Origin of the sequence: Bradyrhizobium monzae, assembly GCF_021458635.1 — a bacterium.
In the GTDB taxonomy this organism is placed as follows: Bacteria; Pseudomonadota; Alphaproteobacteria; order Rhizobiales; family Xanthobacteraceae; genus Bradyrhizobium.
In genome coordinates this window covers 338,409-537,804 of record NZ_JAIRDQ010000005.1, presented here as the reverse complement: position 1 = coordinate 537,804, position 199,396 = coordinate 338,409, and the positions used below count along the sequence as shown (strand labels likewise).

The 199,396-nt window shown below is 63.1% G+C and carries 187 protein-coding genes, 4 tRNA genes and 4 pseudogenes (1 of these 195 running past the window's edge); 72 read left to right on the top strand and 123 right to left on the bottom strand.

Annotated elements, in window-relative coordinates; genetic code table 11:
• Nucleotides 1–188: 188 nt before the first annotated feature.
• The gene (locus K3F49_RS21850) at nt 189–1,316 is read left to right on the top strand and encodes an IS630 family transposase (protein WP_234683000.1); all 1,128 of its coding nucleotides are present in this window, start codon (nt 189–191) and stop codon (nt 1,314–1,316) included.
• Nucleotides 1,317–2,488: 1,172 nt separating this feature from the next.
• Here the strand turns inward: K3F49_RS21850 and K3F49_RS21845 are convergent.
• From K3F49_RS21845 to K3F49_RS21835, 3 genes are all read right to left on the bottom strand, one after another.
• Nucleotides 2,489–2,824, bottom strand: coding sequence for a hypothetical protein (locus K3F49_RS21845; protein ID WP_234682999.1), 336 nt, complete (start codon nt 2,822–2,824; stop codon nt 2,489–2,491).
• 748 nt (nt 2,825–3,572) lie between these two features.
• A complete protein-coding gene (locus K3F49_RS21840; RefSeq protein ID WP_346657337.1) occupies nt 3,573–3,788 on the bottom strand; it encodes a hypothetical protein in 216 nt (71 codons plus the stop codon).
• A gap of 62 nt (nt 3,789–3,850) precedes the next feature.
• Entirely contained in the window at nt 3,851–4,201 is a 351-nt protein-coding gene (locus tag K3F49_RS21835; RefSeq protein WP_234682998.1) for a hypothetical protein, read from the bottom strand.
• A gap of 267 nt (nt 4,202–4,468) precedes the next feature.
• On the opposite strand from K3F49_RS21835, the gene K3F49_RS21830 reads away from it, so the two are divergent.
• Genes K3F49_RS21830 through K3F49_RS21820 form a run of 3 tightly spaced genes read left to right on the top strand, consistent with a single transcriptional unit; the run spans nt 4,469 to nt 7,237 of the window.
• The gene (locus tag K3F49_RS21830; protein ID WP_234682997.1) at nt 4,469–5,713 is read left to right on the top strand and encodes a nucleotidyltransferase domain-containing protein; all 1,245 of its coding nucleotides are present in this window, start codon (nt 4,469–4,471) and stop codon (nt 5,711–5,713) included.
• Nucleotides 5,710–6,192, top strand: coding sequence for a hypothetical protein (locus tag K3F49_RS21825; RefSeq protein ID WP_234682996.1), 483 nt, complete (start codon nt 5,710–5,712; stop codon nt 6,190–6,192). Before K3F49_RS21830 ends, K3F49_RS21825 begins: the two co-directional genes overlap by 4 nt.
• Nucleotides 6,170–7,237, top strand: a complete 1,068-nt coding sequence (locus K3F49_RS21820; RefSeq protein ID WP_234682995.1) for a CBASS cGAMP-activated phospholipase — start codon at nt 6,170–6,172, stop codon at nt 7,235–7,237. Before K3F49_RS21825 ends, K3F49_RS21820 begins: the two co-directional genes overlap by 23 nt.
• Nucleotides 7,238–8,298: 1,061 nt before the next feature.
• Here K3F49_RS21820 and K3F49_RS21815 read toward each other — a convergent pair.
• Together K3F49_RS21815 and K3F49_RS21810 are read right to left on the bottom strand one after the other, a co-directional pair.
• Nucleotides 8,299–8,661, bottom strand: coding sequence for a hypothetical protein (locus K3F49_RS21815; protein WP_234682994.1), 363 nt, complete (start codon nt 8,659–8,661; stop codon nt 8,299–8,301).
• 3 nt (nt 8,662–8,664) lie between these two features.
• On the bottom strand, nt 8,665–8,910 hold the full coding sequence (locus tag K3F49_RS21810; RefSeq protein ID WP_234682993.1) for a hypothetical protein: 246 nt from the start codon (nt 8,908–8,910) through the stop codon (nt 8,665–8,667).
• Nucleotides 8,911–9,268: 358 nt separating this feature from the next.
• Between K3F49_RS21810 and K3F49_RS21805 the strand changes: the two genes are divergently transcribed.
• Complete coding sequence (locus K3F49_RS21805; RefSeq protein ID WP_234682992.1) at nt 9,269–9,925, top strand: hypothetical protein; 657 nt, start codon at nt 9,269–9,271, stop codon at nt 9,923–9,925.
• A 347-nt stretch (nt 9,926–10,272) separates the two neighbouring features.
• Here K3F49_RS21805 and K3F49_RS21800 read toward each other — a convergent pair whose 3' ends face one another.
• A complete protein-coding gene (locus K3F49_RS21800; protein WP_234682991.1) occupies nt 10,273–10,590 on the bottom strand; it encodes a hypothetical protein in 318 nt (105 codons plus the stop codon).
• 682 nt (nt 10,591–11,272) lie between these two features.
• On the opposite strand from K3F49_RS21800, the gene K3F49_RS21795 reads away from it, so the two are divergent.
• The 4 genes from K3F49_RS21795 to K3F49_RS21780 all read left to right on the top strand — a co-directional run bounded on the left by K3F49_RS21795 (nt 11,273) and on the right by K3F49_RS21780 (nt 15,405).
• Complete coding sequence (locus K3F49_RS21795) at nt 11,273–11,626, top strand: hypothetical protein (protein WP_234682990.1); 354 nt, start codon at nt 11,273–11,275, stop codon at nt 11,624–11,626.
• A gap of 392 nt (nt 11,627–12,018) precedes the next feature.
• Nucleotides 12,019–13,692: an arylsulfatase gene (locus K3F49_RS21790; RefSeq protein WP_234682989.1), complete on the top strand. Its 1,674-nt coding sequence runs from the start codon at nt 12,019–12,021 to the stop codon at nt 13,690–13,692.
• Nucleotides 13,693–14,274: 582 nt separating this feature from the next.
• Complete coding sequence (locus K3F49_RS21785) at nt 14,275–15,045, top strand: outer membrane protein (protein ID WP_234682988.1); 771 nt, start codon at nt 14,275–14,277, stop codon at nt 15,043–15,045.
• 66 nt (nt 15,046–15,111) lie between these two features.
• Complete coding sequence (locus K3F49_RS21780; protein ID WP_234682987.1) at nt 15,112–15,405, top strand: helix-turn-helix domain-containing transcriptional regulator; 294 nt, start codon at nt 15,112–15,114, stop codon at nt 15,403–15,405.
• Nucleotides 15,406–15,876: 471 nt separating this feature from the next.
• On the opposite strand, the gene K3F49_RS21775 is transcribed toward K3F49_RS21780, so the two are convergent.
• A complete protein-coding gene (locus tag K3F49_RS21775; protein WP_234683020.1) occupies nt 15,877–18,324 on the bottom strand; it encodes an arylsulfatase in 2,448 nt (815 codons plus the stop codon).
• Between the two features lie 1,756 nt (nt 18,325–20,080).
• Between K3F49_RS21775 and K3F49_RS21770 the strand changes: the two genes are divergently transcribed.
• Complete coding sequence (locus K3F49_RS21770) at nt 20,081–20,272, top strand: hypothetical protein (protein WP_234682986.1); 192 nt, start codon at nt 20,081–20,083, stop codon at nt 20,270–20,272.
• Nucleotides 20,273–20,540: 268 nt separating this feature from the next.
• Nucleotides 20,541–20,873 (top strand): DUF1476 domain-containing protein, encoded by a 333-nt coding sequence (locus K3F49_RS21765; RefSeq protein WP_234682985.1) that lies wholly within the window; start codon nt 20,541–20,543, stop codon nt 20,871–20,873.
• Nucleotides 20,874–20,876: 3 nt separating this feature from the next.
• Here K3F49_RS21765 and K3F49_RS21760 read toward each other — a convergent pair.
• Nucleotides 20,877–21,454 (bottom strand): annotated as a pseudogene (locus K3F49_RS21760) (TIGR00645 family protein).
• 109 nt (nt 21,455–21,563) lie between these two features.
• Here K3F49_RS21760 and K3F49_RS21755 point away from each other — a divergent pair.
• Nucleotides 21,564–21,842, top strand: coding sequence for a hypothetical protein (locus tag K3F49_RS21755; protein ID WP_234682984.1), 279 nt, complete (start codon nt 21,564–21,566; stop codon nt 21,840–21,842).
• Between the two features lie 16 nt (nt 21,843–21,858).
• On the opposite strand, the gene K3F49_RS39230 is transcribed toward K3F49_RS21755, so the two are convergent.
• The gene (locus tag K3F49_RS39230) at nt 21,859–21,987 is read right to left on the bottom strand and encodes a hypothetical protein (RefSeq protein WP_276575407.1); all 129 of its coding nucleotides are present in this window, start codon (nt 21,985–21,987) and stop codon (nt 21,859–21,861) included.
• 805 nt (nt 21,988–22,792) lie between these two features.
• Between K3F49_RS39230 and K3F49_RS21750 the strand changes: the two genes are divergently transcribed.
• Nucleotides 22,793–23,719 carry a septal ring lytic transglycosylase RlpA family protein gene (locus tag K3F49_RS21750; RefSeq protein WP_234682983.1) on the top strand — a complete coding sequence of 309 codons (927 nt, stop codon included), beginning with the start codon at nt 22,793–22,795 and terminating at the stop codon, nt 23,717–23,719.
• Between the two features lie 15 nt (nt 23,720–23,734).
• Here the strand turns inward: K3F49_RS21750 and K3F49_RS21745 are convergent, their stop codons facing one another.
• Entirely contained in the window at nt 23,735–24,691 is a 957-nt protein-coding gene (locus tag K3F49_RS21745; RefSeq protein ID WP_234682982.1) for an alpha/beta fold hydrolase, read from the bottom strand.
• Nucleotides 24,692–24,843: 152 nt separating this feature from the next.
• On the opposite strand from K3F49_RS21745, the gene K3F49_RS21740 reads away from it, so the two are divergent.
• Genes K3F49_RS21740 through K3F49_RS21715 form a run of 6 tightly spaced genes read left to right on the top strand, consistent with a single transcriptional unit; the run spans nt 24,844 to nt 31,474 of the window.
• Nucleotides 24,844–26,106, top strand: coding sequence for a D-alanyl-D-alanine carboxypeptidase family protein (locus K3F49_RS21740; protein ID WP_234682981.1), 1,263 nt, complete (start codon nt 24,844–24,846; stop codon nt 26,104–26,106).
• A 2-nt stretch (nt 26,107–26,108) separates the two neighbouring features.
• On the top strand, nt 26,109–26,795 hold the full coding sequence (gene tmk / locus K3F49_RS21735; protein ID WP_234682980.1) for a dTMP kinase: 687 nt from the start codon (nt 26,109–26,111) through the stop codon (nt 26,793–26,795).
• The gene (locus K3F49_RS21730; RefSeq protein WP_234682979.1) at nt 26,792–27,838 is read left to right on the top strand and encodes a DNA polymerase III subunit delta'; all 1,047 of its coding nucleotides are present in this window, start codon (nt 26,792–26,794) and stop codon (nt 27,836–27,838) included. The genes tmk and K3F49_RS21730 overlap by 4 nt, the downstream gene beginning before the upstream one ends.
• Before the next feature lie 47 nt (nt 27,839–27,885).
• A complete protein-coding gene (metG, locus tag K3F49_RS21725) occupies nt 27,886–29,874 on the top strand; it encodes a methionine--tRNA ligase (protein WP_234682978.1) in 1,989 nt (662 codons plus the stop codon).
• A 12-nt stretch (nt 29,875–29,886) separates the two neighbouring features.
• Nucleotides 29,887–30,663, top strand: coding sequence for a TatD family hydrolase (locus K3F49_RS21720; RefSeq protein WP_234682977.1), 777 nt, complete (start codon nt 29,887–29,889; stop codon nt 30,661–30,663).
• Between the two features lie 13 nt (nt 30,664–30,676).
• On the top strand, nt 30,677–31,474 hold the full coding sequence (locus tag K3F49_RS21715) for an MBL fold metallo-hydrolase (RefSeq protein ID WP_234682976.1): 798 nt from the start codon (nt 30,677–30,679) through the stop codon (nt 31,472–31,474).
• Nucleotides 31,475–31,618: 144 nt separating this feature from the next.
• Here the strand turns inward: K3F49_RS21715 and K3F49_RS21710 are convergent, their stop codons facing one another.
• From K3F49_RS21710 to K3F49_RS21685, 6 genes are all read right to left on the bottom strand, one after another.
• The gene (locus K3F49_RS21710; RefSeq protein ID WP_234682975.1) at nt 31,619–33,268 is read right to left on the bottom strand and encodes an acyl-CoA synthetase; all 1,650 of its coding nucleotides are present in this window, start codon (nt 33,266–33,268) and stop codon (nt 31,619–31,621) included.
• A gap of 26 nt (nt 33,269–33,294) precedes the next feature.
• Nucleotides 33,295–35,178, bottom strand: coding sequence for a TRAP transporter large permease (locus K3F49_RS21705; RefSeq protein WP_234682974.1), 1,884 nt, complete (start codon nt 35,176–35,178; stop codon nt 33,295–33,297).
• Nucleotides 35,179–35,203: 25 nt separating this feature from the next.
• Nucleotides 35,204–36,223 carry a TRAP transporter substrate-binding protein gene (locus K3F49_RS21700; RefSeq protein ID WP_234682973.1) on the bottom strand — a complete coding sequence of 340 codons (1,020 nt, stop codon included), beginning with the start codon at nt 36,221–36,223 and terminating at the stop codon, nt 35,204–35,206.
• A gap of 503 nt (nt 36,224–36,726) precedes the next feature.
• Entirely contained in the window at nt 36,727–37,266 is a 540-nt protein-coding gene (locus K3F49_RS21695; protein ID WP_234682972.1) for a 4-hydroxylaminobenzoate lyase, read from the bottom strand.
• Nucleotides 37,245–37,994 (bottom strand): nitroreductase, encoded by a 750-nt coding sequence (locus tag K3F49_RS21690; protein ID WP_234682971.1) that lies wholly within the window; start codon nt 37,992–37,994, stop codon nt 37,245–37,247. The genes K3F49_RS21695 and K3F49_RS21690 overlap by 22 nt, the downstream gene beginning before the upstream one ends.
• Nucleotides 37,970–39,178: an ABC transporter substrate-binding protein gene (locus tag K3F49_RS21685; protein ID WP_234682970.1), complete on the bottom strand. Its 1,209-nt coding sequence runs from the start codon at nt 39,176–39,178 to the stop codon at nt 37,970–37,972. Before K3F49_RS21685 ends, K3F49_RS21690 begins: the two co-directional genes overlap by 25 nt.
• 229 nt (nt 39,179–39,407) lie before the next feature.
• Between K3F49_RS21685 and K3F49_RS21680 the strand changes: the two genes are divergently transcribed.
• A complete protein-coding gene (locus K3F49_RS21680; protein ID WP_234682969.1) occupies nt 39,408–40,385 on the top strand; it encodes a LysR family transcriptional regulator in 978 nt (325 codons plus the stop codon).
• A gap of 178 nt (nt 40,386–40,563) precedes the next feature.
• Here the strand turns inward: K3F49_RS21680 and K3F49_RS39225 are convergent, their stop codons facing one another.
• The 8 genes from K3F49_RS39225 to K3F49_RS21645 form a co-directional block, all read right to left on the bottom strand.
• Nucleotides 40,564–41,640: an FAD-binding protein gene (locus K3F49_RS39225; protein ID WP_276575406.1), complete on the bottom strand. Its 1,077-nt coding sequence runs from the start codon at nt 41,638–41,640 to the stop codon at nt 40,564–40,566.
• A complete protein-coding gene (locus K3F49_RS39220) occupies nt 41,609–42,274 on the bottom strand; it encodes an FAD-dependent oxidoreductase (RefSeq protein WP_276575405.1) in 666 nt (221 codons plus the stop codon). The genes K3F49_RS39225 and K3F49_RS39220 overlap by 32 nt, the downstream gene beginning before the upstream one ends.
• Nucleotides 42,275–42,290: 16 nt before the next feature.
• The gene (locus K3F49_RS21670) at nt 42,291–43,109 is read right to left on the bottom strand and encodes a sugar phosphate isomerase/epimerase family protein (protein WP_234682968.1); all 819 of its coding nucleotides are present in this window, start codon (nt 43,107–43,109) and stop codon (nt 42,291–42,293) included.
• Nucleotides 43,109–43,765: a hypothetical protein gene (locus tag K3F49_RS21665; protein ID WP_234682967.1), complete on the bottom strand. Its 657-nt coding sequence runs from the start codon at nt 43,763–43,765 to the stop codon at nt 43,109–43,111. Before K3F49_RS21665 ends, K3F49_RS21670 begins: the two co-directional genes overlap by 1 nt.
• A 15-nt stretch (nt 43,766–43,780) precedes the next feature.
• A complete protein-coding gene (locus tag K3F49_RS21660) occupies nt 43,781–44,275 on the bottom strand; it encodes a type II 3-dehydroquinate dehydratase (RefSeq protein ID WP_234682966.1) in 495 nt (164 codons plus the stop codon).
• A 27-nt stretch (nt 44,276–44,302) separates the two neighbouring features.
• Nucleotides 44,303–45,583 carry a TRAP transporter large permease gene (locus tag K3F49_RS21655; RefSeq protein WP_234682965.1) on the bottom strand — a complete coding sequence of 427 codons (1,281 nt, stop codon included), beginning with the start codon at nt 45,581–45,583 and terminating at the stop codon, nt 44,303–44,305.
• On the bottom strand, nt 45,583–46,092 hold the full coding sequence (locus K3F49_RS21650; protein WP_234682964.1) for a TRAP transporter small permease: 510 nt from the start codon (nt 46,090–46,092) through the stop codon (nt 45,583–45,585). Before K3F49_RS21650 ends, K3F49_RS21655 begins: the two co-directional genes overlap by 1 nt.
• Nucleotides 46,093–46,167: 75 nt before the next feature.
• Nucleotides 46,168–47,187 (bottom strand): TRAP transporter substrate-binding protein, encoded by a 1,020-nt coding sequence (locus K3F49_RS21645; protein WP_234682963.1) that lies wholly within the window; start codon nt 47,185–47,187, stop codon nt 46,168–46,170.
• A gap of 228 nt (nt 47,188–47,415) precedes the next feature.
• Between K3F49_RS21645 and K3F49_RS21640 the strand changes: the two genes are divergently transcribed.
• Genes K3F49_RS21640 through K3F49_RS21630 form a run of 3 tightly spaced genes read left to right on the top strand, consistent with a single transcriptional unit; the run spans nt 47,416 to nt 50,170 of the window.
• Entirely contained in the window at nt 47,416–48,075 is a 660-nt protein-coding gene (locus K3F49_RS21640; protein WP_234682962.1) for a GntR family transcriptional regulator, read from the top strand.
• 50 nt (nt 48,076–48,125) lie between these two features.
• Nucleotides 48,126–49,298 carry a M24 family metallopeptidase gene (locus tag K3F49_RS21635; RefSeq protein WP_234682961.1) on the top strand — a complete coding sequence of 391 codons (1,173 nt, stop codon included), beginning with the start codon at nt 48,126–48,128 and terminating at the stop codon, nt 49,296–49,298.
• Nucleotides 49,295–50,170: an SMP-30/gluconolactonase/LRE family protein gene (locus K3F49_RS21630; protein ID WP_234682960.1), complete on the top strand. Its 876-nt coding sequence runs from the start codon at nt 49,295–49,297 to the stop codon at nt 50,168–50,170. Before K3F49_RS21635 ends, K3F49_RS21630 begins: the two co-directional genes overlap by 4 nt.
• On the opposite strand, the gene K3F49_RS21625 is transcribed toward K3F49_RS21630, so the two are convergent.
• The gene (locus K3F49_RS21625; protein ID WP_234682959.1) at nt 50,167–50,982 is read right to left on the bottom strand and encodes a hypothetical protein; all 816 of its coding nucleotides are present in this window, start codon (nt 50,980–50,982) and stop codon (nt 50,167–50,169) included. The genes K3F49_RS21630 and K3F49_RS21625 overlap by 4 nt on opposite strands.
• Nucleotides 50,983–51,182: 200 nt before the next feature.
• On the opposite strand from K3F49_RS21625, the gene K3F49_RS21620 reads away from it, so the two are divergent.
• On the top strand, nt 51,183–51,722 hold the full coding sequence (locus K3F49_RS21620) for a helix-turn-helix domain-containing protein (RefSeq protein ID WP_234682958.1): 540 nt from the start codon (nt 51,183–51,185) through the stop codon (nt 51,720–51,722).
• Nucleotides 51,723–51,828: 106 nt separating this feature from the next.
• Nucleotides 51,829–52,221, top strand: a complete 393-nt coding sequence (locus K3F49_RS21615; RefSeq protein WP_234682957.1) for a cupin domain-containing protein — start codon at nt 51,829–51,831, stop codon at nt 52,219–52,221.
• Between the two features lie 69 nt (nt 52,222–52,290).
• Here the strand turns inward: K3F49_RS21615 and K3F49_RS21610 are convergent, their stop codons facing one another.
• The 4 genes from K3F49_RS21610 to K3F49_RS21595 all read right to left on the bottom strand — a co-directional run bounded on the left by K3F49_RS21610 (nt 52,291) and on the right by K3F49_RS21595 (nt 56,901).
• Complete coding sequence (locus tag K3F49_RS21610) at nt 52,291–53,124, bottom strand: adenylate/guanylate cyclase domain-containing protein (RefSeq protein WP_234683019.1); 834 nt, start codon at nt 53,122–53,124, stop codon at nt 52,291–52,293.
• A gap of 5 nt (nt 53,125–53,129) precedes the next feature.
• Nucleotides 53,130–53,612 (bottom strand): alpha/beta fold hydrolase, encoded by a 483-nt coding sequence (locus K3F49_RS21605; RefSeq protein WP_234682956.1) that lies wholly within the window; start codon nt 53,610–53,612, stop codon nt 53,130–53,132.
• Nucleotides 53,613–53,691: 79 nt separating this feature from the next.
• The gene (locus K3F49_RS21600) at nt 53,692–55,689 is read right to left on the bottom strand and encodes a primary-amine oxidase (RefSeq protein WP_234682955.1); all 1,998 of its coding nucleotides are present in this window, start codon (nt 55,687–55,689) and stop codon (nt 53,692–53,694) included.
• Between the two features lie 15 nt (nt 55,690–55,704).
• A complete protein-coding gene (locus K3F49_RS21595; protein WP_234682954.1) occupies nt 55,705–56,901 on the bottom strand; it encodes a serine hydrolase domain-containing protein in 1,197 nt (398 codons plus the stop codon).
• A gap of 178 nt (nt 56,902–57,079) precedes the next feature.
• On the opposite strand from K3F49_RS21595, the gene K3F49_RS21590 reads away from it, so the two are divergent.
• Complete coding sequence (locus tag K3F49_RS21590; protein WP_234682953.1) at nt 57,080–58,063, top strand: helix-turn-helix domain-containing protein; 984 nt, start codon at nt 57,080–57,082, stop codon at nt 58,061–58,063.
• 5 nt (nt 58,064–58,068) lie between these two features.
• Here the strand turns inward: K3F49_RS21590 and K3F49_RS21585 are convergent, their stop codons facing one another.
• The 4 genes from K3F49_RS21585 to K3F49_RS21570 form a co-directional block, all read right to left on the bottom strand.
• Complete coding sequence (locus K3F49_RS21585) at nt 58,069–58,734, bottom strand: methionine ABC transporter permease (protein ID WP_234682952.1); 666 nt, start codon at nt 58,732–58,734, stop codon at nt 58,069–58,071.
• Nucleotides 58,724–59,770 carry a methionine ABC transporter ATP-binding protein gene (locus K3F49_RS21580; RefSeq protein WP_234682951.1) on the bottom strand — a complete coding sequence of 349 codons (1,047 nt, stop codon included), beginning with the start codon at nt 59,768–59,770 and terminating at the stop codon, nt 58,724–58,726. The genes K3F49_RS21585 and K3F49_RS21580 overlap by 11 nt, the downstream gene beginning before the upstream one ends.
• Before the next feature lie 323 nt (nt 59,771–60,093).
• A complete protein-coding gene (locus K3F49_RS21575; RefSeq protein ID WP_234682950.1) occupies nt 60,094–61,536 on the bottom strand; it encodes a DASS family sodium-coupled anion symporter in 1,443 nt (480 codons plus the stop codon).
• Nucleotides 61,537–61,655: 119 nt separating this feature from the next.
• Nucleotides 61,656–62,462, bottom strand: a complete 807-nt coding sequence (locus tag K3F49_RS21570; RefSeq protein ID WP_234682949.1) for an enoyl-CoA hydratase/isomerase family protein — start codon at nt 62,460–62,462, stop codon at nt 61,656–61,658.
• A gap of 120 nt (nt 62,463–62,582) precedes the next feature.
• Here K3F49_RS21570 and nthA point away from each other — a divergent pair, with 120 nt between their 5' ends.
• Genes nthA through K3F49_RS21555 form a run of 3 tightly spaced genes read left to right on the top strand, consistent with a single transcriptional unit; the run spans nt 62,583 to nt 64,248 of the window.
• The gene (nthA, locus tag K3F49_RS21565) at nt 62,583–63,218 is read left to right on the top strand and encodes a nitrile hydratase subunit alpha (RefSeq protein ID WP_234682948.1); all 636 of its coding nucleotides are present in this window, start codon (nt 62,583–62,585) and stop codon (nt 63,216–63,218) included.
• Nucleotides 63,215–63,874: a nitrile hydratase subunit beta gene (gene nthB / locus K3F49_RS21560; protein WP_234682947.1), complete on the top strand. Its 660-nt coding sequence runs from the start codon at nt 63,215–63,217 to the stop codon at nt 63,872–63,874. The genes nthA and nthB overlap by 4 nt, the downstream gene beginning before the upstream one ends.
• Nucleotides 63,871–64,248 carry a nitrile hydratase accessory protein gene (locus K3F49_RS21555; RefSeq protein ID WP_234682946.1) on the top strand — a complete coding sequence of 126 codons (378 nt, stop codon included), beginning with the start codon at nt 63,871–63,873 and terminating at the stop codon, nt 64,246–64,248. The genes nthB and K3F49_RS21555 overlap by 4 nt, the downstream gene beginning before the upstream one ends.
• Nucleotides 64,249–64,355: 107 nt before the next feature.
• On the opposite strand, the gene queC is transcribed toward K3F49_RS21555, so the two are convergent.
• On the bottom strand, nt 64,356–65,069 hold the full coding sequence (gene queC / locus K3F49_RS21550; RefSeq protein WP_234682945.1) for a 7-cyano-7-deazaguanine synthase QueC: 714 nt from the start codon (nt 65,067–65,069) through the stop codon (nt 64,356–64,358).
• Between the two features lie 126 nt (nt 65,070–65,195).
• On the opposite strand from queC, the gene mazG reads away from it, so the two are divergent.
• A complete protein-coding gene (gene mazG, locus K3F49_RS21545) occupies nt 65,196–66,014 on the top strand; it encodes a nucleoside triphosphate pyrophosphohydrolase (protein WP_234682944.1) in 819 nt (272 codons plus the stop codon).
• Nucleotides 66,015–66,028: 14 nt separating this feature from the next.
• Nucleotides 66,029–66,487 carry a GNAT family N-acetyltransferase gene (locus K3F49_RS21540; RefSeq protein ID WP_234682943.1) on the top strand — a complete coding sequence of 153 codons (459 nt, stop codon included), beginning with the start codon at nt 66,029–66,031 and terminating at the stop codon, nt 66,485–66,487.
• Between the two features lie 21 nt (nt 66,488–66,508).
• On the opposite strand, the gene hflX is transcribed toward K3F49_RS21540, so the two are convergent.
• From hflX to K3F49_RS21520, 4 genes are all read right to left on the bottom strand, one after another.
• Nucleotides 66,509–67,906 carry a GTPase HflX gene (hflX, locus tag K3F49_RS21535; protein ID WP_234682942.1) on the bottom strand — a complete coding sequence of 466 codons (1,398 nt, stop codon included), beginning with the start codon at nt 67,904–67,906 and terminating at the stop codon, nt 66,509–66,511.
• An 11-nt stretch (nt 67,907–67,917) separates the two neighbouring features.
• Nucleotides 67,918–68,166 (bottom strand): RNA chaperone Hfq, encoded by a 249-nt coding sequence (gene hfq / locus K3F49_RS21530; RefSeq protein ID WP_007591126.1) that lies wholly within the window; start codon nt 68,164–68,166, stop codon nt 67,918–67,920.
• Between the two features lie 247 nt (nt 68,167–68,413).
• The gene (ntrX, locus tag K3F49_RS21525; RefSeq protein WP_234682941.1) at nt 68,414–69,784 is read right to left on the bottom strand and encodes a nitrogen assimilation response regulator NtrX; all 1,371 of its coding nucleotides are present in this window, start codon (nt 69,782–69,784) and stop codon (nt 68,414–68,416) included.
• Nucleotides 69,785–69,801: 17 nt separating this feature from the next.
• On the bottom strand, nt 69,802–72,249 hold the full coding sequence (locus K3F49_RS21520) for a sensor histidine kinase NtrY-like (protein WP_234682940.1): 2,448 nt from the start codon (nt 72,247–72,249) through the stop codon (nt 69,802–69,804).
• Between the two features lie 185 nt (nt 72,250–72,434).
• On the opposite strand from K3F49_RS21520, the gene K3F49_RS21515 reads away from it, so the two are divergent.
• On the top strand, nt 72,435–72,581 hold the full coding sequence (locus K3F49_RS21515; RefSeq protein WP_234682939.1) for a hypothetical protein: 147 nt from the start codon (nt 72,435–72,437) through the stop codon (nt 72,579–72,581).
• A 181-nt stretch (nt 72,582–72,762) separates the two neighbouring features.
• Here the strand turns inward: K3F49_RS21515 and ntrC are convergent, their stop codons facing one another.
• The 3 genes from ntrC to dusB are packed head-to-tail and all read right to left on the bottom strand — an operon-like array spanning nt 72,763 to nt 76,388.
• Complete coding sequence (gene ntrC / locus K3F49_RS21510; RefSeq protein WP_148752259.1) at nt 72,763–74,205, bottom strand: nitrogen regulation protein NR(I); 1,443 nt, start codon at nt 74,203–74,205, stop codon at nt 72,763–72,765.
• Between the two features lie 9 nt (nt 74,206–74,214).
• Nucleotides 74,215–75,390: a two-component system sensor histidine kinase NtrB gene (locus tag K3F49_RS21505; RefSeq protein WP_234682938.1), complete on the bottom strand. Its 1,176-nt coding sequence runs from the start codon at nt 75,388–75,390 to the stop codon at nt 74,215–74,217.
• Nucleotides 75,387–76,388 carry a tRNA dihydrouridine synthase DusB gene (gene dusB, locus K3F49_RS21500; RefSeq protein ID WP_234682937.1) on the bottom strand — a complete coding sequence of 334 codons (1,002 nt, stop codon included), beginning with the start codon at nt 76,386–76,388 and terminating at the stop codon, nt 75,387–75,389. Before dusB ends, K3F49_RS21505 begins: the two co-directional genes overlap by 4 nt.
• Nucleotides 76,389–76,670: 282 nt before the next feature.
• Here dusB and K3F49_RS21495 point away from each other — a divergent pair, with 282 nt between their 5' ends.
• Together K3F49_RS21495 and K3F49_RS21490 are read left to right on the top strand one after the other, a co-directional pair.
• The gene (locus K3F49_RS21495) at nt 76,671–77,867 is read left to right on the top strand and encodes a bifunctional 2-C-methyl-D-erythritol 4-phosphate cytidylyltransferase/2-C-methyl-D-erythritol 2,4-cyclodiphosphate synthase (protein WP_234682936.1); all 1,197 of its coding nucleotides are present in this window, start codon (nt 76,671–76,673) and stop codon (nt 77,865–77,867) included.
• Nucleotides 77,868–77,870: 3 nt separating this feature from the next.
• The gene (locus K3F49_RS21490) at nt 77,871–78,485 is read left to right on the top strand and encodes a CinA family protein (protein WP_234682935.1); all 615 of its coding nucleotides are present in this window, start codon (nt 77,871–77,873) and stop codon (nt 78,483–78,485) included.
• Nucleotides 78,486–78,542: 57 nt separating this feature from the next.
• Here the strand turns inward: K3F49_RS21490 and K3F49_RS21485 are convergent, their stop codons facing one another.
• Nucleotides 78,543–78,737, bottom strand: coding sequence for a hypothetical protein (locus K3F49_RS21485; protein ID WP_234682934.1), 195 nt, complete (start codon nt 78,735–78,737; stop codon nt 78,543–78,545).
• A 973-nt stretch (nt 78,738–79,710) separates the two neighbouring features.
• On the opposite strand from K3F49_RS21485, the gene K3F49_RS21480 reads away from it, so the two are divergent.
• The 6 genes from K3F49_RS21480 to K3F49_RS21455 are packed head-to-tail and all read left to right on the top strand — an operon-like array spanning nt 79,711 to nt 84,854.
• Entirely contained in the window at nt 79,711–80,418 is a 708-nt protein-coding gene (locus tag K3F49_RS21480) for a c-type cytochrome (protein WP_234682933.1), read from the top strand.
• A gap of 11 nt (nt 80,419–80,429) precedes the next feature.
• Nucleotides 80,430–81,671: a c-type cytochrome gene (locus K3F49_RS21475; RefSeq protein ID WP_234682932.1), complete on the top strand. Its 1,242-nt coding sequence runs from the start codon at nt 80,430–80,432 to the stop codon at nt 81,669–81,671.
• 19 nt (nt 81,672–81,690) lie between these two features.
• Nucleotides 81,691–81,867 carry a hypothetical protein gene (locus K3F49_RS21470; protein WP_234682931.1) on the top strand — a complete coding sequence of 59 codons (177 nt, stop codon included), beginning with the start codon at nt 81,691–81,693 and terminating at the stop codon, nt 81,865–81,867.
• On the top strand, nt 81,864–82,430 hold the full coding sequence (locus K3F49_RS21465; RefSeq protein ID WP_234682930.1) for a cupredoxin domain-containing protein: 567 nt from the start codon (nt 81,864–81,866) through the stop codon (nt 82,428–82,430). Before K3F49_RS21470 ends, K3F49_RS21465 begins: the two co-directional genes overlap by 4 nt.
• The gene (locus K3F49_RS21460; RefSeq protein ID WP_234682929.1) at nt 82,417–84,039 is read left to right on the top strand and encodes a b(o/a)3-type cytochrome-c oxidase subunit 1; all 1,623 of its coding nucleotides are present in this window, start codon (nt 82,417–82,419) and stop codon (nt 84,037–84,039) included. The genes K3F49_RS21465 and K3F49_RS21460 overlap by 14 nt, the downstream gene beginning before the upstream one ends.
• Complete coding sequence (locus K3F49_RS21455) at nt 84,039–84,854, top strand: c-type cytochrome (protein WP_234682928.1); 816 nt, start codon at nt 84,039–84,041, stop codon at nt 84,852–84,854. Before K3F49_RS21460 ends, K3F49_RS21455 begins: the two co-directional genes overlap by 1 nt.
• A 124-nt stretch (nt 84,855–84,978) precedes the next feature.
• Here K3F49_RS21455 and K3F49_RS21450 read toward each other — a convergent pair whose 3' ends face one another.
• The gene (locus tag K3F49_RS21450) at nt 84,979–85,449 is read right to left on the bottom strand and encodes a type II toxin-antitoxin system RatA family toxin (RefSeq protein ID WP_234682927.1); all 471 of its coding nucleotides are present in this window, start codon (nt 85,447–85,449) and stop codon (nt 84,979–84,981) included.
• A gap of 6 nt (nt 85,450–85,455) precedes the next feature.
• The gene (lipA, locus tag K3F49_RS21445) at nt 85,456–86,412 is read right to left on the bottom strand and encodes a lipoyl synthase (RefSeq protein WP_234682926.1); all 957 of its coding nucleotides are present in this window, start codon (nt 86,410–86,412) and stop codon (nt 85,456–85,458) included.
• A gap of 130 nt (nt 86,413–86,542) precedes the next feature.
• Here lipA and K3F49_RS21440 point away from each other — a divergent pair, with 130 nt between their 5' ends.
• Nucleotides 86,543–87,145 (top strand): DNA-3-methyladenine glycosylase, encoded by a 603-nt coding sequence (locus K3F49_RS21440; protein WP_234682925.1) that lies wholly within the window; start codon nt 86,543–86,545, stop codon nt 87,143–87,145.
• A 2-nt stretch (nt 87,146–87,147) separates the two neighbouring features.
• Here K3F49_RS21440 and K3F49_RS21435 read toward each other — a convergent pair whose 3' ends face one another.
• The 12 genes from K3F49_RS21435 to K3F49_RS21380 form a co-directional block, all read right to left on the bottom strand.
• Nucleotides 87,148–90,024, bottom strand: a complete 2,877-nt coding sequence (locus K3F49_RS21435; protein WP_234682924.1) for a valine--tRNA ligase — start codon at nt 90,022–90,024, stop codon at nt 87,148–87,150.
• A 127-nt stretch (nt 90,025–90,151) separates the two neighbouring features.
• On the bottom strand, nt 90,152–90,913 hold the full coding sequence (locus tag K3F49_RS21430) for a PopZ family protein (RefSeq protein WP_234682923.1): 762 nt from the start codon (nt 90,911–90,913) through the stop codon (nt 90,152–90,154).
• 303 nt (nt 90,914–91,216) lie between these two features.
• Nucleotides 91,217–92,602: a TolC family outer membrane protein gene (locus K3F49_RS21425; RefSeq protein ID WP_234683018.1), complete on the bottom strand. Its 1,386-nt coding sequence runs from the start codon at nt 92,600–92,602 to the stop codon at nt 91,217–91,219.
• A 205-nt stretch (nt 92,603–92,807) separates the two neighbouring features.
• Nucleotides 92,808–93,470, bottom strand: a complete 663-nt coding sequence (locus tag K3F49_RS21420) for a protein-L-isoaspartate O-methyltransferase family protein (RefSeq protein WP_234682922.1) — start codon at nt 93,468–93,470, stop codon at nt 92,808–92,810.
• A 135-nt stretch (nt 93,471–93,605) separates the two neighbouring features.
• On the bottom strand, nt 93,606–93,785 hold the full coding sequence (locus tag K3F49_RS21415) for a hypothetical protein (protein ID WP_234682921.1): 180 nt from the start codon (nt 93,783–93,785) through the stop codon (nt 93,606–93,608).
• Between the two features lie 203 nt (nt 93,786–93,988).
• On the bottom strand, nt 93,989–94,447 hold the full coding sequence (locus tag K3F49_RS21410; protein ID WP_234682920.1) for a lipid-binding SYLF domain-containing protein: 459 nt from the start codon (nt 94,445–94,447) through the stop codon (nt 93,989–93,991).
• Complete coding sequence (locus K3F49_RS21405) at nt 94,431–95,348, bottom strand: DUF2950 domain-containing protein (RefSeq protein ID WP_234682919.1); 918 nt, start codon at nt 95,346–95,348, stop codon at nt 94,431–94,433. Before K3F49_RS21405 ends, K3F49_RS21410 begins: the two co-directional genes overlap by 17 nt.
• Nucleotides 95,345–97,045 carry a DUF3300 domain-containing protein gene (locus tag K3F49_RS21400; protein ID WP_234682918.1) on the bottom strand — a complete coding sequence of 567 codons (1,701 nt, stop codon included), beginning with the start codon at nt 97,043–97,045 and terminating at the stop codon, nt 95,345–95,347. The genes K3F49_RS21405 and K3F49_RS21400 overlap by 4 nt, the downstream gene beginning before the upstream one ends.
• A 105-nt stretch (nt 97,046–97,150) precedes the next feature.
• Nucleotides 97,151–97,930 (bottom strand): ABC transporter substrate-binding protein, encoded by a 780-nt coding sequence (locus K3F49_RS21395; protein ID WP_234682917.1) that lies wholly within the window; start codon nt 97,928–97,930, stop codon nt 97,151–97,153.
• A 339-nt stretch (nt 97,931–98,269) separates the two neighbouring features.
• Nucleotides 98,270–100,171 carry a sensor histidine kinase gene (locus tag K3F49_RS21390; protein WP_234682916.1) on the bottom strand — a complete coding sequence of 634 codons (1,902 nt, stop codon included), beginning with the start codon at nt 100,169–100,171 and terminating at the stop codon, nt 98,270–98,272.
• 98 nt (nt 100,172–100,269) lie between these two features.
• Nucleotides 100,270–101,502, bottom strand: coding sequence for an HlyD family secretion protein (locus K3F49_RS21385; protein WP_234682915.1), 1,233 nt, complete (start codon nt 101,500–101,502; stop codon nt 100,270–100,272).
• Nucleotides 101,495–101,911 carry a hypothetical protein gene (locus K3F49_RS21380; protein ID WP_234683017.1) on the bottom strand — a complete coding sequence of 139 codons (417 nt, stop codon included), beginning with the start codon at nt 101,909–101,911 and terminating at the stop codon, nt 101,495–101,497. Before K3F49_RS21380 ends, K3F49_RS21385 begins: the two co-directional genes overlap by 8 nt.
• 163 nt (nt 101,912–102,074) lie before the next feature.
• On the opposite strand from K3F49_RS21380, the gene K3F49_RS21375 reads away from it, so the two are divergent.
• Both K3F49_RS21375 and ppk2 read left to right on the top strand, forming a co-directional pair.
• On the top strand, nt 102,075–102,527 hold the full coding sequence (locus K3F49_RS21375; RefSeq protein WP_234682914.1) for a hypothetical protein: 453 nt from the start codon (nt 102,075–102,077) through the stop codon (nt 102,525–102,527).
• Nucleotides 102,528–102,564: 37 nt separating this feature from the next.
• Nucleotides 102,565–103,365, top strand: coding sequence for a polyphosphate kinase 2 (gene ppk2 / locus K3F49_RS21370; protein WP_234682913.1), 801 nt, complete (start codon nt 102,565–102,567; stop codon nt 103,363–103,365).
• 74 nt (nt 103,366–103,439) lie between these two features.
• Here ppk2 and K3F49_RS21365 read toward each other — a convergent pair whose 3' ends face one another.
• Both K3F49_RS21365 and K3F49_RS21360 read right to left on the bottom strand, forming a co-directional pair.
• Nucleotides 103,440–103,874, bottom strand: a complete 435-nt coding sequence (locus tag K3F49_RS21365; RefSeq protein ID WP_234682912.1) for a hypothetical protein — start codon at nt 103,872–103,874, stop codon at nt 103,440–103,442.
• A gap of 179 nt (nt 103,875–104,053) precedes the next feature.
• Nucleotides 104,054–105,745, bottom strand: coding sequence for a SulP family inorganic anion transporter (locus tag K3F49_RS21360; RefSeq protein WP_234682911.1), 1,692 nt, complete (start codon nt 105,743–105,745; stop codon nt 104,054–104,056).
• Nucleotides 105,746–105,925: 180 nt separating this feature from the next.
• Between K3F49_RS21360 and K3F49_RS21355 the strand changes: the two are divergent.
• A pseudogene (locus K3F49_RS21355) lies at nt 105,926–106,069 on the top strand (dienelactone hydrolase); the annotation flags it as partial.
• Nucleotides 106,070–106,074: 5 nt separating this feature from the next.
• Here K3F49_RS21355 and K3F49_RS21350 read toward each other — a convergent pair.
• Entirely contained in the window at nt 106,075–106,698 is a 624-nt protein-coding gene (locus tag K3F49_RS21350; RefSeq protein ID WP_234682910.1) for a response regulator transcription factor, read from the bottom strand.
• Nucleotides 106,699–106,998: 300 nt separating this feature from the next.
• On the opposite strand from K3F49_RS21350, the gene K3F49_RS21345 reads away from it, so the two are divergent.
• Entirely contained in the window at nt 106,999–107,682 is a 684-nt protein-coding gene (locus K3F49_RS21345; protein ID WP_234683016.1) for a helix-turn-helix domain-containing protein, read from the top strand.
• Between the two features lie 194 nt (nt 107,683–107,876).
• Here K3F49_RS21345 and K3F49_RS21340 read toward each other — a convergent pair whose 3' ends face one another.
• The 14 genes from K3F49_RS21340 to K3F49_RS21275 form a co-directional block, all read right to left on the bottom strand.
• Entirely contained in the window at nt 107,877–108,329 is a 453-nt protein-coding gene (locus tag K3F49_RS21340) for a potassium channel family protein (protein ID WP_234682909.1), read from the bottom strand.
• Nucleotides 108,330–108,338: 9 nt separating this feature from the next.
• The gene (locus tag K3F49_RS21335) at nt 108,339–109,412 is read right to left on the bottom strand and encodes an AI-2E family transporter (protein WP_234683015.1); all 1,074 of its coding nucleotides are present in this window, start codon (nt 109,410–109,412) and stop codon (nt 108,339–108,341) included.
• A gap of 44 nt (nt 109,413–109,456) precedes the next feature.
• Nucleotides 109,457–109,708: a hypothetical protein gene (locus K3F49_RS21330; RefSeq protein ID WP_234682908.1), complete on the bottom strand. Its 252-nt coding sequence runs from the start codon at nt 109,706–109,708 to the stop codon at nt 109,457–109,459.
• Nucleotides 109,709–109,928: 220 nt separating this feature from the next.
• Nucleotides 109,929–110,003, bottom strand: a tRNA-Asn gene (locus tag K3F49_RS21325).
• A gap of 135 nt (nt 110,004–110,138) precedes the next feature.
• Nucleotides 110,139–110,510, bottom strand: coding sequence for a hypothetical protein (locus K3F49_RS21320; RefSeq protein ID WP_234682907.1), 372 nt, complete (start codon nt 110,508–110,510; stop codon nt 110,139–110,141).
• A gap of 213 nt (nt 110,511–110,723) precedes the next feature.
• Nucleotides 110,724–112,427 carry a flotillin family protein gene (locus K3F49_RS21315; RefSeq protein ID WP_234682906.1) on the bottom strand — a complete coding sequence of 568 codons (1,704 nt, stop codon included), beginning with the start codon at nt 112,425–112,427 and terminating at the stop codon, nt 110,724–110,726.
• 36 nt (nt 112,428–112,463) lie between these two features.
• Nucleotides 112,464–113,129: an OB-fold-containig protein gene (locus K3F49_RS21310; RefSeq protein ID WP_234682905.1), complete on the bottom strand. Its 666-nt coding sequence runs from the start codon at nt 113,127–113,129 to the stop codon at nt 112,464–112,466.
• Between the two features lie 10 nt (nt 113,130–113,139).
• The gene (locus K3F49_RS21305) at nt 113,140–114,303 is read right to left on the bottom strand and encodes a PspA/IM30 family protein (protein WP_234682904.1); all 1,164 of its coding nucleotides are present in this window, start codon (nt 114,301–114,303) and stop codon (nt 113,140–113,142) included.
• A gap of 920 nt (nt 114,304–115,223) precedes the next feature.
• Nucleotides 115,224–115,607, bottom strand: a complete 384-nt coding sequence (locus K3F49_RS21300; RefSeq protein ID WP_234682903.1) for a RidA family protein — start codon at nt 115,605–115,607, stop codon at nt 115,224–115,226.
• A 17-nt stretch (nt 115,608–115,624) separates the two neighbouring features.
• Nucleotides 115,625–117,952: an acetamidase/formamidase family protein gene (locus K3F49_RS21295; RefSeq protein ID WP_234682902.1), complete on the bottom strand. Its 2,328-nt coding sequence runs from the start codon at nt 117,950–117,952 to the stop codon at nt 115,625–115,627.
• A gap of 134 nt (nt 117,953–118,086) precedes the next feature.
• Nucleotides 118,087–119,328 carry an acetamidase/formamidase family protein gene (locus tag K3F49_RS21290; protein WP_234682901.1) on the bottom strand — a complete coding sequence of 414 codons (1,242 nt, stop codon included), beginning with the start codon at nt 119,326–119,328 and terminating at the stop codon, nt 118,087–118,089.
• Nucleotides 119,329–119,371: 43 nt separating this feature from the next.
• Nucleotides 119,372–121,006, bottom strand: a complete 1,635-nt coding sequence (locus tag K3F49_RS21285) for an amino acid ABC transporter permease/ATP-binding protein (protein ID WP_234682900.1) — start codon at nt 121,004–121,006, stop codon at nt 119,372–119,374.
• Nucleotides 121,006–121,923, bottom strand: a complete 918-nt coding sequence (locus K3F49_RS21280) for an ABC transporter substrate-binding protein (protein WP_234682899.1) — start codon at nt 121,921–121,923, stop codon at nt 121,006–121,008. The genes K3F49_RS21285 and K3F49_RS21280 overlap by 1 nt, the downstream gene beginning before the upstream one ends.
• A 418-nt stretch (nt 121,924–122,341) precedes the next feature.
• Nucleotides 122,342–122,605, bottom strand: a complete 264-nt coding sequence (locus K3F49_RS21275) for a hypothetical protein (protein ID WP_234682898.1) — start codon at nt 122,603–122,605, stop codon at nt 122,342–122,344.
• 311 nt (nt 122,606–122,916) lie between these two features.
• On the opposite strand from K3F49_RS21275, the gene K3F49_RS21270 reads away from it, so the two are divergent.
• Nucleotides 122,917–123,111, top strand: a complete 195-nt coding sequence (locus K3F49_RS21270) for a hypothetical protein (protein ID WP_234682897.1) — start codon at nt 122,917–122,919, stop codon at nt 123,109–123,111.
• A 40-nt stretch (nt 123,112–123,151) separates the two neighbouring features.
• Here the strand turns inward: K3F49_RS21270 and K3F49_RS21265 are convergent, their stop codons facing one another.
• From K3F49_RS21265 to K3F49_RS21225, 9 genes are all read right to left on the bottom strand, one after another.
• Nucleotides 123,152–123,298: a hypothetical protein gene (locus tag K3F49_RS21265; RefSeq protein ID WP_164933816.1), complete on the bottom strand. Its 147-nt coding sequence runs from the start codon at nt 123,296–123,298 to the stop codon at nt 123,152–123,154.
• 186 nt (nt 123,299–123,484) lie between these two features.
• Nucleotides 123,485–123,558, bottom strand: a tRNA-Cys gene (locus K3F49_RS21260).
• Between the two features lie 56 nt (nt 123,559–123,614).
• Nucleotides 123,615–124,367 (bottom strand): ABC transporter ATP-binding protein, encoded by a 753-nt coding sequence (locus K3F49_RS21255; RefSeq protein WP_234682896.1) that lies wholly within the window; start codon nt 124,365–124,367, stop codon nt 123,615–123,617.
• A 7-nt stretch (nt 124,368–124,374) separates the two neighbouring features.
• Nucleotides 124,375–125,091 carry an ABC transporter permease gene (locus K3F49_RS21250; RefSeq protein WP_234682895.1) on the bottom strand — a complete coding sequence of 239 codons (717 nt, stop codon included), beginning with the start codon at nt 125,089–125,091 and terminating at the stop codon, nt 124,375–124,377.
• A 163-nt stretch (nt 125,092–125,254) separates the two neighbouring features.
• On the bottom strand, nt 125,255–125,995 hold the full coding sequence (locus K3F49_RS21245; protein ID WP_234682894.1) for a tRNA-uridine aminocarboxypropyltransferase: 741 nt from the start codon (nt 125,993–125,995) through the stop codon (nt 125,255–125,257).
• A gap of 36 nt (nt 125,996–126,031) precedes the next feature.
• A complete protein-coding gene (locus tag K3F49_RS21240; protein ID WP_234682893.1) occupies nt 126,032–129,136 on the bottom strand; it encodes an efflux RND transporter permease subunit in 3,105 nt (1,034 codons plus the stop codon).
• Nucleotides 129,136–132,288 carry an efflux RND transporter permease subunit gene (locus tag K3F49_RS21235; protein WP_234682892.1) on the bottom strand — a complete coding sequence of 1,051 codons (3,153 nt, stop codon included), beginning with the start codon at nt 132,286–132,288 and terminating at the stop codon, nt 129,136–129,138. Before K3F49_RS21235 ends, K3F49_RS21240 begins: the two co-directional genes overlap by 1 nt.
• Nucleotides 132,289–132,324: 36 nt before the next feature.
• On the bottom strand, nt 132,325–133,734 hold the full coding sequence (locus K3F49_RS21230; RefSeq protein WP_234682891.1) for an efflux RND transporter periplasmic adaptor subunit: 1,410 nt from the start codon (nt 133,732–133,734) through the stop codon (nt 132,325–132,327).
• Nucleotides 133,724–135,166, bottom strand: a complete 1,443-nt coding sequence (locus K3F49_RS21225) for an efflux transporter outer membrane subunit (RefSeq protein ID WP_234683014.1) — start codon at nt 135,164–135,166, stop codon at nt 133,724–133,726. The genes K3F49_RS21230 and K3F49_RS21225 overlap by 11 nt, the downstream gene beginning before the upstream one ends.
• 349 nt (nt 135,167–135,515) lie before the next feature.
• On the opposite strand from K3F49_RS21225, the pseudogene K3F49_RS39435 reads away from it, so the two are divergent.
• The 3 genes and pseudogenes from K3F49_RS39435 to K3F49_RS21210 form a co-directional block, all read left to right on the top strand.
• Nucleotides 135,516–136,127: pseudogene (locus K3F49_RS39435) on the top strand (FAD-dependent oxidoreductase); the annotation flags it as partial.
• A gap of 145 nt (nt 136,128–136,272) precedes the next feature.
• Nucleotides 136,273–137,502, top strand: a complete 1,230-nt coding sequence (locus K3F49_RS21215) for an SAM-dependent methyltransferase (protein WP_234682889.1) — start codon at nt 136,273–136,275, stop codon at nt 137,500–137,502.
• A 98-nt stretch (nt 137,503–137,600) separates the two neighbouring features.
• Nucleotides 137,601–138,635, top strand: a complete 1,035-nt coding sequence (locus tag K3F49_RS21210; RefSeq protein ID WP_234682888.1) for a cysteine synthase A — start codon at nt 137,601–137,603, stop codon at nt 138,633–138,635.
• A gap of 29 nt (nt 138,636–138,664) precedes the next feature.
• Here the strand turns inward: K3F49_RS21210 and K3F49_RS21205 are convergent, their stop codons facing one another.
• The 4 genes from K3F49_RS21205 to K3F49_RS21190 are packed head-to-tail and all read right to left on the bottom strand — an operon-like array spanning nt 138,665 to nt 143,180.
• Nucleotides 138,665–139,405 (bottom strand): amino acid ABC transporter ATP-binding protein, encoded by a 741-nt coding sequence (locus tag K3F49_RS21205; protein ID WP_234682887.1) that lies wholly within the window; start codon nt 139,403–139,405, stop codon nt 138,665–138,667.
• An 11-nt stretch (nt 139,406–139,416) separates the two neighbouring features.
• Nucleotides 139,417–140,937 carry an amino acid ABC transporter permease gene (locus K3F49_RS21200; RefSeq protein ID WP_234682886.1) on the bottom strand — a complete coding sequence of 507 codons (1,521 nt, stop codon included), beginning with the start codon at nt 140,935–140,937 and terminating at the stop codon, nt 139,417–139,419.
• Nucleotides 140,934–142,139: an amino acid ABC transporter permease gene (locus K3F49_RS21195; protein ID WP_234682885.1), complete on the bottom strand. Its 1,206-nt coding sequence runs from the start codon at nt 142,137–142,139 to the stop codon at nt 140,934–140,936. The genes K3F49_RS21200 and K3F49_RS21195 overlap by 4 nt, the downstream gene beginning before the upstream one ends.
• Nucleotides 142,140–142,163: 24 nt before the next feature.
• Entirely contained in the window at nt 142,164–143,180 is a 1,017-nt protein-coding gene (locus K3F49_RS21190) for an amino acid ABC transporter substrate-binding protein (protein WP_234682884.1), read from the bottom strand.
• 386 nt (nt 143,181–143,566) lie between these two features.
• Between K3F49_RS21190 and metC the strand changes: the two genes are divergently transcribed.
• Both metC and K3F49_RS21180 read left to right on the top strand, forming a co-directional pair.
• Nucleotides 143,567–144,751 (top strand): cystathionine beta-lyase, encoded by a 1,185-nt coding sequence (metC, locus tag K3F49_RS21185; protein WP_234682883.1) that lies wholly within the window; start codon nt 143,567–143,569, stop codon nt 144,749–144,751.
• A 154-nt stretch (nt 144,752–144,905) separates the two neighbouring features.
• A complete protein-coding gene (locus tag K3F49_RS21180; protein WP_234682882.1) occupies nt 144,906–146,600 on the top strand; it encodes a Na/Pi cotransporter family protein in 1,695 nt (564 codons plus the stop codon).
• Here the strand turns inward: K3F49_RS21180 and K3F49_RS21175 are convergent.
• The 8 genes and pseudogenes from K3F49_RS21175 to K3F49_RS21140 form a co-directional block, all read right to left on the bottom strand.
• Entirely contained in the window at nt 146,597–147,454 is an 858-nt protein-coding gene (locus K3F49_RS21175) for a DMT family transporter (RefSeq protein WP_234682881.1), read from the bottom strand. The genes K3F49_RS21180 and K3F49_RS21175 overlap by 4 nt on opposite strands.
• Nucleotides 147,455–147,524: 70 nt before the next feature.
• A complete protein-coding gene (locus tag K3F49_RS21170; protein ID WP_234682880.1) occupies nt 147,525–148,061 on the bottom strand; it encodes a TetR/AcrR family transcriptional regulator in 537 nt (178 codons plus the stop codon).
• A gap of 173 nt (nt 148,062–148,234) precedes the next feature.
• Complete coding sequence (locus K3F49_RS21165) at nt 148,235–148,573, bottom strand: lipid-A-disaccharide synthase N-terminal domain-containing protein (RefSeq protein ID WP_234682879.1); 339 nt, start codon at nt 148,571–148,573, stop codon at nt 148,235–148,237.
• On the bottom strand, nt 148,570–149,304 hold the full coding sequence (locus tag K3F49_RS21160; RefSeq protein ID WP_234682878.1) for a glycosyltransferase family 2 protein: 735 nt from the start codon (nt 149,302–149,304) through the stop codon (nt 148,570–148,572). Before K3F49_RS21160 ends, K3F49_RS21165 begins: the two co-directional genes overlap by 4 nt.
• Before the next feature lie 66 nt (nt 149,305–149,370).
• A complete protein-coding gene (locus K3F49_RS21155; protein WP_234682877.1) occupies nt 149,371–150,216 on the bottom strand; it encodes a phosphatase PAP2 family protein in 846 nt (281 codons plus the stop codon).
• Nucleotide 150,217: 1 nt separating this feature from the next.
• Complete coding sequence (locus K3F49_RS21150; RefSeq protein ID WP_234682876.1) at nt 150,218–151,960, bottom strand: ArnT family glycosyltransferase; 1,743 nt, start codon at nt 151,958–151,960, stop codon at nt 150,218–150,220.
• 50 nt (nt 151,961–152,010) lie between these two features.
• Complete coding sequence (gene pbpC / locus K3F49_RS21145; RefSeq protein WP_234682875.1) at nt 152,011–154,143, bottom strand: penicillin-binding protein 1C; 2,133 nt, start codon at nt 154,141–154,143, stop codon at nt 152,011–152,013.
• A gap of 8 nt (nt 154,144–154,151) precedes the next feature.
• Nucleotides 154,152–159,351, bottom strand: a pseudogene (locus K3F49_RS21140) (alpha-2-macroglobulin family protein).
• 403 nt (nt 159,352–159,754) lie between these two features.
• On the opposite strand from K3F49_RS21140, the gene K3F49_RS21135 reads away from it, so the two are divergent.
• Nucleotides 159,755–159,831, top strand: a tRNA-Arg gene (locus K3F49_RS21135).
• A 243-nt stretch (nt 159,832–160,074) separates the two neighbouring features.
• Here K3F49_RS21135 and K3F49_RS21130 read toward each other — a convergent pair.
• Entirely contained in the window at nt 160,075–161,262 is a 1,188-nt protein-coding gene (locus K3F49_RS21130) for an acyltransferase family protein (RefSeq protein ID WP_234682874.1), read from the bottom strand.
• A gap of 636 nt (nt 161,263–161,898) precedes the next feature.
• On the opposite strand from K3F49_RS21130, the gene K3F49_RS21125 reads away from it, so the two are divergent.
• Together K3F49_RS21125 and K3F49_RS21120 are read left to right on the top strand one after the other, a co-directional pair.
• Nucleotides 161,899–162,090, top strand: a complete 192-nt coding sequence (locus tag K3F49_RS21125; protein WP_234682873.1) for a hypothetical protein — start codon at nt 161,899–161,901, stop codon at nt 162,088–162,090.
• Nucleotides 162,091–162,878: 788 nt separating this feature from the next.
• Nucleotides 162,879–163,040, top strand: a complete 162-nt coding sequence (locus tag K3F49_RS21120; protein WP_234682872.1) for a hypothetical protein — start codon at nt 162,879–162,881, stop codon at nt 163,038–163,040.
• Nucleotides 163,041–163,348: 308 nt separating this feature from the next.
• Here K3F49_RS21120 and K3F49_RS21115 read toward each other — a convergent pair whose 3' ends face one another.
• The 3 genes from K3F49_RS21115 to K3F49_RS21105 all read right to left on the bottom strand — a co-directional run bounded on the left by K3F49_RS21115 (nt 163,349) and on the right by K3F49_RS21105 (nt 164,884).
• Entirely contained in the window at nt 163,349–164,164 is an 816-nt protein-coding gene (locus K3F49_RS21115) for a hypothetical protein (protein WP_234682871.1), read from the bottom strand.
• 183 nt (nt 164,165–164,347) lie between these two features.
• Nucleotides 164,348–164,572: a hypothetical protein gene (locus tag K3F49_RS21110; protein ID WP_234682870.1), complete on the bottom strand. Its 225-nt coding sequence runs from the start codon at nt 164,570–164,572 to the stop codon at nt 164,348–164,350.
• A gap of 75 nt (nt 164,573–164,647) precedes the next feature.
• Entirely contained in the window at nt 164,648–164,884 is a 237-nt protein-coding gene (locus K3F49_RS21105; protein WP_234682869.1) for a hypothetical protein, read from the bottom strand.
• A 269-nt stretch (nt 164,885–165,153) separates the two neighbouring features.
• Between K3F49_RS21105 and K3F49_RS21100 the strand changes: the two genes are divergently transcribed.
• Nucleotides 165,154–165,501: a DUF6481 family protein gene (locus K3F49_RS21100; protein WP_234682868.1), complete on the top strand. Its 348-nt coding sequence runs from the start codon at nt 165,154–165,156 to the stop codon at nt 165,499–165,501.
• Between the two features lie 180 nt (nt 165,502–165,681).
• Here K3F49_RS21100 and K3F49_RS21095 read toward each other — a convergent pair whose 3' ends face one another.
• A complete protein-coding gene (locus tag K3F49_RS21095) occupies nt 165,682–165,924 on the bottom strand; it encodes a pentapeptide MXKDX repeat protein (RefSeq protein ID WP_234682867.1) in 243 nt (80 codons plus the stop codon).
• A gap of 329 nt (nt 165,925–166,253) precedes the next feature.
• Between K3F49_RS21095 and K3F49_RS21090 the strand changes: the two genes are divergently transcribed.
• From K3F49_RS21090 to K3F49_RS21080, 3 genes are read left to right on the top strand one after another with little or no spacing between them, the layout of a single operon-like run.
• Nucleotides 166,254–167,276 carry a TRAP transporter substrate-binding protein gene (locus tag K3F49_RS21090; protein ID WP_234682866.1) on the top strand — a complete coding sequence of 341 codons (1,023 nt, stop codon included), beginning with the start codon at nt 166,254–166,256 and terminating at the stop codon, nt 167,274–167,276.
• On the top strand, nt 167,273–167,827 hold the full coding sequence (locus K3F49_RS21085) for a TRAP transporter small permease (RefSeq protein WP_234682865.1): 555 nt from the start codon (nt 167,273–167,275) through the stop codon (nt 167,825–167,827). The genes K3F49_RS21090 and K3F49_RS21085 overlap by 4 nt, the downstream gene beginning before the upstream one ends.
• Nucleotides 167,824–169,182, top strand: a complete 1,359-nt coding sequence (locus K3F49_RS21080) for a TRAP transporter large permease (protein ID WP_234682864.1) — start codon at nt 167,824–167,826, stop codon at nt 169,180–169,182. The genes K3F49_RS21085 and K3F49_RS21080 overlap by 4 nt, the downstream gene beginning before the upstream one ends.
• A gap of 111 nt (nt 169,183–169,293) precedes the next feature.
• Here K3F49_RS21080 and K3F49_RS21075 read toward each other — a convergent pair whose 3' ends face one another.
• Genes K3F49_RS21075 through K3F49_RS21060 form a run of 4 tightly spaced genes read right to left on the bottom strand, consistent with a single transcriptional unit; the run spans nt 169,294 to nt 174,998 of the window.
• Nucleotides 169,294–170,205, bottom strand: coding sequence for a hydroxymethylglutaryl-CoA lyase (locus tag K3F49_RS21075; protein WP_234682863.1), 912 nt, complete (start codon nt 170,203–170,205; stop codon nt 169,294–169,296).
• Nucleotide 170,206: 1 nt separating this feature from the next.
• On the bottom strand, nt 170,207–172,222 hold the full coding sequence (locus tag K3F49_RS21070) for an acetyl/propionyl/methylcrotonyl-CoA carboxylase subunit alpha (RefSeq protein ID WP_234682862.1): 2,016 nt from the start codon (nt 172,220–172,222) through the stop codon (nt 170,207–170,209).
• Between the two features lie 4 nt (nt 172,223–172,226).
• A complete protein-coding gene (locus K3F49_RS21065) occupies nt 172,227–173,831 on the bottom strand; it encodes a carboxyl transferase domain-containing protein (RefSeq protein ID WP_234682861.1) in 1,605 nt (534 codons plus the stop codon).
• Nucleotides 173,832–173,870: 39 nt separating this feature from the next.
• Complete coding sequence (locus K3F49_RS21060) at nt 173,871–174,998, bottom strand: isovaleryl-CoA dehydrogenase (RefSeq protein WP_276575409.1); 1,128 nt, start codon at nt 174,996–174,998, stop codon at nt 173,871–173,873.
• Between the two features lie 160 nt (nt 174,999–175,158).
• On the opposite strand from K3F49_RS21060, the gene K3F49_RS21055 reads away from it, so the two are divergent.
• Nucleotides 175,159–176,187, top strand: coding sequence for an AraC family transcriptional regulator (locus K3F49_RS21055; protein ID WP_234682859.1), 1,029 nt, complete (start codon nt 175,159–175,161; stop codon nt 176,185–176,187).
• A gap of 18 nt (nt 176,188–176,205) precedes the next feature.
• Here the strand turns inward: K3F49_RS21055 and K3F49_RS21050 are convergent, their stop codons facing one another.
• Both K3F49_RS21050 and K3F49_RS21045 read right to left on the bottom strand, forming a co-directional pair.
• Nucleotides 176,206–176,700 carry an Lrp/AsnC family transcriptional regulator gene (locus tag K3F49_RS21050; RefSeq protein WP_234682858.1) on the bottom strand — a complete coding sequence of 165 codons (495 nt, stop codon included), beginning with the start codon at nt 176,698–176,700 and terminating at the stop codon, nt 176,206–176,208.
• Nucleotides 176,701–176,796: 96 nt separating this feature from the next.
• Nucleotides 176,797–177,102, bottom strand: coding sequence for an ETC complex I subunit (locus K3F49_RS21045; protein ID WP_234682857.1), 306 nt, complete (start codon nt 177,100–177,102; stop codon nt 176,797–176,799).
• Between the two features lie 255 nt (nt 177,103–177,357).
• Here K3F49_RS21045 and K3F49_RS21040 point away from each other — a divergent pair, with 255 nt between their 5' ends.
• Nucleotides 177,358–178,536, top strand: coding sequence for an OpgC domain-containing protein (locus K3F49_RS21040; RefSeq protein ID WP_234682856.1), 1,179 nt, complete (start codon nt 177,358–177,360; stop codon nt 178,534–178,536).
• A 34-nt stretch (nt 178,537–178,570) separates the two neighbouring features.
• Here the strand turns inward: K3F49_RS21040 and K3F49_RS21035 are convergent, their stop codons facing one another.
• Entirely contained in the window at nt 178,571–178,765 is a 195-nt protein-coding gene (locus K3F49_RS21035; RefSeq protein WP_234682855.1) for a hypothetical protein, read from the bottom strand.
• Between the two features lie 1,003 nt (nt 178,766–179,768).
• Here K3F49_RS21035 and K3F49_RS21030 point away from each other — a divergent pair.
• Entirely contained in the window at nt 179,769–179,990 is a 222-nt protein-coding gene (locus tag K3F49_RS21030) for an RNA-binding protein (RefSeq protein ID WP_234682854.1), read from the top strand.
• Between the two features lie 44 nt (nt 179,991–180,034).
• Here K3F49_RS21030 and K3F49_RS21025 read toward each other — a convergent pair whose 3' ends face one another.
• A complete protein-coding gene (locus K3F49_RS21025; protein ID WP_234682853.1) occupies nt 180,035–180,763 on the bottom strand; it encodes an outer membrane protein in 729 nt (242 codons plus the stop codon).
• Nucleotides 180,764–181,387: 624 nt separating this feature from the next.
• Between K3F49_RS21025 and K3F49_RS21020 the strand changes: the two genes are divergently transcribed.
• Nucleotides 181,388–182,830 carry an outer membrane protein gene (locus K3F49_RS21020; RefSeq protein ID WP_234682852.1) on the top strand — a complete coding sequence of 481 codons (1,443 nt, stop codon included), beginning with the start codon at nt 181,388–181,390 and terminating at the stop codon, nt 182,828–182,830.
• A gap of 143 nt (nt 182,831–182,973) precedes the next feature.
• Here the strand turns inward: K3F49_RS21020 and K3F49_RS21015 are convergent.
• From K3F49_RS21015 to K3F49_RS21000, 4 genes are all read right to left on the bottom strand, one after another.
• Nucleotides 182,974–183,050 (bottom strand) — tRNA-Pro (locus K3F49_RS21015).
• A gap of 112 nt (nt 183,051–183,162) precedes the next feature.
• Entirely contained in the window at nt 183,163–183,648 is a 486-nt protein-coding gene (locus K3F49_RS21010) for a DUF192 domain-containing protein (protein WP_234682851.1), read from the bottom strand.
• 132 nt (nt 183,649–183,780) lie between these two features.
• Nucleotides 183,781–184,416, bottom strand: coding sequence for a cold-shock protein (locus tag K3F49_RS21005; protein WP_234682850.1), 636 nt, complete (start codon nt 184,414–184,416; stop codon nt 183,781–183,783).
• 211 nt (nt 184,417–184,627) lie between these two features.
• Nucleotides 184,628–185,389 (bottom strand): SIR2 family NAD-dependent protein deacylase, encoded by a 762-nt coding sequence (locus K3F49_RS21000; RefSeq protein ID WP_234682849.1) that lies wholly within the window; start codon nt 185,387–185,389, stop codon nt 184,628–184,630.
• A 57-nt stretch (nt 185,390–185,446) separates the two neighbouring features.
• Between K3F49_RS21000 and K3F49_RS20995 the strand changes: the two genes are divergently transcribed.
• A complete protein-coding gene (locus K3F49_RS20995) occupies nt 185,447–185,818 on the top strand; it encodes a hypothetical protein (RefSeq protein WP_234682848.1) in 372 nt (123 codons plus the stop codon).
• A 69-nt stretch (nt 185,819–185,887) separates the two neighbouring features.
• Here the strand turns inward: K3F49_RS20995 and K3F49_RS20990 are convergent, their stop codons facing one another.
• Nucleotides 185,888–186,172: a hypothetical protein gene (locus K3F49_RS20990; protein WP_234682847.1), complete on the bottom strand. Its 285-nt coding sequence runs from the start codon at nt 186,170–186,172 to the stop codon at nt 185,888–185,890.
• 319 nt (nt 186,173–186,491) lie between these two features.
• Here K3F49_RS20990 and K3F49_RS39215 point away from each other — a divergent pair, with 319 nt between their 5' ends.
• Nucleotides 186,492–186,617, top strand: a complete 126-nt coding sequence (locus K3F49_RS39215; protein ID WP_276575404.1) for a hypothetical protein — start codon at nt 186,492–186,494, stop codon at nt 186,615–186,617.
• 14 nt (nt 186,618–186,631) lie between these two features.
• Here K3F49_RS39215 and K3F49_RS20985 read toward each other — a convergent pair whose 3' ends face one another.
• From K3F49_RS20985 to K3F49_RS20965, 5 genes are all read right to left on the bottom strand, one after another.
• Complete coding sequence (locus K3F49_RS20985; protein ID WP_234682846.1) at nt 186,632–186,829, bottom strand: hypothetical protein; 198 nt, start codon at nt 186,827–186,829, stop codon at nt 186,632–186,634.
• 139 nt (nt 186,830–186,968) lie between these two features.
• On the bottom strand, nt 186,969–187,319 hold the full coding sequence (locus K3F49_RS20980; protein ID WP_234682845.1) for a GrlR family regulatory protein: 351 nt from the start codon (nt 187,317–187,319) through the stop codon (nt 186,969–186,971).
• 353 nt (nt 187,320–187,672) lie between these two features.
• Nucleotides 187,673–187,825, bottom strand: a complete 153-nt coding sequence (locus tag K3F49_RS20975) for a hypothetical protein (RefSeq protein WP_234682844.1) — start codon at nt 187,823–187,825, stop codon at nt 187,673–187,675.
• Nucleotides 187,826–188,374: 549 nt separating this feature from the next.
• On the bottom strand, nt 188,375–188,671 hold the full coding sequence (locus tag K3F49_RS20970; RefSeq protein WP_027531020.1) for an HU family DNA-binding protein: 297 nt from the start codon (nt 188,669–188,671) through the stop codon (nt 188,375–188,377).
• 273 nt (nt 188,672–188,944) lie between these two features.
• Nucleotides 188,945–189,739, bottom strand: coding sequence for an AraC family transcriptional regulator (locus K3F49_RS20965; RefSeq protein ID WP_234682843.1), 795 nt, complete (start codon nt 189,737–189,739; stop codon nt 188,945–188,947).
• Nucleotides 189,740–189,930: 191 nt separating this feature from the next.
• On the opposite strand from K3F49_RS20965, the gene K3F49_RS20960 reads away from it, so the two are divergent.
• The 3 genes from K3F49_RS20960 (at nt 189,931) to K3F49_RS20950 (ending at nt 192,118) form a co-directional block, all read left to right on the top strand.
• The gene (locus tag K3F49_RS20960; RefSeq protein ID WP_234682842.1) at nt 189,931–191,385 is read left to right on the top strand and encodes a carboxylesterase family protein; all 1,455 of its coding nucleotides are present in this window, start codon (nt 189,931–189,933) and stop codon (nt 191,383–191,385) included.
• Between the two features lie 92 nt (nt 191,386–191,477).
• Nucleotides 191,478–191,663, top strand: a complete 186-nt coding sequence (locus tag K3F49_RS20955; protein ID WP_234682841.1) for a hypothetical protein — start codon at nt 191,478–191,480, stop codon at nt 191,661–191,663.
• Nucleotides 191,664–191,809: 146 nt separating this feature from the next.
• Nucleotides 191,810–192,118, top strand: a complete 309-nt coding sequence (locus K3F49_RS20950; protein WP_234682840.1) for a hypothetical protein — start codon at nt 191,810–191,812, stop codon at nt 192,116–192,118.
• A 406-nt stretch (nt 192,119–192,524) separates the two neighbouring features.
• Here K3F49_RS20950 and K3F49_RS39210 read toward each other — a convergent pair whose 3' ends face one another.
• From K3F49_RS39210 to K3F49_RS20940, 3 genes are all read right to left on the bottom strand, one after another.
• Nucleotides 192,525–192,659, bottom strand: a complete 135-nt coding sequence (locus tag K3F49_RS39210) for a hypothetical protein (RefSeq protein ID WP_276575403.1) — start codon at nt 192,657–192,659, stop codon at nt 192,525–192,527.
• 461 nt (nt 192,660–193,120) lie between these two features.
• Nucleotides 193,121–193,285 (bottom strand): hypothetical protein, encoded by a 165-nt coding sequence (locus K3F49_RS20945; RefSeq protein WP_234682839.1) that lies wholly within the window; start codon nt 193,283–193,285, stop codon nt 193,121–193,123.
• 6 nt (nt 193,286–193,291) lie between these two features.
• A complete protein-coding gene (locus K3F49_RS20940) occupies nt 193,292–193,552 on the bottom strand; it encodes a hypothetical protein (protein WP_234682838.1) in 261 nt (86 codons plus the stop codon).
• A 243-nt stretch (nt 193,553–193,795) separates the two neighbouring features.
• Between K3F49_RS20940 and K3F49_RS20935 the strand changes: the two genes are divergently transcribed.
• Complete coding sequence (locus tag K3F49_RS20935; RefSeq protein WP_234682837.1) at nt 193,796–194,668, top strand: outer membrane protein; 873 nt, start codon at nt 193,796–193,798, stop codon at nt 194,666–194,668.
• Nucleotides 194,669–194,925: 257 nt separating this feature from the next.
• Here the strand turns inward: K3F49_RS20935 and K3F49_RS20930 are convergent, their stop codons facing one another.
• A complete protein-coding gene (locus K3F49_RS20930) occupies nt 194,926–195,354 on the bottom strand; it encodes a hydrogenase (protein ID WP_234682836.1) in 429 nt (142 codons plus the stop codon).
• 152 nt (nt 195,355–195,506) lie between these two features.
• On the opposite strand from K3F49_RS20930, the gene K3F49_RS20925 reads away from it, so the two are divergent.
• The 4 genes from K3F49_RS20925 to K3F49_RS20910 all read left to right on the top strand — a co-directional run bounded on the left by K3F49_RS20925 (nt 195,507) and on the right by K3F49_RS20910 (nt 198,954).
• On the top strand, nt 195,507–195,905 hold the full coding sequence (locus K3F49_RS20925) for an avidin/streptavidin family protein (protein WP_234682835.1): 399 nt from the start codon (nt 195,507–195,509) through the stop codon (nt 195,903–195,905).
• Between the two features lie 456 nt (nt 195,906–196,361).
• Nucleotides 196,362–196,925 carry a hypothetical protein gene (locus K3F49_RS20920; RefSeq protein WP_234682834.1) on the top strand — a complete coding sequence of 188 codons (564 nt, stop codon included), beginning with the start codon at nt 196,362–196,364 and terminating at the stop codon, nt 196,923–196,925.
• 619 nt (nt 196,926–197,544) lie between these two features.
• The gene (locus tag K3F49_RS20915; protein ID WP_234682833.1) at nt 197,545–197,997 is read left to right on the top strand and encodes a VOC family protein; all 453 of its coding nucleotides are present in this window, start codon (nt 197,545–197,547) and stop codon (nt 197,995–197,997) included.
• Nucleotides 197,998–198,315: 318 nt separating this feature from the next.
• Nucleotides 198,316–198,954 (top strand): glutathione S-transferase family protein, encoded by a 639-nt coding sequence (locus K3F49_RS20910; RefSeq protein ID WP_234682832.1) that lies wholly within the window; start codon nt 198,316–198,318, stop codon nt 198,952–198,954.
• Nucleotides 198,955–199,084: 130 nt separating this feature from the next.
• Here K3F49_RS20910 and K3F49_RS20905 read toward each other — a convergent pair whose 3' ends face one another.
• Together K3F49_RS20905 and K3F49_RS20900 are read right to left on the bottom strand one after the other, a co-directional pair.
• The gene (locus K3F49_RS20905; protein WP_234682831.1) at nt 199,085–199,252 is read right to left on the bottom strand and encodes a hypothetical protein; all 168 of its coding nucleotides are present in this window, start codon (nt 199,250–199,252) and stop codon (nt 199,085–199,087) included.
• A 7-nt stretch (nt 199,253–199,259) separates the two neighbouring features.
• Nucleotides 199,260–199,396: the 3' portion of a hypothetical protein gene (locus tag K3F49_RS20900; RefSeq protein ID WP_234682830.1), read on the bottom strand. It continues 103 nt past the right edge of the window; 137 of the gene's 240 nt are visible here — the last part of the coding sequence; the start codon falls outside the window, past its right edge; its stop codon occupies nt 199,260–199,262.

Below are 199,396 nucleotides of genomic sequence, written 5' to 3'. Positions count from 1 at the left end.
ATCGCGTCGGTTTGCGCTGTGCTGCAACATGTCCGGTGCCGGGAGTGGACCGGAAGTCCCGAACTCGGGTGCGCACCGACGCGATTGACCCACAGCGGACTTGGAGCGATTGCTTGGCAGATCAGGCCCATACTGCACACGGGTGCGGTTTCTCGATCTTCCGCTCATGGTCCAAAGGGGGACGCCTCATGAAATCCGATCGAACAATTGAGAGAAGCTACCTCCGACAATGGCGCCTGCTGGTCGCCGAATACGAGGCTGTTAAATCTGGAAACTCCACGACATTTACTAAGGTACGAGATTTCTACGCGCACCATGGCACTTGCTCGCAGACCTTTCGAAAGTACTACAACCGCTATTTGGCTAGCGGGCTCACGAGTGATCTGCTCCCGCGACGGCGTGGCCCGAAACATCGCGTCAAGTCAGAGACCGAGGTCATCGCTGCAAGAGACGCTGTATTCAAAGTACTACATTCTCCGCCGTCCGATTTCGGGTTCAATCGGTCGACGTGGAAGCGCGATGAGCTGCAGCAGGCACTAAGGATATCGGGGGTGCTATTGAGCAAGCGGGACATTCATTCCGTTATCCGCGCTGCTGGTTATCGATGGCTGAAAGCAAAGCAGGTCTTAACAAGCAAAGACCCTGAGTACCGTAATAAACTTGACAACGTGAAATCTATTCTGCGGGACTTAAGGGGTGATGAGGGCTTCTTCTCGGTCGACGAGTTCGGACCGGTCGCCGTTCTAAAGCGCGGCGGGCGGAGCCTTGTTGCTCCCGGCGTGAATGTGACCGTACCTCAATGGCAGAAATCGAAGGGAACGTTGATCATCACCGCAGCCCTAGAGCTTTCCACAAATCAGGTAACGCACTTTTACTCGGAGAAGAAGAACACGGCAGAGATAATCAAGCTTTTGGATGAATTGCTAGCTTGCAATCTCCGCCTGTCGCGGCTCTATCTGTCTTGGGACTCGGCTTCGTGGCACATGTCCAAACAGCTAGCGCGTCGGATCGCGTCAAACAACGTGATGGCAGAGGTCACGGGCTCCGCCCGCGTAGAGACAGCGCCATTGCCCGCAGGCGCGCAATTCTTAAACGTGATCGAGGCGGTGTTCAGCGGAATGGCACGCGCAATTCTTCACAACAGCGACTATCCATCTGTTGAGGGGGCCAAGCGAGCGATCGACAGGTATTTCGCTGAACGTAACTTGTACTTCCGGGAGCATCCGAAACGGGCGGGTAATAAGATCTGGGGCGGCGAGCGGGAAACGGCCGCATTTTCGGAGAGTAGCAACCACAAGGACCCGCGATATAGGTGACCTGAAGAGGTCCGCTATTGGCCGATATTGTTGCAAAAGTCGTTTTTCGCCGATGACCAAAATTCTGCGGGCCGTGGGTGCGACTTTCGCGTACAAGATGCGAGGGACCTCACGGCCTCACGCAAAATTCACAGGCGACTTCGGTAACGCGATTGAGGTCATACGAATCAGCGGTCGCTCGCTGCGCAATGTTTTCGCGAAAAATCTTGAGCCCTGCAACTTTCGACTTTTGCAACACAATCGGCCCCGCGCGGACATGACCAAGTGCGCCTCGCATGTCCGCTTCCGACCGCAAAGCGGACCTCGCCGCTTCCGAAACGACAGGTTTATGAGTACACGCCCTAACGCCGTGAGCAATGATCGAAGATTTTGATCAAGAACTGCTGCACCGACGTCGATCGTTCTTAGAGCGCCGAGCACGGCTCCCCTCGGTTGACCATGGGAGGCGGATCACCGCTCCTCCACACCGCATGGACGATCTCATTGAAGCCTCGACTAATTCTGACCGGCCCCGCGGGTTCAGTTGGATAAGCTACGGTAGCAACCTACGTATCGGTGCCTGCTCAAATGAGAGCTGGCTAAAACCAACGCTACGGCCAAAACTTCGAGAACATAACGATCGCCATTCATCGGAACCTCGGGGGGGGATGGCGATGGTTACGCATTCAAGACAGCCGTTAGAGAGCTTCGTCGTGAGGGCTTTAAAATCGTCTTTGATAAGGACGCCTGCCTCTATCGCAACCTTGGCCGCGCGGAGGCAAATAGATGGAGACCTGCACCGAAAGCGAATCTCGTCGAGGCAATGGCCGGAAGAGCTAACGGTTGAGCGCGTTCGCAAGCTGGTTATGGACCTACAGCGTCAAGCCCAACTGACAGATGGCCCAAACTTACCGCCATGCAGATGCAGAACTACTGTTATAGAGGCTCGATGGGGATGTTTCTGGCTTTCGTGATTACCCGAATTGCCATGTTCAAGAACATCCTGAAATCGCGGATAATGGTTTCAAGCTCATCAGCGGCGCTCCTAACATCAGGAATGCCTAACTCCTTAGATTTTCCGCTGCCGCCCTGTGAAGTACCCTTGATCACCGCTCTTGAAAGCTGAGACCCTCGTTCCTGTCGAAAATGTATACTCGCGTGAGCTGCGATATTGCGGACGACCTTTTGCTTTTTTATGCGGTCGCGCTCAATTTTTTCCAGTGATCTCGCAACTCCGTCTCAGCAGATCGCAGCACGGCGTAATCCACTATCTCGAGCTTGCGGGTAAAATTCTGATGACAATAGAAGATCCGCTCAGACTCCTCTTCCGGTACCGGAAGGCTGAATATTACGAAGAACGACGCCAGATACTCTTCTATGTCAGACAGGGCCACGATAGTTCGCCCGACTTGAAGATGCATCTCGCTACGGTCTTGCAGCTCCTCTCTGAAGCGGCGCTTCATCATTTCGAAGAAGTCGTTTCCTTCGTAATGCTCCGCCTTCGTGACTTTGATCGGCGTGTCAACCATCGGTCTCTCTTGCGATTCAGCAGACGTGTCCCGACTTTCAGGGCCCGCTGATGCTAACGACTTATCCTAGAAATATTTCGAAGCTTAACCGGGCTATGACCGGCGCTTGCCAATAGGCTCGGGCTTTTCGGAGGGCGATTGACCGGCCGCTATTTCAACATGGTGTGTTTTCGCCCTGACAAATGTATAACCGGATACACCGGCCGCGACTATACCAAATGAGATCGCGATTATTTCAGCAGCAACGTGATTTGCTGGCGGCGCAAACGCTAAGATTAGGCCAGCAATTATCCCGAATAGCGCTGAAACACTGTAACCCGCTAGCTGCTTGATACTCTCCCACTTGATATATTCAGTGACGATGGTCGTTTGGGCCTTCATAGCTTCTTTGCCCTCGGCGCCGAAGGAGCTGCCTCGGAAGGTTTGATAAGCTTCTGGCCTTGGATTATCGGCGGCCTTGTCTCGTTCTTGGTCGTGGTAATCGTGACCAATCGAACCAGCCCTGTACCGTCCGGTCTGCTGCTGTTTGGGGGCGGCGCGGCCACGGTAATTGTATGTGGTCTGATTGAAGCGTCCGTGACCGGGGTGTTTGTGGGACGATCGGTCGGCGATGTTTTGGACGCCACGCTGGGCTTAGGACTTACGAGTCTGTTCTCGTCGGGCTTGTCGCTATTGCCAGCGTACCCCCTTCTTAAGGTGCTCGGCAGAGTGAAATGACGAGAAAAGCCGCCAACGCGGGGCTTTGTCGTTAGTCGGATATCTCGTCGTCGACCTTCTGGACTTCGACGGCAGGAGCGGTTTCATCCACTCCATGGCCCCTTTGAAGCAGCCAGTCGGCCGCCTGGGAGGCGTACGACGCGATGGAGAAGATGGCTCGGTTGTCCGCCTTCAAAGCCTTGAGCCAGTTATCCAGATAAGCCGGGCTCTGGGCCCCGATGTACGAGTAGCCGCAGTTGGCGCAGATGAAGGCTGATCCTCGCCTCTCATTTTAAGAATCTGACTTCGAATAATATCCATTATCGTAAGTCAGGCCGCGGGAAGGGCGACCAGCTTGCCGGCCTGGGTACGAAGATGTCCTGGTAGGACAACCTCGGCCTCTAGATCGCGGTGACCCGACGTCACAACATCATCGAGCCATGGCGAGAAGATCAATGGTCGCCCGGGGTTGAAATCAACCATCCTCAAAGTGGCGCTCTCGACGAGGTGGAGTGCGGCCATCTTGTCTGCCGCTTCTACCCAGACCGCTTCCTTGAGATTGGAGGCTGCCCATTTTTCATCGTTTTCTCTGGTGTCCGTCTGGACAAAAAACAGCGCAGAGCCTGTGGTCGGATTGTCCTTCCCTGACCCGATGGGTAGGCCCGTCGTCTCTCGCTCCATCCCGGCACCCCGAGAGACGGCGGGCTTTCGCGCCATTGGAAAGGGCAATTCCCTCGATCATCGATAGTGTGCGATTTTGCAACCGCGAACGTTTTACGTGCATTGCAAAAGAGTTCAATCGCCACGCGAATCATCTATTGGTGGCTTAGAAGCATTATTGGAAGTCAAGATATTGCGGTTAAAAGAATCTCTTTGAACTAATCTTGCTGGAACTCCTTTGCGCACCTACGTGGAACAAATATCGAACTGTAGGTCGGGAGATTTCAATTGAACGTTTTGCAACCCGGGCCTTGGCCCACCATCGCAGAATATGACGCACTGCTGATGGACGTCGCACGTCGCATCCAGCTGACTAAGACGAAGCACGAGACCGCTGAAACCAATTTCCGCGCTCTATGCAATCACGTGGATCGCAAAGGCAGCCCGCTCGAAGATCGTGTGATCGAGTGCTACCCGAGCGGCAGCTTCGCTACGGGTACGGCCATCGCTTCTCGCGTCAAAAAGGCTCAGCATGACGTTGACGTCGTGATGGAACTCAGCGTCGATCCTGGCACGTCGCCGCAGCGTATCCTTCAGCTTTTATTTGAAGCAATTAATGGCGAGGCGGGCAGCAGCTATCATGGGATGGTTACTCTCAATAGCCGTTGCATCACGGTGAAATATGCTGATGGGACCACGGTTGATCTGATGCCGATCGCTCGCATCCACGGACCAGAGCGGGCCGGGCATCTTTTCCACCACAAGAAGGAGACCGGCGAGAGCTATCATAAAAAGGTCAATCCGTGGGGCTTCGCCAAGCACTTCAACGATCATGTTGATTTCGATCCTGCATTCCATGAGCTGTTCAAGGGTAGAAGGCTGCTGGTCGAGGGCGGGATCGTTGAGAAGGCTGACACTCAGCCGATGCCCGACCACGTGCCGTTCGAGGAGAAATCAGCCCGTGTCGTGGCGTTGCAACTCATCAAGCGAGCTAGGGACATCGCCTACCGATCATCCGGCCGCAGTGGTCTCCGCAAGCCACCCTCTGTGGTGCTGGCCGCAATGGCATTGGATGCAGGCCCCGTGAAGTCCAGTTTGTTGGACGAAGTCATCGCTATTGCGACCCATATCCGACTGCGGTTGACGGAAACGAACGGTGTCCGCGGAACGGTCCAGGTATTTAACCCGGCCTATCAGCCAGATGAGTTTACCGATCGATGGCCTGAGAACAAGACCGCGCAGCTAATGTTCGACGGCGATCTCCGTCGTTTGATCATCAGTTTGCACAAGCTGCGAAACGATAGCCTGAGCCTTGAAGAAAAGCGTGATCTCTTGAAGGCGTTGTTTGGTGAGACCGCAGCGACCTATGCAATCGAAAGCAGTCTTGATGCGTCCCGACACGAGATGGAGGCGAACAGGCTGCGGGTGGGCAACAGCGGAAAGGTGCTCGGCGCATCCACTCCTGCCATTGTAGGAAGTTCTACTGCGGCACGCTCTGCGACTCGCGAAGGAGGAGGGATGTTGTCTGAATGACGTCAATCGCCGAACAGATCGAAGCGATGGCGTCGCAGTGGCCAGGATTCAAGGTCATCGAGCACAGCGCATCGGAGGTGGAATGGCAGGGCGTGCTCGCTCCTGATAAACGTGAACATCTTGTTCGCGTCCGGCACAGAATTCCAATGGTGCTGGAGAACATCTCGCTCCGAGATGCGCAGCCGCGCGTTCAAGTTCTCCGACCGTTGCTTGAACGCCATCCTGATTATGAGGAGGGGCCCGTACCACATGTGTATCCAAGCAAGGTAGATCCATCTCTGCCTTATCTTTGCCTCTTCAGCCCGACTATGCGCGAATGGGACATCAACGATCTAATCGCACATACTACGATTTTTTGGGCTGCCGAATGGCTCTATTTCTACGAGGGTTGGTTAGTCACCAGAAAGTGGCGCGGCGGTGGTCGTCATCCCGGCCCGGCGGATGAAGAGAAGCAGCTTGAGCCAAGAGAGACGGTCTAGCGGAACGCACCCAGGTTTACGTACTCCTCTGACCTGGCCGGAGGATAAGCCATTTCGCATTCTATCGATTGATGGTGGCGGGATAAGGGGCATTTTACCCGCGGCGATTCTGACCGAACTTGAAGAACGTTATCTCAACGGTCGATGCGTTGGCGACTACTTCGACATGATCACCGGTACTTCAACCGGCGGCATCATCGCATTGGGTTTATCGTTCGGCAAACCAGCGAGCACTATCCTTGATCTGTACATGCAACATGGGAGCAAAGTCTTTCCCCCTGCTTGGTGGAATTTTTTACGAATGCGGTCGGCTTGGAGATGGTGGAGAGCCGTGCAGGATCATCGATATGATCCAGACAGTCTTAGAGTCTTGCTAGACTCTGTGTTTGGATCATTAACGATTGGGAATGCGCTCCGGCGACTGTGCATCCCTTCGTTTGATGGCTTCACTGAGGTAAATGTTTTCAAGACTCCCCACCATTTCGACTATCGGATGGATTGGAAGGAGAGCATGCTCACTGTCGCGATGGCGACGGCTGCAGCCCCAACTTATTTTCCGGTGTATCGAAGCGGTGAGCGAATGTTTGCCGATGGAGGGGTGTGGGCGAATAATCCCGTAATGATCGGTTTGGTCGATGCTCTCGTCTGCTATCAAATTCCTCGGCGTCAGGTGCACATTCTTTCCTTAGGCACAGGCGACACAGAGCTTCGTTTCACGGAAGGGCAACTACTTCACGGTGGGCTTTGGGATTGGAAGGAAATCATCATGTCGGCCATGCATCTGCAAAGTCAGAATGCGGTTGGCCAAGCTGGACTATTGATCGGTCGCGACCAGCTGATCCGCTTGAATGCGCCCACGCCTAAAGGAAATGAAAAACCTATCGATTTGGATGACTATGTGAGAGCAAGTAGCGAGCTCCCAGCTGTGGCGCGTCAGTTGGTCGACAATTCCGGCGACTCGATCCGCGACAGATTCCTGCTTGCTCCGGCAGACCCATATCCCCCGTTTTACGGACCTCGCTTGGTCGATCCCGACGTAATCTAGATCTAATCTCGCGATCGCCTCACGGGAAATGGAAATCGCGATAAGTCATTGATATTATTGGTGAGCGCGCTGAGGCTCGCACCCAGGACCCCCGTGATTAAAAGTCATGTACTCAGGTCCTCCGTGCGCGCCTTAGCTTGACCGCCAGACTGCATGATCAACAAAATAGATCTGCCGGCGGCCGTTTTGAAGGAAGACAGCAGGGCGCAAGCCTCGCTCACTAGCGGAAAACTACGGTTGAGATATTGTTGGGACTACCGTTGCAAACACCGGAGCTATTCTTCCGAGGTTGACAAAACACCCCTTTTCTCGTGCTAACGCCGTCGGCTCTCGCGGAAGAGGACGAGCTGCTAGTCCCGGGTTCTCGCCGCGTCGAGGATATCCACTCCTCTGCACATTGAGCCGCAAGCTACTGTAAAGGCGCTATTTCTTGGCGGCTCAAGGTCGCGATGCGAAAATAGCTACGCCGTATAGCTACACATCGCTGATCTGGAGAAGCTGACTTCCAATAACGACCAGCCCGCGGAAGTCGTGTGGTCCGGCGGGCCAAGTCCGAAGTGCGTGCCGCAAAAGCGGAGATGCCGGGATCCATCAAGCTGCGCTTGCGATAGGGGGCAGCGGACTGCCGCGCCCGGCACGCAGCCTCAGCCAAGTCGACCGGGAGGGTTGGTTGAACGTTGCCAGCGAGTGGGCGGAGGCGGCGTCCGAAGTCGGACCGACCATGTCGGAACAGCCTGTCAACTGCTGGAACTGCCACTGCATCAGCTGCGACTGGATGCTGACCGGGAGCCTCTTTGGCCTCAAGCAGATGCTCGATGAACGCCGCGGCGGGGAGGGGCCGTCCGGAGCGACGCGACCATTGTGGCGAAGTATGCGCGGCTCACGCTTGAGCACCAGGCCATCGTGACGGCCGAGATCCACCGCATACTTGAAGCCCCAGATTGCACAGAAAGCAAGATCGGCAACGCCTCGCCAGACGTGGCCGGCAGCTGGGACAGTAGGCATCTACAAGGATTGGCGGCGCCAGCCGTTGCTCTGGCAGCCGCATGTCACAGCGTGGGTCAACCCTTCGAACTTGCGGGAGCAAGACTTTGGCAGTTTGGAGCGTCCGCTTTACAAAGCTTGTTGTGTTCTCGTCCTGCGATCTCGCCAGCACCAGCGGCGAGCGCCTGAAGCAAAATTGTGATCCCGGTGGCCAGCGCAGCCCATTTGTTCAGGCGCGACGCTTCTGCCATCGTCCCCACCAGACTGATCTGCTTACCCGCTTTTTTTGCCCACGGATGGTTCATGCCGAGGTAGTACCCTGGGAGGTCTTTTGAATCGCCTTCGGATACCACTACGACGGGTGCCTGGTACCAGAGAACTGCCGATAAAATCCCCATGGGCACCGAAAGCCACGCGAGCAATGTTTGCGCCGTCTCCATCGCTCAATAACGCGGGGTCCGCGTGCCGAAAGTGCCGGTGTTCGGGTTGTAGTTGCCGCTAGTACCGTAATTGTCGCGCTGGGTCCCGTTCGGATTGGTCGCCACGTAGGGCGCCACGTAAGTGCCATTGCTGCGGGTGTAGCCTGACGCGGTGTGCGTGCTCGGATTAGAGCCGGCGCCAGTAAGGTATTGCGCATGCGCCGCGGTCCCAACAATCGCAAATGCGATTGCGAAAGCGATAGTTTTCATTTTGCTCTCCCCAAATGGTTTCATAAAACGACGCATGCAACCACAGATTCTGCAGCGATGTCGAGTCCGACAAAGGGATGCAGGACCGTTCTACCAAGGACGCCGCATTGCGTGCTCAGGCGTTAAGCGCGATCGCTAGGCCCGCCGGTTCGCGCTGGCGGGCCTAAGAGTTTCAATGTGGTGTAGATGGTCCTGCGGCTAATCCGGTTCATTCCAAAACGTCGTACTCAAAGGCCGTGCATCAGGCAATGGAAGCGGCAGCCCCGTGAGCAGCGCCTGCTCGAAGCACCTGAGAACGAAACTTCGGGGCTTATAAAGTACCATGGGAACAGGTGATTCTCGCAATCTGAGGGGTGGTATGGGACGAATTCTGTCGGCGCTGAAAAGAACTTTCGCATTCTTTGGTACGAATGTGTCGGTGATCGTCTCCATAAGCTCGATGTTGATCGCGCTGACGTCACTGACGTACACGATCTCAGCGCAGAATGCCGACTTACAATACAAGGAAATCGCGATTCAGCCGCGGCCCGACATCTCCCCGCTTTGGGAGGACGTAAGTCTGAGCGTTAAAAACCTTGGGCTGGGTCCAGCGGTGGTAGAGGAGATCGTTTTTCTGAAGGATGGCAAATGCGTCTCGTCCAATGGCAAGACCGTGGCGAAATGGAACGAAGAGTACGCCGAGTTTTTAAAGGAAACAGGGAGCAAAGTGTTCTCAAGTTCTCTGCCCCCCATGCCGTGGACCAAGGCTGGCCAGAAGGCGTACGACGTCGAAGTAGATCTGCTTCAAGAAAACGACACAGTACGGCCGAATGAAAACAGATACCTCTTCCGATTGGATGAGGGTACGCGAAAGCAGCTTCAGGCGCTTGACGGCAGTGTGCAAGCGGCTGTTAAGCAGAAGTTCGCACGAGACGCTTATGCGGTCCCGTTGTTGCTGGTCTTGTGCTCTGCGACCAATCGCACATGCATGTCGGTCGGCCATGCTGGCAAATGCTTGGAAGACACGGGCGATTGACGAATGCCGATCAGGCAAGGGCTCTTAAAGCGCCCGGCGCTGTCTGGCTTTCATCAGGCCGCGCCTCCCAATCCGCGACCAAGAACAACGAAGCTAGCCGACAGTGTCTGGGCCCGCCAGAGACTTCGGAGAGAAGACTGGACGGGCGGTTTTCTCCAGCGCCCGCGCTTCCGTCCGAGGGGAGGCCGGTGGGAGTGCCGGATTAGCGGCTACGATCTGAAGGAGCTTTGGAGGGCGATCAGCCTTCGCTGTGATCGCGCGCCGCGGACGTATGCGAGCTACTGCGCGTCGTGGGTGCGGAGAAGCGGGCAGGCAAAGGAAGTACCTGCACTTTACGAATCTGTCGCTCAGTGCTTCGCCGCTCTCTCTAGGAATTCCAGCATGGAGGGTGCCACGTCCTCGAATTCGACGAAGCGACGGCGCAGCTCATCCGCGACATCCGCGGTCACATCGCGCGACCAGCCTTCGGTCGTGTTGAAGGCGACGATGCGAGCTGGACGAATGTAATGGCCTTCGATCAGATGCCGCAGCAGAGTCGCACGATTGCCGTCCTCTTCTGCCGTTTCGGACCAGGCCCGCCCCAAACGGCCGCCGAAGTCCTCAAGCACAATGTAGACATCGTGGTTGCTCGCACTCTGCGGCACGATGGATGGAGAGCGAGCCATGAGACCGCGCCTGACTAGAGTTCTCTTCAGGACCCCAACCTGACCCCGAGCGGGTCGAAAAGGCTACGGCTAAAAAGGGGTAGGCAGTAGCTGTACTCCGGCCGGAGTCTGATCGGCGCCATGGGGCAGGATCAGCATGATATCGACGATCTGCGCGCATGGAGCACATCTGCCGGGATCAGGCACGGGAGAGCAGGGTGCCGGCGAGGTCGACGCGCTCCTGGAGATGGCGGAAAACTACGGTTGCGAGGCCGCCCGAAGTACGGTGGTTAGGACCGTAGATCGCTAGCGTCGCGCGCGGAAAATGAGAGCAATTTCAGCAAGGTTGACAGGACACCCCTTCCGCCAGTCAAGGCCAAAAAGCCAATATTTTCAGTATTTAGCTAGTTCGACTTACCAAAGGCGACTAGCCATTTCCCGGGTGATAAAACAAAACGGGAACTATTCAATACGCGCCCCGATATTCTACCTCGGAATCTCCAATTTGATTCGAGGGCAAGGGCGATGACAGTCCGAGTTTTCAAAGAGGTCGGCCGCTCGCGCATCTTGGTCGCCCCGGCTGAGCGATTTCCAGAGAACCTCGATCGACGGCTGTGGCAGATCGATGCGAGCGGCTTTCCCGACAACGCACTATCGGCTCAGGTTCGCCGCGATGGGTTTGTTTTAGGTCGGCTCATCACCCATGGCTAAAAGCGATAGACTGAATTCAATTCTCGAAAAACAGGATGCTGCCGACCGTGCGCACGTGGCCGAGTTGGCGCGACAGGCGATGGCCGATCACGGCGCAAAGGAAGCGAGAACGCGAGTTATAAACGAATGGCGGCATGTGTGCCGCGTGCTGACACGGACCGTCAACACTGCAAACGACGCAATGACCGGAAGCAGGAAGCTCTATCTGCAACATTGGATACCTACCGCCGCTGACAGCGAGAAATTAGCCGATGCGATAATCATGTTTGCAGAAAAACATCCCGATGATGTTCAGCGAAACTGCGTTGTAAGTGGACCAAGTCGGAAGAGTTTCGGTTTCCATTAATGAAGCAACGCCACAGGGCAAGAACTATCAGCTAGATATTTGGACCGCATCGGAAGAGCAAATCGAAGGTATTTTGTACGACTTCATGGAATTGAACATCGAGATATCGTAGCGAGACGATTTCCGTCGAATTTGGCTAGCTATCTGGTGAATGCGATTTTTTTCGCGATATCCACCCAAATAATTTCAAATGTTTAGGCGCAGAAGCGCGGCGGATGACGAGCGCCGTCCCTGTGGCGTGTGCGGCGGCCTTGGCGGCCCGAATCAAGCTCCCCAACCCAAGGGGGTGTCGAGCCGGGTTTCTCAAACGTATTGATCCATATCAACATGCGCCCCTCTGCCGCACGTTGAGTCCGGAAACTACTCAGTAGGACCAGACGGAGGAATTGCCCATGACAGTCGGAAGTAATTTGTTGCGTAGCTTGCTGGCGGGTGTCGCGGTGGCAGCACTGATGAATGTGCCCGCATGGGCGCAACAACAGAAGCGACCGAACGTCGTCATGCTGATGACGGACGATACTGGCTGGAACGATTTCGGCGCCTACAGCGGCGGCGGCAAAGCGCTCGGCCATCCAACACCAAACATTGACCGGATCGCTAAAGAAGGAGCAACCTTTACGAACTGGTACGGTCAAGCAAGCTGCACAGCAGGCCGCGCCTCATTTATAACCGGACGCATTCCGATCCGCTCAGCCCTTTCAATTGTAGTCGCCCCGGGCGACGAAAATGCTCTGAAGAAAGAGACGCCGACAATCGCCGAGTATTTCCAGAAGAGCGGCTATTCGACTTACTTTTCTGGCAAGTGGCATCTCGGTGACAAGCCCGAGTCCTACCCAATCGAACATGGGTTCGATGAGATGAAGGCGTTTGCGGCATATTATCCTGGCGTCTACACCTATGCCGACACCTCAAAATGGTTTCATCCTTGGTTCCCTTCGTACAACCAAGACGTCGCGAAGGCATATTTCGAGATCGTGAACATGTACGAGTGGGAAGGAGCAGCAGGACAACCCGCGAAGAGAGGCGAATACATAACGTATGACCGCCTCGCCGACTTCGACGTTCGTCAAGCCGATTACGCGATCGACTACATCAAGAAGCACGCGAAGGATGCCAAACCATTCTTCATGGATGTCAATTTCATGAAGATGCACAACCCGACTAATGCAGCAGCCAAGTTCGCTGGCAAGTCCCGGCTGGGCGATTATTCGGACTCGTTGCTCGAACTCGATGACGACATCGGTCGTGTGATGGACGCGATCCGCTCGGAGGCACCCGACACGATTGTCATCGTGACGGCAGACAACGGTGCGTGGCAGGATGCCTACCCCGATGCGGGAACGACACCATTCAGAGGTGAAAAAGGCACGGCGTTTGAAGCTGGCTGGCGCGTGCCCGGCTTAATGTGGTGGCCTCAGCACATTCCCGCTGGTGCAAAGTACGACGAAATGATGTCGCACATCGACTGCTGGGCGACGCTTGGAAAAATGGTCGGTCTGACGCCACCCCCACACGGCGCATGGACCGATAACAATGGCAAGCCAATCTACTTCGATAGTATCGACAACAGCGAATATATCCTCGGTCGTGCGAACCATTCAGCGCGAAGGACGTGGGTTTACATCGACGGCGAGAGCTTTATGGGAGCGCGCGCTGATGTCGCCGGTGATCCGACAAATCCCGACCTCAGCATCGCGTGGAAATACTTATGGACGGCCAAAGACACTTGGCTTGGGCCGGAGCAGAACTTGGGCGCGATCGGCTCAGTTTACAATCTGACCATGGACCCGTTCGAGAAGTATGACATGGTGTTTAACGGCGCGATGTCGGCACGTATGCCGATGCAGTCGCCGGGCAAATACGCTGGACAGGATAACGGCTGGGTTTTAGCGCTCGTTGGCCCGGTCGTGATGGATTTCAACAAATCTATCGTGGATTTTCCAAGCATCAAGCGCAGGCCCGGCGGGGCTTCCAATGATTGGCGGCCTGATCTTCAGCATCCGGATAATCCGGTGCCATTGCTGGATATGAAACACCTGCCGAACATTAAGGGCGGCGGCGGCTAGTCGATACGGTCAATATGTCTTGAGGGCGGCGGGTCGTTGCTAGATCCGCCGCCTTTTGCAACATGGGATGCTAAGCCGTCTAGAGTCCGCTTCCATAAGCCGCCGATGATCGACCGAACCGGCAGCTTCCGCTTTAGATGCGATCTGCGTGTTCGACGCTGTGACAATCTGAGTGCTTTAAGCTGGGCGCGAACTCGGCGTGTTGCGGAAGCCGCACAAGATCATCAACCGCGCTGGCGTAAGCTGCACCGGCAGCTCTAGAAATTCGTGATGACGGCTTCACGCTTATCGAATAAGCGCGAGGTGTAGTGAGCAATCGCGTCGACTCCCAGCCGCTTCTCAGCCTGCATATCGTAGCTTTTGGTCGCAATCGATGTCCAAGCCTCCCGCCGGGTCGGCACGTTTGGATGTATGCACGTTAGCGAGCTTATGCTCCCAAATTCCTTAATGCAGATCAACGCGTTATGCCTGATTTTCTATGGCGAGTGTTGCGGCCGAGCTACAGCAACTAAGGGACGAACTGCTACCATTGGTTCCTAGGGTGGGGTCGCGCCTTTCTGTCCTTATTGGGAGGTTACTCTTATGAAGAAGCTTCTGGTTGCCACGGCCGGGATCATGGCCCTGGGTCTATCTGCTCCTGCGTCCGCGGCCGATTTGGCTGCGCGTCCGTACACCAAGGCGCCACCCCCGGTTGTCGCTCCGATCTATGACTGGACTGGTTTTTACATTGGCGCCAACGGCGGCTGGGGCCAAAGCCGCGGTTGCTTGAATTTCGACACGACTATTGGAACAGTCCCGGGCGGTTGCGCTACTCGCTCCGGCGGTCTTGTCGGTGGACAGGTCGGGTATCGCTGGCAAATGAATCAGTTCGTATTCGGATTGGAAGCCCAGGGCGATTGGGCCGACATCAAGAACACGCGCGTCACCCTGGCCGATCCGCTGCTTTCGACCACAGCGAAAACGGATGGCATCGGCCTCTTCACGGCCCAGCTCGGTTGGGCGTGGAACGCGTCACTGCTCTACGTGAAGGGTGGTGGGGCCGTGACCAGCAATCGTCTTGATCTCTTCAACAACTTCACCGGCGTTGGTCTGGACTCGGCAAGTCACACGCGCTGGGGCGGTGCCTTAGGCGTCGGCTGGGAGTATGGCTTCACGCCGAACTGGACGGTTGGTGTTGAATACGACCACCTCTGGATGGGGAATGACACCCACACCTTCCTGGGTGCAGGCTTGGTTGCGCCAGGTGGCGCCGTCCTCCTCGGCGAGCGGGTCAGCCAGGATGTGGACATGGTCACCATCCGGTTGAACTATCGCTTCGGCGGCTTTGGTGCCCCGATCGCGGCGAGATACTGAGTAGTCTCAGGCGCAAGAATAAAGACCGGCTCATTGAGCCGGTCTTTTTTTTTGAGGGAGATCGGAATGCCTAAAGCCCGCCGAGCAGTCCCCGCATCGAAACTATCTGCTGAGCTAAACGAGGCGTTTGCTTCGGCGGACGCGAGGGCCATTTGCGGGGCCATTGGGGATGCACTTGGCGGCTTCAATATTTCCGAAATCGCCAGGCAAGCTGGTTTGCATCGTCCGACTATCCATCGGGCTTTCCTGAGCAACGACAAGCTTCCAAATTTCACTACGGTCTTAGCCGTGCTTACAGCTATGGGCTTGCAGCTCCAAGTACTTCCCCGGCGACATCGCGAAAAGCCAGAAGAAGGCTGATCCGGGGAGCTGCCAGCTGAGGCGGTAGTAGGCAGCGGGGCCGCTTCGACGGACTGTCGAACCGTCCCCCGCTTGCGGTCGATGAGGGCAACTATCAACTGTTCGACCATGTAAACGAGAAGGGCAAAGCACGCGCTATCCAATGGTCGAAAAGCCGACTGCAAAAAGATCCATGCGCGCGTTCACACCTTGCTGTCGAGGGTGGCAGTACCAACCTATCTTCACTCCGCGGTTGAAGGGAAAATCTTACATCTCGAATGCTGCTGCTCACAAAGCTGCTGTGTCGTTAGTGAAGATCGACATAAAACAATTCTTCCCGTCGGTGTCGCGTGCCCAGAAGGGGACCTCGTCGGCGACCGCAACCGCTGACCGCTTTCTCGCCAAGTGGCACTGGCGCCCGGTGGAGGAGCCGTCCACAGCGTTAATGGGGAACGGGCATCCGACGAAAGGACGCCCGCCCCGACGGCCAGGTCAGTTATGCGTCGCGCTGGCGCGAGCGTGCTGGATCTCCCGCTGCTCGTCAGCCGTAAGCTGCACCGGTCCGAGCTTGAAGGTGAGCTTGTTGAGCTTGCCTTCAAGGCGGAACGGCAACTGGTAGTCCTTGTCGTCGACGGACGTGCGGCTATCGACGCCCACGTCGAACGTTTCATCGATGGTGAGGAGGAATGGGGCTGTGTGCAGCAACTTGTTGGTGGCAACGTCCTGGTCATCCACCTTGAGAACGCCGGTTCCGCCTTTGCCGAAGCCGGGACCGTCGTATTTGAAGTCGAAAACGATGATGTGCTTGCCCGGCGTGAGCGCCTGCTGACCTTCCCAGCGGAAGCGTTCAAGATCGAGGAAGTTGTAGGTGAAGACGGGCTTGCCCTTGAGCAGATACAGGCCATAGCCGCCGAAACGGCCTCCCATTGTGACGATCATCCCATCGCCGCCGTTCTGCGGAACGTCCACTTCAGCGGTGATGGCATAGGACTTGTTCAGGATGTCGGGTGCGTCGCTGTAGGGCACGCCGGATAGCTCCCCGGAGTAGGCGAAGGTGCTCCGTCCTGCCGTCGCGCTTGGCCTTGGCGTGACAACACGCTGAAGAACCGAGTTGTCGAGCGGGAGCACGTTGTACTTCGTCGCTTCCACCAGGAAAAGCTCCTGCAACTCGCGCAGCTTGTCCGGCCTCTTCGCAGCAAGATCGTTGTACTCGGAGTAATCCTCAGTTAGGTTGTAAAGCTCCCATTTGTACCCATTGACGATGTCTGTAGGCAGTTTCACCGTGCCAAGGAGCCACGGCGGCGCAGGCGGTGTCGTCGTGGCGATCCAGCCGTCGTGGTAGAGCGCGCGGTTCGCGAACATCTCGAAATACTGTGTCTTGCGCGTCGACGGCGCGTTGGCGTTCTCCTTGTCGAAGGTGTAGGCCATGCTCACACCTTCAATCGGCTTTTGCGCGATGCCGTTGACAATCAACGGAGCCGGTATCCCTGCTGCTTCGAGAATGGTCGGTACGATGTCGATAAAGTGGTGGAACTGGGTACGGATGCCGCCGGTATCCTTGATGCGAGCCGGCCAGGAGATCGCCATGCCCTGCCGGGTGCCGCCGAAGTGTGACGCCACCTGCTTGGTCCACTTGAACGGCGTATCGAACGCCCACGACCACGCCACCGACATGTGCGGATAGGTCGTGGCCGAGCCCCACGCATCGTAGTGCTTCATCTGTTCGGCGATCGGCAGATCGAGAATGCCGTTGTAGGCGGTGTACTGGTTGAACGTCCCCCGCGTCGTGCCTTCCGCGCTCGTGCCGTTGTCGCCGCTGATGTAGATGATCAGCGTGTTGTCGAGCTTGCCCATATCCTCGACCGCCTGGATGACGCGGCCGATTTCATGGTCCGTGTAGGCCGTGTAACCGGCAAACACCTCCGCCTGGCGCGCGAACAGCTTCTTCTCTTCGGCTGAGAGCGTGTCCCATTTTGGCAGTTCGTCCGGCCAGGGCGTGAGCTGTGCATTTGCCGGAATGACCCCGAGCCGCTTCTGGTTGGCAAAAATCTGCTCGCGCATGGCGTTCCAGCCCATGTCGAACTTGCCCCTGAACTTGTCGCTCCACTCCTTCTTCGGCTGATGAGGCGAGTGGCTGCCGCCGGGGACGTAGTAGACGAGGAATGGCTTGTCGGGGGCACTCGCGTCGAGCTTCCGCATATGGCTGATCGCCTCATCCGCCATATCGGTGATGAGGTTGTAGTCAGGTTTTCCGGTGAAGGGGAAAATCTGCGTCGTGTTCTGGTACAGCCAAGGATTCCACTGGTCGGTCTCGCCGCCCATGAAGCCGTAGAAGTAATCGAATCCCATACCGCTCGGCCATTGTTCGAACGGGCCGGCGGCGCTGATCTGGTAGCTCGGCGTATTGTGGTTCTTGCCGAACCAGGATGTTGCGTAACCGTTCTGCTTGAGAATGTTGCCGATGGTGGCGTTGTCCGGCCCGATGACGGAATTGTAGCCGGGATAACCGGTGGACTGCTCGGAAATGATACCGAATCCGACCGAGTGGTGATTGCGCCCTGTGATCAACGCCGCCCGCGACGGTGAGCACAGCGAGGTCGAGTGAATCTGCGTATAGCGCAGGCCCGCGTTGGCGATTCGATCCATAGCCGGCGTCGGAATCACGCCACCGAACGTGCCCGAAACGCCGTAGCCCTGATCGTCGGTCATGATCAGCAGCACGTTCGGCGCGCCCTTCGGCGGGACCACCTGCGGCTGCCAATACGGCTTCGACTGGTCGGCTTGCAGGTTGATCTCGCCGCCGAACTTCGGCGGCGGTGGCGGAAGATATTTTCCGTCGATCGTCGTTGTCGCTCCGGGCGACCCCGGCGTGCCGGTAATTTGTTGCGCCAAAGTCGGTACGGTTGTGAGTATCGTTAGCGTGGCGGCAGAGAGCAACAGCGCGGAAGTCTTCACGATCTGTCTCCTCCTGTGCAGCAACTGTATGGCTTGTGTCAGCGAGGTCCTCGAACGCAGGTGCTTGGGCCGTGAGCACGTTCGCGGGCCTGCATTCGAGACAGATCGACCTGGGCAAGGATTGATATAGATCAAGGCATTCCGCTTCGCGCGAAATTCATAAGCGATGACAATGCTCTGAGGGGAGGGCGCGTCCGCCGTCGCAGACGTTCAATGAAACTGCTGTTGCCACGCAGTACGGAGTTCTGCGAATTCGACCGGATGCCTCCCGCTCATTCGACCCGAATAGAAAGGGGCCGCACGATGCGGCCCCTGCCGGTTGCAATCATTGTTCGGAATAAAAATGCCAGCCCCGGCACCCGCCATGCTAGCCGCCTGTGTTTTCGACGCAACGTAAATCGTTGTTTCAACTGAGGAACCGGGCGACTGTTGCAGAATGGATGGCAGCGCATCTGACAGGGACAACATGTGCGACCTTCGGCGAGGCCGAGTGCTGTCAACGCTGGCGGGCCTTTCCGGTTATGAGAGGCAAGCGACGATAGCGAGAATGACATCGGCGCCAAGGTCACCCGAATAGATCGACCACCCAATCCCGACACCGAGCGCAAGAGCAACCACTTTGAGAGCGATCATCGCAATTCCCCTCGTTGATCGGGACACGCTGAGCCCTGATTGTTTCCAGGCTGTTTCGAGGGAGCGATAAATGGCTTCGTTCACCGAGCCGTTATTCTTGGGGCCCTAAGGCATTTCTTGGGGCCATAAAGCGAAGGCCGCAGCGATTACCCGCTGCGGCCCGCATCGTCTCAAAATGCCGGGTGAAAAGATCCAAGTGAAATATCCGACCAGCCCCGGTACGATAAAGTCTACCGGGATAATTTGGTAAATTTCAAACTGATTCCGCCACGCCGCGGGAGAATCGTTAAATTGCTTAACGTTTGTTGGAGTGATGAGGGAGAGCCCCGCCTGGGGCTGGCTACCTGGCGGGCCCTCGACCCCAAGCACAGGCCGCATACGTCCCCACGGCCCGTCCCAAGGGAACCTTGGGCCCAATCGCTCATTAAATTCCATGGCAATTCCGGAACTTTGGGGTTGCCTCGGACGGGTTAGGATACAACCTATTTTAGAATTTTGATTTGGAGCCCCCCATTGACCGCGAGTCTCAAAACACTCGTATCTGCTTATGTTCGTTCAAATAACCGGCAAGCTCTCGAGAACATGCGAGAGCTCCGGCGCCAGTTGCTCGAACCGCTCCAGTCCACATCCGGCAACAACGCGGCTCAGTCTCGCGATTCGATACTTGAGGACCTTCGCGTGATCGAGGAGGGACTGGAGCAGCTTCGTCTATCAGGGCGCGGCTGAGGCAGCGACAGGCAGTCTTCTCGCTTCCTCGAAGTCCCGGTGTGCTGAACTGGTCCCATCGTCTTTACGAGCTTGCGCTTGCTACGTCGTTACCCCTCTCGACGGCCAGGCCGCCCACGACGAATGACAGGAAAGATTGGCATCGGGTGGACCGTGAAAGACGACGTCTCTCACGCCTGGATGAAGTTCGAGTCGTACAACGTTGCGACGTAGTTGCTCAGATGGATCTCGACATCGTTTGCATCGATCACGCCGTCGCCGTTGAGGCGGGGGCGCTAGTCGTTGATTCGACGGGCGCCGGCTACTGTGCATGGGGTTGTTTTCGAGATTTTGGCGTGTCCGGTTGGGGGGAACCTTTTCCGCACCGCCGCGTTATCTCGCCATGACAGAAGATCTTTCCTTCCGACGCAAACCCTTGACCCCCGAACAGCGCCAAGCTCGCGATGCTGCTCGCCGGATCGAGGCTGAAAAGGCCATGCGCGACCATGAGGCCGCGCAGAAGGCGTTTTATGAAAATCGGGAGCGGCTGAGGTCCGAGCGGCTGGCCCGCGAGGCGGCCGCAGCCAAAGCCTGACGGCCAACAGGCCCCATCATTCCAGTACGCCTAACCCCTAAATCCTTTCGCCGCGCGCCCCCGGTTCAGTACCGCGGGCGCGCGGTCGTCGTTGTACGCTTGCCATGCGCTGGTGCGGGCCTGACGGCTGCTGCCGTCAAGATGCGGCCAGCGGCTTGACGTCGTCCGCCTTCGGTCGGATGATTCAAATCATCCTCAATTGACGAGAACGACGGAGACATCTGCTCCCAATCCCGATCCCGTCGGCGCAACGCAAATGGAGCTGACCATGACCACGTTCGACAAGCGCGAGGAGGGCTTTGAGGCCAAATTCGCCCATGACGAGGAGCTCATGTTCAAGGCCGCGGCCCGGTCCAACAAGCTGCTCGGGCTCTGGGCCGCAGGCCAGCTCGGACTCAGCGGCGATGCCGCAGCCGCTTACGCGACGGCGCTGGTCACGGACAATCTGGCCAACCAGACGATGGACGAGACCTTGAGCAAGGTGTCGAGCGATCTCGCAGCCAAGGGGATTTCGCGCGAGCAGGTCGCGCAGAAGCTGCAGGAATGCCTGCACCAGGCGCTGGCGCAGCTCGCAGCCGCATCACGCCAGGCCGGCGGGTGATTTTCACTCGGCGTGCCTGCGCGCGGTCGCGTCGCTGAACTTGTCGACGAAGACGATCCCGATCGCCAGACCACGAAGGTGATGTGGATCAGCACCTGCCACATCACGCCGTTCTCGGTGAAGGTGGCGCGGCTCGAACCGAGATTGCCGGCCTCGATGAAGGTACGCAGCAGCGCGATCGAGGAGATGCCGATGATCGCCATCGCGAGCTTGATCTTGAGCACGCTGGCGTTGACGTGGCCGAGCCATTCCGGCTCGTCGGGATGGCCCTGGAGGTCGAGCCGCGACACGAAGGTCTCGTAGCCGCCGACGATCACCATCACCAGCAGGTTGGAGATCATCACGACGTCGATCAGCGCCAGCACGCTCATCATGATCTCCTGCTCGGTGAAGTCGAGCGCATGCGATGCGAGGTGCCAGAGCTCCTTCAGGAACAGCACGATGTAGACGCATTGCGCCACGATCAGCCCGAGATAGAGCGGAAGCTGCAGCCAGCGCGACCCGAAGATGATCATCGGCAACAGGCCGAGCCGCGGCGAGGGCGGGCGGGGTCGGATGGTGGTTTCCGGCTCAACTGACATGCAGATCGCATCCACGCATCGAGATTGTCTCGCTATCCTGTAACCCGGCCCGATGGCTGGCGGAAGACGTGGCCGTGCTATCGTGCGGCCTGGATCGGGAGGCCGGCAGATGTCTCGCAACTTTGGCTGGGGGCTTGTGATCGCGGCGGCAATGATGCTGGACGCGGGCACGGCGGAGCTGTCGGCGACGCCGCTGACGCCGTTCCGCTACGAGGCGCAGGCCCAGCGCCATTGCCCCGGCGACCAGGTGGTATGGCTGGATTTCAGGAAGGGCGTCTACTACCGCAAGGGCCAGAGGCTTTATGGCCAGGGGTTCGATGGCAGCTTCGTCTGTCTGACTGAAGCGCGCGACAGCCTCTATCGCAGGTCGCCGTTGGGGTTGCGCTGAGCGGCGCGGGCGTGAGCTAGTTCTGGTTCGGCAGCTTCACCGGGACATGCGGGGAGGTGCTGATGACCCGGGGGCTGCCGTCCGGATTAGTCCGGCCGCCGCGGATCAACGATTCCAGGAACAGGAAGAATTTCTCGGCGAGCATGTGCGTCACCTTCGTTGGCGTAGCCTCTTGAAATTAGGTCGAGGCGCCGAACGCGAAAATTCAATCAACTAAGCGGGAGCGGGGTTATCCCCGCATGCTGCGCCTCAGTGGCGCTACGCTCTGAACATACGAAAGCGCGGAGTGATGATTAGCCGAAGGCCAGGGCGACGAGGCTCGAGCAGAGCAGGACCAGACCGCCTGCGGTCAGTGCCAGAAAGCCGTCCGATACGAGGTCATGTTTGCGCATGGGACACCTGCTGCTCTCGTCTTCGATGCTCGATCGGATTGTTTAAAATTGTCCGAACGGGCCGTCATGAAGAGGTGATGCAATGTCGCCCGCGCGAGTGCCGTCAGGCCCTCGTGCGGTAGCCTTCAAACGCATGGGCCAGGAAAATTCCCGCGCTTACCAGACCCATCAGTGCCGAAACCGTCTCGATCATCGTTAAATTCCAATCCCGCCCCTGCAGGCGAGAAAACGCGGGCGGCCTTGCACAGTCAAAAGAATTCCGGTGAAGCCGGCGACAATGGGGGTGGAGTGAGCTTTTGGCGCAACAGCTTGTGCAGGACTGACACAGAGGAGGCGCTGCTGGAGCCCTGGCGCTCCGTAGATCAACGGAGAATGCCGAACGTCCTGTTTACCATCCCAGCGCGAACGTTGCGGGCTCCCCATTTCCGCCGTGTTCGGGTTGCGTTATCGTTACCGTCTCTGAGACGGTGGTGGGCCGCCTCGGAGCTTGAGGTCCGGAAGGCACTCCCCGTAGGCAAGCGGTTGGGTCCGTCTCCGGCGAAATGGTATTTGGGGCGAATGGGGATCGGACGGTCAGATTCGGTGGTGCGGGCCGCGCGGTGCGTTGCGGTGGCCGCCTCCTGCCTAGCGCTCGCCAATTGCGCCTCGTCCAACAAGTTCGCCAGCCGCGTCGATCCCAAATACGGCGTGTCCTCGAGCCCGCGAGTCGTGGCTTGGGGCGATCCCGTGCCCAAGGGCGGTGGCACCTATCGCGTCGGCAAGCCCTATGTCGTGGCGGGCCGGACCTACGTGCCGGAGGAAGACGTCAACTACCGCGCCGAGGGTATGGCGTCCTGGTACGGCGACGATTTCCATGGCCGCCAGACTGCCAATGGCGAAGTTTTCGACATGGGCTCGCTGACGGCGGCGCATCCGACGCTGCCGATGCCGTCCTATGCGCGGGTCACCAACCTGTCGAACGGCAGGTCGCTGATCGTTCGCGTCAATGACCGCGGACCCTATCACGGCAACCGCCTCATCGATGTCTCGAACAAGGCCGCCGAACTGCTTGAATTCAAAGGCAATGGCGTTGCCAGGGTTCGCGTCGAATATGTCGGCCGGGCACCGCTCGAAGGCTCCGACGACCGCCAGCTGATCGCGACGTTGCGCACCGGCGTTCCGGCGCCGTCGCCCTCGATGGTCCGGGTCGCCTCGGCCCGGCCGTTCTTGCCGGAGCTGTCATCGAGCCGCGGCGCTATCCGTGGCGATGTCCCGATGCCGGAGGGGCGGCCGTACAGCCTTGGCAACACGTCGGCTGACGTCGCCTCGCTCAACGCGACCTCGGAGATGTCGGCCTCGAGCCGCAGCCGGAGCCGAGCGCTCCAGAATGCCCGCCAAGTGTCCTATGACGAGGACGGCCGCTATGCCGGCGAGAGCGGTCCGGCCGCCGCCGATGGTGGCGCAGCCGAAGCCCGCAGCATCCTGACCGGCCGCGGCCTGTACTAACTGCCGCGCATTAAACTAGCCCGAAGCCACCTCACGCAGGAATTTGATCAGCGCGGCGTTGACCTCGTCCGGCCGCTCCTGCTGCACCCAGTGGCCGGCGCCATCGATGATGAGTTTTCGCGTCAGATTGGGCAGCACGCGCTCCAGCTCGTTGACGCGCTTGGCCCCGATCAGACCGGTGATGACGGCATCCTGCGCACCGGCAATGAAGAGGGAGGGCTGGTGGATCTGCGCGTCCTGCCAGGGCGCGGTCAGCTCCCAATTGCGATCGAGGTTGCGATACCAGTTCAGCCCGCCACGGAATCCCGACTTGCGGAAGGCCTCGGTGAAATGGGCGAGATCGTCCTCGCTCAGCCACGCCGGCAGCGGCTCCTCGGCGTTGCCATGGCCGAGAAAGCCCTTGCCCTCCTGCACGAACATCGCAGCGCTCGGATCGGCAAGTCCGCGGCCACCCAGCACGATGCGCATGGTGCGGGCGACGTCATGCTCGAACTCGGTCTCCGCGACGCCGGGCGCCTGAAAGTACTGCCAGTAGAAATTGGAAATGCCGCCCTGGCGTAACAGCTCGAGCGGCTTGCCGCGTCCGCGGAATGGCGGCGGCACGCTTAGGCCCGCGACGGCCGTAAAGATATCGGGGCGGAACAGCGCCGCATGCCAGGCGACCGGCGCGCCCCAGTCGTGGCCGACCACCATCGCCTTGGTTGCGCCGAGCGCCTTGACCAGGCCGACGACGTCGCCGACGAGATCGAAGATCGAATAGGCGATGACGTCAGGCGGCGCCGCACTCTGGCCGTAGCCGCGCATGTCGGGGGCCACGACGTGAAAGCCGGCAGCCGCAAGCGCAAGGATCTGGTGCCGCCAGGAATAGGATAGTTCCGGCCAACCATGGCACAGCACCACCAGCGGCCCCTGGCCGGCCTCGCGGATGAAGAGGTCGATCCCGTTGGCCTTGATCACGCGGGTAGTGGACATCGCTTTTCCGCCTTGTTTCAGGGGTTTGGTCGAGAAACATGAGGTGCCACGATAGGGACGCGATGAGAATCGTGCAATCTCGGGCGCAGCACCGATCCTCGTGTTGTTCGCACCGGTTCCAACTGTTAGAACGCCGCTCTCAGGGCTCCGCCATGGCATTTCGTCTCATCTCGCTCCGTCATACCGGATTCACGGCCGGAGCACTGGCGCGCGGGCTGGTCGCGGTGGCGCTCGCGGTGAGCCTCAGCTGGGGCGGGGTGCTCTACGCTGCCAACCAGAGCGTCCAGGGCGCCAAGAAGACCGAGGATGTCGGCTTCGACGGCGACGCCCCCACCGCGATCCTGATCGAGGCCTCCAGCGGCAGCGTGCTGTTTGAGAAGAACGCCGACGAGCTCCGCGCGCCCTCCAGCATGATGAAGCTCGTAACAGCGGAAGTCGTGTTCAACGCAATCAAGAAGGGCGACGTCAAGCTGACCGACGAATACCGGATCAGCGAGAACGCCTGGCGCAAGGGCGGCGCGCCCTCCGGTGGCTCGACCATGTTTGCGGCCATCAACAGCAAGGTCTCGGTCGACGACCTCCTGCATGGCGCAATCATCCAGAGCGGCAACGACGCGTGCATCGCGCTCGCCGAAGGGATCGCCGGTAACGAGCGGATCTTTGCATCCGATTTCATGACCAAGCGCGCCCGCGAGCTCGGCATGACCAAATCGACCTTCGCCAACTCCAACGGCTTGCCCGACCCCGGCAACAAGATGACGGTGCGCGAGCTCGGCATGCTCGCCCGGCACATCATTCTGGACTTTCCCGAATTTTACAAACTGTTCGGCGAGAAGGAGTTCACCTGGAACAAGATCCGCCAGCCCAACCGCAATCCGCTGCTCAACTCGATGGAAGGCGCTGACGGCCTGAAGACCGGCTACACCAAGGAAGGCGGCTACGGCATGGTCGGCTCGGCCATGCAGAACGGCACGCGATTGATCGTCGTCGTCAACGGGCTCGAGGACATCGAGGACCGCGCCACCGAAGCCAAGAAGATGCTGGAATGGGGCTTTCGCAATTTCGAGACCCGTACCCTGATCGCGGCCGACCAACAGATTGGCTATGCCAAGGTGTTTGGCGGCGAGAGTCGCTCGGTGAAGCTCGTTGCGAAAGAGCCGGTGAAGGTGATGGTGCACAAAAGCGGCGGCGACAAGCTGATCGCGCGTGTGGTCTATAACGGCCCGGTGCGCGCACCAGTCCAGGCCGGCCAGCGGGTCGGCGTGGTCAGGGTCTGGCGCAGCGGCAGCATCGCGGTGGAAACGCCGGTCTATGCGGCGGAAGCGATCGGCACCGGCTCGACCGTGCGGCGCGCGATCGACGGCGCCAGCGAGCTTGTGATCGGCATGTTCCGCGCAGGCGCCGAGAAGCTCTGATCATGAGCGAGAGCACGGGACAGAGGCGGTCCGGCCGCGGACGTTTCATCACCTTCGAAGGCGGTGAGGGGACGGGCAAGTCGACCCAGATCAAGAAACTGGCCGACCGCCTCGGTGCGGCCAGGCTTCGAACCCTGGTCACGCGCGAGCCCGGCGGCTCGCCGGGCGCCGAGATCATGCGCCACCTGGTGTTGTCAGGGATGGGCAAGCTGCTCGGTCCCGAGGCCGAGACGCTGCTGTTTGCGGCCGCGCGCGACGACCATGTCCGCACAGTGATCGAGCCTGCGCTCAAGCAGGGCGTTTGGGTCCTCTGCGACCGCTTCGCCGACTCGACACGAGCCTATCAGGGCAGCCTCGGCAGCGTGCCCGCCGGGCTGATCAACGCCATGCAGCGGGTCACGATCGGCGATCTCAAGCCGGACCTCACCATCATCCTCGATTTGCCGGTCGAGATCGGCTTGGCGCGCGCGGCGGCTCGGCGCGGCAGCGGCACGCCTGACAGGTTCGAGGGCGAGAAGCTCGCCTTCCATCAGGGCCTGCGCGAGGCCTATCACAAGATCGCCGCGGACGAGCCTGCACGCTGCGTGCTGATCGACGCCAATTCCGATCCTGATACGGTTGCCGGACGCGTCTGGACCGCGTTGCGCGACCGTCTCCTGCCGACGCCTGCCTCGGTGATCTCCGCATGAGCCCGCGTCAGGTCGAGCGTGAATCCGCCATTCCGCATCCGCGTGAGACGAGCCTTCTGTTCGGCCATGGCGAGGCCGAGACCGCGCTGCTCACCGCCTACCGCAGCGGGCGCATCCCGCATGCCTGGCTGATCGGCGGACCGCAGGGGATCGGCAAGGCGACGCTCGCCTATCGCATGGCGCGCTTCGTGCTCGCCCATGGCCAGCCGCTGTCGTCCGCCGTGCAGGGCGCCGAGGACCTTGCGGTCGATGCGGATGACGCCGTGGCGCGGCAGGTGGCAGCGAGCTCGCATGGCGGCCTGCTGACGCTGGAGCGCACCGCCAATGACCGTGGTGTGATGCGGACGGTCATCACCGTCGACGAGACCCGCGAGACCATCTCATTCTTCGGTTCGACGGCTGCCGCGGAGGGCTGGCGCGTCTGCATCGTCGACACCGTTGACGAGCTCAATCCCAATGCGGCGAACGCGCTGCTGAAGATCCTCGAGGAACCGCCGCAGCAATCGCTGTTCCTGCTGGTCAGCCACGCGCCCGCGCGCGTGCTCGCTACGATCCAGTCGCGTTGCCGCAAGCTGCGCTTGCGGTCGCTCACGACCGACGAGGTGATTGCCGCAACCGCCACGGCCGCCGATCTCGCTCCGACCGATCTGGCGTTGCGCGAGGCGGCGGAGGCCTCCGAAGGCAGCGTTGCACGGGCACTCACCCTGCTCGGCGGCGATGCGCTCAAACTCCAGCAGCGCACGGCGGCACTGCTGGCGCGTCTGCCGCAAGTGGATCCGCGCGAATTGCACACGCTTGGCGAATCCCTCGGCACCAGCGACCGCGTCGCGCTTGCGGCCTTCATCGACGGCATCGATCGCTGGATCGCAGAACGCCTTCATTCCGACGAAGCCAATGCCAACCAGAACCTGCCGCGCCTTGCGCGCCTAGCTGAGGTATGGGAAAAGATCGTCCGCGCCGCGCGCGACACCGAAACCTACAATCTGGAGCGAAAGCCCTTGGTTTTCTCGGTGTTCGGCTGGCTGGCGGACGCAACGCGCTAGGCGCAGCTTGGTTTCCAAATTTTGAGACGCCGGTAAAGGAATTCATCGTGGCAACGCGAGCTAAGAAAATCGTCAAAGGCAAAAGCGGCAAGAAGGCTGCGAAGAAAACCGCGAAGAAGGCCGTGAAGGCGCTCGTGCGCAAAGCTGCCAAGAAGATCAAGAAGACCAAGAAGGCGGCCGCCAAAAAAAGCGTGAAGAAGAACGCTGCGAAGACGGTGAAGAAGGCCGGCAAGAAGGCTGCGAAGAAGCAGGTCGCCAAGAAGGCCTCCAAGAAGACGGCTGCCAAAAAGGCCGCCAAAGTTTCCGCTAAAAAGGCTTCGGCGAAGAAGGCGGCCAAGACGGCGAGGGTGAGCGCGCCCGCCGTGATCGCCGCGCCGGCTCCTGTCGCCACACCGCCGAAGGCGGTGAAGCCCAAAGTGGTAAAGCCCAAGGCGCCGCCTGCGCCGAAACCAGTGGCTGCACCCAAGGTGGATGCGCCCGTTGCCGCGGCCGCGCGCGACAACGTCTTCTACATCACCACCGCGATCGCCTATCCCAATGGTGTCCCGCATATCGGTCACGCCTATGAGGCGATCGCCACCGACGTGCTGGCGCGCTTTGCGCGGCTCGACGGCAAGGACGTGTTCTTCCTCACCGGCACTGACGAGCACGGTCTGAAGATGGTCCAGACCGCCCAGAACGAGGGCCTGACGCCGGCGGCGCTCGCGACCCGGAACGCTGCGCGCTTCAAGGAGATGGACGAGCGTCTAAACGTATCGTTCGACCGCTTCATCCGCACCACCGAGGAGCAGCACCATCGCTCGACCCAGGAGATCTGGCGTCGCATGGAAGCGAACGGCGACATCTATGCCGACACCTATGCCGGCTGGTACTCGGTGCGCGACGAGGCGTATTACGCCGAGGATGAAACGCGCCTGAACGACGACGGCGTGCGGCTGGGACCGCAGGGCACGCCGGTCGAGTGGGTCGAGGAGAAGAGCTATTTCTTCCGCCTCTCGGCCTATCAGGACAAGCTGCTCGAGCTCTACACGGATCGTCCTGATTTCATCGGGCCGGACTCCCGCAAGAACGAGGTGGTCAGCTTCGTCAAGGGCGGTCTGCGCGATCTCTCGATCTCGCGCACCACGTTCGACTGGGGCGTCAAGGTGCCCGGCGACGAAGAGCACGTGATGTATGTCTGGGTCGACGCGCTGACCAACTACATCACCGGCGTCGGCTTCCCCGACGAGAGTGACGAGAACTGGCGCTACTGGCCGGCGGACGTGCACATCATCGGCAAGGACATCATCCGTTTTCACGCCGTATACTGGCCCGCGTTCCTGATGTCGGCCGGCATTCCCGTGCAGAAGCGGGTCTATGCCCACGGCTTCCTGTTCAACAGGGGCGAGAAGATGTCGAAGTCGGTCGGCAACGTCGTCGACCCCTTCAATCTCGCCGACCAGTATGGCGTCGACCAGATGCGCTATTTCTTCCTGCGCGAGGTGCCCTTCGGTCAGGACGGCAATTACAACCATGAAGCCATCGTCGCGCGGATCAACGCGGATCTCGCCAACGATCTCGGCAACCTTGCACAGCGCTCGCTGTCGATGATCGCAAAACAGCTCGGCGGCCTGCTGCCGGAGCCCGGCGAATTCAGCGACAACGACAAAGCCATTTTGGCGATGGCCGACGGCATGATCGCCGCGTCGCGCGAGGCGATGGCGACACAGCAGATCCATCACTGGCTCAACGCCGTGTGGGCGGTAGTCGCGGAGGCCAACCGCTATTTTGCGGGCGAGGCGCCGTGGGCGCTGGCCAAGACCGATCCGGTGCGGCAGAAAACGGTGCTCTATGTCACCGCCGAGGTCGTACGCCAGATCGCGATACTGGCCCAGCCGGCGATGCCGACCGCATCAGGCTTGTTGCTCGACAGCCTCGGCATCCCCGCTGGCGAACGGAGTTTTGCAATGCTCGGCGGCAACAAGCGGATCGCTGCTGGTTCGAGGCTGCCAGCGCCGACGCCGGCGTTCCCGCGCTACATCGAGCCGGCGGCCTGAGGCGTTCGAGCGATGCTGGTTGACAGTCACTGCCATCTGGATTTTCCGGACTTTGCGGAGGATCTCGACGGGATCGTGTCGCGGGCTCGCGCGGCAGGGATCGGCCGCATGGTCACGATCTCGACGCGGGTACGAAAGCTCGATCAGCTTCTCGCCATCGCCGCGCGCTACGACGACGTCTATTGCTCGGTCGGCACTCATCCGCACAACGCGAACGAGGAAGACGGCATTTCGCCCGACGAGCTGATCGCGCTGACGCAGCATCCGAAGGTGGTCGCGCTCGGCGAAGCCGGGCTCGACTATTTCTACGACAACGGCTCGCCGGAGGCGCAGGCGAGGGGCTTCCGTGCCCACATTGCCGCAGCCCGTGCCACCGGCCTGCCACTGGTGATCCACACCCGCGAGGCGGACGAGGATTGCGCCCGCATCCTGGAAGAGGAGGCGGCGAAGGGATCGTTCAGCGCCGTGCTGCATTGTTACACCGGCGGGCGCGAGCTGGCGCTGAAGGCGGTGTCGCTCGGGCTTTATATCGGCTTCACGGGTATCCTGACCTTCAAGAAGTCGGACAGCTTGCGCGCGCTCGCGGCCGAATTGCCGTCTGACCGTATTCTGGTTGAAACAGACTCGCCATACCTTGCGCCGGGCAAGTTTCGGGGCAAGCGCAACGAGCCGGCCTATGTGGTCGAGGTCGCCAAGGTGCTGGCCGAGGCGCGTGGCGTCTCGCTCGAAGAGATTTCACGCCAGACCAGCGAAAACTTCTTCCGCCTGTTCTCCAAGGTGAAAGCTTGAGGTTCTGATCCGCATGACGCTGACGCTGACGATCCTGGGCTCCGGCTCCTCCGCCGGCGTGCCGCGCCCGGCCCTCGGCTGGGGCGCCTGCGACCCCAACAACCCGAAGAACCGCCGCCGCCGCTGCTCGCTGCTGGTCGAGCAGACATCCGACCACGGCACCACACGTATCGTGATCGACACCTCGCCGGACCTGCGCGAGCAGTTGATCTCGACCAATGTCGACCACATCGACGCGGTGTTCCTGACGCATGAGCATGCCGACCAGACCCACGGGATGGACGATCTGCGCTCGGTCGTGATCCACATGCGCAGGCGCATTCCGGTCTATTTCAACCAGTCGACCGCCAAGGACATCATGGCGCGGTTCTCCTATTGCTTCATCTCGCCGGAGGGCAGCGACTATCCGCCGATCCTAAACCGGCATTCGATCGAGGCGGGCGGGAGCCAGATCATCAGCGGCAAGGGCGGTGACGTGACCATGACCGCCTTCCTGGTCCAGCACGGCAACATTCCCGCACTCGGCTATCGTATCGGCAATGCCGCCTACACGCCCGACCTCAACGACATCCCGGCGGAGAGTTTTGGCGCGTTGGAAAACCTCGATCTCTGGATCGTCGATGGCCTGCGCTACACCCCGCACGTCAGCCATTTCAGCATCAATGACGCGCTGTCCTGGATCGAGCGCTTCAAGCCGAAGCGCGCCGTCATCACCAACATGATGGCCGACGTCGATTACGAGGTGATCCGGCAGAAGCTGCCTGCGGGCGTGGTGCCGGCCTACGACGGCTTGCGACTGGAGACGAACTAACCTTTACCAGGTGTAACGGACCAAGGCCTGCCGGCAATCTTTTCCTGTGATGTCTTGATGTCGTCGGACATGCGCAATCTTTTCAGTGCAACGACGCAGCCACACATGCCCTGTTTCTACGTGTGTCTGACGCTGGAGCGAGTTTCAGGCCGTAATCGCCTTGGCCGAGTCAACCTTGCTGCGCAGCAGGAATTTCTGGATCTTTCCGGTCGACGTCTTCGGGATCGGTCCGAACACGACGGCTTTCGGCGTCTTGAAGCCGCTCATATGTGTGCGGCAGAACGCGATGATGTCGGCCTCGCTTGCGCTGGCGCCGTCCTTGAGCTCGACGAAGGCGCAGGGCACTTCGCCCCATTTCGGATCGGGCTTGGCGACCACCGCGGCGAACAGCACGGCTGGGTGCTTGTAGAGGATGTCCTCGACCTCCACGGACGAAATGTTCTCGCCGCCGGAGATGATGATGTCCTTGGATCGGTCTTTGATCGTGACGTAGCCGTGCTCGTCGAGCACGCCGAGATCGCCGGTGTGAAACCAGCCGCCCTCGAAGGCTTCCTGCGTCGCCTTCTCGTTCTTGAGGTAGCCTTTCATCACGATGTTGCCGCGGAACATGACCTCGCCGATGGTCTCGCCGTCGCGTGGCACCTCCCGCATGGTCTGTGGATTGATGACGGTGACGCCTTCCTCGAGCGGGTAGGGCACGCCCTGCCGCCGCTTCATCTTCGCGCGCTCAGGAGCAGGGAGTTCGTCCCAGCCGGGCTGCTCGGCGCAGACGGAGGCGGGCCCGTAGACTTCGGTCAGGCCATAGACGTGCGTGAGCTTGATGCCGATGCTCTCGGCTCCCTCGAGCACGGCAACCGGCGGCGCGGCACCCGCGATCAGGCCGACCACGCGACGGGCGGAGCCGTTCTTCGGCGCATCGGGCGCATTGATCAGCGTGTTGTAGACGATCGGCGCGCCGCACATGTGGGTGACGCCGTGTTGCTTGATCAGCTCGAAGATTTTGGTCGGCTCGACCTTGCGCAGGCAGACGTTGATGCCGGCGGCGGCCGCCAGGGTCCAGGGAAAGCACCAGCCGTTGCAATGGAACATCGGCAGGGTCCAGAGATAGACCGGGTGCTGGCCGAGATTGCCGGCGAGGATGTTGCTGACGGCATTCAGATAGGCGCCGCGATGATGGGTGACGACGCCCTTGGGATTGCCCGTCGTGCCCGAGGTGTAGCTCAGCGCGATCGCGTCCCATTCGTCGCTGGGCGGGGTCGCCGTAAAATCCGGATCGCCCTGTGCAACCGCCGCTTCATATTCGATTTCGCCGATGCGCTTGCCGCCTTTGAAAGCGGCATCGTCGACGTCGATCACGAACGGCTTTGGCCCGCTCATCTGGGCCAGCGCATCGGTGATCACACCGGAAAATTCGGGATCGACCAGAATGATTTTTGCGCCGCCATGGTCGAGCTGAAACGCAATCGAGGGCGCATCCAGGCGGATGTTGAGCGCATTGAGCACGGCACCCGTCATGGGCACCGCGAAGTGCGCCTCGTTCATCGCCGGAATGTTCGGTAGCATCGCCGCGACGGTATCGCCGACGCCGATGCCCTTGCCGGCGAGCCAGGACGCGAAGCGCTTGCAGCGCTCATGCGTCTCGGCCCACGTGAAGCTGCGGCCCTCATAGACCGTGCTGATATGTTCCGGATACACCGCGGCGCTGCGCGCGAGGAAGCTCAGCGGCGACAGCGGCACGTAATTGGCGGGGGTCTTGTCGAGGCCGATATTGTACTGGTTCTGCCGATCACTCATCGACACCCTCCTTGACGCCGCGCGGTTTACAGGAATCCGATCGAGATCCAGGGGAAGACCGCGACGATGATCAATCCCACCAGCAGCGCCAGCAGATAACCCCAGATCGGCCTGATGCCCTCGGCCGGATCGACGCGTCCGATGGCGCAGGCGGCATAATAGCCGACGCCGAACGGCGGAGCGAATAGCCCGATACCCATCGCCAGAATGATGATCATGGCGTAGTGCACCTCGTGCACGCCGACGAGCCGCGCGATCGGAAACATCAGCGGTCCGAAGAGCACGATCGCAGGAATGCCCTCCAGCACGCTGCCGAGGACCACGAAGGCCAGGATCGAGACGGCGATGAAGGTGGCGGAGCCGCCCGGCAGGCCGGTCATGGACGCTGCCAGCGCGCGCGAGAAGCCGGACTGGGTCAGGCCCCAGGCCATGCCGGTCGCGGTCCCGATGATCAGCAGGATGGCGCCGGACAGGCAGGCGGTCTCGATCAGCATCGGCAGCAGCCGCCGCCAGTCGAACTGGCGGTAGATCAGGAGCCCGATCACCAGCGCATAAACGATGCCGATGGTCGAGACTTCGGTGGCGGTCGCGATGCCTTCGACCACAGCGTAGCGGATGACAAAGGGCAGGGCCAGGGCAGGGACGGAGACCACGAAGGCGCGGGCGATCTCGCCTGAAGTGGCACGTGTGACGTGGCTCAGATCCTCGCCGCGATAACGCCACCACACCAGCCCCGACAGCGTCAGCGCCAGCACGACGCCCGGCAGCAGGCCGCCAGTGAACAGCGCCGAGATCGATACGCCCGTGACCGAGCCGATGGTGATCAGGACGAGGCTCGGCGGAATGGTTTCGGTCTGCGCGCCGGTGGCCGCGAGCAGGGCGACGAGATCGCCCGGCTTGGCGCCGCGCTGTTTCATCTCGGGGAACAAGACCGGCGCAACGGCGGCCATGTCGGCCGCCTTGGCGCCGGAGATGCCGGAAACAAGATACATGGCGCCGACCAGCACATAATGCAGCCCGCCGCGAACATGGCCGAGCAGGCTCGCCAGGAATGCCACCATGGCCCGCGCCATGCCGGTCATTTCGATCAAAAGTCCGAGAAACACGAACAGCGGCACCGAGAGCAGGATGAGGTGGCTCATGCCCTCGTCCATCCGCCCGACCAGCACCATCAGCGGCGTCCGCGTGGTCAACGCCAGATAGCCGAAGATCGCAAGGCCAAACGCGAACGCGATCGGCACGCCCGCGAACACGCAGAAGCCGACCACGCCGACGAAGAAGATGATCAGATTGAAATTGCCGAGTGGCCTGAGCAGCGGCTGCGCGAACCAGAACAGCGCGATCAGCACGACGACCGTGGCCGCTGCCGCCAGCAGCGTCTTGAGGTCGCCGACGCGGAGCAGCCGCAACAACGCGAACAGCACCATCAGGCAGATGCCGACCGGCAGCGCTGCGGCACGCCAGGTGTTGGAGATCTGCAGCGCCGGCGTGGTGATGAAACTCTCTTCGTACGCGTATTCATAGGCCGGATGGACGATCAGCAGCAGGAACGCCAGCGCTGCACAGGTCGCGACCACGTCGAGATAAGCCCACAGCCTCGGGCCTGCGCTGGCAACCAGCGCCGTCATCCGCATGTGCTCGCTGCGGCGGAATGCAACCGCTGAGCCCAGCATCGCCAGCCACAGGAACAGCATCGAGGCCAGTTCGTCCGACCACACGAGCGGCGCGTGCAGCACGTAGCGCGAGACTACGCCAGCGAACAGGATCACAACCTCGGCGACGACCAGGATCGCCGCCGGGATCTCGACCAGCCATTTCAATGCATGCTCGACGGAGCCGAGCAAAGGCCGGCGGCGAGGGGGCTCAGCCACCTCGCCGGCCACGGCTGGCGTCATGTCGACATGAGCCATGGCAAGGGCCCCTATTGCTTACGCGTTACGACAGCTTGCCGACGGACTTTTCGAGCAGATCCCAGGCCTTGTCGCCGTACTTGCCCTTCCACTCGGCGTAGAAGCCGGCCGCGCGCAGCTTGTCGCGGAACGGCCCGACCTCGGGCTGGTTGAACGTGAGGCCTTTGCCCGCCAGCTCCTGCCTGACGCTGATATTGAGCTTCTCGGTGTCCTCGCGCTCCTTGACGGCAGCCGCGTTGACGTTCTTGGCGACGATGGTCTTGATGTCGTCCGGCAGCGCCGCCCAGGCACGACGGTTCATCAGGAACCAGAAGCCGTCCCACATGTGGTTGGTCAGCGAGCAGTACTTCTGCACCTCGTAGAGCTTCGCCGTCGAGATCAGCGCCAGCGGGTTCTCCTGGCCTTCGACGATCTTGGTCTGCAGCGCCGAATAGACCTCGGCGAAATTGATCGAGGCGGGCGAGGCGTCGAACGCCTTGAACATCGAGGTCCACAGCGGCGACACCGGCACGCGGATCTTGAAGCCCTTGAGATCGTCCGGGCCGTTGATCGGCTTGGTCGAGGACGTGGTCTGGCGGAAGCCGTTGTCCCAGATCTTGTCCATGACCTCGAGGCCGGCCTTGTTGATCTCGCCGCGGACATAGGCGCCGAGGTCGCCGTCCATGGCCTTCCAGACCGTGGGGTAATCCGGGAACGCGAAGCCGATGCCGTTGATCGACGCCGCCGGCACCAGGGTCGCGAGGATCAGGCCGGACAGCGTGAAGAACTCGACGCCGCCGGAGCGCACCTGGCTCAGCATGTCGGTGTCGGAGCCGAGCTGGCTGTTCGGGAAGACCTGGAGGTCGAACCGGCCGTTGGTTTCGGTCTTGATGGCCGCGGCCATCTCACGGGCGCGCGCCACGAACGGATGCGACTCCGGCAAATTGTTTGCGAACTTGTAGGAGAACTCGGCGGCCTGGGCACGAGCCACATAGGGCGCGCTGACGCCGCCGAAGACGGCGGTCGCGGCGGAGGCCTTGAGAAGCGTGCGGCGGGAAAAACTCATGGGTCTGCTTCCTCGGAAGTTTGTTCTTGTTATGAGACGCAAACCTATACGGACGTCTGGTCGGCAGTCATCTGCGATCTCGCGAAGCTTGCTTATTGCAGCCGGACAAGGTCGCGGCAATATCGGCTTTCGGCAGAGAGGCTGGATTCAAAAAGGCGAAAACAACCCCATGCACAGTAGCCGTCATGAGCTGAGACGACGACCGACGGCCAGGTCGGAAATGAGCCTTGAGCGAAGGCGCTGTGGCAGGAGCTTGATCTAAATATTTGATCTGATTGTATATAACTATATTCCATAATATACCTTATGCGAATTACGGATATGGCTGACCCCGATCAGGGTGCGGCTTGCCGTCGGATCGCTGAAATGCCTCCTCTCCGGTCAAGGCCCACCTCGCAGGCCGCGGCCATCGCGACGCATCGTCGCCGCGCGGCCTCGGGTGTGCGTGCTTCGAAACGGATGGTGCCCGCGAATGGCGTCCCGCGAGATCGTCCGGCCGGCGATCAGGACGGCGCTGCGAAGTCGTAAGAGATGCGTCCGGCGGGCAGATAGAACAGGGCGATGACCGCGCCGCCGCGGACCTCGGGATAGTGTCGGCTGCCGGGATCGGGCGCCGTCCAGCCGGGTCCCTGCCAGCCCTGCAGCCCCTTCAGCTCGGCGCCCTTGTCCAGGGGCACGACCAGGTTCAGTTCCCCATAGGGGTGGCCGTGATATTGCCCGCGCAGCACGTCGTGGTCGTCCTCGTCCTTGAAGCGGCGTGGATCGGTGCTGTTCATGTAGACGGCCGTGATGCTGAACTGGAACGTGTCCGGCGTCGGCTCCAGGATGCGGCTGCGCCGGTAGTTCGGGCCGTCGACCTCCTGGTTCGCTGCCCAGCCTTCCTCGACGCCGCGTTTTATCAGGCGGGCCAGGTCCTGGTAGAGCGGGCTGTCTTCGCCGTATCTCTCGTTGAGCCACCGCTCCATCTCCGCGCCGGGTGTCATATCCTTGACCTCGCGCAGAAACGGAATGCTGCTCTGAATCAGGTCCTCTCGGCTTCCCATGGCCGTGTCCTTTCTAGTTCGGTTGCACACTGGTCTTCGAACCCCGCAAACGAGGCGAACTCCGCGATGTCCGCGCGCGGCATCAGCCTGCCCCGGGCTCCGTCCCTGGCGCGGCCGATCGAGATGCCACACACCACCATTTGCTCCGCCGGGATCGACAGCAGCGGGCGCAGGATGCGGTGATATCGCGAGAACGTTTCCTGCGGACAGGACTGAAGCCCATGGCCTGCCGCAGCCAGCAGCACGTTCTGGACGAACATGCCGAGGTCGAGCCAGCTCCCGACCTGCAGGCGCCGGTCGATGGTGACGATCAGCCCGACAGGAGCGCCAAAGAACGCATAATTCCTGGCGGTTTGCGTGCTCCTGGCCTCGGTATCGGTTTGGGCGATGCCGAGCGAGCCGTAGAACAACCGGCCGAACGCCTGTCGTCGCTGCAAATAGGGTTCGGGCAGGTCGCTGGCGTAGTAGCTGTACTCCGAGACATGCTCGTCGCGGGCCGTTTCGTGCGCCGCGCGCAGCGCCGCCGACACGCGCTCCTTGGCGGCGCCCGCCAGGACGTAGACGCGCCAGGGCTGGATGTTGGCGCCGCTCGGCGCAAACCGCGCCACGCGAAGAATCTGCTCGATGGTCCCTCGCCCGACCGGTGCGCCCGAGAAGTCGCGGCATGCAAAACGACCCGCGATGATCTCGTCGATACCGCCGATCATGGCTTCTTCAGGAACGGACATCCGCCCTGCTCCATCGGCCGGAAAGCTTCCTCTCCCGGTATCGTCGCCAGCAGCTCGTAATAGTCGAACTTGTATTTGGATTGCTCGGGGGCCTTGACGCGAAACAGATACATGTCGCGGACCAGCCGGCCGTCGTCGCGGATCCGACCGTTTCCGGTCATGAAATCGTTCACGGGTGTTGCGCGCATCGTAGCCGCGACGGTTGGCCCATCCAGCGTGCCGGCCGCCTGTACTGCCTTGAGGTAGTGCTTCACCGCGCCATACGTGCCGGCATGGATCATGGTCGGGACTTTCTGGGTCTTCGCGATGAAGCGCTTCGACCACGCGCGCGTGTCCTCGTTGAGGTCCCAATAGAACGCAGAGCTCAGCATCAGGCCCTGGGCGCTCTGGAGTCCGAGGCTGTGAATGTCGGCAATGAAGACGAGCAGCCCGACAAGCTTCTGCCGCTCCGTAACGCCGAACTCGCCGGCCTGCTTGACCGCGTTAATGAAGTCGCCGCCGGAATCGGCAAGCGCGATCACGTCCGCCTTCGACGACTGCGCCTGGAGCAGGAAGGAGGAAAAATCCGGCGTGTTGATCGGATGCTTGGCTGCTCCAGCCACCTTGCCACCCATGGCGTCGATGACCTTGCGGCTGTCGGCTTCGAGCTGGGCCCCGAGGGAGTAGTCGACCGAAATGAAGTACCAGGATTTTGCGCCGAGACGCGACATCGCCTTCGTCGTTCCCTGCGACAGCGCGTAGGTGTCGTAGGTCCAGTGGATCCCGGTCGGCGAGCATTCGTCGCCAGTCAGGCGGGACGTGGCTGCGCCGGTGGCGAGGAACAGCTTCTTCTTGTCGCGCGTGATGCCCTGCACCGCCAGTGCGACGGCAGAGTTCGGCACGTCGAGAATGACCTCGACATTTTCGTTGTCGAGCCATCGCCGGGCGATGGTCGCTCCCACGTCGGCCTTGTTCTGGTGGTCTCCTGCGACGATCTGGATCGGACGCCCGAGCACCTGACCGTTGAAGTCGTCGACGGCCATCTGCGCCGCGACCACCGAGCCCTGGCCGCCGTTGTCGGCGTAGAGCGAGGACATGTCGGTCAGGACGCCAAGCTTCACGGGACCGTCCTGCGCAATGGCCGGTGCCGTCAACAGCGCCAGTGCAACTCCGAAAGCTCCGATCGATATCCCGCGGGATGTCATAGTCCGTCTCCTCCAAATCCGGCGCCGGGATCATGACGGGATCGCGCAATTGCGGAAGTGAAACTCTTGCAGAGTGATCCTGAAGCGCCTTCAGGTTGGTGACCCGAGCGGCCCGGCATCGCGGTCCGGGCACCTTGCTCGGTTGCGTCGGCCGCGTGGTTGGCCTTAACTGGACAAGATCGCAGGTACGCAAACAGGCGCGCGATCCGCCTGCGACGGTGTTCTGCTCGTGGCTGTTTCCTTCAAGACCCTGGACCTGAACCTGCTCAAGGTCTTCGACGCCGTCATGGAGGAGCGAAGCGTGCTGCGGGCAAGCCAGCGGGTTGCCCTCAGTCAATCCGCCGTCAGCCATTCGCTTGCCCGGCTGCGTGAGATGCTGGAGGACGATCTATTCGTGCGCACGGCGACCGGCATGCAGCCGACCGCGCGCGCATTGACGATGGCGCCGCAGGTTCGTGAAGCGCTGCGATCGCTCGAAGCGGCGGTCGAGCTGCCGAGCTTCGTTCCGGCGGCCTCCACCAGGCAATTCACCCTGGCCGCCAACGACTTCACTACGATGGTGCTGGCCTCACCGCTCCTGAAGATACTGAGGCTGGAAGCGCCGGCGATCGACCTGATCATCAAGCCGGTGACACGGATCGACCTCGCCGAGCAGATCGACCTTGGTCGCATCGACGTTGCGATCGGCGTCTTCTCGGATCCGCCGAGCCGATTCCGGACGTCGCTGCTGTTCGAATATGACGACGTGCTGATCGTGGGCGGAAAGCGCAAGCTCGGCCGGATCGACAACGCGGCTCTGGCGCGCATGCCTCTGGTCGTTGTCTCCTTCGGCGGCGAGCAGGAGGGGGCGATCGGCGGATTCATCTCCGAACGCGGCCTCGCCAGGCGATCGGAAATGTACGACCGCGCCGCACTCGAAAAGGCATTGTCCGAAAGCGACCGGCCGCCGCGAATAGCTGTTTCGTTACCGCATTTTCTGGCCCTGCCCGCCCTCCTCGCGGACTCGGATTTGGCGGCCATCGTTCCGCGGCCATTGGCGCGGGCGTTCGCACGCGCGCATGCGATCACAACGTATGAGCTGCCTTACGCCACGACCCCGGTCGAGGTCCGGCTGTTGTGGCACGAACGCATCGAGGGCGAGCCGTCGCACGATTGGATTCACGACATCCTCAGGCGCGCCACCGAAGACCTGAGGCGCGGACGCTAGCTGGAACGCTCTCGGCAAGATGGCCGTCGCGAACTACTCGGCGCGGCCATCGGTCGTGGCCGACGATTCTCTTGTTGATTTGCGGACTACATTGGACGAGTGCGGCCCGAGCACTAATTCCGTGTCGGAATGATTTGCGAACAAATCAGCATGTCCGAGGGGACTGCGGCAGCGCACTTCAACGAGGCGGATCGAGAAATCTGCGTAGCGTTCCCGCCGCGTCCATCGCGGCGCACCAGCCAAAGACGATCGCCGGGCCGATCATCGTGCCGGGTCCCGGGTAAGTGCCGCGGAAGATCGAAGATGCATCCGTGCCGACTGCGTACAGCCCGGACAAACGCTTCCCGTCGCGAGACAAGACCCGGCCGCATGAATCTGTGCGCAAGCCGGCGCTGCTGGCAAGGTCCGAGGGCCAGACGGCCACCGCATAATAAGGTCCTGACCCGATCCGCCGTAGACAAGGATTAGGTTTGCCCCTGGGACCGCCATTGAACCGGTTCAGTTCGCTTGAGCCTCGGCCGAAGTCTTCGTCGAGACCTGTTGCCGCAAAGCCGTTGTATCGCGCGATTGTTTGCGCAAGCTGCTCGGCATCCACGTCGATCTTGCGGGCCAACGCCTCGATGGTTTCGCCTTCCACCAGATATCCGGCCTCAAGGAAGCCTCTCAAATTCCTGGTTCCCGGGTGAACCAGCCCGAGGCCAAAATCAACGATGAAGCTGCGATCGCAGATCAGGAAAGCCGGTGTCGTTGACGTAGCCAACATCGCTGCGACGAAGTCGTGATAGGAATCGGCTTCATTGACGAAGCGGCGTCCCGATTTGTCCACGGCCAGCAGTCCCGGCTTGGCCCGGTCGAGCATGATGTGCGGGAAGACCGAGACATGACCGTCGGCTTGCGTCATCACCGAGCTCGGCATCCACAAGGCCGGGCTTTCGAGATCGCGCTCGATCACGGCGTCGATGCGCTCGGCCGCGAGGATGCCGTCTCCGGTGTTGGACGGCGGCGCAAGCGAGAGGCGCCGCGCGGCGTCCGGGAATAGCCGTTCGCGAAGGTCACGGCTCCAGCCGATGCCGCCTGTCGCCAGAACCACGCCCTTGCGGACGCGGATGGCCACCTCTCCGCTCGGAGACGACAGGACGGCCCCGACGATGTCGTCGCCTTGGCGGATGATCTCGCGAAGCGCCGTCTCAAATCGCAAGCCGACGCCGGCGCGACGGACACTGTCAAACAGTCTGGCGACAAGTGCATTGCCCATGATCAGGTGTGCCGCGCTTGTAGCTCAGCCGATCCAGCGCATGGCGCGTGAGAAGGCCAATGACGTGCTTGAAGTGCGTCCAGCTGCGGAAGGGCGCCAGCAAAGGCGGAATGTCCGTCTTTCCGACCATCATGCCGCCGAGAACCATGAACTCCCGGCGCGGCGGCCTGATACGGTCAAAGTCGTCACCGAGCTTGCGGCCGTCGAACGGCACGGCACCGAGCGCTCGACCGCCGATGGCGGCGCCCGGCAAGTTCTTGTAGTCGGGATGGACCGGCGGCGCGGCGAACTGCACGCTCGTCCGCTGCGCGAGATAATCGAGAACGATCGGGCCTGCCTCTAGGAACATGTCCAGCCGTTCGTCCGTCGCCTGCGCGCCGAGCATCGCGGCGAGATAAATGCGCGCGGCCTCGACAGTATCAGGCGTGCCCGCGCGCTGTCCCTCCCGGTTGCCCGGAATCCAGACGGTCCCGGCGGAGGTTGCGGTCGTGCCGCCCACCATGTCCGACTTTTCGCAAAGGATGACATCGAGCCCTTCGAGGGCTGCGACCAACGCGGCTGTCATGCCGGCCGCACCGGCGCCGACGACCAGCAGGTCGGTCTCGACATCAAAGGAGCGATCGTCTTGCGGCATCCGGAGCACCCTTCCCTCAGGAATTCGCGCGCGCCCTCTCGACCACGGCCTTGCCCGCCGCGAGCGCTCGCCGCGCCCGCGTTGCGGCATCGACGGTCTTCGCCAGTTGAACGGTCGGAACCTCGATGCTGATGGTGAGGTCGTCCGGCATCGCTCTCGTCAGGCCAACAAGGTCTATGCCGCCCTCGCCCGGAAACATGCGTTCCTCGCGTGCGGCATGGATGAGCTGCTCCGTCGTGGCCGGACGTTCGGCCGGGCCGTCGCAGAGCTGCCAGTAGTGAAGCCGGCGCGCCGGGATGGTGCGGAGATCCGCAAGCGAGCTTTGCGACCGATCGAAATGCAGCGCATCGACCAGAATGCCGGCAGAGGGATGATCGACATCGGCGACGATCCGGACCGCTGTCTTGAGGTCCGGAACGCTGGTCCAGGGCATGAATTCGAGATCGGACGTCAGTCCATACGTTGCGGCCGCTTCGCAAAACTGCCGGTAACGATCGGAAAACCGGACCAGATCCGGATCGTAGGCGGCAACGAGGATATGCCTGGCGCCGAGACGCGCGCCCGCCTCGAAGAAGGGCGTGAAGGACGTGACCTCCGTTTCCGGCCTGAACGCCACGACCTCCAGATCGGCAACGGTCACGCCCGTCGCCTGCAGCCGCGCCAGCGTCTCCCGCAGCAGCGATGCATCGTCCATCAGGCGATAGGCAATTCCGCACGGCGTTGCCGGCAGCAGCCTCAGCCCGACTTTCTCGTAGCCGCAGCGGGCCGCCAGCTCGATCATCTCGGGCGGCGCAAGCTCGAGCACGGTCAGGGCGGCGAGCGAGAAACCTGCCATCAGCCGAAATCCGCGATGCGGGCATCGAGCGTAAACATGGCTTGATAGATCTCCGGCTCGCTCGCCCGGCCGAGAACGTCAGGCGCAATCGTGCGGGCCCGCTGCAGAGCGGCCTGCAACGAGGTCAGGTCGAGCGCCTCGATCAACAGAAGGCCCGAGAAGAAACCCTCCTCCTTCCGCATACCCTTTTCGGTCGTTGGCACCGATGTCCGTGCCTCGTCGGTTGCTCCGATCTGCACGGCGGCGATGCCGTCGCATGCAACGAGCGCCTCGGCCAATTTTTGAGGAGTCTCGGGCAAATTCTCGATCCTAAGCGCGATGATCGTGGCTCCTTCGCCCCGCCCTGCCCGCGCCACCATGGTGCCTCCGCCCCGCATGAAGTTGCCGAGCCTTGGCATGATATGCTGCGACCACGGCGTCGGCGCGTTGAGGCGCGCCAGATAGGCCTCGCCATCGAGGACCTCGGGCGCGTCCAGCTCGTACAGGATGAAGAAGCGATTGAGATCGTCCCGCGCCGCGCGAAACACGCGCGATGCCAGAAAGCCCTTGGTCGTGACGCGCTCGGTGGTGTGCTCGCGCGTCAGCCAGTGCCGGTAATCCGTCAGGTCCTGCGCCGCGACGTCGCTCCAGATGGCGAGAAATCCCGATCCGCGCATCACGCCCTCCGTTCTTTACGCCCTGCCTGCGGCCGCCAGCCCGTGAAGAGCCGGTGGGATCGTTGCAGGCAATTCTCCGAGCTTTTGGACGGCCGCCAGCATCGCGACGAGATAGCCGTATGGGCCCAGGCCGCAAATGACGGCCGTGCAGGCGCTCGACGTGATCGAGTGGCGGTGAAGCTCGTCGCGCGCATGGATGTTGGAGATATGCAGCTCGATCTTCACGCCTTCAAATATCTTCAGCGCATCGATCAGTGCGATCGAGGTGAAGGAATAGGCGGCCGGGTTGATGATAATCGCGTCCGCCTTGCCATGGGCGGACTGGATCAGGCCGACGAGCTCGCCCTCCATGTTGGATTGGTGGAACGAGATCGAGACGCCGAGCTGGTCGGCCAGCGCCTGGCAGCTCGCCTCGATCTCCTGCAGCGTCGTCCGGCCGTAGATATGCGGCTCCCGGATGCCGAGGAAATTGAGATTGGGCCCGTTGAGGATCATGATTTTCGCGGCCATTGCCCTGCTCCGTTGTTTTCGATGTGACTAGCCGCCGAACCATTTCGCCGGGACCGTCACCAGTCCGGGGAATAGGACCATCGCGAACAGGACGATCAGTTGCGCGATCATGAAGGGCCAGACGCCCTTGATGATGTCCTCCATGCTGATCCTGGAGACGCCACAGACGACGTTGAGCACGATTCCGACCGGCGGCTTGATCAGGCCGATGGCATTGTTGATGATGAAGAGCACGCCGAAATAGACGGGATCGATGTGCGCGGCCTTGACGATCGGCATCAGGATCGGCGTCAGGATCAGGATCGTCGGCGTCATGTCGAGCGCGGTGCCGACGATCACCACCACGACCATGATTGCGAGCATCAGCAGTGTGTTGTTGCCCATGAAGGGTTGCAAGAGATGGACGACCTGCGCGGAGATCTCCGAGACCGTGATGAGCCAGGAGGATACCAGCGCCGCCGCAACCAGGAACATCACGATGCTCGTCGTCACGGCGGAGGAGACGAACACGTCGTAGAGCTGCGACAGCTTGAGTTCGCGATAGATGCAGGTTGCCACGAACAGCGAATAGACCGCGACGACGACCGCCGCCTCCGTCGGCGTGAAGATGCCGAACCGCAGGCCGACCACGATGATGACCGGAAGCATCAAAGCCCAGAATCCGTCGATGACGGCCTTCACGATCTCGGACAAGGAGGCCCGCGGCGGCGGCGTCAGGTTCTCCTGCCGCACCACCCACGCCCAGGCCAGGCAGAGCCCTGCCCCGAGCAGCAGCCCGGGGACGATGCCCGCCAGAAACAGTTTCGAGATCGAGACGCCTGCAGCGACGCCGAAGATGACGAAGCCGATGCTGGGCGGAATCACGGGGGCGATGATGCCGCCGGCCGCGACCAGACCCGCCGCATAGGATTTCTTGTGTCCGGCCGCCACCATCATCGGCACCAGCAGCGCCGCGAGCGCGGCGGCATCGGCCGCGGCCGAGCCCGAGAGCGAGGCGAGAATGCAGGACGCCAGGATCGTGACGTAACCAAGTCCGCCGCGAAAATGCCCGACGGCCACGAGCGCGACGTTGACGATGCGCTTGGCCAGGCCGCCCTTGTTCATGACCTCGCCGGCAAGCATGAAGAACGGAATGGCCATCAGCGGAAAGCTGTCCGCGCCATTGATGACGTTCTGCGCCACGATCTGGGCGTCGAACATGTCGATCGTGCTCATCAAGGCCACGCCGCAGACGATGAGCGCAAAGGCGATCGGCATGCCCAGCGCCATGGCGCCGAGCAGCGAGAAGGTGAAAACTGCGATCGTCATCAGTGCTCTTCCGATTCCTTGACGGCGACCATGTCGGCTTCGCTGGCCTGCCCGGTCAGCACCCGGACGAGGTCGTAGAGCAGGATCACGCCGGCCGAGACGCCGAAGACCACGCCGACGGCGTAAAAGATTCCGAGCGACAAACCGGTGGCGGGCGCGCGGTCGTCGATGTTGATGATGGTCTGGCGCCAGCTGCCGGAGAGCAGAAGCCAGTCGGCAAACAGCATCAGGCAATAGTTGATGACGAAACAGATGCGCTTGCCGAAAGGCGGCAGCATCCGGACCAGGGTATCGACGCCGAGATGGGCATGCTCGCGCAGCGCGACGATCGCGCCGAGGAAACTCAGCCAGACCAGCAACCAGCGCGACAGCTCCTCCGAAATCGTGATTCCGGAGTTGAAGCCGTAACGAAGGACGACGTTGCCGAAGACCAGCACCACCATGACCGCAAGACATGCGGCAATGACGGCCTTCAAGAATGAGCAATAGAGGTCGAGAACTCGCGCCATGCGTGGTGTCCAAACCAAAGAGGGCTTTGAGCCGGCCAAGGGCCGGCCCAGCCGCCTGCGTGATGAAGAGGTCCGCTACTTCACGTCCTTGCGGATACGCTCGACTTCGTCGTTGAAGAGCTTCACCGTCTCGGGACGGAAGCTGGCAGAGATCTTGTCCGCGACCGGCAGCGACGTCTTGCGCATGCGCTCGGTCTCCTCAGGCGCGATCGCATTGTACTGCATGCCCTTGGCCTGCAATTCCGTCAGCGCCTTGTCGGTCTGAAGGCGCGTCTGCTCCTTCTGGTAGCCGCGGCTCTCTTCATAGGCTTCGTGCATCAGGCGCTGCTCGGTCGGCGACAGCTTGTCCCAGAACGCCTTGCTCACCAGAATGATGTTGAGCGTGAAGGTGTGATTGGTGGCGGAGACGTATTTCTGCACTTCATAGAACTTGTTGGAGAGAATGACCGTGTAGGGATTCTCTTCGCCGTCGACGGTGCGGGTCTCCAGCGCCGAGTAGAGCTCGCCGAAGGCCATCGGTACCGGGTTGGCTTTGAAGGCCCCGAAGGTCTCGAGATAGACCGGGTTCGGAATCACGCGGAGCTTGAGGCCGCTGAAATCCTCGAGCTTGGTGATGGGACGAGTGCTGTTGGTGACGTTGCGGAAGCCGAGGCCCCAATAGCCGAGACCGATCAGGCCCTTCGACGGCAAGGTATCGAGCATCGCCTTGCCGAATTTGCCGGTCGCGAGCGCATCGGCCTGCTCGGTCGTGTTGAACAGGAACGGGAAATCGACGAGGCCGAATTCGGGAATGACGGTGGCGAGCGATGTCGTCGAGGCGGACAGCATCTCCTGGGTGCCGCCGCGCAGCGCGGACTGCTGCTGCAGCTCGTTGCCGAGCTGTGAGGCCGCGAACTCGCGGACCTTCATCTTGCCCCCGCTCTTCGCCGACAGGATCTCGGCGAACTTCTGTACGCCAAAGCTGACGGGGTGATCGGTGTTGTTCAGGTGTCCCCACCTGATCGTCCGCTCCTGAATGTCATCAGCGGCGGATGCGCCGACCGTCAGCGCCACGCAGATCGCCGTCGCAGACAGCGTCCGTACCCACAAGCTCATCGTTTCCTCCCTGTTCCCTGGGGCAGGAACGGCGGCTTATGCGCTTGTTTTCCGTGCCCTCAGTTTATTTACACATCATACATATATTTTCATGTCAAACGACATTATCAATTTCATATGAGATTTTGTTGGACGTCTGATGTTTGGATTCTGCTATAGTGCTGGCAACATTGATGGTTCGCCTGCCCGAAGGGCAGCCGGCGATCCGGACAAGCGGGATCAGAAGGCATGACGGCACTCGAGGAACGGCCCTTGTCGGCGGGCGACAGCGGCTATCAGCGCATCCGCTCCGACATCATTTTCGGCGTGCTGACGCCTTCGGGGCGTCTTAAGCTCGATGCCATGAAGGAAGACTACGGCGTCAGCATCTCGACGCTGCGTGAGATCCTCAATCGACTGACGTCAGAAGGTTTCGTGGTGGCCGAAGGCCAGCGCGGCTTCGAGGTGGCGCCGATCTCGATCCAGAACCTGCGCGAGCTCGCTGATCTCCGTATCCTGCTCGAGCATCATGCGATGGCCGAGTCGTTCCGCGCCGGTGATGTCGAGTGGGAAGGCCGCGTGGTCTCGGCGCATCACAAGCTGGCGGCGACTGAACGCACCGTCCTCAAGGCGGGCGACGATCCCGAGCTGCGCAAGCGCTACGACGGTGAATTCCACCAGGCCCTGATTTCGAGCTGCGGCTCACGCGAGTTGATGCACACGCACGCCGTCGTGTTCGACAAATATTTCCGCTACGCGCTGCGCTATCGCGGCACGGAGACGATCAACCAGCACAAGGCGCTGCTGGAATGCGCTCTGAAACGAGACATCAAGGGCGCGAGAACGGTCCTCAGCGAGCACATCAGCGGCTGCGTCGCGCATGCGTTGTCCTCCTGGAAGGACGCCTGATCGCCTCGCCTGCCCCGCAAGATCAAATCGTCGACGTAGAAGAACGATCAATGCACGCCAACATTCCATTCTCCACGGCCAGGCTCGACGGCTTGCTCGATGATTTTGGCATCGACGTCCTGATCGTGACGTCGAAGCACAACATCCAGTACCTTCTCGGCGGCTACTATCATTTCCAGTTCGAATACATGGAAGCGATCGGCATCAGCCGGTATCTCCCGATCTTCGTCTATGTGACGGGCGCACTGGACAAGTCGGCCTATATCGCCAACCGCAACGAGCGGGACAGCGTCCAGAATCGGACCAGCGCCGGCTATTGGATGCCGCCCGCCGTGTTCGGATCGTCGACCTCTGTCGAGGCGATGACGCTCGCGCTCAAGCATATCAAGGCCATCGCCATGCCTGCGCTTCGCATCGGCGCGGAGCTTTCTTTCCTGCCGGCCGATGCGGCGGATGTGCTGCGCCGGGAGCGATCCGATTGCCGGCTCGTTGAGGCGATGCGGCCGCTGGAGAAACTGCGGTCGATCAAGACACCGGCTGAGCTGGAGATTCTCCGCGAGGCGTCCGAGCGCGTGGTCGCATCCATGATGGACGCGGCCAGCCGTACCCGCGCCGGACAGAGCAAGCGCGAGATCATCGATCATCTGCGCCACGCGGAGCGGTCGCGCGACATGATCTTTGAATACGCGCTGGTGACGATGGGAACGAGCCTCAACCGCGCGCCGTCCGACCAGCGCCTCGCGCCCGGCGATATCGTCTCGCTGGACTCAGGCGGAAACTACAGGGGCTATATCGGCGATCTCTGCCGGATGGCCGTGCACGGGGAGCCGGACGGCGAGCTTGTCGATCTGCTCGACGAGATTGACCTGATTCAACAGGCGGCGCGTGCGCCGATCCGCGCGGGGCTCACCGGCAGCGAGATCTATGTCGCCGCCACGGAAGCGCTGGCGCGGTCCCCTCACGGCAAGCAGATGCATTTCGTCGCCCACGGCATGGGCATCGTCAGCCACGAAGCACCGCGTCTGACCGCGAGCGGCCCGATTCCCTATCCGGCCGACGACGCCAACGCGCCGCTGGAGGCCGGCATGGTCATCTCGATTGAGACGACGCTGCCGCATCCGCGACGAGGCTTCATCAAGCTCGAAGACACCATCGCCGTGACTCCGGACGGCTATCAGGCCTTTGGTGACGACGCGCGCGGCTGGAACCGGATTCCGGCATGACCGTGAACTCTCTCCCCGCGTACAGGGTCGAGACCGCCGTCGCCAGCGCGGATATTCTCGGCGAGACCCCGTTGTGGTGCGACCGTTCCTGCAAGCTGTGGTGGGTCGATATCGACGGAAGGCTGCATCAATCCTTCGACCCGGCGACGGGCGTCCATCACGTCACCTCCTACGATTGCCAATTCCTCGGCAGCCAGGCCCTGACGGCCGACGGCTCCCACCTGCTCGCGAAGGATTTGACCCTCCACCATCGCCAGACCGTCATCGCAGTCGAACACGGCCTCGACAACCGCCTCAACGACGGCCGCGTCGACGCCCGTGGCCGCCTGTGGATCGGCACCATGGACAACCAGCTGCATCGCCCGAACGGCGCGCTCTATCGCGTGACCGGAGACGGACAGGTGGCGCGCATCTTCGACGACGTCATCGTGACCAACGGGATCGCCTTCTCGCCCGACAATCGCACGCTCTATTTCACGGACACGCGGCGATACCGCACATGGGCGTTCGACTTCGATCTCGATGACGGCGTGATCCGAAACAGACGCCTGTTTGCTGATTACAGCGCCTCGCAGCAGCGGCCCGACGGCGCCTGCGTCGATGTTGCCGGCGGGCTGTGGACGGCGTTCTTCTCGGGCGGCCGGGTGGTGCGCTACCGGCCGGACGGAACGATCGACACGGTCATTCCTGTCCCTGTGACCAATCCGACGTGCCTGTGTTTCGGAGGCAGCGATCTCAAGACGCTGTACGTGACGACGGCTCGGAAATTCCTCGATCAGCAGCAGCTCGGTCGCGAGCCCATGGCCGGCCATCTCCTCGCCATTCACGGCGTCGCACAGGGCCTGCCCGAACACCGTTTCCTGGTCGGTTAGCGCAGCGGCAGCTGCTCCAGCTGGCTCTGCGCCTTCTTGATCGCTCCCGCGAACCAGCTCTGGCTCGGCGCCTCCCTGGCGAAGCATTTGGTGTAGGCGTCCATCGCCTGATCTTCCTTCGCCATGGAATCCTGCGGGACCTTCTTGGCCATCATCTGCTTCCAGATGTTTTCGCAAGCCGGGATCTCGGCCGTCTTCACGGCGTCGCTTGCGGCGAGGAAGAACACCTTGTCGCCCTGGATCGCGATCACGTCGATCTCGTGCGGCGGGCCCTTCAAATCGCCATTGCCGCGAACGCCGAGCACGGCCACCGCGACGCTTGCAGATGCGGGTTTTGTGATCGGCAGCTTCGCATATTTGGCGAAGGCTGAGTCCTGGATCGCCTGATAGTAGAAGCGGTCCGACCTGAACGCCGCGTCGATCTCCTGCGGCATGCCGTCCTTGCCGTGCTCGCGCAGCCAGTGCTTGAGCAGCGATGTCGTGGTCACCACGGCCTGCTGCTTGTCGCCCTCCGTGGCGAAGCCGAGTCCGTCGAGATGTCCAAAGCCGCTGTCGCCTTTGAACAGCGTGTCGGCGTTCGACTTGCCGTCGGCCGGCAGCCCCTTGATCGTGACGGGACCGACCAGGCCGCGCAGCACCCCGGTCAGCTCGTTGAGCGCGGCATCGTGCTGCTTGAAGGTCTCGTCGCTCTCCTTGGCCTTCGAGAATTTGGCGATGTAGCGGTCGCGCAGATCGAGATAATGCTGCTCGGAGGACGCCGCGTGTGCGGGGGTGGCGAAGGCGAGCAGGCAGAGCAAGGCGAGCGATCTCATTGCGATGTCCGGATGGCGAAGGGCGATCTCCCGTCTTGGTGGCGTTGCCGGGCTGGAAGGTTCATGCCCGGCGGCCCGCCCTGCTCCGCCGAGAACGAATCCTTCACCATGGCTTGCGGGTTCGATTGAGCGCGGGGAACCCGGGAGGTAAAATCGGCTGCAGATTTTCAGCAGGTGCTGGGCATCCGGGGGCGACGTCCATGAGCGAATTACGCGCTGCGACCAGGCAATCGACGGCCAGGACCGGGATCATCGAATTCGACGGCGCCAGGGGCACGGTGAGCATTCCCTGCACCATCGTTGATGTCTCCGGCACCGGCGCGCGGCTGAAGCTCGACTGGTCGCTGTCGTTTCCGAAAGAGGCCACGCTGGTCTTTGCCGACGGCTTGCGAAAGACCTGCCGCGTGGCCTGGCAGAAGCGCCGGCTGCTCGGCATTGCGTTCGCCGATGGCGTCGCGAGCGCGGATGAGCAGGCCCTCATGATGACCGAGGAAGAACAGGCCCTGCACCGGCGGCATATTGGCGCCCAGGTCAAGGGCGCGCGCGAGGCGCGTGGCTATACCGAGGCCCAGATTGCCAACCTCGTCGGTGTCTCGCCCGAGTTTGTCTCACGCGCCGAGAACGGTGAGATCAGCATTCCTCTCCACCAGCTCATCCACATGGCGGATCTGTTTCTGGTCGATCTCGACAGTCTCGTTGCCGGCCCGGCGTCCAGCGACGCCGAGCTGATGACGGAGTGAACGCACTACCCTTGCGGGACTGCCTGCTCTGCTGGTCCATGTGGGAAACGCCCGTCGCCTGCTGTAAGCTCGCACCCGTGTCAATGTCGGCGCGGGAGATGATCGCATGGCGGAGCCCGCCTTCGGTCGGTTCATGAAGGACCACCGGGAGTTTTTCAACGCCCTGGCCGATGAGGGATGGCGCGCCGTCCCCAGCTATGTCGGGGTCGAGGAGAAGGTCCTGTCCGGCCGCTTCGATCACCCCAGCCGGACCGGCGCGGTCACGCGGCTGTCGCGCTGGGCTGCCGGCGCCTGTGTGGGCCAGCCGGTCTCGCATGATTGGTGCGAGGAGGTCTTTCTGGTTTCGGGTACGTTGTCGATCGGCACCGCGTCACAGGAAACACGAGTCCTGGCGGCCGGGACCTATGCCGTGAGGCCCGCCCATATCGAGCATGGACCGTTTTTTAGCCGCGATGGCTGCCTGATGATCGAGTTTCTCTACTATCCGCCAGCTGCCTAGCGGCGATCAGCGGGTCAACTCTGCTGCCGACGCGCCCAGATCCATGGACAAGGGCTCCTGCGGTCGGCATCATAGGCTGGCGGCGAAGATGTCCCATCGGCCCGGAAGGCCCTTGAATTCGTGCGAGCCGCGATCCGCGAAGCTCAAGCCCGCGCCGGCCACCAGATCGGTGACCACCCTTGAGACGAGAACCTCGTCAGCGTTTGAATGCCCCATGACTCGCGCTGCCGCGTGCACGGCAATCCCGCCGATGTCGTGGCCTCTGATCTCGATCTCACCTGTGTGAAGACCCGCCCGGACTGCCAATCCAAGTTGCTTCGAAGAGGCGCTGAAAGCTAGCGCGCAACGAACCGCGCGACCGGGACCGTCGAATGTCGCCAGGATGCCATCACCGGTGCATTTTATGAACATACCGCGATGCTGCTGGACGATTTCTTTCGCCAGCTGATCATGCCGATCCAGGACCTGTCTCCATTTCAGGTCGCCCATATTTGCGGCGTTGCGCGTGGAGTCGACGATATCAGTAAAAAGCACCGTCGCCAGAACGCGCTCATTTTCACGCGACAAGATTTCGCGGCTGCCCGTGATGAACTCTTCGATGTCTCCCAGCAGAGTGTCGACATCACCATATCCCAGTAAGTGATCGCCGTCCGGGTACTCGATATATTTGGCGTCGGGGATCTGCCTTGCGAGATGGCGGCCAGCCTGAACTGGTATCAAGGTGTCTGTCGCACGATGAAGGACCAACGTCGGTACCCGCACCGCCGGCAATACGGGTTCGACATCGATAGCGGCATTCAGCAACGAAAAAGACTTGAACGCCCCCGGGCTCGCCGACAACCTTTCAAACTTGGCAAAATGCTTCACCGCCTCCGGATTATGTGCCTGGCTAGGATTGATCATCTTGATCAACGTCCCGGTCCCCCAAGCGTTGCGCGTTCAGACACGAGCGCTGCGTAATTCGCGATCTTTTGGGCAGGTGAACTCGCAAAGCCGGCGTACAAGATGAGATGAGAGACACGATCGGGGTATGTTGCGGCAAATAGGATGCTCATTGCCGAACCCTCGGAGATACCCATCAGGGCCGCACGCGGCGAGCCGATTTCATCCATGATGGCTCGGACGTCGTCCATCCGCTGCTCAAGCGAAGGAGCGTCCCCCATTCTGTCGGACAGGCCCTGGCCTCGCTTGTCAAAGGTGACGACTCGGGCAAAATGAGACAGACGCCGCAACGAGGCCGTGTATCCCGGGCCTTCATGCATGAACTCGACGTGTGACACCATGCCGGGGACGATAATGAGATCGATAGGTCCTTCACCGATCTTTTGATATGCGATGTTCAGCTCGCCACTTAGCGCGTAGCGGGTCACAGGCAATTCGAAATCGCTCATCGGACGCCTCTCCACGATCGTCGTGGATGTTGCGCTCCTGCTTGTACTTGAGCAAGCCCCTACCGAGCGGTCGGAGGTCCTAGCTCTTGTGGCAGCACGCCCCTCCGCCGCCGGCGCTGTTTGGCTCGCCGGCCAGCACGCTGCGGCTGTTGCGCTCCGGCGGGATGTCGCCGGCGGCATTGGCCGCGAAGAAGCCGGTCGGCTTCAGCGTGAAGCCGGCATATTCGACCGGCATGATCGGAAAATCCTCGGGCTTGCAGATGTGGGTGTGGCCGAAGGAGTGCCACACTACGATATCCGTGTTCTCGATGTTGCGGTTCTGCGCGGCGTAGCGCGGCAAGCCGTCGCCGCCGGCATGGTTGTTGGGATAGTCGCCGCTGGCGTATTTCTCTTCCTTGTCGAAGGCCGTCACCCAGACGTGCCTGGTCGCAAAGCCGCCGCGCTTGCGCACATAGCTGCCCTCCTGTGCCAGCATCAGCGGGCTCGGGTTGACGACCAGCTTGTAGGCGGGCGCATTGCCGACCGAATTGGTCTCGTTGGGGTTGCTGATCTTCCAGAACCGGCCGGTCTCGCCATTGGCAATGGCAGCGGCGTCGCGCTCGCGTGAGAGAACCCGCGTGGTTGTGTCGAAGGCGTTGCCGTGCGGATTGTCGTGGCCCCAGGGTCGCGGCACGAAATCGTGCTCGCTGACGGTGTTGCCGCCGCCGTCGAGATCCATGTGCAGGCGCACGTTGAAGAAATGCTGGTGCGTGGGGCCGCCGAGATTGTCGTCGACCATGCCACCCCATTTGTACTTCTCGCCGGATTGCATGGCGGCGGTCTGGATGATGCCGGTGAGCTTGGTCTCGAGCTGGATCGTGCCGTCCTGGTAGAGGTACCAGTAGAAGCCGTAATCGTAATTGCCGACGGTGGCGAAGAACGAGATCACGAGCCGCCGCGAGCGCCGCACCTCGAACAGGCCGTTGCGGAATTCGTAGTGTTTCCAGGCAATTCCGTAGTCTTCTTCATGCATGCAGATGGCGTTCTGCATGACGAAGGGTTTTCCATTGTTGTCGGCGGCCGGCACGTCGAAATAATGGATGTTGCCAAGGCAGTCGCAGCCGAGCTCGAGCGCATTGGCGAGCATGCCGAGCCCGTATTCGCCGGCATCGAACGCCGACTTCCAGAAATGGTTCGCGGTCGGATCGGCGTAAGGCACCACCATCTCGGTGACGCTGGCGCGATGGATCAGCGAGCGCTTCCGCTCGCCGTCCTGATAGGCGATCTGATGCAGCACCAGCCCCTCACGCGGCGTGAAGCCAACGCGAAAACTCCATTTCTGCCAGTCGACCTTCCAGCCATCGACCTTGAAGCTCGCGCCCTCGGGCTGCTCGATATGCAGCGGCTTGATGTCGGTCCGCGTATTGGTGACTTCATGCGCGCCATAATTCCGCTTCTTGCGCGGGATCGGCACGATCGGGTCCCCATCGGTGAGGTCGAGCACTTTGCCGCTTATCAGGTCGACGACCGCGACCACGCCCTCGATCGGATGAGCATAGCCGTTGTCCTGGAGATGCTCACGAAAGAAGCTGACAGCGCGGACGATGCGCGCGCCGCGCTCGTACTCGAAATCGAAGAAGCCCGAGGAGAAAGGATCGACCTGGACCAGCTCGATGTCCTTGTCGGTGAGGCCACGCCTGTACATCGCATTTCGCCAGCCGGGATCGGCCTTGACCATGGCCTCGCACTTGATGATTTCCTCCAGCATCACCGACGGCTGCCCATAGGGCGCCTCCCGGTTTGGAATGACTTTTCGAGCGACGATCTCGTTGCGGGCGAGATCGACGATGTGCTCGATCGCCTCTCCTGTCGCGACATCGAGCGTCAGCGCGAATGCACGACGCGGCACGCCACCCGCGGCCAGCTCCTGCTTGGTCGGCTCTTCCAGCCGCACCGTTGGGAAGCGACAAATCTCCGGCGAGGCTGAGGCCGTACGAACCAGCGTGCAGGCAGCGGTGATCTCTTCCGCCGTCAGCGGATCGAGCGGATGCGGTGTCGCGGTCTGTGCCTGCGATTTGGCTTTGACGGTATCGAGCATGATGATGTCCAGATGTCAGCGCGGGGCCAGATGTGTCGTGATGGCACGGAAGGCCGCGAACCAGCGTTGGTCGACGGGTACGTCCATCGCCTTGGGCTGCGTCGCGAGCTTGACGATGACGGTGTCCGAGTCGAGATCGACATAGAGGTGCTGGCCGTGGATGCCGATCGCGGTGAGCGCGTTGCGCGCCGGATCGATCGTGAACCATTTGCTGCGATAGCGCGCGCCCGGGAAGAACTCGGCGAGGTCGCCGTCAGCCCAGGCCTTGGGGTCGCCGTTCTCGCGGATGTCGTCGATCCACCAACCCGGCACGACCTGCCGTCCCTCCACCACGCCGCGATTGCGCATCATCTCGCCGAAGCGCAGCAGGTCGCGCGCGGTGACGGAGATACCGCCCGCGAGGCGGCCCATGCCGTGGCTGTCGAGCGTGAGCGAGCCATCCTCCTCGGCCCCCAAGGGCTGCCAGAGATAGTCGGTGAGGATGCGATGGTAGGGCATGCCGCAGGCGCGCTCATAGACCCAGCCGAGCACCTCGGTGTTGGTGGAAACGTAGTGGAACACCTTGCCATGCGGCTTGCCGGTGCCGCGGAGCGTGGCGAGATAGGCGCGCTGATGACCGGGCTCGACGCCGGGCGGCGGCACGTCCCAGCCGGATGAGAAGCGATAGCGCGCAACGTCGCCGGCGGGGTCCTCGTAATCTTCCTCGAATTGGATAGCGACGGCCATGTCGAGGAGATTGCGAACCGTGCAGGACCCATAGACCGAGGTCTCGAGCTCCGGCACGTAGCGGACGACCCTCGCCTCGGGATCAACTAGGCCGCGCGCGGCCAGCACGCCGCCGAGCGTGCCCGCAACGGCCTTGCTGATCGAACAGATCAGATGCGGCGTGGTCACGCTCATGCCGTCGCCGTACCATTCGTGGATCAGCGTGCCGCGATGCATTACGAGCAGCGCATCGGTAAAGGTTTCGCGTAGCATCGCCTCGATCGTGGTCGGCTTGCCGTCGGGCGCGGTGAAGCCGAGTTTTGCCAGTTCGTGCGGCGCACTCGCGATCGGCGTCGGATGTGCCGAGCGACGGATTTCGGCGGTCGGCAGCACTTCGCGGGTGTGGGTAAAGCCCCAGCGGATGGCGGGAAAACTGCGCCAGTTGGCGCGGGTCACCTGCGCCTCGGGCGCGGGCGGACTGCCGCGCATGATCTCGGTCGGTCGCATCTCGATCCCTCCGCAGAACCCCGGCTCCGATGCCGGGAATGGCGGTGCAGAACACTGCACAGAGGACACATCCGGTGTTATCGAGATCCGGCAATATTTTGCTGGACAGGTGCTACAGCCGTGCCAGTCTGGCGTGGTTCTTGCTGGTTGCTCGGCTACAAAAATCTAACATGCTGTCATGGCCTTAAGCGCAACTCTTCCGATTCTGGACTCGGCTGGCAGCCTGTTTCAGGCGAGCAGCACGGATGTGGATGAGCATTGCGCCGCGCTTGGCCGTTGGCGGCTGAGCTACGACCAGATCAGTGCTGGCGCATTTACCGGAAGCTTCACCCAGCTCTCGCTGCCCCGCGTCGAAATATTCCGCGAGGTCACCAGCCAGCAGGTCCGCCAATACGGCCAACTCGGTGTCGGCAGCTTTGGCATCGGGCTCCCCTGGCAGGGCGACGGCGAGGTCAATTGCAACGGCGCCAGCGTCGCAGGCACCCAGGTGATCGCGTGCATCGACGCCGAGATCGACATGTGCACGCCGAAGGCGTTCGAGTTCCGCGGTGTCGTCACCAGCGCGGCGCTGATCGAGGAACTGGCTGCCAATTTCGACATCGAGCTGCCGCGCGCGGTCTGGCACCAGCTGCGGGCGATGGAAATGTCAGAAGCGCCGGTCGCGCGGTTGCGCGCGCATCTGGCCGCGATCCAGGAGACCATCGCGAGCACGCCCCAGCGCTTCGACGATCCTGCGGCGAGACAAGCGCTGGAGGATGCCGTCCTCGTCGAGATCATGGACATGCTGCCGACGGCGCGACCGGCCGATCCCGGCCGGAGCGCTGTGGCGCGCAAGCGCACCGTCGACCGCGCCCGCGCGCTGATGCATGGCAGCGGCGATCGCTCGCTGTCGTTGCTCGATGTGTGCAAGGCCGTCGGCGCCAGCCCGCGCAAGCTCGGCTATTGCTTCCAGGACGTCTTGGGCACCAGCCCGATGCATTATTGGCGCGCGATGCGGTTGAACCGCGCGCGGCGCGATCTGAAGCGCGGCGCTGAGACGTCGATCTATGACATCGCCGTGCAGCACGGCTTCTGGCACTTCAGCCAGTTCTCACTCGACTACAAGCGCCACTTCTCCGAGCTGCCGTCGGAGACCCTGCGGCGCGCCAGGCTGGCGGCCTGACGCTTTTAGTGCTGCCGCAGCCGGCGATTGACCCGGCGCGCCAGATAATCGCCGGCGCTCTGGACCAGCTGCACCAGGGCGATCAGCACGACCACGACGGCCAGCATCATCTCCGGCATGAAGCGCTGGTAGCCGTAGCGGATTCCGAGATCGCCAAGTCCGCCGCCGCCGACCGCGCCGACCATGGCGGAATAGCCGAGCAAGCTGACCACCGCGAGCGTCAAAGCCAGTAACAGGCCGGGCAGCGCCTCGGGGATCAGCACCTTGAACACGATCTGCATCGGCGAGGCCCCGAACGACGACGCAGTCTCGATCAGGCCGCCATCGACCTCGCGGATCGCGGCTTCGACGAGGCGCGCGATGAACGGTGCCGACGCAATCGTCAACGGCACGATCGCTGCGGTCGAGCCGATCGAGGTACCGGCAATCAGCCGCGTGAACGGGATGATGGCCACGACCAGAATGATGAAGGGCGTCGAGCGCGTCGCATTGACCACGATGCCGAGCACGCGATTGACGGTCGGAGCCGCGAACAGCTCGCCCTTCCGACTGGTCGCAAGGAAGACGCCGAGCGGCAGGCCGAAGGCGGTGCCGAGCAGCGCCGCGATGCCGACCATGTACAGGCTCTCGAAGGTAGCCTGGACGATCAGGTTGATGAGTTCAGGCGACATAGCCGAGACGCTCCGCCGAGAATTGATATTGAGACAGCCAGGCCAGCGTGCGCGTCGCCGCGGCCTCGTCGCAAGAATCGCCAAGAGGAATGCCGAGCACCAGCGATCCCACATGCTGGCCGCCGATCTCGTCGATGCGCGCCGACAGCAGCGAGACGTCGAGCCCGAGCTCGCGGGCGAGCCGCGCGATCAGCGTGTCGCCGGCCCCTGCCCCGCGCACCTGGACGCGGATCACGGCGTGGCCGCCCTGCTCCTGCACGATCCGGCTTGCCAGCGAGACCGGCAGGCTGTCGCCGGTCACTTCGGCCAGGAAGGACTGCGTGATCGGATGCTTCGGGTGGGTGAAGATATCGGCGACGTGGCCGCTCTCGACGACGTGGCCGGCGTCGAGCACGACCACTTCCTTGGCGAGCTGGCGCACGACGGACATTTCATGGGTGATCAGAACGATGGTCACCCCGAGCTCGCGATTGATGTTGGCAAGCAGATCGAGGATCGCGCGCGTGGTCTGCGGATCGAGCGCGGAGGTCGCCTCGTCCGACAACAGCACGCTCGGCCGCGTCGCCAGCGCGCGGGCAATGCCGACGCGCTGCTTCTGGCCGCCCGAGAGCTCCGAGGGGTACCGATCGTGCTTGTCGGCGATGCCGACGAGGTTGAGCAGCTCGGTCACCCGGCCCTTGATGTCAGCCTTGGACCAGCCTGCGATTTCCAGCGGCAGGGCAATGTTGTTCGCGGCGGTGCGCGACGACAGCAGGTTGAAGTGCTGGAAGATCATGCCGATCGACCGCTGCGCCAGCCGCAAGTCCCGCCCCGTAAGCGCCGAGATATCCTTGCTATCGACGACGACGCGGCCCGTGCTGGGCTTCTCCAGCCCGTTGATCAGCCGGACCAGGCTCGACTTGCCGGCGCCGGAGCGGCCGATCACGCCGGTGATGGAACCGCGCGCAATCGCGAAGTCGATGCCTTGCAACGCGTTGACGCCGGGCTTGCCGCGATAGGCCGGATAGGTCTTCGAGATGTTTTCAAACCGGACCATTGCCTGCGACTCAGCCGGGGCTGCGCCTCGGATCTCGACCGGCTCTCCGATCACCAGCAACGGGTGCGCATTCATGGAAACGGCTTTCATGCACGATGTTTAGCTCGCCCGCCGCAAAGGCGCACGAGAACCAGGCCGCTATGCAAGCGACGGAGGGTGGAACAATCGCAGGCGCCCAACGGCGACGCTGCACTGCAGCACACCATCGCCGTTTCCGGTCTTTGTTGCAATTTCAGTTATTTGCAGGCGATTGGGCGAAGTTTTCCCAATCCCCCGCCCTGGAAGAAAATTCATCTGCCGGGGGTATCACCTTGCGGCAGGGCTCATCGGACCATGGCCAGCCACGGCAGCACGATCACGAGCAGCCCGGCGAAATACAGCACCCCGAAGATCAGCCCAAAGCCCCAGAACTGCCGCTTCCCGATATAGCCGCTGCCGTAATACATCGGCGCCGGCCCTGTTGCGTAAGGCGAGATCACGCCCATCAGGCCGAGCGAATACATGCAGAGCGCGGCGAGCGTCGGGACCGGCAGATCGGGGATGCCGGAGCCGACTGCGAGCACCACCGGCAGGACGGCCGCCGCATGCGAGGTTATGCTCGAGAAGAAATAGTGGATCCAGAAGAACAGCGCGACCAGGAGGATCATCGCGGTCGACGGTGAAAGCCCTGAGAGCGGTTTGGCGAATTCGTTGGCGAACCATTTGATGAAGCCGATCTCGTTCAGTCCCGAAGCCAGAGTCAGCAGCGACGTGAAATAGAAGAACACCTCCCAGGCGCTCTTCTCGCTGACGATGTCGGCAAACTCGATCACGCCCGTGACCAGCATCAGCGAGATCACGATGAACACGACGGTCGTGGCATTGACGAAGTTCGAGCCGAGCACGGGCACGTGGATGTCCGGGCTCGAGCCCGCGATCCACAGGAACATCGCGAGGATGATCAGCGCCAGCATGATCCACTCGTTGCGCGACATCGGGCCCATCTCCGCGAGCTCCTTCGCAGCCCAATCGGAAATCTCCGGGCTGCGCTTCACCTCAGGCCGACAGATCGCGTAGCTGAGCAGCGGCACGAGGATCATCAGGAGAATGCCGAGCGGCGCGAAGCCGATGAACCACTGGCCCCAGCTCACATCGACGCCGACCGTCTTCTTGGCGATCGCGAGTGCGGCCGCGTTCGGCGCAAGCGCAGTGAAGAACAGCGAGCTCGTGATCGCGGTCGCCGCGAATGCGGTCCACATCACGTAGGTGCCGATCTTGCCGGCGGTCGGTCCCGGCTCGGAACCGTAGATGCGCGGGATGTTGCTGATGATGGGATAGACGATGCCGCCGCTGCGCGCGGTGTTGGATGGCGTCGCGGGTGCAAGCAGGAAGTCCGACATCGCGACCGCATAGCCGAGCCCGAGCGTGTTGGTACCAAGGCGCCGCACCAGCACCAACGCGATGCGCCGGCCAAGCTGGCTCTTGCGATAGCCGATCGAGAACACGAAGGCGCCGACGATCAGCCACACCGTGCTCTCGGCGAATCCCGCCAGCATCCAGCGCAGCGATTTGTTGGGGTCGGCATCGATATAGCCGCCGACGCCTGCGACCGTCAGCCCGATCAGGCCGACCGCGCCGACCGGCATCGATTCCAGGATCAACCCGGTGATGACGGCCGCGAACACGGCAAAATAGTGCCACTGATTGACGTTGAGACCCGCCGGAACCGGCCACAGGTAGATCGCGAGCCATACCACCAGCGGCGCGATCAGCTTCCAGCGATGCATTCTCGGTCCCTCCCGCGGCACGCGCGGGATCGTTGACCGAGCCGCTGCCGCCAAAGCCTGTTACGGCACAGATCGGCGGGCGATTCAATGCCTGTGCAAAGCGGTAAAGAACGCGTTGGCTACCTTCCCCTAAACTTGGGCTTGCGCCGCGTCAGGAACGCCTCGACGCCTTCCTTGTGATCTTCGCTGAAGCTCGCCAGCGCGAACTGGTCGACATCCATGTGGCTGGCGAGATCGTCCAGCGCGTGCGCGAGCCGGTTGACGGTCAGCTTGGTCATGGCGACCGAGAGCGGCGGCTGCGCGGCCACCTTGCGGGCCAACTCCATGGCGGCATCGAAGGCGTAGCCGGGGTCGACGACCTGCTCGACCAGGCCCCATTGATAGGCTTCGTCAGCGGAGATGCGCTCGTCGGCCAGGATCACCGCCTGCTTGGTGCGGGCCGGTCCGATCAGATGCAGCATGCGCGGGATGCTCTGCCAGCTCATGTTCATGCCGAGCCCGATCTCGGGCACACGCAGATGCGCATCGCTGCCCATGACGCGGAAATCGAGCGCGACCGCGAGCGCCACGCCACCTCCGACGCAAAAGCCTTCGATCGCCGCAATCGTGATCTGCTCCATCTCCTGCCAGGCCCGCGTCAGGCGCGGCCCGAGCTTGAGGTGCCGCCGCAGTGCGCCGAGATCCATCTCCTTGCGCGAGCGCCCTTCGTCATCCTTCAGGTCGAAGCCGGCGCTGAACGCGCCTGAATTGCCGGTCAGCACAACGACAGATGTCGCCGCGTCGTCCTCGAAGGAGCGCGCCGCCGCGGTGAGCTGGCGCAGCGCCTCCGGCGACAACGCATTGATGCCGTCATGACGGTCGAACCGCACCACCGCGATCCGCCCCTCGGGCCCAAGGCCCTTCTCGATCTTGACGAAGTCTTTCATGGGGCGTCTCCAAGCTGATTTTGTCTGATCGTAGCGTACAAAAGGCGTCACGAATACGTGGCTGGGTTGCGTTGCAACGAACCCTCGACAGGCAGGGACGGATTCGCTTAATCTTTCGCCATGAGCCACGATCACGACCACCATCATCACCACGACGGCGATCATTCTGAATTGTCGGAGACCGAGCTGCGCGTGCGCGCGCTCGAGACGATTCTGACCGAAAAAGGCTATGTCGAGCCGGCCGCGCTCGACGCCATCATCCAGGCCTACGAAACCAAGATCGGTCCGCATAATGGCGCGCGCGTCGTCGCCAAGGCCTGGACCGATCCGGCGTTCAAGCAGGCGCTGCTGGAGGACGGCAGCAAGGCCATCGGCACGCTCGGCCATGTCAGCCGCGTCGGCGACCATCTCGTCGTGGTCGAGAACACGCCGCAGCGGCACAACATGGTCGTGTGCACGCTGTGCTCCTGCTACCCTTGGGAGATGCTCGGGCTGCCGCCGGTCTGGTACAAGGCCTCGCCCTACCGCTCGCGCGCGGTCAAGGACCCGCGCGGCGTGCTTGCCGATTTCGACGTGACGCTGCCGAAGGACATGGAAATCCGGGTCTGGGATTCCACTGCAGAGACGCGCTTCCTGGTGCTGCCGATGCGCCCCGCAGGCACGGAGGGCTGGAGCGAGGAGCAACTCGCCGACCTCGTTACGCGCGACTCGATAATCGGTACCGGCTTTCCCAAGACGCCCGGAGCGCCGTCGTGAACGGCGTCCACGACATGGGCGGCATGGACGGGTTCGGCAAGGTCGAGCCCGAGCCGAACGAGCCGATGTTCCACGAGGAGTGGGAGTCCCGCGTGCTGGCGATGGTGCGTGCGATGGGCGCGGCCGGTGCGTTCAACATCGACACCTCGCGCTTCTATCGCGAGACGCTGCCGCCGCACGTCTACCTCTCGAGCTCCTATTACAAAAAGTGGTTCCTCGGGCTCGAGGAGATGCTGATCGAGAAGGGCTACCTCACCCGCGACGAAGTCGCCGCCGGCCATGCGACGACGCCCGGCAAGGTGCTCAAGCACGGCAAGTTCGACCTCTCCAATGTCGAGCGCATCATGGTGCGCGGCAAGTTTGCCCGCCCTGCCACGGCAACGGCCAGGTTCAACATCGGCGACCGCGTTCGCGCCAAGAACATCCATCCAACGACGCACACGCGGCTGCCGCGCTATGTGCGCGGCCATGTCGGTGTGGTCGAGCTGAACCATGGCTGCCACGTGTTTCCGGATTCGGCGGCGATGGAGCTCGGCGAGAATCCGCAATGGCTTTATACGGTCGTGTTCGAAGGCCGCGATCTCTGGGGCGCGGATGGCGATCCGACCCTGAAGGTCTCGATCGACGCGTTCGAGCCCTACCTGGATCCGGCGTGATGAGCAGCAAGGCGGCTGCCGCGACGGCAGCCATTCCGAGCATTCCGCGCGATGACGACGGCCCGGTGTTCCGCGCTCCCTGGGAGGCGCACGCCTTCGCGATGGCGCTGACGCTGCACGATCGCGGCGTGTTCACCTGGCCGGAGTGGGCCGCGGCCCTGGCCTCCGAGATCAAGCGCGCGCAGGCCGCGGGCGATCCTGACACGGGTGAGACCTACTATTTGCACTGGCTCGCCACCTTGGAGGGCCTCGTGGCAAGCAAGGGCGTTACCTCAACGGAAACGCTGCATCGCTATCGCGACGCCTGGGACCACGCGGCGGATCGGACTCCGCACGGCAAGCTGATTGAGCTGCGGGACGAGGATTTTCGGTAAGCTCGCGCCCCACCCGTCATTGCGAGCGAAGCGAAGCAATCCAGAGTCTTTCCGCGGTGAAGATTCTGGATTGCTTCGTCGCTGCGCTCCTCGCAATGACGGCCGAACTACCTCGCCGCCACAAACTCGCGCCATCCCTTCGCCCGCAGACTGCATGCCGGGCACTCCCCGCAGCCATAGCCCCAATCGTACTGCGCGCCGCGTTCGCCGAGATAACAGGTGTGCGACTGCTCGCGGATGAGATCGACGAGGCCGTCGCCGCCGAGATCCTGCGCCAGCTTCCACGTCGCGGCCTTGTCGATCCACATCAGCGGCGTGTGCAGCTCGAAGGCTCTCGCCATGCCGAGCGAGAGCGCGGCCTGCATGGCGCGGATGGTGTCGTCGCGGCAGTCGGGATAGCCGGAATAGTCGGTTTCGCACATGCCGCCGACAACGTGCGTGATACCGCGCCGGTAGGCCAGCGCCGCGGCAAAAGTCAGGAACACCAGATTGCGGCCGGGCACGAACGTGTTCGGCAGGCCGTCGGCCCCCATTGCGATCGCGACGTCACGCGTCAGCGCGGTCTCGGAGACAGCGGCCAGCGTCGGGATCGACAGCGTATGGCTTTCGCCGAGTTTTGCGGCCCAGTCGGCGCGCAGGCCCTTGATGCCCTCGAACAGCCGGTCACGGCAATCGAGCTCGACGGCGTGGCGCTGGCCGTATTCGAAGCCCAGCGTTTCCACGCGCGCGAAGCGGCTGAGCGCCCAGGCGAGGCATGTGGTGGAATCCTGGCCGCCGGAAAACAGCACCAGCGCGGTTTGTGATGAAAATGCGTCGCTCATGGCCCGCGCTTTAGCATTGCGGAGCGTATCAGCCAATCGGTGGAAATCGGCCTGTTCCGCATGCCGGCGCTGGGATCGGCGGCCCGCTTTTGGCATAAGGTTTTGGACCCAGGAGACCGCCCCGCAATGACCCCTTCCCGCGACATTTCCCGCCTGATCGAAATCATGGCGGCGCTGCGCACGCCGGTGACCGGCTGCCCCTGGGACCTCGAGCAGAATTTTGCGACCATCGCGCCCTACACGATCGAGGAAGCCCATGAGGTGGTCGACGCGATCGACCGCGGCGATCTCGACGATCTCCGTGAGGAGCTCGGCGACCTCCTGTTGCAGGTGGTGTTCCACGCCCAGATGGCATCGGAGCAGAACGCCTTTGCCTTTGGAGATGTCGTCGAGGCCATCACGCGAAAAATGATCCGGCGTCATCCCCACGTCTTCGCCGACAAGGAGGGCAATCTCGCCTCGTCCCACGTCAAGGAAGTCTGGGACCGCATCAAGGCCGAGGAGAAAGCCGAGCGCGCCGCGCGCCGGCCGCCGGAGGCAACGCCGCCGCACAAATCGCTGCTGTCGGGCGTGAAAGCCGGCCAGCCCGCGCTGACCCGCGCCATGGAGCTGCAGCGCAAGGCCTCCACCGTCGGCTTCGACTGGAACGATCCGCGCGCAGTCCTGCAAAAAATCCGCGAGGAAGCCGACGAGATCGAGGCGGCGCTGGATCGCAACGACAAGCAGGAGATCGCGGAAGAGACCGGCGACCTGATGTTCGCGCTGGTCAACCTCGCCCGCCATGTCGACGCCGATCCGGAGGCCGCGCTGCGCGGGACCAACGCGAAGTTCGAGCGGCGCTTTGCCTATATCGAACGCGCACTGGAGGCGCGGGGGTGCACGCTGGAGCAGGCATCGCTCGCGGAGATGGACGCGCTGTGGAACGAGGCGAAGACGGCTAATTGATCCAAGGACGCGTCATGGATATCAGGCAGGACGATCCGAAGGCGCCACATGTCGCCGATCTGTTGGCACATCACCTCGCAGAGCTACAGAGCGTGATGGGCGAGCATGCGCAGGCGCTCGACGCGAGCGGGCTTTCGGACTCGGCCGTGACGTTCTGGACTGTCTGGCAGGACGATGCGCTGGTCGGATTTGGCGCTCTCAAGCAACTTGACGACACGCATGCGGAGGTGAAATCGATGCGCGCTGCGCCTGCCGCGCGCGGGACCGGAGTTGGCCGTGCCATCCTCCACCACCTCATCGCTGAAGCCCGTAAACGTGGCTACGCGCGTCTCAGCCTGGAAACCGGGACCGCGCCGCTGCATGTTCCGGCCGTCGCGCTCTACCGCAGCGCCGGGTTCGTCTCTTGTGCGCCGTTTGCCGACTATCGTGCGAGCCCGCACAACCAGTTCATGAGCCTCGACCTCGCCAAGTGATCCGGGCGACCAAGCTCGGGCTTACGCCGACAGACGCGGCACCGCATCGAACCGGTTCACGACGATATCCCGCTTGGTCTCGTCCACCCGCACGGTCATGTCGAAGCGGCCGTCGTGCAACTCTTTTGCCAGCACCTCGGAATTGCGGTGCAGCCAGGAGATGCCGGCGCCGTCGGCGGCGTCGATGGAGAGGTCGAGCGTGGTGCGCTTGGCGGCGAGCCGCTCCTCGATCGCGCGGAGGAGCGCGTCGATCCCCTCACCCGACACGGCCGACACCAGCATCGCCGGATGATCCTCGGGCCGACGGGCGGCGATGTTCAGCAGCTCTTCGCGCTGTTCGGAATCGTAACGGTCGATCTTGTTCCAGACCTCGATGATACGGCCTGAATCATCGGGATTGATACCGAGCTGGCGCAGCACCGCGTCGACATCGCTCTGCTGCGCCTCGGCATCCTCATGCGAGATGTCGCGCACATGCAGGATGACGTCGGCCTCGAGCACCTCTTCCAGCGTGGCGCGGAAGGCCGCGACGAGCTGCGTCGGCAGGTTGGAGATGAAGCCAACGGTGTCCGACAACATCGCCTTGCCGCCATGCGGCAGCGTCAGCGCGCGCAAGGTGGGATCGAGGGTTGCGAACAGCATGTCGGCGGCCTGCACGTCGGCGCGGGTCAGGCGGTTGAACAACGTCGATTTGCCGGCATTGGTGTAGCCGACCAGCGCGACGACGCGGTACGGCACACGCTGGCGGCCGGCGCGGTGCAGCCGTCGCGTCGCCTGCACCTTCTTCAGCTCGCCTTCCAGCTTGGAGATGCGTTCCTGGATCAGGCGGCGGTCGGCTTCGATCTGCGTCTCGCCCGGACCGCCCATGAATCCGAAACCGCCGCGCTGGCGCTCGAGATGGGTCCAGGAGCGCACCAGGCGCGAGCGCTGGTAGTTGAGATGGGCGAGCTCGACCTGAAGCGAGCCTTCCTTGGTCTTGGCACGGCGGCCGAAGATTTCGAGAATGAGCCCGGTGCGATCGAGCACCTTGGCATGCAGCTCCTTCTCGAGATTGCGCTGCTGGATCGGCGCCAGCGCGCAATCCATCACCACGAGCTCGGCATCGAGGCTCTTGGCCAGCGCGGCGATCTCCTCGACCTTGCCCTTGCCGATATAAGTCGCGGGCCTGATCTGGCTGATCGGCGCGATGATGGCGTCGGCAATGACGAGATCGATCGCGCGCGCAAGGCCGGCGGCTTCGTCGAGCCGGGCCTCGGCGTCGCGTTGGACATGACTGGAAGAGACATGGCTTTCCGATTGCGCGTCGGCATTGCCTGCACGCGCTCGCAAATAGGGGCCGATGACCAGCACCCGCCCCGTCTGCTTAGCCCCTGCCGCCCGCGGACGGTCGGCATCCCCGTCGAAATTCCGGGGTTCCAATCAGATCACTCTCAAGCCGGCTGATCCTCGCCGCCTTCGAACAGCTGGATCGGAGCGCCCGGCATGATGGTCGAGATCGCATGCTTGTAGACGAGCTGCGAATGACCGTCGCGCCGAAGCAGCAAACAGAAATTGTCGAACCAGGTCACGATGCCCTGGAGCTTAACTCCGTTGACCAGAAAGATCGTCAGTGGCGTTTTGGTTTTGCGAACGTGATTGAGGAAGGTGTCCTGTAGGTTTTGTGCGCGGTCTGCCGCCATTGTTTTTTTCTCGCTTTGAGTTTCTTTTTATTGCGCCGGTTGTGACCCTGTTTTCGAAATTGAGGCCTTCTTCCGGTTGCCGCTCCTCATGAGATCCCCCTCGGAGGAACAGCAGGTCGATTAGAGGGCAGGACGGCTTATTAGGCAAGCTGCTTCACGCGGCAGGCCATGCGGATTTGCCCCGAAAAACTACGGAAATAGATGATTTTCCTCGGGTATCCCCGATGTCCGGCCGCGGCGTCGGGCGTTAGCCGACGCCGAGCGCCTTCAACTTCCGGTGCAGCGCCGAACGTTCCATGCCAACAAACTCGGCCGTGCGAGAAATATTTCCTGAAAAACGGCTGATCTGGGCAATCAAATAGTCGCGCTCGAACACTTCGCGGGCCTCGCGCAGCGGCAAGCCCATGATGTGCTCGCCGTTGTTGCTGGTCGGCATCGCCGGCACCATCGAGCCGACATCCTGCGGCAGCATGTCGGCGGTGATGATCACCTCCGGTCCGCCGGCGGCCAGAATCATGACTCTCTCAACGTTGTTGCGGAGCTGGCGCACATTGCCGGGCCAGACATGCGATTGCAGCACCGCCATCGCGTCCTGCCCGATCTGGCGCTTGGGCAGGCCGCTGCCGGCCGAGATCTGTTCCATGAAATAGTCGATCAGCTCCGGAATGTCCTCGCGCCGCTCCGACAGCGCGGGCACGCGGATCGGCACCACCGAAAGCCGATGATAGAGGTCCTCGCGGAAATGGCCGGCCGCGATCTCCTCTTCGAGGTTGCGCGCGGTCGACGAGATGATGCGGACATCGACCTGCACCTTGGCGGTGCCGCCGACGCGCTGGAACGACTGCTCGACCAACACGCGCAGGATCTTGTTCTGGGTCTCGCGCGGCATGTCCGCGATCTCGTCGATGAACAGCGTGCCGCCGTGGGCTTCCTCGAGCGCGCCCGGCTTGCGCGCATGTTCGCCATTGGACTGCTCGATGCCGAACAGCTCATGCTCCATGCGCTCGGGTGTGATCGCGGCAGCGTTGATTACGACGAACGGACCGTCGGCGCGGCCCGAGGCCGTATGCAGCGTGCGTGCGGTCAGCTCCTTGCCGGCGCCCGCAGGGCCGACGATCAGGATGCGGCTGTTGGCCTTTGCCGCGCGCTCGATGGTCTGGCGCAGCTGGTTCATGCTCGGCGAGCGGCCGACCAGCTGGCTCGCGCTCGGCGCAAGCTGTTTCAGCTCCTTCACCTCGCGCTTGAGCCGCGAGTTTTCCAGTGCCCGGTTGGCGACCAGGATAAGGCGATCGGCCTTGAACGGCTTCTCGATGAAATCATAAGCGCCGCGCTTGATCGCGGCGACCGCGGTCTCGATGTTGCCGTGGCCGGAGATCATCACCACCGGCAGATCGGCATTGTCCTTCTTGACCTGCTCCAGCAGCTGCAAGCCGTCGAGCTTGGACCCCTGCAGCCAGATGTCGAGGAATACCAGATGCGGCCTGCGATTGGCGATTTCGGCCAAGGCCGAGTCACTGTCGCGCGCCGTTCGCGTGACAAATCCCTCATCCTCGAGGATGCCCGCAACGAGATCCCGAATATCGGCCTCATCATCGACAATCAGAATTTCACTAGCCATGGGTCGCGCCTGTCTTGTCAGTTGCCTGTTGAGGCTTCGATTCTCGTTGAATCATTGGTCTTTTCAGCGGGCTCTTTGGTTTCGCCCGCCGGCTCTTTTGTTTCTCGCGCCGTGACGGAATCCGCATTCGCCGCCTTGATGTCGGGAGTGGTCGTGTCCTTGGCCGCAGCCTCGGCTGCTTCCTTCACCGGTTCCTTGACGGCCGGCGCGTGCTCGGCGCCCTCGGTCTTCTTGGCTTCGCCGGAGATCGCAAAGCGCATCCGCATCCAGGCGCCGCGCTGGCCTTCGCGGAAATCGGACGCGTCCTTCAGCTCGATGCGGCCGCCATGGTCTTCCAGCACGCGGCCGACGATGGCAAGGCCAAGGCCGGTGCCCTTGGCGCGCGTCGTCACATAGGGTTCGAGCAGCCGCGAGCGCGCGACCTTGGGCAGGCCGATGCCGTTGTCGATCACGTCGATCAGCACGTCCTCGCCCTCGCGCGACACCACGACGTCGATGCGGCCTTTTCCGTTTTCCTGGCCGAGCTCTTCCGGCGGGACCTGCTCAATCGCCTCGGTGGCGTTCTTGACGATGTTGGTGACCGCCTGCGAGATCAGCCGCCGATCGAACTGGGCGCGCAGCGGATCGTTCCTGAACTCGGCCTCGATATCGATCTCGGGATGGGCGACCTTCATCAGGAACACCGCCTGCCGCACGGTGTCGGCGACGTCCTCGCCTTCCATCACCGGCTTCGGCATCCGCGCAAAGCGCGAGAACTCGTCGACCATGCGCCTGATGTCGTCGACCTGGCGCACGATGGTGTCGGTGCACTGCTCGAAGATCTGCTTGTCCTTGGCCTCGGTGATGTCCTTGCCGAACTTGCGGCGGATGCGCTCGGCGGAGAGCTGGATCGGCGTCAGCGGATTCTTGATCTCGTGGGCGATGCGGCGCGCGACGTCGCCCCAGGCGGAGGTGCGCTGCGCCGACACCAGCTCGGTGATGTCGTCGAGCGTGATGATGTAGCTGTCGTGCGGCTGGTTCTTCTCCGCGCTGACGCGCACTGAAAGATTCCGCTCGGTGCCGTCGCGCGTGATCGTGATCTGGCCCTGCACCAGGCGCTGGGTCCCTTCCCGCGACGTCTTCATCATCTCGTCGAGCTCGGGCAGCACGTCGGAGAGCGGATGACCGAGCGTCTCGGCCTCGGAATGCCCGATCAGCTTCTCGGCGGAGCGGTTGAGGATGCCGACGCTGCCCGAGCTATCGACGCCGATGATGCCGGCGCTCGCGGAGGACAGCACGGCCTCGATGAAACGGCGGCGGCTGTCGATGAGATCGCTGGCGTTGACGAGTTCGTCGCGCTGGCTGCGCAATTCCTGCGTCATCTTGTTGAAGGTCTCGCCGAGGTGGGCGAGATCGCCTTCGGATTTGTGCACCGGCACCTGGACGTGCAGATCGCCTGTCGAGACGGTATAGGCCGCGTTCATCAACCGCCTGATCGGCGCGACCAGCGAGTTTGCGAAGTTGAGCCCGATCAGCACCGAGGCCATCAGAATGGTCAGCGCGATCACCGCGAACATCAGCGCGAACGCGACCTGGATGCCAAGCTTGCGCGACTCGATCTGCGCGTATTCGGCGACGCTCAGTTCGGTCTGCTTGAGCTGGGCGACGACCCTTGGATCAAGCGGGCGAGCGACGTAGAGGAAGGTATTGGTAAAGCCCCTGAGCCTGATCACGGCGGCCACAAGATTTTGATCGGGCAAGACCGCGATCTCGGGCTCATTCTCGTTGACGTTCTGAAGAAATTCCGGCGCAGGCGGCGCGAAGGCGAGCGGGACGCCTCCGGTCTCTGCCGATAGGATCGGATTGGCGTCCTTGCCCATAAGCATGGCGCCCGGGAGGTTGCGTGCCGCTGCGCTCGAGGTCAAAAGCTGCAGGAACGACTGCCGATCCTGGTCAAACAGCAGCGGAACGCGCGAGACGTCGTTGGCCATGCCGAGAATGTCGCCGCGAATGACCTGCGCGTGTTCCTGTACATAGGCGCGCGCGATGATCAGCGAATTCTGGATGACCTCCTTGGTCGGTCCCGAGAACAACCGGTCGAGGCCGCGCTCGATCGTGACATTGGCGACGACGGAAACAAGCACCGCCGGCAGCACGGCAACGATCGAGAACAGGCTGACAATCTGGACGTGCAGCCGCGCCGCTGCCCGCCCCCGCCGGCGGGCCTGGATCATCTGCCCGACCTCGCGGACGATGATCCCGATCAAGAGCAGGATGGTGCCTGCATTGATCGCCAAGAAGACGCTGACGACCTCCCGGGTCGGCTCGATGCTGGTCAGGCCGGTCAGGACCAGGAAGGTCAGAAGCGCCGACAGCAGCGCCAGAGCGACGGCGAACGGACCCAACCAGCGCCACACCGACCAATGCCGGGGCTCTTCCGCTGGGGCCGTGTCAAAGGATGCGGCCGAGGTGTCTGCGCTGGTCATTCCGACAATGGGGTGCTGAAAAGGGGTCCGCCATGGGCGGCGGGTACTGATGTATTCGTACCACATTGTTGCCGAATTGCGACAATTCCGCGGCGCCCCCGCCGCGACGGACGGGCGCATCCACAGGGATGGCGGCCGTTTGCCGATGCTCGGAACAGAATCCGGCCATCCCGGCTTGACCCGGCATGGACAGATTCTTTCTCGCGATCATGGTATCGGCCGTTCTGCTGCTGATCGTGGCCTCTGATCTCTTGGTCAACGGCCCCAGCAGGCAGGACCAGACCGCGCAGATGGCCAACATCGAGCCGGTCGCGGCGCGCCTGATCAGGTAGGTGCGACGCTGCGCTCTGTGCCCGAATGACGAATTCGAGCATTCCAGCGGAACATTTCGGCCTGATTCGGACTTCTGCTCACCGCGTCAGCCGTTCAGGCCAGCGCGATTCGGACAGGCTCAGCTCGCCTTTGGTAGGGGAGCTGAGCCACCTCTGCGCAAACGAGCGTTTGCCGCGGGGACTAGCCCCCGCTCCGATACACCTGGATGTCGAGATCCCGGATCTTCTTCCGCAGCGTGTTGCGGTTGAGGCCGAGGAGATCCGCCGCGCGGATCTGGTTGCCGCGGGTGGCGGCGAGCGCGGCCGTGAGCAGGGGCACCTCGATCTCCTTGAGAATGCGATGATAGAGGCCCGGCGGCGGCACGCCGTTCGGGAAGCCCTGGAAGTGCGATGAGAGATAGGCCTCGACCGCGCCACCGAGATTGTCGACGCCCTGCTGGACCGCAGCGCCCGGGCTGACCGAGGGCGGCGCGAGTTCGCCGTCGATGACGGAGGCCGTGATCACATCCTGCGGATAGAGCGCGGCGAGACGCCGGGCGAGGTTTTCCAGCTCGCGCACGTTGCCGGGCCAGCGGTGCTGCTTCAGCCGCTCCAGCGCCAGCGAATCGAGCTTCTTCGGCGGCAGGCCGTCCTTCTCGGCCAGTGCGAAGAAGTGACGGATGAGATCCGGCAAGTCCTCGATACGTTCGCGCAAGGGAGGCAGGCGCAGCGGCACGACGTTGAGGCGGAAGAACAGATCCTCGCGGAACAGACCCTGCTGGATCAGAACGCGCAGATCCTTGTTGGAGGCCGCGACGATGCGCACGTCGGTCTTGATCGGCGTGCGGCCACCGACGGTGGTGTATTCGCCCTGCTGCAGCACGCGCAGCAGGCGGGTCTGCGCCTCCATCGGCATGTCGCCGATTTCGTCGAGGAACAGCGTGCCGCCCTCGGCCTGCTCGAACCGGCCGGAGGCGCGGGTGTTGGCGCCGGTGAAGGCGCCGCGCTCATGGCCGAACAATTCGGACTCGATGAGGTCGCGCGGGATCGCCGCCATGTTGACCGCGACGAACGGGCCGTTGCGGCGCTTGCCGTAATCGTGCAGCGCGCGCGCCACCAGCTCCTTGCCGGTACCGGACTCGCCCGTGATCATCACAGTGAGGTCGGTCTGCATCAGCCGCGCGAGCACGCGGTAGATTTCCTGCATCGCCGGCGAACGGCCGACCAGCGGGATCGCCTCCATCTCGGCGTCGTCGTCCGGCGTCGCGACCCGCTCCTTGGGCTCCGCGAGTGCGCGGCCGACGATGGCGATCAGCTCCTTCAGGTCGAAGGGCTTTGGCAGATATTCATAGGCGCCGCGCTCGGAGGCGCGGATCGCCGTCATGAAGGTGTTTTGCGCGCTCATGACAATGACGGGCAAATTCGGCCGCATCTTCTTGATCCGCGGCAGCAGGTCGAAGGCGTTTTCGTCCGGCATCACCACGTCGGTGATGACCAGATCGCCCTCCCCCTGGCTGACCCAGCGCCACAGCGTCGCGGCATTGCCGGTCAGCCTGACTTCATACCCGGCCCGGGAAAGCGCCTGGTTGAGAACCGTGCGGATGGCGGTGTCGTCATCAGCTACGAGAATGCTACCTGCGGGCATTGTTAATCCTCATTTTGCCCCCTGTGATGCAGACGACGACTTCCCGGCGGAGCCGTCGCGACTGCTGTGATCGGTTGTCTTGGCCGATGTCGAGTACATCGGCATCAACACACGGAAGGTGGTTTTCCGCGGCTGAGACTCGCATTCGATGATGCCCCCGTGATCGCCGACGATCTTGGCGACCAGGGCGAGACCGAGGCCAGAGCCGGTCTGCTTGGTGGTCACGAAGGGATCGAACAGGTTGGGCAGAAGATCGTCCGGCACGCCTGGTCCATTGTCCCTCACGCAGAATTCAAGCGGCAGGGATACCCGGGATTTTTGACCGGGGACTGACAGGCGCACGCCGGGGCGGAACGCGGTGGTGAGCTGGATCTCTGCGTCGGAGACATCGATCAGCGCTTCGGCGGCATTCTTCACCAGATTGAGGAACACCTGGATCAGCTGGTCCTGGTTGGCGAGCACCGGCGGCAGCGACGGATCGTAGTCCTCGATGAAGCGGATGTTGCGGGCAAAGCCCGACTGCGCCAGCCGCTTCACGTGGTCGAGCACCGAATGGATGTTGACGGGGCCGCGCACCACGGGCCGCTCGTCGCCGAACACTTCCATGCGGTCGACCAGCGTCACGATGCGGTCGGCCTCATCGCAGATCAGCCGTGTCAGCATGCGGTCTTCGGAGGACGCTTGCTGTTCCAGCAGCTGTGCCGCGCCGCGGATGCCGGAGAGCGGGTTCTTGATCTCGTGCGCGAGCATCGCGGCCAGCGCGATCACCGAGCGCGCAGCGCTCCGGTGGGTCAGCTGCCGGTCCATCTTGTCGGCGATGGAGCGCTCCTGGAGCATCACCACGATATGGCCGGGCCGCTCGGTGAGCGGCGCGACATGCAGATCGACCTGGCGATCTCCGCCCATGCGCGGTGTGCCGAGATCGACCTTGTATTCGTTGACCGGAGAGTTCGACGAGCGCACCTGGTCGATCAGCGCCAGCAAGGGACTGCCGAACGGCACCAGCTCCTTCAGCGATTGCCGCTTCAGGAACTGCGTCGAGATATCGAAGAACGCTTCGGTCGCGATATTGGCGGCGACGATCTTGCCGTCCGGCCCGATCATCAGCACGGGATTGGGCAAGGCATCCAGGATCGCGTCGCTCTCGGACGGAAGCGGCCGGCGATGCTCAGCGGCTGTGGTCATGCAGCAGCGCTCCATGCGAAATCGTCAAAGGCATCCTGCAGCGACTGGTGGACGAGGCCCGGATGCTCGGACGTGAGGATCTTCTGGCGCCAGGCTTTCAGCGTCTCGACCGGCGCGCCGCTCGCATCGGCGGCAACATCGAGCGCCCAGCCGAGATGTTTTCGCGCATGCTTGAGGCCCACGCGCAGGCCATAGAGTGCGCAGACACCCTCATAGAGCGTGCGAACATAATGCAGTTGCGTGGCGAGCGAGGGCGTTGCTTCCGCCGCCCCGCCGTTCAGGCGTCGGCCGATCTCGCCGGGCAGCCAGGGCTGGCCCTGGGCGCCGCGGCCGATCATCACGGCGTCGGCGCCGGAGGCCTCGAGCGCCGCGAGCGCCTTATCGAAAGTGGTGATATCGCCGTTGACGACGAGCGGAATGGAGATGGCCTCGCGCACCGCGCGGATCGCATCCCAATCGGCCTCGCCCTTGTAGAACTGGCAGCGGGTGCGGCCATGGACGGTGACGAGCTTGATGCCGGCGGCCTCCGCGCGACGCGCGAGCTCCGGCGCGTTGCGGGTGCGGTCGTCCCAGCCGAGCCGCATCTTCAGCGTCACCGGAACCTTTACGGCGGCAATCGTCGCCTCGATCAGGCTGACGGCATGATCAAGATCGCGCATCAGGGCCGAGCCGGATTGGCCGCCGGTGACGTGGCGGGCCGGACAGCCCATGTTGATGTCAATGATGTCGGCGCCCTCGGCTTCCGCGATCCGGGCGCCCTCGGCCATCCAATGCGCCTCGCAGCCGGCGAGCTGGACGACATGCGGCCCGACACCGGTCGCTTCGCAGCGCAACCGCGACATGCGGTGACCGTTGGCGAGTTCATCGCTGGCCGTCATTTCGGAGACGACCAGACCCGCGCCAAGCTCGGCGGCAAGCCGGCGGACGGGTGAGTCCGTCACTCCCGACATCGGTGCCAGGAAGACCGGGGTGGCGATTTCAATGTCGCCTATTTTCAACGGCTTAGAGCCTGATCTTGCCGAGCCGGTCACAGGGGTCTCGTTGAGTGGACAGGGCCTCATCGCGCCTGCCATGGCCTATCTTGCGCACAATTCTTGTGCAGTCAAGCGCCATGCCTACAGTTTAGACAGTTCTGCAAATCTTTCAAGTGCAGTGCAGCAAAATGCTGAATCCCACAATCGGGGGAAACCCCCTTTTTTTGCGGGCCTGCCGTGCTAGAGGCATGCCGGCAATTCACCCCACGCCCGACGCATCCCTTAACAGCTGAATATTTGAGTCCTATGGCGAAATCACAGCGCACCGCAGTCGTTCTTGTCGCGGCCGGTCGTGGCCTGCGCGCAGGCGCCGGCGGGCCGAAGCAATATCGCGAGATCGGCGGCGTGCCGGTGATCTACCGTGCCATGGAAGCCTTCAGCACCCACGCCGACGTGTTCGCCGTGCAGCCGGTCGTGAACCCCGACGACAGCGCCATGTTCACGGCAGCGGTCGCAGGCCTGAGGCACGAGGCACCGACCAATGGCGGCGCGACGCGCCAGGCCTCGGTGCTCGCCGGTCTCGAAGCGCTCGCCAAGCACAAGCCCGACATCGTCCTGATCCACGACGCCGCGCGTCCCTTCGTCTCGGCCGGCGTGATCTCGCGCGCGATCGAATCGGCGAGCCGCACCGGTGCGGCGATCCCCGTCGTCCCCGTCACCGACACCATCAAGGTCACCAGCGCGGACGGCAATGTCGAGGACACGCCCGATCGGGCAAGCTTGCGAATCGCGCAGACGCCGCAATCCTTTCGTTTCGATGTCATCCTCGAAGCGCATCGTCGTGCGGCAAAGGACGGACGAAGCGATTTCACCGATGATGCCGCGATTGCCGAATGGGCGGGATTGACGGTTGCGACCTTTGAAGGCGATGTTGCCAATATGAAGCTCACCACCCCCGAGGATTTCGTGCGCGAGGAAGCGCGCCTGGCCAGCCTGCTCGGCGACATCAGGACCGGCACGGGCTACGACGTGCACGCCTTCGGCGAGGGCGACCACCTCATGCTGTGCGGCGTGCGCGTGCCCCACACGAAAGGATTCCTCGCCCATTCCGACGGCGATGTCGGCCTGCATGCGCTGGTCGACGCGATCCTCGGTGCATTGGCCGACGGCGACATCGGCTCGCACTTCCCGCCGAGCGATGCGAAGTGGAAGGGCGCTTCCTCCGACCAGTTCTTGAAATACGCCATCGAGCGCGTGACGGCGCGCGGCGGCCGTGTCGCCAATCTCGAAGTGACGATGATCTGCGAGCGGCCGAAGATCGGCCCCTTGCGCGACACCATGCGCGCGCGAATCGCCGAGATCTCCGGCGTCGACATCTCCCGGGTCGCGGTGAAGGCGACGACCAGCGAGCGGCTCGGCTTCACCGGCCGCGAGGAAGGCATCGCGGCGACCGCGAGCGCCACCATCCGCCTGCCGTTTAACGAGAAAACCTGGAGCGTCTAGGCCATGGCCGGCAGCGACGCACGCGCCCTCTCCCGCTCGCTGCTCGACCTCTGCCGGATGCGCAAGCTGACGATCGCGACCGCCGAGTCCTGCACCGGCGGCCTCGTGGCCGGCGCGCTGACCGACATCCCCGGCTCCTCTGACGTGATCGATCGCGGTTTCGTCACCTATTCCAACGACGCCAAGCGCGCGATGCTGGGGGTCGAGGCCAGCACGCTCACCAATTTCGGCGCCGTCAGCAAGGAGACCGCGACCGCGATGGCGGTCGGCGCGCTGGAGCGTGCCGGCGTCGACCTCGCGGTTGCCATCACCGGCATTGCCGGCCCGGGCGGCGCCACGCCAGGCAAGCCGGTTGGCCTGGTCCATTTTGCGGCTGCCGCGCGCGACGGCCGCATCGTCCATCGCGAGCAGCGTTTTGGCGCGATCGGCCGCACCGCCGTGCGGCAGCGCTCGGTGGTCGAGGCCCTGCGCATGCTGATGGATCTTGCCCGCGGCCCGCAGGCCGCCGCCAAGCCGCGCCGCAACGCCACCGCTGCAACGAGACTGCGTCCCCGCGTCACCCGCTCGCCGCGCCGGCATGCCGTGAAGCGCAGGACTCCGCGGTCACCGCGCGGGTGAGGTCTCTGTAGCTAAGCGCAATCCGGGACCCCCTCGTCCACGACCGGGATTCGACAGTCAAGGCAGGTTCGATCCTTGCGACGTTCGCTCGATCCGATGCATGACGGGAAGCTTTTGCTCGATCGCCTTCGCGAGCACGGTTCCCGTGGTCCGACCGAGCTCCTTTGCGATCATCGTGATCGGCTTGGTTCCTGCAAGCGCCCTGAGCCGATTGAGGTCGTCGTCGCTCCACGATTGCTTCCAGCGCGCCATGTCTCCCGGTCCCATTACACAAGCCCTGCGCCCGACTCGGATTGTAATTGCCTCCCTCACGGAATCCAGCCGGAACAGGTGTTGCACTCACGACAAGGGGCGTTCCGTCAGCCCACGGCTTTTGGCACAAATTGCACTTGTCACCCCAAATGAGCAAAGCTTGAATCAGCCGCTGTACGTCGAGCCGCAGCGTCGCCCGGACCTACCATCCCTTGCGGGGCCTGAGGGGCAAAACACCAACCGCAAGGTCAATTCTCCGCGCAAACATATTCCGCTTTACCGAAATTCTGATTTGCAGTAGATGTCCCTGACCTCATCCCGGTCAGAGGGGCGTATCGCGATCGTCACGAACGTGGGATGAGCCGTGGTGGACGACGACTGCATCGGCGCGATTGGTTTTCGCGGGGCGGGCAACCGTGAGCGAGAGCGTCGCGCGCACGACCGGTGCGGTCAGCGTACGGCAAAATCGTGTGGTCCTGGCGCCCGGAGTCTGTGCGCCAAGTCTTGCGGTGATGGGTGGCCCAACCGGGCCCGCGCATCAGCCATCTGCAAGGCGACGGGGGCAATAGTGCATCGCTCCCCGGGGAGATCACGACATAAGCCGTCAACCCACTGCGCAGGGAAGGCCGGATGTTTGGCTTCACCTGTATGCCGCTGTGCAGCCTCTTGTAGCGCAACCATCGCACAGTGGACCGCGGGTGCCAGCCGGCACCCGGTCTTCCCTGCGCCCTCTGACAAAAGAGGGTGACGCAAGGAGGCAAAGCTCGGGCGCAATGAGCCGCGAGACTGCAGCGTCATGATTGCTTTTCAAATTGCACGCAAATTTGTCGAAATCGATCATCATGTGCGGCGCAGCGGCGCGACCAAACGTCATCACCCCCATGCGAGCTTGCGCGGAAAAATATTGGCGCAATAATGCCGCTCTACGTTGCGATCCGGAATCAACCGATCCAGCATTGTGGAGGGCGGCTCAGTGCTCGCTCGCGCCGCGGCCTCGGCCGCACTGATCGTCACTTTGGCCGCCTTCGATGGTGCGGTTGCGCAAACGACCAACCAGCCGCCGGATACCATGGCGGCGAGGGTTGAAGCCTGTACGCCGTGTCACGGCAACAAGGGCGAAGGCACCAGCGACGTCTATTTCCCGCGTCTTGCCGGCAAGCCGGCCGGCTATCTCTACAATCAGCTGCTCGCCTTCCGCAGCGGCCGGCGCAAATATCCGCCGATGAACTATCTGCTGGAGTTTCTGCCTGATCCGTATCTTGAAGCGATGGCGGACTATTTTGCCAGCGAGCACCCGCCGCTGCCGCAGCCTGCGCCGAGCGGCGTCAGCAAGGACGTCCTCGCGCAAGGCGAATTGCTCGCGACCAGCGGTGATGCCGGTCGTAACATACCGGCGTGCGTGAGCTGCCACGGCCCGGGACTCACGGGCATGCAGCCCGGCATTCCCGGCCTGCTCGGCTTGCGTGCTGCCTATGTCAGCGCCCAGCTCGGCGCCTGGCGCTACGGTACCCGCACGGCGAAATCGCCCGACTGCATGCAGCTCGTCGCCGGCCATCTGACGGAGGCCGACGTCACCGCGGTCGCGGCCTGGCTTGCGACGCGCCCTGCCCCCGCTGATCCTGCTCCCGTCCCGAAAGGCACCTACGCGCTGCCCTTCGGCTGCGGCAGCCAGCCCAACTGACGAGGCGGATGATGGGCTCGAAATTGTCGATCGCACTGCTCGCTCTCGCCGCGTTCACCACGACGGCCGCGCAGGCACAGGACAAGACCAGCGACGTCATCGCGCGCGGCGAATATCTCGCCCGCGCCGGTGACTGCACCGCCTGCCACACGGCGTCGGAAGGCCGCCTGTTCGCCGGCGGCCGACCCATGCCGACCCCGTTCGGCACGATCTACACCTCCAACATCACGCCCGATCCGGAGACCGGCATCGGCAAGTGGAGCGCGGACGATTTCTACAGGACCATGCACAACGGCCGTTTCCCGAATGGCGGGCTGATCTATCCCGCGATGCCGTTCGCCTCCTACACCAAGGTCACGCGCGCCGACAGCGATGCGATCTTCGCGTATCTGCGCTCGATTCAGCCCGTGAACCAGAAGAACAAGCCGCATGAGCTGCGCTTCCCCTATGACAACCGCCAGCTCATCCTCGGCTGGCGCACGCTGTATTTCAGCGAGGGCGAATTCAAGCCTGACCCGACCAAGTCGGCCGAATGGAATCGCGGCGCCTATCTGGTCGAAGGCCTCGGCCATTGCGGCATGTGCCATTCGCCGATCAACGCGCTCGGCGGCACCTCGCAATCGGATGCCTTCAAGGGCGGCCTGATCCCGATGCAGAACTGGTACGCGCCCTCGCTCACCTCCAACCGCGAGGCGGGCCTCGGCGACTGGAGCATCAAGGACATCACCGATCTGCTCCAGACCGGCGTCTCCGCGCGCGGCGTGGTCTACGGCCCGATGGCCGAGGTCGTGCACAACAGCCTGCAATATCTCGACGACGCCGACACCAAGGCGATGGCGGTGTACCTGAAGGGCATCGCGGAAGGCTCGTCGCCGCCGGCGGCAAGCACGGTACTGCCGACCACCGAGAGCAGCCTGCTGATCAGCCTCGGCAAGACCGTCTACGACAAGAACTGCGCGAGCTGTCACGGCCCGCAGGGCGAAGGCAAGCCGCCGCACTGGCCGCCGCTCGCCAACAATCAGTCGATCGAGATGCAGTCGGCGGTCAACCCGATCCGCATGGTGCTCAATGGCGGCTACCCGCCGGGCACGAAGGGCAATCCGATGCCCTACGGCATGCCGCCCTTCGCCGGTCTCCTCTCCGATAATGAGGTCGCCGCCGTCGTCTCCTACATCCGCACCGCCTGGGGCAATCGCGGCTCGCCGGTCTCGGCGCGCGAGGCCAACGAGCTGCGCTCCGCACCGCTGAACTGAGAGGCGCCAGAGATCCATCATGTTCAATTCCGATCCGCCGACCAGCCCAGCCGCTGCCGACCAGGCCATCGAGGAGGTCGTCGCGCAAGGACCGTCCGGCGCAATCGCGCTGGCCGGCGTCGCCACGGCCTGCGTGGTCGCGATGTGGCTCGCTTTCTATCTCTTCGTCTTCCTGCCGCGCGGACCGCTGCAATGAGCGCGGAGGACACCCATAGCAGCAGCGTCGAGGTCGCGGCCCGCGTCGAGCGACGCTGGGCCATCATTGCCGTCATCATCATCTCGGGCATGGCGCTGCTCGCAGCCTTCGCCGGCATCCACCAGGCAACCATGCCGCAGCCGCGCGTCGAGACCACCGATCCGTCGCGGATTCATCTTTCCGGCGAATTCGTCGAGAGCAATCTCGGCAGCGTGCTGGAGGCCAACGGCAATGTGACCGTGCGCGCGATCGGCCAGCAATATTCCTTTACGCCGGCCTGCATCGTGGTGCCCGTGGATACGCCAATTACGCTGCGCGCCACCAGCGCCGACGTCGTGCACGGCATCCTGATCCAGGGCACCAACGTCAACACCATGCTGGTGCCGGGCTACATTTCCGAGCAGCTGATGCGCTTTGGGAAGACCGGCGATTATCTGATGCCCTGCCAGGAGTTTTGCTCCTTTGGCCATGAGGGCATGTGGGGCAAGGTCAAGGTGATCGACAAGGCTGAATTCGCCAATCGCGCGAAGAGCGGCGGGAGGCTGAGCTGTGTTGGTCAATAGGAAGCTCATTCTCGCCCATTTCTGGTTTGCCTTTGCGGTATTCGGCGTCGCGCTCACGCTCGGCGCCTGGCAGATGTTCATCCGCAGCCCGATCGGCACCTGGCTCTCCAATCCCGAACTCTACTACCGCTCCCTGACCGCGCACGGCACGGTGATGGGCTACGTGTTCCCGACCCTGGTCGCGATGGGGTTTGGCTATGCCATCAGCGAGTCCGCGCTGGAGCAGCGCCTGGTCGGCGTGCGCTGGGCCTGGACCGGGTTCTGGCTGATCGTCATCGGCAGCATCATGGCGGTGATCCCGATCGCACTCGGCCGCGCCTCGGTGCTCTATACGTTCTATCCGCCGCTGATCGGCAATCTCTTCTACTATCTCGGCGTCGTGCTGGTCGTGGTCGGCTCATGGATCTGGGTCGCGCTGATGTCGATCAATTTGCGCGTCTGGCGCAAGGCGCATCCCGGCGCAGCGGTGCCGCTGGCAATGTACGCCAATGTCGCCGGCTCGTATCTCTGGGCCTGGACCGCGGTCGGCGCAGCGCTCGAGCTGCTGCTGCAGATCATTCCCGTCGCGGCGGGGCTGAAGAACACGATCGATGCCGGCCTCGCCCGCATCTTCTTCTCCTGGACGCTGCACGCCATCGTCTATTTCTGGCTGATGCCGACCTACATCGCCTATTACACCATCGTGCCGCGCGCGATCGGCGGCCGGGTCTATTCCGACAGCATGGCGCGGATCTCGTTCATCCTGTTCCTGGTGGTGGCGATGCCGATCGGCATCCACCACACCTTTGCCGATCCGCAGGTCGGAGCCGGCTTCAAGTTCATCCACTCGGCCTTCACGGCATTGGTCGCACTGCCGACGCTGCTGACCGTGTTCACGATCTGTGCCTCGGTCGAGATTGCGGCGCGGTTGCGCGGCGGCCGCGGGGTATTCGGCTGGATCAGGGCCCTGCCCTGGGACAATCCGATGATGCTGGCGCTGGCATTCTCGTTCGTCATGCTCGGCTTCGGCGGCGCCGGCGGCCTCATCAACATGAGCTATCAGCTCGATGCATCGATCCACAACACGCAGTGGATCACCGGCCATTTCCACCTGATCTTCGGTGGCGCCATCGTGATCATGTATTTTGCGATCGCCTATGATCTGTGGCCGCATCTGACGGGCCGCGAGCTGATCGACGTCCGCCTGATCCGCACCCAGCTCTGGCTGTGGTTCGTCGGCATGATCGTCACGACCTTCCCGTGGCACTGGGTCGGCATTCTGGGGATGCCGCGCCGCATGGCCTATTTCGACTTCGGCGATCCTGCCATTGCGCCGCAGGCGCTGTCGGTGACTTTCTCCGCGATCGGCGGCTTCATCCTGCTGACGTCGGGCATCATGTTCATCGTCATCCTGGCACGCGGCATGCGGGCGCCGCTGGCCGAGGCCGGCGCCTATCGCTTTGCGGTTGCCGTGCATCAGCCGACGACCGTGCCGGTCGCACTTAACACGCATGCGCTATGGGTGGCGCTGATGATCGCGCTGACCATCACCAATTACGGCTATCCGATCCTCAACCTCGCGACCACCGCGGGTACATCGGTGCCCGCCGTCTATGTGGGAGCGCAGTGATGAGCACCCGCGACCTCTTCACCTTCGGCAATCCTCATTTCACGCGGGGTGTCGGTATCACCGCCGCAATCCTGATCGTGACGGCGATCGCCGGCTTCGTCGTGCTGCCCTTCGCGCAGCCCTGGGTTCAGTTTGCAAGCGTCTGGGACGCGATCTGCAGCGCCGCTGGCGTGCCGCAGCGTGCGGCCAGCGTGACGGCGCCCGAACAGGCAAAACGCCTGTCGGAGGTCGTGCTGACCTCGCACACGCTGTCGCGTCCGAGCCAGGAGGCGATCGGCCGCGGCGCGACGCTGGCGCAGCGCTGCGCGATTTGCCACGGGCCGACCGGAATCAGCCGCGCCGACTCGCCCAATCTCGCCGGCCAATATGCCGCCGTGATCTACAAGGAGCTGCACGATTTCCGCTCCGGCGCGCGCAGTAATGCGGTGATGTCGCCCTTCGCCGTCAACCTGACTGAAGAGGAAATCGCTGACCTCTCGAACTATTACGCCTATCTGCCGCGGCCTTCGGCCTATCATCCGACGCCGCAATTGCCCAAGCCCAACATCGTCATCTACGGCGCGCCGCTGCGCGGCGTCGCGCCCTGCGGCGCTTGTCATGGCAGTCTCGACAACAAGACCGGCAGCCCCTGGCTGGAGGGACAATCCGAGGCCTATATGAAGGCACAGCTCCAGGCGTTTGCATCAGGCGAGCGTCGGAACGACATCAGCCAGCAGATGCGCAACATCGCGCGCGCCTTGACGCCGCAGGAGATCGAAGCGGCCGCGGCGTATTACGCCTCGCAGCCGCCGGATGTCGTGAAGGCGGTGGATTGATTTTTCACATCTGTCACCCCACGTCATTGCGAGCGAAGCGAAGCAATCCAGAATCTTTCTGCGGAAAGATTCTGGATTGCTTCGTCGCAAGTGCTCCTCGCAATGACGGAGGAGAGAGTACGTTCTACGACGACGCCAGCTTCGGCCGGCCGTAGATCGCATCGGCCCGTTTCTCGAACGCGGTGGAGAACCGCGCGAATGCAGCGTCGAACATCGAGCCCATCAGAATTGCCAGCATGCGGCTCTTGAATTCATAGGCGAGGAAGAAACCGACGTCACAGACGTCATCGCCTTTGGGTTCGAACGTCCATCGATTTTCGAGATTACTGAACGGACCTTGCAGATATTCGACCAGAATTTTCAGATTGGCGCGATCGAGCGTCACGCGGCTGGTGAAGGATTCCTTGACCAGCTTGAACGACACCGTCATGTCAGCAACGAGCACCTCGGTGCCGTCGGGCTTGGCCATGCGCTGACGGATCTTCAGCGCGCTGCACAGCGGTACGAATTCCGGGTAGCGCTCGACATCGGCGACCAGATCAAACATCTTGGATGCGCTGTGATTGACACGGCGCTTGCTCGAAAATTTGGGCATAGCGGTTCAGCGCGCGGTCGCGGCCCGTGCGGCCTTCAGTCTCGCAAAATCCTCGCCGGCGTGATGCGACGAACGGGTGAGCGGGCTCGCCGACACCATCAGGAAGCCCTTGGTGTAGGCGACTTTCTCGTAGGACGAGAACTCGTCCGGCGGCACGTAACGCATCACGGCGTGATGCTTGCGCGTCGGCTGGAGATATTGCCCGATGGTCAGGAAGTCGACGTCCGCCGAGCGCAGATCGTCCATCACCTGCTGCACCTCATGGCGTTCCTCGCCGAGACCTACCATGATGCCGGACTTGGTGAAGATGCTGGGATCGAGCTCCTTGACCCGCTGCAGCAGCCGGATCGAGTGGAAGTAGCGCGCGCCCGGCCGCACCGTGAGATAGCGCGACGGCACGGTCTCGAGATTGTGGTTGAAGACGTCGGGCCGCGCGGCCACGACAAGTTCGAGCGCGCCTTCCTTACGCAGGAAGTCGGGTGTCAGGATTTCGATCGTGGTCGAGGGACAGGCGGCGCGGATCGCGCGGATCGTCCGGGCAAAGTGCTCGGCGCCTCCGTCGGCAAGATCGTCGCGGTCGACCGAGGTGATGACCACGTGCGCAAGACCGAGCTTGGCGACGGCCTCGGCGACGTTGTGCGGCTCGGCCGCATCCAGCGCATTCGGCATGCCGGTCTTGACGTTGCAGAAGGCACAGGCCCGGGTGCAGGTGTCCCCCATGATCATGAAGGTCGCGTGCTTCTTGTCCCAGCACTCGCCGATATTCGGGCAGCCCGCCTCCTCGCACACCGTGTGCAGGCCGTTGGCGCGCACGATGTTGCGGGTGTCGGCATAGCCCCGGGTGTTGGGGGCGCGCACGCGGATCCAGTCCGGCTTCGGCGGCGAAGCGGAATCGGGGCGGTTCACCTTTTCGGGGTGACGCGGGCGCAACGGGTTCGTGATGGTATCGACAATAACGACCATGATCTGTCCGGTCTGTTCAGGTCCTACCTAGTCGGTCTGGTTGCCTGCCGCAACCCGGCTCGCCCTGCTTCAGGGAACATGGCAGATATGGGCAATATCCTGCTCTGTTCTCTGGCGATTCTCACCTCGAATGGCTCCAACCTCGAAGACTTCCACACCCCGGCTCGGCAAAGCCCTGAAGCGCGGCTTTTTCGACCGCAGCGTCGGCGAGGTCGCACCGGATTTGATCGGCGCGACCATGCTGGTCGACGGCGTCGGCGGGATCATCGTCGAGGTCGAGGCCTATCATCATACCGAGCCGGCGGCGCACTCCTACAACGGCCCGACGCCGCGGAACCAGATCATGTTCGGCCCGCCCGGCTTTGCCTATGTCTACCGCTCCTACGGCATCCACTGGTGCGTCAACTTCGTCTGCGAGGAGGAAGGCTCTGCTGCCGCCGTGCTGATCCGCGCGCTGGAGCCGACGCACGGCCTGGCCGCGATGCGCCGGCGTCGCCATGCGGTCGATGCGCACGCGCTGTGCTCGGGCCCTGGCAAGCTGACGGAGGCACTCGGCATCACCATCGCGCACAACACCCTGCCGCTCGATCGCCCGCCGATCGCGCTGCATGCGCGGACGCAGGATGTGGAGGTGGTGGCCGGCATCCGGATCGGTATCACCAAGGCCGTCGAGCTACCCTGGCGCTATGGCGTCAGGGGCTCGAAATTCCTCAGCAAGCCGTTTCCGAAATAGGCTTACGAGGCCTGCTTCAGCCGCTCGATCGCCTCGAGCAGCTTGGCTTTGCGGGCCAGCGCCGCCTCGCGCTTTTCGCGCTCCTCCTCGACGACCTCTTCGGCCGCGTTGGCGACGAATTTCTCGTTGGCGAGCTTGGACTCGGCGCGCTTGATGTCGGCGTCGGCCTTCGCGATCTCCTTGTCGAGGCGCGTGCGCTCGGCGGCAACGTCGATCACCCCCTTCAGAGGCAGGGCCGCAACCTCACCGCGAACGAGGAGTTGAACTGCGCCGTCGGGGGCGCGGTCCGCGAAGGAGATGTCGGAGAGCCGCGCCATGCGCTTGATGATTTCGGTCCAGCGCGGTGCGCGTTCCCTGGTCTCGGCCGAGGCATCCGCGAGCACGAGCGCCGTTAGCGTCGCCGGCGGGATGTTCATCTCGGCGCGCACCGAGCGGATCTGCGTGACCAGATCGATCACCCAGCCGATCTCGGCTTCCGCCTTGGGATCGGTGAAGTCGGCATGGTCGAAAATCGGCATGACGAACGCAGGCGAGATCAGCGGATCGGTCGGTCCGGCCGCAGCAGCAAGCATCGCAAGCTGCTCCGGCGTCGGACCGGACGGCTTCAGCGGCCATGGCGCCAGCGCGAGCAGGCCGTCGCGCTTGGCCGTCACCTCCCACAGCTCTTCGGTGATGAAGGGCATGAAGGGATGCAGCAGCCTCAGGATCTCGTCGCGCGCCCAGGCAACCATGGCGCGGGTCTCGTCCTTGGCGGGGCTGTCCGGGCCGAGCAGCACGGGCTTGGCGAGCTCGAGATACCAGTCGCAGTAGACGTTCCAGACAAAGCGGTAGATCGCGCCGGCGGCGTCGTTGAAGCGATAGGCCTCAATGGCCTCAGTCACCTCGCGCGTGGTGTGCGCGCTTTCATGCGCGATCCAGCGGTTCAGCGTTTCCTTGGCCTTTGCCGGCTCGAAACCCTCGGGCACGGCGCAGTGGTTCATCTCGGCGAAGCGGCACGCGTTCCAGAGCTTGGTTGCGAAATTGCGATAGCCCTCGACACGGCTGGTGGCGAGCTTGATATCGCGCCCTTGCGCCGCCATCGCGGCCAGCGTGAAGCGCAGCGCGTCCGCGCCGTATTCGTCGATCAGGTTGAGCGGGTCGATGACGTTGCCCTTCGATTTCGACATCTTGGCGCCCTTCTCGTCGCGGACGAGGGCGTGGATGTAGATCGTCGAGAACGGCACTTCCTTCATGAAGTGCAGGCCCATCATCATCATCCGGGCGACCCAGAAGAAGATGATGTCGAAGCCGGTCACCAGTGCATTGGTCGGATAATAGCGCTTCACTTCGGGCGCGTCTTCGGGCCAGCCGAGCGTCGAGAACGGCCACAGCGCTGAGGAGAACCAGGTGTCGAGAACATCTTCATCACGCGTGATGAAGCCTTCACGCTTGTTGCGGTCGAGCGCCATCTCGCGGCCCTGTTCGACCGTGATCACTTCCTGCTCGACGTAGTAGCCGAGCGCGTGGCTGATGGCCTCTTCCTCTGTCTCCGCGACGAAGACCTTGCCATCAGGGCCGTACCAGGCCGGGATCTGATGACCCCACCAGAGCTGGCGCGAGATGCACCAGGGCTGGATGTTCTCCATCCACTCGAAATAGGTCTTTTCCCAGTTCTTCGGCACGAACGACGTCTCGCCCGAACGCACTGCCGCGATCGCGGGTTTTGCCAGCGTCTTGGCGTCGACATACCACTGGTCGGTCAGATACGGCTCGATCACGCTGTTGGAGCGGTCGCCATGCGGCACCATGTGGGTGTGCGGCTCGATCCGCTCGACGAAGCCGAACGATTCCAGCCGCTCGACAATGCGCTTGCGCGCAGCAAAGCGGTCGACCTTGTGGAATTCCTCGGCGAATTGCGAGGCGCCTTCCGGCAGGCCCTTCAGATAATCCTCGTTGTCGAGGAGATCGAGGCAGCCTTCCTTGTCGAGCACGCTGATCCGACGCAAGCCGTGGCGGTTGCCGACTTCGAAATCGTTGAAATCGTGCGCCGGCGTCACCTTCACCGCGCCCGAGCCCTTGTCCGGATCGGAATAGTCGTCGGCGACAATCTTGATCTTGCGGCCGACCAACGGCAGGATGACGTTCTTGCCGACCAGCCTCTGGTAGCGCTCATCCTCCGGATGCACGGCAACGCCGGTATCGCCGAGCATGGTCTCCGGGCGCGTCGTGGCGACCACGATGAAGGTCGAGGGATCCTCGGGGCTGAATGTCTTGCCCTCGATCGGATAGCGCAGATACCAGAGGTGGCCCTTCACCTCGGTCTGCTGCACTTCGAGATCGGAGATCGCGGTGAGCAGCTTGGTGTCCCAGTTCACCAGCCGCTTGTCCTTGTAGATCAGGCCGTCGCGGTGCAGCTCGACGAACACCTTGATGACGGCCTTGGACAGGCCCTCGTCCATGGTGAAGCGCTCGCGCGACCAGTCGCAGGACGCGCCGAGGCGCTTGAGCTGGTTGATGATGGTGTCGCCGCTCTCGGCCTTCCACTGCCAGACCCGCTCCAGAAATTTCTCGCGGCCGATCTCGCGACGGCCGGGCTGCTGGCGCTCCATCAGCTGTCGCTCGACCACCATCTGGGTGGCGATACCGGCATGGTCGGTGCCGGGCTGCCACAGCACGTCGCGGCCGCGCATGCGCTCGAACCGGCACAGGATGTCCTGGAGGGTGTTGTTGAGGGCGTGGCCCATGTGCAGCGAGCCCGTCACGTTCGGCGGCGGGATCACGATGGTAAAGGGCACGGCGTCGCGGCGGTCGGGACGACCGGCCTTGAAGGCAAGGCTGTCCTCCCACACGACGGACATGCGGGCTTCGATATCGGCGGGCTGGTAGTTTTTCTCGATCATGGGGCGCTAGAAAGCCGCGTGCGGGGTTCAAGTCAACGGAAAGCTCAACGGCAAAAGGGCTTTCCGGCCCGACGGCAGGTCGATTATGACGCAGGAGCAGGGCTTTATCGGGGCCCAGCGGCCGGGTTTAGCGGCCGCCGCGCGAGACCCGCTCAATTTCGGCCTTTACGATGCGTTCGACAAGGCCCGGCAGATTGTCGTCGAGCCAGGATTTCAGCATCGGCCGCAGCATCTCCTTGACCAGATCCTCCAGCGTCCGCGCATTGCTGCTGAGCACCGTGTGTGCCAGCGAGTTAAAGGCGGATTCGACTGCCGAGACGGTCGACTGGGCCAGGATCGGCTGCGGCGGCGGCAGCGGCGCATCGAAGTCCAGCGGCGCATAGGACGGCGCCGGTGTCGGACGAGACGGCGGTGCTTCGGCGAATTCGAGATCGTCGCGCGGCTCGACCCTGTGGAAGCTCAGCGGCGGTGGCGCGGGCGTCGGCTCCGGGTCCATCGCCATCTCGTCGGTCAATTCGAGCACATCGAGTTCGGGCTCAGGCTCCGGGACACGTACCTCAGGCGCAGGTGTGGCCTCGTCGAGGCCCGCCAGGAGCGCGTCGATGTCGTCCTGATTGTTGGGCTCGACCGCAGCTGAGGGCGGAGGAGGTGCCGGCTTGGCGGCGGCCGGCGGCGGCGCGGGCTTTTCAGCCGCAGGCTTTGCTGGCGCGACCTTCGATGGTGGAATGTCGGCCATCGCCTGAGGCTTGGGTGCGGGCGCGGCGGGTGCCGGCGCGGGCTTGGCAGCTTCAGCCGGCGGCGGCTTGGCCTCATCGTCGGCAATGATGCGCCGGATCGAGGCCAGAATCTCCTCCATGGAGGGTTCTGTGACCTTTGCAGGCTGCGTCATCTCCGACTCCACATCATCAACGCCCTCGCATGCGTTGTTTTACACCAAGCACGACAGGATTGGCCGGTTCCGGATGTGCGCCCCGACATTTTCGTCGCGGCAGCCAGACTTGTCCCCAGATCACGACTCAACGTGAGGCGGCGCGCCCCTGCCCCGTCACTCAAGCATTACGCACGCAACATCGGATGCGGAACGAATCGACCCGCAGCTTCTCGGCAAGGCTATGTCAGGGATTTTGATGATTGCAAGCAAAGCGCCGGTCGGACTCGTCTGTTTGCGAGCCCGACCGGAGGACTACGGGACTTAGCGTCCGTCAGGCGTGCGCACGCCGACCCAGCTGTCGCGGACCTGCTGGTAATGCACGCTCGGATCGTAGACGGTGGTGCTAAGGCCAAGCACCTGCGGTGCGAGACGGCCGACGGCGGCCAGAACCTGATAGGACGCGACCACGCGGTCGTGCTGCGCGGTGACAAGCGCGACGCGTGCATTGACCAGCGCCTGCTGCGCGTTGAGCACGTCGAGGGTAGTGCGTTGACCGGCCTTGGCCTCCTCGCGCACGCCGTTCAGCGCAATCTCGGACGCCGTGACCTGCGCCTGCGCGGACTGCACCTGCGCCTTGCCAGCTTCCAACTGGCCCCAGGCCTGAACGACGTTGGCCCGGGTCTGGTCACGCGTCGTTTCGAGATTCAGGCGCTGCTGCGCCAGATTCTCTTTCGATTGGCGGATCAGCGCATATTCAACGCCGCCCTGAAAGATTGGCACGGAGACAGTCGCAATGGCGGACGCGGTGTTCGTTCGGAAAACCTGGAGGCTCTGCTGGTAACCCGTACTCACGCCAGCTTGAACCGTGACCGTCGGCAGCAGCGCGCCTTCGTTGATCTTGACCTGAAGATAGTTGACGTCGATGCCGTACATCGCGGCCGTGACGTTGGGATTCTCCACCAAGCTGAGATTAACGGCAGCGGCTAACGTCGCGGGCAGGAAACGATCGACCGGAGAACCCGGCGCGAGGTTCGTCGGCTCGTTCCCGATGATTCGGCGGAAGTTCGCGCGCGTCGTCGTGAGATTCGATTCGGCCGTGAGTGCCTGCGTCTTGCCGGCAGCCAACTGAGCCTCGGATTGCGCCACGTCGGTGCGCGTCACTTCGCCCACATTGAACCGATCGCGGGTTTGCTTGAGAGTCTGTTCGAGCACGCGGACGTTGCTGCGCTGGACTTCGAGGGTGGCAGAATCCCGCAGATAATCCATGTAGGTCGTTGATGCACTAAGCAGCACCGACTGATCCATGGCGCGCAGCGCCTCACGGGAGCCGGATACCTGAGCTTCCGCATTTCGCGTCTTGTTGGCCGTGATGTTGCCGTTATAGAGCGTCTGGTTAACGGTCAGACTGGCGCTGTTGGACTGGGGGACGCCATTGAATTGCGCGCCCTTCTGCAATTGCTGGACATCCTGATATTGATACCCGGTGCCGAGGGTCACATTGACCTTGGGACGATATCCCGACAGCGCTTGCGGCACGTTCTCGTCGGTCGAGCGCACCTGGGCGCGCTGTGCGTTGAGCTGCGGATTGTTCTGATAGGCGCGCACCAGCGCGGCCTCGATCGTATCCGCCAACGCAGGCGCCGGCCCGGCAAGCGCCGCCAGGAGGACCGAAACCGCTGCTCCGGTGAAGAACTTCACCCCATGCATCCTTGAAAATCCGTTCATTCTCACGTCAGGCTCGTGCCCGCGAGCCTGGTTACCGTATCCAAGTGGAGTCGTTGCCCCGTAGCAACATAGGACGCGGCCGAGCGCGACGGAACACCCTCTGGGTGGTTCTCAGCGGAAACTCTTCACGTGCAGCATCCCGGCCACACTTCTGATTCAGAACGGGATTTTAAAGGGGTTTCGGCCGTCAGAAGACGAAGGCGGCGGCCCGTTCCAGCCCCGGAAGCACTGGGGCGGCGGCGTCGAACAGCGGCCGGTGGCCGAATTCGCCGTGGGTACGGGTCACGATCATGGCCCGCGATGGCCGGGATTCGGCCGAGACCCCCACCAGGCGTCCCCCTTCCCTGAGCTGGCCGAACAGCCCGTTCGGCGTCACTTCGGTAGCGCCGTTGAGGATGATCACGTCATAGGGCGCGGCGGCCGGATCGCCCTCGGCACTGGGGGCGGCCTTGCAGGTGACGTTGCCGAGCCCCATTGCGGCGAAGACGTCCTTGGCTTTCGCAGCCAGCGCCGAATCGCTCTCCGTTGCCGTGACCTGGCGCGCAAGCTTCGCGGCCAGCGCGGCGAGGTAGCCGGTGGCGCAGCCGACGACCAGCACGTTGTCGGCTTCGCCGATCTCGGCGGCCTGGAGCAGCTTGCCGATCAGCTGCGGCTTGATCAGGAAGCGCTTGGCGCCGCCCTCGCTCACATCGAGATCGAGGTCGAGGTAGGCCAGCGCCTGCCGGCTCGCCGGCACGAAGGCCTCGCGGGGAACCGTGAGCATGGCATCGAGAATGCGGCGATCGGTGACGTCATTGGTGCGCACCTGGCCATCGACCATTTTTAGGCGCGCGGTCGAGAAACCGGACATTTACGGACCCTGCAAGGCGGACGATGCCGCGGACGAAACTTGGCGGCATATTTGGAGCAGGCTCCGCGAAAACGCAACACGTCCGTTGACTGGCGAACCAACGGCGACGCAACGCAGGCATCGGGGCGAGATGGCCTATTCGATCGCGACGGCCAGGCGGCCAATCAGGGCCGCCACTTCGTCCAGCCGCGCCGAATCGGGGGTCTCGACCGCGCGGGCGAGACGGGCCAGGCATTCATCGTCGCTAAGCTCGGGAATATCGGCCGGCAGAATCGAGGGGGCCAGGTGGGCGCGGTCGATCTGGATGTCGGGCATAGGAATCAGCTCCGTGGGAGTCCGGCCCCATCAAGCTCGATTTGAATTAAGTCGATTTGGGGCCGCCTGCGTGGCGGCGGTGGTGCAGCCACACACAACCGCTTGAACGCGATTCTGCCGGGCTGGAGCCTAAAGGCGCTGAGAAGCTGATCGAGTAACACATTTAAGAGGCCGGCGCGGGTTTTCTTGTCCGTAGTCGAACTCTACTTCAGCGAGATCACAATTGTGCTGAGATTGGCCGCCAGCTCCAGTCCCGCCTTCGGGCCTTGCAGCACGATCGTGATGCCCTTCTCGTTGCGGAGGTGGACGCCGTTGACGCCACCAGCAAGGGCGAAGCCGCCTCCGACGGAGCTGTAGGTGCCGGCGAAGTCACCGACCTCGCGGATGCCTGACGCCCAGCCATCGAGACGACCGACCGTGACGCCGGCCGTGATGCCAAAGCTCAGGCCGGTGATCCTGAACGGATAGGTCTTGCCACGATAAACCAGCGTTCCGCTGCCGATGCCGCCGCCGACCAGAAGGCCGGCCTTGACGATCTTGACGCGGACATGACCGGCTGCCTGCGCGCAAGATGGTGTCGCAGGCATGGCGAGCCCCAACGCCAGCGCTAGCAATGCAATCAGACGGAACACGCGCACGCGCCGTTCAGGGTTTTGCGGCATCGACCTTCTTCCAGGTCTCATCAGGGTCGAACAGCGTGGTGCGCTCGGCGATGAACTCGGTGCGCTTGCCGAGATCCTTCTGGTAGACGGTGCCGTCGTGATTGACGAGGAACGTCATCACGCCGGAATTGCCGTATTCGGCAGGCCAGGCGATCAAGCCGAAGCCGCCGATCATCTTGCCTTTGACGACATAGTTGAGCGCACCGCCGGTGGCATTCCGGCCCTGCCCCTTGAGGATATGGAAGTAGTAGCCGTGATAGGGCGCAGGCCCGGCATCGCCGGCGCGATAGCCCTCCTTGGAGGCCTCGGCCGCCAGCACGCCGAGCGGGCTCGGATCGCTGTCGTCGCGCCAGAACAGGCCGTCCTTCTTCCCGGGGGATGAGACAATGCGCTGGGCATAAACACCGGCGCCCTCGCCGCGGTCCTTGTCGGCATATTCGTTCTGCGCGTCGACATAGGCGAGCGCCGTCTGGATCGCGTCGAGCTCGTTGCGGCCGATGCGGCGGCGAAGCACCTCGATCCGTCCCTCGTCGGTGTCGAACTGCCAGCCGGTCCTGGTGTTGAGCAGCGGAATCGGGAACGGGAAATCATCCGGCCCCAGCATCAGCGTCGCGGTCTTGTTGCCCTCCGCCTTGATGCTGTGCCTGACGTCGTACATGGACGAGAAGCGCGCGCGGATGTCGTTGTCGGCGACCTCGTCGCCCGAGGAGACGATGTCCTCGGCGGCCCTGCCGAGCACTTTCAGGATGTCTTTCGGGCCACTCTTGACCGCGGCGGCGAGCGCGGCGGCTGCGTCCTCCGGCGACTTGTAGGATTCCTGCGCGAGTGACGGCGAGCCGAACAGCGCGAGCGCCATGATGCCGGGGAGGATCGTGCGGCGGAACGATTTCAGACCAATCATGGCGTCTCCTCCGCCGGGAGCTTCGCGCCACGGGCGAGCCAGTCGCGGTAGGTGCGGAATGTCAGCCCGAGCTTGTCGTAGTCGACGCGCAGATATCCGTCGCGGCCGCGGCTCACCGCGTCGGGCATCACCTGCTCGACCTCCTGCGCCATCACGCCGACATAGGCCTTGTCGCTGCCGATGTAGCTGAAGCGATAGTAGCCGAGGCCGTTACCGAGATGACCGAGCAGGACGATGTCGTGCTTCAGCGCGATGTCGGACCGCCGGCCACCGCCGCCGCCTCCACGACCGCCTCCTCCGCCTCCCCCTCGGAATCCGCCACCACCGCCACCTCCACGGCCGGCCATGCTCGGTCCGCCGCCGCCGCGCGGCATGCTCGCCATACTTGATCGTCCACGCGCCGACGCTGCGGCTGCGGACCGACCGGAGGAGACGTTCATCGCGCCGCCGCGATTTCCGCCACCGCTCCGGTTGGCGGCCGCACCGCCACCACGGTTTGCAGCCTTGGCACGCTCGCCGCCGCCTTTGGCGCGATCACCACCGCCCTTGCCAGCATTCTTGGCCCGGTCGCCACCGCCCTTGGCACGATCGCCTGCACCGGCGCGGTCGCCTCCACCGGGTCGATCGCCACGATTGCCGGCACGGTCACCGGCCCGATCTCCTGCGCGATCACCAGGGTTGCCGCGATCACCAGCACGATCGCCCACCCGATCACGCGCTCCCTGATCCGGACGCAGCACCTGGTTGCCATCACGCCCGCGAAAATCCATCCGGTCGGACGCGCCGGCCCTGACGTTGTTGTTGCCGAAGCGCTGCTGAACGTTGGTGTTGTTGTAGCGCACGCCGCCGCGATGCGCCGGATTGTGCTGCCAGCCGTTGCCGATGTTGGTGGTGCGATGATTGATGTAGACGTTGCGATTGCCCCAGTTGCAGCCACCGCCCCAATAATTGCCCCAGCGCCCGATCGCCCAGGCGGTGCCGAAGGCGATGCCGGCCGCGACCACACCGGCACCGATATAGGATGGATAGCCCCAATAATACGGCGGGTATTCCGCGTAGGGCCAAGTGCCGTAGACCGTCGCCGGATCGTAATACGGCACGTACATCTGCGCGGGATCAGCCTGCTGGATCACGATCGCCTGCTTGCCCTCCTGGGTCTGTATGCTGACCTTCTGCTGCTTGGTGGTGACCAGCTTCTTGTTGTCATAGGCCTTGTTGCGCAGACGCTGGATTGCATCCATCACGTCGGGCTGCTGGGCGAGAAAAGCATCGCCGAGCTTCTGGGTCCATTCGAGCTTGTCGCTCATCATGGTCAGGACATCGACGGTGCTGGCCAACGCCTTGACGCTGTCGTCCCAACCCTGCTTGTCCACCTCGGTCTTCAGCGCATCCCCCTTCAGGCTCCTGCGCTCCTTCAGGAAGCGGTCGGCCTGCACCACTTCGAGCGGATAGGTCGAGGCCGCCAGCACATTGGCAAGGAGCTCGTCGGGATAGAGCGCGATCGGCGCGACCAGCGCCTCGAGCTGCTCGGGTTTCAAGAGTTCGGCCGCCGCCGCCGGTGGATTTGTGGGCTGCGCCTGCGTGCTCGGAGCGACCGGCGTCGTCGGGGCCGCCGGCGTGGTGGCCTGAGCCATTGCAGCGGTGGGGACCGCCATCACCAGCGTAAGCGCCATCAGGATCTTGCCGCAGCGAACCATCGCAACCTCCACAAGCGTTCCGTCCGCGACCATCGGACCGGCGCACAGGCGTTTGTTGATCGAGATCAACGGAACCGCGCCGCAGTGCTGTTGCAATGCGAAACCTCACTCGATCAGCTCGGCCTCCATCAGAAGCTGGCAGGGCACTGTGAGCCCAAGCGCATTGGCGACCTTCATGTTGATGACCAGCTCGAACTTGGTAGCAAACTGCACCGGCAGCGTTCGAATTTCAGCGCCGCGCAGGATGCGGTCGACATAGGCGGCGCCGTCGCGAAACTGCTGGGCGAGATCGGCGCCATAGGACATCAGGCCGCCGTTGACCGTGTAGAAGCGGACGGCGTAAATCGCCGGAACGCGGCGCTCTGCCAGTAATGGGATGGTCATCCCGCTCTGTGCCGCGAAGAAGCCGCCGTCCGGCAGCACCACAATGCCGCTGCCGACGCGCGCTGCGGCCTCGATCGCCACCGCGATCTCCGCGCCGTTGCGGACGCTGGCGCCAGTCACCTTCATGCCGAGACGATTTTCCATCTGGCGCGCGGCCTGGAGATAAAACGGCGCGTATGGCGCCGATTCCGGATTGAACAGAACGGCGGCATGACCCAGGTCCGGCACCATGTCCTTCAAGAGGCTGAGCCACTTCCCGCTCATCGAATGCTCATAGAGCGAGAAGCCGGTGAGATTGCTGTCCGGCCGGGCGAGATTGACGACGAGGCCGGTTCCGACGGGATCGGACAGTCCCACGAAAACAATCGGAATGCGCTGCGTTGCGCCGCGCAACGCCAGGGTCGCTCCCGTGCTGGTCGCAAACAGCACGTCCGGCCGGGTGGCGACGAGTTCGAGCGCCTCCGATTGCTGCCGCGCCGGATTGGGCCCCGGCCAGCGCACTTCAAGCCGGTAATTCTGGTTTGCGATCCAGCCCCGATCGGCCAGCCCCGATCGGCCAGCCCCTGCTGAAAGGCATCGACGCGCATCTGCGCGCCGGGATCGCCGGGCACGTTGCCGGTCAGCACGCCAACCGACGGCATCCTGTTGTGAGGCGCATCCTGGGCCATGGCGAGGGCAGGAAGCGCAGCCGCTGCGCCGACCAGCGACATGAAACCACGGCGTCTCATTGCACCCTATCACTCCCGACTGTCCGCGCCCGTCTTGGTCATGCATGACACTACTGCGAAAGGAATGGCGCTGCCGATCTGCGAGTTTTGATCGAGATCAAGATACCGGTCGTTATCGGACGATCGGCAGCCTGACCACGAACAGCGCCCCACCCGCTGGCAGGTTCTCGGCTGCCATCGTGCCGTGATGGGCCTCCACGATGGTTTTGGCGATCGCAAGCCCCATCCCCATGCCTTCCGGCTTGGTCGTAAAAAATGGATTGAAGACACTTGCGAGATCGCCGGTCGCGATGCCAGGGCCGGTGTCGATGATCCTGATCTCGGCCTGGTTGCCGGCGCGGGCCGTCGCCACACTCACCTCGCGCTTCGTAATGTCCGCATCGGAGATCGCGTCCATCGCGTTGATGATGAGGTTGAGAACGACTTGCTGCAGCTGGACGGGATCGCCCTTGATCGGCAGAGCGGTGACGGCAGGCACATAGCTCAGCGCAATGCGACGTCCATTGGCAACGGCCGCTGCCAACCCGATCGCTTCGCACACCGTGTCGTTGAGCTCGAGCTTCCGGATTTCAAACGGCGTCTTCTTCAGGACGCTGCGGAGGCGACGGATCACCTCGCTCGCCCGAAGGTCGTCGCGCCTGATGTCAGCAAGAATATGCTTGATTTCGTCCAGATCGGGCGAGGCAGCCTTGAGCATGAGTTCCGCCGTCTCGGCGTTGGTCAGAATGGAGCCAAGCGGCTGGTTCAGCTCGTGGGCGATCGACGTCGTCAGTTCTCCGACGGCCGAATAGCGATTGGCGTGCGCTAGCTCGACAAAGCGCTGACGTGACTCGACCTCAGCGGCCCGGCGGCGGTGGCGTTCATGCAGCAGCACGCTGATCAGTCCTGCCTGCACCAGAATGATGGCGGCGATCAGGAGTATCTGCCAGCGATAGCTCTCCCAAATGGTTGGCTCGCGAAACAGAATCTCGCTCCCGGCGGGCAGATTGCTTGCGCCGATGCCCCAGCGTTGCAGCTCACGCCAATCGTATTTCGGCGCAGCGAACCCAATCGGCTCGTATTTGATGTTGGACGGCTTCTCCCCGCGGAGGATGCGAATGGCGGCATCGACGCTCCTGCGGCTCGTTTCCATTGTCGAATGCATCGGGCCGCCCACGGTGCTGCCGCCGAAGAACGGCTCCTGATAGGAAAAGATCGGCGCGTTCGCGACCTCATGCAGCCCGCGCAACGCAATATCGCCTTCATGAACGATTCCGGCTGCGTCGACCGACATCAGGCCCCAGAACAGCACCGTATGCGGCGGAAGCTTCGCCGCACGCTTCAGGATTTCTTCGAACGACAGATCCGAATACCAGACGATCGCGAGCCGGCCTTGGAGCGGCTTCAGCTCGCGCGTGACCTCGTCGACCCAGAATTTCTCCAGCGGCGACGCGCCGATCACCACAGCGACGGTCTTGGTATCCGGCATTACCTGGAGGATACTCTCGAAAGCCGCCACGAAGTCGTTGCGGACGGATACAACGACGTCCTTGTCGGTAAGATCGGAACGATTTACCAACCGCTCCTCGACCACCGTCAGGACCATCGGCGTATCGGGAAACAGCTTGCTCCGGTATCGCTGCACGAACCGCGCGGCCGGTGCGCCGATGCTGATAATGATGTCGGGCAGCGCGCCCTGATAGAGTGAGCCGAGATATTCGGCGAATGGCGCTTCCGGGCCCGGATTGTTGAAGCGTGCGGTGAGCAGTGTGTGCTCCTGGATGTCAAGCGGCCATGGCGATTGCCGCTCCAGCTCGGCCTTGATGCTCCGTGCATACTCGCTCCAGGGGCGGAATTCCCGGCCGAACGAATACAGCACCAGAACGCGCTTCAACTCGCGATAGCGGGGGTCACTAAGCTCGACGGCAACGGCCGATCTGGACGGGATGCATGCGGCGAGTATCAAGCCGAGCCATAGAAGCAGAGCCGTGGCCCGCCACGGTTTGACTAACGCGACGGTCACGCGCCCGCTCATCCGTCTCCCCGGCGGCTTCAAACAGCCGCTCTCAGGGGCAATCCTAGCGAGAATTGCGTGGTTTAGACAGAGGCATGGGGATTCCCGATTACGAGTGTTCAATGGCCGCTCAGCACCAGCGTCTGGATCGGCAGCAACAGCGCCTGGATGCGCAGCAGCAACGCGTGCACCAGGCCGACGCCGTCGACGACGTGCAATGCGATCTTGCGGCTGGTTGGCGTGTCATTCGCCGAGATTTCCTCGTGGTTGCTGGTATAGGCGTTGACGATGCAGCTGCTGCCAGGCGTGACGCCGTCGAGGCCGCCTTTGTAGAGCGGCTCCAGGAACACCAGGATCGTGCCGGGACGGACGGCACTTTGCGGATCGATCAGTTGCTCGCCTGCGCGAAACTGTCCGGCTGCGATATAATCCTGCACCGTCGTAATCACCATGGGGATGATGACCCATGGCTTCGAGATGCAGGTCGCCTCCGCCACCATGCCGACCTTCATCACCTGCGCTTCGATCTGGCCGAAACCTGCCTGCAAGGCCTTGGCTCCGGCGCCTTCAGGAATTAACACACCCGCCGGGCGCATGATCTGGGCGACGAGGTCGCCAGGGCGAAGGAAGAATTGCTCGACGCGACCGTCGACGCCGGCGCGGATGAACGTCTTGTCAAGATCGACCTGAGCCTCGTCGAGCGCGGCTTCCGCGCTGGCCTTCTGCGCGGGCAGCAAAGTGGAGACCTGCAAGGATGCCGATTGCCTCGCGGCGTTCGCGGCGTCGATGCCGGACTGGCGCTGATCGACCAGCACCTGCAACTTATCGATGTCGCGCTGCGGAACGATACCGGGATTGCGGCGCTGGAGCTCGCTCTTGACCTCGAGCTCATCCTTGGCTTGCTGATAGTTGGCCTTGGCCTCGCCGACCTGCGCCTCGGCCTTGACCACGTCAGCCTGAGCCGTCTGCATCATAGCATCGACCTCGGCCACTTTCCGTTTCGCCGTTTCGAACGCGGCCTTCTGCTTCGAGCTGTCGAGCGTGAACAGCACGTCGCCCTTCTTTACCGGTGCGCTGAAGCCGATGTTGACTTGCGCCACACGGCCCGAGCCTTCGGGCAGGATCGGCACGGTTCGAAAATAGAGGGTCGCCGACGAGGTGGTCGGGTGGAAGTAGAAGATCATCGTGATCAGCGACACCGTCAGCATCAGGCAGCCGGTGATGCCCCAGCGCAGCTCATACCAGATCGAGAAGAAGGTGATCTCCTTTCCGAAGCGTTTGCCCTGGGCATAGCGGCGATAGAGATAGTCCGGCAGGATCGTCACCAGGGAGCAGATCATGAGCTCAAGCATGAATGTGCTCCGTCCGGCCGGTATCCGGCGCGCCCGCAGGGGTGGGAGCCGGCCCAGTCTCGTTCGGCTCGTCATCCTGCCCGGGCGTCGAATCCGCAATCTTCTCGACCGAACCGGCGATGCTGCGCAGCGGCGTTCCGAAGTCGGGAAGGTCGATCAGCGCGAGCAGCAGGCCCGCGATCCAGAAAATGTGCATGTGCGTGAACAGCGAGATCAGGCCGAGCACGGCGACAAACTCGAGCTGCAGCTTCTGCGATTTGTGTGCCATCCGCTCTGGGAGGCTGTGCAGCTTCCAGTAGAGCGTGCCGACCCAGAGCACGGTGCCAATCAGGAATAGCCCCATTACCACCATCAGCGTATCGGTTCCACTTCCGGGCGCGAGATAGAACGGCAGATGGTGTGGGGCCATCGGATGCAGCTGATCGTTCAAATGCCTCTCCCCGTCAAACGTGCTCTTGCGGCACCGTGTTCAGGCAGTCTGTCGGTTTGCTTGATTTGAATCAAGGGAACGCCCCGCTGCCAGACCTAGCTTTCGTCCGTGCAGAACTGCAGTCAGCCATTGAGGAGCAGCCATGCCCGGGTTTGACAACCTCATCCCTGATGCCGCCCAGATCCGGAAGGAGGCGGCGCTGAAGGACGCCGAAAAGGCGGACGAGTACGTGCGCCTTGCGACCGCTGCCGACGCCGAAAAACGTGCGCTGATCGAGCGCCTGAGCAAGCCCTCCGGCAAGAGCGAGGAAGAGAAGATCAAGCTGGCCGCAACCATCATCCAGCGTGCCGTGCGAAACGGCCTGACCGAGGTGCTGGTCTATCGCTTCCCCAACTCGCTCTGCACCGACAAGGGGCGCGCCATCAACCAGATGGAGAAAGGCTGGGAAACTACGCTGACCGGGATCCCCAGGGAGATATTCCAGCTCTGGGCCGACTACCTCCGACCCCGAGGTTACCGCATCGCCTATCAGATCATCGATTTCCCGGGCGGCGTACCTGGCGATATTGGCGTGACCATTTCGTGGGACGAGTAATCTTGGACGAATGACACGTGCAACGGAAAGGACAGGCATGGCCAAGGATGAGCCCGCGGAGAAAATGAAGCGCAAGGCCTATGAGAAGGAGCTCGAAAAGCTCCAGGTCGAGCTCTGCCATCTCCAGGAATGGGTCAAGGCCCAGAAATTGAAGGTGATCATCATCTTCGAGGGCCGTGACGCCGCCGGCAAGGGTGGGACCATCAAGGCCTTGACGGAAAAAGTCAGCCCGCGGGTCTTCCGGGTCTGCGCTCTGCCCGCGCCCTCCGACCGGCAAAAATCGCAGCTGTTCCTGCAGCGCTATATCGAGCAATTCCCGGCCGGCGGTGAGATCGTGATTTTCGATCGCAGCTGGTACAATCGCGCCGGCGTCGAATATGTCATGGGCTTCTGCTCGCCGGCCGACCACAAGCGCTTTCTCGAGTTGTGTCCGCTGGTCGAGAAATTCGCCGTGGACGCCGGCATGGTCCTGATCAAGCTGTGGCTCGAGGTCGGGATGGAGGAGCAGGAGCTTCGCTTCAAGGCGCGTATCGAGGATCCGCTGCGGCAGTGGAAGCTGAGCCCAATGGACACCGAGTCGTTCGGACGCTGGTACGATTACTCCCGCGCGCGCGACATGATGTTCGAGGCGACCGACACCAAGCATGCGCCCTGGCGGCTGATCCGCTCGAACGACAAGCGGCGCGCACGGCTCAACGTCATCTCGCATATTCTGCAAACGATCCCCTACAAGAAGATCAAGCGCGAGAAGGTCGAGCTGCCGCCGCGCTCCCACAAGGGACGCTACAACGACCAGGCCAGCCTGCGCGGACTGAAGTTCGTCGAGGAACGATACTGAAGCGCGCAATTCTGAAGCGAAAAAAACGGGCTGCGGTGACGCAGCCCGTCCTGCCGTGAGCCTCGTTCTCGGGCTTATTTCAGCCGGATCGTGACGCCGCCGACCGCGGCCGATACTTCCGCGCCGACCTTCGGCCCGCTGAGCTGAAGGATCACGCCATTGCCGTTCTGCAGCTGCACGGCGCCCGCGCCTGCTGCGACCGCGCCCCCCGCTCCGCCTGCCGCGTAGGACCCCTCGAACGACTGCGGCCCCCTCAGGTTGAGGGCCCGGCCGACCAGCTTGGTGGTCGAGGCGCCGATCGTGAAGCCGACGCTCATGCCGGATACGGTGAAGGGATATTTCTTGCCGTGGTAGACCAGCACGCCCTCCCCGCCGCCGACGCCGACGATGAAGCCGCCCTTGGTGAAGACGACGGCGACCTGGCCGGTATCGGCACGCGAAGGCGTGGTGAAGCCGGCAACCGTTGCAAGCGAGACAGCCAGGAAGGCTCCGATGGTCAATTTTCTCATGACGTTTTCCCCTCAGTGAGTTGTGCAGGCAGCATGTAAGTTTCCCTTGACCGACCTATGACGGGCCTTGAGCTTCGGCTGCGCTCCGGGCTTCGGCCGGCCGAGCTTCGCCAGAGCTTCGGTGCGCACGAGCTTTAACCCTTCCTTGGCGTCGTAGCCATGGATATCCTTGATCCAAGTCAATGGTCGGGTGCATTCTGGTCACCGAGAACGCTGTCGAGCGAGCGCAGCCATTGCCCGCTGTCGGTCTTTTCCCCAAGCCCCTCGGCACGCAGGAGGTCACGGAGCTGCGCATGCGCGCCGACGATGCAGAGGATCACCCGGCGTGACGCAAGCTCGTCATGGAGGTCATGCAGCATGCGCGCGCCCGCAAGATCGATATAGGGCGACGCCGAAAGGTCGCAGGCAACCAGGCGGATGCCCGGCGAACGCCTGAGCGCAGTCAGGACTGTCTCCAGAATCGTCTCGGCATTGATGTAGAGCAGCGAGGCTTCGGGACGGAACGCGATGATTCCCACCAGCGGTTCGACGTCCGCGTGCCGCGCGCTGTCCGAATAGCGGCCGCTGCCCGGGAGACGGCCGAGGAACGCGACATTCGGCCGCGACGCCCGCGCCAGCAGCAGGAATATCGACGCGATCGATGCCAACAGGACGCCCTGCAGGATGCCGAGCAGCAGCACGGAGATCAGAGCGATCGATGCTGCGTAGAAATCGATCCGGCTGACCTGCCACATCCGCATGAGCGCGCGGATATCGACCAGCTTGTAGACGGCGGCAAAGACGATCGCCGCGAGCACCGCCTTGGGCAGATTGGTGAGCAGCCCGGTGAAGAACAGCAGACAGAGCCCGAGCGTCACGGAGCAGATGACCAGAGCCAGAGGAGTTCGCGCACCGGCATTGTCATTGACGGCCGACTGCGACAAGCCGCCTGCGACGGGATAGCCATGGCCGAAGGCGACGGCGAGGTTCGCAGCACCCAGTCCCAAGAACTCCTGTCGGACGTCGAGGGGATAGCCGTGCTTGGCGGCAAAGCTCCGGGCCGCCGAGACGCCTTCGATGTAGGCCAGCAGCACGCAGCCTGCCGCGAGCGGAAACAGATCGTCGAACTCGAGCAGGCCGAAGGTCGGCATTGCCAGCGCCGGCAGCCCCTCCGGTATCTTCCCCGTAACGGGCACGCCGAGGCCCGGAAAGCCGAACACGGTCGCCACCACAATCGCCAGCGCCACGATGGTGATGCCGACCGGCCTGCCCGGCAGACGCCGCTCGCCGAGCAGCAGCAACAGCAGCGCGACCGCGCCGATCGCCAGAACGAGCGGATCGAGATGGCCGAGTTGTCCAGCTAGTTTGAAGGCACGGTCGAAGAAATTGTGGCCACCGCCGGCGACGCCGAACAGGCTCGGCAACTGGCTCATGATGATGGTGAGCCCCGCACCGGCTTTGAAGCCGACCAAAATGCTGTCGCTGACGAGGCGGACGAGCACGCTGAGCTTGAACAGCCAGGCGACGAAGCACAGCACGGCCACGCCGAACGCCGCAAGACTTGCAATCTGCGCATACTTCACAGCATCGCCTCCGGCGAGCGCGCCGACGGTTGCGGCAATCATCAATGAGATCGCCGAAGTCGGGCCGATCGCCAACTGCCGCGAGGCCCCGAGCAAGGCATAACCAATGCCGCCGAGCATGTAACCGTAGACGCCGATCTGCGGCTGCAGTCCGGCGAGCGCCGCGTAGGCGAGCGAAACAGGAATGGCGTAGGCGGCGAGCGTGACGCCGGCGACGGCGTCGGATGGCAACCATTCACGCCGATAGGCGGCGAGCCAGCCCGCCGGCGGAAAGAAGCGCGTCCAGGCTTGGTCGGACGGCGCTGTCATGTTGTCCCCACCCGACGAGAGTTGCCGTGACGCAGCAGGACGATCAGCGGCGTCACGACAAAAGCGCCTTCTGTCGCAGGTTTGTCATCCCCTCATAGGCGTCGCTTTGTCGACGCCGATGCTTGATTTGGATCAAGCAATCTCACCCCTCCGCCAATCAATCGCGCCAGCGCGCCAATCGCATCCGGCAAACTGCCCCAGGCGACGGCGCATTTCGGCCGCGCCTCGCGCGTGCCGATGTTGTGGATCTACATCGAGAACGACACGTACTTCGGGCCGCAGCTCGCGAAGCGCATGCGTGCAGCGTTCACGGCCGCCGGCGGCAGCGGCTAGTGACTGTTCGGATCAAGCATCCCAAGCCGTTCCGCGATCGAAACGAGTTCCGCGAGCGAATGGACCTGCATCTTCTCCATCACCTGATGGCGGTGGGCTTTTATCGTGCGCTCGGTCGTTCCGAGTTCATGGGCGATCTGCTTGTTGATCTTGCCGCGCACGATGAAATCGAATACCTGCCGCTCGCGCTGGGTCAGCGCTGCGATGCAAGCGCGGAATGCATCGAGCCTACTGCGCTGACCACGCGCGGCATTCTGTCGCGCCAGCGCGCGTTCGATCGCATCCAGCAACTGCACGGAGGATACCGGCTTGGTCAGGAAATCCTCCGCCCCGGCCTTGATCGCCCGCACGGTGGTCGGCGTATCGGCATGACCTGTCAGGAATATGATTGGAAGTGTCGAGCCGGACACGGTCAGGCGGCTTTGCAGATCCGGGCCGCTCAACCCCGGTATCTGAACGTCGAGCAGGATGCATCCCGGTTGCGTGTTGTCCGGCGGTGCATCCAGCAGATCCTGCGATGAGGCGTAAGTCGCGACATCATATCCGGCAAGCTTCAAACGGCGTTCGATCGCGGTTCGAAACGAAGCGTCATCGTCGACCACGTGAACAAGGCCGGGCACCGCTCACCTCTCTCAAAACCGAACAAACGTCAATTCTCTAGAACAGGGCAGCGCGACTGCCCAATGTGACCAAAAAAGCAAACCGCGTGTTTCGCAATGGGGCGCGCCAAATTCTCCCAGTTCTCAATTTGTGCAGCAAACGCATGCTCTGTCCTTTGGTACAATGGCCCTTGGGACAATGGATTGAAATACAGCCTTGGTCGTAAATCAACCTCGGCGGGAGTGGAACAGCGCGGCGCATTTCCTCCAATGAGTTTCTGTCTGACCGACCAATTCGGCGATGAGCCTGAGGAGTTGGCCATGTTCGTTCGCATCACAACGGATTCCGCACAGCGCCCCAATTCCCTCCGCGACCTTGGCATGACCAGCGATTCAAATGCGCTCGTCAGTTTAAGCGAATTTTCCTACAAAAAAGGCAGCGAAATCTACGGCGAGAGAGAGCCCGCCGAATATGTCTATCAGGTCAAGTCTGGTGCAGTGCGAAGCTACAAGCTGCTGTCGGACGGCCGCAGGCAGATCGGCGCCTTTCATCTGGCCGGCGACATCTTCGGCCTGGAGAATGGTGGAGAGCACCGCTTCACGGCGGAAGCGATCGTCGATACCCATGTGCGCCTCGTCAAGCGGCAGAGCCTCGAAATCGTGGCCGAGAGCGACGCCATGGTCGCCCGCAACCTGCTCACCATGACGACTAATAATCTCCAGCACGCCGAGGACCACATGCTGCTGCTCGGCCGCAAGACCTCGCTGGAGCGGGTCGCGGCCTTCCTGCTCGAGATGGACAAGCGGCTGACGGCCGCCGGGGTCATGGCGCTGCCGATGTCTCGGCGCGACATCGCCGATTATCTGGGCCTGACCCTCGAAACTGTCTCCCGCGCCTTGTCGCGGCTGCATGAGCTCGGGGTTCTCGGGTTCATCGGCAACACCCAACGCCAGATCGTGCTGCTCGACCGGGACAAGCTCGCGGGCCTCGACCTGCAGCCCTGATCCGCCGGATGCGGCATTATGCACTGACGTCAGCAGCATCTGCTGCGCCACGGGAGGCGCGGACGTGCGGAGGCTGGCACAATCTGCACATCACAGCGGCTGCGCCCGGTAGTACCGTGTCCCCATGTCGAACGAGATCGCATTTCGGATCGCTGTGGTCGTCTTCGGCGCGCTGCCGGTCGCGTTCACGGCTCTTATCCTCTTCCTGGGATGAAGTCGTCTTTAATCAATCCGACGTAGTCGAGCGTCTTGCGCAAGACCTCGAACAGGATTGCGGCTGACCAGCCGAACAGCAGCACACCGTTCATAGCTGTCAACGGTCCGATGAGCCGCCATTCGCGCACCGGCGTGATGTCACCATAGCCGAGCGTCGTGTAGTTGACGAAGGCGAAATAGAGCAGATCACTGCCGGGCGCAGCGGCCTGGACGATGTGATACGTGCAGGCCCACACCACGACTTCCAGCGCGTGTGCAACCTTGAGCACCGCCGCGGTCGCAACCATCACGCCCATCAGCTGCAATCTCGGTCGTCCGGTCCTTCGATAGCCGGCGTTGCGGGCGATCGCGACGGCGACGACGGTGACCAGCGCGTGGATCCCGATATTGATCGCGCTCACCAGCGCACCGACCGTCAACTGCAAAATCATGAGACTCGCTCAAAGGTGCTGCAAGGTGGCATCGATCGCGGGGGTGGTACTCTTGCCGACGTCGGCGGGCACAGCGCGCTCGATCCGGATCCAGGCGGCGGCAAGTTCCCAGGCGACCGCGAGGATGATCGGCCCGATGAAGAGGCCGATGATGCCGTGCGCGAGCGTTCCGCCGATGACGCCGATCAGGATCACAATTGTCGGCGTGGTCAACCCCCGCCCCATCACCAGCGGCTTCAGTATGTTGTCGAGGACCCCGACGATCACGAAGAATAGCGTCAGAGGAAGCGCCATGGCCACGTCCTTGTCCATCCAGATCCAGATGACGACGGGAATGAGCACCAGCGCGGCGCCGATCTGCACGATCGAAAGCAGGAGAACAATGACAGCGAGCAGACCCGCGCTCGGAATGGCGGCGAGCTTGAAACCGATGCCGGCAAGCAACGCCTGAATTATCGCAACCCCGATGATGCCCTGCGACACCGCGCGGATGGTGGCACCGGAGAGCTCGAGAAAATGTTCGCTCTGTTCCGGCACGATCCGAAACAGGAAACTGCGGATCGCGTCGGCGAGCTGCGGCCCATACGGAAACAAGACTCCGGCGACCAGCACCGAAAGCAAGAACTGGAGCGTGCCGACGCCGGCGCTGCCTGCGAACGACAGCATGTATCCTGCGAGCGGTTTTAGATATGGCGTCACCTCGCGCAGCACGGCGCGGATATTGGTGTAGGCAAGATTCCAGAAATCGTAGAGCTGCGGGCCGATCAAGGGCCAGTTCTTGACCTGCTCGGGTGCACTTTGAAGTGCGAGATCGCCGGTGCCGATCTGGCTTGCGATCTCCCTGATCCCATCGACGGCGCTGAGGCCTAACCATGCCGCCGGACCGATGACGATCCCGAGCATGACCAAAGTAAGAATGGTGGCCGCGGTTCGAGGGCTGCCGCCAAGGAGTTTGGCGAGCCAGCTGAAGGCCGGATAGAACGCCACCGCGAGCACAGCGCTCCAGGTCAGGATCGGTATGAATGGCTTGATGATCAAGAACGTCCACAGGACCAGCAGCGCCAGCAATCCGAGCCGGATCACGAACTGGATGACGGCGTCGGCGGGCAAAAGGCTGCGAAGCGTCTTCACAACTTGGGACCTACATCGCGGGCGTAGTTGGTTGAGGGAGATGTAGCAGCCCGCCGCATGCGCCAAGTTTGATCCAGATCAAGCCGCAAGATCCAGAGCGGGTTCAAAGCTTGCTCGCTCCCCCGCCTGACAATTAAAAGGTCGAGCATCAGGTTGCCTAGGCGCGGAAGATCGGCCAGTTTAAGGTCGTTCCATTCGGCTTCGGCCTTGCGGATGGCAGCGCCAGAAAGCGCGTCCTGGAACCTCATGGAGACCGATTCCCCCCACCGGGTAGACCGAATTAGGGGGATCCCGGCGGCTGAATTCGGGGGAACAAGCCGCTCACCCCATTCGGTACCCCCAAGCGCGCCGGATAGCGACGGGCACGGCTGAACGCGACAGAACAAACCGAGACAGTGAAAAGCTCAGTTATCTCCGAGACTTGTCCGAAAATCTTGGTGTGCTTGAAGAGGCTTGGAAACAGCCTGATGGCTCCCCGGGCTGGATTCGAACCAGCGACCATCCGATTAACAGTCGGATGCTCTACCGCTGAGCTACCGAGGAAAAGGCGAACCATTCGTCCGCGCGCGGCTGCGTATAACAAAGCCGGTTGCGCTTGCAAAGGACGAATTCGCCATCATCGCAAAGCATCGAGGAAAGGCCTGCGGGGCCCCTCCCCGGGCCCAGGTCAGGTCAGGATTACTCGGCGGTGAAGGACGTGGTCTTGGTACCGGGGTCGTAGCGCAGCCGAAGCGCGGTCATCTTGCAGAGATTGACGTTCTTCCAGAGCACGGACTCGTCATAGTTCTGCCAGTCGACGCGGATGTTCCAGACGCAGCCCTCGTCGTCCTCGTCGAACTCGACATAGGTCGAGGCCTGGTTCTGCAAAACCTTCTCCAGCTCGTTGTCCCATTCGTCCAGGCCATCGTCCGGCGCATTGAAGCCGAGGAATTTGATCGCATAGCCGGTCTCGTTGACGACGGTGACGTTGCGGGCATCGGCCGCGAACGACGACGGAGTGGCTGCGATCGCAAGTCCGATCGCGATCAGTCCAGACAGCAAAAACTTCATGTGAAATGCTCCGGATCGAAACTGGCTCCGGCGCCTGACGTCGATCGGCGCAGGCGCCGCGGCAACCAATGGCGTTGCCTTGAAGGGGTCGTCCGGAGCGCGATCGAGAGGTTGGACACGCCCTCGATCCGCGCTCCGGCTTGTTGCGCGACGCGAGACGCGCAACGAGCCAGTTCATATCGTTCCGAATTCTCAGCAGCAATGAACCGTCATTCATAGATCCGCGGTGTTTGTTTTTTCCGGTGCGGGCACAGCCGCCGGCGCGCCCGCGGCACCATTGGCCTTGCCGGTGACAGCTCCGATCAGCGCCTTCACGGGATCGTCGCCCGGGGCAAACCCGCTCTGGCGCAGAATCTCGTCGATCATCGGACGTAGCGCGTGCACCTTGAGCAGCTCGCCGGCGAGCCCCTCTCCGAAGCCGACATTGCCACCCCCGGCGCCATTGCCGCCGAAAGCGCCGCCGGTGTGCAGGATGCGAACGTCCTTGAGATTGCCGATCGGCCTGACCATCTCCGCCAGTGCCGACGGCATCGTCTCGATCCGCTTCTTGGCGATCTCGAAATCGATCACGTTGGCGCCGAGCTTGTTCTGCGCCTCGTTCTTGAGCGTGATGACGGCTGCCTCGGCCTCGCCGATATTCCTGACGCCCACCGCCTTGATCTTGTTGGACTCGGCTTCCGCCGTGGCCAGCGTCTTGACGGCCTCGGCGCGGTCGAGCGACGCCTTCTTCTCGGCTTCGGCAGCGACGATCAGCTCGGTCGATTTGCGCTCGGCTTCGGTGCGGGCGGCGAGCACCTGGGTGAGGCGGGCGCGATCGGCGACCTCGACCGCACGCGCGGTCACGACCTTTTCTTCCGCCGAGACCGCGATTGCTTCGGCGGTCTTGGCCTCAGCGACGGCCTCCGAGGTCTGCTTGCTCTTCGATGCGATCTGGATCTCGTTCTCCTGCGTCGCGATCTGGATTTCGCGCTGGGCGTCGGTCTTGCGCTTGTTGATCGCCAGATCCGACTCGATCACCGCGGTTTCCTTGACCTGCTTGGCACCGGCCTCCTTCTCCGCGACCGCACGGTCGGTATCGATGCGGGCGTTCTCTTCGGTCAGGCGCGCGGTCTGCGTCGCCGTTGCGACCTCGGCGCGGGTACTAGCCGTCTTGTTGGCGATGTCGCGCTCCTGCGACAGCTCGGCCTCCTTCTTAGTCCGCTCGATGGTCAGGGTCTGCTGCCGCGCCTCGAGATCCTTTTGCGCTATCGCGACCTCGTTGTCGCGCACGATCGAGTTGCGGTCACGCCGGCGCGTCTCGGTGACGGTTTTCAACTGAGTCAGGCCTTCGGCGTCGAAGAAATTCTCAGGATTGAAGAATTTTACGTCGGTCTGGTCGAGCTTGGTCAGCGAAACCGACTCCAGCTCAAGGCCGTTCGATTTCACGTCGGACTCGACGGTTGCCTGCACATGCTTGACGAAATCGCTACGCTTTTCCTGCAGCTCAAGAATGGACATGGTCGCCGCGACCGATCGCAGGCCGTCGACGAATTTGGCCTCGACCTGGTTACGCAGGGCTTCGGCGTCATTCGTCAACGCGCCCAGCGTCTGGCTCGCAAGCGCAATGCTCTCATCGTCAGGACGCACACGCACGTAGAACTCGGCGACGATATCGACACGCAGGCGGTCCTTGGTGATCAGGGATTCCCGCTCCTTGCGTTCGACGGTGAGCCGCAGCGTCTTCAGATTGACGCTGGCGTAGGAGTGGAAGATCGGCAGGATCATGGCGCCGCCGTCCAGCACGACCTTCTTGCCGCCGAGGCCGGTGCGCACGAAGGCCTCGTCGCGCGTGGCGCGCTTGTAGAGAATGGTGAAGATGATGCCCAGGACGACGATCAGCGCGACGCCGATCATGGCTGGGATTGCAATGTCGAACATGACTTTCTCCAAAAATGACTGGCTAGCTCGAGCTGCTTAGAGGTGGCTTGTTAGAGTCGGCTTGGACGGCTTGAGTTCATCGTCGGCCTTGACCGCCACGAAGCGGGTGTCGACGCGGTCGACCAGGAGCACCAGGGTTCCCTGCGGAAGGGGCAAGGACGTCGGAGCGGCAACCGCGGAGACAAAATGCCTGTTGCCATGGATGTCGGCGACGCTGACGCGGCCCGGCGGCCCCTGGTCGAGCGGACCGATGACGACCTCACCGACACGGCCGACGAGATCGCCGAGACCAATGGCATAGCTTTCGTCCTTGGGAATGACCCGCGCGATGCCGCGGCTGGCGGCGCGGACCAGCGGGACCGAGGCGATGACCGCCGCGAGCGAGGCGATCGAGGCCGGCAAGGGACCGGCCACCATTCGGGCGACGTCCTGGATCAGGAAGCCGGTGATCGAAAAGGCGCCGAGCGCCAGCAGCAGGAAGATCAGCAGCGGCACGCCGCCAACATTGATCCAGGAGATGGCGTTGATCACGCCATTGTCGCTGGGATGGCTGAAATCGATGCTGGTGCCGAGCATCTCGCTGAGCGACGCCCCGACCAGCATCGTGACCACTTCGAGCGTGCCGACGATGAGGATCATGGCCGCCGCGATCGCGAACGGCCTGACCTCGGGCGACATGACGTGTTCGAGCAATGCGCTCATGACACGAACCTCAGGAGTGCGACTTCAACCGCGCCAGCCTCGCTGCAATCTCCTTGTTGCGATGCAACGTGCTGAGCTCGTCGATGTCGCTTGAATATGGGATGCCCGGCGGCACGCCGGTGACGCGCGCCACCGCCCTGCCCGCGCGCAGCGCCTTCCCGGCCGCCGAGGTGCCGCCACGCTTGCGGGGCGAGGTCGAGGCCTGGTGGCTGGCGGCCGCCTCGCTCTTTTCGAGGTCGACACGGCGCTGCTCGGCATCCTGCAGTGCCGAGAGCACCGCGCGCAGCGAGGTGACGCACTGTTCGATTTTCTCGTTGTTCTCGTCGATGGCGCGGGAGAGCACCTCGAACTGCGCCTCCAGATCCATCTGACGGGCTATGCCGGCGCGGGCGAGATCGTCGCGGCTATCGGCGATCGCGCCCTCGATCTTGACGGCGAGATCGGTCATCTCGCGTTCGATCTCGGTGCGGCGGGCGTTGAGGCGGTACTCCTCGGCGCGCGCGGCCGCGAGCGCATCGCGCGCCTCGCTCTCCGCGCGCTCGATCTCGCGGATGGCCTGGCCAACCACTTTCAGCTTGTTGTTGCCTTCCGCCTGTTCGATCGCGTCATAGGCGATGCCGGCGATCAGACGTCCGACCCGGGACAGGAAATTTTCGGGAGCGGCAGCGATGGTATCCATAGCGTTCTCCTCCTCTGGCAGACTGTTCGGCGTGACGCCGTAGTGAACCTCGAAACCGTCGTCGGTGCGGATCAGGTGTGCAGGCACGCTCTGGCCCCAGCCCTCCGCGTAGCCGACGTAGTCGAAGGGCACGCTGAAGCGCCCCTGCACGGTTGAAATCGAAATGGTGGCCGGGCCCTTGATCTTGGCGAGCTTGTCGTCGAGTGGCAGGCGGCGGCCTTGCGCCGCGCGATAGTCGGCGCGATCGCGCAGGCCCAGCGTCACCAGCCGCGACGGCAGCGCCGTTTCCTTGCGGATCGGCTCATAGGCATGGGCATGCAGCAGGACGACGTTGGAGCCCACATTATGGGTCCGCGCGACCTCGTCCAGGATCTCCATCATGCGGTCATAGGCCCTGAACGTCGCCTCCATCGCAGCCTTGGCGGCCGGGTCAGGGGCTAGCCTGTAACGCAGCGCCGATGGCGCATGTCGGGGCGACGGGCTCATGGAAAGCACTAAAGCACCATCTTGGTGCTTTACAAGGGGGAAGCTCGATCACGTTCCACTGATCCTGATGCACTCTGAGGGTTAGTCGCTGTCGTCCGGGGCTGCGTTCAAGGCGGATCATCACTACTAGATCACCGCCGATCAAGGCTTCTTGCACGCGCGGGTTGCAATTTGAGGGAAAGTCGATTGCCACCCGGAACACCTGGGCCGATTTCGAGCCGTCATTGCGAGGAGCAAAGCGACGAAGCAATCCAGAATCCCACAGCGGAGGGATTCTGGATTGCTTCGCTGCGCTCGTAATGACGGAGCAAGCAGGCACAGACTCGCATTCTCGCGGCTTGCCGCCCGAGTTTTGCACCCTCGCGTCACCCTCTTTTGTCAGAGGGCGCAGGGAAGGCCGGGTGCCGGCTGGCACCCGCGGTCCACTGTGCGATGGTTGCGCCACAAGAGGCTGCACAGCGGCATACAGGTGAAGCCAAACATCCGGCCTTCCCTGCGCAGTGGGTTGACGGCTTATGCCGAGCTCTCCCCGGGGAGCGATGCACTATTGCCCCCGTCGCCTTGCCGATGGCTGATGCGCGGGCCCGGTTGGGCCACACACATCACTGCAAGACTTGACGCACAGACTCCGGGCGTCAGGACGACACGGTTTTGCCGTATGCTGACCGCACCGGTCGTGCGCGCGACGCTCTCGCTCACGGTTGCCCGCCCTGCGAAAACCAATCGCGCCGATGCAGTCGGCGTCCACCACGGCTCATCCCACGTTCGTGACGATCGCGATACGCCCCTCTGACCGGGATGAGGTAGCGCGTTAGTACGCCAAAGCCGAATTTCGGTAAAGCGGAATCTTTTAGCCTGAGCGGATTGACCCGTCGCTAGCGTGTTTTGCCCGGCAGGCAACGCAACGGGTTGTAGGTGCGTAAGGTGGGTTACGGCCGGCGGCAGACCAGATCGATCTCGATCAGCGCGTCATAAGCGAGCCCGGTGACGCCGACACAGGTGCGGGCTGGAAGCCGGCCGGGCGCGAAATACGTGCGATAAGTCTCGTTCATCGCCGTATAGTCGTCCTTGAAACGGGTAAGATAGATTCGCGCCATCACGACGTGCTCGAGGCCGAGATCGAGGCCGGCGAGAACCACTTTCAAATTCTCCATCACCGCGCGGGTCTGCGCGACGATCCCCTCCGGCAGCACGCCCGGCGTCTCCGGCGTGTCCGGCATCTGACCGGTGACGAAGACAAAACCGTCGGTCTCGACGGCGTGGCTGAAGGGCGCGACCGGCTTCGGTCCGCCGCTGATCATGTGGAATTTCACTTGAGCTATCCCTGGGTTTAAGGCGCGTCCTGAAACAGACGCTTGCTGATGATGGCGTGCACGCCCCAGTTGCCGTCGACGACCTGCGTGACGCCGAAATCGACCGCGGCCGACATCAACGCGATCGCCTCGTCCTCGCTCAGCCCTTTGACGTTCATCAGGAAGCGCCGCATCTTGCGGAACGCGTCTTTCATGGCGAGGTCGAGCGAGGATTTCGCGTAGACTTCGCTCTGGCCCTGCGCGCCGAACTCGGCGAGGTAATTGGGATGGCTGAAGCCGGTCAGCACCCAATCGGTCTCGGTCTCGATCAGGGGATAGGAGAGATCGGCAAACGGACGGCCGGCCAGATCGGCCTTCTTGTGCAGGATCACCTCGAACGTGCCGGTCATCGAGCACTCGATCGCGGTGCCGCTGAGTTCGCCGTCGCCCTGTGTGGCATGGGAATCGCCGACCGAGAGCAGCGCGCCGGGCACGGACACCGGAAGATAGACGGTTGACCCCTTCCCCAGCCGCCAGTTGTCGAGGTTGCCGCCGAAATATGACGGCGGCACGGAGTCGATGAAATCGACCTCGCGCGGCGCCACCGCGATCACACCGAAATGCGGCCGCAGGGGAATGCGGATGCCGTCGAGTACGGCGTGCCGTCGCTTGATCGTGGCGGGCGCGACGGGGACGCCGGGATAATCGTAGGTGGCGTGGACGACGCCGAACGGATCGGTCTGCGGCTCCCAGCGATAGGAATAGAGCGCACGGGCGTGGGGCTCATCAGGATCGTCGAAGATCTCGTAGATGGTAACGACTTCGCGCGGCTTGGGGCCGCCGAGAAACTCGTTGTAGTGATAGCCCCACCACGCCGCGACCGAGGAGCCGAACACACGGCCCGCATGCTTTGGATTTCGACTCGCGCGCGGCACGATGTCGAGGATCCGGACCTCCAGAACATCGCCGGGCTGGGCATCCTTCACCGCCACCGGCCCCGTGCAGATGTGGACGCCGAACCCCTCGCCGGCGCCGCGGCCGAACACGCTGGCGTCCATCGGACCGGCGCCGCGGCGATCGACGTTCTTCTTGTCCCGGGTCCAGCCGAACACGCTCTCGGCGGCGGCATCGCCCGCGATCATCATGTCTGGGGCGTCCGAGGCGTGCTGCGTCAGCGTCTCGATGGTGATGGTGTCGCCGGAAGCGATCTCGATCTGCGGCGGCAAGGAGCGGCTGAAATAGCCCCAATGGACCCGGCTGGCCTCGACCGGAAGATGGTGGTGCCTGCGCTCGGCGGTCCGCGGCTCGCCCGGGCCGGTTCGGGTAACATTGCTGCGTGCCTCCGCGTTACTCTGATGCGCGCGCGCCAGCGCATCCTGGGGCCAGCCGCGTTGACCGGTGACGCCATGTTGCGCTGTCGCGCGCTCCGCTTCCTGCTGGCGAAAATCGCGCGGCGGCAGGCCGAAACGATGCCGGAAGGCGCGGCTGAAATGCGCGGAATCGCCAAAGCCATAGGCATAGGCGATCTCGGAGATCGAGCGATGCGCTTCGAGGGGATTGGACAGATCGGCCCAGGCGCGCTGGAGCCGGCGCTCGCGGACGTAATGGGTAAAGTTGTCGCCGACCGTCTCGAACAGCTTTTGCAGATAGCGCTCGGAAATCCTCTCGGCCAGTGCGACGCGCGCGGGCACCAGATCGGGATCGTCGAGGCGGCGCTCGATGGTCTGGCAGATCCGGTGCAGCAGCGCAGCCTGCGTCACGCTCGACCCGGCATCGGACGTCGAGGCCGCCAGTTGATGCGCGAGCGTCAGGAGGAGATCGACCAGGGCCTGTGAAACCGCATTCCATTCGACATCGCCCAAAGTATCGAGCGTGCGGGCGGTCGCGTCCAGCAGGCGCGCGAAGATTTCGGCAAATCCGCCCGGTGGAACGACGCGCGGCTCGCCGAGCCGAGGTTTACCCGAGAGGCGCCCATGCAGCGCCTCCGATGTCGCGGCCAGCACGATGGCGCGCATATCGCGCTGGAACGCGATGCTCCAGTCGCCGCCGCGCGGCAGCAGCACGAGATGGCCGACGGGGACAATGCGATGACCGCCCGCGCTTTTCAGCACCATGCCGTCCTCGACCGGCATCAAGGCGATCGGCAGATCGTCGTTGGCCTGTGAAAGCGGTCCAACACTCTGTGCGCCCGCGGCCAAACGCGTCAACGCAACACCGGCGGCATGGCGATGGGACGCCGTCGCGTGCCCGTCGAAGAAGGAGTGGCCGGTCGCCGGTTGCAGGCCAACCGCGGCCAGCACGTCCCGCCAGGCTTCTGGGCGGTCGTCTTGCGCGTAGGACTCGCTCGTAAACGGGCGGAAGCTCATTGGATCGACCCAGATTGCAGTCGATCGAAGCAACCTCTGTGCCAGACGCACGCGATCATCCGTCGCCGCGACAGGCCGCAAATGATCTCCGCTCGTCACCTGTTCATCTCAAAAACGAAATGTCCTTCAACGCATTAGTCGCATCGGAAGATATTCTTGCGGATCGTGCCGTGGACGCCCCAATTGGCATCGACGACCTGGGTGACGCCGAAATCGGCGCCGACCGACAACAGCGAGATGGCTTCGTCCTCGCTCAGGCCATGCACCGTCATCAGGAACCGGCGCAACTTGCGGAAGGCGTCGCGCATCGCACGGTCGAGGCTCGAGTGATTGGCAATCTCCGTTTGCGCGTCGGCGCCGAGAGCTGCGAGATAGTTTGGATAGGTGAAGCCGTAGAACGACCAGGCCTGATCGGTCTCCAGCATGGGATGATCGAGACCTTCGAGATTGGTGCCGGCGAGATCGGCCTTCTTATGCAGGATAAACTCGAAATCGCCGGTGAGCGACGTTTCGATCGCGGTGCCGCCGAGCTCGCTGTCGCCTTGGGCTGCGTGGGGATCGCCGACCGAGAAATAAGCGCCGGGGACGGCGACCGGATAGAACATCCGCGCGCCCTTGCCGATGCGCCAGTCGTCGATGTTGCCGCCGGTATAGCTCGGCGGAATCGAGCTGACGAAATCCGCCTCCGACGGCGCGAGGCCCATCGTGCCGAAGTGCAATCGCGCCGGCACCTTCACGCTTGCGAGGATGTTCTCGCGCTTCCTGATGGTGGCGTGATCGACGCGGACGCCGGGATAGTCGATGGTCGGATGCACGATGCCGTCAGGGTCGGTCTGCGGCGTCCAGACGTAGTTGTAGACCGCCTTCGCGTAGGGCTCGCCTGACGTATCGAGCTCGAAGATGGTGACGACCTCGCGCGGCTTCGGCTCCTCGATCAGGTCGTGATAGTGAAAGCCCCAGTTCGCCGCGACGTTGGAGCCGAAACAGCGTCCGGCATGGCAGGCGCTGCAGCTTGGCCGCGGCCGGACGTCGAGGATGCGCACCTCGAGAATATCGCCGGGCTCGGCGCCTTCGATTGCAACAGGACCGGTGAGGAGATGCACGCCGATCCCCTCGCCTGCGCCGCGGATGAATGGACCTTCGACCGGGCCGGAGCCGCGGCGCGCCACCGCCTTGTGCTCGCGCGTCCACTGGAACACGCTCTCCGCGCCGGGATCGCCCTGGATCATGCGCTCGTAATCGTCATTGGCGTGATGGGTGAGCGTTTCGATGGTGGCGCGATCTCCCGAACGCAGCGTCAAGGCAGGAGCAACGGCCTTGGAGAAATAGCCCCAATGGACGGTTTTCGGCGAAACCGGCAGCGTGAAATGCTTCATGACGTGGCCTTTTCGGGAGTCTTGAACCTTGTGGAGGCGACGCTCATCGCACCGCCTCCGGGGTCTTGTCGGCTTCCATCACGCTGAGGAAGCGCGCGGTCAGCGGGTTGCGGGGATTGGAGAGCACCTCGTGCGCCGGCCCCTCCTCGATGATCGCGCCGCCGCTCAAGAAAGCGACGCGGTCGGCGACCTCGTCGGCGAAGCGGATCTGGTGGGTCGAGATGATCATGGTGAGGCCGTCGTCGATGGCGAGACGGCGGATCACCTCCAGCACCTCGTTGACGAGCTCGGGGTCGAGCGCCGAGGTCGGCTCGTCCAGCAGCAGCACGCTCGGATTGGGCGCCAGCGCACGCGCAATGGCGACGCGCTGTTGCTGGCCACCGGACAGATGTCGCGGCAGCGCGTCGGCGCGATGCGACAACCCGACGCGGTCGAGCAGCTCGGTGGCGCGGCGGTCGGCATCGATGCGGGTCATGCCGTGGACCCAGCGCAAGGGACCGGCGATGTTCTCTTTCGCCGAGAGATGGGCGAATAGATTGAACTGCTGGAACACCATGCCGACGCCGACGGTGGCCCGCTCGTTGGCGATTGCGCGCGGCGACAGCAGCTTGCCGTCGTCGTCGAAACCGAGGCGGCGGCCGCCGACGCGCACGGTGCCTCCGTCCCAGCTTTCGAGATGGTTGATGCAGCGGAGCAGCGTGCTCTTGCCGGAGCCGCTGGGCCCGAGCAGCGCGACCACCTCGCCCACGCGCACGGTGAGATCGAGGCCGCCAAGCACTTTCTGCGCGCCGTAGCTCTTGGTGAGGTCCTTGGTCTCGACCGCGATGTTGTTGCGCGCAATCGTCGCAGCACGCCGGGTACGTTCTTCACGCGTCAGTGCCAGCGGCGGCGTGTCGGCAGGCTCGGTCTGCACGGGCTCGGGATCGGCGGCGGTCGCCTCAGTGAGTTCGAGCTTGGTCGCGAGATCGACACGACGCCACGGCAGGTCATCGGCGAGCTTGCGCCGGCGGCGCTTCGTAAGAACTTTGGCGCGATCGAGATCGAGCAGCCATTCGACGAAGAGCTGGATCACGCTGATGGCGAAGGTCAGCACGAGATACAGCAGGCCCGAGGCGAAGAAGATCGAGAAAAAGTCGAATGTCGAGGATGCGAGCTGGGTCGAACGCAACGTCAGCTCCTGCACCGCAACGACGGAGGCCAGCGAGGAGTTCTTCAGCGCACTCACTGCTTCGTTGCCGAAGGCCGGGATCATGGTGCGGATCGCCTGGGGCGCGATCACCCGGCGCATCAGGATCGACGGCGTCATGCCGAGCGCCTGGCCGGCCGTCACCTGCCCGCGATCGACGCCCAGCACGCCGGCGCGGAGCATTTCGGCGATGAACGGCGCCTCGTTGCAGGCCAGCGCAAGGCCCGCGGCGAGCACCGCCGGCAGCTTGATGCCGATGTGCGGCAGCGCGTCGTAGGCGAACACCATCTGCAGGATCAGCGGCGTGCCACGGAAGATCACGGTGTAGGCCCTGGCGATCGCCGCCAGGGGCCAGAAGCGGGACAGCTGCATGCCGGCGAGGATCAATCCGAGGATCAATCCGCCGCCGAGCCCGAGGGCGGTCACTTCGAGGGTGAGCTCGATGCCCTCGAGCAGATACGGCATGCTCAGATAGTGGAGGAACAGCGACATCAGTCAGCCGTCAGAATGTCCGGCTCCTTGAAATTGTTCACATCGAGCTCCCACTTCTTGAGCAGCTCCATGTGCGTGCCGGCCTTCTGCACCTCGATCAGCGCAGCGAGCACGGCGTCGCGGAACTTCGGCTTGTCCTTCGGGACGGCGATGCCGACCGAATAGGGAATTGTCACCGCGAGCGCCTTCTCGAGCTTGTCGGGATAGGCCTTGACGGCGGTGTCGACCGTGTTGACGTCGTTGATGTAGGTGTCGGCGCGCCCGGCGAGGATCGCCTGAATGCAGTTGGCATTGTTGTCGTAGAGCTGGATCGTCGGCTCGGCCTTGCCGGCCTTCTTGCACTCCGGGACCAGCGCCTGGATCAGGGGCACCTCGACATAGCCGGTGTTCTCGGCCGCCGCTGTCCCGCACATCGACATGTTGATGCCGTTGATGCCCTTCGGATTGCCCTTGGCGACCAGCACGCCATCGAACACCTTCGAGTAGGTGATGAAGTCGGCGGCCTTGGCGCGTTCCTTGGTGGCATAGATATCGGAAATCACGATGTCGGCCTGTCCGGCGGCGAGCGTCGTCAGGAGCGCCGCAAAGGTCACCGGTTTGTAGGTGAGCTTGAAGCCGAGGCATTCGCCGATGGCTTCGCCGAGATCGATGTCGAAGCCGATATATTTGCCGGGGTCCTTCGGGTCGATCGTCTCATAGCCCGGCGTATGCGGGTTGATGGCGTTGACGAGGGTCTTGCCTTTCCAGTCCGGGTATTTCTCCTGGAGCGCGGCACAGGCAGCGGGTGCTGCGGCCTGGGCGCTCAGCGGCGTTGCGGCGACAAGGCCGCACGCGATGGCCGCGCCGAGCGCAACCCTGCGCGATGGCAATGATGCGCGCGCGATCCCCCGCGCATGGGGCAATACCCGTCTCTCCATCTCCAGCTCCTTCGAATTGTCATGGCACTGGCCATGTTCCAGATCTCGGAGGCGAGCCTAGGGGGGATGCGAACCGGAAAGCTTGTCCGCGGGCGTACAAAAAATTGGATGAACGGAGCCTGCAATTTGGGCAGGCGGCTGCACAAAAACTGTTCGCGATACGACGCACCGCCGATGCGGATTCCGAATTCGGGAGAACCAAATGATGCCGAAGCGAGCTGCAATCTGCGCCGCCATGGACTCATTTGGTGAGGCGCCTTGACAGAGATATGACGATCGGACGACGCATCTGCTTTCAGCATCCGTGATACATCACGGCCTTCCACAGCCTGTCCGCAGCATATCCACAGCCCCACTATGCCGGATTCGCGAGTTCGCGCGAGCCACTTGCTGCGCACAAACACACAGGCCCGGCATGTCAGCCGCCAGCCTGGTCGAACACGGTGCGGCAAGCCTCGCTCAAGCTAGAGCGGTTACGGCGCAGGCAGGCCGTGATGGCGCGGACGTTGGGGATTTCGCCGGCGCAGAGCCGGTAGACGTCGGGGGAGCAGGCCCGGCGCTGCTCCGGCGTGCCCTGCTGCGCACTCGCGGCGCTGGCAAACAGCGTCAGGAACAGCCCGACCGTCGAGGCGCGACGCGCCCGGCTTCTCACACCCGCAAACCGCATGAACCTCGCCTTCATGACCAGTCTCCTGTCTGCCCTGCTCGGCCGGCCCGCATTGGCCGGCGTGTGCGAACAGGTAGGAGGAATAAACCGCGCGAGATGTGATCTCTTTCACACTGGCCGCTGCTTGGAGACGCCTAGAGTTCCCCGGGGATTCTTGGGGTTTTCTGGGGGCTTTCTCGGGGCTTTCTTCGAGTTTTCTGGGGACTTTTCAGGAATCGCTAACCAAACGGATCTCGATCGGCCGATCGTTAAAATGCGAACGATCGGGTCAATCGGGAAACAAACCGGCTTTGCGACAGTGCGCCATCCGCGTTCCGGAGGGTGTGATGAGCGAAGTCGAATTCAACTTGATGCTGGAAGCCGTCCGCGACGCCATGATCAATGAAGATTTCGCGCCCGCGCCGGAGGAGGACCTCGTGCCCCGCTCGTGGAGCTTTTTCGCGACGCCCAAGGCCGCGAACGACAATGAGGGTGCCTGGCCCCTCGTGCCGTTTCCGGACGGCTGGTACGCCGCCTGCTGAGACCGTCGAGCCCGACGTAAGGGCCCCGGGCCTGCTGCGATCAATTCTTGACGCTGTCCTCGTCGTCTTGTTGCGCCCGGTCGGGTGCCGCCGGCGGAAAGATGCTGTCATAGATCGCGCGCGCCTCGGCAATGAGGCGAGCCCGCTCCAGCTCGGACTTCGGGATGAATCGGACGATCTCGCCCACGTGTACTCCAGCGCTTGTTGGGGACTGCATCCCTTCGCAGATGCGAAGTCTATGCCATCGGGCCTGAATCGAGGGTTTCCAACAGGCCCCGGGCAAACCCGGTGGGCGGGGCAGCCGGCTCCGTCCGCAGGATTGGCGGGATTAGCGTCAAAATCCAATTTATGCTGAGAGATCAGAAGCTTGCTATGGAGGCCACGTCGGGACTCGAACCCGAGTAAACGGTTTTGCAGACCGGCGCGTAACCACTCCGCCACGTGGCCCCGTAACGGCGGAGCAATATAGGGGATCAACGGCTTAGGCAACCCCGGCCGGGCAGTTACGCCTTCGCAGCCGCGAGGTATCGGGCAAGAATCTCCTCCGTCGTGCCGGCTGCGGTGATGCGCCCTTCCTGAAGCAGGATCGCACGGTTGCAGGTGCTCTTGATCAGGTCGACGTCATGCGAGGCCAGCACCAGGATGCCAGCGCGGGCGACGATCTCATCCAACCGCTGCCGCGCTTTTTTCCGGAACTGCTGGTCGCCGACGCCGATCCATTCGTCGAGCAGCACGATCTCGCCCTCGACGGCGGTCGCGACCGCAAAAATCAGGCGCAGCATCATGCCGCTGGAATAGGTGCGCAGCGGCAGGTCGAGCCGGTCGCCGAGCTCGGTGAAGTCAGCGATCTCCGCGCGCCGCGCGTCGATCTCGGTGCGCCGTGCGCCGATCACCAGGCCGCGGCGCATGATGTTCTCGTACCCGGTCGCCTCCTCGTCGAAGCCGGCCGACAGGTCGAACAAGGACAGGCAGCGGCCGAGCACGTCGATGCTGCCCGCGGTGGGGTGGTAGATGCCGGCCAGGACCCGCAGCAGCGTGGTCTTGCCGGCACCGTTGGCGCCGACGATGGCGACGCGGTCACCCGCATGAATGTCGAGGTCGATGCCATCAAGCGCGGTGACGATGTGCGGACGCGGCGCCTCGCGCCGCAGGGTCATGGCGCGGACGAAGCGGCTGCGCAGCGAACGGTCGCGGAACGACAGCACCGGAAACATCACAGAGACGTTGCGCAGTTCGATATGGGCCGCAGTGCTCATCCCGCCCTCACAGCCAATACGCCACACGGCGGCGGTATTTTGCGTAGCACCCCAATCCAACGGCGGTGACGACGATCGCGTAGCTGAGGCCGAGCAGCCACTGCTCCGCATCCATCGGCTGCGACAACAGCGGCCTGCGCACGAGATCGAGCAGCGTCGCGAACGGATTGGCTCGGGTCAACCAATGGAACGCGGTGCCGCGCACGCTGTCCTCGGTCCAGATCACGGGCGTGAGGAAGAAGACGAATTGCAGGCCGCTCACGATCGCTGATCCAATGTCGCGAAAGCGCGCGCAGAGCATGCCGAGCGCGACCGACCCGCCGAGCAGCACGACGAGCAGGATCGCAAAGCCGGGCACCACGAGCAGCATGGTCCAGTGCAGCGGCCAGGGCATCACGACATAGAGCAGGACGATGATCAGGAGATGATGGGCGAAGATGAGGACGTTGCGCGCGATCAGCTGCAGCACGTGCACGATCAGCGGTGCCGGCACGGCCTTGATGAGATGACCGGAGGCCACGAAAATATTGGAGCCTTCCTGGAGTGTCGTGGCGATCAGGGTCCAGACGATCAGGCCGACCGCGAAAGGCGGCAGGAAGCTGGCGATGTCCTGCTTGAACAGCGTGGCGTAGACCGTTCCGACGCTGACGATCGTTGCTGCCAGCGTCAACGTGATCCAGAGCGGACCGATCACGGTGCGCCGGTAGCGCAACGAGATGTCCATCAGGGCAAGCGTGCCCCAACGATCGAATTGCGCCGTCTGGGCCAGGATTTCCTTCGCTGCGCTCCGAATTCGGCTGCCCCCTTCTGGTTCCTGACCTGTCGGCCGATGGTCTATCTGCCCGCTCAGAGGGAGGCAATCAACCGCACGGACGGGGTAGGCTAACTCAGGACCGTTTGCCGCGCCGGGCACCGCGGCGGCGGTCCTTGGCCACCGGCTTTGGCGCCAGTTCCGGCAGCTCGGCCTGAACCTCGCGGTAGCGCGTCAGCAGCCGTTCGAAGCTCGCGTTGAGCGTCTCGGCGATGTCGGGGCGCCGCTCGAGACCGGCCAGCAGCGCGGCGGCTGCCTCGATGGTCGACAGTCCGTCCTTGCGTGGCTCGCGGCGCAGGCGCCCGTAACGTGATGGATGCGCCGGGTTGAGGATCACGCGCTGGCATTTCAGCATCCAGGGATTACGCCACCACAGCGCCTTGGCCTGGCTCCAGGTGCCATCGAGCAACACCACACCTTCGAGCTTGCCGAGAATGGCGCGCTGGTTGTCCGCGACCTCGCCCTTGCGGTTAAGCGCGACGATTTCACCCTCTACGTCGAGGTCGGCTGCGCGGGCGGAGCCGAGATAGAGCACGGCCCAGTGCGAGGCGTTCTCGATCGGGTGCCCGAGCGCCTTGGACAGGCTGGGCCAGGACAGGCCGACCCGCACGGTCGCATCGGCAAAATGCCTGGCCAGCAGCCGCGCCGTGCCGAGCGCCCTGTCCTGCTCCTGCGGATGCTGGAGGATCAGGAGCTCGAGGCCGTTCTCGATCGGCGTGACACTGTCGCAGATGCAGAGCGGCATCGGCTTCTGACAGTGCGGACATTCGGGAATCGGCTCCGGTGCGGCCGCCGTGGTTTCAGCTGGGTTCGACATGTCGCCGCTATACGCTTGAAGCGGCGCTGCAACAACCTATTCCGCCGGCGCCGCGAGTGGCTGCGGCTCGGACCGCCGGCGCAGGCGGTCGATCAAGAGGTAGATCACGGGCGTGGTGTAGAGCGTCAGGATCTGCGAGACGAACAGGCCGCCGATGATGGTGATGCCGAGCGGGCGGCGCAACTCCGTGCCCGGACCGGTCGCGATCACCAGCGGAATGCCGGCGAACAGCGCCGCCATGGTCGTCATCAGGATCGGGCGGAACCGCGCCTGGCAGGCCTCGAAGATCGCTTCCGCCGAGGACAGGCCACGCTGGCGCTCTGCATCGAGCGCGAAGTCGACCATCATAATGCCGTTCTTCTTGACGATGCCGATCAACAGGATGATGCCGACGAAGGCGATCACCGTCAGCGGCGTGTTGGTGATCTGGAGCGCGAGCAGCGCGCCGAGGCCGGCCGAGGGCAGCGTCGAGATGATCGTGAGCGGATGGGCGAGGCTCTCATAGAGCACGCCGAGCACGATATACATCGCCACCAGCGCGCCGAGGATCAGGAGTGGTTGACGCCCGCTGGTCTTGGCGAAATCGCCGGCATTGCCGTCAAAGCTGCCGCGGATGCCTTCGGGCATGTGCAATTCGTCGACCGCACGCTGGATGTTCTGGGTGGCTGCCTGCAGCTCCACATTGGGCATGGTGTTGAACGACACTGTGGTCGAGGGCACCGACTGCGAATGATAGACCGCAAGCGCAGCAAGCCCTCGCGTCGCATGCACCACGGTGGACAGCGGCACCTGCACGTCGCCTGAGCCGGCGACATAGATGCGCTCGAGATTGGACGGATCGACCTGGAATTTCGGATCGATCTCCAGCACGGTCATGTACTGGTTGCGCTGGGTGTAGATGATCGAAATCTGGCGCTGGGAGAAGGCGTTGTTCAGGGCATTGTCGATGTCCTGAACCTTGACACCGAGCGCTGCTGCTTTCTGGCGATCGATGTTCAATGTCAGCTGAAGTCCGCCGGGATCGCGGTCGCTGGAAATGTCGGTGATGCCCTCGACCGTCTCCATCCGCTTGGCCACGATCGGCGCCCACTTCTGAAGCAGGTCGAGGTCGGTGCTCGATAGCGTATACTGGAAGTTGGAATCGCTCTGCCGGCCGCCGGCGCGGACGTCCTGGGCGGCGAACATGAAGAGGCGGATGCCGGGCACGGGAAACAGTGCTTTCCGCAACCGGTCGATCACGACCTGGGTCGAGACGTGGTCGCGTTCTTCCGGCGGCTTCAGGCTGATGAACATGGTGCCGCGGTTCGAGGTCGCGCCTCCCGGCCCACCTCCGTTGCCGACGGTCGAGCCGATGCCGGCCACGGCCGGATCCTGCATCACAATGTCGGCGAGCCGCTGCTGCAGCGTCAGCATCGACTGGAAGGAGATGTCGGCCGAGGCGCGCGTCGCGCCGATGACGAAGCCGGAATCATCCGTCGGGAAATAGCCCTTGGGCACCTTGATGTAGAGCATCACCGTCAGGCCGATGGTGGCGAAGAACACCAGCAGCGTCAGCAACGGGAATTCGAGCACCGCGCGCAAGGTGCGTGCGTAGAACGAGACGACCCGCGACAGCGAGCCTTCGATCAGGCGGTCGAACAGCGTCGCGGAGCCCGACGTGGTTTGCCGGATGTAATGGGCGCAGATCATCGGCGTGACCGTCAGCGACACCAGGGTCGAGACCACGATTGCGAAGGTCAGCGTCAGCGAGAATTCGCGGAGCAGACGGCCGACGATGCCGTCCATGAAGATCAGCGGCGTGAATGCCGCGATCAGCGACAGGCTGATCGAGACCACGGTGAAGCCGATTTGCCTAGCGCCCTCCAGCGCCGCCTGCATCGGCCGCATGCCGTGTTCGAGATTGCGGAACATGTTCTCGATCATGACGATGGCATCGTCGACCACGAAACCGACCGAGATCGCCAGCGCCATCAGCGACAGATTGTCGATCGAAAAGCCGGCGACCCACATCCCCGCGCAGGTTCCGGCCAGCGCCAGCGGCACCGAGATGCCGGCCGCGATCGTCGGCGTCAGGCGGCGCAGGAACACGAACACCACGACCATCACGAGAATAGCGGTCGCGAGCAGCGTCCACTGCATGTCCATCACGCTGGCGCGGATCGTGCTGGTGCGGTCGACCAGGGTGGAGACATCGACGCCGGCCGGGATCCACTGCTTCAGCGCGGGGATCAGCGCCTTCACCCGGTCGACGGTGTCGATCACGTTGGCGTCGCCCTGCTTGGTGATCTGGATCAGCACCGCCGGCTGCTTGTTGAACCAGGCGATCGAGCGCGCGTTGCGGACGCTGTCCTCGATGTCGGCGACGTCGGAGAGCCGCACGAAATTGCCGTTCGAGCTCTTGATGACGATATCGCGGAATTCCTTGGCCGTGCGCATCTGCTTGTTCAGCGACAGCGTCTCGCTCTGGCGCTCGCCGTTGAAGATGCCGACCGGACCGAGCGGGTTGGCGTTGACGATGGCGGTCCGCACGTCATCGGTCGCGATCCCCGCATTCGACAGCGCGACCGGGTTGAGCTGGATCCGCACCGCCGGCTGGTCCGCGCCCGACACCGTCACGTCGCCCACGCCCGGCACCTGCGATATGCGCTGCGCCAGCACGGTATCGGCGACGTCGTAGATGGCGCTGGCGGACAGCGTCTTGGAGGTCAGCGCCAAAACGAAGACCGGTGCGCCGGCCGTATTGGCCTTGCGGAAGCGCGGCAGCGCCGGCAGGTCGCTCGGCAAATCGACCAGCGCCGCATTGATGGCGGCCTGCACGTCACGCGCGGCCTTGTCGATGTTGCGGCCGATGTCGAACTGAAGCTGGATGTTCGCCGTACCGAGCGATGACGTCGAGGTGATCTGATTGATGCCAGCGATTTCGCCGAGCCGCCGTTCCAGCGGCGCGGCGACGGTTGCGGCCATCACGGAAGGGTCGGCGCCAGGACGGCTTGCCGAGACGAAGATGGCGGGAAAGTCGACATTCGGAACGGACGCGACGGGCAGGAACTCGTAGGCGACGCCCCCCAGCAGGAACAGCCCGATCGACAGCAGCGTGGTCGCGACGGGGCGGCGGATGAAGGGCTCCGAGATCGATGCCATCACTGCATCCCCTCGGTCGCGCCGGCCGTCGGCGGCGCGTCGGGCTCCGGCGGCGGCAGCGCCTGCTCGAGCCGGCGGTTGATGCGGTCGAGCGCAAGGTAGATCACCGGCGTGGTGTAGAGCGTCAGCAACTGGCTCAGCAGCAGGCCACCGATGATGGAGATGCCGAGCGGAAAGCGCAGCTCGGCGCCGGTGCCGCTCTCGATCGCCAGCGGCAGCGCGCCGAACAGCGCGGCCAGCGTCGTCATCATGATCGGGCGGAAGCGCAGCAGACACGCCTGCACAATCGCCTCATGCGCCGGCATGCCCTGCCCGCGCTCGGCCTCGAGCGCGAAGTCGATCATCATGATCGCGTTCTTCTTGACGATGCCCATCAACAGGATGATGCCGATCAGACCGATGACCGAGAGGTCCTGCCCGCACAGGATCAGCGCCAGGATCGCGCCGACGCCGGCCGAGGGAAGCGTCGAGAGGATCGTGATCGGGTGGATGTAGCTCTCGTAGAGCACGCCCAGCACGATGTAGATCGTGATCACGGCGGCGAGCAACAGCCAGGGCTGGCCGGCAAGCGCCTTGGCGAACTCGGCGGCGTCGCCGGCATAGACGCCGACAATGCTGTTCGGCATCTCGATCCGGGTCTCAATCGCCTTCACGGCCTGGACTGCATCGCCAAGCGCCGCACCGGGCGCGAGGTTGAAGCTCAGCGAGATCGCCGGGAATTGCGCCTGGTGCGAGATCGCGAGCGGCGCCGTGGTGCGCTTCAGCGTCGCCACCGCGTCGAGCGGCACCTGAGCATTGGGCGCGCCAACGACGGAGCTGCTGGCACCGCCCGGCAGGTACAGCTTTGACAGGATCGAGGGATCGCGCTGGTACATCGGCAGCGCCTCGAGCACCACGCGGTACTGGTTGGCCTGGCCGTAGATGGTCGAGATCTGCCGCTGTGCAAACGCATCGTTCAGCGTATCGGTGATGGCTTGCAGGCTGACGCCGAGCTGGCCGGCACGGGTGCGGTCGACGTCGAGCTGCGCGCGCAGGCCGCCTTCCTGCGCCTCCGAGGAGACGTCGCGGAACAACGGATCGCGCCGCATCTCGTCGACGAGCTTTTTGGCCCATTCCGACACCAGCGTCGCGTCCGTGCCGGTCAACGTGTACTGGTATTGCGACCGGCTCGACTGGGTCGATATCTGCACGTCCTGCACCGGCTGGAAGTAGACGGTCATGCCGGGGATGCCGGAGACCTTCTCCTTCAGCCGCGTAATGACCGCGCTGACATCGTCGCGCCGCTCGCCGCGAGGCGTCAGGCTCATGACGAGACGGCCGACATTGGTGGTCGGATTGACCGAGCCCGCGCCGATCACCGAGACCACGCCGGTCACGTCAGGGTCGGCCTTGATGGCATCGGCGGCCGCGGCCTGTCGCTTCTGCATCTCCGCAAAAGAGACATCAGGCCCCGCCTCCGTCACCGCCGTGATCGAGGCGGTGTCCTGCAGCGGCAGAAAACCCTTGGGTGCGACGACATAGAGCACCAGGGTCGCGATCAGCGTCGCAAACGTCACGACCAGCGTCGTGCGCTGATGCCGCAATACTACCAGCAGCGTGCGGTGGTAGAACTCGACGGTGCGATCGATGAAGCGGCTGACGGCGGCCAGCCCCGGCACCGCGAACTCCTCATGGGCGTGCTTGAGCAGCCGCGAGCACATCATCGGCGTCAGTGTCAGCGACACTACGGCCGAGGTCACGACCGCGATCGTCAAGGTCAGCGCGAATTCGCGGAACATGCGGCCGACCAGGCCCGACATGAACAACAGCGGGATGAACACCGCGATCAGCGACACCGTCAGCGAGATCACGGTGAAGCCGATTTCGCTCGCGCCCTTGAGCGAGGCAGTCATTGCGCTGTCGCCATTTTCCATATGGCGCACGATGTTCTCGATCATGACGATGGCGTCGTCGACCACGAAGCCGGTGCCGATCGTGAGCGCCATCAGCGACAGATTGTCGAGGCTGAAGCCGGCAAAATACATGATGCCGAAGCTCGTGATCAGCGACAGCGGCAACGCCACGCCGGCGATCAGCGTCGCCCGCAGCGAGCGCAGGAACAAGAGCACCACCAGCGTCACCAGCACGACGCTGAGGATCAGTGTGAACTGCACGTCATGGACGGAGGCGCGAATGGTGACGGTGCGGTCGGAGACGATGGTCAGGCGCACGCCGGCCGGTATAGCGCGCTGGACTTTCGGGATCTCGGCCCGGATCTGGCTGACGACGTCGATGACGTTGGCGCCGGGCTGGCGCTGGATGTCGATGATGACAGCGGGTGTGCCCTGGTACCAGCCGCCGGTGCGGTCGTTTTCGAGCCCGTCGACGATCTGGGCGACGTCGCCGATCGTCACCGGCGAACCGTTGCGATAGGCGATGATGATCGGCCTGTAGGCGTCGGCGGCGGCGATCTGGTCGTTGGCGGCGATGATGTAGGATTGCTGCGCGCCGTCGAGCGAGCCCTTGGGACCGGAGACGTTGGCGTTCGCGATCGCGGCGCGCAAATCCTCCATGGCAATGCCGTAGGCAGCCAGCCGCGCCAGATCGGCCTGGATGCGCACGGCCGGCTTCAGCCCGCCGAGCACGGTGACCCGACCGACGCCGGAAATCTGGCTGAGCCGCTGCGCCAGCAGCGTGTCGGCGATGTCGCTCATCGCCCGCAGCGAGATCGTATCCGAGCGCAGCGCCAGCGTCATCACCGGCGCGTCCGCCGGGTTCACCTTGGCGTAGGTCGGCGGATAAGGCAGCGTCTTGGGCAAGACGCCTGCGGCCGCATTGATCGCGGCCTGCACGTCCTGGGTCGCGCCGTCGATGTCGCGATTGAGGTCGAACTGCAGCGAGATCTGGCTGACGCCGAACGAGCTCGTCGAATTCATCGCGGTCAGCGACGGGATCTGGCCCAGCTGCCGCTCCAGTGGCGCGGTAATCAGCGAGGCGATCACGTCGGGGCTCGCGCCCGGCAGCTGCGTCGACACCTGCACGGTCGGGAAATCGACCTGCGGCAGCGCGGAGACCGGCAGCGCGAAATAGCCGAGCGCGCCGCCAATCAGCAGCGCAATGCCGAGCAGAGAGGTTGCGATCGGCCGGCGGATGAAGGGTTCAGAGACACCCATGAGATGCGCCTGCCGCTCAGGCGGCTGTTGTCGGGGTCATGGCTGCTTGGCTCCAGGTCCCGATGGTTGAGCCCCCGGCCCCGGCGCCGGACCGGTCTGGCCCTTCTGGTCGCCCTCACTGCTCTTCCGCTTCGCGCGGAAATCGCCGTCCTTGCCCTGTCCGTCCTTCTGGCCCTCCTTGGCCTGTCCGTCCTTCTTCTGGCCGTCCGGTGCACGCGTGCGCTTGCGCGGAGCGAGGTCGGCCGACGGCGTCTGCTCGTCGCGGCCGATGATGACCTTGGAGCCGTCAGACAGATTGGCAAAGCCCGTGGTGACGACCTTGTCGTTCGCCGTCAGGCCGCTCGCAATGACCGCGTCATGCTCGTTCTGCTGCGTCACCGTCACCGGCTTGGCCGAGACGATGTCGCCCTCGCCGATGACGTAGCTGAACGTGCCGATCGGTCCGCGCTGCACCGCCGATGTCGGCACCACCAGCGCCTGCGACAACGTCTCGACCTTGAGGCGGACATTGACGAACTGACCCGGCCAGAGCTGGTAATTGGCGTTGGGGAATTCGGCCTTGAGCTTGAGCGTCCCGGTGGTCTGGTCGACCTGGTTGTCGATGCCGGTAAGCTTGCCGGTGTCGATCACGGTGACGCCGTCATTGCCGAACACGTCGACCGCCAGCGCGCCTTTGGCGGCGGCGGCATTGACCCGCATGATCTGCTGCTGCGGCAGGCTGAACCACACTGCGATCGGCTGCAATTGGGTGATGACGACGAGGCCGGTGGTGTCGGCGGCGTGGATGATGTTGCCCTGGTCGACCTGACGCAGGCCGGCGCGGCCCGACAACGGCGCCACGATCTTGGTGTAGCTCAGCGTCGCAGCCGCATTGTCGATCGCGGCCTGGTCGGCCTTGACCAGCGCCTCGGTCTGCGCGACTGCGGCGCGCTGGGTGTCGGCCTGTTGTTTCGAGCCCGCATTTGAGGCCGCGAGCTGCTCGTAGCGGGTCAGGTCGATGCGCTGGTTGGCGAGCTGGGCTTCGTCCTGCGCCTTCTTGGCGACGGCCTGGTCATAGGCCGCCTGGTAGAGCGCAGGGTCGATCTCGCCGAGCACGTCGCCCTTCTTGACGTCCTGGCCTTCCGTGAACTTCACCGCGATCAGCTTGCCGTCGACCTGCGAGCGCACGGTGACGGTGTTGAGCGCACGGATCGCGCCGACGCCGTCGAGATAGACAGGCACGTCCTGGACCTTGGGCGTCGCCGCCAGCACCGGCACCGGCAGATCGGGCCGCTGGTTGCGGCCGTTGCCCTGCTGCTGCGGCTGCTGGTGCATCACGGTCCAGCCGAGATAGCCGAGGCCGCCGAGGATCGCGAGCGTGATCAGGGTCATGACGAAGCCGCGGCCGCGCGACTTTTTCGCCGTCCCCTGTTTCGCGTCCTGGTTCGTGTCCGGCTTAAAGAGCATTGACCGGTTTCTCCATTCGCGGCTCCCAGCCGCCGCCGAGCGCCTGATAAAGGCTGACGATGGCAAGAAGGCGTGCGAGCTGGGCCTGCCACAACGCATCTTCCGCCTGAAATAGTGTCTGCTGGACGTTCAGCACGGTCACGATGTCGGCGGTGCCGGCGCGCAATTGCTGCTCGGCGAGATCGAAGGCGCGCTTCGAGGAGGTAACGACATCGCGCTGCAATTGCAGCTTGATCGTGGTCTGCTTGATCGAGAACAGCGCATTGTCGACGTCGGCAAATGACTGGACGATGGTCTTGCGGTAGGTCTGGAGCAACTCCTCCTGCCGCGCCTTGGCGTATTCGAAATTGCCGAGGATCTTGCCGCCGTCGAAGATCGGCTGCGTCGCGCTGCCGACGAGCTGGAAGAACGCCGCATGGGGCTGGAACAGCGAAACCAGCGCCGAGCTCTGATAACCGCCATTGCCGGTGAGCTGGATGGTTGGGAAGAACTGCGCGCGGGCATTGCCGATGTTCGCGGTCGCCGAGGCGAGCTGTGCCTCCTGCCGGCGGATATCCGGCCGCTGCGTCAGAAGCTCCGACGGCAGGCCGGGCGTGACGCGCGGGATCGCGATCCTATCCAGCGAGCCGCCTGCGACGCGCACACTCTCCGGCGGCCGCGACACCAGTACCGCCAGCGCATTGGTGTTCTGGTCGAGCGTCTGGCGCAGCGGCGGCACCAGCGCCTTCTGGTTGGCCAGCACGCTTTCCTGCTGAGCGACATCGAGATCGGTCCCGGTGCCGGCCTTGCGGCGCTCGCGGATGGCATCGAGGATGCGCTGGGCGCTCGCGATATTGCGCTGGGCGGTGCGCAGGCGATCCTGCGACGACAGCACCTGGAAATAGGCATTGGCGACGGCTGCGAGCGTCGTCAGCGCGACGGTGTCGCGGTCGAAGCGGTTGGCGTTGGCGGTCTCCTCCGCCGTTTGCAGGGCGTCGCGGTTCTGGCCCCAGAAATCGAGCTGGTAGCTGGCGCTCAGCGACGAGGAATAGTTGACGACTTCACGGCCGCCATTGGTCAGGCCCGACGCGCTCGAGCCGGACGTGCGCGAATACGTCTCCGACCCGCTTCCCGACAGGCTGGGCAACAGCGCCGCGCCCGCCTGGCGCGCCTGGGCGTCGGCCTCGACGATCCGCGAGACTGCGGCAGCGATGTCGAGGTTGACGGTCTGCGCCTCTTCCATCAGCTGCGTCAGCTCCGACGAGCGGAATCCGCGCCACCAATCCAGCGCCGGCGGCGCGTCCGCCTTGCCGGCGTATTTGTATTGCGCGGGCACATCGAGCGCGGGATCGGGAAGGTCCTGGGTCAGGACGCAGGCGCCCGAGCTCGACGCCAGGCACAATACGGCGACCGCACGCAGCGTCCGGGACGCAGACCCGAACAATTGCCGCATGGCGACGGCCGGAACCCGCTGTGTCACTTCAACCCCCTGCCGGGCAGATCACGCCGCCACCGCGCGGACGGACTAGCCGATTCGCGGGCGGACGGCTGGAGGCCATTGTGTAACTCGTTCACCGCGTGATGCTTTCTGCGGAACCTGAAAACCATCCTAGCCGGGCACGGAACTGCGGGACAGTCCCGCACCTGCGAAACGCACAGCCGATGGCGACGATGACAAGACCATCGAAATGAAAGATGTGCCTGTCCTGCAAAGGTTTCTTCCACTTTCGAAGCGTCCGGAAACACAAACAAGCTTACCAAGAATTCATGTGATATTGCAGCCACAGTTGCACCAAAGCCGCTGGATGCTCGCGGAGATCCCGAAATTCAGCCGGTAAAGCGTCGACGATTTGCGCGGCGGCCGCCTGAGCGGGCTGACGCTCGGCGACTATTTCCATCAACGAAAGTTCTCCAGACGCCTCCTGACCGACTATCTCGCCCCGATGGGTGCAAGCGATCTGGTCGGCCCCCGCAAGCGAAATGCTCGATTCCCCTGCCGAGAATTTAGTCACCTTCTTCGACAACCATCGCCTGCTGCGCTACGACCGGCCAGTCTGGCGCACGGTCATGGGCGGCAGTCAGCACTCTGTCGAGCGGCTCCAGGCCACGTTCAGGGACCGCATCCGGCTCGGCTGCGCCGTCACGTCGATCGAGCGGACCACTCATGGCGTCGTCGTCCATGACAGCCACGGCCAGCGCGAGACGTTCGACCATGTTGTTGTCGCCACCCATAGCGACCAGGCGCTCGCGATGCTGTCCGATGCAGACCGCGCGAGCGCGAGATCCTCGGCGCGATCGGCTATTCCCCGAACGAGGTCTATCTGCATCGCGACGTCAGACTGATGCCGAAGCGGCGGCACGCCTGGGCGTCGTGGAATTTCCTGCACTGGCATGCCGCAGAGCAGCGTAATGGCGAAACCATCTTGGCGGCCGGCAAATCTCGCACCTATATTACCACTCGCTGACCGCAGACACGGCGCGCTCGGGTGTGGCGAAAGGGAGAGTTGGGCGCGGCTGGCTCGTGGTCGGACAGTATCCGTTCAATTGATGGATTTTCCGATGTCGAATGCCATCTCGGTGTCGCCCGAGAATGTGGAGACAACGCTCGCAGACCTTCCACGCGTCGTCCGCCTCGCGGTTGCCTTCGGCTCCCGGCTCAGGCGCGGAACGCTCGATGTCACGCTGCCGGACGGGCGCTTGATCCGGCTCGGCGGACACGAGCCGGGCCCGAAGGCAGCGATGCGCCTGCACAATCACAGCGTCGCCGCGCGCCTGATCAATGGCGGCGATATCGGCATCGCGGAAGCCTATCTCGCCGGCGATTGGGATACGCCGGACCTCACCCAGTTTCTCTACCTGTTCTGCGTGAACCACGATTTGATCCAGGCCATGCTGCGCGACAAGCCGCTGATGCGGTTCGTGCAGACGGTGCAGCACTGGTTCAACCGCAACACGCGCCGCCAGGCCCGGCGCAACATCCACGCCCATTACGACATCGGCAATGCGTTCTACTCGGCCTGGCTCGATCCGAGCATGACCTATTCGTCGGCGCTGTTCGACGAGAACACCACGGACCTCACGGCCGCGCAGACCAACAAATATCGCCGCCTCGCCGAGGCGCTCGACCTGAAGCCCGGCCAGAAGCTGCTCGAGATCGGCTGCGGCTGGGGCGGCTTCGCCGAATTCGCCGCCAAGACATTCGGCGCACGCGTCGTCGGCCTCACAATCTCGACCGAGCAGCGCGACTTTGCGCAGAAGCGCATCCACGAGGCGGGTCTCGCCGAGCAGGTCGAGATCCGGCTGCAAGATTATCGCGACGAGCGGGATCGCTACGACCGGATCGCCTCGATCGAGATGATCGAGGCTGTCGGCGAGCAGTTCTGGCCGCGCTATTTTGCCCAGCTGCGCGACCGGCTGCTGCCGGGCGGACTGGCCGGCATCCAGGCCATCACGATCCAGGACAAGCTTTTTCAGGGCTACCGGCGCGAGGTCGACTTCATCCAGCGCTATGTGTTTCCCGGCGGCATGCTGCCCTCGCCTGCGGTGCTGAAGTCGCTCGGGGACCGATTCAACATCCCTGTCATCGGCGAGCGCATCTTCGGGCAAGATTATGCCAAGACGCTTGCCTCCTGGCGAAATAATTTCCGCGCAGCCTGGCCGGGTCTCGTTCCCCTCGGCTTCGACGATCGGTTCCGACGGTTGTGGGAGTACTACCTCGCCTATTGCGAGGCCGGATTCCTCTCCGGCAATATCGACGTCCGGCAGGTCATCTTCGCAAAGCAGCAATAAATCTTCGCGTCCTCGCCTTGCAAGGGTTCGCTTGTAAGCCCGGCGACCCTACTTTAGGGTCTCGATCACCTCCCGCATCCAGCCGGTAATTGCCTGACATGACCATCAAAAACGACGTTGTCGAAGCCATCGGCAACACCCCGCTCATCAAACTCAAGCGCGCCTCCGAACTGACCGGCTGCACTATTCTCGGCAAGGCCGAGTTCATGAATCCCGGCCAGTCGGTCAAGGATCGCGCCGGCAAATGGATGATTTTGGAAGCCGAGAAGCGCGGCGAGCTGAAGCCGGGCGGCCTCGTGGTGGAAGCGACCGCCGGCAACACCGGCATTGGGCTCGCGGTGGTGGCGAGCGCGCGCGGCTATCGCACGCTGATCGTGATCCCGGAGACGCAGAGCCAGGAGAAGAAGGATTTTCTGAAGCTGTGCGGCGCCGAGTTGCTGGAATCGCCGGCGCTGCCCTATTCCAATCCGAACAATTACCAGCATGTCGGCCGCCGCCTTGCCGACGAGCTGCGCAAGACCGAGCCGAACGGCGTGCTGTTCGCCGACCAGTGGAATAACCTCGACAACGCCAAGGCACATTACGACTCGACCGGCCCCGAGATCTGGGAGCAGACCGGCGGCAAGGTCGACGGCTTCGTCAGCTCGGTCGGCAGCGGCGGCACGCTCGCCGGCATCAGCCGCTATCTGAAAGAGAAGAACAAGGCCATCCGGATCGCCTGCGCCGATCCGCACGGCGCCGGTATGTTTGAATATTTCAGGACCGGCGAAGCCAAGGCAACGCCGGGTGACTCCATCACGGAGGGCATCGGACTCGGCCGGAAAACGGCGATTGTCGAGAGCGCGAAGGTCGATGACGCCTATCTCATTCCAGATGCCGAAGCCGTCACGGTGATCTACGAGCTGCTGCAGCACGAAGGCCTGTGCCTCGGCGGGTCCACCGGCATCAACATCGTGGGCGCGATGCGGCTCGCCAAGCAGCTCGGACCCGGCAAGACCATCGTCACCATTCTCTGCGATTCCGGCAGCCGCTATCAGTCAAAGCTGTTCAATGCCGACTTCATGCGCGCCAAGAACCTGCCGGTGCCTGAATGGCTGGAGAAGCGCAGCAACATCAAGCTGCCGTTCGTCTGATTAGCTGATTCGGCTCCCTCGCCGACCGATCACCGCAGGATCTGGCTCAGGAACAACTTCGTGCGCGCATGCTGCGGCGTCGCGAAGAATTCGTTGGGCGTGTTGGCCTCGATGATCTGGCCGGCGTCCATGAACACCACGCGGTTGGCGACCTCGCGGGCGAAGCCCATCTCGTGGGTCACGACCAGCATGGTCATTCCCTCTTTCGCGAGGTCGACCATGGTGTCGAGGACCTCCTTGACCATTTCGGGGTCGAGTGCCGAGGTCGGCTCGTCGAACAGCATCACCTTCGGGTTCATCGTCAGGGCGCGCGCGATCGCGACGCGCTGCTGCTGGCCGCCGGACATCTGGCCGGGGAACTTGTTTGCCTGATGCGGGATCTTGACCCGCTCCAGGAATTTCATCGCGGTCTCCTCGGCGTCCTTCTTGGGCATGTTGCGCACCCAGATCGGCGCCAGCGTGCAATTGTCCAGCACGGTCAGATGCGGAAACAGATTGAAGCTCTGGAACACCATGCCGACTTCGCGGCGCACCGCATCGACATGCTTGAGGTTCGGCCCGAGCTCGATGCCGTCGACGACGATCTCACCCTCCTGGAATTCCTCCAGCGCATTGATGCAGCGGATCAGCGTCGATTTGCCCGAGCCCGAGGGCCCGCAGATCACGATGCGCTCACCCTTGTTGACCTCGAGGTCGATGTCGCGCAGCACGTGAAAATCGCCGTACCATTTGTTGAGGCCGGATATGTTGACGATGGGATCAGCGGACATGATGGCCTCGATCAATTGCGGCGGTGGACGTTGAGGCGGCGCTCGACGAAGAGCGAGTAGCGCGACATTCCAAAGCAGAAAATGAAATAGATGATGCCGGCGAAGGCAAAGCCGGTGAACGCGGTCGACGGCGTCGACCATTTCGGATCCGAGAACGACGCCCGCAGCGAGCCGAGCAAGTCGAACAGCGCCACGATCGAAACCAGCGAGGTGTCCTTGAACAGCGAGATGAAGCTGTTGACGAGGTTCGGGATCACGTGTCGCAGCGCCTGCGGCAGCACGATCAGCGACGTCGTCTTCCACCAGGACAGGCCCAGCGCAGCCGCCGCCTCGTTCTGCCCGCGGGGAATCGCAGCGAGGCCGCCGCGGACATTCTCGGCCTGATAGGCGCCCGTGAACAGCGCGATGCCGATCAGCGCGCGCACCAGGCCATCGACGGTGAAATTGCCCGGCAGGAACAGCGGCAGCATGTAAGTCGCGAAGAACAGCACCGTGACCAGCGGCACGCCGCGCCAGAATTCGATGAACGCGATCGAAAAAATCCGGATCAGGGGGATCGAGGCGCGCCGGCCGAGCGCGAGCGCAATGCCGATCGGCAGCGAGGTGACGATGCCGGTGACGGACACCACCAGCGTCACCAGCAGGCCACCCCAGAGGTTAGTGGCAACGATCGGCAGCCCGCCGTGGTCGAGCCCCATCAGCTTAATGACGATCGCCATGGCGACGAAGGTGGCAATGCTCGACGCGAGCGCGCGCCCGCCGCTGCGCATGCCGCCGCCGAGGACAAAGACGATCAGCGAGACGAACGCGGTCGTGATCGCAAAATCGACCCAGACCGACTGGCCCATCCCCTGGAGCTGGTCGCGCAGCCAGGTCAGCGGGAAGATCAACCAATGGATCGCTGTGCCGACCAGCACGACGAGATTGCCGACAACCCATAGCAGCGGCGCGATGGCCGATGTCTTGCTGAGACTGAGCAGGACCTGCCCTGCGCTGATGATGCTGTCGTCGAACAATTCCAGCAGGCCGGCGGTCCAGCTCACGCCAAAGCCTTGGATGCCGCCGCCACGTAACAGGAAGAACGCGACCACCGGGAAGGCGAAGAAGAACAGGCCGGCGTTGAGCCCCTTCGCCGGCAGGCGCGGAATCAGCAGCGGCAACAGCAGGACCGCCGCCACGATGAGCGCGAGATTGACCCGCCAGCGCTCGGCCTCGGGATAGAAACCGTAGATCAACTGCGGCAGCTTGGCCTGGATGTAGGGCCAGCAGGCGCCGACGGTGAATCCGGCGTTCTCGGCGAGGCAAGCCGTCCGATCCTGGCCGCTCCAGACCGCATCGACGATCAGGAACCTGACCGACGGGATGATCGTGAACCAGAGCAGCAGCGCGCCGACGATCGTGAGCAGAATATTGGTCGGCGAATTGAGCAGGCGGGTGCGCAGCAGGCCGATAAAACCGGTGGTCTTCACCGGCGCGGGACGCTCAGTGACCAGGTCCTCACGGACATAGGATGACGCGGTGATGTCGGTCATGCGCCGAGACTCCGGCTGAGGCGCCAACTGTAGACGCTCATGACGGCGCTGGTGATGAGCGAGATCAGGAGGTAGACGCCCATCGTCGTGGTGATGATCTCGATCGCTTGGCCGGTCTGGCTGAGCGACGTGCCGGCCCACACCGAGAAGAGATCCGGATAGCCGATCGCGACCGCCAGCGAGGAATTCTTGGTGAGGTTGAGGTACTGGTTGGTCAGCGGCGGCACGATCACGCGCATCGCCTGTGGCACCACGATCAGCCGCAGCGTGGCGCCACGGCTGAGGCCGAGCGAGGCCCCCGCCTCCATCTGGCCGGCGTGGACGGACAGGATGCCTGCGCGCACGATCTCGGCGATAAAGGCCGCAGTGTAAGTTGACAGCGCCAGCGTCAGCGCCACGAATTCCGGGATGATGCGCGCGCCGCCGGCGAAATTGAATCCCTTGAGCTGCGGCAGCTCGACCGTAAAGGGCAGACCGGACACCACCATGGTGACGAGCGGCAGCCCGATGACGAGGCCCAGCACATAAGGCCAGATGCGGATCATCTGCCCGCGCTGAAACAGCGCCCGCCGCGCATAGATGCGCAACGCCAGCGCCGCGGCGATGCCCAATCCCAGCGCCGCCAGAAACGGCTCCAGACCGGCCTGGCCGATCGGCTGCGGAATGACGAGCCCGCGATTGCTGATGAAGGCGATGCCGAGAAACGAGATGCTCTGCCGTGGATTGGGCAGCGCCGCGAGCACGGCCAGATACCAGAACAGGATCTGGAACAGCAGCGGCAGGTTGCGGATGATCTCGACATAGATCTCGCCGACGCGCGACAGCAGCCAGTTCGGCGACAACCGGCACAGCGCGACGATGAAGCCGATCAATGTGGAGAACACGATGCCCACCACCGAGACCACGAGCGTGTTCAGCAGTCCGACCACGAACACCCGCAGGAACGTGTCCGAGCCGGTGTAGGAGATCAGGGTCTGGTTGACGTCGAAGCCGGCATTGTTCGCAAGGAAGCCGAAGCCGGTGGCAATGTGCTGGTTTTCGAGGTTGGCGCGGGCATTCGAGATGATCTCGTAGGCGATCCAGCCCAGCACCGCCGCGAAGGCAAACTGGACGGCGACGCCGTTCCAGCCTGCCTTGCCACCCAGAAGGCGCCTGATCTTCAGCGCGATCTGGAGTGGCGGTTTACGAGCTTCGGTGCTCATTGCCGTGCGCCGGCCGATCAAGGATCAGCGGATCGGCGGCGCGTACTGGAGACCACCCTTGTTCCAGAGATTGTTGAGACCGCGGTTGATGGCGAGCGGCGAGCCCGCGCCGACGTTGCGATCGAACGCCTCGCCGTAATTGCCGACGGCCTTCACGATGCGAATCACCCAATCCTTGGTCAGGCCGAGCTGTTCGCCGAAATTGCCGTCGGTGCCGAGCACGCGTTTCAGCTCCGGATTTTCCATCTTGGCTTTCTCGTCGACGTTCTTCGAGGTCACGCCGAGCTCTTCGGTCGTGATCATGGCGAACAGGGTCCATTTCACGATGTCGAACCACTGGTCGTCGCCGTGGCGCACCATCGGGCCGAGCGGCTCCTTGGAGATGATCTCGGGGAGAACCATGTGGTCGTTGGGATTGGCGAGCTTCAGGCGGTTGGCGTAGAGGCCCGACTGGTCGGTGGTGAAGACGTCGCAGCGCCCGGCCTCGTAGGCCTTGACGGTTTCGTCGTTGGTGCCGAACGCGATCACCTCGTACTTCATGTTGTTGGCCTTGAAGTAGTCGGCCAGGTTCTGCTCGGTGGTGGTGCCGGTCTGCACGCAGACCGAGGCGCTGTTCAGCTCCAGCGCCGAATTCACCTTGAGCGACTTCTTCACCATGAAGCCCTGCCCGTCATAATAAGTCACACCGGTGAAGTTGGCGCCGAGCGAGGTGTCGCGCGAGATAGTCCAGGTGGTGTTGCGCGAGAGCACGTCGATCTCGCCGGACTGCAGCGCGGTAAAGCGGTCCTTGGCCGAGGTCGGCACGAATTTGACTTTAGTCGGATCGTTGAAGATGGCGGCCGCAATGGCCCGGCAGACGTCGACGTCCAGGCCGGTCCAGTTGCCCTTGTCGTCGGGCGAGGAGAAGCCGGGCAGGCCCTGGCTGACGCCGCAGGACAGCGTGCCCCGGTCCTTGACGGTCTTGAGCGTTTGCGCATCGGCGGCCTGGGCAGAGAGGCCGGCGGCGAGTGCAACAGAGAGAGCCAGGGTAACGCGTTTCATGGGCTTCAAGCCTTTCAAAGTCATCTCAAGGTCGGGAACGGTGTCTCTGCCAAGACTTTCCCTACAAACAGGCTAGCCTTGCAAGAGTCATGCTGGAAAAACCTTGCCGAACACTCGCCGATCCTGGGAGGCCATACCTTAATCCTCGCCGCAGGCGCCCGCACTTGTGGCTGTGGCGCAAGGTCTGGTCAGACGATCGATCGAAGGTCGCGGCAGGCCCCTCAACATGCGGCGACTGAATAGCACCTACGCATCACAGAACGACTGGCGAGCCGGGTCAAGGGGTTGACGGGACTCTTCTGTGTTCTGTTATTAACGTCAGCGGCCCCAGGCCGCTCCGACCGCGCGATCCGCGCCGGCGGAAACGCTTTTTTGAAAGCAGACGCATGGATCCCTCGCACCCCGCACAGCAGCACGCCGAAACCCGGCTGGTCACCTCCGGCCGCGACACCAAGGCGCAGAAGGGGTTCGTCAATCCGCCCGTGTTCCACGGCTCGACCGTGCTCTATCCGACCGCCGAGGACCTGCACGCCCATCGCGGCGAGTTCACCTATGGCCGCCACGGCAGCCCGACCACCCGGGCATTCCAGGACACGCTGATGGCGCTGGAGGGGCCTCAATGCGCCGGCGTCGGCATCGTGCCGTCGGGCCTGTCGGCGATCTCGACCACCCTGCTCGCGGTCTTGAAGACCGGCGACCACATCCTGGTCTGCGACAATGTCTATCGTCCGACGCGCAATTTCTGCAACGGCATGCTCGCCCGCCTCGGCATCGAGACCACCTATTTCGATCCGCTGATCGGCGTCGGCATCGAGAAGCTGTTCAAGCCCAACACCCGCGCGGTACTGGTCGAGGCACCGGGTTCGCAATCGTTCGAGATGCCGGACATTCGCGCCATCGCTCATTTGGCGCATGCGCGCGATGTGCTCGTCATCGACGACAACACCTGGGCGACGCCGCTCTATCACCGCTCGATCGAGCAGGGCGTCGACATCAGCATGCAGGCGGCCACCAAATATATCGGCGGCCATTCCGACATCATGTTCGGCACCATCTCGGCGAACGCCAAGACCTGGCCGCAGATTGCCGAAGGCATCCGCCTGCTCGGCGTTTGCGCCGGCCCCGACGACGTCTTTCTGGCGCTGCGTGGCCTGCGTACGCTGTCAGTCCGGCTCGCGCAGCATCATCGCTCCGGCCTCGACATGGCGCGCTGGCTCGCGGCAAGGCCTGAGGTCGCGCGCGTTCTGCATCCGGGGCTCGAGACCGATCCGGGCCACGCCATCTGGAAGCGCGACTTCAGCGGCGCCTCCGGCCTGTTCAGCATCGTGCTGAAACCGGCGCCGCAGAAGGCCGTCGACACCATGCTCAACTCGCTCAAGCTGTTCGGCATGGGTTTTTCCTGGGGTGGCTTCGAGAGCCTCGCGATTCCCTTCGACTGCAACGACTATCGCACGGCGACGAAATGGGCGCCCGGTGGCCCGACGCTACGCCTTCACATCGGGCTCGAGAGCACCGACGATCTCAAGGCCGATCTCGATCGCGGCTTCGCTGCCCTCACAGCGGCAATGTGAGCCTCATCACAAGGCATCCCGCCTGCGAACGCGCCAAGGCGCCTGCGGGAACGTACAGCCGCAGCAAACGTTAACGCCGACGCGCCAACAAAGGGTTTGATCCCCTGGCATTTGGCGCTAGCCTCACCAATCGACTCTCATCTGGACATGGAGCATGGGAACGTTGGTTCTGCTCGATCTGATGGGCGGCGTGGCGCTGTTGCTGTGGGGCCTGCACATGGTCCAAAGCGGCATCCTGCGCGCCTTTGGCCCCGACCTGCGACGCGTGCTCGGCAAGGCGCTCGGCAACCGCTTCAGCGCCTTTGCCGCCGGCCTCGGCCTGACGGCGGCTCTCCAGAGCAGCACGGCAACTGCACTGCTGACCAGCTCCTTCGCCGCCGAGGGCCTGCTCAGCCTCGTCGCCGCGCTCGCCATCATGTTGGGAGCCAACGTCGGCACGACGCTGATCGTGCAGGCGCTGTCGTTCAATATCGCGGCAATTGCGCCGGTGTTGTTCGTGGTCGGCCTCGTCGCCTTCCGCTCCGGTCCACGCTCCCGAATCAAGGATATCGGCCGTATTGCGATCGGCCTTGGCTTGATGCTGCTGTCGCTGCACATCCTGCTCGACACGCTGGCACCTGCGGAGAACGCTCCGGGCGTGCGCGTCGTGATGTCATCCATCACCGGCGATCCCATGCTTTGCGTCGTCATCGCCGCGCTCATCACCTGGGCGGTGCATTCGAGCGTCGCCAGCGTGCTGCTGATCATGTCGCTGGCCTATTCGCAATTCATTGCGCCCGATGCGGCGCTGGCGCTGGTGCTCGGGGCCAATCTCGGCAGCGCCATCAACCCCGTGTTCGAAGGCGCAAAGCGCGACGATCCTGCGAGCTATCGCCTGCCGATCGGCAATCTCGCCAATCGCGTCATCGGCATTGCGCTGGTGCTGCCGTTCCTGGGCCCGATCGCTTCCCACATGCACGCCTGGCAGCCCGATCTTGCCAAGATGATTGCGGCGTTCCACATCGCCTTCAACGTCGGCACCGCCGTCATCTTCATCGGCCTGCTCGACACCATGTCGCGGCTGCTGACGAAGCTCCTGCCTGATCGTGTGCAGGAGACCGATCCGGCGCGGCCGCGCTATCTCGACGAGACCGCGCTGGAGAGCCCCTCGCTCGCGCTCGCAGATGCCGCCCGCGAGACGCTGCGCATGGGCGATCTCGTCGAAACCATGCTGCGCAAGGTCATGGCGGCGATGATGACCGGCGACCGCTCGCTGGTCGACCAGGTCTCGAAGACGGACAATGTGGTCGACAGTCTCGACGAGGCCATCAAGCTCTACGTCACCAAGCTAACCCGCGGCAGCCTCGACGAGAGCGAGGGAAGGCGTGCGATGGAGATCATCTCCTTCGCCATCAATCTCGAACATATCGGCGACATCATCGACAAGAATTTGAGCGAGCTTGCCACCAAGAAGATCAAGCGCCGCTTCCAGTTCTCGCCTGAAGGCGCCGACGAGCTCGCCGCGTTCCACAAGCGCACGATGGACTCGCTGCGGATCGCCTTCGGCGTGTTCATGTCGGGCGATGCCAACGAGGCCCGCAAGCTGCTGGTGGAAAAGACCGCGCTGAAGAATACCGAACTCGCCGCCGTCGAACGCCATCTCGACCGCCTGCGCGAGGGCCGCCCCGAGACTATCGAGACCACATCACTGCACCTGGACGTGCTGCGCGATCTGCGCCGCATCCACTCGCACATCTGCTCGGTCGCTTATCCCGTGCTGGATGCGGCAGGCCAGCCCTATCGCCGGACCGAGACGGAGGCAGCTGCCCTGCCCGTCTCGGGTGCCACGGCGCTGCCGCGCCAGGGCTAAGACGCGGCGCGCGGTTTGACTTGCGTGATGGCGACACCGGAGATTGCGAGCAGCCCGCCGACGATCAGCTTTGGCGTCATGCGCTCGCCCAGGAACAACACGCTCGACATCAGCGCAAACACCGGAAGCAGCAGGCCGAAGGGCGCGACGCGCCCCATCGAGCAACGCCCGATCAGCCAGAACCAGAGGCCGAAGCCGACAATGCCGCCGATGAAGATCGTGTAGGCGAGCGCCAGCCAGCCGCGTCCGTCGGCGGTGGCGAGGCTCGCCATTTGCCCATATTCGAGCAGCAGCGACATCACCAAGACCTGCGGCACCGTCAGCAGCGACGACCAGCCCATCAGCATCAGGGGATCGAACGGGCCGTAGCGTTTGGTCAGGACGTTGGACACCGCGAACGCAAAAGCGGCACCAACGACGAGCAGCAGCGGCAGAGCGTTTCCCGAAAACCCAGGCCCGGCTGCCAACACGACAACGCCGACGAACGCCAGCACCACGCCGGCGGAAGCGATGAGCGACGGCCTCTCCGCGAGCAGCGGCCAGGCCAACAGGACGGTGAAGGGCGGAGCGAGTTGATAGGCGACGGCCGACAAGCTTCCCGAACCGAGCCCAAGGCCAACATAGAACAGCCCGAAGTTCAGTCCGCCAAGGAAAACCGAAATGGCGGCGACAGGACCGAACTGTTGGCGCGTCGGTCTCTTGACGAACGGAACAAGCAGCAGTGCGATAGCCAGGAAGCGCAGTGCGAGGAAGAAGAGCGGCGGAAACTCCCTAACGCCGACCTTGATGGCTACAAACTGGTATCCCCAGAGTACCGGGACGGCCACCGCGCAGATGATCTGAATGGCGGACATGGCATCGTTGTTTTCAAGACCATTCGGTCTAGATATAGGCGTGCGAACAGCGGAAGCGTCCATGGCTTGTCTACCTGATGAAACGGTCGAGAAAAGCGTCAACAGTGGCTTGCGAAATGATCCGCGTCGGTGCCGTCTTACCGACCACCCGCAGGCCCTCGACGAAACAGACGAGAATTCGGGCGGCACTCGACGGCTCGACACCATCGGCCAGTTGGCCCGCTGCCTTCGCACGGGAAAGTGCAGCGGCCACCCGAGCCTCCATGGCCTTGAAAAAGCTCCCGATGCGACGATCAACGTCGACATCACGGCCAGCCAGTTCCATGGCTGTGGCTACCAGCAGGCATCCGCGCCGACCATTGGCACCGCTGTTGCGGTCAACGTAGCCGGCAAGGTAGGCCCTCAAGCCGTCGACAGGGTCTCCGCAAGGGTCGAACTCGATATCCATCCGTGTCATTGCATCGGCAATGTAGCGATCAAGCGCACGCAGGAAGAGCGAGTGCTTGTCACCGAAAGCGGCGTAAAGACTGCCACGCGAGAGCTTCGTCGCACGAAGAAGGTCCGGCAGCGCCGTGGCGTGATAGCCGCGCGACCAGAACACATCCATCGCGCGTTCGACAGCGGCTTCCGTGTCGAAACTCCGGGGACGGCCACGGGGCAGTTGCACTGGGGTTGGGCGGCGCATGGCCGAAATATGAACCGATCGGTCTTGAAATCGCAAGAGCCGATTGGGATCACATCTCACACGATTTCGGGAGAAGTCCGGAACCTGGTGCTGGGTCAGCGGTCCTGCGTCGCCGACGTCCGGCCGCGGTTCTTGATGATCAGCATGATGTTGCGGATGTAGATGATCGTCGCCAGCGCCTGGCCGAGGATGATGACGGGCTCGCGCTTCACGATGCCGTAGACCAGCGTCATCAGCCCGCCGCCCATCGAGCAGAACCAGAACGCCATCGGCACCACGCTGTTGCCGGCCCGCTCGCTCGCGATCCACTGCACCAGGAAGCGCGCGGTGAAGAACAATTGCGCGACCAGGCCGAAGGCGAGCCAGAAATCGAACTTGGCGACGAAGACGTCGTAGAAATAGTTGTGCAACGCCTGACCGAATTGAATGATCATGCCTTTACCTCAGTCACTTCTGGCGTCGGCTTCTTGCGGCGGATCAGCCACCACACGCCGGCGAGATCCATGATCCCGATCCATAGCCGGTCGAAGAAGCCGTAATTGGACACGCCTGAATGGCGCGGCCGGTCGATCACGTCGACATAGGCGATGTCAAAACCTTCGCGGCGAACCAGCGCCGGCAGGAAACGATGCAGGCCGTCGAAATAGGGCATGGTCAGGAAGACCTCGCGCCGGAATGCCTTCAGCCCGCAACCGGTGTCGCGCGTGCCGTCCTGCAGGATCGCATTGCGGATCTTGTTCGCAACCCGCGACTGAAATTTCTTGAAGCCGGTGTCCTTGCGCCCGACGCGCTGTCCCGCGACCAGCCCGACATTGACACCCTTCTCGACCGCAGCGATCAGGTCCGGCAGGAAGGCGGGATTGTTCTGGCCGTCGCCATCGAGCGTCGCCACGATCGCGCCGCGGGCCGCGCGCACGCCGCTGCGCACCGCCGCCGACTGGCCGCCCGATCTGGAATGACGCAACTGCCGCAGATTGTCTCGCTGCGCCATGATCGCCGCGAGCCGTTCGCCGGTCGCATCGGTCGAGCCGTCGTTGACATAGATGATCTCATAGGCCCAGCGGCCATCGAGCGCGGCCGTGATCTCCGCGATCAGGGGCGCAATGTTGTCGGCTTCGTTGCGCACGGGGACGACGATGGAAACCGAAGGCTGGGACGACGACAAATCGAAGCTCGTGGTTGGAATTGGCCTGCGACCTGGGGAACCGGCAGCCCCGGGAAGCAGCCGCTTTTATGGGGCAGATGCCCCGCGGGCAACCTTTTTAAGGCGCCCGGGAAGCGGTCCGGGAAGCGGCACGATGGTGCCATCGGCCCGGATGGCAAAAGCGAGCCGGCGCGCCGCAAACCAGTAACGGACGGCCATGGCGCAGACCATGCCGACCAGCGCGCCGGCCGTGACGTCACTCGGGTGATGCGCCAGCAGCACCAGGCGCGTCAGCACGATCACGATTGCGTAGGTGAACATGAACACGCGCAGGCGCGGCCAGAGCGCCGAGACCGCAAACGCCAACGCGAACGCCGCCACCGCATGCCCCGACGGCAGGCTGGCATAAGCGCCCGTGCCCTCCAACGGGATGAAGTTGAACGGATCAGCCTCGCCGCCGACGAATGGACGCCCGCGGCCAATGAGATATTTCAGGATATCGGTCACGAACGTCGACAGGGCAACAGAGAGAAACAGATATTGCAGCCGCGTGCCGAAGCCCAGCAGCAGCGCGCGGCTTGTGCCATGCATCCCGGCCGCAATCAGCGCCACGACAATCAGCGCGGCGCCGAGCACCGAGAGCACATTCTCGTCCTTGCCGAAATCGGTGAGGATGCGGATCGGCCAGAGCGCGGGCGTGCCACGCGCCGGCATCAGCTGGATCTCGGTCCGGTCGAATGCGACCATCAGAACGATGATCAGGGCTGCGCCCGCTGCGCTGAGCCACAGGGAATGCCGCGCCAGTTTTCGCGCAGCCGCGGCGCGGCGCGAATGCGAAGGCGTACGCACGAGTTGCGCCAGCGCGCGTCCCCCAACCGCGAGCAGCTGCACGGGATAGCTTGCACGTGGTGCGATGCTAGTCGTACCAGACATCCTATTCGGTGCCCTCGGAGCGGAAAATCGAGATTGAGATCGCGCGTCCTTGCGAGAAATTATAGCCGTCGATGCGCGTGCCGACCTTGTAGCGCAGTCCGATCGCCTCGGCACGCTGCACGAAGCTGCGCTCTGACCGCTGCTCGATCAGCGCAAACCGGCAGCTTCCCTGCCTGAGGAAATCAGCGGCTCCCGATCCGTCGGTCAGCAGCGTCTGGGTACCCGTCAGGAAGACGAGGCTCGGCTCGTGATAGCCGGCCGACGCCGCCTTCGGCCCGACGCAGGTCACGTTGCGCAGCGCGCGCGCGATCTCGATGCTCGGAAACAGCGGCGTCAGCGACGGCAGCACGATGCCGTAGACCACAACCGCCAGCATCAGTGCCGCGACCAGCGCGTTGAGCACCGAGCGCTCGGCGCGGTTGTTGTCGTAGAGCCACCAGGCGAACAGGCCGAATATCAGCGAGGCCGCGATGAACGGCCAGGCCACGAAGGCCGGCTGTCGCGTCAGCATGACGGCGCCGACGACCGCGATGATCGAGCCGCCCGCGGGGATCGCGAACCACCAGGCCGAGCCGCGCGCCAGCCAGGAGCGCGACAACACGTTCCGCTCCAGCGCACCGGCGGTGAGGATCGCAATCGCGGGATAGAGCGGCAGCACGTAATGCGGCAGCTTGGTCAGCACCGCCTCGAACACGATCCAGGACGGGATCAGCCAGGCCAGCAGGAATTGCGCGCCGGGCTCGCGCCGCGCCCGCCACACCGCCGGCGCCGCCATCGCCGCGAGCGGTGCACCCGGCCAGAACGTGATCCAGAACAGCGCCAGGTACAGTCCGGGCGGTGCGCCATGGGATTCCTGCGCGCCGATCTTGCTCAGCATGTCGCCGCCGACGGAATCGGCGAAGAAGGCATCGCCCGCCCGCCAGAAGATCGCGACGAACCAGGGCAGCACCAGCACCAGCATCCACATCAGGCCCCAGACCGGGCGCAGCTTCCACAGCCAGGAGGAATCGCGATCCTGGATCGCGAGCGCAACGATGGTCAGGCCCGCGAACATCAGGATCAGCGGACCTTTGATCAGGATGCCGACGGCGAGCGCGGTCCAGAAGATCGCGGGCCAGCTCCAGGGCGGGTGGGTTTCGTCCTCGGCGCGCTGCCAAGACAGATAGGCGCGTGCCATCGCGCCCATCGCCGCGACCACGCAGAACAGCAGCATCGCGTCGGTCTTGGCGAGCCGCGCCTCGACGCCGAGCAGCACTGAGGAGCACATCAGAAGCCCGGCCAGGACCGCGGCGCGCCGCGTGACGAAGCCGAGCGCCGCCCAATAGGTCATGAGCACGGCGCCGATCGCCCCCAACAGCGACGGCAGCCGGTAGACCCAGATCCGCAGTTCAGCCTTCGGCAGCTTCAGCGCTGTGGCGACTTCGACCGCCGCGGATTGCAACCAGTAGATGCCGACCGGTTTCTTGTAGCGCACATCCTCCTGGAAGCGGATGTCGACATAGTCGCCGCTCTCGACCATCTGCTTGGTGGCCTGCGCAAAGCGCGCCTCGTCGCGATCGACCGGCGGAATGGTGAAGAAGCCGGGCAGGAAGAGCAGCAGCGCGCACAGCACGAGAAAGGCCACAGCGCGAGCGTGGCTGGCGGTGACAAAGTCGAGCATCAGCGCGAGCCGGCTGCCCGGATTCACGGGCGTTTTCGGCTCTCGCGGCGCTCCAAAACGGGGAGTCGGGTAGGTCTCGGCCATTGGTTCCGCTTACGATGAAACCGCCATCGCCACAACCGCTTGAGCCATTCTCATTGAATTCGAATGACAACTGTGTCCGCGGCGCCAGTGGCGTCGATCACGGTCAGCCTGGCAAAGCCCGGTCCGGGCGGATCGATCAGGCGCTGGCGCCGTCCGTCGATCTCGCCAAGCGATGTCCCGTTGACCATGACAGTCATCGGCAACACCCCGCCGGCGACCTTGACGGGCATGGCTGCTGCCTCAGCTCCGCCTGAGCGATCCACGTCGATCCGCGAGCCGTTGAGCGGGAACTGGATGTGGAGCGCCTGCTCGCCACCGGTTCGGACGAGTTCCCCGACAGGGCGGAACCGCTTCAGCGGCAACGGCAACTTCGCGTTGCTGGCGACCAGTGTTCCCTTGGGCGGCTTCGGCAACGGCGTCAGGGTCTTGCCGGTCCGCGCGAAGGCATCGAACAGGATGGGCGCCGCGGCGATGCGACCGATCAGGCCGGGAACCGGCGCGCCATCGGGACGGCCGACCCAGACGCCGATGGTCATGCGGCCGTCGAACCCGACCGACCAGGCGTCGCGATAGCCGTAAGAGGTGCCGGTCTTGAAGGCGATACGGTTGTGGGCGGCATTCTCCGGGGGTGGGGTTCCCAGCAGCACGTTGCCGACCTGCCAGGCCGCGACGGGGTCCAGCAGCCGCAGCGGCTCGCGGTCGTCCGTGGCAGCCATCACCTCGCGCAGCGGCTTGGTGGTGCCGAGCCGGGCGAAGCCGGCATAGAGCTGGGCAAGGTCCTGCAGCGTCACGCCGACGCCGCCGAGCCCCATGGCGAGCCCCGGTGCCTCGTCCTTGGGCAGAATGAGATTGCCGCCGGCCTGCCGCAGCCGCGAGGCCAGCCGGCTCGAGCCGACGCGGTCGAGCAGCACGATCGCCGGCACGTTCAGCGACAGCTGCAGCGCCTTCTTCACCGGCACCGTGCCCTGGAACGTCATGTCGAAATTTTCCGGCGCGTAAGAGCCGAAGCGGACCGGGCGATCGTCGATCAGACTGTCGGGATGAACAAAACCGTCCTCGAAGGCGAGGCCATAGATGAACGGCTTCAGCGTCGAGCCCGGCGAGCGGATGGCGCGGGTCATGTCGACCTGCCCTGCCCGGCTCTCATCGAAATAATCGGCTGAGCCGACACGCGCGAGCACGTCGCCGCTCTCATTGTCGACCACGATGATGCCGACCGAAATGTTCGGGCCCAGCGCGACGGCGCGGTCGCGTGCCAGCGGCTCCAGCACCTTCTGCAGGTTGGAATCCAGCGCCAGCTTGATGACCGGCGCGTCCTTGACCGTCGCCAGCGCGTTGTCAGACGCATGCGGCGCCAGGATCGGCATCGGCTTGCGCAGCTTCGGCACCGGCACGGCCTTGGCCTGCCTGGCGTCGTCGACGCCGACCACATGCTCCTCGACCATGCGGTCAAGCACGCGGTCGCGAGCGACGCGCGCCGCTTCGGGATAGCGGTCGAGCCTCCGCGTCTCCGGCGATTGCGGCAGTGCGACCAGCAGCGCGGCTTCCGCCAGCGACAGCCGCTTCGGCTCCTTGCCGAGATAGGCGATGGAGGCGGCACGGATGCCTTCGAGATTGCCGCCATAGGGCGCAAGCGCGAGGTAGAGGTTGAGGATCTCGTCCTTGCTCAGCGTCCGTTCCAGCTCGATCGCGCGCACGATCTGGTGCAGTTTTGCGTAGAGCGAGCGCTGGCGCCGCGGCTCCATGAGACGGGCGAGCTGCATCGAGATGGTCGAGCCGCCGGACACGATGTGGCCACGCGTCGAGAGCTGCACCGCGGCGCGGCCCAGCGCCAGCGGATCGATGCCGTTGTGGTCATAGAAGCGCTGGTCCTCATAAGCGAACAGCAGCTTCAAATAGGTCGGATCGACATTGGCCTTGGCATCGACCGGCAGCCGCCAGCGCCCGTCCGCCATCGCATATGCACGCAGCAGTTTTCCATTGCGATCCACGATGGTGGTGGAGACACGGCGCGCTTCGTCGAACGGCAGCGGACCGAGGGAATAGACCCAGGCCACAAAGCCGATGATGGCGAGGATGAAAGCGAGCGCGAGCGCAGACAGGGCACGACGGCCCCAGCCCCGCGCTCCGTCATGGCCGGGCTTGCCCCGGCCATCCACGCCGTCCTTCTTGACCACGTTCATCTCACGCCTCACTTCGCGGCCCGCACCTCGACATTGCCCGTACCCGTGCGGCCGTAGCGCGAGGGATTATACATGTCCTCGACATAGGCCTGCGGCAGCACGAATTTGCCGGGCGAGACCACGCGCACGATGTACGGTGAAGACCGCCTTGGAATCCGAGGCGCGATCAACGGCCGCCGTGAAGCGATCATCGCGGAACTCGGTGTCCTCCGGCTCCTGGCCGTCCTCGATCCAGTCCAGCGTGCCGCTGTCGCCCGACGACACCAGCTTTGGATTGTCGATCTCAAGGCCCGCCGGCAAGTAATCGGACACCATGATATGGCCGTACTCCGGCTTGGCCTCGGTGATCTTCAACACCACGGCAAAGCGATCGTTCTGCTTGACCTTGCTGATATCGGCGGGCTTGCCATCGAGCGTGAAGTAATTGCGCTCGATCTTGAAGCCGTTGGACGCCGCCGGCTCCGGCGTGACCGGCGAGCCCGACACCGAGATCACCGCCTGCACCGGTGCGTCGCCGGTGTTGGTGATCTTCAGCGGCTTGCCGTTCAGCGTATCCGCCTTGTAGCTGCGGTAGAGCGCGGTCTTGACCGGCTGGCCGTCGACCTCGATCGAGAGGTTTTCCTTGGCCAGCGCCCGCGCCGCCAGCACCAGCCACGCATTCTCCTGCGTCGAGGTATAAGGCGTGAGCCCGCGTGCCGTCTCGACCCGCATCACGGCTTGCGTCAGCGTCGCCTTCGGCGCGCTGCCTTCGCTTGCGAGCGAGACGAGTGCAGCGGCATCGCGCAGCTGCGAACCGTAGTCGGTGCGGCCGAACTCCAGCACCGGCTTTGGCGCGAGGCTGTCGAGGGCGGCGCCATAGACCCGCTCCGCGCGGTTGCGGTCACCGACCAGCGCCAACGCCGCCGCAAGCTGCGACTTCGCAATCGGGGTTGCGAGGTTGTTCAGCTTGGTGTCGGCGAGATAGCGGAGATCGCCGATGGGCGCCGCGCCGTTGCGGGCGAGCACGTAGAGGCCGTAGGCGAGATCGCGGCCGCCATCTTTCTCCGGCTCATTGCCGTTGACGACGGAGTTGCGGATGCGATCCAGCGCATTCTTGAACAGCACATCCGGCACCACAAAACCCTTTTCACGGGCACGGGTGAGGAAGTCCGTAACATAGGCATCGAGCCAGGCGTCGTCGCCGCCCGCCGACCACAGGCCGAACGAGCCATTGGAGCCCTGTCGGGCCAAAAGCCGGTCGATGGCGTCGCGGATGCGCTGGTCGACCTCGGTGTCCATGGCGAGATGTGCCCCGGCCGCGAGGTCGTTGACATAGAGCAACGGCATCGCGCGGCTCGTGATCTGCTCCGAGCAGCCGTAGGGATAGCGGTCGAGCGCTTTGAGGATCGTCGCCGCATCGAGTGCGGTCGACAGGCTTGCTGAGACCGAGACACTGCCGGTGCCCGGCACGAGGTCGGAGAACATGTCCGAGGTCAGCGTCAGGCTCTCGCCCTTCGCCAGCGTCCGGATCGAGCGTCGTGCCAGCACCTGGGTTGCCGCCTTGACGTCGAGCGCATAGTGCCGCGCGAGCGTAAGCCCATTCGGCCCCTTGATGTCGACGTCGAGCGTCGCCTGCCCCGCCGCGGTCGCGTCGATCGCGAGCGCGAACGAATTGCGCTGCTTAGCGGCGAGCTTCACGGTGGTTGCCGGACTGCCGGTCATCTTCACCGGCCCGCCGGTCCTGACGTTGATGACGTAGTCGCCGGCCTGGCCCTCGACATTGTCGATCTCGAGATTGACCGTGCCGTGGTCGCCATTGAGCAGGAAGCGCGGCAGGGTCGTGGTCAGCACCACGGGATCGCGGATCACGACGTCGGTATTGGCGCGACCGAGCTTGGTTGCGGTCCACGCCACGGCCATCACGCGCGCGGTGCCGGCGAATTCCGGAATATCGAAGCTCACCTCCGCACTGCCGTCGGCGCCTACGGTGACGATGCCCGAATAGAGCGCGAGCGGCTTTTGCGCGGGCGGCGAGCCCTGGAGCTCGGCAGCGCCGGCGTCACCGCCGGATTTGATTTGGCCGCGCGTCCCGGACATGCCGTCGATCAGCTGCCCATAGAGATCGCGGATCTCCGCGCTCAGGCGGCGCTGGCCGAGATAATAATCGTCCGGCGCCGGCGGCTTGTAATTGGTGAGGTTGAGAATGCCGACATCGACGGCCGCGATCACGACCTTGGCGTCCTCGCCCGGATTGAGTCCGTCGAGCTTGACCGGGATCTTCAGCATCGCATTTGGCCGGATCAGCGCCGGCGGCGTCAGCTTCACCTGCAGCGTCCGCGCCTGCTTGTCGATGCCGAACCATTTCAGGCCGATGGCGCGTCCCGGCATGCGCTGTGCGGCCGCATCGAGCGGACGGCGCAGCGTCGCCACCACATAGGCGCCGGTGCCCCAATCCTTGCCGACCGGGAGCTTCACCTGTGCGGTGCCTTCCTTGACGTCGATGGTCTGCGTGGTCAGCAAGCGGTCGCCGAGGACGTTGACGGTGAGCTTGCCGGCGGAGCGGACATTGACCGAGACGGTCATGGTGTCGCCGGACGAATATTGCGGCTTGTCGATCGAGGTCTCCAGCAGGTCCGGCGTGTCGGCGCTGCCATCGGAATACCAGCCGACGTCGAACTGCACCGACGTCACGGGGCCGTCGGCATCGTTCGACTTCACGTCGAGCCGGTAGCGGCCCGGCTGTGGCGCAAGCGAAATCCGCGACGGCTTGTCGGCAGCAATGGTGACCTCACCATCGGCGACGCGCGAGGTCGACTTGACCGGCTCATACTCCCAGTAATTGTTCTGGCGATACCATTGGTAGCGCGACTCCATCTTCAGGAGCTCGTAGCGCAGGCCGTCGCGGGGCAAGGTCTTGCCCTCGGGCGAGACGAAGACGATTTCGAACTCGGCCTTGTCGCCCTCCGCGACATTCTTGTCGCCGAAAAGCGGCTTGATGCCGATCAGGGCGGTCGTCGGCGCAACCGGCAGCACGAGCTTGCGCTCGACGGCGCGGCCGCCGGTCTCGACCATGCGGACGAAGATCTGCGCCTCCTGCGGACGGGTCGAGGCCGGCTGCTTCTCCAGCGTCACAGGGAAGGTCGCAGTGCCGTTGGCGTCGGCCTCCGGCAAGTTCTCCAGCGGCGTGCGCTCATTCGAGGTGGTCTGCTCATCATCGACGCCGAACTGGTAGCCGGCAAAGCCCGGGCGTTCGCGCGCGGGCGCGATCAGCATGTCGCCCTCGAGCTGAAGGCCGGATGCGGGCGCGCCATAGAGGAAATGACCGTCCGCCTTAAGCTCCACAGGAGCGTTAGCTTTGATCAGCTTGTCTTTGGCCGACAAGTCGAATTCGATCCGATCGGGAACGTAATCCTCGACCATGAAGGTGGTCTCGCCGACCGAAGAGCCCTTCGGATCGGTGAAGGCGCGCACCCGCCAGGTGCCGGTCGGAACGGCCGAGTTCAGCGGCACGGCGAGCGTGCGGCCGCCCGCGCCCTGGTCAGCCAGCACGGCGCGGCGGAACTCCACGCCGTCAGGGCGCTCGATCACCAGGGTCAGCGGCCCGCCATTGACGGCATTGCCCTGCCCGTCGCGCAGCAGCGCGGTCAGATAGACCGTCTCGCTGGAACGGTAGACGCCACGCTCGGCATAGACGAAGGCGTCGGCACCCACCGGCGCCACGCGCCCCGCGACGCCGCGGTCGGACAGATCAAAGGCCGAGGTCTTGAGGCTGAGGAAAGCATAGTCAGCCTTCTCGCCGGTGACGGTCAGCATTGCCGGCGACAGGCCGCCCTCGCCCCGCGCCAGCCCCGTCTCGAACAGCACATGGCCCGACTCGTCGGTCTTGCGCGTCGCCAAAATCTCGTTGTTGCGCGCGACCAATCGCACCTCGGCTTTGCCGACCGGGTCGGTCGAGGCCAGCGAATTAACGAACACATGGATGCCGTCATTGCCGGAATAGGCGGTGACACCGAGATCGGAGACGATGAACCACTGGGTGGCGAGCTGGTAATCGTCGCCGCTGCCCGGTCCCTTGGCCGCGGCCGTCATCACATAGACGCCGGGTTGGAGCTCGCCCAGCGCCTGGTCGACCGGAAACGCGGTGATGACGTCCTGGTTCAGATTCATCGCCGTCGCGAGTTCGCCTGACCAGACTTTCACGCCGCGTTCGTCGCCGAGATCACTGAGCTGATATTTCGACAGCGTCTTCTGGAAGTCGCTGTCGACCACCGTGTTGATCAGATTGCGGTCGCCGATCCGGAACACGTTGATGTTGACCGCGGGCGTGTTGACGCTGACCACGGGGATACCGCGCTGGCCGGTCTTCGGCAGCACATAGGCGCGGCTGGTGAAGCGCACGAACGGCTTGCGGTCGCGCACATAGATGTTGAACTCGGCCGATTTCGGCAGGCCTTCCCTCACGGTCGACGGCAGGCCGGCGCGCAGATTGATGTTGTAACGCTCGCCGTGCTTCAGCCCGTCGACGCAGAGCTGCTTGCCCTCGGCCGACAGCGCCGGCTTGTCCTGGCCGGCAAGCGCCAGGAACGGCGCGAAGTCAGTGCGCTTGGCGAGCTCCTCCGAGAACTGGAAGCAGGCGCGCGGGCTCGCCGAGTCCGAGTCCACGGTATAGTCGAGCAGCCGGAAGCCGTGCTCGTCGCGCAGCTTCTCGTAATTGCCGCGAACCTCGGCGACCTCACGCATGTCGAGCGACAGCCGCAACGCGTCCAGCGCCGGCCGCCACAGCTTGCGTTCGGAGAGCGACTTGCCGAGCACGGCGAGCGCATCCGCCTCCTCGCCCGGATTGCCGGCGCGCTGGTAGGCGATGTAGGCAGCGGTCGAGGCGCGCTCGAGCAGGAAGGTCTGCTCGTTCGAACTCTTCGGCGTGATCTGGAAGATGACTTTTGCGAGCCGCAGCCAGTTGCCGGCGTCATCAGGCGTGACGGCGGCGATCTGGCCGAGTACCGAGAGCCCGGTGCGATAATCATTGCGCTTGAAGGCGGCATCCGCATCCGTGCGCAAGGTCGCCCCAGTCTTGGCGACCGGCCCGGCCTCGCTCTTGATCTGCGCCTCCAGCTTGATGGCGGAATCAGCGAGATCGTCGCGCTTGAACGCTTTCTCCGCGGCTTGCGCGGCGCAAAGCCCAAACGCCAGCGTTGCGCAGATGGTGACGGCGCGAACCAGACCGATCATGAAGGGACTCCCGGAAATCGCGGACGAACGCCGCGGCGGCGCTAAACTGCGCGGAAAGGGTGACAGACTCAAGGCGATGGAACCATCGGTGCAAAACGTCGCATTCGCCATGGCAAGGCACGCCCAGAGGAGACCGATCGCGCTATCGCCGCGCACGCCGTCCTGGGGCGCAGCAATATCGGAGCAGTCGTCCGGCGGCCGTGTCCCGGAAGCTAGTCAGCGCCCCCGGCGATGTGATCCATCGTCCAGTACGCCGCCGCTCAACCCGGCACCCTGACACTCCGCCGTACCGCTTTGTCGCGTCTCCATGGAAAACGGTTCGGTTCAGGCTTGGCGAAACGCCAGATTTTTCATATTGGCATGATATATGACGGCCAGCCCCCGAACCCGGGCGGCCCAGGACGGTCCCGTAGCTCAACTGGATAGAGCATCAGATTTCTACTCTGAGGGTTGCAGGTTCGATTCCTGCCGGGATCGCCAATAAGAGCATTGTCAAAGCCCTTTAGCCGCGCGAGCGCGACGGCGCCGATGCTGGCCCGAATCAGCATGATGCGGGCGCTTAACACCGGCAATCATGCACCGCAAGCGCGCTGCGGCCTCTCGGCTGATCCGGCAAAGCACGCGCGAGACATATGGGCGCCTGATGCAGCCGAGCGCTCGGGCCGACGAGTCCGCCGAGTATCAGACCGGGCCTCGGCAGCGCCTCCATTCGCTTAGAGCACGCTAGGAACTTGTCGCAAGGACGCCCGTGCCCGATGGGGCTGGAAGGGCCAAGATGCGATTTGCAAGAGCCACGCCCTTCCTACGCAGGGGCGTTTCAACCAGCCGGAAGTTAAGGTCGGCCAATACGCAAAGGGCGACGGGAAAGGCGACGGCGTAGAAATATCGCTTGTCCGGCGCATGAGCGCCGAGCAAATGCGAAATCCGGCTCCACGTCTCCATGAGATACCAGAAAAGTGGGATATGGATCAGGTAGATTGCGTAGGATCGCGCCCCGATCCACGCGAATATGGTCTTCAGGAAGCCCGGCAGAGGAAGAGCATAGCCGCGGTCGTAGGAGGCGAGGAACACAAGTCCTGCTGACACAAGTGCGACCTGACTTTCGATCTGACCACCAATGAAACGGGCAAACCGCTCTTTCGGAATATCGATCAACAGAAAGATAAGAACAGCGCTTACGGCGAATGCAAGAAGGCGGTAGCGCAGGAAGATCACGATCAGCCGCTCTGCCAGCGCATAAAACTTCGACCGCGAGAACAGGTAGATCAGGTACCCCCACATCAGTGCGTCCAGTCGCATCGCCCAGAGGAATTTGGGGTCGCTCTCCCCGTGAAAAGACCGATCGGGAATCGCCTGCAATAAAATCAACAGGCCAAGGACAACCCAGCGCCAGTACGGCCGGACCCACAAAATGAAAAGCGGAAACAGGATGTAGAATTGATCCTCCAGCGCGAGAGACCAGAAGAAGCGGTTTGAGTGCATGAGGTGGAGCCCATAGGCAAAATTTGCGAATAGGCCGAGGACGAACAGCCCGTCCCACAGATTTTGCTCGGGCGTTCCGGGGAATACCCCCGTCGAGTTGTAGGCCCAGCTACCAAAAACGCTAACTGCGAGCCACAACCACGCAGACGGAGCGAGGCGGAACACGCGCCGCACCCAAAAAGCAGGGGCCACTGATCCCCATCTGCCATCTGCAATTGCCTCGTCAAAGGACTGCTCGAAGCCCCGACTGATCACGTAGCCGGATATGCAAAAGAACAAGTCAACGCCGGTCCATTGACCGAGGTCCATCCCCGGGAAAAGCACGGGGGAATGCACAAGAACAACCATGATAACGGCGATGGCGCGGAGGTACTCGATCTCAAGGTTTTTGCCCGGCCTGACAGCGGCCGGTGAATGATTTTTACTCATTTATTGCAACCCCCAAAGCGCAAGGAGTATCACCGCAACTATGTCGCGATCAACCATCGATTGCTTTGGTTTCAACTACGCATTGCTAGATTGCACTAAAGTCTAAGTTTTGGAACCCGCACGCTAATCAGTTTTGCCAAGTGCCATCGAAACAAAAACGCAGCCGGCATCGCTGGCGGCGCTGAGGTCTATTCGATCGAGCAACATGCACAGCGGCGCGAACATCAGTCCGGCACAGACAATGCAACCGGTGCCGACGGGGACGAACCAAAGCAGGTTCGCGCTGTTGCGAGCACCGGGCCGACAAGCACGGCGAGCGCCGCTGACGAGCGCGCAGAGCGCGCCGACGGATCAAGTTGGCCGTAAGCGCGGATCATCGACCATCTCGGATTTAACGATGCCGGATTGATTCGGAAGCTCCCGCCCGCACAAGTGGTGGACCGGCGCACTGCGGCACATCCGACTACCCCGGCGCCCCATCGCAAATCTGTTACCTTTCACGAACGCGTGGGTGCCCTCGCCCCGGTCTTTGAACCGGACGGGCGCGTCCTATCTATGCGCGGCGGGCGACCTGCGCCCGACGAAGGACTGTCGATGCCGCGAGCCGAATTGACGAGAATGGGAATTGCCTGTGCGGTGGCGGTCGTCGCGATATCTTTTCTGGCGCTCGACGCGGTCGTCGACGTCAACTCCAGCGTGATCACAAAGCGGATTGAAATGGCGCAGGCGTCCATTGCGGATGCCGCCATGAGCCAGCATCAGCTCGCCTCCGCCGTTCAGGCCTGGGCACGTCGAGGTCACCAGAAGCAGCCTGCGGCGATCGAATAGTTCGAACTCAGGCGCTGAACGGTCCGGCATTCCGTTTGTTCACGGTCCGACTCCGCTCCGTTCCCAAAGCACGAATCGCGACCGCAAAACGCAGCCCCGCGCATGTCTTAACGACGCGTTTCATCCACTCGAATCAGTCAAGCATTCAGGGACACGAGCGAAGGCCGCAAGCGATACGCATCAATCACTGCATTCGACAGCAGCAGTCTGTGCCGCTCGCCGCCGAGCCGACCTGCCAGACCCGGTCGGCTTTGAAGCGCCCCGTGCTTGTCCCCCCGAGCACGGGGCTTTCTCATGAGCGATACCAAGACACTGATGCCAGGACACTGGTGCCGCGACCCGAAGCGGGCAGACGAAAGTCAGCCCCTTCGCTCGTCATCGCGCCGACCGCGAGCGAGCTGTTGCCAGGCCAGGGCCAGTTCGATGAGTCGTTGCCGGTCGGGACCCTCGGACGCCGCGGCGCGCTTCATCGCCGCCTCGGCTTCATGCTGTGGGTCGTACTTGGTACACATGCGGCCAACTCTAGCCAGCAGACGTGGACAAGTGCGTGGCAATTTCGTCCGTATGATTGCGGTGGACGAAGGTCGCACCGGCGTGTGCGCTTCCGCACGATACTACCGCGACGAATTTGACGTGCGACGTGGCACCGCCGAAGGGATCGATCGTCGTGCTTCAGGCCTCTCTCTCGGCAATCTGTGAATTGAATCACAGCCGAGCTCCGGCGTGTTCGCTAAACTTCGTCTCAAGCGCCGCAAGAACGCGACATAGGAAGGATGGCTGTTCCCCTCATGACACGAAAGGCCGGAGCTGCAGCGCGGGCTGACGCATCATCGCGCAAGACCGACATGTTCGGTCTCTCTCTTCTCGCCGCCATCGTCCTGGTGATGACAGCCTGGATCGCCGGCCTGGTCTGGGCCGCAATGGCATTCCTGACCTGGCTCGTCTCCTGAGCGCAGCGCGATCCCGCGCGCTAGAACTGGCAGTGCACCAGTTGCACCGCCTTGATCCCTCCGCAAACGATCATGGCCCATAGCGCCAGGCTGATCTGGATCGCATCCAGCATGTTCCTATCCCCGCGACTCACGTCTCCGTTTTTTCTTTGCTCAAGGCGCGTTGCGGCAGGGAGCGCCAGAAAAAAGCTGATGTCGTTGTTGTGCGTCTCTGCAGCGTTGCAGGATCACCTCTCCGCACGGGAGCAAGCGCAAATGAGGCGGGCACGGGGCCCGCCTCATTGACGTCGGATGTCGCTGTGAGGAGTTCAGTAGCAGGCGCGCGGATCCGCCTGCACATACTCGCCGCTCGGATAGCGGTAATAGCAATTGCCCTGGGCGAGATAGTAGCCCGGGCGCGAAGCCGCGGTGGCACCGGCAATCGCACCAGTCGCGCCGCCGATCACGGCGCCTGCAGCCGCGCCCGAGGCGTTGCCGGAGATCAGACCGCCAAGCACGCCGCCGACGATGGCCCCGCCGAGCGCGCTTGCGCCGGGATCCGCGGGCGGTGGAGGCGGCGGCGGTTCATAGGCGATCGGCGGCCCCGGCGGCGCATAGGCCACGGGCACGTCGTCGATATAGTCCTCGGAGATGTAGGCCGGCGGGCCGTCCATCCGCTGCGGATAATAATACCAGACGCCACCGACATCCCACCACCAGCCGGGGCGGCCGTTGTGGACCTCGTGGCGCCAGCGTCCGCCATCCCAGGCCAGATTGCCGCGATAGGCGTGTCCGCCCCAGTCGCGCGCCGGCGCGGGGCCACGTGCCATGTAGCGGCCGGGTCCGGGCGGCGGACCACCGGCATTACGCGGTCCGGGACCATGCGGGCCGGGAGCTGCTCCTGGGCCTGGACCCGGAGCCATGCGAGCTTGGCCGCCGGGCTGAGGCCCGGGGTGCACGGCCTGTTGCGGCGGAGGACCCTTGCGCATGTTCTGATTGGGCTGGGGCAGGCCACCTGCGCCCTGCCCCGGCGGATGACCGTCGTGCCTCGGCGGACCTGCGTCCTGCGCCTGCGCGGAGATTGCCAGCAACGCCATGGCGGAAACCATGGGAATGATGATCTTCATGCGGCTGGACGCACTCATGCGTGCTTACCCCTCAACTTTCGCAATTGCCGTGGTCCACGCGCGATAGACGATTCGGGTCGCGCCTGGGTGATGCCGACGGACATAACTGACCTGTCAAACTGACCGGACGGGCCAGCTATGTCCCGTTACAAATGATTAAGATCACGGCGATTTTTCGTCCAGGGTCCCGGCGGGACCGGCCTAGCGGGCCGGCTGGATCACATTGCAATTGCTTCGTCCCGACATCACGCAGTCCTGCATCTTGCTGGCGGCCGTGAGGTCACGGGCAAGCCACAACCCGACTCCGAGGATGACAGCAGCGATGATTAGGCCCGCGATTGCGCCGCGGCGGCTGTCGCCGGATTGAGCCTTTGGGGAGGCGTTGGGCCTCTCAGTGGAGGCAGGCTCGGACTCAGGTTCGGACATGGGGACCTTGTCGCTCGGTGAGGCCCTTTATCACCTCTGCGACGTCGCGTCACATCCCGCTCGGCGCCTCGCCGCTCAGCCCCGGGTTGGCCTCAGCGCCTCCTTGCGCGAGGTATCGACCGCCGGGACCGCCTGCTGCACGCGCGGCGCACAGCTCGTCAGGATGAAGGCGGTCTGGGTGCACTCCCAGGCGGACCCGAGAACGGTGCTCTCGATGGGTTGCGGGCGGGCAGCCAACAACACCGCACACACAACTGCCGCTGCGGCGACCGTGACTGCAAGGGCTTTCAGGCTCAGCCGGAAAAAGATCATGCCCGTGCTCCGTCTCGTATTGGGGCGGACGCTAGGCGCCGCCATTGGGTGTCCTTATGAGGGACATCACAATTCGGCAGTTTTTCCGGGCTACGAAGAGATCGGCTGGTTAAGCGATTTTCGTTGACCTGATCGGCTGCGATTATGGGTGGCTTCACGGCGCGCGGCGATGTACACGCTTCTGCGTCGCGTGGTGCCTGCTTGTGCCCAGCCGACGTACCAACACCTAATGATGTAGGATCGAAAGCGAGGATGACAAGGTTCGTTCGATGAGTGGATTCAGGGAACCAGGCTTCACAGACCGGCAGAAGGCGGCGCAAGAAGCGCGCAAAAATCTTTTGAACAAATTCAAGTCTCAGCCCGGGCCCGATGACCCAGCGGTTGTGGCGAAGCGTGCCGAGCGCGAGGCACTCGCGGCCAAGCGCACCGAGGCGAAGGCCGTGCGCGAGGCTGAAAAAGCCGAGCAGAAGCGGATCGCGGAAGAGGCTGCTGCCGCGGAAGCGGTGCGGCTCGCCCGCGAAGCGGAGGAAGCGATCGCCAAGGCAGCAGAACTCGAGGCCGAGCAGAAGGCCAAGCGAGATGCTCGCTATGCTGCTCGCAAGGCCAAGCGGAAGTAACGTTCAAATCAAATTGAACTGAGGTACGCCTCGGTTCATTGCCATTCCGAAAATGCTCCCACCGGGGCGCGCGGCCGCGCGGCCCCGATGGACGGGCGCAAGCTGCACCCGGCCGTGCGATAGCGACTTCGCCATCACGACCTGGTTTCGGCGAAATGCGACGTGGCGACCGACGGAAGATCAGTTCTTCTTCATCATCCCGTCGTCTTTCTTCATGCCGTCCTTCGACATCGTGTCTTTCTTCATGCCGTCGTCCTTGGACATGGAGTCCTTCTTCATGCCGTCCTTGGACATCGTGTCCTTCTTCATCATGCCGTCGTCCTTGCCCATCTTGTCCTGGGCGAACGCGGCCGGCGACAGCGCGAGGCCAAGCGAGAGAGCGGCAGCCGAGACGCCGAGCACGATGCGGGTGCGAATGGTCATGAGAAATAATCCCTTCGAGATGGTGTTTGTCAGCGACGGACGCCGCTACACAATCTCGACGGATCGCCAGCTGGCGTTGTTACGCTGTTGCCGATAAATTTGTGCGGGCTTGCCGGCATCGGTCCTTCGGAGAAGCCCTCTGCACGCCCTGGAGATTCCCCAGTGTGCAGCGCACCATGATCGACACTTGCCGCGGCATTCGGTCTCGAACTATCAGACTAGAGAATGTTGGCTGAAAGACGGGCTAGGATGGGCCTAAGCCGGTCTCAAAGGCTCGACCCAAATCTCAGCAAACAAGAACCGTCCAGAACCGCTCAAGGGGATACTTCATGTTCACGCGTCGAAACCTGCTCGCGACCGCGGTCGCCGCACCCGCCATTATCCGCTTCGGCATTGGCACCGCGCATGCCGCGACCACGCTGAAGATCTCGCATCAATTCCCCGGCGGCACCATCGACAAGGGCGATTTCCGCGACCGGCTCTGCCGCATGTTCGCCGCCGAAGTCAGCAAGCGCAGCAACGGCGACATCGCAGCCGAGATCTATCCGAACTCCTCGCTGATCAAGACCAACGCGCAGTTCTCCGCGATGCGCAAGGGCGCGCTCGACATCTCGCTGTATCCGATGCCCTATGCCGGCGGCGAATTGCCCGAGACCAATATCGGCCTGATGCCCGGCCTCGTCACCACCTACGACCAGGGCATGCGCTGGAAGAAGGAGCCGGTCGGCAAAGCGCTGACCGACTTCCTCGCCGACAAGGGCATCATTCTCCTGAGCTGGGTATGGCAGGCCGGCGGCGTCGCCAGCCGCTCCAAGCCGATCGTGTCGCCGGAAGATGCCAAGGGCATGAAGGTGCGCGGCGGCTCGCGCGAGATGGACATGGTGCTGCAGACCGCCGGCGCCTCGGTGCTGTCGGTGCCCTCGAACGAAATCTACGCGGCGATGCAGACCGGCGCCTGCGACGCCGGCATCACCTCCTCCACCAGCCTGATCTCGTTCCGGCTCGAAGAGGTCGCGAAGTCGCTGACCTCGGGCGCGGGCGCGTCCTACTGGTTCATGCTCGAGCCGCTGATGATGTCGAAGGCCATCTTCGACAAGATGCCGAAGAACCAGCAGGACATCCTGCTTGCCGTCGGCCAGGAGCTCGAAACCTTCGGCCGCAAGGGCGCGCAGGACGACGACGTCGAGGTCGCCAAGGTCTACGAGAAGGCCGGTGCAAAGGTCTCGGTGCTCGATGCCGCCACGGTCGGCAAGTGGCGCGACATCGCCCGCGACACCGCGTGGAAGGATTACGGCGCCAAGACCGCGACCGCGGCGAACCTGCTCAAGCTCGCGTCCGACGTCGCTGCATGAGCCACGGTCCGCTCGGGGATCGTGAGGACACGGCGAATGCTGCCGCAAGGACCGGCCTTGCAGCAGTGCTCGATCGCGGCCTCGCCATCCTCAACCGCATCATCGTCGTGTTCGCGGCGCTGGCGCTGGTCGCCGCTTGCGCCATCCTGAGCTACAGCGTGCTGAGCCGCGCTTTGTTCAAGGCCGCCAATTACTGGCAGGACGAGGCCGCCGTGTTCCTGCTGGTCGGGGCCACCTTCATGACGGCGGCCTATGTGCAGCAGAACCGCGGCCATATCGGCATCGAGGCCTTCGTCGGCCTGCTCTCGCCGCTGGCGAACAGGATCAGACTCTGGTTCGTCGACGCCGTGACGTTCCTGTTCTGCGTCTTCTTCGCCTGGAAATCCTGGACGTTGGCCCACGAAGCCTATGCCGACGGCCAGGTCTCGAACTCGATGTGGTCGCCGCCGCTCGCCATTCCCTATTCGCTGATGGCGCTCGGCATGAGCCTGTTGTGCATTCAGATCCTCGTGCAGCTGGCGCTGCCGTTCGCGGGAGCCAAGCGTCCATGAGCGTTTTCGGTATCGGTATCGCTTATGGTATCGCAACACTGCTCGTGATGTTTTCGGGCATGCCGATCGCGTTCGCGCTCGGCGCGGTCGCGGTCGTGTTCATGGGCATCTACATGCCATCGGCGTCCCTCGATACGGTGACGCAGAATGTCTACGAGGAGATGGCCTCGATCACGCTGCTGTCGATCCCGCTCTTCATCCTGAAGGGTGCCGCGATCGGCAAATCGCGCGCCGGACAGGATCTCTATTCGGCGCTGCATGCCTGGCTGCATCGCGTGCCCGGTGGCCTCGGCGTCGCCAACGTCTTCGCCTGCGCGCTGTTCGCGGCGATGGCGGGCTCCTCGCCCGCGACCTGCTCGGCGATTGGCTCGGCTGGCATCCCCGAGATGCGCAAGCGCGGCTATTCCGGCGGCTTCGCGGCCGGCATCATCGCGGCCGGCGGCACGCTCGGCATCCTGCTGCCGCCCTCGATCACCATGATCCTGTTCGCGGTCGCCGCGGAGAAGTCGCTGGGACGGCTGTTCCTCGCCGGCATCGGTCCCGGCCTGCTGCTGGTTTCGCTGTTCGGCGGCTACGCGGTGATCCGATTCCGCCAGGAATATGCGGCGGCCGAGGCTGCCTACAAGAACGGCGGCCCGGAAACCGCAATTCTGGCCCGCGACGAATATACGCTGGCCGAACGCTTCAACGTGCTGCCGCGGGTGCTTCCCTTCGTGCTGCTGCTCACTGGCGTGATGGCCGCGCTCTATGGCGGCTATGCCACACCATCGGAGACCGCCGGCCTCGGCGGCCTGCTGGCGCTGGGGCTGATTGCTGCGATCTACGGCGTGTGGCGGCCGAGCGACCTTGGCCCGATCATGAAATCGACGATCCGGGAATCGACCATGCTGATGATGATCATCGGCATGTCGCTGCTCTATTCCTATGTGATGAGCTATCTGCACATCTCGCAATCGGCGGCCGAATCCGTCGTCGCGATGCATCTGCCGCGCTGGGGGCTGCTGTTCGCGATCCTCGTCATGGTGGTCGTGCTCGGCTTCTTCCTGCCGCCGGTCTCGATCATTTTGATGACCGCGCCGATCATCCTGCCGCCGCTTCGCGCCGCAAATTTCGACATCATCTGGTTCGGCGTGGTCATGACCATCGTGATGGAGATGGGTCTGATCCATCCCCCCGTAGGCCTCAACATCTTCGTCATCCGCAACGTCGCGCCGGACATTTCGCTGAGCGAAGTCATCTGGGGCACGCTGCCCTTCGTGCTGCTGATGATGGGCGCCGTGCTGCTGCTGTGTTTGGTGCCGGAGATCTCGACCTGGTTGCCGGATCTGGTGATGGGGCCGGACGGGAGCAGGTAGAGCTGCATGCACCGCTGCCGTAGGGCGGGCAAAGGCGCATAGCGCCGTGCCCACCATCTCACAACGATCGCAGAAGTGGTGGGTACGCTGCGCTTGCCCACCCTACGGCACCTACGAATTCGTCCGCTTCTTCTTCGCGTTCAGCGCGGAGGCAACGCGGCTCACGGGCGGCTTGCCCAGCACGCTGCTCATCTCATTCGTGGCCGCCAGCAGCTTGTCCATATCTATGCCCGTCTTCACGCCCATGCCTTCGAGCATGTAGACGACATCCTCGGTCGCGACATTTCCCGTTGCACCCGGCGCATAAGGACAACCGCCGAGGCCGCCGGCGGCGGCGTCGATGACGCGGACGCCCTCCTCCAGGCCGGCATAGAGATTGGCCAGCGCCTGGCCATAGGTGTCGTGGAAATGCATCGCGAGCTTTGACGCGGGAATGTTGGCGACCACCGCGCGCAGCATCTGCTTGGCTTTGGTCGGCGTGCCGACGCCGATGGTGTCGCCGAGCGAGATCTCGTAGCAGCCGAGATCCCACAGCGTGCTGGCAAGATCGGCAACCGCCTTCGGCTTGATTTCGCCGTCAAAGGGACAGCCGAGCACACAGGAGATATAGCCGCGCACCCTCACACCATCGGTCTTGGCGCGCGCCAGCACCGGCTTGAACCGCGCAATGGACTCCGCGACCGTGCAGTTGATGTTGGCGCGCGAAAAGCCTTCGGAGGCTGCCGCGAACACGGAGACCACCTTTGCGCCGGCTGCGCGCGCCGCGTCATAGCCCTTCTCGTTCGGCACCAGCACGTGGAATTCGGCGCCGGTGCCGTGGGCAACGCCGCGCAGCACGGCATCCGAACTCGCCATCTGCGGGATCGCCTTGGGCGAGACGAAGGCGCCGACCTCGACTGTATCGAGCCCGGCGGCAACCAGCGCCTCGATGAAGGCGATGCGGGCCTCGACGCTGACGGGTGTCTTCTCGTTCTGGAGGCCGTCGCGCGGCCCCATTTCGATGATCCGGACGGGGTCGCTCATGTCACTCCCCGGAAGCCTCGACCACGGCGAGCTCGACGCCCTCCTGGACGATATCGCCGACCTTGCATTTGATGGACGTCAGGACGCCGGCATAGGGCGCGCGCAGCGTCTGCTCCATCTTCATCACTTCAAGGGTGAGGATCGGCGCGCCCTTTTCGAGCTTGGCACCCTCCTCGGCCAGTACGGCGACGACCGTACCCGGCAAGGGGGCCGCGATCTTGTCCGCGCCGGCCTGCTCCTCGGTCTCGCCGCCGAACGGATCGACCCAGTGCAGGTCGAAACGGCCATTGCGCGTGCGCAGGTAAAGCTCATGGCCGTCGATCACGGCCGCGACGGACGATTTGACGCCGTCGAGCGTCAGGTCGAAACCACCATCCTTCGGCGCAATCGCGAACGCCAGCTCACGTTCGCCGATCACCAGCGTCGACGGTCCGCTGCCGTAATTCAGCGTGATCTTCTGCTCGGAACCATGGCCGACGCGGAAGGCAAAGCTGCGCTGGCGGCGTCCGACCGGCTGCCAGCCAAAGGTCTGCCAAGGAGAATTCAAAGGAGAATTTGCGCTTCCTTGCGCGGCCTGCCGCTCGTCATTGACGATCGCGGCGACTGCGGCACACAGCTCGAGCTCGGCGGGCGCCGACGCTCCCGAGGTCAGAGCAGCCAGCTCGCGCTCGATGAACCCTGTGTCGATCGCGTTTGCCCGCACCTTCGGATGCGTGATCAGCGCTGACAGGAACGGGATGTTGGTGACGATGCCACGGACGTCGGAGGCCTCCAGTCCGCGGTTGAGCCGATCGATCGCAACATCGCGCGTCGGCGCCCACGCGATCATTTTTGCCAGCATCGCGTCGTAATATGGCGAGACACTATCGCCCTCGCGATAGCCGGCGTCGATGCGCAAGCCGCCAGTCTCGGCCGGAAGCCGCCAGGTCGAGATACTGCCGACCGAGGGCATGAAATTCTTGGTCGGATTCTCGGCATAGACACGGGCTTCGATAGCGTGACCGTTGAGCTTGATCTCGTCCTGCTTCAGCGGCAGCGCCTCGCCGAAGGCGACGCGCAATTGCCACTCGACGAGGTCGATCCCGGTAATCAGCTCGGTCACGGGATGCTCGACCTGGAGACGGGTGTTCATCTCGATGAAGAACACGTCCTTGCCGTCGGAGACGAATTCGATGGTACCGGCACCGACATAATTCACTGCGCCCGCCGCCTTTCGCGCGGCGGCGCAGACGGTCTCGCGCTGGGCGGCATTGAGCGTCGGCGACGGCGCCTCCTCGATCACCTTCTGGTGCCGTCGCTGCAAGGTGCATTCGCGCTCGAACAGCGACAGCAGGTTGCCGTGGCTGTCGCCAATGATCTGCACCTCGATATGCCGGGGATTGTCGACATATTTTTCGATCAGCATGCGGTCGTCGCCAAATGCCGCCTTGGCCTCGCGCTTGGCGCTGACGATCGCGGGCGCAAGCTCGGCTGCCGAGCGCACGATGCGCATGCCGCGGCCGCCGCCGCCGGCCGAGGCCTTCACCAGGATGGGGAAGCCGATCTTGTCCGCGGCCTTCGACAGCGTCGCATCGTCCTGGGCCTCGCCGTGATATCCGGGCACCAGCGGCACGCCGGCCTTCTCCATCAGTGCTTTCGAGCCGGATTTCGAGCCCATCGCGGTCATCATCCCGGCGGTCGGGCCGACGAAGACGAGGCCCGCATCGAGGCAGGCGTGCGCGAACTCGGCATTTTCCGACAGGAAGCCGTAGCCGGGATGGACGGCCTCGGCGCCGGTCTTGCGGGCGGCCTCGATCAGCCGCTCGACATTGAGATAGCTGTCGCGGGCGCGCGCGGGTCCGAGCAGCACGGCTTCGTCGGCGAGCGCGACATGCATCGCGTCGCGGTCGGCCTCGGAATAGACCGCGACGGTACGCAGACCCATCGCGCGCGCGGTGCGGATGACGCGGCATGCGATCTCGCCGCGGTTGGCGATCAGGAGCGTGCGAAAACGGCGGTAGAGTTTTGAGCGGTCCATCGCATCACATCCTGAACAGGCCGAATTTCGTCGGTTCGATCGGCGCATTCGACGCCGCCGCGAGGCCGAGGCCGAGCACCAGCCGCGTGTCCGCGGGGTCGATCACGCCATCGTCCCAGAGACGCGCGGTCGCGTAGTACGGATGGCCCTGGCTCTCGTATTGGTCGCGGATTGGCTTGCGGAATGTGTCTTCCTCCTCCTTCGACCAGCTATCGCCCTTGGCCTCGATATTGTCGCGCCGGACCTGGCTCAGCACCATCGAGGCCTGCTCGCCACCCATCACCGAGATGCGTGCGTTCGGCCACATCCAGAGGAAGCGCGGTGAGTAGGCGCGACCGCACATGCCGTAATTGCCGGCGCCGTAGGAGCCGCCGATCACCACGGTGAATTTCGGCACCGACGCGGTCGCAACCGCGGTCACCAGCTTGGCGCCGTCGCGCGCGATGCCGCCGGCCTCGTATTTCTTGCCGACCATGAAGCCGGTGATGTTCTGCAAAAACACCAGCGGAATGCCGCGCTGGCAGCACAGCTCGATGAAATGCGCCCCCTTCAGCGAACTCTCGCTGAACAGAATGCCGTTGTTGGCGATGATCCCGACCGGATAGCCCCAGATATGGGCGAAGCCGCAGACGAGCGTCGTGCCGTAAAGTTTCTTGAACTCGTCGAACTCCGAGCCGTCGACGACACGCGCGATGATGTCGCGCACGTCGAACGGCTTGCGGCCGTCGACCGGCACCACGCCGTAGATCTCCTCCGCCGCAAACAGCGGATCGCGCGGCGGATGCATGTTCAGGTTCGGCCGTGCCGACGGCTTCAGCGTGCCGACGATGCGCCGGGCGATGCCGATCGCATGGGCATCGTTCTGGGCGTAGTGATCGGTCACTCCCGACTGCCGCGAATGCACGTCGGCGCCGCCAAGCTCCTCGGCACTCACGACCTCGCCGGTCGCGGCTTTCACCAACGGCGGGCCCCCGAGGAAGATGGTGCCTTGATTGCGCACGATGATGCTCTCGTCCGACATCGCCGGCACATAGGCGCCGCCGGCGGTGCAGGAGCCCATCACGATCGCGATCTGCGGGATGCCTGCCGAGGACATCTGCGCCTGGTTGTAGAAAATGCGGCCGAAATGACGTTCGTCGGGAAAGATCTCATCCTGCAGCGGCAGGAAGGCGCCGCCGGAATCGACCATGTAGACGCAGGGAAGATTGTTCTGCCGCGCGATGTCTTGCGCCCGCAGATGCTTCTTCACGGTCACCGGGTAATAGGTGCCGCCCTTGATGGTGGCATCGTTGGCGACGATCACGCATTCGCGGCCCGAGATGCGCCCGACGCCGGTGACAATGCTCGCCGAATGGACGTCGCCGCCATAAAGGCCATGGGCCGCGAGCGGCGACAGCTCCAGGAACGACGTGCCGGGGTCGATCAGCAGATCGACGCGCTCACGCGCCAGCATCTTGCCGCGCGAGGTGTGGCGATTGCGCGAGGCCTCGCCGCCGCCACCGGCAACCTGGCTGAGCTTTTCGCGCAAATCGGCGACGAGCGCGCGCATGGCATCGGAGTTGCGCGCAAAATCGGACGAAGACGGATCGATGCTGGAATGAAGCGGCATGTGGTCCCGCGTTTCTGGTGACGTGGTTGCGTGGTGGGTTTAAGCGGTTTCCGCCATCAGCTCGCGGCCGATCAGCATGCGGCGGACTTCGGACGTGCCCGCGCCGATCTCGTAGAGCTTGGCGTCGCGCCAGAGCCGGCCGACCGGAAACTCGGATGTGTAGCCGACGCCGCCCAGTGCCTGGATCGCCTCGCCCGCCATCCACGTCGCCTTTTCGGCGGAATAGAGGATCGCGGCCGCGGCGTCCTTGCGCAGCGTGCGCGCGTGGTTGGCGCGGTCGCAGGCCTTTCCCACGGCGTACACATAGGCGCGCGTGGCCTGCCACGTCGAATACATGTCGGCGAGTTTGCCCTGCATCAGCTGGAAGTCGCCGATCGGCTGGCCGAACTGTTTTCGTTCATGCATGTAGGGCACCACCGCGTCCATGCAGGCCGCCATGATGCCGAGCGGGCCGCCGGAGAGCACCGCGCGCTCATAATCGAGGCCCGACATCAGCACCTTGACGCCCTCGCCCACGCCGGCGAGCACGTTCTCCTCCGGCACCTCGCAGTCGTCGAAGAACAGCGGATAGGTGTTGGAGCCGCGCATGCCGAGCTTGTCCAGATGCTGGCCGTGGGTGAAACCCTTGAAGCCTTTCTCGATCAGGAAGGCGGTCATGCCGCGCGGGCCGGCCTCGGGATCGGTCTTGGCGTAGACCACCAGCACATCGGCATCGCCGCCATTGGTGATCCACATCTTGGAGCCATTGAGCACATAGCGGTCGCCGCGCTTGTCGGCGCGCAGCTTCATCGAGACGACGTCGGAACCGGCGCCCGGCTCGGACATCGCGAGCGCGCCGACGAACTCACCGGAGATCAGCTTCGGCAGATAGCGGTTGCGCTGCGCGTCGTTACCATTGCGGCGGATCTGGTTGACGCACAGGTTGGAGTGCGCGCCGTAGGAAAGCCCGACCGCCGCCGAGCCGCGCGAAATCTCCTCCATGGCGACGACATGGGCGAGATAGCCCATGTTGGAGCCGCCATACTGCTCCGGCGCGGTCATGCCGAGCAGGCCGAGGTCGCCAAAACGCTTCCAGAGATCGGCCGGGAACAGGTTTGCTTTCTCGACCTCCGCGGCGCGCGGCGCCACCTCTGCTTCCACAAAGGCGCGCACGGTGTCGCGCAACATGCTGATGTCTTCGCCCAGATCGAAATCGATGCTCGGGATGTTCAAGGCGATTCCTCCAGATTTCTTATCGGCCCCGAACCTACCCCCGCCCGGGCGCCGTGGCGGTCGAAAAGGTTGCATTTTCCGCCAAGTTTGGCGAGGATTTTCCAAAGGACTTTCGATGCCCTTTCAGGCCGCAACCGCCACGCCCCGCCGCGCCATGACGCCCGCCGCCTTCGTCCGCGGCGTGGTCGCGGCCTATGCCCGCTATGGGCGGGATCCGGCCGAGGCCTTGAGCAAGGGGCAGGTCCTGCCCGACCTCGTTGGATCGACCGACGGGCGGGTCACGGCGGCGCAGTTCGAGGCGCTGGCGGGCCACGCCATGCGCGAGCTCGACGACGAGGCGCTCGGCTGGTTTTCGCGGAAGCTGCCTTGGGGCACTTACGGCATGCTGTGCCGTGCCTCGATCACCGCGCCCACCCTCGAGGTCGCGCTGAAGCGCTGGTGCCGGCATCATCGCCTGCTGACGGAAGACGTGCTGTTCGAGCTTGCGGTCAGCGGCGAGACCGCGACCATTTCCATTCGCGAGCAGCGCGATCTCGGACCCCTGCGCGAGTTCTGTCTCGTCACCCTGCTCCGCTATGTGCTCGGCTTCTCCTGCTGGGCGGTGGATTCCGCGATCGCACTGCGCGCAGCGGAGTTTCCCTATGCCGAGCCCGGACACGTCTCGGTCTATCCGACCATCTTCTGCAAGCACGTACGCTTCGACGCAGGCGATGCCCGCATCGTCTTCGACAAGCATTATCTCTCGCTGCCGCTCACCCGCAGCGCCGCCGATCTCGACAGCATGCTCAAGGGCGCGCTGCGGCTGACCGTGCTGCCCTATCGCCGCGACCGTTTGCTGGTCGAGCGTGTCAGGCGCGTGCTGCGCGAGGCGCGCGGACGCATTCTCGGCGCGGAGGATGTCGCAAGCGAACTCGCGCTCTCCACCCGCACCATGCATCGCCGCCTGCGCGAGGAAGCCACCTCGCTGCGTGACCTCAAGGAGGAAGCGAAGCTCGAGCTCGCCAAGCAGGAGCTGATGCGCGGCCGCACCCCGATCAAGCGGATCGCGGAGATCGCCGGCTTTCGCAACGAGAAGAGCTTTTCGCGCGCTTTCCGCACCTGGACCGGTGCCAGCCCGCGCGAGTTTCGCGGCAAGTATCGTTGAGGCGCAGACGCGCGGCTCCTATCCTGCCGGCGCCGCGACCGCGATCTCCTGCACCGGCAGCGGCACGTCTTTCGCCACACCCAGGACTGGAAAGCTGCGCACGTTCTTCACGTTGGGCATGGCGGCAAAATGCAGGAGCTGCTGGCGCATGCTCTCGACGCTCGGCGCGACGCATTTCAGGAGATAGTCGGTGTCGCCCGAAATGCGCCAGCACTGCTGGATGCGCGGGATCGCGGCGATCGATCCCTCGAACGCCTCCAACACTGGCTGGGCCTGGCTGCCGAGTTGGATCGAGACGAACGACACCACCTCATAGCCCAGCAATCGCTCGTCGATGACGGCACGCACCGCGCGTATCACGCCGCGGCTGAACAGCGATTTGAGCCGCCGCAGGCAATTCGGCGCGGACACGCCGACGCGAAGCGCCAGCTCGTTGTTGCGGACGCGCCCGTCCTGCTGCAGTTCGGATAGGATCTTCAGATCGACGCCGTCGAGCTGGTCACGCCCCGCCATCCCCCACCTCGTCCTGGTCCCGTCATGCGGACCAGCGAAGCACGCGGCGGAATGGGTGCCAAGGGCTCCCCGCAGGGTCGGCCGAACCGGAGCGCCTCAGTGCGTCCAGGGCTCGCCGCGGCGGAAGGAGAAATTGTCCGCATAGGCGACCTGGCGGTGCAGCGATTCCTTCGGCTCGATCACCTGGTAGGCGATGCCCTTGCGCTCGCAATAGGCAACCGCCTCGTCCTTGGTGTCGAAGCGCAGCGTGATCTGCTGCTTCATGTCGCCCGACGAGGTCCAGCCCATCAACGGCTCGACCGCGCGCGGCTGCTCCGGCTCGTAGTCGAGCTGCCATTCCTTGGTCTTGGACCGGCCGGATTGCATCGCGTTCTTGGCGGGCTTGAAAATGCGTGCGGTCATTGGCGGTCCGGCCTCTTGGTCTTTTCGTTCGATTTTAATGCGTCACGGTAGCGATTGGTGGAAACCGCGGGCATAGTATAGAGACACCTTTCGGGAACTGATCGGTGATTCCGGGCCCCCGGGTCTCTCACCGAGGGGTATAGTCATTATGCTGCACTGTGACAATTGCGTACCCGCATTCCGCCCGGGAATCCCGCCCGGCGGCCTCGCCTCGCCGACATCAGCGTATCCGTCCTCTTCGAGAGCTCCCGTCGCATGGCCTTCCTGAACATCAACGCCACGCTCCCCGAGAAGGGCCGTGACCTCAGGCTCGACCTGTTTCGCGGCATCGCCAACTGGGCGATCTTCCTCGATCACATCCCCGACAACGTCGTGAACTGGATCACGACGCGCAACTACGGCTTTTCAGACGCGGCCGACCTGTTCGTCTTCATCTCCGGTTATACGGCCTCGTTCGTCTATGCCCGCATGATGCTGGAGCGCGGCTTCATCGTCGGCGCCACCCGCCTCACCAAGCGGGTCTGGCAGCTCTATGTCGCCCACATCATCCTGTTCGTGATCTACATCGCCTCGATCAGCTATCTGGCGCTGCGCTTCGGCGATTCCGAGATGATCAACGAGTTCAACGTCGCAGGCCTCGTCGACAACGCCACCGAGACGCTGCGACAGGGCCTGTTCCTGCGCTTCAAGCCGCTCAATCTCGACGTGCTGCCGCTCTACATCGTGCTGATGGGCCTGTTTCCGCCGGTGCTGTGGTTCATGCTGCGCAAGCCCGATCTGACGATGGCGCTGTCGATCATCCTGTGGCTGACCGCGCGTCACTTCAGCCTGAACCTGAACGCCTACCCGGCCGGCCAGTGGTACTTCAACCCCTATTGCTGGCAGGTGCTGTTCGTGTTCGGCGCCTGGTGCGCGATGGGCGGCGCGCGCCGCTCGATGACGCTGATCAATTCGCCGATCACGCTGTGGCTCTGCCTCGGCTATCTCCTCTTCGCGCTGGTCATGACCATGGCCGGCCGTTTCCCCACCCTCGGCGGCATGTTCCCGGAATGGCTGTTCTCGGCGTTCAACCCGAACGACAAGACCAACCTCGCGCCCTACCGCTTCCTCCACTTCGTCGTGATCGTGATCATGGTGATCCGCTTCGTGCCGAAGGACTGGCCGGGCCTGGAATGGAAGATCTTCGATCCGGTGATCGTCTGCGGCCAGCAATCGCTCGCCGTGTTCTGCGTCGGCGTGTTCCTATCCTTCGTCGGCCATTTCGAGCTGTCGATGAGCTCGGGCTCGCTGTTCGCGCAGCTGTTCGTCTCCATCGCGGGCATCGCGATCATGACGACGGTCGCCTATTACATCTCGTGGTCGAAGCGGCAGGACAAGCCGCTGAAGCCGCCGCCGGCGAAGCCCGCGGCTGCTCCCGCGTCCAAAGCCGCTTAGGAGAGGCCGCCTGAGACGCGTGGCGGCGGCAGCCTCAGGCCGCCGCCTCGCCGTCGTATTCGGTGAACTTCTTGTAGATCCAGTCGCGGCCGTCGTGACGGCGCCAGACCTTGCCGTAGACGAGCTGCCCGTTGATCGAGCGGCGCGGAACGATCACGGTCCAGAGGTGCCAGATCTCGGCCCAGTTCGACCGTTGGTGGGATGTTTTGGAGGTGAGATCGAAAGTCATGGCGGACAACTCGCGCGAAACGAAACGCCGCGACGAATATGACATCGTGTGAGCCGCTGATGGGGCGTCGTCGCGTGCCGGGACCAGTTTGATACCAGTCGTCGAAACGGCCGCAACGACGGCCCGTGCTTAACCTAACCGATCAACCTTACTTGCCGACAGACCGCCGCGTTGCCGGTTGAAACGCCTGCCTATCTTTCCTAAGATGCATGCGCGATTTGAGAATGAGTGCGCTGTTTCCGAAGCGTTCGCCTGGTTGATTTCAAGCTCAGAATGAATTTTTCAACGACTGACTGCAGGTCGATGATCATGAATCTGCAATTTGCTTCTTTGCTTCTGGCGATGATTTCATCGCCCCCGGTACCGGTCGCCAGGCCGTCCCATGACAGGTCGCCGAGGGCCGCCAACGACAATTATTCAGTCTGGCCGCTGATCCCGTTTCCGGCGGGCTGGTACGCCTCGGGCTGAGCCCCAAAAGCGCAACGCCGCGCAAGCGGAATATCATCGCTTGGCGGCGTCCGTTTAGGCATTGGGCGCTGAAATTCCCAACATTGATATGTCCGTGGCGACGGCCAAAGGTTCGATGAAGCTTTGGTAATTCTGCGCCCTCTAACCTGTTTTAATTCCAGCAAAAATCGCGCAGAGATAGCGGCCTGCGAACAACAAGCGCTAAACGTTCGGCGGCGTGCCTGATCGTAGTTTTGGCCCTGCGGCCGATCGCACTGCGGCGATGGAAGAAGCGATTGCACTGATCGACATGAAAACCTCGGCTGAAGGGACCAGCGGGCGCAGCATCGATTGCGGGCCCTGTTCTCCCCTTCAATGCGGGGAATGCGCGAAGCAGGCGCAACGGACTTGAAAAAACAGCAACCAATCATCTCGCCACGAGTTGCAGGTTCTTCCCTCCTGCCCGGATGGCCCGCGACCAGCCCGCTGTCGGCTCCCGCTCGCCATGAATGGACAGTCATCCCGTCTCACGTCCCTGTGAGTTGGAGCGCGGCCGGTGAATTTTCGCGAGCGAACCGAGACCAATGAACAGCCGGCCGCCGGCCAAGGGGATGCTGTGAGCCAAGTTGATACGACCGAGAAACTGTCCGAGGCGGAAGAACCCCGGACGTCGCTGTTTGCACTGTGCGGGCTCGGGATCGCGGCGATCGCGATGGCGGCGTGGATCTGCGCACTGGGCTGGCTGGCCTGGCGCCTGGGCGACTGGCTGCTGTCCTGACACCTGAGCTGGCCGGCGGTGACATCCGGCCGCTCCCGATCACATCAGTAGTGGTAGTTCACGCCGATCGTCGCCGCATGGATCGTGTCCTTGAGATGGGCCACGGTGATGCCTTCGACCGGACTGATGAGCTGGATCGGGCCTTTCGTGCCGAAGTCGTGGTAATTGTATTCGACGTTGGCCGACCAGCTCGATGCAAACGCCCATTCCACGCCCGCACCTAACGTCCAGCCAGCGCGCATGACGGACGCGCTTGGATCGACCGCGAAGCCGGTGGCCGGACTGATATAGGCGTCATCGATCTTCTCGTGAGTCCAGGCGACGCCACCTCGCCCATAGAACAGCCAGCCTGAGCCATAGGCATAGCCGAACCGCGCGGTGACCGAGGCGAGAAAATCGTTCTTGAGGCCGAACTGCGACGGCACGACGAGGTTGCCGAGCGCCGGAAATCTGACGTTGCTGCCATGCTGGCTCGAAAGGCTCGACCATGCGGCCCGGCCTTCGGCGCCGACGACCCAGTTGGATGCGAATTGATGGTCGCAACCAGCCTGTCCGCCGCCGATAAAACCACCCGTGCCGAAATCGACCGTCCCCCCAGCGCTGTTGATCGTGCGATCCACGCTCGCACCGCCGCCGAGATGAGCTCCGATATAGCAACCGGTCCAGTTGAAGGTCAGCGGCGCCAGCGGCGGCGCCTGCAGCGCATAATCAGCCGCAGATGCTGTCGTCGCGGACAAGGCGAGTAGCGCCGTTCCGCAAAACGTTTTGAACATGTCCGAACATCCCCATTGCACGCGCAGAGATAGTGCACGTGAAGCTGACGCGGAGGTTGTGTCGCGGACAGATTGTCGCGGCAATGCTCAGCCCGCCGGACCAACGCCGGCAGCGGCCGACGGACATCCGTGCTTTTAGATCTCCAGGGGATCAAGAGGGTTCAAGCCGGGGACTGGTCGGGGCAGCTGTCAAGGGTATTCGATGCCGGCTTTGGGAGCCGCATCGAAGACTTGATCATGGCAGACTGCTTGCGGCCCGACGTTGCGCTCAACTCGGGCTACTCGACCAACCTGCCATCGCGCTCATCGAGCGGCGCAAGCAGGATGGGGGGCAGCACGTTCTACACGTCGCCGCGGCGGCTGAAGAACGCGGACAACGCCTTGTCTAGCCACGCCTCGATTGGAGCGGAGTCGTTCAGCCACTCGATCTCGCGCTCGACCGGCTATGAGCCGCGCTGGCGGCGACGCTTCTATTCCGCGATCATCGAACCACCTTGTCGTTGCCGAAATATCACGGCATCGAGAATAGCAGGGACGGTTGGCTCGCATCAGCCAAGTTGGGCTGGGCCGAAGGCGCTACCCCCAGTACATTTCGGAGTTGTGGCCTGACCTTTGGGGGCGAACATGCAGAAAATGTTCCTTGCGGGCATCGCTGCTGCAGGATTGTTGAGCGGGTCTGCTCTTGCATCGGATTTGCCTACCAAAGCTGCGGTGTACGAGGCACCTGTCGCTGCGCCACCCTATAATTGGTCAGGGTTTTATGTCGGTGCCAACTTCGGCGGCGGATGGTCCAACGGCAGCCTGAACATTCCTGGCAACAATCTGTATGGCGGCCTAACCGAATTCATTGGTGGCGTGCAGGCGGGCTATAACTTCCAGGCTGGTCACCTTCTATTTGGTGTCGAGGGGGACTTCGATTGGGCCGCATTTAGTCACCCGGTGCTTTCGACTCCGACCTTGGGAGATGTAAATCAGCGCTGGATCGGCACCGCCGCGGGCCGCGTTGGCGTCGTGAATGACCGATGGCTTGTATTCGCCAAGCTGGGTGGCGGCTGGGTGCAAAGCAATGCTACCTTGAACTTTCCTGGTCCGGTTTGGAACGGGTCCACCACCAGCAGCGGCTGGCTGCTCGGCGGAGGCATTGAATACGGCTTCAAGCCGCATTGGACGGTGAAGCTCGAATACGATTACCTCGCGCTATCAAATTGGACTTCGGCAACGGTGCCCGCCGTGCCCTTGAACCGCGACCTTCAAATGGTCAAGGCTGGCATCAATTATAAATTCGTGAGCGGCGTTCCCGAAGCGGGCGAGCCGTCGCCCACCGGTGGTTCTGCCGAGTCGTCGGAGAACCTGCAGAAGGCATCACAAAATCCGATCGCCGATCTGGTCAGCGTGCCATTCCAGAGCAACACCAATTTCAACACGGGACCATTCAATCGTACCCAGGAAGTGTTCAACATTCAGCCCGTCGTGCCGATGCACTTGAATGATGACTGGAACCTGATTTCACGTACCATCATTCCGTTGATCAGCCAGCCGAACCCGCTGTTTGACAGCAATACCAATGGCGTTGGCGACATTACTCAATCCTTGTTCTTTTCCCCCGCGCATCCCGGTGCGCTGATCTGGGGTGTGGGTCCCGTCTTCACTGTTCCGTCGGCAAACGATCCTGTTCTCGGGACCGGCAAATTCCTGTTCGGCCCCACGGCCGTCTTCTTGGTGACGCCAGGACATTGGGTGCTCGGCGTTTTGCTCAACAATCAGTGGTCGGTCGGTGGCAACCCACTGACGCCAGCCGTGAACTCATTCCTTGCGCAGCCGTTCCTTAACTACAACCTGGCGCAGGGTTGGTACTTGACGACGTCACCGATCATCACCTCGAACTGGCTCGCTGCATCGGGTCAGCAATGGACCGTACCCATCGGAGGTGGCTTCGGTCGCGTGTTTAAAGTGGGTGACCAACCCGTGAACGCTCAGATTGCCGGCTATTACAACGCCATACGTCCGACTGGCACATCTGCTTGGCAATTGCGGGCTAGTCTCGCGCTTCTGTTCCCGGTCAAATAAGTGAGGCGGCGCCCGCGGTCGCGACTTGCGCCGCGATGTCCGGAAAGGGTCTTGGTTGTGTGGAAACGGTCGCAAGAGAGGTGAGTTCTGAGAGCCTCGAGCCGAGGTTGCCTCAGGGTAAGCGTCGTTCTCAGGCCACTTTTTGGTCGGGGCAGCTGGATTCGAACCAACGACCTGCAGTACCCAAAACTGCCGCGCTACCAGGCTGCGCTATACCCCGAATGTCCGGCGAGCCCCGTCGATACACGCTTCGCCAGGCGCCAGCAAGCTTACGAAGCGCCATCAAGCGTTGCAAACCGCCCAAACGGCGCCACCTAGCTCAATTTGCGGACCTATTTGCTGCCAAACAGGGGGTGGCCAACGCGATCGCCGGGACGGATGCCGTATTTCTGCGCTGTTCCCGCCACGACCTCGAGGACGGCCCGGGCGGGACCTCTCGACGAAATGATCTTGGTCGAGAGCGGCTCGGTATTCTCGGCGATACGCAGGATGCGCCCGTCGGCGCGAATGAAGATCATGTCGAGCGGGACATAAGTGTTCTTCATCCACATCGAGACTTCCTGCTCGGGATTGAAGTCGAACAGCATGCCTTTGCCGTCGGCCAATTCCTTGCGGTACATCAGCCCGGTCTGCTTCTCCTCGTCCGTGGTCGCCATCTCCACCGAGAACACCTGCACGCCGTTCTTGGTGACGATCTCGAGCGGCTGGAAGCTGGCCGCGCCCGCGGGCGCGCTTGCGACGGCAAAGCCTGCAACGACGAGCACGGCGACGAGCCAGCCCCTGGCAAGGGACCAGACAATGTTTCGATCAAGCTTCATGCGAATGGCACTCGGGACAGCGCTAAGACGTGGGACTGCGACAATCCATACGCGGCGATCGTGACAAAAGCCAGAAGCGCGCGACCCGGGGGGCCGCGCGCTTCTGCTCACGAATACGAAAATGGAAAGCCGCTAGTGCGACTGGAGACCCGGCGAGCCGGTCTCCGGATGGATCTCGGCAGCCATCATGCCCTTGGAGCCCGGCCCAAAGCGGACCAGCACATACTGGCCCGGCCGCAGCTCGGTCATGCCGAAGCGGCGCAGCGTCTCCATGTGCACGAAGATGTCCGGGGTGCCCTCGCCGCAGGTCAGGAAGCCGAAGCCGCGCAGCCGGTTGAACCATTTGACCTGGGCCCGCTCGAGCCCGCTGGTCGCGGTGACCGTGACATGGGTACGCGGCGGCAGCATCTGTGCGGGATGGATCGCGGTCGACTCGTCCATCGAGACGACGCGGAAGGCCTGGTAGCCCTTGGCGCGCTGGATGCACTCGACGACGATGCGGGCGCCTTCGTACGCGGTCTGGAAGCCGTCGCGCCTCAGCACGGTAACGTGCAGGAGCACGTCGGGCCATCCATTGTCGGGAACGATGAAGCCGTAGCCCTTTGAGGCGTCGAACCATTTGATGACGCCATGCACCTCGACAAGGTTGGCGCTCCCCTCACCGAGCCCGGTGAAGGGACTGAGCGCGCTGTCACGACCGGCGCCGCCATGTTCGCCCGGCGCGGGAACTCCCAGCTTCTTGGACTCAAATCCGTCCGACGACCCCATAACCCCGGACCCCACACATCCTATGCAACCCGCCCTCAGCGGCGGCGTCGAATCACGCGTCTTGAGAGAATCTTCAGAAAATCTTCTCAACTCGACGCGACGCGAATCTCTCGAATCAAAAGATAACACTCCCGGTTGCGAGGCATAGATAAAAAAAGCGATTCGCTGGAACCTATGAACAGCTTGCACAGGCGCGAATCAAATTGATGCCTCAATTACCGACAAAGGGCCCGAGTGCTTCGCCGATGTCGTGATGGATGACGAGGTCGGCGATGTCGTCCTGCTCGGTCGGCTCGCGATTGATGATCACCAAACGTGCACCGGCGTTCTTCGCCATCATCGGAAAGCCCGCCGCCGGCCATACCACGAGCGAGGAACCGATCGCGATGAAGAGATCGCAGGCCTGCGACAGCTCGGTTGCGCGTTGCATTTCATCCTCGGGCATCGCCTGACCGAATGAGATCGTTGCGGTTTTGACCGGCTCCTCGCATGCGGTGCAGTTGGGCGCCGCACGATCCCGGTCGAACCGTTGCTTCACCCAGTCGAGCGGATAGTCCTGCCCACATCCGATGCAGCGCGCGTAAGTAGTATTTCCGTGAAGTTCAATCACGCGATCGGCGGCGAAGCCCGAGGCCTGGTGCAGATTGTCGATGTTCTGGGTGATGACCGCGGGAATCTTGCCGGCGCGATGCAGCGACGCGAGCGCGCGATGGCCGCGGCCGGGCTTGGCCGCGGCAAAGATCTCCTCCATCGCAAAGCGCCGGCGCCAGGATTCATCGCGCGCGTCCTGGCTCGCAACGAACTCGTCGAACTGGATCGGACGGTTGCGGGTCCAGATCCCACCCGGCGAGCGGAAGTCAGGGATGCCGCATTCGGTCGAGATGCCGGCGCCGGTGAACGGCACGATGGTCTTGGCGCTTGCGATCATGTCGCCGAGCCGTTCGACACCGCTCTGAAGGTCCGATGCAATCACTCGCCGCCTCCTGACTTGCCGTCGCGCTAACCGCAACATCCGCAAGCGACAAGATTGTTGACGCTGTTATCCACCGCCGCGCAAGTCGTGAGCGGCGATGGGGCCGCAATTTTTTCCGACCGCCGCTTATCACAATCCTGCAATGCCTCCTCCCCATTGACGCCCCAATCAGAAGCGCCAATGCATGTGTTAACGCGACTCAACGTGATTGCGGCGGCAGTGCTTGAGTGCAGACGTGCACACATACTCAAGTGGGGGTTTGACATGACCGAAGACGAACAACGCAAGATCCGCGAACGCGAAGAGATTGCCGCCCGTGTCGCCGCCTTCCGTGCCACGCAGGAAAAGTTCAAACGCGAGCGCGAGGAATATTTTGTCTCGACGCTCGAGAACGCCCGCAAGGTGGAACGGCCCTCGCTCTGGCCGTAAGATTGCGCAGGCCCGGCGCACACGAAAAAAGCCCGGAGCGTCGCTCCGGGCTTTTCGATTCTTCAGCCGTTACCAGTGGCGGTAGTAGTGGCGATGGCGATAATACGGTCCATCGCCGTAATAGGCGTACGGGCCAGGGCTGTAATAGGCGGGGCCGCCGTAATAGCCGTAGCCGGGGCCATAGCCGTAACCATAGGGATGGGATGCAGCGATCGCGCCCGCGGTGATCGCGCCGGCGGCCAGACCGAACGCGACGCCCGGGCCAATGCCGCGCGCCTCGGCAGGCGCAGGGGCCGCAAGCGCGGTCACGCCGACCGCCGCGACGGTGGCAAGAACTGCGATTGTCTTCTTCATGATCTCCTCCTTCGCATCTCGCAGGGACAACGCGGACTATCCGGGATGGTTCGCTGTTCGTGGAACCGAGCACCGCGAAAAAAATCTCGTCGCGAAGGGAACGATATCGAGACGTGCAGATTGAACCTGCAAGTGCGGGAGCCTCCGCCATCCGGGTCGAGGCAACAGCACGAAGACCCCGTCAGCATCTCCGCGGTGCTGGCGGGGTTTTTCAGTTCCGGAAGACAAAATGCTCTTCCCAGCAAGTCTTCTGGCAAGGCGGGAACAAGCGCGCCGCGCACACGTTGAGGTAGTCTTCCCGCAAGAGGAGAGGCTCGTCATGCCTGCCTGGCTCGAAGTATTGCTCAACTTGTCCGGCTTTGCCGGCTTCGTGGCGCTTGCGACCCGCGGCGCCGCATGCCGGCAGGACTCCGCCGACGACGAGGTCTATGGCAACAAGCGCTAGTTCGCCTGCACTGCCTAATGGGCCTGCGGAGGCTGTCCCGCGGTGCGCACCAGCCGGTCGGCCTTGACCGCGACGCGCGTGTCCTCGTCCTGCGGCCGCAGCGAAAAGCTGATCACCACGAAGGCGAGACAGAACAGCGTGCCGACGACGGCGACCCGGCGATAGGTCTGGCGGTCGCCCTGATAAAATGACGGTTCTAAAAAAGGTGTCATGGCAAAAATCGGTTTTCTTGGTGCCTTTGCCAGACACCTATCCCAACGCGCGGGAAGCGCAACGCAATCGGGCTTTTAACCTAACCGAATAGGGTTATCGCAATCGCTGCAACCTTTCGTTAGGAGACGACGACGCGCCTCAGACCTCGGCCAGCCACTTCAGCGACGCGCGAAAGCCGAGGCTGCGATGGCCGGCGACCAGCACGGTGCCATACACCTCGGCCCCCTCCTCGCTGAACGTGCCGGAGAAGCCGCTGGTCGCTTCCGCGCCGGCGAAGAGCGGCCGGACAAGCGGATCGGCGAACGGCGAATGCTGGTTGGTGGCAAGCTCACCCTTCCAGGTGCCGTTGCCGAACGTGTAGGAGCCGCGCGACCAGAAATACGGTCCGCCGCCGAGCAGCACGCCATCGCGCAAGATCAACACGCCGCTGTCGCGGCCCTTCACGCCGTCGAGCATGTGGATGTGGACGGAGTACAGCCCGTTCTTCATGGAGGTGCCCGCCTTGGCCTGCGACGATAGCGCGGCGTGCGGGGAGCGTCGAGACGGCGACGGGCCGTGTATTGCCCTGCAGCGACCTTCTTTGTTCCAGCTTCGCCTCCGTTTCGTTCACAAGGAACGAATCGGAATCGACGAAATCAGCGCCGTCCAATTCTTAAGAAGTCGTTTGCACGCAAATGAGCGGACACACGCGACCTGTTCTCCATCCGACTCCATTTCGTTCTCGATGAACGAATCGGAGGCGGGCAAACCAGCGCGACGCGTTCCCTAACGATCGATGAAGCGAACGGAAGTCACATCAGGTCGTCATCGCCTCAAGCCAAAACCGCTTAAGCCGAGACCACTCACGCCGCGCGTTTCGCGTGGTCGTTCGCGGAGCTGCCCTTCTCCGAGAAGCATTCCAGGATCTGGATGCGGAGTTCTTCTGCGGCCGGGCCCTCGACCTTCCTGAGCTGGTTCCAGAGCCGGATCACTTCGCGCTGTTTCTCGACGGTCATGCGTCACCTCCAAAGCAGGTGGCGCACTGGAACAAAATGAGAACAAGAAGTCCAGCCCCCGCGCGAAATTTCCTGTGATGTCGCGTTGAACCTTTTCGGCGCGTCGCAGACCCATGAAGGCTGGGGATTTCAGCGCCCAGTCGGATGCCGGCGCCGCGATCGACGAACATATTCCGTCACCGCGGCGCTGTTGCTTTTTGGATTTTCAACCTTAAGTTAGACGTGATCTTGAGATTGAGACGGCTGACGGCCAGGCGCTGAAATCCCAATGCCGTCAGCAAGAGAGCCCCGTGCGCAAGCGCGGGGTTTTTCTTTTCGATATTCAGGTGGTGATGAGTTGCGGGGATGAGTTGCGGGATCGCCGCGCAATTGTCTTGGCGCGATGAACTTTTTCAGCGCTGGCGCGTCTCATAAATGAAGCTTCCCCCAGGCTTCACCCCCACCAGAAAACCCCGCTTCCCCCAGGCGGGGTTTTCCCCTTTTTGTCCACGTCACGCCGCCGGTCCGCGCGCCGCTCAAGGCGCACGCAGACGGCGCACCGGCGCCGGATCAGACCGAGTCCTTGGCCACCTTGAGCGGCGAGGCCTTGACCGACTTGCTCGCCGGCTTCGCAGCAAACTGCATCGGTTCCTTGGTGAAGGGATTGACGCCCATGCGGGCTTCGGTCGCAGGCTTGTTGACGACCGACATCTTCACGAAACCGGGAATGACGAACTCACCGGACTCGTTGAGCTCCTTGTAGCCGACGGTCGCCATGTATTCGATGACCGACTTCACGTCGTTCTTCGCAAGCTGCGTGCCTTCCGCAATTGCATCGATCAATTGGGTCTTGGTCATCTTCGCCATGTCTGGACTTCCTCTGAATTGGGTGCGCGCGAACTGCGACGTAGCTTTGTCCGGGAAGCGGTAAAACTACGCGGGCCGCGCGTCTGTTCATGCCTGTCGGCCACGAAGCAGCCGGGCTTAGAACCCATTGAGGCCGAAAACGCAAGCAGCAGTTCTCGCTGGGTTCCGCAATGTTTCCGCCGGATAATGGCGTCTGCAGCGACGACAAATCGAATTCCACAGCATCCCTAGGGAGTTCGCCAAGCTTGCGGACGCATCCGCGCTCGCGCGCGACTAGGTCTTCTCAGACACACTGCCGAGGTATTTGGCTGGCGACTTTCCAAGTGCCTTCCTGAACATCGTGATGAAGGCCGTGACCGATTCATAGCCGAGATCGGCCGACACCTGCTGCACGCTCGCGCCCGCAGCAAGCTCCCTGATCGCGACGATCAGATGCAGTTGCTGGCGCCAGCGTCCGAACGTCAGCCCCGTCTCCTTCGCAACGAGACGCGCGAGACTGCTCTCGCTGAGCGCAACGTGATCGGCCCATTGCGCCAGCGTGCGACGGTCCGCGGGATTATCCGCCAATGCTGCAGCGATGCGCTTCAATCGCGGCTCGCGCGAGAGCGGCAGATGCAATTGCTGCACGGGCATGCGCGGCAACTCGCCGAGCAGCACGCCGATCAGACGCTCCCGCCTCACCTCGTCGTGCTGCGCGCCGTCGCACAGCTCGACGATCAATTCGCGCAGCAATGGCGAGATCGAGATGGTGCAGCAGCGATCCGGCAGATCGACCAGCTCCGCCTCGATATAGACGAAGAACAGATTTGCATTGGCAGTCGCGCGATTGCTGTGCGCCATGTCGCTGGGAATCCAGACCGCGCAATGCGGCGGTACCATCCACAGGCCATCAGGAACGCGACAGGTCACGCCGCCTCCGAGCGACACCACGAGCTGTCCCTTACGATGCCTGTGGTCGGGCACCTCGCCTTTGGTGCCGTCGGCATCGACGCGCACGGCAATGACCGGCGCGGAGGCGTCGTCCACGTCCAGGTCGAGCCAGGGATAATGAAGCTTCTGTCGGGCCATTGACGGTTTTTAGCGATTGATTGCGGTTATGAATAAATTCATCCAGCGCGAAAGTCGATAGATCTCGCCTCGCCTCAATGCAAGGAGATGCGACCGTGCACGGCTCGATGACGACCAAAGCCGCCCAGCTGGACCGACAGGTGCGCACGCAAGCGGGCGAAGTGCGCGGTCAGCCCCGAGACACAAGCGGCGTGCTCGCATTCAAAGGCATTCCCTACGCAGCACCTCCGGTCGGGCCATTGCGCTGGTGCGCGCCGCAAGCGCCGGCGCCGTGGCACGGCGTGCGCGATGCGCTGGCCTTTGGCGCGGGCTCCCTCTCATCGCTCGCAAATGATCCGAGGCCGGGACCGCGCAGTGAGGATTGCCTCACGCTCAACGTCTGGACCGCTGCAAAAGCAGCGGACGAGAAGCGGCCCGTGATGGTGTGGATTCACGGCGGCGGTTTTCAGTTCGGCTCGTCGGCCGATCCCGCCATCGACGGAAGCTTCTTGGCGGCCAAGGGTGTCGTCGTCGTGAGCTTCAACTACCGCCTCGGCCTTCTCGGCTTTCTCGCCCATCCCGAGCTCGATGCCGAAGCGCCGTCGGGCAATTACGGCCTGCAGGATCAACTCGCCGCGCTGCGCTGGGTGCAATCCAACATCGCCGCCCTTGGCGGTGATCCCGACAACGTCACCCTGTTTGGCGAATCCGCCGGCGCCATGGCCGTCGGCATCTTGATGGCGTCGCCGCTTGCACGCGGGCTGTTCCACAAAGCCATCGGCGAGAGCGGCGCCTTCTGGGACGGCCGGCACGGGTCGCTGCAAGCTTTCGACGAGGCTCGCGCGCGCGGCGTGGCCTTCGCGCGCCGGCAGGGTGATGCCTCGATCGCAGCTCTGCGCGCGATGCCTGCCGAGCAGTTGAATGCGGCAGCCCCCTGGAGTTTTGAGCGCGACCACGTCACCCAGGCGTTCTCGGCGAGTATCGATCGTTACGTCGTGCCTGACGTGCCCGCGCGCCGCTACCCGCGTGGCGAACAGATGCACATCCCCCTGCTGGCCGGCTGGAACAGCGCGGAAGGATTCCCCTTCATGTCGCAATCCCTGCCCCATCAATCGGCGCAAGCCTTTCGTGCTGCGGCCGAAACCATGTTCGGCGAGGAGCGGCTGGCGGAATTCCAAAAACTCTATCCCGCCAAAACCGACGCGCAGGCCAGGGCATCTGCCGCCGCGCTCACCGGCGACATGGTCGTTGGCGAGCAATGCTGGCAGTGGCTGCGGCTGCACCAGAGCAGCACGCGCGCGCCCGTCTACGGCTATCACTTCAATTACACCTCGCCTTACACGCCGATCGCCTCGCACGTCACCGAGATCCCCTTCGTGTTCGGAACGCTGACGTCGCAGCGGGTGATCGGCAGCACCACGCCGCCGGCGGAAGCCGACCGCGCCCTCTCGGAGACGATAATGAGCTATTGGGTGAACTTCGCGACATCAGGCGATCCCAACGGGCCCGGCCTGCCGTCCTGGCCGGCCTATGATGCGCACGATGTCGTGCAGATCCTCGGCAACACCGTCGAAGCTCGACGCAACCCACACGCCGATCGCTTCGCCTTCCTCGGCAGTTTCAGAGAGGACGGCGTGCTTCCGATGCGCTGGCGGGAGGCCGTGTAGACGATTCCGAGGATTGCACCCGGCCGAGACCGTCACCGCGCGACAACAGCAATAATGGTTCTCTTTTGGGAACAACTCCTGCATAATGCTGCATGGCAAAAACAAAAGTGACCTTCAAAACCGCCCGGATTTCAGACACCGAATGGAAAATCCTGGCTGATTACCCCGACCACGAGCAGCGCCAGATCACCGGCTTCACCAGCAAGGCAGATGCCGACGACTGGATCAACGGCGACCGCAAGATCGCCTGGCTCCGTTCCCAGGGCTACGCCAAGTAACTTAGCCAAGTGACTTAGCCTGAGCTCCTCGCGTGAGGGTTCTTCCCACCTCGTCGTGAAACTTGTGACTCGACAGACATTGTTCAGACTCTGGTAACCCAACGCATCCACTCTCCATTCAGTATCGTTGCGTTGGAGTACCCACAGTGCTGGATTTTGACGAGCTGCGTGAACTCGCAGCCGATGTTCGTGTGTTTGTCGATGTTGCCGAAGACAAGGCCGAAGCGCTCAGGGCCGTGATCGGCGCTTATGACGTGGTGCTGGCGATTTTCCCGTCCGGAGACGGCATGGGCCTTCACGTCATCAAGGGCAAAGAGATCCTGGACAGAATCGCAAAGTCGCGGACGCACGCGACCTACAGCCATACGGCGATCGCGGTTCCCGACCTCGAGCATGCCGAAGTGCTGAAGCTCCTGACGACGGCGGCGCCCGTCGCGCAGCGGATCGCAGCGTAATTGCAGGCGGCGAGTGGGCCGGCCGCGTTCCCCCACAAGGCGCGCGGCAAACATATTTAGAAACGAGGAGAGCAGAGCCGCGTTGTCCCCTGCACTGCCGGGTGACAACCGGACGCAATGGGGATGTCGGACGCGGAGCATTTTTCCGGTTTCTGCCCGCGACATCAACGCATCGGTACGCGCTGACGACTAACCTGTTCCCGGCAGATGCGGCCACCAAATGAGTGCGAACCACAATTGTCGCAAGCCGCCCGTGGCCCTGCCATGGGCGGTTTTCGCGTTGCTAGTGCGGCGCTACCTGCGGCACGCTCGGCCTCACGAGCACGGGACGCTTTTTTCAGTCTATCCCTCAGGGAAGAGAACAGCTCGACCGCAAGCTCGAACAAGGCGGTGATGGAGAAGTCCATCACGACCTCCGCAGCATGTTCGCGCCAACATGCCCGCCAAGCGCCAGAACAAGAAAGAACAGCGCTGCCGTGAATTCGCTGCGCAGCGCCTGAAGGCCGGCAAGAATGAGCAGGGTTGTTGTGGCGTATCGCATGACACCCTCCATGCGCTGGAGCGTGCGGCAACAGGGATGCAAACGCCGTGAGCTCCGTCACGCTTGCGACAATGCTGGATCAACGCGACGGGCGACGCGGCGATGAAGATGCGCAAATGCGATGGCAGCGTGACCCGCTTCACACACGAACCGGGCAATCCGCGTTAGGCTCGGGCTCCATGATGGGAGTCCGGAGTGCTCGACCATGTCAGCCAGATCACATGGCACCAGAAGGGATTGGAAAAACCATAGGGCCGCGCACAAGGCGATCATGCGCCGCACCTTCGGCATCGACCTCTACGTGATGGTGAGCGGGTTGCTCGGCCTGCTTGGCGCCTCCTACGGCATCTGGATCGTCCTGTCTCAAGCCTACAGCTGACGAGCCTGCAGGCCCGAAGACCTCCACCAGCAGCATGGCCGCTACCGCGAGCCGTGTGATCGCCTTCACGGCATCCCCGCGTTTAGTGACCCCACACGGCCGCCGCAAAGCCGATCGCGATCAAGCCGAGGCCGATGACAACAGGCGCGAACTCGGCGGCATCTTCCACGCCGCACAATTTGGCGATGATGGTCCCGACTGCGCTCAGGACGATGTCGAAGATGAAGCCGAGCAAGGCGTCAAGCATGGCGGCTCATCCTGCCTTGCCGGACTTCATGGCGTGTACCGCGTCGCCGACGACGCCTCCCACGACGAATGCGGTGAAGACAGGCCAGCCCGCAGACGCGACCAGGATCGTCGCCAAATGGTTGTCCCCGCCCGGGTGCCTGTAGCTATGGAAGCCGGCGAAGACGACCACCGCGATCAGGCAGCCAACCAGATATCGTTTGAACCAGCCCACGGCGAAAGACCTCGTTTGCAGGCATTCGTCGCGTCGCGCGGCATCCCGGTTCACACTCAGTCCTCATCCTGAGGGCCAGCGGCGGGCGTCTCGAAGGATGGCCACAGGGGAATCGCTCCCACCGGATTGACGTCCGAGATTCCGGCGACAGTTCAGCACCGTCACCGCAATTCTCTGGTATTCGCCCGAATCCACGGCGCTGTGGCAGCGGAACTACATCCTTCCCGTCAAAAACACACTAGATTCATCTGGAATCAAGGCGCGCCCGCGGGGAGTTTTTTGGACTGGGGACATTTCATGAAGTCGTTGTTGTTAGGTTGCGCCGCATCGCTCGTTCTGGCGACTATTGCGAACGCCGCCGACCTTTCGCCGAAGACCTACACCAAAGCGCCCGTCATCGCGCCTGCTTCGAGCTGGACCGGCTTCTACGTCGGCGGCAACATCGGCGGCGGCTGGGGCGATCCGAGAGCCACCTATGCGGGCAATGACACGACCAGTGCGGTGCTCCTTGCCGGCCTGCTCGGGTTTCCAGATCAGCAAGCCGTCGCCTCACATGGCATCAACTCCAGCGGCGTCACAGGCGGCGTCGAATTAGGCTATAATTGGCAAGTTGACCCGCGCTGGCTGATCGGACTCGAGACGGATTTCAGCGGCTCCGGCATCAAGGGTGCGGGCAGCGGCACCAGCGTTTTAAGCACTCTATTGGGCGGGTTCACCCAGACCGTCAACGCCGAACAAGCCATTGAATGGTGGGGCACGGTCCGCGCAAGATTGGGCTTTCTGCCTCACAAAGATCTGCTGTTGTTCGGCACCGCCGGCTTTGCCTATGGCAGGGTTTCGGGGACCGACACCTATATGTTTAACGGAGCAGCGGTACCGTTCGGTGGTGGGTTTGGCTTCGTTACGTTCAACTGTACCGCGGGCGCCATCTGTTTCTCCGGCTCGTCGGCAAGCGTGAAGACCGGCTGGACCGCCGGCGGTGGCGGCGAGTGGCGCGTGGCTCCGCGGTGGACCATCAAGGCCGAGTATCTCTACGTCAATCTCGGCGACGTCTCGGTCACGGCCATTGCTGGACTCACCAACCTTCCTGGCGAGACCCCTTCACGCTACACGGCCAGTTTTCGCGAAGACTTCCACGTCGTCCGCATCGGGGCAAATTATCAGTTCTGAGCGAACCGCTTCGAGGCCCGCCTGGAATGCAAAAGCCCCAGAGATTAGCCGGGGCTTTTGCCAGGAATAGTCCGCAATGGGGTCAGAGGACTAAACCGCTCGCGCGGTCGAGACCACGGCGGGCAGCGGGGCTGAGAAGATAGCGCAACGAGGCGTCCTGTCTCTTGAGATGAGGGGTTCGCAACCTACACTCCAAACAGAATTCCGGTGCCAGCACTATCACCGTAATTCGTATTGGGTCACTGCCGCACGTCACCTCACTCCGGCTTTGCCGTGCTCCGCAACCCGAGCATCAGCAAGATGACTGCAAGGACGATGGCTAAGCCGATGAACACGAATCCGCCGGTGATCATTGCCTCCTTCCAAGGCGCAGCTTCATGCCCCACCGCCGTGATTGGCGAGAGCGCGGCTGTCCCAAGCACGGCGGCCGCCGTCGTTACGATCCAATTGCCGTATGTCCCGATGAGCAGTGCCCAATAGGCCACTGCCTTCGTTCGTGTCGATAGTCTGACCTCGTTCCAGATGGCGCCGACCGCCAGCAAAAACGTGCCGTTCATCACGCCTTCCAAATGAGCGGCCAACGCCATCCTCACATTGGTGAAATGCTGCTCGACCAGCCCCGTCAGCAAACCGATCAGAAACAAGGCTGCGCCATGCCAGAGGAGCCTTCGCTTCTCATCCGCCATAAGCTTGCCCTCCAGTAGCGGACGTTGAATCACCGTACTCTATTTCAAGCCGAAGCAAACGGCACCCCAACTGATCATCTCGCCGACGCGGCTTGCAAAATTGAAGGAACCGAGAATAGACTACCTTTGGTTGCTTAACCCGGAGATTGGTCATGAAGCGCTTTCTTGCTTTGATTTTCTTCTTCCTTCTTCCGTTTTCAGCCCAAGCCCAAGTCCCCTCGTTTTCGACGTGGGTCAACAGCAGAGGATCTCTTCTAACCGTCTTTCTAGTCGACCCTTCCTCAGGAGCCTTCACGGGCACCTACGTCAACAAAGCTGCTGGCTTTGAATGCCAGGGCGTCCCGTACGCGACGTCTGGCGTGACCAAAGCTGTGGTCACGACTTTCACGGTGAATTGGAATGGCATCCTCGTTCCCGATTGCCATTCGACAACTGTCTGGATTGGTCGATCGGTTGGCCCAGTACTAAAAACGCGGTGGAAGCTTAACTACGTCGGATCCGACGGAAAGCCCCACATTCTCGTCGGCAAAGACGTTTTCACTAGGCAATAACTCTGCTCCCCAACTCGTGACGCTAAGCCCTCGCGCGATAGAAACTGGCGAGCATACTGCCGTTGCGATGCAAGTCCTCGCGGTGCGGGATGCCGCAGATGAAGAAGCCGCTGGGAATTACGGTGACAGCACTGTCACCGTAATCTTGTCACCGTAATCTCAGAAATGGCCGGTACGCTTGCGTCGCGCCTGGATGATCCGGCATAGCCTCGATGCACACGGGCCAGCGCGCGGCGCAGACCGTCGGGATCGGACGGCACTAGGATGAGATGCACGTGGTTTGGCATCAGGCACGGCTTGAATCGTGAGCGGCTTGCAAACGAGCGTCAAATCTCTCTTGTTGACCTGAGATAGTTCGGCACCTCAATCCACAGGACAACCTTAAGAGGAGCTTGTAGTTTTACACATGCTCGTTATCCTCCACGCTCTATTTTGCGGCGCACAAAGGATTTGAAGATGGATTTGACATTCAGCCTTAAGAACGTGGCCCCTGGTGATTACACCGACGATTCCGGCAAGACAGGAGCGCTTTTGGTAGACCGGACTTTCTATTGCTTCTGCACCCAATTTTTCCATGACACATCACCTCCAGTGCACGTCAGAAAGAACGACCTTGCGTCAGGCGCTTCAATTGTAGGCCTCTCCCCTGAAGCCAACTGGCTATATCTCTGCGGCGCCACGAAGGTGGAGAACAACGAAGCGCATTTCCTGGATTGCGACAGCGTCACTTTCACTTATGCGACGTTCTCCGGCGATGATACGCCGCAGGTTGGGTATGCCGATCCGAGCAACTCTATTTCGCACCCTGTTGCCATTTTGAAGCCAACCCCTGTTCGAGAAGCACGCGTCTTCACCGTCAAACCGACAGAGGGCAAAATTAGGCGATTGGTTTTCATGGCGAAGAGCAACACACTCTTTGACGCGATCACTTTCAACAACGTGGCTTCGTCTGGTGTCGTGTTCGACAAAAACGTTCTCGGAAATGAAGTGCCTGAGTGGGCGAAGGCAATGACAAAATAGAAGCCTACCGCCTGCGCATATTTGTATCGCGATTCAATCGCACCCGGATTCATTTTGCGTGTTCTCGACTACGGTGACAGTGCACCAAATTCACCGCGACCGTTTCGCCCCCTCTGCGGTCTGCGGACCGCCCCAGCATCGATTGAGTGCACTGTCACCGTTTCGCTCTTTCTAGGATTTCAAACCGCGTTCGTTTGCGATCGCAACATGAGACCATTTGCATTCGTGACCGCTTTCAGGCGGGCAATTTGAAACATTCCTGCTCCCGCATTGCGAAATATGGAATACTACAGCAACTTTAGCATGCATGCCAAACTTCCCCCTATCCTAACCAAGATCTGGAGGCAGGCCGTGGCTTGCAGCTTGTTGCTCGTCCCTCGCCGGTTATCGCCAGCTCGCCCTGCTTCAGGTCGTAGGAGCCGCGGAGGTCGTTTCAACCATCATCGTCAGTGAAGCGACCATCTAATACGACGTTAGTCCGCGCTTGGATCGTTCGCTTCATTTGCCGTTTCCCCTCGCGGACGTCCCGGCCCCCTGCCCCTCCCACCACTTTCCTGCTATCTCTCCCCCGCCATCCCGGCCCAAAGCAAAACCCCATCCGTTCAAGGGAGCAACAACCATGCGTTATCTCCACACCATGCTGCGCGTGCGCAATCTCGATGTCGCGCTGAAGTTTTACCAGGATGCGCTGGGGCTGAAGGAGGTGCGGCGGATCGAGAACGACAAGGGGCGCTTCACGCTGGTGTTCCTGTGCTCGGCGGACGATCTCGAGGCGCTGAAGAAGCAGCCGCAAACGCGCGGCGCGCCGCTGGTCGAGCTCACCTGGAATTGGGACGAGGAGAAATATGGCGAGGACCGCTTCTTCGGCCATCTCGCCTATGAGGTCGACGACATCTACGCCACCTGTGCGCAGCTGCAAAAGGCCGGCGTCACCATCAACCGGCCGCCGCGCGACGGCAACATGGCCTTCGTCCGCTCGCCCGATCTGCACTCGATCGAGATCCTGCAGAAGGGCGAGCCGAAGGCGCCCGCCGAACCGTGGGCGTCGATGCCGAATATCGGCCACTGGTAACGGCCGCGCCACAGGAACCAGTCCTCGTCATTGGGGTTGTCTCTCCAACAAAGCAATTGGAGGAGAACGCAATGGGACGAGGAATATTGCTGTGGCTGCTGGGCGTGCCAATTCCGGTGATCATTCTGTTGTGGCTGTTCTTCGGCCATTGATCCCCGCGCAAACGCATCTTGCGTTTGTCGCGCCAGCTCACTTTGCAATGAAGGCTCCGCCATCGGCGGGGCTTTTTGCATGAGGGGCTCACGGCAATGCGCATCGCTTCAGTCAGGGATTTCCGCTATCACCGCGCGACGTCAAGAAGCGCCACGGGAGGAATTCATGTCGGATCAAAAACTGACGATCTGGGGCCGCGCCAATTCGGTCAACGTGCAGAAGGTGCTGTGGTGCCTCGCCGAGCTCTCCCTGCCCTACGAGCGCATCGACGCCGGCATGGCCTATGGCAAGACCCGCGAGCCCGACTATCTCGCGATGAATCCCAATGCGCGGATCCCGACGCTGGTCGAGGGCGATTATGCGCTGTGGGAATCCAATTCGATCATGCGCTATCTCTGCATGGCGCATGGGCGCGGCACGCCGATCTATCCGGAGCCGCCGAAGAAGCGCGCCGGCGTCGACCGCTGGCTCGACTGGACGCTGTCGATGGTGCAGCCGGTCGATCGTCCGGTGTTCTGGGGCGTCGTGCGCACGCCGCCCGCCGAGCGCGACATGGTCAAGATCCAAAGGGATGCCGATGCGGCCGCCGAAGTCTGGGCCATCGCCGACCACCATCTGGCCTCGCGGACCTTCATGGAAGGCGACCAGTTCACGCTGGCCGATATCGCGATCGGCGCCTATGCGCGGCGCTGGCTCGGCGTTGAAGGGATCACCCGTCCGGCGCAGCCGAACCTGACGCGGTGGCTCGCCGAGCTCGCCAAGCGACCCGGATTTGCGCAGCACGTGGCTCCGCCGATGTCGTGAACCGCTGACGCGGCTTAAGCTCTGATGAGATCGCGCTGAATCGCGCGGGCCGCGCAAACCGCCCGCGCTCGACGTCTCTGTTGGCGTCTACTGTGCATGGGGTTGTTGTCGCGTTTTTGGGTGTGGCGGCCTAGTGCCAGCCGCGTTCGACCAGCACGACGACGACGATCAGCACCAGCGTCACGATCGCCGTGGCGAGCTTTGCGGTCCGGGACAGCCCGCGCCCGACCCACCACAGCAGCGCGCAATACATCAGCGCGGGGACGAGGAGATCGAGCCGCAGCAGGTCCGGCGACATCCGCGCCTCAGCGCCCGGTCACGGCATCGACGCTGACCGCACCGCCGATCTTCACGCAGGTCCCATTGACCATGGTGAAGCCCCGGCCATAGGAGGCGCAGTCATTGGCCTTGTCGGCCCCGGCGGTGCCCTTCAGCGGCAGGG

Coding starts and splice junctions, on each gene's coding strand:
- K3F49_RS21685 (WP_234682970.1), bottom strand. CDS start 39,178: ATGACATCCCGCGGGATATCGATCGGAGCTTTCGGAGTTGCACTGGCG.
- K3F49_RS21320 (WP_234682907.1), bottom strand. CDS start 110,510: ATGAAGTTTTTGCTGTCTGGACTGATCGCGATCGGACTTGCGATCGCA.
- K3F49_RS21250 (WP_234682895.1), bottom strand. CDS start 125,091: ATGGACATCTCGTTGCGCTACCGGCGCACCGTGATCGGTCCGCTCTGG.
- K3F49_RS20905 (WP_234682831.1), bottom strand. CDS start 199,252: ATGTCGCCGGACCTGCTGCGGCTCGATCTCCTCGTCCCCGCGCTGATG.
- K3F49_RS21655 (WP_234682965.1), bottom strand. CDS start 45,583: ATGACGATCGCAGTTTTCACCTTCTCGCTGCTCGGCGCCATGGCGCTG.
- K3F49_RS21020 (WP_234682852.1), top strand. CDS start 181,388: ATGCAGAAAATGTTCCTTGCGGGCATCGCTGCTGCAGGATTGTTGAGC.
- K3F49_RS21805 (WP_234682992.1), top strand. CDS start 9,269: ATGGGACGAATTCTGTCGGCGCTGAAAAGAACTTTCGCATTCTTTGGT.
- K3F49_RS21495 (WP_234682936.1), top strand. CDS start 76,671: ATGGCGAAATCACAGCGCACCGCAGTCGTTCTTGTCGCGGCCGGTCGT.
- K3F49_RS21180 (WP_234682882.1), top strand. CDS start 144,906: ATGGGAACGTTGGTTCTGCTCGATCTGATGGGCGGCGTGGCGCTGTTG.
- K3F49_RS21810 (WP_234682993.1), bottom strand. CDS start 8,910: ATGAAAACTATCGCTTTCGCAATCGCATTTGCGATTGTTGGGACCGCG.
- ntrC (WP_148752259.1), bottom strand. CDS start 74,205: ATGCCCGCAGGTAGCATTCTCGTAGCTGATGACGACACCGCCATCCGC.
- K3F49_RS21055 (WP_234682859.1), top strand. CDS start 175,159: ATGCCCTTTCAGGCCGCAACCGCCACGCCCCGCCGCGCCATGACGCCC.
- K3F49_RS21475 (WP_234682932.1), top strand. CDS start 80,430: ATGGGCTCGAAATTGTCGATCGCACTGCTCGCTCTCGCCGCGTTCACC.
- nthA (WP_234682948.1), top strand. CDS start 62,583: ATGAGCCACGATCACGACCACCATCATCACCACGACGGCGATCATTCT.
- K3F49_RS20990 (WP_234682847.1), bottom strand. CDS start 186,172: ATGAAGAAGACAATCGCAGTTCTTGCCACCGTCGCGGCGGTCGGCGTG.
- K3F49_RS21085 (WP_234682865.1), top strand. CDS start 167,273: ATGAGCCACGGTCCGCTCGGGGATCGTGAGGACACGGCGAATGCTGCC.
- K3F49_RS21435 (WP_234682924.1), bottom strand. CDS start 90,024: ATGATCGAGAAAAACTACCAGCCCGCCGATATCGAAGCCCGCATGTCC.
- K3F49_RS21275 (WP_234682898.1), bottom strand. CDS start 122,605: ATGAAGGCGAGGTTCATGCGGTTTGCGGGTGTGAGAAGCCGGGCGCGT.
- K3F49_RS21595 (WP_234682954.1), bottom strand. CDS start 56,901: ATGCGACCGACCGAGATCATGCGCGGCAGTCCGCCCGCGCCCGAGGCG.
- K3F49_RS21845 (WP_234682999.1), bottom strand. CDS start 2,824: ATGGTTGACACGCCGATCAAAGTCACGAAGGCGGAGCATTACGAAGGA.
- K3F49_RS21360 (WP_234682911.1), bottom strand. CDS start 105,745: ATGACAGCGCCGTCCGACCAAGCCTGGACGCGCTTCTTTCCGCCGGCG.
- K3F49_RS21640 (WP_234682962.1), top strand. CDS start 47,416: ATGACGGCACTCGAGGAACGGCCCTTGTCGGCGGGCGACAGCGGCTAT.
- K3F49_RS21715 (WP_234682976.1), top strand. CDS start 30,677: ATGACGCTGACGCTGACGATCCTGGGCTCCGGCTCCTCCGCCGGCGTG.
- K3F49_RS20945 (WP_234682839.1), bottom strand. CDS start 193,285: ATGCTTGACGCCTTGCTCGGCTTCATCTTCGACATCGTCCTGAGCGCA.
- K3F49_RS21175 (WP_234682881.1), bottom strand. CDS start 147,454: ATGTCCGCCATTCAGATCATCTGCGCGGTGGCCGTCCCGGTACTCTGG.
- K3F49_RS39215 (WP_276575404.1), top strand. CDS start 186,492: ATGCCTGCCTGGCTCGAAGTATTGCTCAACTTGTCCGGCTTTGCCGGC.
- K3F49_RS21080 (WP_234682864.1), top strand. CDS start 167,824: ATGAGCGTTTTCGGTATCGGTATCGCTTATGGTATCGCAACACTGCTC.
- K3F49_RS21310 (WP_234682905.1), bottom strand. CDS start 113,129: ATGAGCGCATTGCTCGAACACGTCATGTCGCCCGAGGTCAGGCCGTTC.
- K3F49_RS21740 (WP_234682981.1), top strand. CDS start 24,844: ATGGCATTTCGTCTCATCTCGCTCCGTCATACCGGATTCACGGCCGGA.
- K3F49_RS21695 (WP_234682972.1), bottom strand. CDS start 37,266: ATGGGAAGCCGAGAGGACCTGATTCAGAGCAGCATTCCGTTTCTGCGC.
- K3F49_RS21195 (WP_234682885.1), bottom strand. CDS start 142,139: ATGAGCACCGAAGCTCGTAAACCGCCACTCCAGATCGCGCTGAAGATC.
- lipA (WP_234682926.1), bottom strand. CDS start 86,412: ATGGTCGTTATTGTCGATACCATCACGAACCCGTTGCGCCCGCGTCAC.
- K3F49_RS21035 (WP_234682855.1), bottom strand. CDS start 178,765: ATGACTTTCGATCTCACCTCCAAAACATCCCACCAACGGTCGAACTGG.
- K3F49_RS21440 (WP_234682925.1), top strand. CDS start 86,543: ATGGCTCCAACCTCGAAGACTTCCACACCCCGGCTCGGCAAAGCCCTG.
- K3F49_RS21485 (WP_234682934.1), bottom strand. CDS start 78,737: ATGGCGCGCTGGAAGCAATCGTGGAGCGACGACGACCTCAATCGGCTC.
- K3F49_RS21765 (WP_234682985.1), top strand. CDS start 20,541: ATGACCACGTTCGACAAGCGCGAGGAGGGCTTTGAGGCCAAATTCGCC.
- K3F49_RS21490 (WP_234682935.1), top strand. CDS start 77,871: ATGGCCGGCAGCGACGCACGCGCCCTCTCCCGCTCGCTGCTCGACCTC.
- K3F49_RS21040 (WP_234682856.1), top strand. CDS start 177,358: ATGGCCTTCCTGAACATCAACGCCACGCTCCCCGAGAAGGGCCGTGAC.
- K3F49_RS21050 (WP_234682858.1), bottom strand. CDS start 176,700: ATGGCGGGGCGTGACCAGCTCGACGGCGTCGATCTGAAGATCCTATCC.
- queC (WP_234682945.1), bottom strand. CDS start 65,069: ATGAGCGACGCATTTTCATCACAAACCGCGCTGGTGCTGTTTTCCGGC.
- K3F49_RS21850 (WP_234683000.1), top strand. CDS start 189: ATGAAATCCGATCGAACAATTGAGAGAAGCTACCTCCGACAATGGCGC.
- K3F49_RS21540 (WP_234682943.1), top strand. CDS start 66,029: ATGGATATCAGGCAGGACGATCCGAAGGCGCCACATGTCGCCGATCTG.
- K3F49_RS21825 (WP_234682996.1), top strand. CDS start 5,710: ATGACGTCAATCGCCGAACAGATCGAAGCGATGGCGTCGCAGTGGCCA.
- K3F49_RS21060 (WP_276575409.1), bottom strand. CDS start 174,998: ATGTTGCGCGACACCGTGCGCGCCTTTGTGGAAGCAGAGGTGGCGCCG.
- K3F49_RS21755 (WP_234682984.1), top strand. CDS start 21,564: ATGTCTCGCAACTTTGGCTGGGGGCTTGTGATCGCGGCGGCAATGATG.
- mazG (WP_234682944.1), top strand. CDS start 65,196: ATGACCCCTTCCCGCGACATTTCCCGCCTGATCGAAATCATGGCGGCG.
- K3F49_RS21420 (WP_234682922.1), bottom strand. CDS start 93,470: ATGTCCGGTTTCTCGACCGCGCGCCTAAAAATGGTCGATGGCCAGGTG.
- K3F49_RS21345 (WP_234683016.1), top strand. CDS start 106,999: ATGTTCGTTCGCATCACAACGGATTCCGCACAGCGCCCCAATTCCCTC.
- K3F49_RS21575 (WP_234682950.1), bottom strand. CDS start 61,536: ATGCATCGCTGGAAGCTGATCGCGCCGCTGGTGGTATGGCTCGCGATC.
- K3F49_RS21155 (WP_234682877.1), bottom strand. CDS start 150,216: ATGTCTGGTACGACTAGCATCGCACCACGTGCAAGCTATCCCGTGCAG.
- K3F49_RS21770 (WP_234682986.1), top strand. CDS start 20,081: ATGACAGAAGATCTTTCCTTCCGACGCAAACCCTTGACCCCCGAACAG.
- K3F49_RS21150 (WP_234682876.1), bottom strand. CDS start 151,960: ATGGCCGAGACCTACCCGACTCCCCGTTTTGGAGCGCCGCGAGAGCCG.
- K3F49_RS21790 (WP_234682989.1), top strand. CDS start 12,019: ATGACAGTCGGAAGTAATTTGTTGCGTAGCTTGCTGGCGGGTGTCGCG.
- K3F49_RS21365 (WP_234682912.1), bottom strand. CDS start 103,874: ATGAGAAAATTGACCATCGGAGCCTTCCTGGCTGTCTCGCTTGCAACG.
- K3F49_RS21665 (WP_234682967.1), bottom strand. CDS start 43,765: ATGCGCGGATCGGGATTTCTCGCCATCTGGAGCGACGTCGCGGCGCAG.
- K3F49_RS21470 (WP_234682931.1), top strand. CDS start 81,691: ATGTTCAATTCCGATCCGCCGACCAGCCCAGCCGCTGCCGACCAGGCC.
- K3F49_RS21285 (WP_234682900.1), bottom strand. CDS start 121,006: ATGTCGCTGTTCCTCCACTATCTGAGCATGCCGTATCTGCTCGAGGGC.
- K3F49_RS21785 (WP_234682988.1), top strand. CDS start 14,275: ATGAAGAAGCTTCTGGTTGCCACGGCCGGGATCATGGCCCTGGGTCTA.
- K3F49_RS39225 (WP_276575406.1), bottom strand. CDS start 41,640: ATGGGCAATGCACTTGTCGCCAGACTGTTTGACAGTGTCCGTCGCGCC.
- K3F49_RS21205 (WP_234682887.1), bottom strand. CDS start 139,405: ATGTCCGCTGATCCCATCGTCAACATATCCGGCCTCAACAAATGGTAC.
- K3F49_RS21795 (WP_234682990.1), top strand. CDS start 11,273: ATGGCTAAAAGCGATAGACTGAATTCAATTCTCGAAAAACAGGATGCT.
- K3F49_RS21105 (WP_234682869.1), bottom strand. CDS start 164,884: ATGATCTTTTTCCGGCTGAGCCTGAAAGCCCTTGCAGTCACGGTCGCC.
- K3F49_RS20965 (WP_234682843.1), bottom strand. CDS start 189,739: ATGGCCCGACAGAAGCTTCATTATCCCTGGCTCGACCTGGACGTGGAC.
- K3F49_RS21400 (WP_234682918.1), bottom strand. CDS start 97,045: ATGGTTCGCTGCGGCAAGATCCTGATGGCGCTTACGCTGGTGATGGCG.
- K3F49_RS21710 (WP_234682975.1), bottom strand. CDS start 33,268: ATGAGTGATCGGCAGAACCAGTACAATATCGGCCTCGACAAGACCCCC.
- K3F49_RS21230 (WP_234682891.1), bottom strand. CDS start 133,734: ATGCTCTTTAAGCCGGACACGAACCAGGACGCGAAACAGGGGACGGCG.
- K3F49_RS21295 (WP_234682902.1), bottom strand. CDS start 117,952: ATGAGCTTCCGCCCGTTTACGAGCGAGTCCTACGCGCAAGACGACCGC.
- K3F49_RS21170 (WP_234682880.1), bottom strand. CDS start 148,061: ATGGATGTGTTCTGGTCGCGCGGCTATCACGCCACGGCGCTGCCGGAC.
- K3F49_RS21815 (WP_234682994.1), bottom strand. CDS start 8,661: ATGGAGACGGCGCAAACATTGCTCGCGTGGCTTTCGGTGCCCATGGGG.
- K3F49_RS21340 (WP_234682909.1), bottom strand. CDS start 108,329: ATGATTTTGCAGTTGACGGTCGGTGCGCTGGTGAGCGCGATCAATATC.
- K3F49_RS21240 (WP_234682893.1), bottom strand. CDS start 129,136: ATGGCATCGATCTCGGAGCCCTTCATCCGCCGCCCCGTCGCGACCACG.
- K3F49_RS21120 (WP_234682872.1), top strand. CDS start 162,879: ATGACACGAAAGGCCGGAGCTGCAGCGCGGGCTGACGCATCATCGCGC.
- K3F49_RS21520 (WP_234682940.1), bottom strand. CDS start 72,249: ATGACCAGCGCAGACACCTCGGCCGCATCCTTTGACACGGCCCCAGCG.
- K3F49_RS21090 (WP_234682866.1), top strand. CDS start 166,254: ATGTTCACGCGTCGAAACCTGCTCGCGACCGCGGTCGCCGCACCCGCC.
- pbpC (WP_234682875.1), bottom strand. CDS start 154,143: ATGAACGTGGTCAAGAAGGACGGCGTGGATGGCCGGGGCAAGCCCGGC.
- K3F49_RS21165 (WP_234682879.1), bottom strand. CDS start 148,573: ATGATCATTCAATTCGGTCAGGCGTTGCACAACTATTTCTACGACGTC.
- K3F49_RS21645 (WP_234682963.1), bottom strand. CDS start 47,187: ATGAGCTTGTGGGTACGGACGCTGTCTGCGACGGCGATCTGCGTGGCG.
- tmk (WP_234682980.1), top strand. CDS start 26,109: ATGAGCGAGAGCACGGGACAGAGGCGGTCCGGCCGCGGACGTTTCATC.
- K3F49_RS21780 (WP_234682987.1), top strand. CDS start 15,112: ATGCCTAAAGCCCGCCGAGCAGTCCCCGCATCGAAACTATCTGCTGAG.
- K3F49_RS20935 (WP_234682837.1), top strand. CDS start 193,796: ATGAAGTCGTTGTTGTTAGGTTGCGCCGCATCGCTCGTTCTGGCGACT.
- K3F49_RS21505 (WP_234682938.1), bottom strand. CDS start 75,390: ATGACCACAGCCGCTGAGCATCGCCGGCCGCTTCCGTCCGAGAGCGAC.
- K3F49_RS21630 (WP_234682960.1), top strand. CDS start 49,295: ATGACCGTGAACTCTCTCCCCGCGTACAGGGTCGAGACCGCCGTCGCC.
- K3F49_RS21255 (WP_234682896.1), bottom strand. CDS start 124,367: ATGAGCACTGCGGCCCATATCGAACTGCGCAACGTCTCTGTGATGTTT.
- ppk2 (WP_234682913.1), top strand. CDS start 102,565: ATGGCCAAGGATGAGCCCGCGGAGAAAATGAAGCGCAAGGCCTATGAG.
- K3F49_RS21070 (WP_234682862.1), bottom strand. CDS start 172,222: ATGGACCGCTCAAAACTCTACCGCCGTTTTCGCACGCTCCTGATCGCC.
- K3F49_RS20970 (WP_027531020.1), bottom strand. CDS start 188,671: ATGGCGAAGATGACCAAGACCCAATTGATCGATGCAATTGCGGAAGGC.
- K3F49_RS21100 (WP_234682868.1), top strand. CDS start 165,154: ATGAGTGGATTCAGGGAACCAGGCTTCACAGACCGGCAGAAGGCGGCG.
- K3F49_RS20915 (WP_234682833.1), top strand. CDS start 197,545: ATGCGTTATCTCCACACCATGCTGCGCGTGCGCAATCTCGATGTCGCG.
- K3F49_RS20930 (WP_234682836.1), bottom strand. CDS start 195,354: ATGGCGGATGAGAAGCGAAGGCTCCTCTGGCATGGCGCAGCCTTGTTT.
- K3F49_RS21590 (WP_234682953.1), top strand. CDS start 57,080: ATGGCCTTAAGCGCAACTCTTCCGATTCTGGACTCGGCTGGCAGCCTG.
- ntrX (WP_234682941.1), bottom strand. CDS start 69,784: ATGGCTAGTGAAATTCTGATTGTCGATGATGAGGCCGATATTCGGGAT.
- K3F49_RS21625 (WP_234682959.1), bottom strand. CDS start 50,982: ATGAGATCGCTCGCCTTGCTCTGCCTGCTCGCCTTCGCCACCCCCGCA.
- K3F49_RS21730 (WP_234682979.1), top strand. CDS start 26,792: ATGAGCCCGCGTCAGGTCGAGCGTGAATCCGCCATTCCGCATCCGCGT.
- K3F49_RS21065 (WP_234682861.1), bottom strand. CDS start 173,831: ATGCCGCTTCATTCCAGCATCGATCCGTCTTCGTCCGATTTTGCGCGC.
- K3F49_RS21010 (WP_234682851.1), bottom strand. CDS start 183,648: ATGAAGCTTGATCGAAACATTGTCTGGTCCCTTGCCAGGGGCTGGCTC.
- K3F49_RS20980 (WP_234682845.1), bottom strand. CDS start 187,319: ATGAAGAACGGGCTGTACTCCGTCCACATCCACATGCTCGACGGCGTG.
- K3F49_RS21750 (WP_234682983.1), top strand. CDS start 22,793: ATGGGGATCGGACGGTCAGATTCGGTGGTGCGGGCCGCGCGGTGCGTT.
- K3F49_RS21025 (WP_234682853.1), bottom strand. CDS start 180,763: ATGTTCAAAACGTTTTGCGGAACGGCGCTACTCGCCTTGTCCGCGACG.
- K3F49_RS21005 (WP_234682850.1), bottom strand. CDS start 184,416: ATGGGGTCGTCGGACGGATTTGAGTCCAAGAAGCTGGGAGTTCCCGCG.
- K3F49_RS39220 (WP_276575405.1), bottom strand. CDS start 42,274: ATGCCGCAAGACGATCGCTCCTTTGATGTCGAGACCGACCTGCTGGTC.
- K3F49_RS21215 (WP_234682889.1), top strand. CDS start 136,273: ATGTCGAATGCCATCTCGGTGTCGCCCGAGAATGTGGAGACAACGCTC.
- K3F49_RS21410 (WP_234682920.1), bottom strand. CDS start 94,447: ATGCCGCAAAACCCTGAACGGCGCGTGCGCGTGTTCCGTCTGATTGCA.
- K3F49_RS21585 (WP_234682952.1), bottom strand. CDS start 58,734: ATGTCGCCTGAACTCATCAACCTGATCGTCCAGGCTACCTTCGAGAGC.
- K3F49_RS21235 (WP_234682892.1), bottom strand. CDS start 132,288: ATGGGTGTCTCTGAACCCTTCATCCGCCGGCCGATCGCAACCTCTCTG.
- K3F49_RS21045 (WP_234682857.1), bottom strand. CDS start 177,102: ATGACCGCACGCATTTTCAAGCCCGCCAAGAACGCGATGCAATCCGGC.
- K3F49_RS21515 (WP_234682939.1), top strand. CDS start 72,435: ATGGACAGATTCTTTCTCGCGATCATGGTATCGGCCGTTCTGCTGCTG.
- K3F49_RS21280 (WP_234682899.1), bottom strand. CDS start 121,923: ATGGAGAGACGGGTATTGCCCCATGCGCGGGGGATCGCGCGCGCATCA.
- K3F49_RS21110 (WP_234682870.1), bottom strand. CDS start 164,572: ATGTCCGAACCTGAGTCCGAGCCTGCCTCCACTGAGAGGCCCAACGCC.
- K3F49_RS21670 (WP_234682968.1), bottom strand. CDS start 43,109: ATGGCAGGTTTCTCGCTCGCCGCCCTGACCGTGCTCGAGCTTGCGCCG.
- K3F49_RS20920 (WP_234682834.1), top strand. CDS start 196,362: ATGGATTTGACATTCAGCCTTAAGAACGTGGCCCCTGGTGATTACACC.
- K3F49_RS21115 (WP_234682871.1), bottom strand. CDS start 164,164: ATGAGTGCGTCCAGCCGCATGAAGATCATCATTCCCATGGTTTCCGCC.
- K3F49_RS21390 (WP_234682916.1), bottom strand. CDS start 100,171: ATGAGCGGGCGCGTGACCGTCGCGTTAGTCAAACCGTGGCGGGCCACG.
- K3F49_RS21450 (WP_234682927.1), bottom strand. CDS start 85,449: ATGCCCAAATTTTCGAGCAAGCGCCGTGTCAATCACAGCGCATCCAAG.
- K3F49_RS21200 (WP_234682886.1), bottom strand. CDS start 140,937: ATGACCGACATCACCGCGTCATCCTATGTCCGTGAGGACCTGGTCACT.
- K3F49_RS21465 (WP_234682930.1), top strand. CDS start 81,864: ATGAGCGCGGAGGACACCCATAGCAGCAGCGTCGAGGTCGCGGCCCGC.
- K3F49_RS21430 (WP_234682923.1), bottom strand. CDS start 90,913: ATGACGCAGCCTGCAAAGGTCACAGAACCCTCCATGGAGGAGATTCTG.
- K3F49_RS21225 (WP_234683014.1), bottom strand. CDS start 135,166: ATGCGGCAATTGTTCGGGTCTGCGTCCCGGACGCTGCGTGCGGTCGCC.
- K3F49_RS21700 (WP_234682973.1), bottom strand. CDS start 36,223: ATGAGTTTTTCCCGCCGCACGCTTCTCAAGGCCTCCGCCGCGACCGCC.
- K3F49_RS21580 (WP_234682951.1), bottom strand. CDS start 59,770: ATGGTCCGGTTTGAAAACATCTCGAAGACCTATCCGGCCTATCGCGGC.
- K3F49_RS20975 (WP_234682844.1), bottom strand. CDS start 187,825: ATGACCGTCGAGAAACAGCGCGAAGTGATCCGGCTCTGGAACCAGCTC.
- K3F49_RS21315 (WP_234682906.1), bottom strand. CDS start 112,427: ATGTTCGACATTGCAATCCCAGCCATGATCGGCGTCGCGCTGATCGTC.
- K3F49_RS21455 (WP_234682928.1), top strand. CDS start 84,039: ATGAGCACCCGCGACCTCTTCACCTTCGGCAATCCTCATTTCACGCGG.
- K3F49_RS21330 (WP_234682908.1), bottom strand. CDS start 109,708: ATGAGGTTCCAGGACGCGCTTTCTGGCGCTGCCATCCGCAAGGCCGAA.
- K3F49_RS21190 (WP_234682884.1), bottom strand. CDS start 143,180: ATGAAACGCGTTACCCTGGCTCTCTCTGTTGCACTCGCCGCCGGCCTC.
- K3F49_RS21720 (WP_234682977.1), top strand. CDS start 29,887: ATGCTGGTTGACAGTCACTGCCATCTGGATTTTCCGGACTTTGCGGAG.
- K3F49_RS21605 (WP_234682956.1), bottom strand. CDS start 53,612: ATGAGCGATTTCGAATTGCCTGTGACCCGCTACGCGCTAAGTGGCGAG.
- hfq (WP_007591126.1), bottom strand. CDS start 68,166: ATGGCGGCAGACCGCGCACAAAACCTACAGGACACCTTCCTCAATCAC.
- K3F49_RS21570 (WP_234682949.1), bottom strand. CDS start 62,462: ATGAAAGACTTCGTCAAGATCGAGAAGGGCCTTGGGCCCGAGGGGCGG.
- K3F49_RS21610 (WP_234683019.1), bottom strand. CDS start 53,124: ATGATCAATCCTAGCCAGGCACATAATCCGGAGGCGGTGAAGCATTTT.
- K3F49_RS21705 (WP_234682974.1), bottom strand. CDS start 35,178: ATGGCTCATGTCGACATGACGCCAGCCGTGGCCGGCGAGGTGGCTGAG.
- K3F49_RS21210 (WP_234682888.1), top strand. CDS start 137,601: ATGACCATCAAAAACGACGTTGTCGAAGCCATCGGCAACACCCCGCTC.
- K3F49_RS21380 (WP_234683017.1), bottom strand. CDS start 101,911: ATGGCCCCACACCATCTGCCGTTCTATCTCGCGCCCGGAAGTGGAACC.
- K3F49_RS21745 (WP_234682982.1), bottom strand. CDS start 24,691: ATGTCCACTACCCGCGTGATCAAGGCCAACGGGATCGACCTCTTCATC.
- metC (WP_234682883.1), top strand. CDS start 143,567: ATGGATCCCTCGCACCCCGCACAGCAGCACGCCGAAACCCGGCTGGTC.
- K3F49_RS21075 (WP_234682863.1), bottom strand. CDS start 170,205: ATGAGCGACCCCGTCCGGATCATCGAAATGGGGCCGCGCGACGGCCTC.
- K3F49_RS21635 (WP_234682961.1), top strand. CDS start 48,126: ATGCACGCCAACATTCCATTCTCCACGGCCAGGCTCGACGGCTTGCTC.
- K3F49_RS21290 (WP_234682901.1), bottom strand. CDS start 119,328: ATGAAGCATTTCACGCTGCCGGTTTCGCCGAAAACCGTCCATTGGGGC.
- K3F49_RS21415 (WP_234682921.1), bottom strand. CDS start 93,785: ATGCCCGACATCCAGATCGACCGCGCCCACCTGGCCCCCTCGATTCTG.
- K3F49_RS21425 (WP_234683018.1), bottom strand. CDS start 92,602: ATGCATGGGGTGAAGTTCTTCACCGGAGCAGCGGTTTCGGTCCTCCTG.
- K3F49_RS20985 (WP_234682846.1), bottom strand. CDS start 186,829: ATGACACCTTTTTTAGAACCGTCATTTTATCAGGGCGACCGCCAGACC.
- K3F49_RS20925 (WP_234682835.1), top strand. CDS start 195,507: ATGAAGCGCTTTCTTGCTTTGATTTTCTTCTTCCTTCTTCCGTTTTCA.
- K3F49_RS21245 (WP_234682894.1), bottom strand. CDS start 125,995: ATGTCGAACCCAGCTGAAACCACGGCGGCCGCACCGGAGCCGATTCCC.
- K3F49_RS21660 (WP_234682966.1), bottom strand. CDS start 44,275: ATGGCCGCGAAAATCATGATCCTCAACGGGCCCAATCTCAATTTCCTC.
- K3F49_RS39210 (WP_276575403.1), bottom strand. CDS start 192,659: ATGCGATACGCCACAACAACCCTGCTCATTCTTGCCGGCCTTCAGGCG.
- K3F49_RS20955 (WP_234682841.1), top strand. CDS start 191,478: ATGGCAAAAACAAAAGTGACCTTCAAAACCGCCCGGATTTCAGACACC.
- K3F49_RS20910 (WP_234682832.1), top strand. CDS start 198,316: ATGTCGGATCAAAAACTGACGATCTGGGGCCGCGCCAATTCGGTCAAC.
- K3F49_RS21835 (WP_234682998.1), bottom strand. CDS start 4,201: ATGGAGCGAGAGACGACGGGCCTACCCATCGGGTCAGGGAAGGACAAT.
- K3F49_RS21270 (WP_234682897.1), top strand. CDS start 122,917: ATGAGCGAAGTCGAATTCAACTTGATGCTGGAAGCCGTCCGCGACGCC.
- K3F49_RS21405 (WP_234682919.1), bottom strand. CDS start 95,348: ATGATTGGTCTGAAATCGTTCCGCCGCACGATCCTCCCCGGCATCATG.
- K3F49_RS21385 (WP_234682915.1), bottom strand. CDS start 101,502: ATGCTTGAGCTCATGATCTGCTCCCTGGTGACGATCCTGCCGGACTAT.
- K3F49_RS21650 (WP_234682964.1), bottom strand. CDS start 46,092: ATGGCGCGAGTTCTCGACCTCTATTGCTCATTCTTGAAGGCCGTCATT.
- K3F49_RS21130 (WP_234682874.1), bottom strand. CDS start 161,262: ATGAGTAAAAATCATTCACCGGCCGCTGTCAGGCCGGGCAAAAACCTT.
- K3F49_RS39230 (WP_276575407.1), bottom strand. CDS start 21,987: ATGCTCGCCGAGAAATTCTTCCTGTTCCTGGAATCGTTGATCCGCGGC.
- K3F49_RS21600 (WP_234682955.1), bottom strand. CDS start 55,689: ATGCTCGATACCGTCAAAGCCAAATCGCAGGCACAGACCGCGACACCG.
- K3F49_RS21620 (WP_234682958.1), top strand. CDS start 51,183: ATGAGCGAATTACGCGCTGCGACCAGGCAATCGACGGCCAGGACCGGG.
- K3F49_RS21375 (WP_234682914.1), top strand. CDS start 102,075: ATGCCCGGGTTTGACAACCTCATCCCTGATGCCGCCCAGATCCGGAAG.
- K3F49_RS21800 (WP_234682991.1), bottom strand. CDS start 10,590: ATGGCTCGCTCTCCATCCATCGTGCCGCAGAGTGCGAGCAACCACGAT.
- K3F49_RS21615 (WP_234682957.1), top strand. CDS start 51,829: ATGGCGGAGCCCGCCTTCGGTCGGTTCATGAAGGACCACCGGGAGTTT.
- K3F49_RS21095 (WP_234682867.1), bottom strand. CDS start 165,924: ATGACCATTCGCACCCGCATCGTGCTCGGCGTCTCGGCTGCCGCTCTC.
- K3F49_RS21690 (WP_234682971.1), bottom strand. CDS start 37,994: ATGTCCGTTCCTGAAGAAGCCATGATCGGCGGTATCGACGAGATCATC.